This is a genomic window from Streptomyces scopuliridis RB72 (assembly GCF_000718095.1).
Lineage (GTDB): Bacteria > Actinomycetota > Actinomycetes > Streptomycetales > Streptomycetaceae > Streptomyces > Streptomyces scopuliridis.
In genome coordinates, this window is record NZ_JOEI01000008.1 from 113,282 (window position 1) to 339,256 (window position 225,975).

Consider the following 225,975-nt stretch of genomic DNA (forward strand, 5'->3'; position numbering starts at 1 on the left):
CGCCGCCGGCCGCCAAGCTGATCCTCAAGGCCGCGGGCGTGGACAAGGGCTCAGGCGAGCCGCACGTCAAGAAGGTCGCGAAGCTCACCCGCGACCAGGTGCGCGAGATCGCCACCACGAAGATGCCCGACCTGAACGCCAACGACCTGGACGCCGCCGAGAAGATCATCGCCGGCACCGCCCGTTCCATGGGCGTCACGGTCGAGGGCTGACCCAGCCGGGCAAGCCCCAGTGGCAGGGCCATGCGCGGCCCGGACCACGACCTCCACACCTGATGAACCACAGGAGATGAAGTGAAGCGCAGCAAGGCTCTCCGCGGCGCGGACGCCAAGATCGACCGGGAGCGTACGTACGCCCCGCTTGAGGCCGTCCGTATCGCCAAGGACACCACCAGCACCAAGTTCGACGGCACCGTCGAGGTGGCCATGCGACTGGGCGTCGACCCGCGCAAGGCCGACCAGATGGTCCGTGGCACCGTGAACCTTCCGCACGGCACCGGCAAGACCGCCCGGGTCCTGGTCTTCGCGACCGGTGACCGTGCCGAGGCCGCGCGTGCCGCGGGCGCCGACATCGTCGGCGCCGACGAGCTCATCGACGAGGTTTCGAAGGGCCGTCTGGACTTCGACGCCGTCGTCGCCACCCCGGACCTCATGGGCAAGGTCGGCCGCCTCGGCCGCGTCCTCGGCCCGCGTGGTCTGATGCCGAACCCGAAGACCGGCACCGTCACCCCCGATGTCACCAAGGCTGTGAACGACATCAAGGGCGGCAAGATCGAGTTCCGCGTCGACAAGCACTCGAACCTGCACTTCATCATCGGCAAGGTCTCCTTCGACGAGACGAAGCTGGTCGAGAACTACGCCGCGGCGCTGGAGGAGATCCTCCGTCTCAAGCCGTCCGCCGCCAAGGGCCGCTACATCAAGAAGGCGACCCTGGCCACGACGATGGGCCCCGGCATCCCGCTGGACGCCAACCGCACCCGCAACCTCCTCGTCGAGGAGGACCCGGCCGCCGTCTGACACCGACGGCAGCCGCGGGTCACGCGCACGAAAGCCGGTCCCCGTACCTCTCCGGAGGTGCGGGGGCCGGCTTTTTCCCCGCGGGCCTGTCACAGGCGTGCGTCAGGGTCGTCACCGCCGCTCACGAGGCAAGGCATCCGGGGACGAGGCGGTCCAGGAGCAGCGGCCGGCTGATTTGTCCTGCGGCCCCTCCTCACGTAGTCTTCTCCAGAAGCCAAAGACCGCTGGTCGTTGCCGTGTGCTCGTAAGAGGGTGCGGCGGCCGAAGGATCCGCTAGCTGCGGACGACCTGCGCAGGTGACTGTGGACAGCTCCCGGATTCCATTCGGTCGAGCTACGCCCCGTGCGCCTGCGCCGGGGCGTTTCGTTTTGCCCAGCCCCTTCTGAGCGGTCCTCATCACCCGGAAGGAGGCCGACGCTCATGGCAAGGCCCGACAAGGCTGCCGCGGTAGCCGAGCTGACGGACAAGTTCCGCAGCTCGAACGCCGCCGTGCTGACCGAGTACCGGGGTCTCACCGTGGCGCAGCTCAAGGAGCTGCGCCGTTCTCTCGGTGAGAACGCCCAGTACGCCGTGGTGAAGAACACGCTGACCAAGATCGCGGCCAACGAGGCCGGGATCAACACGCTGGACGACCTCTTCGCGGGTCCGACGGCGGTTGCCTTCGTCACCGGTGACCCGGTGGAGTCGGCGAAGGGTCTTCGTGACTTCGCCAAGGACAACCCGAATCTCGTCATCAAGGGCGGCGTCCTCGATGGCAAGGCGCTGAGCGCCGACGAGATCAAGAAGCTCGCGGACCTTGAGTCCCGCGAGGTTCTGCTCTCCAAGCTGGCAGGTGCCATGAAGGGCAAGCAGTCGCAGGCTGCCTCGCTCTTCCAGGCGCTTCCGTCGAAGTTCGTCCGCACCGCGGAAGCGCTTCGCGTCAAGAAGGAAGAGCAGGGCGGTGCCGGTACGCCGGCTCCCGTCGAGGCCGACTCCGAGTAATCACGCTCGCTCGGTCGCAGCGGGCCGGTACGCCCGCGGAACTGTACATACGGCACCAGCCGAATTAGTGGAAGGACCGCCATCATGGCGAAGCTCAGCCAGGAAGACCTGCTCGCGCAGTTCGAGGACATGACCCTCATCGAGCTCTCCGCGTTCGTGAAGGCGTTCGAGGAGAAGTTCGACGTCACCGCCGCCGCCGCGGTCGCCGCGCCGGTCGCCGGTGCCCCCGGTGCCCCGGCCGAGGCCGAAGAGGTCCAGGACGAGTTCGACGTCATCCTCACGGGTGCCGGCGAGAAGAAGATCCAGGTCATCAAGGTCGTGCGTGAGCTGACCTCCCTGGGCCTCAAGGAGGCCAAGGACCTCGTGGACGGCGCCCCGAAGCCCGTTCTGGAGAAGGTCGCCAAGGAGGCCGCTGACAAGGCCGCCGAGTCCCTCAAGGCCGCCGGCGCCTCCGTCGAGGTCAAGTGACCTCGTACGAGTCCGTCACCGGCCGCCTGTAGGCGTACGGAGGCAGTCTCGGCGCCGCGAGGCGCAGTGTTGACGCGAAGGGCGATCACCCAGTCGGGTGGTCGCCTTTCCGCGTTCCCGTGGGGGCTGCCTTGCTCTTCGGCGCGCGGCGAGTATCGTGATCATCGCCGTGCTTCCGTACGCCCCGTGACCTTCCGCGTGGGGCGGGGGGCCTTGACGAACCGCACGCAGCGCGCAATTCTCAGGACGCGTCGGCACAATCGATCCGCATCCGAGGCATGGATCGACGGCGAAGAGGGCAGTATCGATGTGCGCCTACGGCGCGAGGCTTTCCGCAGTTGAGTTGCCGCAGTTGAGACAAGGGTGTTGAGAAAAACGAGGGTGTCGGAAAACCCGGTCTGGACATCAGTGTGCCAAGTGGCTACACTGACCCTTTGCGCTGCCTGTTAGCTGCTCCCTGCCCGTCACCAGGGGCACCCCCTCGCAAGAGCATCGATGAGTGAACGGCCCTGATCTGGGCTTTCTCTCTTCGTGCCCGGCTTGGGACCGGTACGCGCGTAGTGAGTCCGAGCCCTCGGAAGGACCCCCTCTTGGCCGCCTCGCGCAACGCCTCGACCACGAATACGAACAACGGTGCCAGCACCGCCCCGCTGCGCATCTCCTTTGCAAAGATCAAGGAGCCCCTCGAGGTTCCGAACCTCCTGGCGCTGCAGACCGAGAGCTTTGACTGGCTGCTCGGTAACGCCGCTTGGAAGGCTCGTGTCGAGGCGGCTCTCGAAAGCGGACAGAACGTCCCCACCAAGTCCGGCCTTGAGGAGATCTTCGAGGAGATCTCCCCGATCGAGGACTTCTCCGGGTCGATGTCCCTGACGTTCCGCGATCACCGCTTCGAGCCTCCGAAGAACTCGATCGACGAGTGCAAGGAGCGCGACTTCACGTACGCCGCCCCGCTCTTCGTCACGGCCGAGTTCACCAACAACGAGACCGGCGAGATCAAGTCCCAGACGGTCTTCATGGGCGACTTCCCGCTCATGACGAACAAGGGCACCTTCGTCATCAACGGCACCGAGCGTGTCGTGGTGTCGCAGCTCGTCCGCTCGCCCGGTGTCTACTTCGACTCCTCCATCGACAAGACGTCCGACAAGGACATCTTCTCGGCCAAGATCATCCCGTCCCGGGGTGCCTGGCTGGAGATGGAGATCGACAAGCGCGACATGGTCGGTGTGCGTATCGACCGCAAGCGCAAGCAGTCCGTGACCGTGCTGCTCAAGGCTCTCGGCTGGACGACCGAGCAGATCCTGGAGGAGTTCGGCGAGTACGAGTCCATGCGCGCCACCCTGGAGAAGGACCACACCCAGGGCCAGGACGACGCGCTGCTCGACATCTACCGCAAGCTGCGTCCGGGCGAGCCCCCGACGCGTGAGGCCGCGCAGACGCTGCTGGAGAACCTCTACTTCAACCCGAAGCGCTACGACCTGGCGAAGGTCGGCCGCTACAAGGTGAACAAGAAGCTCGGCGCGGACGAGCCGCTGGACGCCGGCGTGCTCACCACCGACGACATCATCGCCACCATCAAGTACCTGGTGAAGCTGCACGCCGGTGAGACCGAGACGGTCGGTGAGTCCGGTCGCTCGATCATGGTCGAGACCGACGACATCGACCACTTCGGCAACCGCCGTATCCGCAATGTCGGCGAGCTGATCCAGAACCAGGTCCGTACGGGTCTCGCCCGTATGGAGCGCGTCGTGCGCGAGCGCATGACCACCCAGGACGTCGAGGCGATCACGCCGCAGACCCTGATCAACATCCGGCCGGTCGTCGCCTCCATCAAGGAGTTCTTCGGCACCAGCCAGCTGTCCCAGTTCATGGACCAGAACAACCCGCTGTCGGGCCTGACGCACAAGCGTCGTCTCAACGCCCTCGGCCCGGGTGGTCTCTCCCGTGAGCGGGCCGGCTTCGAGGTCCGTGACGTGCACCCGTCGCACTACGGCCGCATGTGCCCGATCGAGACGCCCGAAGGCCCGAACATCGGTCTGATCGGCTCGCTGGCCTCGTACGGCCGGATCAACGCGTTCGGCTTCATCGAGACGCCGTACCGCAAGGTCACCGACGGCCAGGTCACCGACGAGGTCGACTACCTGACCGCCGACGAGGAAGACCGCTTCGTCATCGCGCAGGCCAACGCGACGCTCTCCGAGGACATGCGGTTCGTCGAGCCGCGCGTCCTGGTCCGCCGTCGTGGCGGCGAGGTCGACTACGTGCCCGGCACCGAGGTCGACTACATGGATGTCTCGCCGCGCCAGATGGTGTCGGTCGCGACCGCCATGATCCCGTTCCTGGAGCACGACGACGCCAACCGTGCCCTCATGGGCGCGAACATGATGCGTCAGGCCGTGCCCCTGATCACGTCCGAGGCGCCGCTCGTCGGCACCGGCATGGAGTACCGCTGCGCGGTCGACGCCGGTGACGTCATCAAGGCGGAGAAGGACGGTGTGGTCCAGGAGGTCTCCGCGGACTACATCACCGTCGCCAACGACGACGGCACGTACACCACGTACCGCATCGCCAAGTTCTCCCGCTCCAACCAGGGCACCTCGGTCAACCAGAAGGTTGTCGTCAACGAGGGCGACCGGGTCGTCGAGAGCCAGGTCCTCGCCGATGGTCCCGCCACCCAGCAGGGTGAGATGGCGCTCGGCAAGAACCTCCTCGTGGCGTTCATGCCGTGGGAGGGCCACAACTACGAAGACGCGATCATCCTCAGCCAGCGGCTGGTCCAGGACGACGTCCTCTCCTCGATCCACATCGAGGAGCACGAGGTCGACGCCCGTGACACCAAGCTGGGCCCCGAGGAGATCACCCGGGACATCCCGAACGTCTCGGAGGAGGTCCTCGCGGACCTCGACGAGCGCGGCATCATCCGGATCGGTGCCGAGGTCGTCGCCGGAGACATCCTGGTCGGCAAGGTCACGCCCAAGGGTGAGACCGAGCTGACCCCGGAGGAGCGACTGCTCCGCGCGATCTTCGGTGAGAAGGCCCGTGAGGTCCGTGACACCTCGCTGAAGGTGCCGCACGGCGAGACCGGCAAGGTCATCGGCGTACGGGTCTTCGACCGCGAGGAGGGCGACGAGCTGCCGCCGGGCGTGAACCAGCTGGTTCGCGTGTACGTCGCGCAGAAGCGCAAGATCACCGACGGTGACAAGCTCGCCGGCCGTCACGGCAACAAGGGCGTCATCTCGAAGATCCTGCCGATCGAGGACATGCCGTTCCTGGAGGACGGCACCCCGGTCGACATCATCCTCAACCCGCTGGGTGTCCCGTCCCGAATGAACCCGGGACAGGTCCTGGAGATCCACCTCGGCTGGCTCGCCAGCCAGGGCTGGAAGGTCGAGGGCAGCGAGGAGTGGATGGAGCGGCTGAAGGTCATCGGCGCCGATGAGGTCGCCCCTGGCACCAATGTCGCCACCCCGGTCTTCGACGGTGCCCGTGAGGACGAGATCTCCGGTCTCTTCGAGGCGACGGTCCCGAACCGCGACGGCAACCGGATGGTCCAGCCGTCCGGCAAGGCGCACCTGTTCGACGGCCGCTCCGGTGAGCCGTTCCCGGACCCGATCTCGATCGGGTACATGTACATCCTCAAGCTCCACCACCTGGTCGACGACAAGCTGCACGCGCGTTCGACCGGCCCGTACTCGATGATCACCCAGCAGCCGCTGGGTGGTAAGGCCCAGTTCGGCGGTCAGCGCTTCGGTGAGATGGAGGTGTGGGCGCTGGAGGCTTATGGCGCCGCGTACGCCCTCCAGGAGCTGCTGACGATCAAGTCCGACGACGTGACCGGCCGCGTGAAGGTCTACGAGGCCATCGTCAAGGGCGAGAACATCCCCGAGCCCGGCATTCCCGAGTCCTTCAAGGTGCTCATCAAGGAAATGCAGTCGCTCTGTCTCAACGTGGAGGTGCTGTCCTCGGACGGTATGTCCATCGAGATGCGTGACACGGACGAGGACGTCTTCCGCGCGGCGGAGGAGCTCGGTATCGACCTGTCCCGGCGCGAGCCGAGCAGCGTCGAAGAGGTCTGACGGGTTCGCCGGCCGGATCCCGTATCCGGCCGGCTCTCCCCGGACCCGTTCAGACCATTGCTGAAGTGCCCCATCTACTCGCTGACGCGAGGGGCTCGAACCCCCGAAAGAGGGATTGACGACAAGTGCTCGACGTCAACTTCTTCGACGAGCTGCGGATCGGCCTTGCCACCGCGGACGACATCCGGACCTGGTCGCACGGCGAAGTGAAGAAGCCGGAGACCATCAACTACCGCACGCTCAAGCCCGAGAAGGACGGACTCTTCTGCGAGAAGATCTTCGGTCCGACCCGGGACTGGGAGTGCTACTGCGGCAAGTACAAGCGTGTCCGCTTCAAGGGCATCATCTGTGAGCGCTGTGGCGTGGAAGTCACGCGCGCCAAGGTGCGCCGTGAGCGGATGGGCCACATTGAGCTGGCCGCGCCCGTGACCCACATCTGGTACTTCAAGGGCGTCCCGTCACGCCTCGGGTACCTGCTCGACCTCGCGCCGAAGGACCTGGAGAAGGTCATCTACTTCGCCGCGTACATGATCACGTTCGTGGACGAGGAGCGCCGTACGCGTGACCTGCCCTCGCTGGAGGCGCATGTCTCCGTCGAGCGCCAGCAGGTCGAGAACCGCCGCGACGCCGACCTTGAGGCCCGCGCCAAGAAGCTTGAGACCGACCTGGCCGAGCTGGAGGCCGAGGGCGCCAAGGCCGATGTGCGCCGCAAGGTGCGCGAGGGCGCCGAGCGTGAGATGAAGCAGCTGCGCGACCGCGCGCAGCGCGAGATCGACCGTCTCGACGAGGTGTGGAACCGCTTCAAGAACCTCAAGGTCCAGGACCTGGAGGGCGACGAGCTGCTCTACCGCGAGCTGCGTGACCGCTTCGGCACGTACTTCGACGGTTCGATGGGTGCCGCGGCGCTGCAGAAGCGCCTGGAGTCCTTCGACCTGGACGAGGAGGCCGAGCGCCTCCGCGAGATCATCCGTACCGGCAAGGGCCAGAAGAAGACCCGTGCGCTCAAGCGCCTCAAGGTCGTCTCCGCGTTCCTGCAGACCAGCAACAGCCCCAAGGGCATGGTGCTGGACTGCGTGCCGGTCATCCCGCCGGACCTGCGTCCGATGGTGCAGCTGGACGGTGGCCGCTTCGCGACCTCCGACCTGAACGACCTGTACCGCCGTGTGATCAACCGCAACAACCGCCTCAAGCGTCTCCTTGACCTCGGTGCCCCCGAGATCATCGTGAACAACGAGAAGCGGATGCTGCAGGAGGCCGTCGACGCGCTGTTCGACAACGGCCGCCGCGGCCGTCCGGTCACCGGTCCGGGCAACCGCCCGCTGAAGTCCCTGAGCGACATGCTCAAGGGCAAGCAGGGCCGTTTCCGTCAGAACCTGCTCGGCAAGCGAGTCGACTACTCGGCCCGTTCCGTGATCGTCGTCGGTCCGCAGCTCAAGCTGCACCAGTGCGGTCTGCCGAAGGCCATGGCGCTGGAGCTCTTCAAGCCGTTCGTGATGAAGCGCCTGGTGGACCTGAACCACGCGCAGAACATCAAGTCGGCGAAGCGCATGGTCGAGCGCGGCCGTACGGTCGTGTACGACGTGCTCGAAGAGGTCATCGCCGAGCACCCGGTGCTGCTGAACCGTGCGCCGACCCTGCACCGTCTGGGCATCCAGGCCTTCGAGCCGCAGCTGGTCGAGGGCAAGGCCATCCAGATCCACCCGCTCGTCTGCACCGCGTTCAACGCGGACTTCGACGGTGACCAGATGGCCGTCCACCTGCCGCTCTCCGCGGAGGCGCAGGCCGAGGCCCGCATCCTGATGCTGTCCTCGAACAACATCCTGAAGCCGGCCGACGGCCGTCCCGTCACCATGCCGACCCAGGACATGGTGCTCGGTCTCTTCTTCCTCACGACGGACGAGGAAGAGCGCAAGGTCATCGGCGAGGGCCGGTCCTTCGGCTCCACCGCCGAGGCGACCATGGCGTTCGACAACCGGGAGCTCTCGCTCCAGGCGAAGGTCGACATCCGCTTCCCGGTGGGCACCATCCCGCCGCGTGGCTGGACCCCGCCGGCCGCCGAGGAGGCCGACACGGACGGCACCGCGGTGCCGTGGCAGCAGGGCGACCCGTTCCGGCTGCGTACGACCCTGGGCCGCGCGCTCTTCAACGAGCTGCTGCCCGAGGACTACCCGTTCGTCGACTACTCGGTGGGCAAGAAGCAGCTCTCCGAGATCGTCAACGACCTCGCCGAGCGCTACCCCAAGGTCATCGTGGCAGCGACGCTCGACAACCTGAAGGCGGCCGGCTTCTTCTGGGCGACCCGTTCCGGTGTCACCGTCGCCATCTCCGATGTCGTCGTGCCCGAGGCGAAGAAGGCGATCGTCCAGGGTTACGAGGCGCAGGACGAGAAGGTCCAGAAGCAGTACGAGCGCGGTCTGATCACCAAGGACGAGCGCACACAGGAGCTCATCGCGATCTGGACCAAGGCGACCAACGAGGTCGCCGAGGCGATGAACGCGAACTTCCCGAAGACCAACCCCATCTTCATGATGGTCAACTCGGGTGCTCGCGGAAACATGATGCAGATGCGTCAGATCGCCGGTATGCGTGGTCTGGTGTCCAACGCCAAGAACGAGACGATCCCGCGTCCCATCAAGGCGTCCTTCCGTGAGGGCCTGTCCGTGCTGGAGTACTTCATCTCCACGCACGGTGCCCGAAAGGGTCTGGCCGACACCGCCCTGCGTACCGCCGACTCGGGTTACCTGACCCGTCGTCTGGTGGACGTCTCGCAGGACGTGATCATCCGCGAGGAGGACTGTGGCACCGACCGCGGTCTGAAGCTGCGGATCGCGGAGCGCGGCGCCGACGGTGTGCTGCGCAAGGCGGAGGACGTCGAGACGTCCGTGTACGCGCGGATGCTCGCCGAGGACGTCGTCGTCGACGGCAAGGTCATCGCGCCGGCAAATGTCGACCTGGGCGATGTCCTGATCGACGCCGTCGTGGCCGCCGGGGTCGAGGAGGTCAAGACCCGCTCGGTCCTGACCTGCGAGTCCGCGGTCGGCACCTGTGCCTTCTGCTACGGCCGCTCGCTGGCCACCGGCAAGCTGGTCGACATCGGTGAGGCGGTCGGCATCATCGCCGCCCAGTCCATCGGTGAGCCCGGTACCCAGCTGACGATGCGTACCTTCCACACCGGTGGTGTGGCCGGTGACGACATCACCCAGGGTCTGCCCCGAGTCGTCGAGCTCTTCGAAGCCCGTACGCCCAAGGGTGTCGCCCCGATCTCGGAGGCGGCCGGCCGCGTCCGTATCGAGGAGACCGAGAAGACCAAGAAGCTCGTCGTCACCCCGGACGACGGCAGCGACGAGACGCCGTTCCCGATCTCGAAGCGTGCCCGTCTGCTCGTGGGCGAGGGCGACCATGTCGAGGTGGGCCAGAAGCTCACCGTGGGTGCCACCAACCCGCACGACGTGCTGCGGATCCTCGGTCAGCGCGCGGTCCAGGTCCACCTGGTCGGCGAGGTCCAGAAGGTCTACAACTCGCAGGGTGTGTCGATCCACGACAAGCACATCGAGATCATCATCCGGCAGATGCTGCGCCGTGTGACGATCATCGAGTCCGGCGACGCGGAGCTGCTGCCGGGCGAGCTGGTGGAGCGCTCGAAGTTCGAGACCGAGAACCGTCGTGTGGTCACGGAAGGCGGCCACCCGGCCTCCGGCCGTCCGCAGCTGATGGGTATCACCAAGGCGTCGCTGGCCACCGAGTCGTGGCTGTCGGCGGCGTCCTTCCAGGAGACGACCAGGGTCCTCACCGACGCGGCGATCAACGCCAAGTCGGACTCCCTGATCGGCCTCAAGGAGAACGTCATCATCGGTAAGCTCATCCCGGCCGGTACGGGTCTGTCCCGCTACCGCAACATCCGGGTCGAGCCGACCGAGGAGGCCAAGGCCGCGATGTACTCGGCCGTCGGCTACGACGACATCGACTACTCGCCGTTCGGCACGGGCTCCGGCCAGGCCGTTCCGCTGGAGGACTACGACTACGGTCCGTACAACCAGTAAGGCGTGAGCGAACGGAGGGCGGCCATCCTGTACGGGGTGGCCGTCCTTCGGCGTTCCGGGCCGGCGGTGGTCAGGGGCGTGGCTGGAGGTACGGCTGCAGCCGCAGCAGCCGGGTCGGGTAGTCCGGGTGGGTGGCCAGCAGCTGGGCCAGGGTGCCGGGACCGGTGACCGGCTTCCCGGCGGCGGCAGCGGCGTGGTGGCGGGCCTGGAGCTCCATGCCGCGCATGGTGTGCAGGACCTCCGCGAGCTTCGGCGCGAAGCCGTGTACCGCGGCGTACTCGTCGGCCCTCAGCTCGGCGCGACGGCTGACGGCGGCTATCAGATAGGGGATGGCGAGCAGCACGAGCGGCAGCCCGTACAGCATGGTGATCGTGGCCAGGGTGAAGGCACCGATCACCACGATCAGCACGGCGGTGGCCAGGCAGGAGACATAGCTGGCGACCGTGACCGTGAAGACCACGACCCGACGGATCACCCGCCACGCGACCCGGCCGGGCAGTGAATACCAGTATCCGAGCAGGGACGTCCAGGCGTGCCCGCCGGTGTGGTGGCCGAGTTCATGGGCGAGTACGGCGGCGAGCTGGGCGCTCGGCAGCCTCTCCAGGGCGAACCGGGTGACGCCGACGATGTGCCCGGCCGCGGCGTACGCGTTGAGGTCCTGGCTGTTTTCGATCCACAGCTCATAGCGGCGGCCGCGTGTCCGCCGTCCCGGCACGGGCGCCCGCGGCGGCGGCGAGGGCTGTCGCCACGGCGGTGAGGGCGCCCGCGCGGGCGCCCGCTTCGGCCTTGTCCGGAGCGCCGGCCTTCCCCTTCGGTACCGGCCCGTGCAGCCAGGCCTGCAGCGGCCCGTTCTTGCTGTCGACGGTGACAGGGTGGAAGTCCGCCGCCGGGATACCGGGGTGGTCATGGCGCACGATCCCGGCGTGCACCTGTTCCGAGACACAGAGCACGAAGTCGTCGGACCGCTCGCGCAGCGCGTCACGCAGCACATCCGCGTCGAGCAGTCGGCAGGCGTGGTTGAGGTCGGAGCCGACCCAGCCGTCATACGCGTCGATCGCCACGTACCCGGTCGCGAGGACCGACCGCAGCCGGATCTGCGCGGAACTCGACGCCATCCGGTTGGTCGCCCTCAGCCGCACCGGCACCTCGGTCAGCAGAGCCCGGAGCAGCCGGGGCACCGAGGCGTTGGCGTCGATCAGCTCCATCACGGCGTCCCCGCGGTCCGCGCGGCGCCGCCGCTTCTCGTCGATACCGGCGGCCTCAAGGGCCCGGTCGGCGATGTCGTAGAGCATGCGGCGCAGATACCTCTGCTCCACGTCGTCGCGGTCGCTGTACTTCTCGATGTCGAGCAGCAGAATCGTGCGGCTCACGGGGTCGCTGCACCATCTCCCGGGACGCCCCGACCGACCCGGCCAACTCCTGCTTGCTCAGCGGTACGGACAGCTCGATGCCGTCGTCCGTCCGCCTCCCGTGCGTACGTGCCAGATCGAGCAGCAGTACGGCGAACCGCTCCCGCACGCTCATCGAGGCGAATTCCAGCCGCCGGCGGTCCGCGGCGCGGGTACGGTCGGCGGTGAGTCCGAGCAGCCTCAGTGCCACCTGTGGCGAGGCCGCCAGTAACTCCCGGAAACGGTCGTGCTCCACCGCGACGGCCTCTACGGGCTCCAGAGCCGTGACGGTCGCCGATCGCACCCGGCCCGTGAGCGCGGCGGACTCCCCGACGATGTCGCCGGGGCCGCGCAGGGCGAGGAGCGCCTCGTACCCATTCGCGGCCGACGCCGTCACTTTCGTCCAGCCGTACCGGATCAGCAGCACATGGGTGGACGGTTCATGCTGGCGTATGAGTGCGTCGCGGGGGACGAAGCTGAGGGTGCTGCCCAGTGCCAGCAGCGCCGCACGGTCCTCGCGTTCCAGCCGGGCCAGAAACGGCACTCGGTCGTCCAGCCCCGTGCTTTCCGGCAAGTCAGCCGCCGACATGCACTCCCCCGATCGTCTCGCTCCGCGATCACCTCAGTGAACAGGCAAGCTACTGAAGGTGAGGCGTGAGTGCCGGAGGAATGGCCGGTTTCCGCGGGGAGCGGGGACACTCGGGTGGAACGGGCGCACGGAGACGTCCGGCGTGTCGGGGGGCTCGGCATTTGTTTTGACCGGAGTCCATGAGGTAGGTACGCTCAGACCTTGTGCCTGGGGTGTGCCTGGGCTCCTGTGCGTGTCCTCAACCGCACGCGAGCTTGAGCACCGGCCATCGTAATCTGCGCCCTCCTCGCCCTCGGCGAGGCCACGCAGTATTCGACACACCCGACCGCGTGGGTCGGAGGTGTTCCAGGTTAGTTTCACTAACGGCACACAGAAACCGGAGAAGTAGTGCCTACGATCCAGCAGCTGGTCCGGAAGGGCCGGCAGGACAAGGTCGAGAAGAACAAGACGCCCGCACTTGAGGGTTCCCCTCAGCGCCGCGGCGTCTGCACGCGTGTCTTCACGACCACCCCGAAGAAGCCGAACTCGGCCCTCCGGAAGGTCGCGCGTGTGCGTCTGACCTCCGGCATCGAGGTCACGGCCTACATTCCGGGTGAGGGACACAACCTGCAGGAGCACTCGATCGTGCTCGTGCGTGGTGGCCGTGTGAAGGACCTGCCGGGTGTTCGCTACAAGATCATCCGCGGCTCCCTTGACACCCAGGGCGTCAAGAACCGCAAGCAGGCCCGCAGCCGCTACGGCGCCAAGAAGGAGAAGTAAGAATGCCTCGTAAGGGCCCCGCCCCGAAGCGCCCGGTCATCATCGACCCGGTCTACGGTTCTCCTCTTGTCACGTCGCTGATCAACAAGCTTCTGCTCAACGGCAAGCGTTCCACTGCCGAGCGGATTGTGTACGGCGCCATGGAAGGCCTCCGCGAGAAGACCGGCAACGACCCGGTCATCACGCTGAAGCGCGCGCTTGAGAACGTCAAGCCCACGCTTGAGGTCAAGTCCCGCCGTGTCGGTGGCGCCACCTACCAGGTGCCGATCGAGGTCAAGCCCGGTCGCGCCGCCACCCTCGCTCTGCGCTGGGTCGTGGGTTACTCCCGCGCCCGTCGCGAGAAGACCATGACCGAACGCCTCATGAACGAGCTGCTCGACGCCTCCAACGGTCTCGGCGCCTCGGTCAAGAAGCGTGAGGACACGCACAAGATGGCCGAGTCCAACAAGGCCTTCGCGCACTACCGCTGGTAGTCGCTACCCACATCGAGACCGAGAGAAGATTGAGCCTTATGGCCACCACTTCGCTTGACCTGGCCAAGGTCCGCAATATCGGGATCATGGCCCACATCGACGCGGGCAAGACGACGACCACCGAGCGCATCCTGTTCTACACCGGTGTGAGCTACAAGATCGGTGAGGTCCACGACGGCGCTGCCACGATGGACTGGATGGAGCAGGAGCAGGAGCGCGGCATCACCATCACGTCCGCCGCGACGACCTGCCACTGGCCGCTCGACGACGTCGACCACACCATCAACATCATCGACACCCCGGGTCACGTGGACTTCACGGTCGAGGTGGAGCGTTCGCTCCGCGTCCTCGACGGTGCCGTCACCGTGTTCGACGGTGTCGCCGGTGTGGAGCCGCAGTCCGAGACGGTATGGCGGCAGGCCGACCGTTACGGCGTGCCCCGTATCTGCTTCGTCAACAAGCTCGACCGGACCGGCGCGGAGTTCCACCGCTGCGTCGACATGATCAAGGACCGCCTCGGTGCGGTTCCGATCGTCATGCAGCTTCCGATCGGTGCCGAGGCCGACTTCAAGGGCGTCGTCGACCTCGTGACGATGAAGGCCTTTGTCTGGTCCGCCGAGGCCGCCAAGGGCGAGATGTACGACGTCGTCGACATCCCGGCCACGCACATCGAGGCGGCCGAGGAGTGGCGCGGCACGCTGCTGGAGACCGTCTCGGAGAACGACGACGAGCTGATGGAGCTGTACCTGGAGGGCACCGAGCCCACCGTGGAGCAGCTGTACGCGGCGATCCGCCGTATCACCATCGCCTCCGGCAAGTCCTCCGGCACCACCGTCACCCCGGTGTTCTGCGGTACCGCGTTCAAGAACAAGGGCGTGCAGCCCCTGCTCGACGCGGTTGTGCGCTACCTGCCGACCCCGCTCGACGTCGAGGCCATCGAGGGCCACGACGTGAAGGACCCCGAGCTGGTCGTCAAGCGCAAGCCCTCCGTCGACGAGCCGCTGTCCGCGCTGGCCTTCAAGATCATGAGGGACCCGCACCTGGGCAAGCTCACGTTCGTCCGGGTGTACTCCGGCCGTCTGGAGTCCGGCACCGCGGTGCTGAACTCGGTGAAGGGCCGCAAGGAGCGCATCGGCAAGATCTACCGTATGCACGCGAACAAGCGTGAGGAGATCGAGTCGGTGGGCGCCGGTGACATCGTCGCCGTCATGGGCCTGAAGCAGACCACCACCGGTGAGACGCTCTGCGACGAGAAGAACCCGGTGATCCTGGAGTCCATGGACTTCCCGGCGCCGGTCATCGAGGTCGCGATCGAGCCCAAGTCCAAGGGCGACCAGGAGAAGCTGGGTGTAGCCATCCAGAGTCTCGCGGAGGAGGACCCCTCCTTCCAGGTGCACAGCAACGAGGAGACCGGCCAGACCGTCATCGGCGGTATGGGCGAGCTCCACCTTGAGGTGCTGGTCGACCGTATGCGGCGTGAGTTCAAGGTCGAGGCGAACGTCGGCAAGCCGCAGGTCGCCTACCGTGAGACGATCCGCAAGACCGTCGAGCGTGTGGACTTCACGCACAAGAAGCAGACCGGTGGCACCGGGCAGTTCGCCAAGGTGCAGATCATGATCGAGCCCATCGAGGGTGGCGACACCTCGTACGAGTTCGTGAACAAGGTCACCGGTGGCCGTATCCCGAAGGAGTACATCCCTTCGGTGGACGCCGGCGCGCAGGAGGCCATGCAGTTCGGCATCCTCGCGGGCTACGAGATGACCGGTGTCCGCATCACGCTGCTCGACGGTGGCTACCACGAGGTCGACTCCTCGGAGCTGGCCTTCAAGATCGCCGGTTCGCAGGCGTTCAAGGAAGGTGCCCGCAGGGCGTCTCCCGTGCTCCTTGAGCCGATGATGTCGGTCGAGGTGACGACGCCCGAGGACTACATGGGCGATGTCATCGGTGACATCAACTCCCGGCGTGGCCAGATCCAGGCCATGGAGGACCGGGCCAACGCCAAGGTCGTCAAGGGCCTGGTGCCGCTGTCGGAGATGTTCGGCTACGTCGGAGACCTCCGCAGCAAGACCTCGGGTCGCGCAAGCTACTCGATGCAGTTCGACTCCTACGCCGAGGTTCCCCGGAACGTCGCCGAGGAGATCATCGCGAAGGCCAAGGGCGAGTAACTCTTCCGAGTCCACGCTTTAGGCTTGTCACCGGCAAGTCCTGGGGCAGTTCCGCCGGATCCACCGGATCATGGCGGGGCCGCCCCGGGGGCCGGCATCCCAGCAAAGATCACCTGGCGCCGATGAGTAAGGCGTACAGAACCACTCCAGGAGGACCCCAGTGGCGAAGGCGAAGTTCGAGCGGACTAAGCCGCACGTCAACATCGGCACCATCGGTCACATCGACCACGGTAAGACGACCCTCACGGCCGCCATTACCAAGGTGCTGCATGACGCGTACCCGGACCTGAACGAGGCCTCGGCCTTCGACCAGATCGACAAGGCTCCTGAGGAGCGCCAGCGCGGTATCACCATCTCCATCGCGCACGTCGAGTACCAGACGGAGTCGCGTCACTACGCGCACGTCGACTGCCCGGGTCACGCGGACTACATCAAGAACATGATCACGGGTGCGGCGCAGATGGACGGCGCCATCCTCGTGGTCGCCGCCACCGACGGCCCGATGCCGCAGACCAAGGAGCACGTGCTCCTGGCCCGCCAGGTCGGCGTTCCGTACATCGTCGTCGCCCTGAACAAGGCCGACATGGTGGACGACGAGGAGATCCTTGAGCTCGTCGAGCTTGAGGTCCGCGAGCTGCTCTCCGAGTACGAGTTCCCGGGCGACGACCTGCCGGTCGTCAAGGTCTCGGCGCTCAAGGCCCTTGAGGGCGACGCCGAGTGGGGCCAGACCGTTCTCGACCTGATGAAGGCCGTTGACGAGTCCATCCCGCAGCCCGAGCGCGACGTCGACAAGCCGTTCCTGATGCCGATCGAGGACGTCTTCACGATCACCGGTCGTGGCACCGTCGTCACCGGTCGTATCGAGCGTGGTGTCCTGAAGGTCAACGAGACCGTCGACATCGTCGGTATCAAGACCGAGAAGACCACCACCACGGTCACCGGCATCGAGATGTTCCGCAAGCTGCTCGACGAGGGCCAGGCCGGTGAGAACGTCGGTCTGCTCCTCCGTGGCATCAAGCGCGAGGACGTCGAGCGCGGCCAGGTCATCATCAAGCCGGGTTCGGTCACGCCGCACACCAGCTTCGAGGCCCAGGCCTACATCCTGTCGAAGGACGAGGGTGGCCGTCACACCCCGTTCTTCAACAACTACCGCCCGCAGTTCTACTTCCGTACCACGGACGTGACCGGCGTGGTGACCCTCCCCGAGGGCACCGAGATGGTCATGCCGGGCGACAACACCGTCATGACGGTCGAGCTGATCCAGCCCGTCGCCATGGAGGAGGGCCTCAAGTTCGCCATCCGCGAGGGTGGCCGGACCGTCGGCGCCGGCCAGGTCACCAAGATCAACAAGTAATCGCTGATCTGACCTGGTAGCTCCTCGGAGCATCCAACAAGGGCCCCGTCCATTGTTCTCACGAACGGTGGACGGGGCCCTTGTGTTTCTCCCTCACCCGGGGACTGCGAAGACGCTTCGTTCCACCACATCGGCGAGGATCTGAGCGGCTGCCCGGAAGTCGTTGTCGTCATGGATGACCACCAGCCCGTGGTGCGCTGCCGTCGCGCAGACAAGCCAGTCGACCACGGAGAGGCTCTGGTGCTGTCCGCGCTGAGCGAGTCTGTACTCGCCCGTCCCGATCCAGTCCCATGCGCGCTTGGGTACCGGTACGTCGGGATGCAGGTCCTTGAACATTTCTGTCATCTGGTCGTACTCGTCGAGACTGCGTGCGGATTGCCGGAACTCCGCGCGTTGCGGGGCGCATGAGCCGATCGCTCCCTCGTCGAGCTCGTGTCCCCATAGATCGTTGAGCTTGCGGTCACGCTGGAGACGCCACACCGCTGTGGAGTCGGCGAGATAACGGATCACGTTCAGGCGGCTCCCTTGTGAGAGTGCTGCCCGGCCGGAGTGCCCTTCTCGGCAGCGTGACGCTGCTGGAACCCCTCTTCATCCCAGTGCTGCGCGTTCTCCAGGTGGCGCGCCCGCCTCTCGGTACGCCGGCGCCGCTCCGCGTACTCCCGCAGAGCGATGTTGACCATCTCTTTCTTGGTCTTGGCTCCGGACAGCCTCATCGCTTCCGAGAGCGCGTCATCGTCGATGTCGATCTGGGTGGCGGACATGGTGCACCTCCGTAGCATGGGTCACATACAAAGCTAGCCCATGTTTCATACGGAGCACCTCCGAGCCGGGGATCTGTCCGTTTCTGGTGTTGTCGTACGGCCTGACGTGTACGTGTGGTCCTTGATAGCCGGGTTCCCCAGGTTTCTGGTGCCCGAACCAATGGTCCTGGTAGACGATGATGTCCGCCCCGCCGCTTCGGAGTCGTGGCCCGGCCCAAGTCGTCCACATCAAAGGACGCTGCGTACAGGGGGCCGGCGCGCGTACGTACCGGCCCCCCGCGTACGTCGTGGACCGGTCAGACCCAGTCCCAGCTCACATTGATCCGTCCGGCGTTGAGGTCGCCGATCTGGCGGAACGCGGCGGGGCTGAGGTCCACGTCGTTCGTGGCGCAGCCGGAACATCTGTCCACGACCGTCACGGTCACGGAGCCGAGCGGGCCGTTGACCCGTAACTGCTTGCCGCACACGGGGGAGTTGTTGGGGTTGGGGTAGTTGCCGTACAGGGCGGGCGAGACGGCCACGACCAACTGGCTGTCGTCGTTGAACCAACCGCAGGCGCCGAGGCCGGTGTTGTACCAGGTGGCCTGGCCGCTGACCTGCGCGTCGCTCGGCGCGGCGGCGGCCGGGCCGGCGGTGGCGCCGAGGGCCCCGAGCGCGAGGACGGACGAGGCTCCGGCCAGCAGAGCGGCGGTGCGGGTGCGGGGGGTGGCGCGCGTGTGGGTGGGGGTGCTGTTCGTGGTCGTGCCTGTGGTGCGGGACATGCGATCAACCCTTCGAACAGTGGGTGGCTTGGTCCAGGCCAAGGCTGTTCGAATGGATTCCGCTTTCCCAGAGCCTTTCCGGCTCACCTACTGCGCCTTCCGGCCAACGCCCCCGATGGCTGTGCAGGATCCTCGGGTGGGCGCACTCGTCACTACGGGCCCGCTCGTCGTCACCGTACGTACGGGCTCGCGGCGCGGCCGTCGCTCCCCTTCTCGGAGTGCCGGGCCGGTCGCTGATTCATCTGTGCGGGCGTGGGGTACGCTTTCCGGCCGCGATTGGCCAGGGCCCAGGCCGTTATGGCACACTGTTCAGGTTGCTCGGTTGAGTGCCGATGCTGCGCGCCTCCCGCCGGGAGGACCGGAAGCGAGTCCCACAGTACTCGTCGTCCCAACTGCCCCTCCGGGCAGCGCTGGGGCGGACGTACGGGAATCTTCCGGGAAGCGTGAGCGGGGCTCCGGCCAGGCGCCCGGTGGCTAATCGCGATATCGCGGCCCGGCCCCGGCTCGCGGTCGTAGGACCGCACCCCTTGGCAGGGAAATTCCTTCGGGAGATTTTCATTGGCGAGGATGCGACACGCCCGACCGCGTGGGTCGGAGCGGGGCGCGGAGCTACCGGGTTCCAGAGCGTTACGAGAGACAGGACTACGAAGCAGCCATGGCGGGACAGAAGATCCGCATCCGGCTCAAGGCCTACGACCACGAGGTCATCGATTCCTCGGCGAAGAAGATCGTCGAGACGGTGACGCGTACTGGTGCGTCGGTCGCGGGCCCGGTGCCGCTGCCCACTGAGAAGAACGTGTACTGCGTCATCAAGTCGCCGCACAAGTACAAGGACTCGCGCGAGCACTTCGAGATGCGCACGCACAAGCGCCTGATCGACATTCTCGACCCGACGCCCAAGACCGTTGACTCGCTGATGCGCCTGGACCTTCCGGCCGGCGTTGACATCGAGATCAAGCTCTGAGAGGCGCGGAAGAGATGGCAAAGCAGATCAAGGGTGTCCTGGGCGAGAAGCTCGGCATGACCCAGGTCTGGGACGAGAACAACCGTGTCGTCCCGGTGACCGTCGTCAAGGCCGGGCCCTGCGTTGTTACCCAGGTCCGTACGAATGACTCCGACGGCTACGAGTCGGTCCAGATCGCCTTCGGCGAGATCGACCCGCGCAAGGTGAACAAGCCCCTCAAGGGCCACTTCGCCAAGGCCGACGTGACCCCCCGCCGCCACCTGGTGGAGCTCCGCACCTCCGACGCCGCCGAGTACACGCTCGGCCAGGAGATCACCGCCGCCACGTTCGAGTCCGGCGTCAAGGTCGACGTCACGGGCAAGAGCAAGGGCAAGGGCTTCGCCGGTGTCATGAAGCGTCACAACTTCAAGGGCCTCGGCGCCGGTCACGGCACCCAGCGCAAGCACCGCTCTCCCGGCTCCATCGGTGGCTGCGCCACCCCGGGCCGTGTGTTCAAGGGCCTCCGCATGGCGGGCCGTATGGGCAACGAGCGGGTCACCACCCAGAACCTGACCGTTCACGCCGTTGACGCGGAGAAGGGCCTGCTCCTGATCAAGGGCGCGGTTCCTGGTCCGAACGGCGGCCTCGTCCTGGTCCGTACCGCGGCCAAGGGGGCCTGAGGTAACTGATGAGCACCGTTGACATCCTTTCGCCGGCAGGCGACAAGGCCGGGACCGTCGAACTCCCCTCGGAGATCTTCGACGCGAAGGTCAGCATTCCGCTGATCCACCAGGTCGTTGTCGCCCAGCTGGCCGCTGCCCGACAGGGCACGCACAAGACCAAGACCCGCGGCGAAGTCCGTGGCGGTGGCAAGAAGCCGTACCGCCAGAAGGGCACCGGCCGCGCCCGTCAGGGTTCGACCCGCGCTCCGCAGTTCGCCGGTGGTGGCGTCGTCCACGGCCCCGTGCCGCGTGACTACTCGCAGCGGACCCCCAAGAAGATGAAGGCCGCCGCCCTGCGCGGTGCCCTCACCGACCGGGCCCGTCACTCTCGTATCCACGTCGTTTCCGGCCTGGTCGAGGACGCGGTGTCCACCAAGGCCGCCAGGACCCTGATCGGCAAGATCAGCGAGCGCAAGAACGTGCTGCTGGTCGTCGAGAGGTCCGACGAGGCCGCGTGGCTGTCCGCCCGCAACCTGCCCCAGGTGCACATCCTGGCGCCGGGCCAGCTGAACACGTACGACGTGCTCGTCTCCGACGACGTGGTCTTCACCCAGGCCGCCTTCGAGTCTTTCGTGTCTGGCCCCTCCAAGGCCGTAGAGACCGAAGGGAGCGAAGCCTGATGGCCGAGATCACCAGCAAGACCTTCGACGACCCGCGTGACGTTCTCGTCAAGCCCGTGGTGTCCGAGAAGAGCTACGCGCTGCTCGACGAGAACAAGTACACGTTCATCGTGATGCCCACCGCCAACAAGACCCAGATCAAGCAGGCCGTGGAAGCGGTCTTCTCGGTCAAGGTCACCGGGGTCAACACGATCAACCGCCAGGGCAAGCGCAAGCGCACCCGCACCGGTTTCGGTAAGCGCGCGAACACCAAGCGCGCCATCGTGACCCTCGCAGAGGGCGACCGTATCGACATCTTCGGCGGCCCGACCTCCTGACGGAGGTCGAGACGTCCAGGATCCGGAATTCTTCCGAGGACTGAGAGACAATGGGTATCCGCAAGTACAAGCCGACGACCCCGGGCCGTCGTGGCTCCAGCGTCGCCGACTTTGTCGAGATCACGCGGTCCACGCCGGAGAAGTCGCTGGTCCGCCCGCTGCACAGCAAGGGCGGCCGTAACAACGCCGGTCGTGTGACCGTTCGCCACCAGGGTGGTGGACACAAGCGCGCCTACCGAGTGATCGACTTCCGTCGTCACGACAAGGACGGCGTGCCGGCCAAGGTCGCGCACATCGAGTACGACCCGAACCGCACCGCGCGCATCGCGCTGCTGCACTACGCGGACGGCGAGAAGCGCTACATCATCGCGCCGCGTGGCCTGTCGCAGGGCGCGCGTGTCGAGAACGGTCCGGCCGCCGACATCAAGCCCGGTAACAACCTGGCGCTGCGCAACATCCCGGTCGGTACGACCATCCACGCCATCGAGCTGCGGCCCGGCGGCGGCGCGAAGTTCGCCCGCTCCGCGGGTGCCTCCGTGCAGCTGCTGGCGAAGGAGGGCTCCATGGCCCACCTTCGTATGCCGTCCGGTGAGATCCGGCTGGTCGACGTCCGCTGCCGCGCCACCATCGGCGAGGTCGGCAACGCCGAGCAGTCGAACATCAACTGGGGCAAGGCCGGCCGTATGCGCTGGAAGGGCGTACGCCCGACCGTCCGCGGTGTCGCGATGAACCCGGTTGACCACCCGCACGGTGGTGGTGAGGGCAAGACCTCCGGTGGTCGCCACCCGGTCAGCCCGTGGGGTCAGAAGGAGGGTCGTACTCGCTCGCCGAAGAAGGCAAGCAGCAAGTACATCGTCCGCCGCCGCAAGACGAACAAGAAGCGCTAGGAGCGGGTTTAGATGCCGCGCAGTCTCAAGAAGGGGCCCTTCGTCGACGACCACCTGATCAAGAAGGTGGACGTCCAGAACGAAGCAGGCACCAAGAACGTCATCAAGACCTGGTCCCGTCGCTCGATGATCGTCCCGGCCATGCTGGGCCACACGATCGCGGTGCACAACGGCAAGATCCATGTCCCGGTGTTCGTCACCGAGTCCATGGTCGGCCACAAGCTCGGCGAGTTCTCGCCGACTCGCACCTTCCGCGGCCACGTCAAGGACGACCGGAAGTCGAAGCGCCGCTAACGCGGGGTGACTGACTATGACTTACACCGAAGGGACAACCATGGAAGCCAGGGCCCAGGCGCGGTACATCCGCGTCACGCCCATGAAGGCCCGCCGCGTGGTGGACCTCATCCGTGGCATGGATGCCACGGAGGCTCAGGCGGTCCTGCGCTTCGCCCCGCAGGCCGCGAGCGTGCCGGTCGGCAAGGTGCTTGACAGCGCCATTGCCAACGCCGCGCACAACTACGACCACACCGACGCCTCTTCGCTGATCATCAGCGAGGCGTACGTGGACGAGGGCCCGACCCTGAAGCGGTTCCGTCCGCGTGCCCAGGGCCGTGCCTACCGGATCCGTAAGCGGACCAGCCACATCACCGTGGTCGTCAGCAGCAAGGAAGGAACCCGGTAATGGGCCAGAAGGTTAACCCGCATGGGTTCCGGCTCGGTATCACCACGGACTTCAAGTCCCGCTGGTATGCCGACAAGCTGTACAAGGACTACGTCAAGGAAGACGTCGCCATTCGTCGCATGATGACGAAGGGCATGGAGCGGGCCGGCATCTCCAAGGTGGAGATCGAGCGCACCCGCGACCGCGTCCGCGTTGACATCCACACCGCACGTCCGGGCATCGTCATCGGCCGCCGCGGCGCCGAGGCCGACCGTATCCGCGGCGAGCTGGAGAAGCTGACCGGCAAGCAGGTCCAGCTGAACATCCTTGAGGTCAAGAACCCCGAGGTGGACGCTCAGCTGGTGGCCCAGGCCGTCGCCGAGCAGCTGTCCTCGCGTGTCTCCTTCCGTCGCGCCATGCGTAAGAGCATGCAGTCGACGATGAAGGCCGGCGCCAAGGGCATCAAGATCCAGTGCGGTGGCCGTCTCGGCGGCGCCGAGATGTCCCGCTCGGAGTTCTACCGCGAGGGCCGCGTGCCCCTGCACACGCTCCGTGCGAACGTCGACTACGGCTTCTTCGAGGCCAAGACGACCTTCGGCCGTATCGGCGTGAAGGTCTGGATCTACAAGGGCGACGTCAAGAACATCGCCGAGGTGCGCGCCGAGAACGCCGCGGCCCGCGCCGGCAACCGTCCGGCCCGTGGTGGTGGCAACGACCGTCCCGCCGGCCGTGGTGGCCGCGGTGGCGAGCGTGGCGGCCGTGGCCGCAAGCCGCAGCAGAACCCGGCAGCCGAGGCCCCCAAGGCCGACGCCGCCGCTGCTCCGGCCGCTGAGGCGACGTCCTCTTCTACCGGCGGAACGGAGGCCTGACCGAAATGCTGATCCCCCGTAGGGTCAAGCACCGCAAGCAGCACCACCCGAAGCGCAGCGGAATGTCCAAGGGTGGGACGCAGGTTGCGTTCGGCGAGTACGGCATCCAGGCGCTGACCCCCGCGTACGTGACGAACCGTCAGATCGAGGCCGCTCGTATCGCGATGACCCGTCACATCAAGCGTGGCGGCAAGGTCTGGATCAACATCTACCCGGACCGTCCGCTCACCAAGAAGCCTGCCGAGACCCGCATGGGTTCCGGTAAGGGTTCCCCCGAGTGGTGGATCGCGAACGTCAAGCCCGGCCGGGTGATGTTCGAGCTGTCCTACCCGAACGAGAAGATTGCGCGTGAGGCGCTTACCCGCGCTGCTCACAAGCTTCCGATGAAGTGCCGGATCGTTCGGCGCGAGGCAGGTGAGTCGTGATGGCGGCCGTGACCAAGGCGTCCGAACTGCGCGAACTGGGCAACGAGGAGCTTGTCGCCAAGCTTCGCGAGGCCAAGGAAGAGCTGTTCAATCTCCGCTTCCAGGCGGCGACGGGTCAGCTCGAAAACCACGGGCGGCTGAAGCTCGTGCGCAAGGACATCGCGCGGATCTACACCCTGATGCGTGAGCGCGAGCTGGGCATCGAGACGGTGGAGAGCGCCTGATGACTGAGAGCAACGTGACCGAGACCAACACTGCCGACCGCGGATTCCGCAAGACCCGTGAGGGTCTGGTCGTCAGCGACAAGATGGACAAGACCGTCGTCGTCGCTGTCGAGGACCGCGTCAAGCACGCGCTGTACGGCAAGGTCATCCGCCGTACGAACAAGCTCAAGGCGCACGACGAGCAGAACGCCGCCGGCATCGGCGACCGCGTCCTCCTGATGGAGACCCGGCCGCTGTCCGCCACGAAGCGGTGGCGCATCGTCGAGATCCTCGAGAAGGCCAAGTAACCCCTCCGAGGGGGTTTCCCCTCGGAATAGTTCCGCCAGGCTCGGTGGGGCTCCGTAAGTCACTTACGGAGCCCCCGCCGGGAACCGGCAGACGATCAGGAGATAGACGTGATCCAGCAGGAGTCGCGACTGCGTGTCGCCGACAACACGGGTGCGAAGGAAATTCTCACCATCCGTGTTCTCGGTGGCTCGGGTCGCCGCTACGCGGGCATCGGTGACGTCATCGTCGCCACCGTCAAGGACGCGATCCCCGGTGGCAACGTGAAGAAGGGTGACGTCGTCAAGGCGGTCATCGTTCGCACCGTCAAGGAGCGCCGCCGTCCGGACGGCTCGTACATCCGCTTCGACGAGAACGCCGCCGTCATTCTGAAGAACGACGGCGACCCTCGCGGCACCCGTATCTTCGGCCCGGTGGGCCGTGAGCTGCGCGAGAAGAAGTTCATGAAGATCATCTCGCTCGCGCCGGAGGTGCTGTAAGCATGAAGATCAAGAAGGGCGACCTGGTTCAGGTCATCACCGGTAAGGACAAGGGCAAGCAGGGCAAGGTCATCGTGGCCTACCCCACGCAGGACCGTGTTCTCGTCGAGGGTGTCAACCGGGTCAAGAAGCACACCAAGGCCGGCCAGACGGCTCGCGGTTCGCAGACCGGCGGCATCGTGACCACCGAAGCCCCCATCCACATCAGCAATGTTCAGCTGGTCGTGGAGAAGGACGGCAAGAAGGTCGTCACCCGCGTCGGCTACCGCTTTGACGACGAGGGCAACAAGATCCGCGTTGCCAAGCGGACCGGTGAGGACATCTGATGACTGCGACCACTACCGCGCCGCGTCTGAAGCTGCGCTACCGCGAGGAGATCGCCGGAAAGCTGCGTGAGGAGTTCTCGTACGAGAACGTCATGCAGATCCCCGGTCTCGTCAAGATCGTGGTCAACATGGGTGTGGGCGACGCCGCCCGCGACTCCAAGCTGATCGAGGGTGCCATCAAGGACCTCACCACGATCACCGGCCAGAAGCCGTCCGTCACCAAGGCCCGGAAGTCCATCGCGCAGTTCAAGCTGCGCGAGGGTCAGCCGATCGGCTGCCACGTCACCCTCCGCGGTGACCGTATGTGGGAGTTCCTGGACCGTACGCTGTCGCTCGCGCTGCCGCGTATCCGTGACTTCCGCGGTCTGTCCCCGAAGCAGTTCGACGGCCGTGGCAACTACACCTTCGGTCTCACGGAGCAGGTCATGTTCCACGAGATCGACCAGGACAAGATCGACCGGGTCCGGGGCATGGACATCACCGTGGTCACCACGGCGACCAACGACGACGAGGGTCGTGCCCTCCTTCGTCACCTCGGCTTCCCGTTCAAGGAGAACTGACCGTGGCGAAGAAGGCTCTGATCGCTAAGGCCGCCCGCAAGCCGAAGTTCGGTGTGCGCGGTTACACCCGCTGCCAGCGCTGCGGCCGTCCCCACTCCGTCTACCGCAAGTTCGGCCTGTGCCGTGTGTGCCTTCGTGAGATGGCCCACCGCGGCGAGCTGCCGGGCGTGACCAAGAGCTCCTGGTAATTCCGCCCACCCGTCGCCCGACCACCGCCCCTCAAGGGCGGCCTTCGGCCGGCGGATTGGATTCGGAATCAACCAGAGGCTCTCGGTAAGCAATGTGGTTGGTGGGAGCCCTCCTTCACATGCCGTAGGCTTGTGGGGTTGGGCGCCCGCCGTCCATTTAAGACTTACTACGCCGTAGGTCCCCGCACCGCACCCGTCCCGACTCTGATCGGGGAGAGGGATGGCGCATACAGGAAACCCCGGCGAGAGAGGCCGAAGGCCAATTCATGACCATGACTGATCCCATCGCAGACATGCTCACGCGTCTGCGCAACGCGAACTCGGCGTACCACGACGATGTCGTGATGCCGCACAGCAAGATCAAGTCGCACATCGCGGAGATCCTCCAGCAGGAGGGCTTCATCACCGGCTGGAAGGTCGAGGACGCCGAGGTCGGCAAGAACCTCGTCCTGGAGCTGAAGTTCGGCCCGAACCGCGAGCGTTCGATCGCCGGCATCAAGCGCATCTCCAAGCCGGGTCTGCGTGTGTACGCGAAGTCCACCAATCTGCCGAAGGTTCTCGGCGGCCTGGGCGTGGCCATCATCTCCACGTCCCACGGTCTCCTGACCGGCCAGCAGGCCAGCAAGAAGGGCGTAGGTGGGGAAGTCCTCGCCTACGTCTGGTAGTCGGGAACGGAGGAATAGCTCATGTCGCGAATCGGCAAGCTCCCCATCCAGGTTCCCGCCGGTGTGGACGTCACCATCGATGGCCGTACGGTCGCGGTGAAGGGCCCCAAGGGTTCCCTCTCGCACACCGTTGCCGCGCCGATCGAGGTCACCAAGGGCGAGGACGGCATCCTTCAGGTGCTGCGCCCGAACGACGAGCGTCAGAACAAGGCCCTGCACGGCCTGTCCCGCACGCTGGTGGCGAACATGATCACCGGCGTGACCCAGGGATACGTCAAGGCGCTCGAAATCAGCGGGGTCGGCTACCGCGTCCAGGCGAAGGGCTCCAACCTGGAGTTCGCCCTGGGCTACAGCCACCCGATCCTCATCGAGGCCCCCGAGGGCATCACCTTCAAGGTCGAGACGCCCACGAAGTTCACTGTCGAGGGCATCGACAAGCAGAAGGTCGGCGAGGTCGCCGCTAACATCCGCAAGCTGCGGAAGCCCGACCCGTACAAGGCCAAGGGCGTCAAGTACGCGGGCGAGGTCATCCGCCGCAAGGTCGGAAAGGCGGGTAAGTAAGCCATGGCATACGGTGTCAAGATTGCTAAGGGCAAGGCCTACAAGGCCGCTGCCATCAAGCGTCGTCACATCCGCGTTCGCAAGCGCATCTCCGGCTCGCCGGAGCGTCCGCGCCTGGTCGTGACGCGTTCCAACCGCCACATGGTCGCTCAGGTCATCGACGACATCGCGGGCCACACGCTCGCGTCGGCGTCGACCCTGGACACCTCGATCCGTGGTGCCGAGGGCGACAAGAGCGCCCAGGCCAAGCAGGTCGGATCCCTGGTCGCCGAGCGCGCCAAGGCCGCCGGCGTCGAGGCCGTCGTGTTCGACCGCGGTGGTAACCAGTACGCAGGGCGCATTGCCGCTCTGGCTGACGCCGCCCGCGAAGCCGGGCTGAAGTTCTAAGCCCCGGTTCCGGAGCTAGCGGACGTAACAGAGAGAGGTAAATCCAATGGCTGGACCCCAGCGCCGCGGAAGCGGTGCCGGTGGCGGCGAGCGGCGGGACCGGAAGGGTCGCGACGGTGGCGCTGCCGCCGAGAAGACCGCTTACGTTGAGCGCGTTGTCGCGATCAACCGCGTTGCCAAGGTTGTGAAGGGTGGTCGTCGCTTCAGCTTCACCGCGCTGGTCGTGGTGGGCGACGGTGACGGCACCGTGGGTGTCGGTTACGGCAAGGCCAAGGAGGTGCCGGCCGCCATCGCCAAGGGTGTTGAGGAGGCCAAGAAGCACTTCTTCAAGGTCCCCCGTATCCAGGGCACCATCCCGCACCCGATCCAGGGCGAGAAGGCCGCGGGCGTCGTCCTGCTCAAGCCTGCTTCCCCCGGTACCGGCGTGATCGCCGGTGGCCCGGTGCGTGCCGTGCTGGAGTGCGCGGGCGTGCACGACATCCTGTCGAAGTCGCTCGGCTCGGACAACGCGATCAACATCGTGCACGCGACCGTGGCGGCCCTCCAGGGCCTGCAGCGTCCCGAGGAGATCGCGGCCCGCCGCGGTCTGCCCCTTGAGGACGTCGCCCCCGCGGCTCTGCTCCGTGCGCGTGCGGGAGCGGGTGCGTAATGGCCCGTCTCAAGATCACGCAGACGAAGTCGTACATCGGCAGCAAGCAGAACCACCGCGACACCCTGCGTTCGCTCGGGCTCAAGCGCCTGCACGACGTGGTTGTCAAGGAGGACCGCCCCGAGTTCCGCGGCATGGCTAACACCGTCCGCCACCTCGTGACGGTTGAGGAGGTCGACTGACATGGCGGAGAACAACCCGCTGAAGGTCCACAACCTCCGTCCTGCCCCGGGCGCCAAGACCGCCAAGACCCGTGTGGGTCGTGGTGAGGCGTCCAAGGGTAAGACCGCAGGTCGTGGTACCAAGGGCACCAAGGCCCGCTACCAGGTTCCGGAGCGCTTCGAGGGTGGGCAGATGCCCCTCCACATGCGTCTCCCGAAGCTCAAGGGCTTCAAGAACCCGTTCCGCACCGAGTACCAGGTCGTGAACCTGGACAAGCTCTCCGCTCTCTACCCCGAGGGCGGCGAGGTCACGGTGGCCGATCTGGTCACCAAGGGCGCGGTCCGCAAGAACAGCCTCGTCAAGGTCCTGGGCCAGGGCGAGATCTCCGTGGCGCTGCAGGTTTCGGTTGACGCCGTCTCCGGCTCCGCCAAGGAGAAGATTGCCGCCGCCGGCGGCACCGTCACCGAGCTCGTCTGAGACAACTCGATGGCCTGAACATCCGACCGGGGATGCCTCTCAAAAGGGGCATCCCCGGTTGGTCGTTCCAAGGGGGGCACTGTCGCCGGTAAGGTGGCGTGCATTGTTGCTGTACTGAAGCCGGGGGCTCGCCCCCGGACCCCCGCCGCGCGGTGTGTCCGCAGGGGTTCCCCGCGCGGTTCCGCTTGTTCCGTATCCGTCGATCCTCAATACCGTCACCTCTGACGCAGTAGCGCGGGGGTCGCAGGAGGCACCGTGCTCACCGCGTTCGCCCGGGCGTTCAAGACGCCCGACCTGCGCAAGAAGCTGCTCTTCACACTCGCCATCATCGTGCTGTACCGGCTCGGGGCACATGTCCCGGTACCGGGCGTCAGCTACGAGAATGTCCAGACGTGTGTCGACGCGGCCCAGAAGGGCAATAACAGCCTGTTCGGTCTGGTGAACATGTTCAGCGGCGGGGCGCTGCTGCAGATCACGATCTTCGCGCTCGGCATCATGCCGTACATCACCGCGAGCATCATTCTGCAGCTGCTGACCGTGGTCATCCCCAGGCTGGAGGCCCTCAAGAAGGAGGGTCAGTCCGGTCAGGCCAAGATCACGCAGTACACCCGCTATCTGACGGTCGCCCTCGCTGTGCTGCAGGGCACCGGCCTGGTCGCCACCGCCCGGAGCGGCGCGCTCTTCAGCGGCTGCCCGGTCGCCTCGGAGATCGTGCCCGACCAGTCGATCTTCGTCACCGTCACCATGGTGATCACCATGACCGCGGGCACCGCGGCGGTCATGTGGCTCGGTGAGCTCATCACCGACCGAGGCATCGGCAACGGCATGTCCATCCTGATGTTCATCTCGATCGCCGCCGGCTTCCCCGGCGCGCTGTGGGCCATCAAGGAGAGCGGCACGCTCGCCAAGGGCTGGATCGAGTTCGGCACGGTCATTCTGATCGGCTTCGTGATGGTGGGCCTGGTCGTCTTCGTCGAGCAGGCGCAGCGCCGGATCCCCGTGCAGTACGCGAAGCGCATGATCGGCCGCAGGTCCTACGGCGGTACGTCCACGTACATCCCGCTGAAGGTGAATCAGGCGGGTGTGATCCCCGTCATCTTCGCGTCGTCGCTGCTCTACATCCCGGCGCTGGTCGCGCAGTTCTCCAGCGGGAACTCCGCGTGGAAGACCTGGATCGAAGCGCACTTCGTCAAGGGTGACCACCCGTATTACATCGCGACGTACTTCCTGCTGATCGTGTTCTTCGCCTTCTTCTACGTGGCCATCTCCTTCAACCCCGAAGAAGTCGCCGACAACATGAAGAAGTATGGTGGCTTCATCCCGGGTATCCGGGCAGGTCGACCTACAGCCGAGTACCTGAGCTACGTGCTCAACAGGATCACTTGGCCGGGCTCGCTGTACCTGGGTCTGATTGCTCTCGTCCCGACGATGGCGTTGGCAGGCTTCGGCGGTGCGAACCAGAACTTCCCGTTCGGCGGGACGAGCATCCTGATCATCGTGGGTGTGGGTCTGGAAACCGTGAAGCAGATCGAGAGCCAGCTTCAGCAGCGTAATTACGAAGGGTTCCTCCGCTGATGCGAATCGTCCTCGTCGGGCCGCCCGGTGCCGGCAAGGGAACGCAGGCCGCGTACCTCGCCAAGAACCTGAAGGTCCCGCACATCTCCACGGGCGACCTCTTCCGGGCCAACATCAGCCAGGGCACGACCCTCGGCAAGCTGGCGAAGTCGTACATGGACGCCGGGAACCTGGTGCCCGACGAGGTGACCATCGCGATGGCTCAGGACCGGATGGCCCAGCCGGACGCCGCCAACGGCTTTCTGCTGGACGGCTTCCCGCGCAATGTCTCGCAGGCGAAGGCGCTGGACGAGGCCCTCGCGACGGACGGCGTGAAGCTGGACGCGGTGCTGGACCTGGAGGTCCCGGAGGACGAGGTCGTCACGCGGATCGCGGGGCGCCGGGTCTGCCGCAACGACAGCGCGCATGTCTTCCATGTCACGTACAGCCCGCCGAAGACGGAGGGCGTCTGTGATCTCTGCGGCGGCGAGCTGTACCAGCGGGACGACGACTCCGAGGAGACGGTGCGCACCCGTCTTGAGGTCTACCACACGCAGACCGAGCCGATCATCGACCACTACCGGGCCCAGGGCCTGGTGGTGACGATCTCCGCGCTCGGCAAGGTCACCGAGGTGACCGAGCGCGCGATGGCGGCGCTTGAGCGGGGCCGGGCCGCGTAGGCCCCAGCAGTGCAGCAGTACCAGTACGGCCGTGGCGTCCCTCGGACACCACGGCCGTACTGTTGAGCGGTCCGTGTGAAGCGGCCGTATCGAGCAGTGCGTATCGAATCAGTCACAGTCAGGTGGAAGGCACAGGCATGGTGCAGATCAAGACCCCCGAGCAGATCGCGAAGATGCGTGAGGCGGGACTGGTCGTCGCCGCCGTGCACGCGGCCACCGGCGCGGCGGCGGTACCCGGCGCCACCACCAGGGATCTGGACCAGGTCGCCCGCAAGGTACTGGCCGAGCACGGCGCCAAGCCGAACTTCCTCGGGTACGGCGGGTTCCCCGCGACGATCTGCACCTCGGTCAACGAGGTCGTCGTCCATGGCATCCCGGACGACAGGACCGTCCTCAAGGACGGCGACATCATCTCCATCGACGCCGGCGCGATCATCGACGGCTGGCACGGCGACGCGGCCTTCACCGCGTTCGTCGGCACCGGTCACGCTCCGGAGCTGGTCGAGCTCTCCCGGGTGACCGAGGAGTCGATGTGGGCCGGGATCGCGGCGATGCGGAACGGCAGCCGGCTGGTGGACGTGTCCCGGGCGATCGAGACGTACATCCGCCGCCAGCCCCGCCCCGGCGGCGGCAAGTACGGGATCATCGAGGACTACGGCGGCCACGGCATCGGCACCGAGATGCACATGGACCCGCATCTGCTGAACTATGTCTCCCGCAAGCGCGGCAAGGGCCCGAAGCTGGTCCCGGGCTTCTGCCTGGCGATCGAGCCGATGGTCTCGCTCGGTACGCCGCGTACGGAGGTGCTGGAGGACGAGTGGACGGTCATCACGACCGACGGCACCTGGTCCTCGCACTGGGAGCACTCCGTGGCGCTGACCGACGAGGGCCCGCTGGTCCTGACCGCCCCCGATGGCGGTAAGGCGAAGCTCGCCGAGCTGGGCATCACGGCGGCTCCGGACCCGTTGGCCTGAACGGGGGCGGTCCGCTGTATCCGACGGTCGGAGGCCGGCGCAGCCGCGCGAAGCTTGTGAGGCGCCCCGGCGCCGAGCCCGCGAGTGGGGCGTTGAGAGGAGCGTCGGCGGCAAGGCGAAGCTCGCCGAGCTGGGCATCACGGCGGCTCCGGACCCGTTGGCCTAGGGGCTCAGGACCCCGTTGGCTTAAAAATCTCCTCCGGTGGGCAAACTGAACGGATTCGTCTTTTCGAGTGCGCTCCCGTAGACTAACGCGTCGGCTCTGGTGTACCCGTGTGTCTTCATACGGCTGCCAGAATCGATCAAGGTAGCCGATTCGAAGGGCGAAGCGTGGCCAAGAAGCAAGGTGCCATCGAAATTGAGGGCACCGTGATCGAGTCCCTCCCGAACGCCATGTTCAAGGTGGAGCTGCAGAACGGTCACAAGGTCCTCGCGCACATCAGCGGCAAGATGCGGATGCACTACATCCGAATCCTCCCCGATGACCGGGTTGTGGTGGAGCTGTCTCCGTACGACCTGACGCGTGGCCGGATCGTCTACCGATACAAGTAGATCTTGCAGACATCCCTCGCGGGGTGCCCGCACTGACCCGGAGAACCTCAATCCCATGAAGGTCAAGCCGAGCGTCAAGAAGATCTGCGACAAGTGCAAGGTGATCCGCCGTCACGGCCGGGTCATGGTCATCTGCGACAACCTGCGCCACAAGCAGCGCCAGGGCTGACGCAAGACCACCTGCCTCTCGCAGTACTTCGCGCGACGCGAGCAAACTCGTAATGACGCAGTGTCCGGCTCCCACCCGGTGGGGACCGACACCTCCGGCGGAGGCCGGGGACCTGGTGTTTATGCCGTACATCCAGGACGACGCTGTGGAAGACCTCCGACATCATCAGGAGCCATGAATGGCACGCCTCGCAGGCGTTGACCTCCCGCGCGAAAAGCGCGTCGAGGTCGCCCTCACCTACGTCTTCGGTATCGGGCGCACCCGGTCCAAGGAGACCCTCGCCGCCGTTGGCGTCGACCCGAACGTCCGTGTCCGCGACCTCGCCGAGGAAGACCTCGTCAAGATCCGCGAGTACGTGGACGCCAACCTCAAGACCGAGGGTGACCTCCGTCGCGAGATCGCCGCCGACATCCGCCGCAAGGTCGAGATCGGCTGCTACCAGGGTCTGCGTCACCGCCGTGGCCTGCCGGTGCACGGTCAGCGCACCAGCACGAACGCTCGTACCCGCAAGGGCCCGCGTCGCGCCATCGCCGGTAAGAAGAAGCCGGGCAAGAAGTAGTCCTCAGCGGACGCTCATCAGCGGTCTTCGCTGTAGGACCGACCACCTCCCTGTAGGAGAAATAGATGCCCCCCAAGGGTCGTCAGGGCGCTGCCAAGAAGGTGCGCCGCAAGGAAAAGAAGAACGTCGCTCACGGGCACGCCCACATCAAGAGCACGTTCAACAACACGATCGTCTCGATCACCGACCCCTCGGGCAACGTGATCTCCTGGGCCTCCGCCGGCCACGTCGGCTTCAAGGGCTCGCGCAAGTCCACCCCCTTCGCCGCGCAGATGGCCGCCGAGTCGGCCGCCCGCCGCGCGCAGGAGCACGGCATGCGCAAGGTCGACGTCTTCGTCAAGGGTCCCGGCTCCGGCCGTGAGACCGCGATCCGCTCGCTCCAGGCCACCGGCCTGGAGGTGGGCTCGATCCAGGACGTCACCCCCACCCCGCACAACGGCTGCCGCCCCCCGAAGCGCCGCCGCGTCTGACCCGTTCCCCCGCACAGGGGGAACGGCTCGCGGGCGGTACGGCGCTTCGGTGCCGTGCCGCCCGTACCCTTGTTCTGTTGGCATCAAATAGCGGGTGCCAAGACTGGAGGATCGCAACATGCTTATCGCTCAGCGTCCCTCGCTGACCGAAGAGGTCGTCGACGAATACCGCTCGCGGTTCGTGATCGAGCCGCTGGAGCCGGGCTTCGGCTACACGCTCGGCAACTCCCTTCGGCGTACGCTCCTCTCCTCGATTCCCGGCGCGGCGGTCACGTCGATCCGGATCGACGGTGTCCTGCACGAGTTCACCACCGTGCCGGGCGTCAAGGAGGACGTCACCGACCTCATCCTGAACATCAAGCAGCTGGTCGTCTCCTCGGAGCACGACGAGCCGGTCGTGATGTACCTGCGCAAGCAGGGCCCCGGCCTGGTCACGGCCGCTGACATCGCCCCGCCGGCCGGTGTCGAGGTCCACAACCCGGACCTCGTGCTCGCGACGCTGAACGGCAAGGGCAAGCTGGAGATGGAGCTGACCGTCGAGCGCGGTCGCGGCTATGTCTCCGCCGTCCAGAACAAGCAGGTGGGCCAGGAGATCGGCCGGATCCCGGTCGACTCCATCTACTCGCCGGTGCTCAAGGTCACGTACAAGGTCGAGGCGACCCGTGTCGAGCAGCGCACCGACTTCGACAAGCTGATCGTCGACGTCGAGACCAAGCAGGCCATGCGGCCGCGCGACGCCATGGCGTCCGCCGGTAAGACGCTGGTCGAGCTGTTCGGTCTGGCGCGCGAGCTCAACATCGACGCCGAGGGCATCGACATGGGCCCGTCGCCGACGGACGCGGCGCTCGCCGCCGATCTCGCCCTGCCGATCGAGGAGCTCGAACTCACCGTTCGGTCGTACAACTGCCTCAAGCGCGAGGGCATCCACTCCGTGGGTGAGCTGGTGGCGCGCTCCGAGGCCGATCTGCTCGACATCCGTAACTTCGGCGCCAAGTCGATCGACGAGGTCAAGGCGAAGCTGGCCGGCATGGGCCTGGCCCTCAAGGACAGCCCGCCCGGATTCGACCCGACCGCCGCGGCGGACGCCTTCGGCGCCGACGACGACGCGGACGCGGGTTTCGTGGAGACCGAGCAGTACTAAGGGTTCCGGGTCCGGGGCTCGGACAGCCCGGACCGGCCTGATTTCGCTTCCGCGGGGCGGCCGCCCCGCGGGAACTGACACCGGTACCTGATACGGCCGGTGCAGACACAAGGAGATACACATGCCGAAGCCCGCCAAGGGTGCCCGTCTGGGCGGCAGCGCCGCGCACGAGAAGCTGCTCCTCGCGAACCTCGCGAAGTCGCTCTTCGAGCACGGCCGCATCACCACGACCGAGGCCAAGGCCCGCCGCCTGCGCCCGATCGCGGAGCGTTTCATCACCAAGGCGAAGAAGGGCGACATCCACAACCGTCGCCTGGTGCTGCAGTCGATCACGGACAAGAGCGTCGTCCACACGCTCTTCACCGAGATCGCCCCGCGGTACGAGAACCGCCCCGGTGGTTACACGCGTATCACCAAGATCGGCAACCGTCGTGGCGACAACGCCCCGATGGCGGTCATCGAGCTGGTCGAGGCCCTGACCGTGGCGCAGCAGGCCACCGGTGAGGCCGAGGCGGCGACGAAGCGCGCGGTCAAGGAAGACGCCCTCAAGAAGGACGAGGCTCCGGCCGAGGCCGTCGAGGACGCCAAGCCGGCCGCCGAGGCCGAGTCGGAGTCCAAGGACGCCTGAGCGTTCTGACGACTGACGGACGGGTCCGCTCCCTCATGGGGGGCGGACCCGTTCTGTATGGAGAGGACGGATTGGTGGGTCAGGTGAGCGACGACATCGAGGGCGCGGCGCCCGGACACGTACGGATACGGCTGGACCTGTCGTACGACGGCAAGGACTTCTCCGGCTGGGCGAGGCAGCGGACCCGGCGAACCGTCCAGGGCGAGATCGAGGACGCGCTGCGTACGGTGACGCGGTCCTCGCGTACGTACGAGCTGACCGTCGCCGGGCGTACCGACGCGGGGGTGCACGCGCGCGGGCAGGTCGCGCATGTCGATCTGCCGGAGGACGTATGGGCCGAGCACCGTGAGCGGCTGCTGCGGCGGCTCGCGGGGCGGCTGAGCCATGACGTACGGGTCTGGAAGGTCACCGAGGCACCCCCGGGCTTCAACGCGCGCTTCTCGGCCGTCTGGCGGCGCTACGCGTACCGCGTGACCGATCATCCCGGCGGTGTCGATCCGCTGCTGCGCGGCCATGTGCTGTGGCACGACTGGCCGTTGGACGTGGCGGCGATGAACGCGGCGTCCGCCGGGCTGCGCGGCGAGCACGACTTCGCGGCGTACTGCAAGCGGCGCGAGGGCGCGACGACCATCCGTACGCTCCAGCGGCTGGAGTGGGAGCGGGACGCGCACGGTGTGATCACCGCGACCGTGCGGGCCGATGCCTTCTGCCACAACATGGTGCGCTCGCTGGTGGGAGCGCTGCTGTTCGTGGGCGACGGGCACCGGCCCGTGGAGTGGCCGTCGAAGGTGCTGGCGGCGGGGGTGCGGGACTCGGCGGTGCATGTCGTACGGCCGCACGGGCTCACCCTGGAGGAGGTCGGCTATCCGGCCGACGAGCTGCTGGGCGAGCGGAACCGGGCGGCGCGCAACAAGCGGACGCTGGGCGCGAACCTGAACGGGGACGTGGACGGCGCGGACGGGGACGCGGGCTGCTGCTGAGGTCAGCCCCGCAGCCGGCGGGCCAGGCGGCGCAGCGGTCCCGGTGTACGGGACGATGTGGCCGGCGTGGGCGCGGGCTCCGGCTTGGGGACCGCCACGCGCAGGGACAGATCGCTCTGCGGATTGGTCCAGTACGGCGTGACACGGCGGTCCCGCGCGGTGGGGTGCGGCACGGGCGTGAGCCGCTCGGGCACCCCGGGGCCGCGCCGGGAGCCGAGCCGCGCCGACTTCGTGAAGCCGAGCGCGGTGAGGCGTACGGACAGATCCCAGACGCCGTCGCCGAGCGGGGCGCCGTCCAGCGCCGTGGCGAGGTCGAGCCGGGCGGTCCCGGCGACGCTCAGCACGCCTTCGGGGCGGAAGACGGTGGTCTTCGTGGGCAGCCGGTACTCGGCACCGCTGGCGCGCTCGCGCAGGACGAGGACGACGGACGCCTTGGCGGGGGCGGCACCGCCGGTGAGCGGTTCGCGGGCGAGACGGTCCCTCAGGGCCGGGGAGAGACCGGCCGGGGCCAGAGCCTCCTGACCCGTGTCCGTAGCCGTGCCCGTGGCGGTGTCGGTGACGGTGTCGGTGACGCCGAGGGGGCCGTCGGCGCCGTGCAGCTCGCCGGTGAAGGCGATCCGGAGACAGCCGCCGTCGTCCAGCCAGGACAGCGCGTCCAGCCGCGCGTGGCAGCCGACCGAGGACTCCCAGGCGGCCAGCGCCACCAGATCGTCGAGCCGGTCGTCGGTGATCAGCCCGACGGCCACCCGGCGCGCGGCGGGCAGACCGGCCACCGACGTCTCCGAGATCCCGTCCACGACGACCCCGCGGATCGCCCGGAACAGCTCGCGCCGCGCCTCCTCGTCCAGGTCCAGCAGTCGTTTGCCGCTCAGCCGGTCCAGGATCTCCACGCGCAGCCAGCGCCTGTGCAGCCGGTCGCGCGCCGCCCCGGGCCCGACGAGGCCGTCGACGGTCTTCAGCAGGGCGCGCAGCTCCGCGTAGAACTCCCCGGGCGGTACGGCGGGGCCCGCGCCGCCCGGACCGTAGTGGTAGCAGACATAGCTGCCGAGGACGGCGGTACGGCCCGCCCGGAGGGTGGCCTCGGCGGTGAACGCCTGCTCGGCCAGCTGCCGCCCGCCCGTGGCGAAGCGCAGCCCGTGCGCGTCGAGGAACGCGCGGTGGAACAGCTTGTTGGCGGTGAGGCTGTCGGCCAGCGGGTCCTTGGCGAGGGTGGCGCGCGGCCGGTCCCGTACGAACAGCTCGCGGGGGACTGGCCGGCCCTTGCCCGCGAGCTTGCCGGCGACGATGTCGGCGTCGTGCTCGATGCCGTACGCGTACATCCGTTCCAGGGCTTCCGCGCCGAGCCGGTCGCCGGGCTCCATGTACAGCACGTACTCACCGGTCGCGGTGTCGGTCCCGGCGTTACGGGGATCGGTGCCCGGCGCCGCGTCCGCCACGGTGATCACCTCGATGTCGTCCGCCGGCAGCGTCTGGGCGGCCAGTGAGGCGAGCGTGGGCTCCACGGCCTCCGGCGCCGCCCCCGCGGTCGGTACGACGACGCTGACCTTCGGCGGCCGGGGGCCGGGCACCGCGTCGGTCGCGCGTACGGTCAGGGCCAGGCCCTGTCCGGCTGTGAGGGCGCCGGTGATCGCGTGACCGCCGAGGATCTCCGGGGCGGGCAGGACCACCTCCCCGGGGGCCGTGTCCCCGCCGAGGCGGGTGTACCGGTCGAAGCCCGCGCCCGTCAGCCTGATCTGCACCTCCCACACGCCCTCGGCCAGGGGCCCGCCGCCCGCGACGCGCAGCGGGTCGATGGCGACGGTGCCGCGGACGACGGGCCGTACGAGAACGGTGCCCTCGGGCACGGCGCCGGCGAGACCGTCCGGGGCGGGCTCCTCCTCCAGGACGAGAGACGTCTCGCGCTCGGGGAGCCACACATGCGCGGTCTCCGCGTGGCGCAGCAGCACATCGGCCTTGAAGGACTTCAACTCGTCGGTGACATCGACGGGTTCGGACAGGACCCCGTCCGTCAGGGCGGGCGCGAGGAAGTACCGGTCCCCGCGCCGGGCCAGCAGCAGACCGGTCCCGTCGTGGGAGCCGTCGGCGCCCGGTTCACCCGCGAACCGGGCGGTGAACGACGCCTTGAACCGGTCGCGGCTCCAGCCCGCCCGCTCGACCGCGCACCGGGCGCTCAGATCCGTCTGTCTGCGGGTGAACTCGGTCAGTTCCGCGGGTCTGTTCGCCCGGAGCAGGGCCGATCTGGTCCGCTGTACGGCGGCCAGCCCCGTGTGCACGCCGTCCGTCATGAACTCCTCGGCCAGCTCGCGCACGACCTCGAACGGGTCGTCCCGGAACGGCGGGTCGACCAGCAGGCCCCGGGGCGGCTCGCCCAGCCGGTGCAGCATCTCCACCCGGTAGAAGCGGCGCAGCAGCCGGTCGCGCTCGGGCCCCGGCTCGGTGCCCGCGACGACGGTCGCCATGACCTCGCGGAGATTCCCGTAGTACCGGCGCGGGTCCATGGCGGACGTACCGGCGTTCTCGGCGTCCTCACGGGCCCAGTACGCGTAGCAGACGTAGTCACCCAGTACGGAGACCACCGACGCCTTGAGATAGGCGCGGACCATGAAGAGCTGGTCCTCAAGGATCCAGGGACCCTCGGGGTGCGCGATGCCGTGCTCGCGCAGGAACGCGGTGCGGAACATCTTGTGCGGGGTGAGGCTGTCGATGAGCGGCGCGTTCCGTACCGTGCAGCTCTCCCGGGTCCGGGTCATCAGCCCGTACGGGACGCCCCTGCTGCGGAAGTTGCTGGCGACCTTGCCGATGACGATGTCGGAGTCGTTGCGCGCGGCCATCGCATACAGCCGCTCCAGCGCTTCGGGCGCCAGCCGGTCGTCGTGGTCGGCGAACTGCACATAGTGACCGTTCGCGCGCTCCACACCGATGTTGCGCGGCTTTCCCGGCCAGCCCGAGTTGGGAATGCGCTCCATCCGGAAGTGGTCGTGCTCGGCTACCAGGGCGGCCAGCCGCTCCGGGGTCCCGTCGGTCGAGCCGTCGTCGACGAAGAGCACCTCGAACTCGTCGCTGGGCAGGGTCTGCCCCAGCAGCGAGCCGACCAGCGGCTCGATGTGGATTCCCGAGTTGTACGTCGGAACCACCACGGTGACTTTGACCGCCATCCACCCCACGCCCTCTGAACGTTCACCAGCGCCACACAACCTGCGCCGACTGTACCCAGCGGAGAGCGCGGGCGATGCCGGCGGAGGAGCGGCGACGCGGCGTACGACCCGGGGTTACTGCTCGACGGGAGCCGTGGCCGCGGCCGATGCCTGGGCCCTGCCCCGGGCGAGGATCTGGCGGAAGGTGAACTCCGCGATGTCGTCCCCGACGGTGAAGACGTCCTTGTCCGATTCGGTGACGTTCTTGCCGGAGGTGAAGCCGCCGACCGTGAAGTAGACGTACCTGCCGTACGAGTTGGTGGTCTTGCGGCAGATGGAGGGGGCCCGGCAGAAGGTCGGGACACCGGCGCCGGAGAGCGAGGCGACGCCGTCCTTCGCCTGGTCCTTGGCCTTCAGCGCCAGCGCCTCCGTCTCGAAGACCGCGACGCCGACGGTCACGGCGACCCCGTCCTTGCTGTACGTGGCGCGGATGACCTCGTCGCAGCTGTTCGACGCGAGGATGGAGCCGAGCCGGCCCTGCGCCGCCGCGGCGCAGTTGGTGGTGCGGGCCGTGGCGCCCTTCGGGTAGACGCGGTCGCTCATCGTGAGCTTGTCGCCGGGGAAGAGGGTGTCGGCGCTCAGCGGCGCCTTGTCCTTGTCGGCGCTGGAGACGTAGTCCTTCGGGTTCGGCGGCGGCAGCGGCGCGACCGAGGAGAAGGTGGGCTCGGTCTCGGGGCTCTTGTCCGGCAGATCGGTGGGCGTGGGCAGCTCGTTGGCGGTGTTCTCCGAGCCGCGGTCGTTCCCGCCGTTCATGGAGACGACGGCGGTCGCCACGATCGCGGCTATCGCGCCGGTCGCGAGCACGCCACCGCCGATCATCAGCCAGCGTTTGCGGCGGGTACGCGCGGCGGAGGCGTCCGCGAGAGCGGCCCAATCCGGTGTCTGTGTGCCGTACGGGTCATGGTCCGGTGAACCGGGGCCGCCCCAGGAGGGCCCCCCTTGCCCAAAGCTCATGGCGCGAGTTTAGACCGCCCGGCGACCGGGAAACCGCGCGGGAATCGGAAAAGGATTGGGCTCCGGCGCGACCTGCACCGACAATGCGGGACATGGGACATGTTGAGGCCGCGCACCTGGAGTACTACCTGCCCGACGGACGGGTGCTGCTCGCCGACGCCTCGTTCCGCGTCGCGGAAGGCTCCGTCGTCGCTCTCGTCGGGGCCAACGGCGCGGGCAAGACCACGCTGCTGAGGCTGATCGCGGGGGAGCTCCAGCCGCACGGCGGCTCGGTGACGGTCAGCGGCGGGCTCGGTGTGATGTCGCAGTTCGTGGGGTCGGTACGGGACGAGCGCACGGTCCGCGACCTGCTGGTCTCGGTCGCGCAGCCGCGCGTACGGGAAGCCGCGGCGGCCGTGGACGCGGCCGAGCACGGCATCATGACGGTCGACGACGAGGCCGCGCAGATGCGGTACGCGCAGGCGCTGAGCGACTGGGCGGAGGCGCGCGGCTACGAGGCCGAGACGGTCTGGGACATGTGCACGACGGCGGCGCTCGGTGTCCCGTACGAGAAGGCGCAGTGGCGCGAGCTGCGCACCCTGAGCGGCGGCGAGCAGAAGCGGCTGGTGCTTGAGGCGCTGCTGCGCGGGCCCGATCAGGTGCTGCTGCTGGACGAGCCGGACAACTATCTGGACGTGCCGGGCAAGCGGTGGCTGGAGGAGCGGCTGAAGGAGACCCGTAAGACGGTCCTCTTCATCTCCCACGACCGGGAGCTGCTGGCGCGGGCCGCCGAGAAGATCGTGAGCGTGGAGCCCAGCCCGGCCGGCTCCGACGTGTGGGTGCACGGCGGCGGGTTCGGCACATACCACGAGGCCCGCAAGGAGCGCTTCGCGCGCTTCGAGGAGCTGAAGCGGCGCTGGGACGAGGAGCACGCCCGGCTGAAGGCGCTGGTGCACCGGCTGCGGCAGCAGGCGGCGATCAGCCCCGACATGGCCTCGCGCTACCGGGCGATGCAGACGCGCTTCAAGAAGTTCGAGGACGCCGGGCCGCCGCCGGAGCCGCCGCGCGAGCAGGAGATCTCCATGCGGCTGCGCGGTGGCCGTACCGGCGTACGGGCCGTGACCTGCGAGAACCTGGAGCTGACCGGGCTGATGAAGCCGTTCTCGCTGGAGATCTACTACGGCGAGCGGGTCGCGGTGCTCGGTTCGAACGGCTCGGGCAAGTCCCACTTCCTGCGGCTGCTGGCCGGCGAGGACGTACGGCACACCGGCCGGTGGAAGCTGGGCGCGCGGGTCGTACCGGGTCACTTCGCGCAGACCCACGCCCACCCCGAGCTGCTCGGCCGCACGCTGGTCGACATCCTGTGGACGGAGCACGCGAAGGACCGGGGCGGCGCGATGAGCGTGCTGCGCCGGTACGAGCTGGAGCGCCAGGGCGACCAGCCCTTCGAGAAGCTCTCGGGCGGCCAGCAGGCGCGCTTCCAGATCCTGCTGCTCGAACTGTGCGGCACGACCGCGCTGCTGCTGGACGAGCCGACGGACAACCTGGACCTGGAGTCGGCGGAGGCTCTCCAGGACGGTCTTGAGGTGTACGACGGGACGGTGCTGGCGGTCACCCACGACCGCTGGTTCGCTCGCTCCTTCGACCGGTATCTGGTATTCGGCTCGGACGGGGTCGTACGGGAGACGCCGGAGCCGGTGTGGGACGAGCGACGGGTGGTACGGGCGCGGTAGGAGCCGGCCGGACGGCGGCCCGGCCCCCGGGGGGCCCGGCCCCCGTTTTGACCCGTACGGGGCAGCGACGGTATTCTTCTGGTTCGTTATGCGTATTGGCTTGGTCGTTCTCACGCGAGGGGCCCTTACGCCGGTCCACCGGGCCGATGGACAGCGGTAGGTGCACGGGTTGCGTCCCCGGAGCACCACCAGGGCTGTCGTGATCGTCCGGGTGGCCCCTGTACAGGACCCGTCCCCTCAGCCCTGGGGGGCTGGGGGAGACCCCATCACTGAAGAAGCGAAGGCATACGACCGTGCGTACGTACAGCCCCAAGCCCGGCGATGTGACGCGCCAGTGGCACATCATCGACGCGCAGGACATCGTCCTGGGCCGTCTGGCGACCACCGCCGCCAACCTTCTGCGCGGTAAGCACAAGCCGATCTACGCGCCCCACGTCGACACCGGTGACTTCGTCATCATCATCAACGCCGACAAGGTGCACCTGTCCGGCAACAAGCGGACCCAGAAGATGGCGTACCGCCACTCCGGTTACCCGGGTGGTCTGCGCTCCGTCCGCTACGACGAGCTGCTCGCCAAGAACCCCGAGAAGGCCGTCGAGAAGGCCATCAAGGGCATGATCCCCAAGAACACCCTGGGCCGTCAGATGATCTCGAAGCTGAAGATCTACTCGGGTGACCAGCACCCGCACGCTGCGCAGCAGCCGGTCCCGTTCGAGATCACCCAGGTCGCGCAGTAGTTCCGGCCACCCCCTAAGACGAAAAGAAATCTGAGGAGCATCGTGGCCGAGACCACTGCAGAGACCCCCGTCGAAGCGCCTGAGGCGGAAGAGACGTACGCCGAGGTGACGACCTTCGAGTCGGAGACCCCGGTCGAGGGCGAGTACACCTCCGAGTCGCTGGCGTCCCGCTTCGGCGACCCGCAGCCGGCGGCCGGCCTGGGCCGTCGCAAGAACGCCATCGCCCGCGTCCGGATCGTCCCGGGCACCGGCAAGTGGAAGATCAACGGTCGCACCCTTGAGGAGTACTTCCCCAACAAGGTGCACCAGCAGGCTGTCAACGAGCCCTTCAAGGTGCTTGAGCTCGACAACCGCTACGACGTCATCGCCCGTATCTCCGGTGGCGGCGTCTCCGGCCAGGCCGGCGCCCTGCGCCTCGGTGTGGCCCGCTCGCTGAACGAGGCGGACGTGGACAACAACCGCGCCCCGCTGAAGAAGGCCGGCTTCCTGAGCCGCGACGACCGCGCCGTCGAGCGCAAGAAGGCCGGTCTGAAGAAGGCCCGCAAGGCGCCGCAGTACAGCAAGCGCTAAATCGCTCGCTTGCCGGTACTGGCATTCGGCCTCTATGGCCGGCCTCTACGGCACCCGAACGCCCCGGCGGCACTCCGTGCTGCCGGGGCGTTCGTTTTATTGGTTACTCGGGCGTATAACAGCATCAGGCGCTCAAAACTTTGCATGGGTTTGCGTTTTCGAAATCTTTTCGCTCGGGGCGATATCGGTGACTGCCGGCTCCGGGTGTTCTCGGAGGGAGAGCTGTGGGACGACTCTTCGGCACGGACGGCGTGCGCGGTGTCGCCAACGCCGATCTGACGGCTGAGCTGGCGCTCGGTCTTTCGGTCGCGGCGGCGCATGTGCTCGCCGAGGTGGGGACGTTCGAGGGGCATCGGCCCACGGCGGTGGTCGGACGTGATCCCCGTGCCTCCGGTGAATTCCTGGAGGCCGCTGTCGTGGCGGGACTCGCGAGCGCGGGCGTGGACGTCCTGCGTGTCGGTGTGCTGCCCACCCCCGCGGTGGCGTATCTCACCGGGGTGCTGGGCGCCGACCTCGGCGTGATGCTCTCCGCGAGCCACAACGCCATGCCCGACAACGGCATCAAGTTCTTCGCGCGCGGCGGGCACAAACTCGCCGATGAGCTGGAGGACCGGATCGAGGCCGCCTACTACGAGAACACCGTGCACCGCACCGGCGCCCCCTGGGAGCGGCCGACCGGTGGCGGAGTCGGCCGGGTCCGCTCGTACGACGAAGGTTTCGATCAGTACGTGGCACATCTGATCGCTGTGCTGCCGAACCGGCTCGACGGGCTGAAGATCGTTCTGGACGAGGCGCACGGCGCGGCGGCCCGGGTGTCACCGGAGGCGTTCACCCGCGCCGGCGCCGAGGTCATCACGATCGGCGCTGAGCCGGACGGGCTGAATATCAACGACGGATACGGCTCCACACATCTGGACCAGCTCAAGGCCGCGGTCGTCGAGCACGGCGCGGACTTCGGCATCGCCCACGACGGCGACGCGGACCGCTGTCTGGCCGTGGACGGCGCGGGCGAAGAGGTCGACGGCGACCAGATCCTCGCCGTACTCGCCCTCGCGATGCGCGAGGCGGGCACGCTGCGCGGTGACGCGGTGGTCGGAACGGTCATGTCCAACCTCGGGTTCAAGATCGCGATGGAGCGCGAGGGCATCCATCTCGTCGAGACCGCGGTCGGCGACCGCTACGTACTGGAGTCGATGAAGGAGCACGGCTACGCCCTCGGCGGCGAGCAGTCGGGCCATGTCATCGTCCTCGACCACGCCACCACCGGCGACGGCACCCTCACCGGCCTGATGCTCGCGGCCCGGGTCGCCGCCACGGGCCGTACGCTGGCCGACCTCGCGGGCGTCATGCGACGGCTGCCGCAGGTGCTGATCAATGTGCCCGATGTCGACAAATCGCGGGTGAAGACCTCCGCGGAACTGGCGTCGGCGGTCGCCGAGGCCGAACGCGAACTGGGCTCCACGGGCCGCGTCCTGCTGCGCCCCTCGGGCACCGAGCCGCTGGTACGGGTCATGGTCGAGGCGGCGGACATCGACCAGGCGCGGTCGGTGGCGAGCCGGCTGGCGGACGCGGTGAAGTCGGCGCTCGGCTGAAGGCGTTGAGCCGAATCGGTGAAGTGCTCCGGCGGCCCGGACCCACGGTGGGTCCGGGCCGTCCCGGTTCACGGCTTTTCAGGACCGGGCGCCGGTACCGCTCGTACGCCGTATGCGTCCCCGCCGCGTCGCCCACAGGGCCTTCTGGGTGAGCAGCGTGAGCGTACCGGCGGCGATGATGCCCGCCAGGTTCAGCAGGAGCTGGCCGCTGGAGCCCCACACCTGCGTGAAGTCGCCGTAGCCGAGGGCGACCGCCGCGTTGGCCGCCGCCGGGACCGTCGTCACCGAGATGGCCACCCCCACCAGCGCGCCCGACTTCGCGGAGGTCAGCGAGAGCATCCCGGCCACGCCCGCGAGCGCCGCGACCACCAGCGAGAACAGGTCCGGGTTCCAGATGAACGAGGTGTTGGGCCGGTCGGCCGCCAGCATGGTCCGCGAGAAGAGCCCGAAGCCGTCCATCACCAGACTGAAGACGGTCGTCAGCCCCATCGCCACCGCGAACCCTGCGATCAGCGCGATCAGCGAACGCCACGCCAGCAGCGGGGCGCGCTGCACCAGCGCCGTGCAGATCCCGGCCAGCGGGCCGAACTCCGGACCCACCGCCATCGCGCCCACGATCAGGATCGCGTTGTCCAGCACCACACCGCAGGCCGCGATCATCGTCGCCAGCGCGAGGAACGCCAGATAGGTGAGGGAGAGCGAGGACTCCTCGTGGGTCACCTCCTCCAGGTGCTCCCACAGCACGGCGTCGGCGCCCTCGCCGGGCGCCTCCTCCTCCGCCTCGTCCGCCGTCTTCGACAGCGACAGATCGATGTTCTCCACCGAGATCGAACCGGTCTCGTCGATCCCGAGGGCGCGCAGTTCCGCGAGCAGTCCGTCGCACGCCTCACGCGCCACATCGCACATGACCAGATCGCCCCGCGGATCGCGGGAGGCTCCCGGCACGACGGCGAGATGCGCGGTGCCGACGGTCCGCTCCACGGCCTGTACGACCTCGTCGGTACGGCCGTCCGGCACGAGCAGACGCAGATGCAGCACGCTGACAGCCCCTCAGCTCTTCATCTTCAGAGTTTGCGCAGTGACAGCCGCTGGACCTTGTGGTCGGGGCCCTTGCGCAGGACCAGTGTGGCGCGGCTGCGCGTGGGCGCCACATTCTCCAGGAGATTGGGCTTGTTGATGGTCCGCCACATCGTCCTGGCGTAGTCGAGGGACTCCTCCTCGGAGACCTGGGTGTACTTCCTGAAGTACGAGGCGGGATCCTGGAAGGCCGTCTCGCGGAGCTTGCGGAAGCGGTTGAGGTACCAGGTCTCGATGTCCTCGGCGCGCGCGTCGACGTACACGCTGAAGTCGAAGTAGTCGGCGAGCCCGACCCTGGTCCTGCCGTCCTGGCCCGGCAGCGCGGGCTGGAGGACATTGAGGCCCTCGACGATGAGGATGTCGGGCCGCCGTACGGTGAGCAGTTCGCCGGGCACGATGTCGTAGATCAGATGCGAGTAGACCGGGGCCGTGACCTCGTCCTTGCCCGCCTTGATGTCGGCGACGAACCGGGTCAGCGCCCGGCGGTCGTACGACTCCGGGAAACCCTTGCGCGACATCAGCCCGCGGGACTGGAGCTCCTTCATCGGGAGCAGGAAGCCGTCGGTGGTGACGCGTTCGACCCGGGGGTGCTCCGGCCAGCGCGCGAGCAGCGCCTGCAACAGCCGGGCCACGGTGGACTTTCCGACGGCGACACTGCCCGCCACCCCTATGACGAACGGCGTGCCGCGCTGGGCGCCGTGCCCGTTGCCCGCGTCCCCGAGGAAGGTGTTCAGCGCGCCGCGCAGCCCGGCCGTGGCCTGGACATAGAGATTGAGCAGCCGGGAGAGCGGCAGATAGACGTCCCGTACCTCGTCGAGATCGATGACATCGCCGAGCCCGCGCAACCGCTCGACCTCCTGGGCGGAGAGGGGCAGCGGCGTCTTGTCGCGCAGCGCGCTCCACTCGGCCCGGCTGAGGTCGACATAGGGGGTCGGCCCGTGCTCGCCCCGGCGTGGGGCGCTTCGTGGCGGCGAAGTGATCACCCCGCCATTGTCGGGGGTGCGGGGCCCTTGTGGGTGGTGTGCTAAGTCACGTGGCCAGGGGGAGTACGAGGCGCAGGAGGCACCGCACCGGCTGGTCCACGAAGATCGACGGGACAGCACCTAGGCTGCGATCATGTGCGGAATCGTGGGTTACGTCGGCGGACAGTCGGCGCTTGATGTGGTCATCGCGGGCCTCAAGCGGCTTGAGTACCGGGGGTACGACTCCGCCGGAGTCGCGGTACTCGCCGACGGCGGGCTGGCTGCGGCGAAGAAGGCGGGCAAGCTCGTCAACCTGGAGAAGACGCTGGTGGAACGGCCGTTGCCGAGCGGCACCACCGGTATCGGGCATACCCGGTGGGCCACGCACGGCGGCCCCACCGACGTCAACGCCCATCCCCATCTGGACAACGCGGGACGCGTCGCCGTCGTACACAACGGCATCATCGAGAACTTCGCCGCGCTCCGCGCCGAACTGGCCGGGCGCGGCCATGACCTGGAGTCGGAGACCGACACCGAGGCCGTGGCGCATCTGCTCGCCGAGGCGTTCTCGTCGTGCGGCGATCTCGCGGAGTCGATGCGGCAGGTGTGCCGGCGGCTGGAGGGGGCCTTCACGCTCGTCGCCGTCCACGCGGACGAGCCGGACGTGGTGGTCGGCGCGCGCCGTAACTCCCCGCTGGTGGTGGGCGTCGGGGACGGCGAGTCCTTCCTCGCCTCGGACGTCGCCGCGTTCATCGCCCATACGCGCTCCGCGATCGAACTCGGCCAGGACCAGGTCGTCGAACTGCGCCGGGACGGGGTGGTGGTGACGGACTTCGACGGCGCGCCGGCCGAGGTCCGTTCGTACCACGTGGACTGGGACGCGTCCGCCGCGGAGAAGGGCGGCTACGACTACTTCATGCTCAAGGAGATCGCCGAGCAGCCCAAGGCGGTCGCGGACACCCTCCTCGGACGGATCGACGCCGAGGGCTCGCTGACGCTCGATGAGGTACGTATCCCGGCCTCCGTGCTGCGCGAGGCGGACAAGGTCGTCATCGTGGCGTGCGGGACGGCCTTCCACGCCGGGCTGATCGCGAAGTACGCCATCGAGCACTGGACGCGGATGCCCTGCGAGGTGGAGCTGGCCAGTGAGTTCCGCTACCGGGACCCGATCCTCGACCGGCGCACGCTGGTGATCGCGATCTCGCAGTCCGGCGAGACCATGGACACGCTGATGGCGCTGCGGCACGCCCGCGAGCAGGGCGCGAAGGTGCTGGCCATCTGCAATACGAACGGTTCGACCATCCCGAGGGAGTCGGACGCGGTCCTCTACACGCACGCGGGCCCCGAGGTCGCCGTCGCGTCGACCAAGGCGTTCCTGACCCAGCTGGTGGCCTGCTATCTGGTCGCGCTGTATCTGGGGCAGCGGCGCGGTACGAAGTGGGGCGACGAGATCAGGGCCGTCATCCGGGACCTGTCGCGGATCTCCTGCGAGGTGGAGCGGGTCCTGGAGACGATGGAGCCGGTACGGGCCCTGGCGCGCTCCCTCAAGGACAAGCGGACGGTGCTGTTCCTGGGCCGGCACGTGGGCTACCCGGTGGCCCTGGAGGGCGCGCTCAAGCTCAAGGAACTGGCGTACATGCACGCCGAGGGGTTCGCGGCCGGTGAGCTGAAGCACGGTCCCATCGCGCTGATCGAGGAGGATCTGCCGGTGGTCGTGGTCGTACCCTCGCCGCGCGGGCGCTCGGTGCTGCACGACAAGATCGTGTCGAACATCCAGGAGATCCGGGCCAGGGGCGCGCGCACGATCGTGATCGCGGAGGAGGGGGACGACGCGGTGGTGCCGTACGCGGATCATCTGATCCGTATCCCGGCGACGCCGACGCTGCTTCAGCCGCTGGTCTCGACGGTGCCGTTGCAGGTGTTCGCGTGCGAGCTGGCGACGGCACGCGGCAATGAGGTGGACCAGCCGAGGAATCTGGCGAAGTCCGTCACCGTGGAGTGAGCGGTGATCGTGGAGCAAGGACGGCGAGAAGCCGGACAAGGAGGGTGAGTTGATCATCGGGGTGGGGATCGACGTCGCGGAGATCGACCGGTTCGAGGAGTCCCTGCGACGGACGCCGCAACTGGCCGGCCGGCTCTTCTCGGAGTCGGAGTTGCTGCTGCCGAGCGGCGAGCGGCGTGGAGTGGCCTCCCTGGCGGCGCGGTTCGCCGCCAAGGAGGCCGTGGCCAAGGCCCTGGGCGCGCCCGTCGGGCTGCGCTGGGCGGACGCCGAGGTGTGCGTCGAGGACAGCGGGCAGCCACGGCTGCGGGTACGGGGGACGGTCGCGGCACGCGCCGCGGAGCTGGGCGTACGGACCTGGCATGTCTCGCTCAGCCACGATGCGGGGGTGGCGTCCGCCGTGGTGATCGCGGAGGGTTGAGGGCAGGCGGGCCACGGCGGGTGACAGCGGGCAACGGGCAACGGCGGGCAACGGGCAACGGTGGAAAGGCTGGTCGAATGCGTACTGCGTACAGCGTGGAGACGGTACGGAACGCCGAACGCGAGCTGATGGCACGGCTGCCGGAGGGCGCCCTCATGCAGCGCGCCGCCGCCGGTCTCGCCGCGGTCTGCGCGGGCCTGCTGCGGGATCTGCTGGGGCGGGTGTACGGGGCGCGCGTCGTCCTGCTCGTCGGCAGCGGCGACAACGGCGGTGACGCGCTCTACGCCGGGGCCCGGCTGGCCCGTCGGGGCGCCTCCGTCACCGTCGTACCGCTGGCCCCCGGCCGGACCCACGAGGGCGGGCTGACGGCGCTGCTCGGCGCGGGCGGACGCGTCGCCGGCGCCGACGACCCCTACGCCGTACTGGCCGCCGCCGATCTCGTGCTCGACGGCATCACCGGCATCGGCGGACACGGCGGGCTGCGCCCCGACGCCGTACCGGTCGCGCGGGCGGCCCGCGGCTCCGGCGCGGTGGTCGTCGCCGTCGATCTGCCGAGCGGGGTCGAGGCGGACAGCGGGGAGGTGACGGGGGAGGCGCTGCGCGCGGATGTGACGGTGACGTTCGGTACGTACAAGCCGGGCCTGCTGATCGACCCGGCCAGGGAACACGCGGGCGCGGTACGGCTCGTGGACATCGGCCTCGCGCCCCATCTGCCGTCCGTGCCCGGGCTGGAAGCGCTCCAGCACGAGGATGTGGCCCGGCTGCTGCCGGTGCCGACGGGCGAGAGCGACAAGTACCGGCGCGGTGTGGTCGGTGTCGTGGCCGGATCCCCGCGCTATCCGGGCGCGGCGGTGCTCGCGGTGGCGGGCGCGCTGCGGGGCGGCGCGGGCGCCGTCCGCTATGTCGGCCCCGGCGGCGACGCGGTGATCGCGCGCTTCCCGGAGACGCTGGTGCACGAGGGGCCGCCGTCGAAGGCCGGCCGGGTCCAGGCCTGGGCGGTCGGCCCCGGTCTCGGGGACGCTCTGGGCGACGGTTCGGGCCCCGAGGCCGCTGTCGCGGACGTGCTGGCCTCGGACGTCCCGGTGCTGGTGGACGCGGACGGACTGCGGCTGCTGGACGCGGAGACCGTACGGGGACGTACGGCCCCGACCCTCCTCACCCCGCACGCGGGCGAGGCGGCGGCGCTGCTCGGCGTGGCCAGGCCGGAGGTGGAGTCGGGCCGGCTGACGGCGGTACGGGAGCTGGCGGCGCGGTACGGCGCGACGGTGCTGCTGAAGGGCTCGACGACACTGGTCGCCGACCCGGACCCGGCCGTCCCGGTCCGGGTGAACCCGACGGGCACGCCCTGGCTGGCCACGGCGGGGAGCGGGGACGTCCTCTCGGGCCTGTCGGGTTCCCTGCTCGCCGCCGGCCTGCCGGCCCGTGACGCGGCGTCGGTGGCGGCCTATCTCCATGGCCTCTCGGCCCGGCTCGCGGCGAGGAACGCGCCGCTGGTGTCGGACGAGGTGGCGGAGAACCTGCCGGAGGCGTGGCGGAACGTCGTGGGCTGAGGGGGCGTGCGCTGAGCGGCGGTGGCCCCCGCACCCGGACCGGCCCCGCACCCGCACCGGCCCCGGACATCGCTCTGAGAGACTGGGCACGATGACCGAAAACAAGCACACTTCGGCCGGCGTCCGCGCGCGGGCCGAAGTCGATCTCGCCGCCCTGCGGGGCAATGTGCGCGCGCTGCGCTCCCGTGTGGGACCCGGCGTCGCGCTGATGGGTGTCGTGAAGTCCGACGGATACGGACACGGCATGCTGCCCACCGCGCGGGCCGCCCTCGACGCGGGCGCCACCTGGCTGGGCACGGCCACCCCCCATGAAGCGCTCGCCCTGCGCGCGGCGGGTATCGAGAGCCGGGTCATGTGCTGGCTCTGGACGCCCGGTGACCCCTGGCGGGAGGGCATCGAGGCCGATCTCGACATGTCCGTCAGCGCGATGTGGGCGCTGCGCGAGGTGACCGCCGCCGCACGCGAGGCGGGCCGCCCCGCCCGTATCCAGCTCAAGGCGGACACCGGCCTCGGCCGGAACGGCTGCCAGCCCGCCGACTGGCCGGAACTCGTGGCCGCCGCGCTCGACGCGCAGGCCGCCGGTCTGGTCCGGGTCACCGGTCTCTGGTCCCACTTCGCGTGCGCCGACGAGCCGGGCCATCCCTCCATCACCGCGCAGCTCGACGCGTTCCACGAGATGGTCGCGTACGCCGAGAAGGAGGGCGTCGAGCCCGAGGTCCGGCATATCGCCAACTCGGCGGCCATGCTCACGCTGCCCCAGGCGTCCTTCGATCTCGTACGGGCCGGCATCGCGATGTACGGGATCTCCCCGAGCCCGGAGCTCGGCACCTCACGGGACTTCGGCCTGCGGCCCGCGATGACGCTCTCCGCCTCCGTCGCCCTGGTCAAGCGGGTGCCGGAGGGCCATGGCGTCAGCTACGGCCACCACTACGTCACGTCCCGGGAGACGACCCTCGGACTCGTACCCCTGGGTTACGCCGACGGCATCCCGCGCCATGCCTCCGGCCGCGGGCCCGTCCTCGTCGGCGGGGTCAGGCGGCGGGTGGCAGGGCGGGTCGCCATGGACCAGTTCGTGGTCGACCTCGGCGGCGACACCCCCGAGCCGGGCGCGACCGCCATCCTGTTCGGCCCCGGCGACCGCGGCGAGCCGACCGCCGAGGACTGGGCCGAGGCGGCGGACACCATCGCCTACGAGATCGTCACACGCATCGGTTCACGCGTCCCTCGTGTCTATGTCAACGAGCGGCCCGAGTGACCACCCGAACGAGTGGCCTGAATGAACGCGTTGCTGGGATGAGTATGTTGAAGGGGCAACGGCCCGTGTGACCGCAGCCGGGTGAAGCTCAGTACGACGGGGAAGATTCCGGCGGGAACGACGAGGAGCGCACGGTGAGCGAGAACAGCGCGGCGGGTGACGCGGCGGCCAGGGCGGCGGCCGCGGTGGCATCGGTCACGGGCAACTGGCGCAAGGCGGGCGTCGCCGGAGCCGCGATAGGCGTGATCGCCGCGGGCGCGGCGGCCGGGGTCGCGATCGAGCGACTGACCGTCGGGCGCGGGATGCGCAGAAAGGCCCGGCTCGCGCTCGACGCGTCGGGACCGTACGGCGCGCTGCGCGGCACCCCGGGCAAGGCGCTCTCCGACGACGGTACGGAGCTGTACTACGAGATCGACGAGGTCGACCCGGAGGCCGCGACCGGCGCGGGCTCGGCGGCCGGCCCGCGCCGTCGCAGGCTCTTCGGCCGGAAGACCCCCGCGCCGGTCACGGTCGTTTTCAGCCATGGCTACTGCCTCAACCAGGACTCCTGGCACTTCCAGCGCGCCGCCCTGCGCGGACTCGTCCGTACCGTCCACTGGGACCAGCGCAGCCACGGCCGCTCCGCGCGCGGCGCCGCCCAGCAGGGCCCCGGCGCGGTCCCGGTCTCCATCGACCAGCTCGGCCGCGATCTGAAGACCGTCATCGACGCGGCGGCGCCGGAGGGCCCGCTGGTACTGGTCGGCCACTCCATGGGCGGGATGACGATCATGGCCCTCGCCGACCAGTTTCCGGAGCTGGTGCGGGAGAGGGTCGTCGGCGTCGCCTTCATCGGTACGTCGAGCGGAAAGCTCGGCGAGGTCAACTACGGTCTGCCGGTCGCGGGAGTGAACGCCGTACGCCGAGTCCTGCCCGGCGTGCTCAAGGCGCTCGGCTCCCAGGCCGAGCTGGTCGAGCGCGGCCGGCGGGCCACGGCGGATCTCTTCGCGGGGCTGATCAAGCGGTACTCCTTCAGCTCGAAGGACGTGGACCCGGCGGTCGTACGGTTCGCCGAGCGGCTCATCGAGTCGACGCCGATCGATGTGGTCGCGGAGTTCTATCCGGCCTTCACCGATCACGACAAGGTGCAGGCGCTCTCGGTCTTCCTGGAGATCCCGGCGCTGGTCCTGGCCGGGGAGAGCGATCTGGTGACCCCCAGCACGCACAGCGAGGCCATCGGCGATCTGCTGCCGGACGCGGAGCTGGTGCTCGTACCGGACGCCGGGCATCTGGTGATCCTGGAGCATCCCGAGGCCGTCACGGACCGGCTCGCCGACCTGCTGGCACGGGTGGGCGCGATGCCGGCAGCGGCTAACGTTGGCACTCATGGAAGCACCGCACAGCCCGGCGGCTGACGCCGCACGCGCGACCCGCCGTACCGACCGTCCCGCCGTCCGCCTCACCGTCGAGACGCCCGAGCGGATGCGGGAGCTGGGCCGCGGCCTCGCGGCCCTCCTGCGCCCCGGCGATCTGGTGATGCTGACCGGCGAACTCGGCGCGGGCAAGACCACCCTCACGCGCGGCCTCGGCGAGGGCCTCGGCGTCCGCGGCGCCGTCACCTCCCCGACGTTCGTGATCGCCCGGGTCCATCCGTCCCTGGTCGGCGGCCCGCCGCTGGTCCATGTCGACGCGTACCGGCTGGGCGGGGGACTCGACGAGATGGAGGACCTCGATCTGGATGTCTCGCTGCCGGACTCCGTGGTGGTCGTGGAGTGGGGCGACGGCAAGGTCGAGGAGCTGTCGGACGACCGGCTGCATGTGGTGATCCACCGGACCGTGGGCGCGGATACAAACGTGCATACGAACGCGGATCCGAACGCGGACAGGGGAGCCGACCCGGGCGCCGACGGCGCTGACGAACGGCGCACGGTCACGCTGACCGGCTTCGGCGGCCGCTGGTCGGACGCGGATCTGGCCGGACTGGCCGGACCGGCCCACTGATTCGGCCAGCCGTTCCGTACATTCCGACAAGACGTCGGCAAAATGTTGCGCGTGCCGTGCCGTACGTGGTGACATGGTACGGAGAAGTGGTTAGGTCTACCTAACTGCGCCTGCCCCCGAACACCAGGAGGCATCCATGCCGGCGCCAGCACGTGAACCGCGTCCGCGCTCCGCTTCGTATCTGACGCGCACGCTCTCGCCGTCGTCCGTTCCCATGAAGGATCTGCTGGCCTCCTGCGCGTCGGCGGCGGCCGTGTCCACGCCGCCGTGCGAGCCGTCGGCCGTGTCGGTCGCCGAAGCGGCGGCGGCCAAGGACGCCGAGGCCGGGAAGCTGGAGTCGCGGCGCGAGCGGGAACAGAGACGCGACGCCGCGCGGGAGCGCGACGCCGCGTAAACCTTGCGTACGGGGCCTGACCTACGGGACGACCACGACCTTGGAACCGACCGTCGCGAACGTCCACATCGAGTTTCCGTCCGCCACCTTCATCCTGACCCCGCCCGTCTTCAGCGTCGGGTCGGGGCTCGACAAAGTGCCGTCCACCGCCGCGCTGAAGCCGATCGCGACATCGCCGACGAGCGCGAAGCGCACGACATGCTCGATCCGTACCCCGTCCGAGCCCGTGACCGATCCCGACCGGGAGGTCACCTGATACGAGCCGGGCTCGGGGCTGACGGTGCTCGGCATGACCGGGAACGTCCGCGTCACCCGCCCGTTCTTCTCCACCAGCCACACCCGCCGGTCGGCCAGCGCGTAGACGACCCGTTCGCCCGAGCCCGACTCGGCGGGCAGGGCGCTGGGGTCCTTGGGCTTCTGCGCGGGGGATCCGGCGGAGCCGGAGGGAGCGGTGCGGGGTGCCTTGGGCTTGGCGAGGGTGTCGGGCACATGCGCCGACGCCTGGTAGGCGAGGAAACCGACCACGGCGATGGCAGCCGCGGTGAGCCCGGCCACGATTCCCGAGCTGCTCCTGGACACCTTGATCCACCTCTCGTACGTATGACTCCGTGGTGACGTTAGCAGCAGGCGGCTGACGGGACGGGGCGCCGTGCCTTGCGGCCGGGAGCCGTAGGCTGTTTGCGTGCTTCTGCTCGCCGTTGATACCGCCACGCCCGCCGTCACCGTCGCTCTCCACGACGGCAGCTCCGTCCTGGCCGAGGAGAGCCAGGTCGACGCGCGCCGCCATGGGGAACTGCTGCTGCCCGCCGTCGACCGGGTCCTCGCCGGGGCCGGGCTGAAACTCGACGCGGTCACGGATGTGATCGTCGGCGTCGGCCCCGGCCCGTACACGGGGCTGCGCGTCGGCCTGGTCACGGCGCTGACCCTCGGCTCGGCGCTCGGCGTGCCGGTGCGGGGGCTGTGCACGCTGGACGGGCTGGCGTACGCCTCCGGGGCCGAGGGCCCCTTCGTCGTCGCGACGGACGCGCGGCGCAAGGAGGTCTACTGGGCGCGGTACGCGGACGCCCGTACCCGGCTGACCGAACCGGCTGTCGACCGGCCCGCCGATATCGCGGAGGCCGTCGCGGGGCTGCCCGCCGTCGGCGCCGGGGCGCGGCTCTACCCCGGCACCTTCCCGGACGCCCACGGCCCCGAGCACCAGTCGGCCGCGGCGCTCGCCTCGCTGGCGGCGGAAAGACTGGCCGCCGGCGGGGAGTTCCTGCCGGCGCTGCCGCTCTATCTGCGCCGGCCCGACGCGCAAGTGCCCAAGAACTACAAGGTGGTCACGCCGAAGTGACGGACGCGACTGATGCGGCTGACGGGACCGCGGCTGATGTGAACGCGGCTGATGTGAACGCGGCTGACGGGACCGCGGCTGACGTGAACGCGGCTGACGTGAACGCTGCCCGGGCGGCCGGAGCGGCGGCTTCCGCCGTCGCCCTGCGCGAGATGCGCTGGTGGGACATCGAGCCGGTGCTCGCGCTCGAACGCGATCTCTTCCCCGAGGACGCCTGGTCCCCGGGCATGTTCTGGTCGGAACTGGCCCACGCGCGCGGCCCCCGGGCCACCCGCCGCTATGTGGTGGCCGAGACGACGGAGTCCGGCAGCGCCCGGATCGTCGGTTACGCGGGACTCGCCGCCGCCGGCGGACTCGGCGACGTACAGACCATCGCCGCCGCCCGCGACCAGTGGGGCACCGGCCTCGGCGCCCGGCTGCTCACCGATCTGCTTCAGCACGCCACCGCCTTCGAGTGCGAGGAGGTGCTGCTCGAAGTGCGGGTCGACAACCTCCGCGCGCAGCGGCTGTACGAGCGGTTCGGCTTCGAGCCGATCGGGTTCCGGCGCGGCTACTACCAGCCGGGCAATATCGACGCGCTCGTCATGCGCCACCACGTGAAGACCCATCAAGGAACTGAGACCCATGGCTGACGAACCCCTCGTCCTCGGTATCGAGACCTCCTGCGACGAGACCGGCGTCGGCATCGTCCGGGGGACGACCCTGCTCGCCGACGCCATCGCGTCGAGCGTCGACGAGCACGCGCGCTTCGGCGGTGTGGTGCCGGAGGTCGCCTCCCGCGCGCATCTGGAGGCGATGGTCCCGACGATCGAGCGCGCGCTGAAGGAGGCGGGGGTCTCCGCGCGCGATCTGGACGGCATCGCCGTGACCGCGGGCCCCGGCCTCGCTGGCGCCCTGCTGGTGGGGGTCTCGGCGGCGAAGTCGTACGCGTACGCGCTGGGCAAGCCGCTGTACGGCGTGAACCACCTGGCCTCTCACATCTGCGTCGACCAGCTGGAACACGGCCCGCTGCCCGAGCCGACCATGGCGCTGCTGGTCAGCGGCGGCCATTCGTCTCTGCTGCTCGCGCCGGACATCACGGCGGATGTGCGGCCGATGGGCGCGACGATCGACGACGCGGCGGGCGAGGCGTTCGACAAGATCGCGCGGGTGCTCCAGCTGGGGTTCCCCGGCGGCCCGGTGATCGACCGGCTGGCGAGGGAGGGCGACCCGTCCGCGATCACGTTCCCGCGCGGACTGACCGGGCCGCGCGACGCGCCGTACGACTTCTCCTTCTCGGGTCTGAAGACCTCGGTGGCCCGCTGGATCGAGGCGAAGCGGAACGCGGGCGAGGAGGTGCCCGTACGGGATGTGGCGGCCTCGTTCCAGGAGGCGGTGGTCGACGTACTGACGCGAAAGGCCGTGCGCGCCTGCAAGGACGAGGGCGTGGACCATCTGATGATCGGCGGCGGCGTCGCGGCCAACTCCCGGCTGCGCGCGCTCGCCCAGGAACGCTGCGAGCGGGCGGGCATCCGGCTGCGGGTGCCGCGGCCGGGGCTGTGCACGGACAACGGCGCGATGGTGGCGGCACTGGGCGCGGAGATGGTGGCGCGCAACCGTCCGGCGTCGGACTGGGAGCTGTCGGCGGACTCGTCGCTGCCGGTGACGGAGCCGCATGTGCCGGGCCAGTCACCTGCCCACCACCACGATCACGACCATGTGCATGAAGTGGCGAAGGACAACCTGTACTCATGACGGTCGCGCTGATGTGGGAGGCCAAGGCGGCACCCGGCCGGGGCGCGGAACTGGTGGAGTGGGCGCGGGCGTGTGAACTCCCGTACGCCCCCCTCCGCCGCGAACTCCTGCGCGCCCCCCAGGACCGCGTCCTGGTCATCACGTGGTGGGACGCCCTCTACGACGCGGATCTCCCCGAACTCCCACCCCCACCACCGGACCTCCTCGCCCGCCCACCCCACCGCTGGCGCTTCGAGTCGGTCGCGGCGGAATAGCCGGTCGGCGTGTGTCGATCCGGGGCACTTCCGTTCGACGCAAAGGTGAGAAGGCGGGGAACAGCCCGCCGTACACACCGAGGAGTCACCATGCCGCGCTATCTGTCGACCGTCAGCAGCAGTGAGAAGAACGCGCCCGCCGACGGGCCCAGTCCTGAGCTGATGCGGCGCATGGGCGAGCTGATCGAGGAGATGACCAGGGCCGGTGTGCTGCTCGACACCGCCGGGCTGACGCCGTCCGCGCAGGGTGTGCGCTTCCGGCAGAGCGGCGGGAGGCTCACTGTCACCGACGGGCCGTTCACCGAGGCCAAGGAGGTCATCGGTGGGTACGCGATCGTGCAGGCCAAGGACAAGGAGCAGGCCGTCGAGTGGACCCGGCGCTTTGTGGAGATCCATGGGGATGAGTTCGACATCACCGTCGAGCTCCGGGAGATCGCGGAGCCGTAAGCCGCGAGGCGGCGTTTGAGCGTCCCGTCCGTGAAGTGAACCCCGAAGCTACCCGGACCGCCGGACAGTCTCCGGAACCGAAGGCGCGCTCAGGGAGCCGAGCAGCCGCAGCGACTGGGCCGAGGCCGAATCCGGTTCGGGGGTGAGGAGGTTGAGCAGCTGGTCGGGGTCGTCGGGGAAGGCCAGCGTCTCGCAGTGGAGGACCACCTCGCCGATCGCGGGGTGCCGCACATGCTTGGTGCGGTGTGTCGCGTACCGGACGTCGTAATCGGCCCACCAGCGGCGGAAGTCCGCGTCCTGGACGGAACGGTCGCGCTGGTCACCGGCGCGAGCAGCGGTATCGGCGAGGCGACGGCCCTGCCGCCGGCGGCGGAGGGCGCGTCGGTCGCCGTCGGACGTACTGGGGTGATCCCGACAACGCCGCGAGCGTGCGTGCCACGCGTCGCGGGCCCGCGAAGATCGGCCGGACAGGCCCTAGGCGCCGACGGTGCCGTCGATCGCCTCGCGGAGGAAGTCGGCGTGGCCGTTGTGCCGGGCGTACTCGTGGATCAGATGCAGCATGACCATCCGCAGCGACACCTCCTCCTCCCATCTCACCGCGTACGCGGTGACATCGAGCGACTCCGCCTCCGCCTCGATCCGGCGGGCGTGCTCGATCTCGGCCCGCCAGGCGGTGAACGCCTCCGCGCGGGTGGCCGTACGCGCGTCGTACGCCGCCTGGAAGTCGCCCTCGTCCGACCACACGAGCGGGATGTCCTCCCCGTTGAACACCCGCCGGAACCACGCCCGCTCGACCTCGGCCATGTGCCGGACCAGACCGAGCAGGGTGAGGGTGGACGGCGGCATCGACCGGCGGCGGAGGTCCTCGTCGGAGAGACCGTCGGTCTTCATGGCCAGGGTGGCGCGGTGGAAGTCGAGGTAGGAACGCAGCATCTCGCGCTCGCCCGCCGTCGGGGGCGGGCCGATACGTTCGGTGGTCACTGCGGATTCCTCTCGTCGGACCGGCGGACGGCCGGCGGCTCCGGCCGTCCGGACCTGGTGCGGGCCGAGGCTACCGCCGTACCGCGCCCGGCACCGCTTCCGACCCCGCTCCGTCGACGCCCTTCCGCACCGCTAACCTCTGGCGAATGATCAGCCGCGCTCCGCTGCCGCCGCCCCCGCCGCCCCAGGAGCAGGGCCCGTGGCCCGACCACGTGGCGCGGCTCGCCGAGCGGGCCCAGGTCATGGTGGAGCTGAGCAGGCGCGGTCTCTCCTTCGGACGGCTGGTGGCGCTCTGGCTGACGGGGGCGCTCGCCGTGGTCGGCTGGGCGGCCGTGGGGACGGCGGTACAGAGCTTCGAGGGCGGCGGCCTCGGGGTGATGACCGGAGTGGTGGCGCTGGGCCTCGCGGCGGTCCTGCTGATCCCGGCGGCGACAGCGGTCGGCTTCTGGCTGAGCCGGGGCCGTGTCATACGGGAGCGGCTGGACGCCTGGGCGCGGTTCGCCCCGGAGCCTGTGACGGACATACGTCTGGGGGCGCACCGGCGGTCCGTGGTGTGGCTGCTGCCCTCGGTGCTGCTGTGCCTGGTGGGGGTGTGGGTGACCGGCCGGGCCATCGCCGAGGCCGGGAGCGGGGGCGTGACCGGCAGGGAATCGGTCACGCTGGGTGAGACGGCGTACGCGCTGGGGCTCGGCGTCACGCTCCTGGTCACCGGTCTGCTCGGGCTTGTCCCGTCGGTCCGGCATCAGTGCTGGTCAGGGCGGTTGATGAGTTCCGTGCCGGTCCGCAGGGGCGGGGGCGCGCATCGCTGAGGCCGGTCTTACCGTGTCCGTCCTATCCTGAAGAGGGAACGCATGCGCCATTCAGGGTTAAGGGGCGGCGGATGGAATGGATTTGGTGGATTTTCGTCTTCTTCATCGTGGGCGGCTTCGGCTGGATCGCCGACACCGGCCGCACAGCGCTCCGGACCCGGCACGAACGAAGAATTGAGCGCTTCAAGCTCCAGGAGCACGAACGGCTGGCCCTTGAGCAGGCCAACAAGCCCCCGGAGCCGGTCTGCGGCTGTTCGCACCATCTGGCGAAGCATGACCGGCAGGGCAAGTGCCACGAGGACGTGGAGGCGCCGATGGAGTGGGACGAGAACAAGAAGCCACTGCGGTTCGAGCGCCGGCAGTGCAACTGCCAGCAGTACATCGGCCCGCAGCCGCTGTCACAGATCTACGCGGACGAGCTCACGGACCTGGACTGACCCGGCCGCTCGGCATTCCCGCCGTCAACTTCCCCCGCTGGGGGCCTGTTCCGCGGGGTGGCCGATGAGCATCGTCGGGGCGCCGGCGACCCTGGTGAGGAAGACCGTGGACGCGTGGGGGCCCTTGAGTTTGAGCCGGCGGCGCAACTCCTCCGGCTCCACCGCCGAGCCGCGCTTCTTCACGGTCAGCACGCCGACCTCGCGCTCGCGCAGCAGGGCCTTCAGCTTCTTGAGCCCGAAGGGGAGTTGGTCGGTGATCTCGTAGGCCGTGGCGAACGGGGTCGGGCGCGGTTCGTCGGCCGTGATGTAGGCAATCGTCTCGTCGAGCAGTCCGCCGTCCAGGTCCTCGGCGACCTCGGCGACCAGATGCGCGCGGATGACGGCGCCGTCCGGCTCGTACAGGAAACGGCCGACCGGACGGACCGGCGGATCGGGCAGACCCCGGCCGGTGAGGGTGGCGCCGGAGGGCAGGAGGGTGGCGCGGCGCGTACCGGGGACGATGGCCTTGAGGTCACCGTCCCCGCGCTCGTCCCCGCGTCCGCCCTCGCGCCGGTGCCAGAGCACTGCTTCCTTCACGTCGCCGCCGTCCGAGATCCACTCGGCCTCGAAGTCGTCGGGGATCAGTTCGTGCGGAATGCCCGGCGCGATCTTGACCGCGCCCGCGCCGGCCCGCCGTACCGCGTCGACCGCCCAGGACAGCGGCGGTGAGTACGCCTCCGGATCGAAGATCCTGCCCCGGCCGCCGCGCCGCGCCGGGTCGATGAAGAGGGCGTCGGCGCCGGTCGCGTCGTACTCCAGGACATCCGCCCGGGTCACCGTCACGGGCGGGCCGTCCGGCGCCAGGGTGCGCACATTGGTGAGGGCGATCTCGCAGGTCAGCGGGTCGAGATCGACCGCCGTCACGGCGAGACCCGCGCGGGCCAGCTCGATCGCGTCGCCGCCGATGCCGCAGCAGAGGTCCGTGACCCGCGAGTCCGGTGCGAGGGCGCGGAACCGGGCGGCCCGGTGGGCGGCGACGCTGCCCCGCGTGGCCTGTTCGATGCCGTTCGGCGTGAAGTACATGCGGTACGCGTCCTCCGCGCCGAACTTCGCCACCCCGCGCTGCCGCAGCCGCGCCTGCGCCAGCGCCGCCGACACCAGCTCGGCCGGGTGCTCACGGCGCAGCCGGGTGGCGAGGGCGAGCTCCTGGGCCGGGTCGTGGTCGCGCAGCTCGGCGAGCAGCGCCTGCCCCTCGGCGGAGAGGAGGGGCGCGAGGAGCGGCGTGGCAGGAGCCGGTACGGGAGGGGGCGAGGCGGCGGGGGAGGGGGCGCGGTCGGTCACCCGCCCCATTGTGGGCCAGCCGGGGGACGGTACGCGCCGGGGCGGCGGTGTCGGGCGCCCGCGGGCTCCGCGCGCTGACAGGATGCGACGCCATGCAGCTAGTACGACAAAAAGAAGAGATGATCACACAAGCCGCATACCGTGCACCGGGAACCGGGCGATGGCGCGGCCGTACGGTTCTGATCGCGCTCCTGGTCGCAGCCCTCGGCTCGGGATGTGCCGCGGGGTCCGGCGAACCGGCGAAATCCGCGCCCGGCGCGTCCGCCGCCGGGAAGCCCGGACAGGCCGCCGCCGGGGCGCCGCACGAGCAGAAGGCGGCCGAACTGGACGCGCTCTACTCGCCCGAGAACGTACGCCGCACCCAGGCCGCGCGCGCCGTCGCCGCCAAGAAGTGGGGACTTGCGAGCACCCCCCTGCCCGCACCCCAGCCGCCCGCCGTCAAGCCGGCGATCAGCACCCGCGAGGGCTTCGAGGTCGAGGGCGGCGAGGACCTGCCGCCGCTGTTCACCACCGTCCCGGTCGACGGCAAGAAGGTCGTCTTCCTGACGATGGACGACGGCTCGGAGAAGGACCCCGAGCTGCTGCGGATGATGAGCGAGCTGAAGATTCCGTACACCGCCTTCCTCAGCGATTACGTCATCAATGACAACTACGGCTACTTCAAGCAGATGCGGGACCGTGGGGTCGCGATCCAGAACCACACCCTCAACCACCCGTACATGCCGGGTCTGTCGTACGAGGATCAGAAGCGGGAGATCTGCGGCCAGCAGGACCTGCTGGAGAAGAACTACGGGAAGCGGCCCACGCTCTTCCGGCCGCCGTACGGCAACTACAACGCCGACACGCTGCGCGCCGCGAAGGAGTGCGGGATCAAGGCCGCGCCGATCTGGGCGTCCGAGGCGTACCCCGACCACATGGAATGGCGCGAGTGGGACCGGGACATGCACCCCGGCGACATCATCCTGACCCACTTCCGCGGGCGGGACGAGTGGAAGGGCACCATGCCCGACATGATCCGCCATGTGATGAAGGTCGTCACGGACAAGGGGTACGCCGTCGGCAAGCTGGAGGACTACGTATGAGACCCGCGCACCGGCTGCTGGCCGGGGTGCTGGCAGCCGGTGCGCTCCTCGCGGCCGGCTGCGCGCAGTCGGCCGACGCGATGGATCCGATGGACCCGATCGAACGGCTCGGCCGCAAGGCGGCGCAGCGGGTGGGCCCGCATGCCTCGGTCTCGCCCCGGGTGCCCGCGCCGCTGCCGGGGCCCGGACCGGGGGCGGCGAGTCCGGGGTCGATGTCCCCGTCCGCGCCGGGTGCTCCCGTACGCCCCGTCTGCGGACTGCACGAGATGTCACCCGCGCCGTCGCCCGCGCTGCCGTCCCCGTCCCCGCCGTTTTCCGCGCCCTCGCCGTCGCCGCCGCTCCGGCACTGCCCCTCGGTCCTGCCCGGCTCGTACGGAACCCCGGCCCCCGGAGCTGCGTTTCCGTAGCGAGAACAGATCCGCCACGACCGCGCTCATTGGCACTCCGCTTGACCGAGTGCTAATCGCAGTCATAGTCTCGGGTCTGGCACTCCCCACTGGAGAGTGCCAAAGCGCGACTGACGGATCCGGCACCCGCGACGACGGATCCACTTGGTCGCCACCCTCAGACAGTTAACCCCGTGAGATCTCCGAAGGGGGAGGTCGGATCGTGACGACCGCCAGCACCAAGGTTGCCATCAAGCCGCTCGAGGACCGCATTGTGGTCCAGCCGCTCGACGCCGAGCAGACCACGGCCTCTGGCCTGGTTATCCCGGACACCGCCAAGGAGAAGCCCCAGGAGGGCGTCGTCCTGGCTGTGGGCCCGGGCCGATTCGAGAACGGCGAGCGGCTTCCGCTCGACGTCTCCGTCGGCGACGTCGTTCTGTACAGCAAGTACGGCGGCACCGAAGTGAAGTACAGCGGCGAGGAATACCTCGTCCTCTCGGCTCGCGACGTACTCGCGATCATCGAGAAGTAATTCACCTAATTGCTTTTGGACTGCGCCCCTGGCCCCCCTGCGATTGCCGGGCGGACAGGGGCGCAGTTCATTGAGAGGACAGAGAAGCTCCCATGGCGAAGATCCTGAAGTTCGACGAGGACGCCCGTCGCGCCCTTGAGCGCGGCGTCAACAAGCTTGCCGACACGGTGAAGGTGACGATCGGCCCCAAGGGCCGCAACGTCGTCATCGACAAGAAGTTCGGCGCCCCGACCATCACCAACGACGGTGTCACGATCGCCCGCGAGGTCGAGATCGAGGACCCGTACGAGAACCTCGGTGCCCAGCTGGTGAAGGAGGTGGCGACCAAGACCAACGACATCGCGGGTGACGGCACCACCACCGCCACCGTGCTGGCCCAGGCGCTGGTCCGCGAGGGCCTGCGCAATGTCGCCGCGGGCGCCTCCCCGGCCGCCCTGAAGAAGGGCATCGACGCCGCGGTCAAGGCCGTGTCCGAGGAGCTCCTCGCGACCGCCCGCCCGATCGACGACAAGTCCGACATCGCCGCCGTCGCCGCGCTCTCCGCCCAGGACGAGCAGGTCGGCGAGCTGATCGCCGAGGCGATGGACAAGGTCGGCAAGGACGGTGTCATCACCGTCGAGGAGTCCAACACCTTCGGTCTGGAGCTGGACTTCACCGAGGGCATGGCCTTCGACAAGGGCTACCTGTCCCCGTACATGGTGACCGACCAGGAGCGTATGGAGGCCGTCCTCGACGACCCGTACATCCTGATCAACCAGGGCAAGATCGCCGGCATCCAGGACCTGCTGCCGCTGCTGGAGAAGGTCATCCAGGCGGGTGGCTCCAAGCCGCTGCTGATCATCGCCGAGGATGTCGAGGGCGAGGCGCTCTCCACCCTCGTCGTCAACAAGATCCGCGGCACGTTCAACGCCGTCGCGGTGAAGGCCCCCGGCTTCGGTGACCGCCGCAAGGCCATGCTCGGTGACATCGCCACCCTCACCGGTGCGACCGTCATCGCCGAGGAGGTCGGCCTCAAGCTCGACCAGGCCGGTCTGGACGTGCTGGGCTCCGCCCGCCGCGTCACCATCTCGAAGGACGACACGACCATCGTCGACGGCGCCGGTGCCGCCGCCGAGATCACCGGCCGCGTCAACCAGATCAAGGCCGAGATCGAGTCCACGGACTCCGACTGGGACCGCGAGAAGCTCCAGGAGCGCCTCGCGAAGCTGGCCGGCGGCGTGTGCGTGATCAAGGTCGGCGCCGCCACCGAGGTGGAGCTGAAGGAGAAGAAGCACCGTCTTGAGGACGCCATCTCCGCGACCCGCGCCGCGGTCGAGGAGGGCATCGTCTCCGGTGGTGGCTCCGCTCTGGTGCACGCCGCCAAGGTGCTTGAGGGCAACCTCGGCAAGGAGGGCGACGAGGCCACCGGTGTCGCGGTCGTCCGCCGCGCCGTGGTCGAGCCGCTGCGCTGGATCGCCGAGAACGCCGGCCTTGAGGGCTACGTCATCACCTCCAAGGTGTCGGAGCTGGACAAGGGCCACGGCTTCAACGCCGCGACCGGCGAGTACGTCGACCTGGTGAAGGCCGGCGTCATCGACCCGGTCAAGGTCACGCGCTCCGCCCTGGAGAACGCCGCGTCCATCGCCTCGCTGCTGCTCACGACCGAGACCCTGGTCGTCGAGAAGCCGGCCGAGGAAGAGGCCGACGCGGGCCACGGCGGCCACGGCCACAGCCACTGAGGCGCAAGCCACTGAGGTGTAGGCGTCCGGCAGGACGAACGCACCGAGGCCCGGTACCCCTTCGCGGGGGTGCCGGGCCTCGGTGCATTGCGCGCGCTCTCGGCCGGGTCGGCCGCAAAGGGCTTACCGCGGGCCGTACTTGCGGCCCGTCTTCGAGGTGATCCCGCCAACCAGCCCGCGCGGAGCCAGTTTCACCGCTCCCATCAGCGCCTTGTAGCGCGGATCCGGTACGGACACGACCTTCCCGCGCGCCAGGTCCACCAGCGCGGCGGCCACCAGCTTGTCCGCGTCGAGCCACATCCAGCCCGGGATGTTGTCCGTGCCCATCCCGGCCCGCTCATGGAACTCGGTCCGCACGAATCCGGGGCACAGCGCCATCAGCCGCACGCCCGTCCCGGCCAGATCCCGCGCCACGCCCTGGGTGAACTGCACGATCCAGGCCTTCGAGGCGCCGTACGTCCCGCGCGGTACGAACGCCGCCACCGACGCCACATTGACGACCCCGCCCCGGCCGCGCGTCTTCATCCCGGGGACCGCCGCCGAGGTCAGCCGCAGCACCGCCTCGCAGTGCACCTTCAGCATCGTCAGCTCGTCGGCCATCGAGACATCGAGGAACCGTCCCTTGTTGCCGAACCCCGCGTTGTTGACCAGCAGATCGACCGGCTGCTTCCGGTCCGAGAGCCGTCTCTCCACCGAGGCGATCCCGTCGTCGGTGGAGAGGTCGGCGGTCAGCACCTCGGCCTCGATGCCGTGCCGGTCGTGCAGTTCGGTGGCCTGGATCCGCAAACGCTCGGTGTCGCGGGCCACCAGGACGAGATTGTGCCCGTCCGCGGCCAGCCGCCGAGCGAAGGCGGCGCCGATCCCCGCCGTCGCGCCGGTAATCAAAGCAGTCGTCATAGGCAGGCACGTTAGTGCCTGCGCGGGGGGACCCGGCGACGCCCGGGAAAGGGCTACTTCGCGGCGTTCTCGTTCTCCGTGGTGCTCCTCGCGACGTACTCCCGCGCCGCGCGCAGCTTCTCGGCATGCAGGGCGTCGCCGGCGGCGAGGATCCGCGGCAGCAACTCGCGCTCGGTGGTGACGGCGCGGAAGGCCAGGGCCACCGTCACGTCATGGTCCGGCCGGTGGACGATCTCGATCGGATCGCCCGCGCGGATCTCGCCGGGGGTGATGACCCGCAGATACGCCCCGGTCACGGCCTGCCCGGTGAACCGCCGCACCCAGCCCTTCTCGCCGAGCCAGCCCTGGAACGTACGGCACGGAATCCGCCCGCTCGTCGTCTCCAGCACCACATCGGGGCCTATCCGCCAGCGCTCGCCGATCCTGGCGCCGGTGATGTCCAGGCCGGACGTGGTGAGGTTCTCCCCGAAGGCGCCGTTGGCCAGCGGCCGTCCGAGCTCCCGCTCCCAGAAGTCCAGATCCTCCCGCGCGAACGCGTACACCGCCTGGTCGCTGCCGCCGTGATGGCGCAGATCGCAGACCGTGTCACCGGCGACCCCGCTCGCGCCCTCGCCCTTGGGCCCAGGATTCACCACCCGTACGGGACCGTCGGCCGGACGCTTGTCGATTCCCGTGACCCCGCCCGGGGCGTCCGTGTACTCCACGGCCGTCGGTCGCCCCACATTTACGGTCAGAAGCTTCATACGCGCCACGCTATCCGCCCTCCCCTCAAACGATCCACCTGTTATTCAGCAATACCCCAAAGACTCGCTTATAGTCGAGGGGTGATCGAAGCCCGTCATCTCCGTGTCCTGCGCACCGTGGCCGCCACGGGCTCCTTCTCCGCCGCGGCGCGCGAGCTGGGCTGTACGCAGCCGGCCGTCAGCCAGCAGATGAAGGCGCTCGAATCGTCCGCGGGCACCCCGCTGATCGTTCGTACGGGCCGCGAGATGCGGCTGACCCAGGCCGGAGAGGCGCTCGTACGCCACGCGACGGGCATCCTCGCCGGACTCACCGCGGCGGAGGAGGAGATCGCGGCCATCGCCGGACTACGGGCGGGCCGGGTCAGGCTGGTGTCCTTTCCCAGTGGCAGTTCCACGCTGGTGCCGACCGCCCTGGCCGCTCTGCGCGCGGCCCATCCGGGCACGCGGGTCTCGCTGGTCGAGGCCGAGCCGCCGAGTTCGGCTGTGATGCTGAGGGACGGTGAGTGCGATGTGGCGCTGGCGTTCCGGTACGGCGGCCACGGCGCCGAGTGGGACGACCTCGTCGTACGCCCGCTGCTCGTGGACCGGCTCGTCGGTCTGGTCCCCGAGAGCCACCGGCTCGCGGACGCCGGTACGGTCGCGATCGCCGAGCTGGCCGCCGAGTCCTGGATCGCGGGCTGTCCTCGCTGCCGTACACAGTTGGTCGACGCCTGCGAGGCGGCGGGATTCACGCCCCGGATCGACTTCGCGACGGATGACTACCCGGCCGTGATCGGCCTGGTCGCGGCGGGGCTGGGGGTGGCGGTGCTGCCGGAGCTGGCGATGGAGTCCGTACGCACCGAAGGCGTTCGTACGCTGACGGTCGAGCCGTCCGTCCACCGGGAGATCGTCGCGCTGACCCTGCCCGATCTGGCACAGGTCCCGGCCGTGGCGGCGACGCTGGATCAGCTGGTCCTGGCCCGCGCGCGCTGACGGGGCGCGTGGGCGGGACGCGGGATGTGCGGGGTGGTGCCGCTGTCTTGCAGGAACGTTTCTTCTCTTTGCGGTGGCGGAAGGTCAGCCGTGCTCGTGGCCCCCGTGGCTGTGACTGTGGCTGTGACTGTGGCTGGTGCCGTGCCCCGAGCTCGACGCCGTGATGAGCCGGGTCCGCGCCCGCCCCATCAGCTCCTCGCGTTCGTCCTCGGTCAGTCCGCCCCACACGCCGTACGGCTCCCGCACCGCCAGGGCGTGCGCCGCGCACTCCGCGCGGACCGGGCATCTCATGCACACCTCTTTCGCCGAGTTCTCACGCGCGCTTCGTGCCGCGCCTCTTTCCCCTTCCGGGTGGAAGAAGAGCGAACTGTCGACACCCCGACATGCCGCGAGGAGCTGCCAGTCCCACAGGTCTGCGTTCGGTCCGGGAAGGCGGGAGAAATCTGCCATTGCTCATGTCCCCTTGAAACCGTGCTGAGGCGGATACGGGCCGCTTGGACGCCGGGTACGAGCCCGGCGCGTACTCGCACCGGTGCTCACGACCGTACATCTACTATGTAAGTAGATGTAAATATGACTCATTGCGAATCTAGCCACAGACACCAGTAAAAGTGAAGAAAAGCCGCTAAATGGGGCATACCTCCGATTGGGTACCGGTCAACCCCTGGCGCTCTCCTCCGTGTGCGACCCCTCACAGGGAGTGTCGAAGAGGGTTGTCCGACCCGTAACTCTTTCGAGTGACCGTCGTTGAATGTGCGAGGCGGTTGAGAGAACGAGCGCTCGGGCACATGTCCGAGAGCGTCAATCGCACAGGTGACGATATGTACCCAGCCTGGAGGCTCAAGGTGACGCGCATCAGCTGCGGAGGACGGTCATGACATCCGTCCTCGTCTGCGACGACTCCCCGCTTGCCCGAGAGGCGCTCCGCCGCGCGGTCGCGACCGTGCCCGGCGTCGAGCGCGTGACGACCGCGGCCAACGGGGAGGAAGTCCTCCGCCGCTGGGGCGCCGACCGGTCCGACCTGATTCTGATGGATGTACGCATGCCGGGGCTGGGCGGTGTCGAGACGGTCCGCCGGCTGCTCTCGGCGGACCCCGGCGCCCGGATCATCATGCTCACGGTCGCCGAGGATCTGGACGGGGTCGCGCTCGCGGTCGCCGCCGGTGCCCGCGGCTATCTCCACAAGGACGCCTCGCGTGCCGAACTGCGCGCGACCGTCACGCAGGCGCTCGCCGATCCGACCTGGCGGCTCGCGCCGCGCCGGCTCCGCTCGGCCGAGATGGGCGCGGCGCCCACGCTCACCGCGCGCGAGATCCAGGTGCTCGAAGGCATGAGTCATGGCCGGTCGAACGCGGAGATCGGCCGTGAGCTGTTCCTCTCCGAGGACACGGTCAAGACGCACGCCCGGCGGCTCTTCAAGAAGCTCGGCGCCTCGGACCGCGCGCACGCGGTGGCGCTCGGCTTCCGCTGGGGCCTCGTCCGCTGACATGCCCGTAGTGCCCCGCCCGCCGCCTCGCGCTTCTGTTCCCGCGGAGCCGGCGGGCGGGGCAACGTACGCTCGTACACACCCGTTTCCCGCGCGATGCCGCATCCTTGAGATGTGGAGTTCCTCGGGGACGAGTCGGACGAGCGCGAGGGGAGAGCGCAGGAAATGAGTTCTGCCGCACCCGCTCATAACGCTTCGGTGCACAACTATGGACGCGGTGCCACCGATCAGCAGCCGCCAAGGCACCATGGACCGATGCGCGATGACGAGACCACGGTGATTGGTGCGCTCGTTCACCGTGCCGTCGACGGCGACGAACAGGCCACGCACGATCTGCTGGCCCGGGTCCATCCGCTCGCGCTGCGTTACTGCCGTACGCGACTGAACCGGCTGCCCGGTGACGCGCGGCACTTCGTGGAGGACCTCGCGCAGGAAGTCTGTGTCGCGGTCCTGATGGCGCTGCCGCGGTACCGCGACACCGGCCGGCCCTTCGAGGCGTTCGTCTTCGCCATCGCCGGGCACAAGGTCGCCGATCTCCAGCGGGCCGCCATGCGGCACCCGGGATCCACGGCTGTGCCGTCCGACGAGATGCCCGAGAGGCCGGACGACTCCCTGGGGCCCGAAGAGCGCGCGCTGCTCAGCAGCGACGCGGAGTGGGCCAAGAAACTGCTCGCCAATCTGCCGGAGAACCAGCGTGAGCTGCTGGTGCTGCGGGTCGCGGTCGGGCTGACCGCCGAGGAGACCGGGCAGATGCTGGGGATGTCGCCGGGCGCCGTACGGGTCGCCCAGCACCGCGCGCTCAGCAGGCTGCGGGCCCTGGCCGAGCAGTGAGACCGGGGCGGCCGCCCGTGAACCGGGGCGGTCGTCCGGGCCTCTGAACGGACGGTCGTACCGGCGCTTCCCCGCCCTGCGGCCGCCGCGAGCCGTGTCCGGAGGCGTGCGAACGTATGAACATACGAAGCCGATCGGTGATCTCGATCGTGGAATGAGCGGCCCGCGGAGCCCGTTAGCATGGACATCCGCACCGATCAAGGCCATTTGGGGAAGGTGTCATGACTGCAAACGTCGACGGAGTGCCCGAGAAATTCGCGACGCTCGGGCTGACATACGACGACGTGCTGCTGCTGCCGGGGGCCTCGGAAGTGCTGCCGAACCAGGTGGACACCGCCTCTCTGGTCTCGCGGAACGTCAAGGTGAACATCCCGCTGCTGTCCGCGGCGATGGACAAGGTCACCGAGGCCCGGATGGCGATCGCCATGGCGCGGCAGGGCGGCGTCGGTGTGCTGCACCGCAATCTCTCCATCGCCGACCAGGCCAACCAGGTCGATCTGGTGAAGCGCTCCGAGTCCGGCATGGTCACCGACCCGATCACGGTGCACCCCGACGCGACGCTCGCCGAGGCCGACCAGCTCTGCGCCAAGTTCCGGATCAGCGGCGTCCCGGTCACCGACCGCGCGGGCAAGCTGCTCGGCATCGTCACCAACCGTGACATGGCCTTCGAGGCGGACCGTACGCGCCAGGTGCGCGAGGTCATGACCCCGATGCCGCTGGTCACCGGCAAGGTCGGCATCTCCGGTGTGGACGCGATGGAGCTGCTGCGCCGGCACAAGATCGAGAAGCTGCCGCTGGTCGACGACGCGGGCATCCTCAAGGGCCTGATCACCGTCAAGGACTTCGTCAAGGCGGAGAAGTACCCGCACGCGGCCAAGGACGCGGAAGGCCGGCTGCTGGTCGGCGCCGCCGTGGGGGCCAGCCCGGAGGCGCTGGAGCGGGCCCAGGCGCTGGTCGCGGCGGGCGTGGACTTCCTGGTCGTGGACACCTCGCACGGCCACAACAGCAACGCGCTCAGCTGGATGTCCAAGATCAAGTCGAGTGTCGCGGTCGACGTCATCGGCGGCAATGTCGCCACCCGTGACGGCGCCCAGGCGCTGATCGACGCGGGTGTGGACGGCGTCAAGGTCGGTGTGGGACCCGGCTCGATCTGTACCACCCGCGTGGTCGCGGGCATCGGGGTCCCGCAGGTCACGGCGATCTACGAGGCGTCGGTGGCCTGTCAGGCGGCCGGTATCCCGGTGATCGGCGACGGCGGCCTCCAGTACTCCGGCGACATCGGCAAGGCGCTCGCCGCCGGAGCCAGCACGGTCATGCTGGGCAGCCTGCTCGCGGGGTGCGAGGAGTCGCCCGGCGAGCTCCAGTTCATCAACGGCAAGCAGTTCAAGTCGTACCGGGGCATGGGATCGCTCGGCGCGATGCAGTCGCGCGGCCAGGGGCGTTCGTTCTCCAAGGACCGCTACTTCCAGGCCGAGGTGTCCTCGGACGACAAGCTGGTGCCCGAGGGCATCGAGGGCCAGGTCCCCTTCCGCGGTCCGCTCGCCGCCGTACTGCATCAGCTGGTCGGCGGGCTGCGCCAGACCATGGGGTACGTGGGCGCCGCCTCCATCGACGAGATGGAGCGCAAGGGCCGCTTCGTACGGATCACGTCGGCGGGTCTCAAGGAGAGCCACCCGCACGACATCCAGATGACGGTCGAGGCACCGAACTACACCGCGAACTGAGCGAGTGATTCTGTGAGGGGCGGCCCGGATTCCGGGACCGCCCCTCACTGGCGCGTCGGGGATACTGGACGGGCAGACGTAGAGGGAAAGGCCACACATCGTGACTGAGATCGAGATCGGGCGCGGCAAGCGCGGCCGCAGGGCGTACGCCTTCGACGACATCGCCGTCGTCCCGAGCCGGCGCACCCGGGACCCGAAGGAGGTCTCGATCGCCTGGCAGATCGACGCCTACCGGTTCGAGCTGCCCTTCCTGGCCGCTCCCATGGACTCCGTCGTCTCCCCGCGGACCGCGATCCGGATCGGCGAGATGGGCGGTCTGGGGGTGCTCAACCTGGAGGGTCTGTGGACCCGGTACGAGGACCCGGAGCCGCTGCTCGACGAGATCGCCGGTCTTGAGGAGGCGACCGCCAACCGCAGGCTCCAGGAGATCTACGCCGAGCCGATCAAGGAAGAGCTCATCGGGCAGCGCATCAAGGAGGTGCGGGACTCGGGCGTGGTCACGGCGGCCGCGCTCTCACCGCAGCGCACCGCGCAGTTCTCCAAGGCCGTGGTGGACGCCGGGGTCGACATCTTCGTCATCCGCGGTACGACCGTCTCCGCCGAGCATGTCTCGGGGGCCGCGGAGCCGCTGAACCTGAAGCAGTTCATCTACGAGCTGGATGTGCCGGTCATCGTCGGCGGCTGCGCCACGTACACCGCGGCCCTGCATCTGATGCGTACGGGCGCGGCGGGCGTGCTCGTCGGTTTCGGCGGCGGCGCCGCGCACACCACCCGCAATGTGCTGGGCATCCAGGTCCCGATGGCGACCGCCGTCGCGGATGTGGCGGCGGCTCGCCGGGACTACATGGACGAGTCCGGCGGCCGGTATGTGCATGTCATCGCGGACGGCGGGGTCGGCTGGTCGGGCGATCTGCCCAAGGCGATCGCGTGCGGCGCGGACTCGGTGATGATCGGCTCGCCGCTGGCGCGGGCGACGGACGCGCCGGGCAAGGGGCGTCACTGGGGCATGGAGGCGGTCCACGAGGACGTGCCGCGCGGCAAGCTGGTGGACCTGGGCATCGTCGGGACGACGGAGGAGGTCCTCACCGGCCCCTCGCACATCCCGGACGGGTCGATGAACTTCTTCGGCGCGCTGCGGCGGGCCATGGCGACGACGGGCTACAGCGAGCTCAAGGAGTTCCAGCGCGTCGAGGTGACGGTGGCGGACTCGCAGCACCGCCGCTGAGGTGCGTTGTCCGTGTGAAGCGGAGATGCCCCGGGCCGCATTGCGCGGTCCGGGGCATCTCGCTGTCTCCCGCTGTCTGTTGAGGAGCTGCCTTACTCGGCGGCCTTCTTGGCGCCGGAGAAGGCCGCGAACGCGGCGAGCGCGAAGAACAGGAACGTCATGATGTCCTTGCCCTCGTTCCACGCCTCGGTCAGCAGACCGAAGTTGTCGAGGAAGACGTCCGTCGCGGACACGTTCAGTTCCTTGGCGACGCTGATCGCGATGCCGAGGAGCTGGCCCAGGTAGACCGCGCCCAGGGACAGGACGGCGCTCGCGATCGGCAGTACGGGGTTGGGCCCGCCGACCTTGCCCGCGGCGAACCCGACCAGGAAGCCGACGCCGATGGCGGCCCAGCCGATCTCGCGCTCGATGGCCCCGGCGATCCCGCCGTAGACCCCGCCGGCGACGAGTGCGGCGACCAGGGCCGTCACCAGACCGAGCGCGAGATTGTCGCGCACAGGCGCGGGCGGCGGAGGCGGGGTGTACGGGCCGGGCGGAACGGCGCCGTCGGCGAAGGGGTTGCCGGGTGGTGGAACAGACTGGCTCATGCTGAGAATCCCCCCAGGGAAAGTGTCGTGCGCATGACCTGCGCTCGATGGCCCTGGACAGTAGCAGTCGGCTCGGACAGTCCCGTAGCGGATTCAGAGGCGGTACGCGGCACCCGCCGGGCTCGCGCCCCTGGTGTCCAGCAGCAACTGCGCCTTGACCGCCAGCCCTTGCAGGTCGTACGTGCGGTGGTGCTGGAGAAGCACCGTCAGATCGGCGTTCGCGGCGGCCTCGTAGAGGGAGTCCGCGCGGGGTACGGGGAGTTCGCGTACGCGCCAGTCGGGGACGTACGGATCGTGGTAGCTGACGGTGGCGCCCAGATCCATCAGCCGGCAGGCGATCTCCGTCGCCGGTGAGCTCTGCTGGTCGGCGAGGTCGGGCTTGTAGGTGACGCCGAGGAGCAGTACGCGGGCGCCGCGCGCGGATTTGCCGTGCTCGTTGAGCAGGGTGGCGCTGCGCTGGATGACGTACTGCGGCATCCGGGAGTTGATCTCCTGGGCGAGGCCGACCATCCGCAGCGGATGGCCCGGGGTGCGGCCCGCGTGCGGCAGATAGCTGGGGTCCATCGGAACGCCGTGGCCGCCGACACCGGGGCCCGGCCGGAACGCCTGGAAGCCGAAGGGTTTGGTCTCGGCGCAGCGGATGACGTCCCAGAGGTCGACGCCGAGGTCGTGGCAGAGCACGGCCATCTCGTTGACAAGCGCGATGTTGACGTGCCGGAAGTTGGTTTCGAGGAGCTTGACGGTCTCGGCCTCGCGCGGGCCCCGGGCCCGGACGACCTTGTCGGTGAGGCGGCTGTAGAAGGCCGCCGCCGATTCGGTGCAGGCGGGGGTGAGACCGCCGATCACCTTGGGGGTGTTGGCGAAGCCGTGGGTGCGGTTGCCGGGGTCGAGCCGGCCGGGGGAGTACGCGAGATGGAAGTCGCGCCCGGCGCGCAGCCCGGAGCCCTCTTCCAGGACGGTGCGGAGGAAGCCCTCGGTGGTGCCGGGCGCGGCGGGTGATTCCAGCAGCACGGTGGTGTGGGGGCGCAGCCGGGCGGCCAGCGCGCGGGCCGCGTCGCCGATGGCGGTCAGATCGGGGGTGCGGTCGGCACCGAGCGGGGTGGGCGCGCAGATGACGGCGGTACGGACCCGGCCGAGATCGGCCGGGTTGGTGGTCGGCCGGAAGCCCCCCGAGAGCATCCGGCGTACGTCCGAGGCGGTGAGCGGGCCGTCGAGCGGGGAGTGGCCGGCGGCCAGTTCGGCGACCGGCCGCGGGTCGGTGTCGTAGCCGATGGTGTCGATACCGGCGGCCACGGCGGCCTGGGCGAGGGGCAGGCCGAGATGGCCGAGTCCGATGACGGCGAGATCTGCGGGCACGGCGATGACCGCCCTTCCCTTAGCCGGAGTGGACAGAGAGCGCAAGCCCTGTGGACAGAATGGGCACGCGCAATGTCAGACTAGGCGTAAATATGACCGTTATGCGGCATTGCGTGGCCGGGGAAGTCCGTTTCGCGAGGGGGATGGCCTCAAACGTCGACAGCTGTGTGACCGGTGTTATCCACAGGCGGTGGCTGAAGTCGTGGAGTGCGGACAGAATCGATGATGTGAGCCCGACCACACGGGGGACGACGGGAGGCAGCGGTGAGAACAGCGACACTGGGACCTGCGGAGCGCGGCCAGGCGCTCGCGGCGATGGCCGAGCGTGAACTGGACGTGCTGGTGGTGGGCGCGGGCGTGGTCGGAGCGGGGACCGCCCTCGATGCCGTGACCCGGGGGCTGGCGACCGGCCTCGTCGAGGCGCGCGACTGGGCGTCGGGCACCTCCAGCCGGTCGAGCAAGCTGATCCACGGCGGCCTGCGCTATCTGGAGATGCTCGACTTCGCGCTCGTACGCGAAGCCCTCAAGGAGCGCGGACTGCTGCTGGAGAAGCTGGCGCCCCATCTGGTGAAGCCGGTGCCGTTCCTCTACCCGTTGCAGCACAAGGGCTGGGAGCGGCTCTACGCCGGCTCGGGCGTCGCGCTGTACGACGCGATGTCCATCTCGTCCGGGCACGGACGCGGGCTGCCGGTCCACCGCCACCTCTCCCGGCGCCACGCGCTGCGGGTGGCGCCCTGCCTCAAGAAGGACGCGCTGGTCGGGGCGTTGCAGTACTACGACGCGCAGATGGACGACGCGCGCTATGTGGCGACGCTGGTGCGTACGGCCGCGACCTATGGCGCGCATGTCGCCAGCCGGGCGCGGGTCATCGGCTTCCTGCGGGAGGGCGAGCGGGTGGTCGGGGCACGCGTGCGGGACGTGGAGGCCGGCGGGGAGTACGAGATCCGGGCCAAGCAGGTCGTCAACGCCACCGGGGTCTGGACGGACGACACCCAGGCGCTGATCGCCGAGCGCGGGCAGTTCCATGTCCGGGCCTCCAAGGGCATCCATCTGGTCGTGCCCAAGGACCGGATCCACTCGACGACGGGGCTGATCCTGCGGACCGAGAAGTCGGTGCTGTTCGTCATCCCCTGGGGCCGGCACTGGATCGTGGGCACCACCGACACCGACTGGGATCTGGACAAGGCCCATCCGGCGGCCTCCAGCGCCGATATCGACTATCTGCTCGAACATGTGAACTCGGTGCTGCACACGCCGCTGACCAGGGACGACGTACAGGGCGTCTACGCGGGGCTGCGCCCGCTGCTCGCCGGGGAGTCCGACGCCACCAGTAAGCTGTCGCGCGAGCACACCGTCGCGCATCCGGTGCCCGGCCTGGTGGTCGTCGCGGGCGGCAAGTACACGACGTACCGGGTGATGGCCAAGGACGCGGTGGACGAGGCGGTGCACGGCCTCGACCAGCGGGTGGCGGAGTGCGTCACCGAGGACGTGCCGCTGCTCGGCGCCGAGGGGTATCACGCGCTGTGGAACGCGCGGGCGAGGATGGCCGCGCGGACCGGGATCCATGTCGTGCGCGTGGAGCATCTGCTGAACCGGTACGGGACGCTCGTCGAGGAGCTGCTCGAACTGATCGCGGCGGACCCGGGTCTCGGTGAGCCGCTGGCCGCCGCCGACGACTATCTGCGCGCCGAGGTCGTCTACGCGGCCTCGCATGAAGGGGCGCGCCATCTCGACGATGTACTGACCCGGCGGACCCGGATCTCGATCGAGACGTTCGACCGGGGCACGCGCAGCGCGCGGGAGTGCGCGGAGCTGATGGCGCCGGTCCTCGGCTGGGACAAGGACCGGATCGAGCGGGAGGTCGAGCACTACGAGAAGCGGGTGGAGGCGGAGCGGGAGTCGCAGCGGCAGCCGGACGACCAGACGGCGGACGCGGCGCGGCTCGGCGCGCCGGACATCGTGCCGATCTGACGTGCCGCGGCCGGTGCGTTGCCGGAGGGGCCCGCTCAGGACGGATTCGCGGGACGGGCCTTTCCGGAGCGACAGAACTCCGCTTCCAGCAGGGCCCGTTCGGTCGATTCGAGGGATCCGTCCGCGAGCGCGTCCGTGTTGACGCGGAAGGTGAGGGTGCGCCGGCCGTCGGCGGTGATGGCCGTACGGACGTAACTGCCGGAGATCCGGCCGTTGTGACCCCAGACGGTGAGGCCGCAGGAGAGCCGCTCCGGGTAGATGCCAAGACCGTAGGCGCCGCGCGTGGCGGCGGTGTCCAGCAGCTCGCGTAACTGGGGCGCGGCGAGCAGCCGGCCGCCGAGCAGGGCGGAGTAGAAGCGGTCGAGATCGTCGAGCGTGGAGATCAGCTCACCGGCCGCGCCCGCCGGACGCGGGTCGAGTTCGGTGACATCGCGCGGGGGTCCGCCGGAGTCCGGATCCCGGGTGTAGGCGCGGCCGTGCGGGGAGGGGAGCGTGGTGCGGTCGCCGGGGAAGGAGGTGCCGGTGAGACCGAGGGGAACGATGATGCGGTCCGTGGCCTCGATCGCGTACGAACGGCCCGTCACCTTCTTGACGACGAGGCCGAGCAGGACGTAATCCGTATTGGAGTACAGATACGAGCCGAGTGGCGCCGGTGCGTGCGCGAGCGCGATACGGAGCGCCGCCCGGGGGGTGGTGGGGGCGGGCGCCGAGGCGGCGGCGGTGTAGTCGTACAGCCCGCTGGTGTGGGTCAGCAGCACGCGCAGGGTGAGCCGTCGGCCGTCGTTGCCGTGGCCGCGGACCAGTCCCGGCAGATGGTGTTCGACGGTGTCGGACAGGTGCAGCCGCCCCTCGGCGGCGAGTTGGAGGACGACCGTCGCCACCAGCGTCTTGGTGGTGCTGCCGGCCCGGAAGCGGTCGGCGCGGCGGATTCCGGAGCCGGCGGATTCGAACCGAGAGGAGGCGGGGGTGCGGGAGACCAGGGCGGCGCCGGGGGCGCGGCCGTCGGAGACCAGCAGGGGGAGGACAGCGGATGTCGGCGAGGGCTGAGACGAGGCGGGCGGTTTCTCCGTAAGGGAGGGTGCGGGACGGGCTGCCTCCGTACGCGCCACACCCGCCCCGTTGGGCACATCCGTCACACCAGCACCTGGCACGCATGTGCCCATACCGAACAGGGTGATGACCAGCAGGGTGGTCAACCGGGCCCGGGGTAGTGGCATGGTGGGGGTCCCTTCCTCCGGCACCATCCTGGCGGACGCCGGACCCGGGAGCGGTGACGGTCCCGGAGTGAGGGACAATGAAGCCTCTGCCAGGGCGCGTTACGGCACCGCGCGGGTGGGTGGAGTCGCGGGCCAGGATCAGGGATCGCAGAGGGGACGCATGTCGCAGTCGGAGCAGTCGCGGGACACGGCGCAGGAGCCCCAGCAGGACGCGAGGAAGAGCGCCGACGGCACTCCGGAAGGGCGCCTGCTCGCGGGCAGGTACCGGCTCGGCGGAGTGCTGGGGCGCGGTGGCATGGGCACGGTCTGGCGGGCGCTCGACGAGACGCTCGGCCGTACGGTCGCGGTGAAGGAACTGCGCTTTCCCTCCAGCATCGACGAGGACGAGAAGCGCCGGCTGATCACGCGCACGCTGCGTGAGGCCAAGGCGATCGCGCGGATCCGCAACAGCGGCGCGGTGACGGTCTATGACGTCGTGGACGAGGACGACCGGCCCTGGATCGTGATGGAGCTGGTCGAGGGCAAGTCGCTCGCCGAAGCCGTCCGGGAGGACGGGCTGCTGACGCCCAGGCGGGCCGCCGAGGTCGGGCTCGCGATCCTCGACGTGCTGCGCTCCGCGCACCGCGAGGGCATCCTGCACCGCGATGTGAAGCCGTCCAATGTGCTGATCGCCGAGGACGGCCGCGTGGTCCTCACCGACTTCGGTATCGCCCAGGTCGAGGGCGACCCGTCGGTCACCTCGACAGGCATGCTCGTCGGCGCCCCCTCGTACATCTCGCCGGAGCGCGCCCGCGGTCACAAGCCGGGACCCGCGGCCGACCTCTGGTCGCTCGGCGGGCTGCTGTACGCGTCGGTGGAGGGCTGCCCCCCGTACGACAAGGGCTCCGCCATCGCCACGCTCACCGCCGTGATGACCGAGCCGCTCGACCCGCCCAAGAACGCGGGCCCGCTGGAAGAGGTCATCTACGGGCTGCTCGCCAAGGACCCCGAGCAGCGGCTCGACGACGCGGGCGCGCGGGCGCTCCTCCAGGCCATCGTCGACGCGCCCGAGCAGCCCCGGCGCGCTCCGGAGCCGGAGCCGGACGCGACCCGTGTCGTGCCGCTTCCGCCGATGCCCGGCGAGGCCCCGGCCGCGCAGCCGGCGCGGGGATCCGCCGGGGACGCGGGCGCGGACCGGGTGCGCGGCGCGCTGCGCTCCGTACGGAACGCGGCGGCCGGCAAGCCCGAGACCCGGCCGGCCCCGGAGCCCGCGGTTCCGCAGCGGCCCGCGACACCGCGCGCGTCGCTCACCGATGTGGTGCCCCGGCGCACGCTGGTGATCATCGCGGTCGTCGCCGCGCTCGCGCTCATCTCCACCGTCCTGATCGTCGCGCTGAACGGGAACGCCGACGACGCGTCAGGGAGCAACCAGGGCAAGGACCCCTCGACCGCCTCGGCCGGGACCACCGCCGGTGAGGACGGATCGGGCGACGGCAAGGGGCAGGACCCGGCGCCGGGCGCGAGCGCGGCGGGGGACGGCAAGGGGGACACCGCCGCCACGAGCGGGCAGGGGTCCGATTCCGGTTCCGGTTCCGATCCGTCGGGCGACTCCGGCGACTCCGGTGACGGGAAGGAGGGCGGCGGTAAGAAGGGCGACGCGCTGCCCGACGGCTACGCCAAGGTCACCGACGACCGGTTCCGCTTCTCGATGGCGATGCCCAAGGGGTTCCATAGAACCGGCATAGCCGGAGCCAACTCCGGTGGCATTTACAGCGCCGACGGCGGATTCCCCCGGGTCCAGATCGACTTCAACGACAGCCCGACCGATGACGCGGTGGCTGCCTGGCAGGGGCTCCAGTCGGCGGTCAGGGGCAGCAGTGACAACTACAAGCTGCGCGGTATCAAGAAGGTCGACTACAACGGCTACCAGACCGTCGCCGACTGGGAGTTCGAGCGCGACCAGAGCGGCGAGCGGATCAGGGTCCTCAACCGGGGCTTCAAGATCGACGCCAAGCGCGGCTACTCGATCATGGTCAGCTGCAAGGCGAGCGAGTGGAGCGACACGGAGTGCGAGACGCTGCGCAAGACGGCGTTCGCGACATTCAAGCCGAAGGCCTGAGCGACGGGCCTGAGCGACGGGCCTGAGCGACGGGCCTGAGCGACGGCTGAGCAGCCGCCTGAGTTCGCCGGCGAGCGAATGGCCGGAGCGATGAGTTCCGGCCGCTGTGGTGGGTAGTTCGGCGTACGAGAACTGAACGTTACGCAGCGGGTTGCCGCGACCCGGCGGCATGTTGGCCCGCGGCCACGTATCGTGAGAACTCGCGAACCGTACGCATCCACAATGAGCCGGTAAACGACCGGAATTGGCGGTTTCGCGGGTCTCCAGGACCGGGAGACAGCGTGTTGTGGGGAGGCGTTGTGGACGACTACGCGGGACGGGTGCTTGCCGACCGCTATCGCCTGCCGTTGCCACCCTCCGATGAGTACGAACTTGTCGAGACCCGCGCCTTCGATACGTACAGCGGGCAGGAAGTCCTCGTCAGACAGGTGCCGTTGCCGGAGGTCGTGGACGCGGAGGTGGTGGACGCGGACGGCGCCGCGGCGCCGCGCCGGGCCTCGGGGCGTTCGGCACGCAGACATACGGATCCGGCGGTGCGGCGGGCCATCGAGGCCGCGCAGAGCGCCGCCCAGATCCCCGATCACCCCCGGCTCGACCAGGTCTTCGACGTGTTCGCGGAGGCCGGTTCCCTGTGGATAGTGAGTGAACTGGTCGCGGCCAGACCGCTCGCCGCGCTGCTCGCCGAGCGCCCGCTGAACCCCTTCCGGGCCGCCGAGATCGCCTCCGATGTGCTCACCGCGGTGCGGGTGGTGCACGCGCACGGCTGGACCCACCGGAACATCACCGTCCGTACGGTCCTCGTCTGCGACGACGGGCGCGTGGTGCTCACCGGGCTCGCCGCGGGCGCGGCGGAAGAGGCGCTGTGCGGATACGCGCCGGTGCCCGAGCCGCCGGACCGGTTCGAGGAGCCGGACCACCAGGGACCGCGGGAGCAGCACGGACTCCATGACCCCCACGCGCCCCACGAGGAAGTGGGGGCGCAAGGACAGCAGGGGGCCTACGAACGGCTCGGGCCGCCCGGACAGTACGCGCCGACGGAAGGGCTGACCGGCTCGCGGACATCCGCCCTGCCGTACGACCCCGGGCCGACGGCGGGGGTGCCCGGTGCGCCGAATCGCGCCGCGCTGGGAACGGGCCGCGGCGCGGACAGTCCGTACGACGACGGCACCTCGTCCGGTACGTCCGGCGCCATGCCGCGTCCGCATCACGGCACCCCCGGCATCCCGGCGCCGTACGGCGGCCAGCCGGCGCTGCCCGGCGGGAGCGCCTCGGGCGATATCCGCGCCGCGCGCGCCGGAGCCATCGCCGCGTACCGCGCGGGGGCACGCGCCGCCGCGCGCGCCACTGAGGACCAGGGCTCCGGTACGAGCGGTACGAGCAGCACGGGCGTCCCGGCTGTCCCGGGAGCCTCGGGCGGCACGGCGGGGAGTGGTGGCCCGGCGGGCACGGGGGGCACGGCCACCGGTTCCGGTGCGCAGGAGCCGCCCCGGAGCGGCTCCGGTTCCGGCTCCGGCGATGGCCCGCAGGGCACGAGCCTCGACCCGGACTGGTGGGCCAAGCCGCGCACCTTCGCGGACACGGACGCCGACGCGGACATCGACGAGGACGACGAGCCGCCCACGCCCTACCGCGCCCAGCTGGCCGGTGTCTGGCGCGACGGCCCGGCGCCCTGGAACGACGCCTCGGGCTCCGTACCGGCGGGCGGCAGCCCGTACGGCCCGGACTCGGCGGGCCCCTTCGGGGGCGGCTCCGGCGCGAGTGGCGACGATGCGACCTCCGGTGGTACGTCCGGCATTCCCGCGCTGCCGCCCGGCGGCTCCCGGTCCGGCTCGGGCACAGGTTCCGGTGCCCTCGTCGCCCGTGGCGGCGACACCCCGTACTCCGGACCCGGCAGCGGCAGCGGCGGAGGAAGCGGCAACTGGCAGGCGGGCGGGGCGCGCGACGCGTTCCGCGCCGACTCGCAGCGCCAGTCCGCCCAGCTGCCCGCCGTCACCGGGCAGGGCGCGGGCGCCGGGCGCTGGGACGAGATAGTCGCGAGCGGCCCCGTGCCCGCGTACCGCGGCCCCGCCACCCCGCTCGCCGCCGAGCGCGCCCGGCAGGCCCGTATCGCGGTCGTCGGCGCCGTCACCGAGCGCTGGGCGCCCGAGCAGGCCGGTCCCGTCCACGAGAACTGGCAGCTGGCACCGCCCATCGGGCCCGCCACCGACCTGTGGGCCCTCGGCGCGCTGCTGTACCGCGCGGTGCAGGGCCATGCCCCGTACCCCGAAGAGAGCGCCATCGAGCTGGTGCAGCTCGTCTGCGCCGAGCCGCCCGCCTTCGCCGAGGAGTGCGGACCGCTGCGTCCGGTCGTGGAGTCGCTGCTGCGTCAGGACCCCACCGAGCGGCCGGACTTCGAGGAGCTGCGTGGCTGGCTGCGCTCGCTCGTACGGTCCGCGCCCGAGCCGGAGGCCGGTCTGGATGTCGTACCGCTCCCGGCGGACGAGACCCGGCTGCCGATCGTGCGCCGCCGGGGAGAGCTGGTGCGCAGGCGCCGCGGGCGTGGCCGTGACCTGGGCGGGCGCCACCGCCACAAGAAGGGCAAGGAGCGCAAGGAGAAGGGCGGCCGGTCCGGCCTCGACGAGCGACGGCGGTACGAGCACGAGAACGAGCACGCGCTCGGGGCCGACGCGCCCCACGAGCGTACGGAACGACTGGACCGGCTGCTGGACGGGCCGGAGCGGTCGGCCGGGCCGGAGCGGCGCGACAGGGCGGACAGGTTCGACGGGTCGGGCGGATTCGACGGCGCGGACCGGTTCGACAGTGCGGACCGGTTCGACAGTGCGGACCGGTTCGACAGTGCGGACCGGTTCGACAGGGCCGGGAAGAGCCCTGGCCGCGGCCCCCGTTCCCTCGGCCGCAATCTGCTGATCCTGATTCTGCTGTTGCTCGTGGCGGCCGTCGTCTACGCCGTGATGTTCCTGCCCAAGGCGAATACGCAGCAGCAGGGCCAGAGCGTCGGTGAGGCGAGCCCCGGCTCGTCCGCCGCGCCGCAATCGCCGGGTCCGGGCAGCTCCGGTTCGACCCCGTCCAATGGCTCGGCGCCCCAGACCTCGGGTCCCGGCGTCGATCTCGCCGACGGCTATGCCCTGCGCACGGACTCCGAGGGCTTCCGGATCGCGGTCGACAAGGGCTGGCAGCGGCGCCCCATCAACGACAGCGGGCAAGTCCGCTATGTCGGGGGCGACTTCACGCTGATCGTCGTTCCCGGCCGGGACAGCGTGGCGGAGAACGGCGGCGACCCGATCGCCTATCAGCGCGACAAGGAGCGGGAACTCCAGCCGTTCCGGGACTCGTCCTGGTCCAGCGCCTCCGGCGTACGCCGGATCGACGTGGGCCGGCAGGCCATGGCGGAGGGTCAGTACACCTGGCAGGACAGCAGCGGGCGCGACGTGTTCGTACGGAACCTCGCGATGATCGTCGACGGCCGGTACCACATCATCCAGGTCATCGGCCCGGACGGACAGCGGGACAAGGTCGACGAGATCTACCAGCAGGCGACCGGTGCCTACCGGGTTACCGGCTGAGCGTCAGGCATGAGGCATGAGACATGGCGCGAGGCATGACGGCATGAGGCACATGAATCCCAACTCGTGCCCCGTACAACGCTGGTCACGCATCACAGTGCGGTTTCCGTGAGCGACCCGAGGTTCCGCCCCGTATGCCCCCTCCGTAATCTGTGACCCCAAGGAACGGGGCTGGGACGTGGAGCAAACACAGAGCACGGGAACGGACTCGGGCGGGAACGCGGTGGGCGCGGGGCCGCTGCTCGCCGGGCGTTACCGGCTGGCGGAGTCCATCGGCAGCGGCGGCATGGGCAAGGTGTGGCGGGCACATGACGAGGTGCTCCACCGGGTCGTCGCCATCAAGGAGTTGACCGCAGGACGTTATGTTTCCGAGGCCGACCGGGCCGTACTGCACCAGCGGACCCAGAAGGAGGCGCGGGCCGCCGCCCGGATCAGCCACCCGGCTGTCGTCACCGTCCACGATGTGCTGGAGCACGACGGCCGGCCGTGGATCGTCATGCAGTACGTCGACGGTCCTTCCCTCGCCGACGCCGTGAAGGAGTCCGGCCGGATCGATCACCGCGAGGCGGCCAGGATCGGTCTCGCGGTCCTCGGCGCGCTGCGCGCCGCGCACGCGGCCGGGGTGCTGCACCGCGATGTGAAGCCCGGCAATGTCCTGCTCGCGCGCGACGGCCGGGTGCTGCTCACCGACTTCGGGATCGCGGCGATAGAGGGCGACTCGACCATCACCAGGACCGGTGAACTCATCGGGTCCATCGACTATCTGGCGCCCGAGCGGGTACGGGGCGGCGATCCCGGCCCCGCCTCCGACCTCTGGTCGCTCGGGGTGACGCTCTATACGGCGGTGCAGGGGGTCTCGCCGTTCCGCCGGAGTTCACCGCTGTCCACCATGCAGGCCGTGGTGACGGACGAGCCCGACCACCCCGATCACGCGGGCCCGCTCGCGCCCGTGATCGCCGGGCTGCTGCGCAAGGACCCGGACGGGCGGCCCGGGGCGGAGCGGAGCGAGCACATGCTGCGCGAGGTGGCGGAGGGGCGGACGGCCGCCGGGGCGGAGGAGCAGGAGCCGACGCGTCATCTGCCGTACGGGGAGCGGCAGTCGGCCGCCGCGCAACCGCAGCCCGCCGGACCGCCCTTCGCACCCGCAGGGACCGGCCCCGCGACCGTTCCCGCCACCGGCCCCGTGCCTGGCCCGACACCGAGCTCCCCGACCGTTCCCGCGCCACAGGCCCCGCCCTCGGGCCCCGGCCGCCGGAACCGTTGGCGTACGACGCTCGTGGCCGTGGTCGTCGCGGCCGTCCTCGGCGGCGGCGCCGGCTTCGCCGCCCTGAAGTACGCCGACGACGGTGCCCCCACCGACAACGCGGGTGGTCAGTCCGCGAACGACGCTCCGGCAGACGACACTACGGCGGGCGACGGTCCGGCGGGCGGTCCGACGGACGGTACGACGGAAGGCGCCACGGCCGACGGTACGGCGGGTGAGGGAGACGCCGGCAGCGGGACCACGCCCGAGGGCTGGACCCGTGTCGAGGCCGAGGAGGGCTTCAGCCTCAACGTCCCCCAGGGCTGGGAACGCCAGGTGAGCGGCGACCAGATCGACTACACCCCGGACAACGGCCGTCATCTCATACGGATCAGCGTCGGCACGCCCGACTTCGACACTCCGTACGCGCACATGCTGAGCATGGAGAAGTCCGTCCAGAACTTCCCGGAGTACGCCCGGCTCCAGCTGGCCCCGAACAACTACCGGGACAAGGCGAAGGCCGCCCTCTGGGAGTTCACCTGGACCGAGAAGACCGGGAACCCCGGCAAGCGGCACGCGATCGACCAGATCTACTACTCGGACGACAGCGGTACGGAGTACGCGATCTACATGGCCGGTCCCGAGGAGGACTGGGCGACGACGCGCAAGCAGTTCGACGCCGTACTGCGCAGCTGGCAGGCGCCGGCGACCGATACCGGCCAGTGATACGGCGTCGCGAGCGCGGCCGTACTTCGTGAGGATGCGTACATGAACAACGACGGGGGACGGGTGAACGAGCCCACCAGTTACGAACTCAGGCCGCCGGGCGCGCCGCAGGTGCCGCCACAGAACGCCGGGCCGGGGGGCACCGGATATCCGCCCACGCAGGCCGGGTACGCACCGCAGGCTCCCGCCCCCGCGCAGGCCCCCGCGCAGGCCCCCGCGGGGGCTTCCACCGCCGATCCGGCCGCCAGGCGCGTGCTCGGCGGCCGCTACCGGCTGGTCTCCCGGCTCGGACACGGCGGGATGGGCACGGTCTGGCTGGCGCACGACGAGGTCGTGGACCGCGAAGTGGCGATCAAGGAGCCGCGGGTCCCGGACAATGTGGGCGAGCGCGACCGGGACCGCGTGTATCTGCGGATGCAGCGAGAGGCCCGCGCCGCCGCCAAGATCGAGCACCCGGCCGTCGTCACCATGCACGATGTGGTGATCGAGGACGCCAAGCCATGGATCGTGATGGAGCTGGTGCGCGGTCAGTCGCTCGCCGACCGGCTCCAGGAGGGCACGCTCGACCCGCGCGAGGCGGCGCGTATCGGTCTCGCCGTACTGGACGCGCTCACGGCCGCCCATGAGAAGGGCGTACTGCACCGTGACGTCAAGCCGGACAATGTGCTCCTCGGGCGCGGCGACCGGGTCGTCCTCAGCGACTTCGGGATCGCCCAGGTCGAGGGCGAGCAGGGGCTGACGGAGACCGGCGCGTTCGTCGGCTCGCCCGAGTTCATCGCGCCCGAGCGGGTGCTCGGCCGGCAGCCGGGGCCGGAGTCGGACCTGTGGTCGCTGGGCGTGGTGCTGTACGCGGCGGTCGAGGGCGTGTCGCCGTACCGCCGCTCCCACGTCCCCGCCACGCTCCAGGCCGTGCTGTCCGCGGAGCCGCAGATGCCCGCGCGCGGCTCGGGGGCGTTCGGCACGCTCGTGATGCGGCTGCTGCGCAAGGACCCGGCGGCGCGGCCGGACGCGGCGGAGATCCGGGCGGTCCTGGAGTCGGTGGCGCGTCCGCCGGCCGCCACCCGGCCGTACTCCGGACCCGGACTCGGACCCGGCCCCGAGCACGCTTCCACGGGCCTCGGCGGATGGGTTCCCCCGGTCCTCCAGCGGAGCCGCCCGGCGCGGTACGGCCTGGGCGCGGGCGTGCTGGCCGTGGCCGTCGCCCTCGTACTGATCTTCGTCAACCCGTTCGGCGGCGGCGGGCTCCCCGAGGGCTGGGGGATCCGTCCGGAGAACGAGATCCTCCGCGCGAAGGTCGGGGTCCCCAACGACTACCGGCGCGAGCAGCGGACCGATGACACCGGCGTCACCTACAACGACCCCAGCGGGGTCTTCCTCATCTTCTTCGAGCGGAACCAGAAGCTGCCGGACAACGATCTCCTGGAGCCGAAGGCGGACGTCTGGAAGGCGCACTACGAGCGCGGTGGTGTGAACGGTACGGAGATCAAGGACGCCAAGGTCACCAGCAAGGATGTCGAGCACCAGGGCAAGCCGGGCTTCGAGATGGTCGTCGACTACACCGACTACAGCGATTCGGACGACTTCCCCGTCCGCCACCGCTGGCACGAACTCGTCATCCCCGGCAAGGACGACTCCTATCTGCGGCTGCGGGTGGCCATGCCCGCCGAGGGTGCGGCGGTGAAGGACGGTGAGGAGCTGTACGCGACGGTCGCCGACCAGCTGGACCTCGGGCAGTCATAGCGGCCCCGGGCAGTCGTAACGACGGGATACCGCGCTCGCCAAGCCGCCCCGGGCCGCCGTGAACCGCTGATCAGGGGTTATGTGCCAGTGATCGCTGGCGCGATATGAGCGCCCGGTGAAAAGCTGTTACCGACGGGTATCCAAAGCCGGGATCGCGGCATACGCTCGCCATCATGACGGACTCGCAGGCCCCCGCCGCCACCCCCACCACCGACCACGGCGCCCCCGGGACCCTCGGCACCAACCCGGTGGCCGCCGCCCCGGCCGGTGTGCGCACCGCGGCCGATGTGGTCACCCCCGAGGTGGTCGTCCGGCTCAGCCGCGGCGTCGTCGGCTCCGGCCGTACCGCCAACCACGCGCCCTTCACCGGGGAGCGGCTGGCGGAGCTGCCCGAGTCCACGCCCGAGGACGTGGCGGCGGCCTTCGAGCGCGCCCGCGCGGCCCAGCCCCTGTGGGCGGCGCTGCCCGTCCGGCAGCGGGCCGCGGTGCTGCTCCGCTTCCACGATCTCCTGCTGGAACGCCAGGCCGAGGTGCTCGACCTGATCCAGCTGGAGACCGGCAAGGCCAGGCTGCACGCGCACGAAGAGGTCCAGGGGCTGGCCGTCGAAGCCCGGCACTACGGGCGGGCGGCGGGGTCGTATCTGCGGCCGAAGCGGCACACCGGCGTCGTACCGACCCTGACGAAGGTCACCGAGCTGCGTCAGCCGCGCGGGGTCATCGGCCAGATCGCGCCCTGGAACTACCCGTTGGAGCTGTCCGCGGGCGACGCGCTGCCCGCGTTCGTGGCGGGCAACGCCGTCGTGATGAAGCCCGACACCGAGACCGCCCTCACCGCGCTGTGGGCCCGCGATCTGCTGATCGAGGCCGGACTGCCGCCCGAGGTCTTCCTCGTCGTCCTCGGCGAGGGCCCGGTCATCGGCCCGGAGGTCGTCAGGCACGCCGATTACGTCTCCTTCACCGGCTCGACCCGTACCGGCCGCGAGGTCGCCAGGGGAGCCGCGGACCGGCTCGTCGGCGTCTCGCTCGAACTCGGCGGCAAGAACGCCATGCTGGTCCTCGCGGACGCCGATGTGGAGAAGGCGGCGCCGGGCGCGGTGCGCGCCTGCTTCTCCTCCGCCGGACAGCTCTGTATCTCCATCGAGCGGCTGTACGTCCACGACTCGGTCGCGGACGCGTTCCTGGAGCGGTTCGCCGCCCGTACGAAGGCCATGCGGCTCGGCAACTCCCTCGCGTACGGCGCCGACATGGGCTCCCTGGTGGGCGAACGCCAGCTGGAGACGGTCACCCGCCATGTCGAGGAGGCCGTCGCCAAGGGCGCCACGGTCCTCGCGGGCGGGGTCGCGCGTCCCGACATCGGGCCGCTCTTCTACGAGCCGACCATCCTGGACGGGGTCGACGCGCCGATGGCGGTGTGCGCGGAGGAGACCTTCGGGCCGGTCGTCTCCGTCTACCGGTTCAGCGACGAGGACGAGGTGATCGGCCTCGCCAACGCCACGCCGTACGGCCTCAACGCGAGCGTGTGGACGAAGGACTCCCGGCGCGGCCACGCGATCGCGGCCCGGCTGCGTACCGGCACGGTCAACATCAACGAGGGTTACGCGCCGGCGTACGGCAGCGTGCGGTCGCCGATGGGCGGCATGAAGGACTCCGGTCTCGGCCGGCGGCACGGCGCCGAGGGGATCCTCAAGTTCACCGAGGCCCAGACGGTCGCGCAGCAGCGGATCCTGCCCATGGCGCCGTCCTTCGGGATGGACGACGAGAGGCACGCGGCCCTCATGAGCCACAGTCTGCGGATCATGAAGGCGCTGCGGCTGCGGTAGTTGGTGACGCGCCAGTTCAGCACACGGTAGTTCTCGACGAGGAGAGCCAGTGGCACAGGACAGCCATGCGGACGACTACGACGTGATCGTCGTCGGCTCCGGCTTCGGCGGCTCGGTCTCCGCGCTGCGGCTGACCGAGAAGGGGTACCGCGTCGGCGTCCTGGAGGCGGGCCGCCGCTTCACCCGCGCCACCCTCCCCAAGAACTCCTGGGACCTCAAGAACTATCTGTGGGCCCCCGCCCTCGGGCTGTACGGCATCCAGCGCGTCCATCTCCTCGGCAATGTGATGGTGCTGGCGGGCGCCGGGGTCGGCGGCGGCTCCCTCAACTACGCCAACACGCTGTACGTACCGCCCGCCGCGTTCTTCGACGACCCGCAGTGGGCGTCCATCACCGACTGGCAGCAGGAGCTGAAGCCCTACTACGACCAGGCGCGGCGCATGCTCGGCGTACGGCTCAATCCGACCATGACCCCCTCGGACGTCCATCTGAAGGCGGCTGCCGAGGCGATGGGCGTCGGCGAGAGCTTCCGTCTCGCGCCGGTCGGGGTCTTCTTCGGGGACGGCCAGGACGCGGACGGTACGGCGAAGACCCGGCCCGGGGCGGCCGTGGACGACCCGTACTTCGGCGGGGCGGGACCCTCCCGCAACGCCTGCCGGGAGTGTGGCGAGTGCATGACGGGCTGCCGGCACGGCGCCAAGAACACCCTCAACGAGAACTATCTGTATCTGGCCGAGCGCGCCGGGGCGGTCGTCCGTCCGATGACCTCGGTGGTCGCGGTGACGGAGGACAGGGAGGGCGGCTTCCGCGTCACGACGGTACCGACCCAGGTGCGCGGGAAGGGCCGCCAGAAGGGCCGGGCGCGCGTCCTGCGAGCCCGCCGGGTCGTGATCGCCGCCGGTACGTACGGCACGCAGACCCTGCTGCACACCATGCGGGACCGCGGACTGCTGCCGCGCCTCTCGGCGCGGCTCGGCGAGCTGACCCGTAGCAACTCCGAGGCCCTGGTGGGCGCGCAGACCGACGACCGGCGCTACCGCGCGCGGCACGGCGCGGCGAGGGCGGACTTCACCCGGGGCGTCGCCATCACGTCCTCGATCCATCCGAACGACACCACCCATATCGAGCCGGTGCGCTACGGCAAGGGCTCCAACGCGATTGGCGCGCTGTCGATCTTCCAGGTGCCGCGGAGCGAGCGGCGGGTGCGGAGCTGGCTCGGGAACGCGGCCAGACACCCCCTGCTGGTGCTCCGTTCGCTCTCCAACCGCCGCTGGTCGGAGCGGACCATCATCGGCCTCGTCATGCAGTCGCTGGACAACTCCCTGACGACCTACCGGAAACCGGGCGGCGTGGGAAAGGGACTGCTCACCGCGCGCCAGGGGCACGGCGCCCCCAACCCGAAGCAGATACCGGAGGCGATCCGGGCCGCGACGCTGATCGCGGAGGAGATCAACGGCTTCGCGGGCAGCAATGTGGGCGAGCTGATGGGTACGCCGCTGACCGCGCACTTCCTGGGCGGCTGCGTCATCGGGGCCTCGGCGGAGGAGGGTGTGATCGACCCGTACCACCGGCTGTACGGGCACCCCGGCATCTCGGTGGTCGACGGCTCGGCGGTCTCGGCGAACCTGGGGGTGAACCCGTCCCTGACGATCACGGCCCAGGCCGAACGCGCGATGTCGTTCTGGCCGAACAAGGGCGAGCCCGACCCCCGTCCCGAGCAGGGCGCCGCGTACGTCCGACAGGACCCGGTGGCGCCGGTGTCCCCGGCGGTGCCGGAGGAGGCGTTCGGGGCGCTGAGGCTGCCGTTCGTGGCGATGCCGAAGGTCCCGCCGAAGCGGGCGTGACGGCGGGCGCGGAGACAGCGAGGCGCTGCACCCCCCTCCGAGTGCAGCGCCTCCCTGAGCCTCTGTGCGTCGTGTCGCGCGTTACGCGGCGGCGTCGCTCCTGCGGCGCTTCATCGCGAACATCACACCGGCGCCCGCGACGATGGCGATGCCCCCGGCCATGCCGATGACGGGAACGACCGAGGAGGATCCGGTCTCGGCGAGGTGCCCCTGCGGCTTGATCTCCGTGTTGCCGGCCGGCTTGGCGGGGAGGGGCTTCTTGCCACCCTCCTGCGGCTTGGCCTCGTTCGGGTCGCCCGGGTCCGTACCGGCGGCGACGATGTCGAACTCGTAGAACGACTCGTCGTCCGAGTAGACGCAGTTGCCCTCGTCGTTGGCGTAGACACCGATGCTGACGGCGTAACCGAGCCCGGCCGGGGCGGACTTGGCCACGCTCAGCCGCAGGTCGACGGAGAACGACTCCTTCGCCTTGACGCCCGTGTAGCCGAGGTAGCCGGCGCCCGCGTCGTTGTCGTCCAGGGAGATGGGGGTCCAGACGCCGGACTCGGGGTCCTTGTACTGGAGGGTGAGATGGCCGGTGCTCGGGTCCCAGGCCTTCTCGTCGATCTGGAACGCGAAGACACCGAGGTCGACGCGCTCGTAGTCGTTCTTGCCCTTGTTCGTGACGTTGAGCTTGAAGGAGTGGAAGCCGCTGCCCGCGACGATGCGCTCCGGCAGCCCGGAAAGGCTGGTCTGGAGCTGGTCGTCGTAGATGCCCTCTTCGGTGTCGACGCATTCGACCGGGCCGTCGCTCGGCTCGGTCGTGGGCTTCGTCGTCGAGCCGGACGACGCGGGCGCGGGCTCGGAGGGCTTCGTACCCTCCGGCTCGGACAGTTCCGTTCCGGGCGCGGGGGCCTCCTCGGAGGACTGCGGAGCCTTCTCCTCGCCCGCCTTGCCCTCCTCGCCGGCCTTGCCCTCCTCGGGCGCCTCGCCCGTGGCGGGCGGGGTCACGCTCGCCTCGGTGGTCTCCGGCGCGGCGGGCTCGGTGGATTCGGGCGCCTCGCTCGCGGCGGGCGGCGGGCTGTTCTCACCGTCGGTCGCGAACGCGGCAGGGGCGGAAAAGAAGGCGGCAGGGGCTATGACAGCGGTCGCGGCGGCGACGGCCATGGCGCGGCGGAGCTTCATGAAGACCTCAGCGAAGTACGGCACACCGCCGGGGCGGTGTGAAGTCGTGGGGCCCTCCCAGGAGTGGGGTTCACGGGTGAGGCCGTTGATTTCGCAAGCAAGACCCGTGACATGCGGGAATGGTTGCCGCGTTCTTCACAGAATCTTTAGGTGGCCTGTGTCACACGGATATGACCGGTCCATGACCCGTCGGAAGGACGACGAAGGGCGGTCGGTTCCGGGCGTCCCCGGAACCGACCGCCCATGGGTGACCGGGCTGCTGTCCCCTGCCGACCGGTCACGAACGCCGGGGCGAGGTCCCACGACGCACCTGCGGTACGTCGCACGCCCCGGCGGAGCCACGCGTGGTTTTCCTCTGCTTTTCCTGCATGCTCGCCGCCCCTGGCTGGGCACGGACGCACGGTCCAACGAAGGCTCGCGGGACCCGGTCACGCGCCGTACGGGTGAGAGCGGCACCCGAACTCAGATACGGCGGTGCCCCGGACGCGGCCCGGCTCAGACCCGGCCCCGGCTCAGCTCCAGCAGGGTCATCGCCAGCGCCGTCCCCGGTTTGCCGAGGGCTTCGCGGTAGCGGCCGAGGATCTCCATCTCGCGGGAGAGATTGACCCGGCGGCCACCGGAGGTGATCCGGGCGTCCTGGATGACGGCCGAGACCGCCATCCGTTCCTGGACGAGACCGATGATCCGGTCGTCGAGTGTGTTGACGCGTTCGCGCGCGTCTCCGATGAGTGCGGCGGCCTCTTCGGTACGGGCGCCGGTGTTCTCCGTGACAGTCATGTCGGGCATGTCGGGGTTCCTTCTCGGGGGATGAACGGCCCCGGCGGCCACAGGGCCCCGAACGCGACAGACGCCCCGGGCCTTGTCGGCCCGGGGCGCCTGGGAAGTCGCTTGTCAGCTCAAGCAGCACGACCATGGCAGCCGGACGGGCCGGTGCCATAGGTAAAGACGAAGGTCAGCTGCGTGTGCATACGGACAGTATGGACCCGGCGCACCCGCGCGGGGCAAAGCGGGTTCGGATGGTGAGACGAATCGTCGTCCCCGAGCCGTCACCGTCCCCCGTTAGAATCGAAGACAACCAGACCTCATATACATCACGCCGGAAGGCCGCCCCCCGTGCCAGCAGCACCCCCCGCCGCCGCTCCCGACGTCGTACTCGTCGTCGACTTCGGCGCGCAGTACGCCCAGCTCATCGCCCGCCGCGTCCGCGAGGCACGGGTCTACAGCGAGATCGTCCCGTCCTCGATGCCGGTGGCCGAGATGCTGGCGAAGAACCCCCGGGCGATCATCCTCTCCGGCGGCCCGTCCTCCGTGTACGCGGACAACGCCCCGAGCGTCGACCGCGCGCTCTTCGAGGCCGGCGTCCCCGTCTTCGGCATGTGCTACGGCTTCCAGCTGATGGCGACCTCGCTCGGCGGGACCGTCGACAACACGGGTGCGCGGGAGTACGGCCGTACGGAGCTGCGGGTCTCCAAGACCGGCTCCACCCTCTTCGAGGGCACCCCGGCCGAGCAGTCCGTCTGGATGTCGCACGGCGACGCCTGCTCCGCCGCGCCCGCCGGGTTCACCGTCACGGCCTCCACCGATGTCGTACCCGTCGCCGCGTTCGAGAACGACGAGAAGAAGCTGTACGGGGTGCAGCACCACCCCGAGGTCATGCACTCCACCTACGGCCAGCAGGTCCTGGAGCACTTCCTCTACCGCGGCGCCGGTATCGAGCCGACCTGGACCACCGCCAATGTGGTGGACGAGCAGGTCGCCCTCATCCGTGAGCAGGTCGGCACCAAGCGCGCCATCTGCGGGCTGTCGGGCGGGGTGGACTCGGCCGTGGCCGCCGCCCTCGTCCAGAAGGCCATCGGCCCCCAGCTGACCTGTGTGTATGTCGACCACGGGCTGATGCGCAAGGGCGAGACCGAGCAGGTCGAGAAGGACTTCGTCGCCGCCACGGGCGTACAGCTCAGGGTCGTCGACGCCGAGGAGCGCTTCCTCACCGCGCTCGCCGGGGTCTCCGACCCCGAGCAGAAGCGGAAGATCATCGGCCGTGAGTTCATCCGGGTCTTCGAGCAGGCGCAGGCCGAGATCGTCGCCGAGGCGGGCGCGGAGGGCGAGGACGTCGCGTTCCTCGTGCAGGGCACGCTGTACCCGGACGTGGTCGAGTCCGGCGGCGGCACCGGCACCGCCAACATCAAGTCGCACCACAATGTCGGCGGGCTCCCCGACGACATCGAGTTCGAGCTCGTCGAGCCGCTGCGCAAGCTGTTCAAGGACGAGGTCAGGATGGTCGGCCAGGAGTTGGGGCTGCCGGACGAGATCGTCCAGCGCCAGCCCTTCCCCGGCCCCGGCCTCGGTATCCGGATCGTCGGCGAGGTCACGCGCGAGCGGCTCGACCTGCTGCGCGAGGCCGACGCGATCGCCCGCGAGGAGCTGACCGCGGCCGGGCTCGACCGGGACATCTGGCAGTGCCCGGTGGTCCTCCTCGCGGATGTGCGGTCCGTGGGGGTGCAGGGCGACGGGCGTACGTACGGTCATCCGATCGTGCTCAGGCCCGTCTCGTCCGAGGACGCGATGACCGCCGACTGGACGCGCATGCCGTACGACGTGCTGGCGCGGATCTCCACGCGGATCACCAACGAGGTCGCGGAGGTCAACCGCGTGGTCCTCGATGTGACGAGCAAGCCGCCAGGCACCATCGAGTGGGAGTGACGGGCTCCGAGCGGGAGTGACGGGCTTCGCGCCTCCAGCGTCAACACCGTAACGCTGTTGTCACCCGTCCGGACCGCCTCTACGGCGCGCGGGTTGCCCTCCGTGCGGCAGAATTCCCTTGCGTTGCAAGGAAGTTCGGTGGACGGGGCGGGGAAGGCGGCGTTCGGCGTGGCGGTGCAAGAGGCGAGGCAGGGCGCGCACGGCGGGGGCTGTACGTGCGGGGACTGCCCGCACGGAGCGCGGGAGGGGCACCGGCGGGCGGTGGCCGCGTTCCTGGTGAAGCGGGACGAACTGGCCGCCGGGCAGGGGCTGCCCGCCGCGGTGGCGCACTCGGCGGGGGCCTCCCGCCAGTGGGTCTCCGACGAACTCACCCAGTCCGCCAACGCGGTGGCCGACCGCAGCCGTGAGGCGGGCGACGCCTGGCTGCACGCCGTGTGGCGCCGCACGCTGCTGGTGGTGTGGGGCGGGGTCGCCCTGCTCGCGCTGGTGCAGTCCGCGACCGCGATAGGGGCCGGCTGGACGCTCGCGCGTACGGCCGGGCTGCTCGCCGCCCTCGTCGTCGCCGGGCTGCTGACCGCGGCCGCCCGGCTGCACCGGAGCCGGGGCGGCCTGCTCGCGCCGCTGATCGGCGAGGACAACCGGCTGTCGACTTCACGGACCGTCGCCTCCGCCTGGGTCCTGCTCGCCGTCTTCTCCGTGCTCGTCCTCGCGCTCCAGCTGGCGGGCGCCTCCGGGCCCGACCGGCGCGACGAGCTGATCGCCGGCCTCGAACTGGCGCGGGGCGCGGGCCTGGTGACCGTACTGGCCGTGGTGTGCGCCATCGCCGTGGTCGTACGCCGGGTGGTGTCCGTACGGGTGCTGGGCCAGCGGCTCCAGAAGGTACGGGCCGAGCGGCCGCGGCTGGCCGATCTGCTCTGCGACGACGCCGGGCGCGGCAGCTTCACGGATGTGCAGTACACGCTGGTGAGCGCCGTCGCCGTGGTCTTCTCGGCGGTCCGGCTGGCCCGGCGGCCCGAGCAACTGCCCGATCTGCCCTGGGCACTGGCGCTGCTGGTCGCGGTCTCCGCCGCCACCTACTTCGCGGCGAAGTACGCGGAGGGCGGCCGGCCCGTCGTCCTGTCGGTGGTACGGGCCAGGGAGGCGGGCGATCTGGACGCCCCGATCCGTACCGGCGACGACATCGAGATCCGCGGGGCCGGGTTCGTACCGCCGGGCGCGGGCACCCCGGACCGGCTGGCCCGGATGGTCGTCAGGATCGGCGCGGTCCATGTCCATGTCCCGCTGGTGCCGGTCCCCGGCGGCTTCGCCAATCCGTCGGACACCTCGCTCACCGTGCCCGTACCGGTGGATGTGGAGCCGGGGCCCGTCGAGGTGCAGGTCGTGACGGCGGCCGGAATCGAGACCAACCGCGTGATCGTCGAGGTCATGGATTAACGGATTGGTTGACGCGTAGGTCCGCGTCGGGTGAACGGTCCGGTCAGGTATTGAACGGATCCGGCCGCCTGTGGTTCAAGCCCTGTCGTGGACTGGCCGATTCCGACACGCTGTTGGCTGGTTCACTGAGTGCCGGACGTGTCCTGACGCGTATGCAAGGACACGGCACGCGGGGACAGCCGCCCCCGCGGCAGCGGCGTGGGACAGGGAGAGGCGGACCGGCGATGACACATGGCTACCGGACGGACACCTATGGACGGCTCGCCGACGAGCGGACAGGGTGGCGCGAGAACGCCTCGCGCTACGCGCTCCTGCCGCTGCGGATCTTCCTCGGCGTCACCTTCATCTACGCGGGGATCGACAAACTGACCCAGAGCGGATTCTTCTCGGCGACCGGCGCGGGGTCCGTCGGCGAGATGATGCGGGCCGTCCGCGACAGCTCGGCCGTCCCCGCGCTGGTGGACCTGGCGCTCAAGAGCCCCTCGGGGTTCGGCTATGCCATCGCCCTCGGCGAACTCGCCGTGGGCCTGGGCACCCTGTTCGGGGTGCTCGCCCGGCTCGCCGCGTTCGGCGGCGCCCTGATCTCGCTGAGCCTGTGGCTGACGGTCAGCTGGCAGAGCACCCCGTACTACTACGGCAACGACCTCGCCTATCTCATGGCCTGGCTGCCGCTCGTGCTGGCCGGTGCGCCGGTGTTCTCGCTGGATGCCGTCCTCGGCGGCCGGCGACGGCGTATGCGGTAGTGCGTCCAGGCCGCCAGGGCCGCCAGACAGAGACCGTCCCAGACCACGACGAAGGACATGTACCACGGTGTGTGCCAGGCGCCGGCCGCGTCTCCCGCGTAGGTGACGGCCGCGCCCAGCACCGCCAGGCCCGCGACCAGCCGGCCCGGCCTGAATTCATGACGCAGCACGGGTCACCTCCACCTGGCCGAGGCCGACTTCGAGCCGCAGCTCCAGCGTGCCCGCCGGAGCGGACCCGGCGCGCGGCGACAGCGTGCGCTCGCGCGACTGGTCCGGGGAGATGTCCACATCGTTCGGCGGCTCCCCGGGGAGCCTGATGTCCCCCAGACCGGCCGTGGCATGCACCTTCACGGTCACTCCTTCCGGTACGACGGCCTTGAGCTGCCCGGCGCCCACCTCGGCGGACGTACGGACCGTCTGGCCCTCGGGGACGGCGAGGCCGGTCAGATCGAGGGTGCCGATGCCGGAGCCCAGTTTGTACCGGGGCTCCACGGACGCGACCGAAGCCGGGGTCCAGAGCGGGCGGCCCCACTCCGTGGTGATGTCCTTCGGCACCGCCGCGCTCGCCCCGAGCAGCCCGGCCGTGACCACCGCCAGGAGGATCGTGCCCAGGCCGGTACGGCCCAGGAAGCTGCTGACGACCAGCCCGAGACCGAAGACCGCGAGCGCGGCGGCCAGACCGATCTCCAGGCTCGTGCCGAACGGATGGCTGTCCCACGTCAGGCCGGTACCGAGCCCGCCCGCCAGCAGGGCGAACAGGAATACGGTGCCGCCGATCCCGCGCGGGCCCCGGGGGCGTGGCGTCCGTATCAGCAGCGGGGTCGCGCCGCCGCGCCGCTCCTGACGCTCCTCGGCGGCTTCCCGCGGGCCCCACAGATAGGCCGCCTCGGACGGGCGGCCCGTGGTGCCGTCCTTGACGATCGGGTCACGCCACCACGACGGGGTGCCGCCGGGCGTCGGTGGCGCCTTGGTCTCGGGGGGCGCCTCCGCCGCGGCGTGCGCCGTCGTGGAGGCGGGAGAGGCGCCGTCGGGCGCGGTGACGCGGCGGCGCTGCGACCAGACGGCCGAGCCCACGACCGCGACCGACAGCATCACGGCGAAGGAGAGCGTGTTGTCGTCGCCCAGCATGGACAGGAGCAGCCCGCAGCCGACCAGCGCGAGCAGCACGGCGATCAGCGACGAGCCGTCCACCCGGCCCGACAGCAGCCTGCGGAGCTCGTTCTCGTCCTCGCCCTCCAGCGGGATCAGCAGCCAGGCGAAGCCGTAGAAGATCAGCCCGATGCCGCCGGTGACGGTGAGCACCCCGATCACGATCCGGAAGATCACCGGATCGATGTCGCAGTACCGTCCCAGGCCGCCGCACACCCCGGCGACCACTTTCTGCCGGGAGCTGCGCCGCAGGTCCGGGGAGAGGGGACGGGACGACGCGGGGCCGGGGGCCGATGCCGGGGGCGGCGCGGCGGGCGGCGCGGGGGGCGGCTGGGTCATACGTCCATGGTGACGGCGCGCGGGCGCGGGCTCCAGCGGCCCCGACCCCGGTCTGTCCCTGATATTGGCCCAGGACACGCCCCTAGGTACCGCACCGGGTATCCCCGGGGCATCGCGAGGCGTCCCCATGTATCCCCAGGCATCTCCAGGCATCCCCCGAGGTATCAGGGTCGCCTCAGGGGCCCGACCCTGATGTCCCCGCACACCGCGCCATGTGACCATCGATGACATGCCAGCCGCCCCGCCACGCGCCGCGACCTCACCCTCCCGCGCCCCTCTGCCCGAGGAACAGGCCCCGCGCAAGCTCTACCGCAGCGCGGACGGCCGGATGCTGGGCGGTGTCGCGCGCGGGCTGGCCGGGCATCTCGGGCTGCCGGTCGTCTGGGTGCGGCTGGTCTTCCTCGGCCTCTTCTTCGCCCAGGGCCTCGGCGCGCTGCTCTACGCCGTCTTCTGGATCGTCGTCCCGCTCGGTGTCGGCGGTACGACGGCCGAACCGCGCTCCCTCTTCGAGACCAGCCCGGACGGCCGGCGCCGCCTCCGCAAACCCGACCGGGGCCAGATCTTCGCGCTCATCGCGCTGCTGATCGGCGCGTCCGTCTTCGTCGGCAACGTCAATCTGGGCCGCAGCCAGGCCGACCGCTACATCTGGCCCACCCTGCTGATCGGCGCGGGTGTCGTCCTGGTCTGGCGACAGGCGGACAACGCCCGCCGCGCCCGCTGGACCGAGGTCGGCAGACGCCGCCGGATCTTCCAGCTCGCCCGCGGCCTCGCGGGCGTCGCGCTGGTCGGCCTCGGGCTGGCCGTCTTCATGGTGGTGCGCGGCGCGGCGGCCCAGCTCGGCAACGTACTGACCGGGGCGATCGCGGTCGTGGCCGGGGTCGCCCTGCTCGCCGGGCCCTGGCTCGTACGGATGACGCAGGACCTCTCCGAGGAGCGGCTGATGCGTATACGCGCGCAGGAACGGGCTGAGGTCGCCGCGCACGTCCATGACTCCGTGCTGCACACCCTCACGCTCATCCAGCGCAACGCCGACGACGGCGGCGAGGTCCGCCGGCTCGCCCGCGCCCAGGAGCGGGAGCTGCGCGCCTGGCTCTACAAACCCGAGGGCACGGGAAAGGACGAGGAGGACGAACCCACCACCCTCGCCGAGGCGGTGAAGCGCACGGCGGCGGAGGTGGAGGACTACCACGGGGTCCCGATCGAGGTCGTGGTCGTGGGCGACTGCCCGCTCGACGAGAAGCTGGCCGCGCAGATGCAGGCCGCGCGCGAGGCGATGGTCAACGCCGCCAAGTACGGTGGCGAGGGCGGCGCCGTCCAGGTCTTCGCGGAGGTGGAGGGCCGTACGGTCTTCCTCTCCGTACGGGACCGAGGCCCCGGCTTCGACCTGGACGCGGTGCCGGACGACCGGATGGGCGTACGGGAATCGATCATCGGCCGGATGCAGCGCAACGGCGGTACGGCGCGGCTGCGTTCGGTGCCGGGCAACGGCACGGAGGTCGAGCTGGAGATGGAACGGGCAGACTGAGGTCGGGACGGGTGACCGTGGCGGTGGCCGGGGCTGATCCGAGCGGTCCGGATCAGCGGTCCGCGGCAGCAGCGACGAACGACAAGGGCGAGGGGCAGAGACCATGAGCGAGGGCGCACAGGCCGGGGCCACCGGTGCGGAGAGCGGCGGCCCGGCGGGGGACGGCCGGCGCGTACGGGTCGTGCTCGTCGACGACCACCGGATGTTCCGTACCGGAGTGCAGGCCGAGATCGGCCGTACGGAGGAGACGGGCGTCGAGGTCGTCGGGGAGGCCGCCGATGTCGACCAGGCGGTCACCGTCATCACGGCGACCCGGCCCGAGGTCGTGCTCCTCGATGTCCACCTCCCGGGCGGCGGCGGTGTGGAGGTGCTGCGCCGCTGCGCGCCGCTGATGGGGGCGGGCGAGCATCCGGTGCGCTTCCTGGCGCTGTCGGTCTCGGACGCGGCCGAGGATGTGATCGGCGTGATCAGGGGCGGCGCCCGCGGCTATGTCACCAAGACGATCACCGGCTCGGACCTGGTCGACTCGATCTTCCGGGTGCAGGAGGGCGACGCGGTCTTCTCGCCCCGGCTGGCCGGCTTCGTCCTGGACGCCTTCGCCTCGACGGACGCGCCGCCGGTGGACGAGGATCTGGACCGGCTGACCCAGCGCGAGCGCGAGGTGCTGCGGCTCATCGCGCGCGGGTACGCGTACAAGGAGATCGCCAAGCAGCTCTTCATCTCGGTGAAGACCGTGGAATCCCATGTCTCGGCGGTGCTGAGGAAGCTCCAGCTCTCCAACCGGCACGAACTGACGCGCTGGGCGACGGCGCGCAGGCTGGTCTGAGGCGCTGGTCCGAGGCGCTGGTCCGAGGCGTTGGTTCGCGGCGCTGGTCCGAGACGCGTCGCCGTCCGGTCTACGAGCAGTGCCACTCGGTGACGTACGTCCGGTCCCGGTGCTCCATCACGCCGCGGATGCACTCGCCAGGCGCGGTGTCGAGCCTGCTGGTCAGCTCGGCGCGGCCGTGCCAGGTCTGCTGGGTGCCGAGCCAGCCGGGGAACGCGGTGATCCGGTCGTCCTTGCGCTGGTAGCCGAGGCGTACGGCGACATCGGGGTGGCCCTTGTACTGGGCGTAGCGCACGGTGAACGGTCCCGCGCCGCCCACCGGGCCCTCGATACAGAGCCGGCCGCCGGAGAGATCGCCGCACCCACGGGGCGTAAGGCCGACAGGCGCCAGAACGAGAAGGGCGCCGACGCTGAGAACCGTTCCTCTGACGGCGATGGCTCGTCTCACGGCTCCCCCTTCAGGGCAGACGGGATGCTGCGCTCATCGTCACCCGGGGAGGTGCAACCGGCACTCCGGTGTGGGCCGTTCGGCGATGCCGGAGTTGCGCGCCTGGCCTGCATGGGCCGGTCGGCGCTCGTACGTACGGCGGCCGGCGCTCCTACACCGGCCGGCTGGCGCCGGCGAACGGCATCTGGTCGATCGGCGCCAGCCGGACCGCCGAGCCCGGCCGGGGGGCGTGGATCATCTGCCCGCCGCCGACATAGATCCCGACATGGCTGATGCCGGAGAAGAAGAACACCAGGTCGCCGGGGGCGAGATCGCCGCGTGAGACCCGCTGTCCCGTGTTGATCTGCGTGTAGGTGGTACGGGGGAGGGCGACGCCCGCGGAGCGCCAGGCGGCCTGGGAGAGCCCGGAGCAGTCGAAGGCACCGGGCCCGGTCGCGCCCCACACGTACGGCTTGCCGAGCGCCCCGTAGGCGTACGCGACGGCCGCGGCGGCACGGGCGTTCGGCGCGCGCACCGCGCCCCGAGCCATCGACGCGGCGCCCTGGGCCCCGCCGTCCTGCTGCCGGTCGTACTGGGCGCGCTGTGGCGCGGTGAGCCGGTCCAGCAGCCGCTGGGCGGAGCCGATCTTCTCCTGGACGGCGGACTTGTGCCGGGCCAGTTCGGACTGGGAGGCCTTCAGCTCCGTGAGCCGGCCGTCGGCCCGGACGCGCAGTTCGGCGATGCGGGCGAGTTCCTTGCGGATGGCGGTGATCCTGGCGGCCTGGCGGGAACCGGCCCGTTCGGCGAGCGAGGCCCCTTCCAGGTACTCCTCGGGCGAGGAGCTGAGCGCGAGCTGTACGGCGGGGTCGAGGCCGCCGGCGCGGTACTGCGCGGAGGCGATCGAACCGAGCGCGTTGCGCGAGCTGTTGAGCCGTTCCGTCCTGCGCGTGGCCTCGTCCCGCAGCCGCGTGAGCGCGGTACGGGTCTTGTCCGCCTTCACCTTCGTCCCGTTGTACCGCTCGGTGGCGCTCTCGGCCTGCTCGTACAACGCGTCGACCTTCGCCTTGACCTGCGCCGGGGTGAGCTGCGGCTCGGCGTGCGCGGGGCCGTCGAAGGCGGTGGCGGTCGCGGCCCCGGCGAGCGCGAGGGTGGCGGCGGTACGGCCGGCCTGGCCGGTGAGTGTGCGCTGTCTGGGCTTTCGGTGCGCTGCCACGGGGGTGGATCCTCTTCCCTAGTCGGTCACGGTGGGTCATGGCCGGTCGCCAGGAGAAGGACGCTAAGGCGCAAGGTCACAGTCCGGCCTCGGCATGGCCGGTATTGGCGAGAGGTGGCAGAACCGGGCCGTGTTGTGACCGGCGTGATCGCGACCTCGGAGCGCCTTTCCGTCCGGACCCGACCGATATCGGAACAGAGCCCCACCTCGCCGCTTGGTGCTGATATGGCCCTCGATAGGCTCCGGGCATGGACGTACTCATCAATGTCTTCGTCGCGCTCCACATCATCGGCATAGCCTCGCTGCTCGGCGGCTTTCTCACCCAGATGAAGTCGATGAGCACGGGGACGGCCCGTTTCAACAAGGCGATGCTGCACGGCGCGCTGACGATGCTCGTCACGGGAGTGGCCCTGGTGGGCCTCAACCAGGCCGACGACCAGACGGTGAACAACATCAAGGTCGGCATCAAGCTCGCGGTGCTGGTCGTGATCCTGGCCGTGGTGTACGTGAAGCGCGACGACGAGACGGCCCCGAAGCCGCTGTTCGGCGCGGTGGGCGGGCTGACGGTAGCCAACATCTTCATCGCCACGCTCTGGACCTGACACGGCCCCGGGGCCCGGTCCCGGGCCCCGGCTCCTGCGCGCCGCCCGCCGTTCTGTCAGGCGGGGCGGATGCTTCCGTAGATCGGCATGTAGTAGATCGACTCCTCGCGGACGTTCGCGCCCGGCTTGGGGGCGTGGATCATCATGCCGTCGCCGATGTAGATCCCGACGTGGCTGATGTCGTCGTAGAAGAAGACCAGGTCACCGGGGAGCAGATCCCCGGTCGCGACGCGCGTGCCGGCCTTCACCTGTTCCCAGGTGGTGCGCGGCAGCTCCACGCCCGCTTCCTTCCAGGCGGCCTGGGTCAGGCCCGAGCAGTCGTACGAGCTGGGGCCCGTGGCGCCCCAGACGTACGGCTTGCCTATCTGGGCGCGGGCGAAGGCGAGGACCTTGGCGGCCTTGGTGGCGTAGCTGCCGTCCGAGGCTCCGGTGCCGCCGCTCGTACCGGACCCGCCGCCCGTGCCCGTCCCCGTACCCGTACCTGAGCCGGTTCCTGAGCCCGAGGCGGTCCCTGAGTCCGAGCCCGTGCCGGTCGACGGGGCCTGGGCCTGCTGCTCCTTGCGCTTGCGCTCGGCCTCGGCCTTCGCGCGGGCCTCCACCTTCGCCTGGGCCTCCGCCTTGCGGCGGGCCTCCTCTTCCTTCTTGCGCTCCAGCGCGGCCAGCCGCGCCTTCTCCTCCGTGGTCAGCTTCGCCAGCAGCGCACGCGCCGCGCCGAGCTTCTGCTGCACGTTCTGCTTGCTGGTGCGCAGCGCGGCCTGCGAGGCGTTGAGCGACTCCAGGTCCTTCGACGCCTGCGCCCGCTTCTTCGCGGCGGCGGCCTGCTGTGTCTGGTAGTCGGTGAGGACGCCGCGCTGACGCTCCGTCAGCCGGTCCGTCACCTGCTTCTGCTCGAAGAACGCCTGCGGGCTGTCCGCGAACAGCAGGGCGGCGGTCGGGGTGACCGCGCCTTCCCGGTACTGCGCGGCCGCGAACGAGCCGAGCGTACGCCGGGCCTCGTTCAGCTTGTCCGCGCGCTTGGCGACCTCGTCGAGCACCCGGTCGACCGCGCGCTTCTGCTTCTGCGTGGCTTCTTTCGCCTTGTTGTACTTCTGTGTCTCGCTGCCGGCCTGGCGGTACAGATCGTCGACCTTCTTCTGTACCTCCTCCATGGACGGCTTCGGCTCGACGGGCGCGGCGCTCGCGCTCTGCGCCGAGAGCAACGTGACCGAGGCGAGCGCGGCTGTCGTGATCCCGACGGCGGGAGAGGCGGTACGTACTCCGCTGAGGCTGCGCGGCTTGCGATGCGACGCCAAGGTCGACATCTCCTTCCGTGGACCGCCTACCGGGTTAGCTGTCGGGTTCGGGCGGAACGGAAGGCTGCCCTACGGGCCTTGAGCGAAAGGCCCGATTCACCCCGGTTGTGCACTGTGGGTCCCCGGTTTCGAACTTCCTTGAGAAAAGTCCGAATTCGGCGTGGGCCGCCCGCTTGGCGTGGGTCGCCGTTGGGGGTACGGGCTGCCTGATCGAGCACGCTAGCCAAAGTGTGGTGCTGGTGTGAAGGTCGATGGCCGATATGCCCGATACATTTTCGTGACCATTTGCGCGTGCGATGTGTGAAACGGGCTGGTGGCGCCTGTTCGCCACGATGAGTGACCGAGGGGCCGCCTGTGGTGATGGTGACGGTCGCCGGGGAATGCGGCCGGGGAATGCGGCGGGGGAATGTGGCCGATGGGGCCGGGGAATCCCGAAGGCGGGCGCGGGGTGTCAGTGCGGCGGCCTAGACTCGGAAAGCGATGAGCAGCCTCTTTGACGATAGTTTCCTGGCGGACCTCCAGCCCTCCGGCGACGAGCATCCGCCGCCGCCCGAGGACGACGCGGAGCACGCACCGGAGCAGGTGCCCGACGACCTCTTCCAGGGTGCCTACGACGTGCCCCCGGCGCGGGACCAGTACCACCGCGACGGCGCCCCGCGCACGGTCGTGGACCCCGCCGCGCTGCTCGAAGGGCTGAACGAGGAGCAGCGCGCGGCGGTCGTGCACACCGGCTCGCCCCTGCTCATCGTGGCCGGGGCCGGCTCGGGCAAGACACGGGTGCTGACGCACCGGATCGCGTATCTGCTGGGCAGCCGCAGCGTCCACCCCGGTCAGATACTGGCGATCACGTTCACCAACAAGGCCGCGGGCGAGATGAAGGAGCGCGTCGGCCAGCTCGTCGGCCCGCGCGCCAACGCCATGTGGGTCATGACGTTCCACAGTGCCTGTGTACGGATCCTGCGGCGTGAGTCGAAGAGGCTCGGCTTCACCTCATCGTTCTCGATCTACGACGCCGCCGACTCGAAGCGTCTGATGGCCCTGGTCTGCCGCGATCTGGACCTCGACCCCAAGCGCTACCCGCCCAAGTCCTTCAGCGCCAAGATCTCGAATCTGAAGAACGAGCTGATCGACGAGGAGACCTTCGCCGACCAGGCCGCCGACGGCTTCGAGAAGATGCTCGCCGAGGCGTACCGGATGTACCAGGCGCGGCTGCGCGAGGCCAACGCGCTGGACTTCGACGACATCATCATGACGACCGTCCATCTGCTCCAGGCGTTCCCCGATGTCGCCGAGCACTACCGGCGGCGCTTCCGGCATGTCCTGGTGGATGAGTACCAGGACACCAACCACGCTCAGTACACGCTCGTACGCGAGCTGGTGGGCCCCTCCGGTGAGGAGCACGACCCGGCCGAGCTGTGTGTCGTCGGTGACGCCGACCAGTCGATCTACGCCTTCCGGGGCGCCACGATCCGTAACATCCTCCAGTTCGAGGAGGACTACCCGGACGCGACGACTATTTTGCTGGAGCAGAACTACCGCTCCACGCAGACGATCCTCAGCGCCGCCAACGCGGTCATCGAGCGGAACGAGAGCCGCCGGCCGAAGAATCTGTGGACGAAGGCCGGCGCGGGCGCCCAGATCACCGGCTACGTGGCGGACACGGAGCACGACGAGGCGCAGTTCGTCGCCGACGAGATCGACCGGCTGACGGACGCGGGCGAGGCCAAGGCGGGCGATGTCGCGGTCTTCTACCGTACGAACGCGCAGTCCCGTGTCTTCGAGGAGATCTTCATCCGGGTCGGCCTGCCCTACAAGGTCGTCGGGGGAGTGCGCTTCTACGAGCGCAAGGAGGTCCGCGATGTGCTGGCCTATCTGCGCGTCCTGGCCAACCCGGAGGACAACGTTCCGCTGCGCCGGATCCTCAATGTGCCCAAGCGCGGCATCGGGGACCGCGCGGAGGCGATGATCGACGCGCTCGCGCTGCGCGAGAAGATCACCTTCCCGCAGGCGCTGCGGCGGGTGGACGAGGCGTACGGAATGGCCGCCCGTTCGGCCAACGCCGTCAAGCGGTTCAACACGCTGATGGAGGAGCTTCGTACGGTCGTCGAGTCCGGCGCCGGGCCCGCGACGGTCCTGGAGGCCGTGCTCGAACGGACCGGCTATCTGGCGGAGTTGCAGGCCTCGACCGACCCGCAGGACGAGACGCGTATCGAGAACCTTCAGGAACTGGCCGCGGTGGCGCTGGAGTTCGAGCAGGAGCGCGGCCAGGCGGCCGCTGAGGCGGCGGGCGGCGGCGAGGACGCGGCGGGTGCCACCGGCACGGCTCCCGCGGCTCCCACGGCCGCCACGACCGGTACGCTCGCCGAATTCCTGGAGAAGGTCGCGCTCGTCGCCGACTCCGACCAGATCCCCGACGAGGACGAGGACGGATCCGGTGTCATCACGCTGATGACGCTGCACACCGCCAAGGGCCTCGAATTCCCCGTCGTGTTCCTGTCGGGCATGGAGGACGGCGTCTTCCCGCACATGCGAGCCCTCGGGCAGACGAAGGAGCTGGAGGAGGAGCGGCGGCTGGCGTACGTCGGCATCACCCGCGCCCGCGAGCGCCTCTATCTGACCCGCTCGTCGATGCGGAGCGCGTGGGGCCAGCCCTCGTACAACCCGCCGTCGAGGTTCCTGGAGGAGATCCCGGGACACCACCTGGAGTGGAAGCGGACCGGCGCGCAGATCCCGGCGGGGCCCACGTCCGGGATCACGTCCTCGCTGTCCTCGTCCGCCGCGCGGTCGAGGCAGGGCGGCGGCCCCTCGGGCTTCGCCACGGGGCGCACGACCGACAAGCCGGTGATCGCGCTGGCGGTCGGGGACCGCGTCACACACGACCGGTTCGGCCTCGGCACGGTCATGGCGGTGACGGGTACGGGCGCGGAGACGCAGGCGACGATCGACTTCGGGGACGAGAAGCCCAAGCGGCTGGTGCTGCGGTACGCGCCGGTCGAGAAGCTGTAGGTACGACGGGACGCCGGAGGTACGACGCGACGGGACGGGGCCCCGGTGGGGCGCCCGTTACGTCGGGTCGACGCCGTGGCTGCGGAGCCAGGCCAGCGGGTCGATCGCGGCGCCGCCGCCGGGCCGTACCTCGAAGTGCAGGTGCGGTCCTGTGGAGTTGCCGGAGTTCCCCGAATACGCGATCACATCACCGGCCTTGACCGAACCGGAGCGGATCTTCGTGGTGCTGAGATGGCAGTACCACGTCTCGGTGCCGTCGGGCGCGGTCACGATCGCCATGTTGCCGTAGGCGCTGTTGTACTGCGTGCGTACGGTGCCGTCGGTCGCGGCCATCACCGGCGTGCCGTACGAGACGGGGAAGTCGATCCCGGTGTGCACGGACATCCAGTTGACGCCGGCCTGGCCGTAGCGCGCGCTGAGCCCGTGCTGCGACACCGGGAGCACGAACTTGGGGCGCTCGGCCTCCTTGCGGGCCGCCTCCGCCTCGCGCCTCTTCTTCTCCGCTTCCTGCCGCGCCTGGAGGTCGATGCGCTCCTGCGTACGGCTGGCCCGGTCACCGAAGTCGCGGGCGTCGGCGTTGAGCGCGGCGAGCTGCGTGTCCAGCTTGTTGTTCGCGGCCACGGGCTTCACGGAGCCGGGATCGGCGGCCGAGGCGGTCGTGGTCTTGTCGGCCTGGGGCTCCTGGCCCGCGCCGAGGCCGCCGACGGAGGCGGCGGCGACACCCGCGACGCCCATCACACAGGCGGAGGGTACGGCGACGGTGAGGAGCGCGGAGCGCTTGGCGGGGGTACGGCGGCGGCCCCGGCTGCCGCTCGGGCCGCCGCCGTACCGGCGTTCGCTTCGGGGCGGGACGGTGACGGTGGGAGTGGTCATCGTCGCCGCCATGTGCAACTGCTCTGCCTCGGGCGCGTCCGCGTCCGTATCCGTGTCGCCTTCGAGTCCGGCCTCGGCGGTCTCTCCGGCCTCCCCGGCCTTGGTGAGGGCGTCGGTCCCCGCGCCGGTCCCGGCTTCGTAGCCGGGTTCCGCGTCGAAGGCGTGTTCAGGCTCAGGACCCGGGGCGGCGTACTCGGCGCCCTGGGCGAGGTCGTACTGCTCGTACGGGCCGCCGTCCTGGCCGTACTGCTCGTGCGAGTTGTCATACGGGGCGTCGGCCGTCGTACCGGGCGAGTTCCAGGCGGTGGCGTCGTACGCGCCGGTGTCGAACGCGGGCGCCGCCCACTGCGCGGTCGCCTCGTACCCGAACTGCGCTGCCTCGAACTGCGTGCCGTCGAACTGCGTCGCGTCGAACTGCGCGGTCTCGAACTGTGCGCCTGCGAACTGCGCGGCGGGGTCGAAGGACGCCGCGACGGTGTGGTCCGAGGTGCCGTAACCGAACTGCGTGGCGTCGAACTGGCCTGTCCCGCCAGCCCCGTTCAGCTGGTCGGCCTGATGCGCCTGGGTGGCTTGGGTCGTCTGCGTCGCGTGGTTCGCCTGGTTCGCGTGGTTCCAGGCGTCGGCGTCCCACTGGCCCGTGACATCCGGCTCCGCCGACTGGCCCGGGATGACCTGGGTTTGCTGATAGCCGTTGTCGGGCGCGGCGGTGACGGTGGGCCACTGACCGCTGGCGTCGTACTGCGGCGTGGCGTACGCGTCGTACCCGGTCGTCTGATGAGCGCCGGTGCCCCACTGCGTGTTGTCGTACTGGCCGGTGGGGGCCTGGGCGTTCTCATAGCCGCCCGAGCCGTCCGGCAGGGTGCCGAAGAGTGGGTCGGTCTCGAAGCTGCCGGTCTGGTAGCCGTCATATGCGGCGTACCCGGCGTGGGCGTGCTGGTCGTTCACCAACTTCTCTCTCGCCTCGGCAGCAGAACCAGGGTTTCCTCCGGAAGCCTGCCTGACGGACAGGGCCCCTGAAGGGAAAGCAGTGGCCGCGACTGTACCCGGCGGTATAGGACGGCGACAATCTTCGGCAGGTTTTACGTTCCGTTGAAACGGGCATTCGGCCGTGTTTCGGCGGACGACGGACGCAGACTTGGCCCTACGTTCGAAAAGTGTTCGAGGTGCGAGACGAATTTCGAGGGCGATTTCGAGGAGCCCCGCGTGAGTCGGCAGGCGTCACGCGTCAGGCGACGGCGTCACGCGTCAGGCGACGGACGCCGGTCCGTCGAAGCGGGGGTCGTCCTCCGCGGATTCCCCGGGCGCGAGGCCGGAGTTGACGGAGCCCGGACCGGATTCGCCTACGTGCCCCGGAGATTCGAGCGCGTGCCGGATGCCGGCCGCGACTCCGGGATGCACTGTCATGGCGAGATGCCCCACCCCGCTCACCAGTACGTTCTCCGCCTGAAGGTCGGGGTGCGTGATGCGCGCGGTGAGGGCCGGCGCCATCAGCTGGTCGAGATCGCTCCAGAAGCTCACGAACCGCGTACGGCAGCCGGGCGCGGGCAGTCGCAGCTCCTCGATCACGTCCGAGCCCGGCCGCATCTGCCGTACGACGGGGTGGGCGTTCGCCAGCGGGACGACGGCCGTGCCCTCGTGCGGCGTGGCGATCGTGACCAGCGTACGTACCCGTGTGTCACCGCCCAGGCGCTGTACGTAATACCGCGCGATCAGGCCGCCGAGGCTGTGCCCGATCACATCGACCTGGCGATGGCCGGTGCGGGCGCAGATCTCCTCGACATGCCGGGCGAGCAGCTCGGCGGCCGTACGGATGTCGCAGGTCAGCGGCGAGTAGTTGAGCGAGACGAGACGGGTCCAGCCGTGCCGGGCCAGGGAGCGGCGCAGCAGGACGAAGACGGACCGGTTGTCGACGAGGCCGTGGAGCAGGACGACGGGGGGATGGGCGCGGCCCTCCGTGGGCAGCTGGGCGGTTTCCGGCGGCAGGGGCTCGGCGCGGCGCTCCTGGACGATCCCGGCCGGATAGAGGACGAGATGGCCGGTGAGTACCGCCAGGTCGAGCGCGTTGGCACGGAGTGCGTCGGCGGGGAGCGTGGCGTGCCACACGCGGCCGGCCTGGCGCAGAAGCGGCGGAACGAAGGGAAACAGCGGCAAGAACGGCGAAACCTTCATGGCCGACCTCCGAACGGCACCCGGGGGGCGGCTCTGGCCCCCGCGTACCCTCACGGGGCGCCGCCCGGCGGGTCGGATGGCTTCCGGCACGCCGTAAGTGCCCGGGGTCGGTACACGCGAGCCGTGCCACCGCGCCGCGCGGCTGGCGGCACGGTGGAACGGCGCTCGTGTGGCGACTCCTTTTGCGGCTCCCCTTGCGGTCGTCCCGACCCGGCCGGGTATGCCGAGTCATACCGGAACGACGCAAAGCGAACATGTCCCACGTGTGATTTCCCCCTCGCCGGGCTCCGCGAAACAGGCGCGTGCGGGATGCTGTGGATAACGTTCGTTCACCTCCCCGCGCCCCGGTCCCGACCGGACCGGGCGCGGGGGCCCGTGCCAATGACAGTGCGGTCGGTATGTGGAGGCAGTGATGGGTGTGGCTTGGCATCCGGAGAACCAGCGGCCGGAGAATCAGTCGCGGAGCCAGGACGGGACGAGCGGAGCGCACGCGGCCGGCGGCCCGATCCGGGTGGTGGTGGCGAAGCCGGGGCTCGACGGACACGACCGCGGCGCCAAGGTGATCGCGCGTGCGCTGCGGGACGCGGGGATGGAGGTCATCTACACGGGGCTCCATCAGACGCCCGAGCAGATCGTGGACACCGCGATCCAGGAGGACGCCGAGGCGATCGGACTGTCGATCCTCTCCGGGGCGCACAACACACTTTTCGCGAAGGTGATCGCGCTGCTCAAGGAGCGGGACGCGGCGGACATCAAGGTCTTCGGCGGCGGCATCATCCCGGAGGCGGACATCGCCCCGCTCAAGGAGCTGGGCGTGGCCGAGATCTTCACCCCCGGGGCGACGACGACCTCCATCGTCACGTGGGTCAACGCCAACGTCCGCCAGCCCGCGGGCGCGTGACGCGCTGCGTCGTTCGTGGCAGCGCTCATGGAGCCGCCGGTTCGGTGAGTTCGGCGAGCCGGCCGGGGTCGTCGGGCCCGTTGGGACTGTTGAGTCCATCGAGCCCATCGAGTTCGGCCAGCATCGACGCGCGCAGCCGCAGCGTGGAGACCAGCCGCCGGAAGGCTTCCGACCAGTAGCCGCCCGCACCCGGTGACGCGTCTTCCGGCTCGTCCTGGGCCGCGGTGAGCAGCTCCAGCCGGCTCGCCTCCGCGGGGTCGAGGCATCGCTCGGCGAGGCCCATGACCCCGCTGAAGCTCCAGGGGTAGCTTCCCGCGTCCCGGGCGATGTCCAGCGCGTCCACGACCGCCCGGCCGAGCGGCTCCGCCCACGGCACCGCGCAGACACCGAGCAGCTGGAACGCCTCCGAGAGACCGTGGGCGGCTATGAACGAGGCCACCCAGGAGGCCCGTTCGGCGGGCGGCAGCGTGGCCAGCAGCTTCGCCCGTTCCGCCAGTGAGGACGTGCCGGGACCGGCGGCCGGGGAAGCGGCGGGCGAGCCCAGCAGGACGAGGGACCAGCGCGCGTCCCGCTGCCGTACGGCCGCCCGGCACCACGCGGCGTGCAGTTCGTCGGCCCAGTCGTCCAGGACGGGCAGCGCGACGATCTCCTCGGGGGTACGGCCGCCGAGCCTGGCGGGCCAGGTGTCCAGCGGGGCCGCCTCGACCAACTGGCCCAGCCACCAGGACCGTTCGCCCCGGCCCGCGGGCGGGGCCGGGACCACGCCGTCGCGCTGCATGTCCGCGTCGCATTCGTGCGGCGCCTCGACCGTGATGACCTGCCCGCCGCCCGTACGGTCCATGCTCACGCAGGTCGCCGCGCGGGCCGCCATCCTTCCGGCGAGGGCGGAGCCCGGCAGCGCGGAGAGCAACTCGGCGGCGGTGTGCCGGACATTGCGGCTGCGGTCCGACAACGCCCGGTCCAGGAACGGCTCGTCGGCCCCGGACAGCCCCGTACGCAGCGAGTCGAGGAACATCAGCCGGTCCTCGGCGCGTTCGGTGGACCAGGTCGAGGCGAGCAGCGCCCGGGAAGCCTCGGCGTCCTGGGCCCGTACGGCGGCGAGCAGCGCGACCCGCTCGGCGAACAGGCCCTCCTCCCAGAGCAGCCGGACGGCCTCGCCGTCCCGTGGGTCGGGCAGCAGCGCGCCGCCGGACGCGCCCCGCAGGGCGAACTTCCACTCCGGGTTGAGCCGGGCGAGCCAGAGCCCGCGCGGCCCGGCGAACGTCAGCGCCTGCGGCCGCAGATCGGTACGCGCGCGGGCCGCGTCGAGCAGCGCGGGCAGTACGGCGGCGGGCACGCGGTAGCCGTGCTCATTCGCGGCGGCGAGCCACTGCGGGAGCAGTTCGGTGAGGTCGGGCGCCGCCCCGCGCCGCCCTCCTCCGCCGGAGGGCCCCGACCGGTCGGCCAGCAGCTGGCGGAGCCGTCTTCCGGCCGCCTCCGGCAGCCGCGCGCGGCCGTCATGGGCCGCGGGCTCCGGGCGGGCGGCGGCCCGCGCGGGAAGGAGCCCCGCCCTGCGCCGTACGGTGTGCAGCGCGGCGGCGTCCAGCAGGGCCGCCGGTGCCTCCTTGCCCGGGGCCAGGATCTCCGCGGGCGGGGTGCGGCGCTCCGTACCGAGCAGTGCCGAGGTGACGAGCCCCTCCCAGGGGGTCGCGACGCGGGTCGTGCCGGTGGAGCCGGCCGGATCGACCGGATCGATGGTGCGAGTCGTGTCCGTCATGGAGCCCTCCGTTGTCGGCGCGGTCGGCTGAGCGGAACCAGTGGGTGAGCGGGACCGTCGGTCCGCGGGACCGTCAGGTGAGCGGGACCGGCCCCGGTATCTCCTCGGCCCAGGCCGCGAGCGGATGGAACCCGCGGTGCCCGCACTCCCCGAAGACCGTGACCGGACCGCCGCCGGACAGCGCGGCCAGCTTCCACAGACCGGGCCGTGAGAGCGCCGAGTCCGTGAGGGGCAGCGCGGATTCCCCGTCCGCGTCGGCCAGTTGCCAGCCGCCCCCCGGCGCCGGCACGGGAATGACGTCGGTCAGCGTCACCGGCCACGCGTCCAGCCAGGGATCCGCGCGCAGCGCCGCCCCGTACGCCTCGATCGCCGCTGTCGTGGAGCCGCCGGGCGGCGGGCCCGGGACCGGGGCCGGGGCGCCGAACTGCCGCCCCCAGTCGGCCCGTAGCTGCCCCGCGCCGCCGTGCGGGGTGATCTCGGCCTCGATCATCAGGCCCACCGGCAGCCCCAGTTGCGGGGAGCGCCCCGCCGCGCCGAAGGCGAGCAGCAGCGCGGACCGCCCCGAGTCCCGTCCGTACAGCCGGATCCGGCGCGTGACGAGCTTGCCGTCCGAGGAGTCGTCCTGCGCCAGGACCAGCCAGTGGTCCCTGACCGGCGGACCGCCGGCCGGCGACGGCAGGCCGATCCTCGTACGGACCGTCGTCGCCAGCGGCTCCGGCAGCCGGTCCCGGCCGAGCCAGGCCGTGGTCAGCAGATGCAGCAGCGCGGACTCCTCCAGCAGCCGTACCGGCCAGCCGGCGCCCGAGCCGGGGATCGCTCCCAGCTCCCGCACCCGGCCCGCGAGCCCCGGCGCCTGCGCGTCGACCATGCGGGCCGCCGTCTCCTCCCACAGCCCGTATCCCGACTGCTCCGCCGAGGCCAGCCCACCGTGCAGCAGATCCGTCAGCCGCTGCTCAAGCTCCGTGGCGCCCGCGCTGATCCTGGCGGCCCTGCGCTCCGCCCTGCGCCGCGCGGCCTCGGGATCGGCCGGTTTCCCGGACCCGGCCGCGCCGGCTTCCCCCGCGGGCCGCTCCTCGCCCCGTTTCCGGCGGCCTTCGAGCCATTCCCCGGCCCAGCCGGGCTCCTCCGCCGTCTCCGGCACGCTCCGCTCGTCCGCCGACCAGAGCAGCAGCAGCCCCAGCGCGTGCTTGCACGGAAATTTCCGGCTCGGGCAACTGCACTTGTAAGCGGGGCCCGTTGTGTCCACAATGGTCTGATACGGCTTGCCGCCGCTGCCCTTGCACAGGCCCCACACAGCGCCCGCGGAGCCGCTGCCCGCCTCCGACCACGGCCCGGCCGTGCCCAGTTTGTTGCCCGCTTTGCGTGACGCCTCGTCAGGAGCCAGAGCGAGCACCTGTTCCGTCGTCCAGCGCACCCCCGTTTGATTCATGTCCACGACGTTAGAGCGCCCCACTGACAATCGCTCTGACCTGCGTATTCAACGAACAACCGGCAGCATGACTTTACTTTGCCTTTGCTATATCGTGCGAGCTTCCTACGCCACGATCCGGGGGGATCACTCATGAACCGCACCGTCCGCGCCGCGCTCACCACCCTCGCCGTCACCGGCCTCGCGCTGGGCCTCGGCGCCTGCTCCGAGGCCGCGGACCGGGTCGACAAGGCCGTGACCGACGAGGTCGACAAGGCCGTCAACGAGACCTACGAAGTGACCTACGAGGTCACGGGCAAGAACATCGACACGATCGACTACCACGGCGGGGGCGGCGAGGCCATGGAGCCCAAGATCGAGACGGTCGAGAAGCCCACGCTGCCCTGGACGAAGACGGTCACGCTGCGCGGGATCATGCCGCCCGGTGTCATGCCGACCGCCCTGGACCCGTCCGGCGCCGAGGTCACCTGCAAGATCATCTACAAGGGCGAGGTCATCAAGGAGGAGACGGACGCGGGCAAGGCCGCGGCGGGCGGCTGCATCGCGGTTTCCCCGATCGCCGGGTAACGGTCGCCGGGTAACTCCCCTCGTACGCGGGCGCGTCCGCGGTTCGTACGGGCACGGCCGCGTCCGTCCCGCCCGGCCCGCGGCGACGGCCGATTGTCAGTGGCGTGGTGCACCGTGGAACTCACATCCGGTCGAACGATCTGGAGGGGGATCCATGACCGTGCCCGAAATCACCGCGCCCGCAGGGACCGAGGAGGCGCTGCGCCCGCACGCCGAGGACGCGTTCGCCGACGAGCTGAAGGCGCTGGCCGCGGCCGACGACCGGCAGCGGCCCGCCAGATGGCGGCTGTCGCCGTGGGCCGTGGCCATGTATCTGCTCGGTGGCACGCTTCCGGACGGGACGGTGATCACACCGAAGTACGTGGGGCCGCGGCGGATCGTCGAAGTCGCGGTCACCACGCTCGCCACCGACCGGGCGCTGCTGCTCCTCGGCGTGCCGGGCACCGCCAAGACCTGGGTCTCCGAGCATCTCGCGGCGGCCGTCAGCGGCGACTCGACCCTGCTCGTGCAGGGCACGGCCGGCACGCCGGAGGAGGCGATCCGCTACGGCTGGAACTACGCGCAGCTGCTCGCCCACGGCCCCAGCCGCGACGCGCTGGTGCCCAGTCCGGTGATGCGGGCCATGTCGGAGGGCATGACCGCGCGCGTCGAGGAACTGACCCGTATTCCCGCCGATGTGCAGGACTCGCTCATCACGATCCTGTCCGAGAAGACCCTGCCGGTCCCCGAGCTGGGGCAAGAGGTGCAGGCCGTGCGGGGGTTCAATCTGATCGCCACGGCCAATGACCGCGACCGGGGGGTCAACGACCTGTCCAGCGCGCTGCGCCGCCGCTTCAACACCGTCGTCCTGCCGCTGCCGGCCACCCCGGAGGCCGAGGTCGACATCGTCTCCCGGCGCGTGGACCAGATGGGGCGTTCGCTCGATCTGCCGACCGGTCCCGAGGGCATCGACGAGATCCGCCGGGTCGTCACGGTCTTCCGTGAACTGCGCGACGGCGTCACGACCGACGGCCGTACGAAACTCAAGTCCCCCTCGGGGACGCTCTCCACGGCCGAGGCGATCTCCGTCGTCACCAACGGCCTCGCGCTCGCCGCCCACTTCGGGGACGGAGTGCTGCGGCCGGGCGATGTCGCGGCCGGCATCCTCGGCGCGGTCGTCCGCGACCCGGCGGCGGACCGGGTGATCTGGCAGGAGTACGTCGAGACGGTGGTCCGCGAGCGCGACGGCTGGAAGGACTTCTACCGCGCCTGCCGCGAGGTGAGCGCGTGACCACGACGCGCGCGCCGGGCGGGGGCGTGCCGGTTGCGGGCGCGGCGGTGGGGGGCGGATCCGGCGCGGGCGGACCGCTGCTGCTCGGGGTCCGGCATCACGGGCCAGGGTCCGCGCGTGCGGTACGGGCGGCGCTCGACGCGGCGGCGCCCCGGGTCGTCCTCGTCGAAGGACCGCCCGAGGGGGACGCGTTGCTGGCGCTCGCCGCCGACGAGGCGATGCGGCCGCCCGTCGCGCTCCTGGCGCACGCGGTGGACGATCCGGGGCACGCCGCGTTCTGGCCGCTGGCCGAGTTCTCCCCGGAGTGGGTCGCGATCCGCTGGGCGCTGGCGCATGACGTACCGGCCCGGTTCATCGACCTGCCCGCGGCGCACTCACTGGCACTCGCCGCGGTGGACGACGGGTCGCGCGACGAGGAGTCCGAGGACGACGAGAGCCTGCGGATCGATCCGCTCGCCGTCCTCGCCGAGGCCGCCGGGTACGACGACCCCGAGCGTTGGTGGGAGGACGTCGTCGAGCACCAGGGCCCTGACGGCGCGGACGACCCCTTCGCGCCGTTCGCGGCGGTCGCCGAGGCGATGGGCGCGCTGCGCGAGCGGCACGCCGACGGCGGTCCCCGGCGCGATCTCGTCCGCGAGGCCCAGATGCGGCTCCAACTCAGGACCGCGCGCAAGGAGTTCGGGGACGACGGCGTCGCCGTGGTCTGCGGCGCCTGGCATGTGCCCGCGCTCGGCCGGAAGACCACCGTCGCCGCGGACCGCGCGCTGCTGAAGGGGCTGCCCAAGGTCAAGACCGGGATGACCTGGGTGCCCTGGACCCACCGCAGGCTCGCCCGGCACAGCGGCTATGGCGCGGGCATCGACTCGCCCGGCTGGTACGGCCATCTCTTCGGCGTGCCCGACCGCCCCGTGGAGCGCTGGCTCACCAAGGTCGCCGGCCTGCTCAGGGAGGAGGACAGGACCGTCTCCTCCGCCCATGTCATCGAGGCGGTACGGCTCGCCGAGACGCTGGCCGCCATGCGCGGGCGTCCGCTCGCCGGTCTGACCGAGACCACCGACGCGGTCCGGGCGGTGATGTGCGAGGGATCGGATGTGCCGCTGGGCCTCATCCACGACCGGCTCATCGTCGGCGAGGTGCTCGGTGAGGTCCCCGACGCGGCCCCCGCCGTGCCGCTCCAGCGCGATCTGACCGCGCTCCAGCGCACGCTGCGGCTCAAGCCGGAGGCGCTGGAGCGCGAGCTGGACCTGGATCTCCGCAAGGAGATGGACGCCGAGCGCGGCAGGCTCCTGCACCGGCTGCGGCTGCTCGGTATCGACTGGGGCGAACCGGCCGCCGGGCGGGGGAGCACCGGCACGTTCCGGGAGAGCTGGCGGCTGCGCTGGGAGCCCGAGCTGTACGTACGGGTCGCGGAGGCCGGCGTATGGGGCACGACCGTGCTCTCCGCCGCCACCGCCAAGGCCGAGTCACGGGCCCTCGCGGCGACCGCGCTCGCGGAGGTCACGGCGCTGGCCGAGCGCTGTCTGCTGGCCGCGCTTCCCGACGCCCTGCCCGTGGTGATGAAGGCCCTCGCCGATCGCGCCGCGCTCGACGCCGACGTCGGCCGGCTCGCCCAGGCGCTGCCCGCGCTGGCCCGCTCGCTGCGGTACGGGGACGTACGCTCCACCGACACCGGTGCGCTCGGCGAGGTGGCGGCCGGGCTCGCCGAGCGGATCTGCGTCGGGCTGCCGCCCGCCTGCGCGGGGCTCGACGCGGACGGAGCGGCCGAGATGCGCGGGCATCTCGACAGCGTCCACACCGCGATCGGCCTCCTCCCGGACGATCAGGGGCCGGACGATCAGGACCCGGACGGCCGCGGCCGGGATCTGGCCGGGCGCTGGGGAGCCGTCCTGCGCAAGCTCGCCGGACGGGACACCGTCCCCGGGGTGATCAGGGGCCGGGCCGCCCGGCTGCTGCTGGACGACGGTCGGCTCGCCGAGGACGAGGCCGCGCGGTTCATGGGGCTCGCGCTGTCGCCCGGCACCCCGCCGACCGACGCCGCGGCCTGGATCGAGGGCTTCGTCGGCGGCGCCTCCGGGGCGGGGCGCCAGCAGGCGGCGAGCAGCGCGGGAGGCATGCTCCTGGTCCATGACGAACGCCTCCTCGGCCTCGTGGACGCCTGGCTGACCGGGGTGTCGGCGGACGCCTTCACGGATGTGCTCCCGCTGCTGCGCCGCACGTTCTCCGCGTACGAGCCCGGCGTACGGCGCACGCTGGGCGAGCTGGTCAGACGCGGGCCAGCGGCCGGCGGCCCGGTGACGCCCGAGCCCGCCGCGCCCGGCTTCGGCCCCGGGCTCGACGAGGCGCGCGCGGACGCCGTACTGCCGGTGCTCCGCCTGCTGCTGGGCGCCGACGGCATCGGAGGCACCGACAACAGCGACGATCCTCTGGAGGCGACGGGATGAGCGGCGGGATGATCGGTGGGACGAGCGGCGGGACGAGCGGCGGGACGGGCGACAGGATCCGCACCGACGGCATCGCCGCCGAAGGGACGGGCCGCGCCGCCGACGAGCGGCTGCGCCGCTGGCGGATGGTGCTCGGCGGGGAGAGCGCCGACGGGACGGGGTGCGCGCTCTCCGGCAGGGACGCGGCGATGGACGGCGCGCTGTCCGCCCTCTATGGCACGGGCAAGGAGAAGGGCAACGCCGGCGGCACCCACCGCTCCGCCGGGCTCGGCGCCTCCGCGCCCTCGGTCGCCCGCTGGCTCGGGGACATCCGTACGTACTTCCCCAGCTCCGTCGTCCAGGTCATGCAGCGCGACGCGATCGACCGGCTCGGGCTCGCCGCGCTGCTCCTGGAGCCGGAGATGCTGGAGGCCGTCGAGGCCGATGTCCATCTCGTCGGCACACTGCTCTCGCTCAACAAGGCGATGCCCGAGACGACCAAGGAGACGGCGCGGGCCGTCGTGCGCAAGGTGGTCGCGGACATCGCGAAGCGGCTCGCCACCCGCACCCGCGCGACCCTGACGGGCGCGCTCGACCGGTCGGCGCGCCTCACCCGGCCGCGCCACCGGGACATCGACTGGGACCGTACGATCCGCGCCAACCTCAAGAACTACCTCCCGGAGTACGGCACGGTCGTCCCGGAGCGGCTCATCGGCTACGGCCGTGCCGCACAGTCCGTGAAGAAGGAGGTCATCCTCTGCATCGACCAGTCCGGTTCGATGGCGGCCTCCGTCGTCTACGCCTCCGTCTTCGGCGCGGTCCTGGCCTCCATGCGCTCCCTCGCCACCCGGCTCGTCGTCTTCGACACCGCCGTCGTCGATCTCACCGACCAGCTCGACGACCCCGTCGACGTCCTGTTCGGCACCCAGCTCGGCGGGGGCACCGACATCAACCGCGCGCTCAGCTACTGCCAGTCGCGGATCACCCGGCCCGCCGACACCGTGGTCGTACTGATCAGCGACCTCTACGAGGGCGGGATACGTGACGGGATGCTCAAGCGGGTCGCGGCGATGAAGGCGTCGGGCGTGCAGTTCGTGACGCTGCTCGCGCTGTCCGACGAGGGAGCGCCCGCGTACGACCGCGAGCACGCGGCGGCCCTCGCCGCGCTCGGTGCGCCGGCCTTCGCCTGCACCCCCGATCTCTTCCCCGAGGTGATGGCGGCGGCGATCGAGAAGCGCCCCCTTCCCATACCGGACAAGGAGCTGCCGAACGGGGCGATCTCCCGGTGACACGGAGTGCTTCCGCGCGGCGTGTGATGGGTATCACCGCTCTGTGACAGGTATCACCGCTCATCTGTGATCTGCGATTTAGGGACCTACCGCCCACGGGGATAACCTGCGAGACGGACATGCCGCGTACCGGACAGCGAGTACGCCTCCCTCTGTGACAGCGCAGTCACGTTGCCCTTCGCGGCACGCCCACGCAGACAACGAACCCGCGATCACCAGGCTGCGGTTTAAAAGACAAAGGGACGGACACGCGTGGACCTGTTCGAGTATCAGGCGAGGGACCTCTTCGCCAAGCACGGTGTACCGGTGCTGGCCGGTGAAGTCATCACGACGCCTGACGCGGCTCGCGAGGTGGCCGAGCGGCTCGGCGGCAAGGCCGTCGTCAAGGCGCAGGTCAAGGTCGGCGGGCGCGGCAAGGCGGGTGGCGTGAAGCTGGCCGCCGACCCGGCGGACGCCGTCGAGAAGGCCGGTCAGATCCTGGGCATGGACATCAAGGGCCACACGGTCCACAAGGTGATGCTGGCCCAGACCGCGGACATCGCGGAGGAGTACTACGTCTCCTTCCTGCTGGACCGCACCAACCGCACCTTCCTCGCCATGGCCTCCGTCGAGGGCGGCGTCGAGATCGAGGTCGTCGCGGAGGAGAACCCCGACGCGCTCGCCAAGATCCCGGTCGACGCCAACGAGGGCTGCACGCCCGAGAAGGCCGCCGAGATCGTCGCCGCCGCGAAGTTCCCGGCCGAGATCGCCGACCAGGTCGCCGACGTCCTGCAGAAGCTGTGGACCGTCTTCATCAAGGAAGACGCCCTCCTCGTCGAGGTCAACCCGCTGATCAAGTCCGGTGACGGCAAGATCATCGCGCTCGACGGCAAGGTCTCGCTCGACGAGAACGCCGACTTCCGCCAGCCGGAGCACGAGGCGCTGGAGGACAAGGCCGCCGCGAACCCGCTGGAGGCCGCGGCCAAGGCCAAGAACCTCAACTACGTCAAGCTCGACGGCGAGGTCGGCATCATCGGCAACGGCGCGGGTCTGGTCATGTCGACCCTCGACGTCGTCGCGTACGCCGGTGAGGCCCACAACGGCGTGAAGCCCGCCAACTTCCTCGACATCGGCGGCGGCGCCTCGGCCGAGGTCATGGCGAACGGCCTGGAGATCATCCTCGGCGACCCGGACGTCAAGTCCGTGTTCGTCAATGTCTTCGGTGGCATCACCGCGTGCGACGAGGTCGCCAACGGCATCGTCCAGGCCCTTGAGCTGCTCAAGACCAAGGGTGAGGACGTCACGAAGCCGCTGGTCGTGCGTCTGGACGGCAACAACGCGGAGCTGGGTCGCAAGATCCTGTCCGACGCCAACCACCCGCTCGTGCAGCGCGTGGACACCATGGACGGCGCGGCCGACAAGGCCGCAGAGCTCGCGGCTGCGAAGTAAGGGACAGGGACTCCAACACCATGGCTATTTTCCTGACCAAGGAAAGCAAGGTCATCGTCCAGGGGATGACCGGCGCCACCGGCATGAAGCACACCAAGCTCATGCTCGCTGACGGCACCAACATCGTCGGCGGTGTGAACCCGCGCAAGGCCGGCACGTCCGTCGACTTCGACGTCGTGTCGGAGACGCGCGAATCAAGCACAGTTTCCGTACCGGTCTTCGGCTCCGTCGCCGAGGCCATCGAGAAGACCGGCGCCGACGTGTCCGTCGTCTTCGTGCCGCCGGCCTTCGCCAAGGCCGCCGTCATCGAGGCGATCGACGCCGAGATCGGCCTGGCCGTCGTGATCACCGAGGGCATCGCGGTGCACGACTCCGCCGCCTTCTGGGCGTACGCGGGCAGCAAGGGCAACAAGACCCGGATCATCGGCCCGAACTGCCCCGGCCTGATCACCCCCGGCCAGTCCAACGCGGGCATCATCCCGGGCGACATCACCAAGCCCGGCCGGATCGGTCTCGTGTCCAAGTCCGGCACGCTGACCTACCAGATGATGTACGAGCTCCGTGACATCGGCTTCTCCTCGGCCGTCGGCATCGGCGGCGACCCGGTCATCGGTACGACGCACATCGACGCGCTCGCCGCGTTCGAGGCCGACCCCGAGACCGACCTGATCGTGATGATCGGCGAGATCGGCGGCGACGCCGAGGAGCGCGCGGCGGACTTCATCGCCAAGAACGTCTCCAAGCCGGTCGTCGGCTACGTCGCGGGCTTCACCGCGCCCGAGGGCAAGACCATGGGCCACGCCGGCGCCATCGTCTCCGGCTCCTCCGGCACCGCCCAGGCGAAGAAGGAGGCCCTGGAGGCCGCGGGCGTGAAGGTCGGCAAGACCCCGACCGAGACGGCCGGGCTGGCTCGCTCCATCCTCGGGGGCTGAACTTCCGCCTCCCGCAGGCCCGTACGGCACCACGCGCGTGGGCCCGCACCCTCTTCCGGGTGCGGGCCCACGCGCGTTTCCGGCCGGCCGGTCACTGCGCTTGCGGTACGAGCCGGTCGGGGCCGGTCACCGGTGCGTGGCGGAGCTTGTCGCGCAGCGCCAGGTCCTGCTTGCTCAGCCGCTGCGGACCGTTGGTCACCGGAAGGTCGCCGACCCGCTCGCCCGGTGACAGGGGCGGCTCGTACTTCCTGGGAGCGGTGGCCAGGGTGAACCCTGTCGCCCCGACGATCAGCACGGTGAAGGCGATGGCCGCCCGCGTCCAGAACCGGGCCCGCCGCTCACAGCCGGACCTTATGGCCGGCGCCGGTGCGTTGGGGGGTGGTGTCACCGCCCGGACGAGCACGCCGAGCCGCTCCTGGAGCACCTGGGTGTCGGTCAGTTCGGGCAATTGCTCGGCGACCGCCTTGCGTGCGTTGAGCAGCCGGCTGGCGGTGGCCGGGGTGCTCGCCTCGGTCTCGGCCGCCGTCTCCGGCAGATCGAGGCCGAGCCCGTCGTAGAGCAGCAGCGTGCGGCGGTACGACGCGGGAAGACCCAGCAACGTCTCGCGCAGCGCCCGCTCTTCGGGCCTTTCCTGTTCGCCGCGGACCGGATCGGGGCGCTCCCGGGGGCTGCGCAGCCGGTGCCAGGGCGACATCGCGTACTCGTACGCGGCGGCCCGCAGCCAGCCCGCCGGGTCCCGGTCGACCGCGACCTCGGGCCAGCGCGCCCACGCGAGATGGAAGGCACGCTCGACGGACCGCTGGGAGAGGACCCGTCGCCCGGTGAGCAGATACGCCTGGCGTACGAGGGCGGGCGCGGTGAACGCGTACAGGGCGTCGAAGGCCTCGTCGGGCGTACGGGCCTCGATCCCGGCCGCGGGCGGGTTGGGCCAGTCGGTGTTGCGTACGTCGGTGCCGGACGCGGCCGACGCGGTCGCGCTCGCTCCCTGCGTACGAGTTCCGGTCGCGCTCGCCCCCTTCGTGCTCGCTCCGGTCGTGGCCCTTCCTCTTGCTGCCCGGCTCGTGGCGGGTGTGCTCGCTGTCGCCGCGTTCGCCGGCACGGTGTTCGCCCTGCGGCGGCGCCCGGCGGTGGTGGGCGCGGGTGGTGGTGCGGCGCCGGCAGTGGGGGCCCCGGCGGTCCTCGTCGTACGCACGGCTCGCGTGGACGCGGACGCGCTCCGGTTCCGCGCCGCGGAGCGCTGCGCGGCCGCCCTCGCCGCCTCCACCCTGGCCCGTTCCTCCTGCGCCGCCTTCTCGCGGAGCTCCGCCGCGATCCCGGCCAGCAGCTTCGCGTACAGCTCCCCCTTGCGCCCGCGCGGAGCCGTACGCCCGGTCTCCCAGGATCTGAGCGTCGACCGCGTGACGCCCACCGCGGCGGCGGCCTGTTTCTCGGTCATCGGCTTCGACTCGCGCAGTCTTCGCCGCTGCTCCGGGGCGGGCAGCGACGGGGCGCCGGCCTTGGCGCCTCGTGCGGTGCTCTGCGTGGCCTTCTGGGTCATGTGGGACTCCCCGCAGCACGGTTCTGGGCGAAAAAGCACATAACCGTATATTGGGCGACACGGCGACTATTCGCCTGTTGCGCGAATTAGATGGGTGTCATGGGCAGCATGACGTCGTGACCCAATTGACCGAACACAGTGCGCCGTTGTCCTCGGCCGCGGCCCTTGAGCGTGGTAGGGCCGCGGCGCTGACCTCCGCCGTTCTCCGAGGAGCCACCGCCGCGGGCCTGGGGCTCGGCGCGATCGCCGTGCTGGTGATGGCGATGTGGATCACGTCACCGTTCCCCGACAGCGGTGCGGGCGGTGCTCTGCATATCGCGGCCGGACTCTGGCTGCTGGGCCATGGCGTCGAGCTGGTGCGCCCGGACACCCTCTCCGGGACCCCCGCGCCCATCGGAGTCGTACCGCTGCTCCTAATGGGTCTGCCGGCCTGGCTGGCGTACCGCGCCGCCCGCGACGCCCTGGAACCCGACGAGGGACGGCCCCAGCTCACCGGGCTCGGCGCCGTATGCACCGTGTCCGGGGGATATCTGCTGGTCGGCGCGGCTGCCGTGCTCTATGCGGGGGGCGGTGCGCTCACCGCGCATCCGCTGCGCGCGGCGCTCACGCTGCCCGTGCTGACGGTGCTCTCGGCGGCGGCCGGGGCATGGACGGCGCATGGATGTCCGCGCGTCCCGCTGCCCCAGCGGCTGCCCGGGGCGGTACGGAGGCTCCTGGCCCGTACGGTCTGGGCGCCCGCCGGACGCCGGGGGGTCGTTGTCGCGGGGCGCTCGGGGGCGGCGGCCTTTCTGCTGCTGGTGGGCGGCGGCGCGCTCCTGGTCGGGGGCTCGCTCGTATGGCACGGAGATCCGGCGCACACCTCGTTCGTCCAGCTCGCGGGGGACTGGTCGGGGCGGGTCGCGGTGCTGCTGCTCGGGCTGGCGCTCGTGCCGAACGCGGCGGTCTGGGGCGCCGCGTACGGCCTGGGGCCCGGCTTCGCGCTCGGTACGACAGCGACGGCCACGCCGCTCGGGGTCGTCGGCACCCCGGCGCTGCCGTCCTTCCCCCTGCTCGCCGCCGTGCCGGACGGTCCCGGCACACCGCTGAACTGGGCCGCGGTCGGGGTGCCGGTGGTCGCGGTGCTGGCGGTCGCGTGGTTCACGGTACGGGTGGCCGCGCCGCCGTACGCCCGGTGCGAAGAGGCGTGGAGCGCGCGCGGGACGGCGCTGACGGCGGCGCTCGGGGGCGTCGTGTGCGCGGGGCTGACGGCGGTGCTGGCGGGGCTCGCGGGCGGACCGCTGGGGAACGGCAGACTGGCGGCCTTCGGTCCCGTGTGGTGGCTGACGGGCGCCGCGGCGCTGGCGTGGACGCTGGCGCTCGGCGTACCGGCGGCGCTGCTGCTGCGGCTCTGGCGGCTCCGGGAGCGGCGCCAGAAGGACGTACCGGCGGCCGAACCGCCGGCCGAATCGCTCCTCGCGACCGGGGCGGTGGCCAGGGGCGCGGAGTCCGGTGGTCCGGGGGCGGCGTGGTGGCGGGTGCCCTGGCGGCGACTGGCAGGACGGAGGGGCGCGGGCGAGGGCGCGGCGACGCCGGGACCACTCGCCGTGTCGGAAGGGGGAGAGGGGATCGGCGGCGTGGACATCCTGGACGCACTGGCTGTGGCGGAGGCGGGAGTTGGCGCGGTGCCGGACGCGGGCGGTACGGGAGGTAAGCGCGGCGCGGGAGGTACGCGAGGCGCGGGGGCCGGGGGGCCGGAAGCGGTCGATCCCGACCTCGATCCCGACTTCGAGCCGTACGACTTCCTGCCGGCCGAAGCCTGGCACGAGCGCGGGGCGCGGGAGGCGCGCTGGGCGGCGTTCAAGGAAGCGTCGGGGGGGCTGATGGCGGACTTCCCTGCCACGCCGGGGCCGCTCGCGCCGGAGCCGCCCTCCCTCAGGAAAGGCGGCTCCGACGCGGACGAGGATCCGGGGGCGGTTACTCCTTGACGCCGAAGACCGGCACCAGCGAGTCGGGCAGCAGATCGTTGCAGGAGAGCTGGCCCGTGGTCGTCAGCGCGTCGTTCACGCACGTGTAGTAGTCGCGGTAGACCAGCTGCACCGTGAAGGTCGTGGCCACGATCGCCAGCGCGATGACGGCTGTTACCAGCCCGCTCACCGCCGCGGTGGTCTGCGGCCTGCTCGACGCCGGGACCGGCGCTCCGGACTGGGCCGGCCCGCCGAACGGTCCCGCCTGTCCTGTCTGTCCCGTCTGTGCTGTGGCGGCGGACTGCACCGCCGCCGGGGACGAGCCGCCGGCCGCCGTGCCGTCGGCGTCCGGCGACGGCTTCCTGGACTTGTTGCGCTGCGAGCTGATGCCCCAGTACAGCGCCAGCGCCCCGAGCAGCAGCGCGATCTCCGGGAAGTCGAAGAGCGCGAAGAAGAACGCCCACATCCCGGAGAGCAGGGCGTAGCGGGCGCGGCGCTGGGCCGGGTCCGTCGGGTCCCAGCGCAGTCCGCCGCGGCCTCCGTCGGGTCCGTCCTTGCCGGAGCCCTGGCCGTTCTGACCGTTCTGGCTTCCCGGACGGCTGCCGAAGCCGCCCTGGGAGCGACCGGGCTGGCGGCTGCTCCACTGGCTGCCCCAGCCGCCCCGCCCCGGGCCGGATCCGTCGTTCGACGAGTCACCGCCGTGCTCGGGACGACGGGGCTGCCAGGGCTGGTCGGGCCTGCCCTCGGGCGGCGGCGCGAACGGATTGTCCTCGGCGGAGCCCGAGGATCCGGAGGTAGGGGACTCGGCGCCCGGTGTCCCGGCGGTGCCCGGTGTTCCGGAGGTCCCGGGGGCGCCCGTCCCGGAGTGCTCGGAGGTCTCCGAAGGTCCGGTGGAAGAGGACTGGCGTTCCCGCGGCAGCAGCACCGGCCCAGAAGGCGGCGGGAGGTGGAGCGCCGTGCGGCGGCGTCGGTCCGGCATCAGGTGAACGTCTTCCCCTCAGACCCAGTGCGCGGGGGTCTTGTCTCGTATGGCCCGTCCCGGAGACGAACCCTGTCCCCAGACGCTACCTCCCGGCCAAGCCCCCGTGCCGTGGGGGCCGCTCGGTGTGCCGGTATCGTTGCTGACGGTCGGCTTCTTCGTAGAGTTCCCCGTATCGGGGGACGTGATTCGTTTGTACGACCACACAAAACCGTACGACGATTCAAGCAGCCGCCCACACAGGCTGTGCTCGCTCCAGAAAGGCGCCCGCCGTGGCCTCCCCGCCCTCCTCCGCCCGCCCGGCCCGGCTCGTGGTCCTGGTCTCCGGATCCGGTACTAATCTGCAGGCCCTGCTCGACGCGATCGGCGACGACCCGGTGGCCTTCGGCGCGCGGATCGTGGCCGTCGGCGCGGACCGCGGCTCCATCGAGGGACTGGAACGCGCCGAGCGCGCCGGGCTTCCCACGTTCGTGTGCCGGGTGAAGGACTACCCGAGCCGTGACGACTGGGACGCGGCGCTCGCCGAGGCGACGGCGGCGTACGAGCCGGATCTGGTGATCTCGGCCGGCTTCATGAAGATCGTGGGGAAGGAGTTCCTCGCGCGCTTCGGCGGGCGGGTCGTCAACACCCATCCCGCGCTGCTCCCCAGTTTTCCCGGTGCCCATGGTGTGCGCGACGCGCTCGCCTACGGAGCGAAGGTCACCGGCTGCACAGTCCACTTCGTCGACGACGGTGTCGACACCGGCCCGATCATCGCGCAGGGCGTGGTCGAGGTGCGGGGCGAGGACGATGAAGACGCTCTCCATGAGCGCATCAAGGAAGTCGAGCGACGCCTGCTCGTCGAGGTCGTGGGGCGTCTGGCCCGGCACGGCTATCGCATTGAGGGACGAAAGGTAACGATCCAGTGACCGCCGAAGGTACGAAGCGCCCCATTCGCAGAGCGCTGGTCAGCGTCTACGACAAGACGGGCCTGGAAGAGCTGGCCCGCGGGCTGCACGAGGCGGGCGTCACCCTGGTCTCGACCGGCTCCACCGCCGGGAGGATCGCCGCCGCCGGGGTGCCGGTCACCAAGGTCGAGGAGCTGACCGGCTTCCCCGAGTGCCTGGACGGCCGGGTCAAGACGCTGCACCCGCGCGTCCACGCCGGCATCCTCGCCGACCTCCGGCTCGACTCGCACCGTGAGCAGCTCGCCGAGCTGGACATCGAGCCGTTCGACCTGGTCGTGGTGAACCTCTACCCGTTCCGCGAGACGGTCGCCTCCGGCGCCACCCCCGACGAGTGCGTGGAGCAGATCGACATCGGCGGGCCCTCGATGGTCCGCGCCGCCGCCAAGAACCACCCCTCGGTCGCGGTCGTCACCAGCCCCGGACGGTACGGGGATGTCCTCGGCGCCGTACGGGACGGCGGCTTCGACCTGACGACGCGCAAGCGGCTCGCGGCGGAGGCGTTCCAGCACACGGCCGCGTACGACGTGGCCGTGGCCTCCTGGTTCGCCGAGAACTACGCGGCCGCCGACACCTCGGGCCTGCCGGAGTTCCTGGGCGCCACGTACACCCGGAAGAACGTGCTCCGCTACGGCGAGAACCCGCACCAGCCCGCCGCGCTCTACACCAGCGCCGAGGGCGGCCTCGCCGAGGCCGAGCAGCTGCACGGCAAGGAGATGTCGTACAACAACTACACGGACACGGACGCCGCGCGCCGTGCCGCGTACGACCACGCCGAGCCCTGTGTCGCGATCATCAAGCACGCCAATCCGTGCGGCATCGCGATCGGTGACGATGTCGCCGAGGCGCACCGCAAGGCGCACGCCTGCGACCCGCTGTCCGCGTTCGGCGGGGTGATCGCCGTCAACCGTCCGGTCTCCGTCGCGCTGGCCGAGCAGGTCGCCGAGATCTTCACCGAGGTGATCGTGGCGCCCGGTTACGAGGACGGCGCGGTCGAGGTGCTGGCCCGCAAGAAGAACATCCGCGTACTGCGCTGCCCCGAGGCCCCGTCCGCGTCCGTGGAGGTCAAGCCGATCGACGGGGGCGCGCTGCTCCAGGTCACCGACCGGCTCCAGGCCGACGGCGACGACCCGGCGAACTGGACCCTCGCGACCGGCGAGGCGCTCTCCGAGGCCGAGCTGCGCGAACTGGCCTTCGCCTGGAAGGCGTCCCGCGCGGTCAAGTCCAACGCGATCCTGCTCGCGAAGGGCGGGGCGTCGGTGGGCGTCGGCATGGGCCAGGTCAACCGCGTCGACTCCGCGAAGCTCGCGGTGGCGCGGGCGGGCGAGGAGCGGGCGCGTGGCGCGTACGCCGCGTCCGACGCGTTCTTCCCGTTCCCCGACGGGCTGGAGATCCTGCTGAACGCGGGCGTCAAGGCGGTGGTGCAGCCGGGCGGTTCGGTCCGTGACGAGCTGGTCGTCGAGGCGGCGCGGAAGGCGGGCGCGACGATGTACTTCACGGGGACGCGGCACTTCTTCCACTGAGTCCTGTCAGCGGACAGCAGTACCCCGGAAGAACGCAGGCAGAACGCCGGAAGGCCGTAAAACCCGCTGGGGGACGGGTATTACGGCCTTCATGCCTGCTCGGTGCGGCGAGCTAAGAGACGCACTGCCGGGGCGTCAGTGGCGCGGGCTGTTGAACCACGCGGCGCCGTCGGACTTCCCGACGAAGACGGCGATCAGGATGGCCAGGACCGTGTAGATCAGGCCGAACCCGACGAACGGGTAGATGCCGAGGATCGCGACGACGATACCGAACACGAGGGCCGTGACGCGGACACCGCTGCCGCCCTTGGCGAACTTCACGGCGAGGTAGATCGAGATCGCGGTGGTCAGCACGGCGATGACGGTCATGCCCCAGAGCAGGCTGCCCGAGTAGTCGGCGAGCTGCTGGAACTGCACGTCGTCCTGGAGCTGGGCGTCGTTCTTCGCGGCGGAGACGGCCGCGGCGGCCAGCGCGAAGATGATGGTGCCGATCAGGCTGAGGCCGAAGATGACCCACAGCATCACGCGCGCGGCCTTCACCCCGCCCGGCATCTCGGTCGGGGCGCCCGGGAAGCCACCGCCGCCGTACGGCTGGACCGGCGGCGCCTGCGGGTAGCCGTAGCCGGGCTGCTGCGGCTGGCCCTGCGGGTAGCCGTAGCCCGGCTGGCCCTGGGGCTGACCGGATCCGGGCTGGCCCTGGGGCTGGCCGTACGGGTTGTTGGGGTCGCCGAAGCTCATGGCGGGGTTCCTCCGTTGGTAATGCGGGGACGGTGCGACCCACGTGGAGGAGGAACTTCTCAGAAGTGAGCGGTCTGCCCCCCGTCGACGGCCGCGTACTGCGCCCGTAATCGTGTTATCTACCTCTTATTTTGTCCAGTCGCTATTGGCGGGCGTTGTGCAAGTGCAACCTCGCGCGGCACGTGCGGCGGGGCGGGCGAACCCCCAGGTCGTCTCAGGACGGGCAGCGAATTGGAACCGGGGAGGGGTCATCCGCGAGGATGGGGGTATGAGCGCCCAGATTCTCGATGGCAAGGCCACCGCAGCCGCGATCAAGTCCGACCTGACCGCCCGCGTGGCGGCCCTCAAGGCGCGGGGCGTCACACCCGGCCTCGGCACGCTGCTGGTCGGGGACGACCCCGGCAGCCGCTGGTACGTGAACGGCAAGCACCGCGACTGCGCCCAGGTCGGTATCGCCTCGATCCAGCGCGAACTGCCCGACACCGCCTCCCAGGCGGAGATCGAGGCCGTGGTCGCGGAGCTGAACGCCAACCCCGAGTGCACCGGCTACATCGTCCAACTGCCGCTGCCCAAGGGCATCGACACCAACCGGGTGCTCGAACTGATGGATCCGGTCAAGGACGCCGACGGGCTGCACCCGATGAGCCTCGGCCGGCTGGTGCTCAACGAGACGGGGCCGCTGCCCTGCACCCCGTACGGCATCATCCAGCTGCTGCGCCACCACGGCGTCGAGATCAAGGGCGCGCATGTCGTGGTCGTGGGCCGCGGGATCACCGTCGGCCGCTCGATCCCGCTGCTGCTGACCCGTAAGTCCGAGAACGCGACGGTCACGCAGTGCCACACCGGCACCCGTGATCTGTCGGCGCAGCTCAGGCAGGCCGACATCATCGTGGCCGCCGCGGGGGTGCCGCACATCATCAAGCCCGAGGACGTGAAGCCGGGCGCGGCCGTCCTCGATGTCGGGGTCAGCCGGGACGGTGACGGCAAGATCGTCGGCGATGTCCACCCGGACGTCGCGGAGGTGGCGGGCTGGATCTCGCCGAACCCGGGCGGTGTCGGTCCGATGACCCGCGCCCAGCTGCTCGTCAATGTGGTCGAGGCGGCCGAACGCACCGTCGCGGACGCGGGCTGAACGCGAGCCGAACCGGAAAGGGGCGCCACTGATGGGTGCTGGTACGAGCGCGGGCGACGCGGCCCGGTCGCGGCGCGGGACACGGCAGGCGCCGGAGGCCGACGGGCAGGCGGTCATGGAGCCCGGGTCGGGGGCTGCGGAGAGTACGACGGGTACGGCCGCCGACCAGGGCTCCGTGACCGATACCCCGGACGTGACCGACGCCCCGGACACGAGCGACGCCCCGGGCACCGCGGACGGGACCGGGACCTCGGAGGAGCGCGGCCGGCGGTTCTCGCTCACCCGGGACACCGCACGGCCCGAGGGCGGCGGCCGGGCCGCGCCCTCGGACGCCCCGGCGCCGGCCCGGCAGTGGCCCCTGCTCAGCGTCCTCGGGACGACCGGTCTCGGACTGCTGATCGTCGGCACGCACCCCTTCGCGGAGGCGTTCCGGATCGGCACCATCCTGATCGGCGTGGCCCTCATCGGCGGCGCTGTCCTGCGGCGCGTACTGCCCTCCGTGGGCATGCTGGCCGTACGGTCACGCTTCACCGACATGCTCACGTACGGCCTGCTGGGCCTCACGATCGTGCTGCTCAGCCTGATGACGCAGCCCAAGCCGTGGCTGGAGATCCCGTTCCTGGAGGACGTCGTCCACTCGACGGTTCCGTAGCCTCGGCGGTTCCCTGGCGCGTGCCACGGCCTGTGACGGCGGCCCGTCCTCTCCCCCGGGGAGGACGGGCCGCCGTACGCGTGCGGTGCCTGTTACGTGATTACTTGCAGGTCGGGCTGTTGCGGATGTCGAGTGCGTACATCTTCCAGCCCTTCTTCACGGTCCAGCTCTGGTGCGGCTTCGCGCAGCTCGTCGCCTTCTTGCCGCTGGTGTGGACGAAGTAGAGCTTGGCTCCGTCGTCGTTGCGGCTGTTGTGGCCGGCCGTGGCCGACCTGGCCTTGGTGCCGAGCTTCTGGTAGCCCATGTCCTTGTACGACGCGACCGTCTTGCCGCCCTTGATGAAGCAGACGTTCGGGTACGTGCACGACGCCTTCTGGACTCCCTGGGCTGCCTGGGCTTCCGCGGCTGCCTGGGCTGCCGGGGCGCCCTGCGACGCGAGGGCGCCGGGGGCCGCGATCAGGCCCCCGCCGAGCGCCAGGGCGGCCGACGCGAGAGCGATGCGCTTGCGAGTGATCATGAGTTGTTTTCTCCCCGTTGGATGTCGAGGGCGGCGCGGGGTGGACCGCGCCGCCCGGTGTGCACCACAGACTGTTCCGCGTCACCTCGTACCGCCGCCAGGCAAGCCCGTCGAACCGGGCAGCTGTGGGACGCGCGCGGCCCTGACCTGTGGCGACGCCGCATCCCATGGGATGTCGTGGGACGCCGTGGGCCGGTTGTCGCGGCGTGGCGGCCTGTCCGGATGGCGGCGGCGCGGGGCCGCCCACGGAACCGGGTGTTGCGAGGCCGCCGTCCGGGGGGAGGAAGGGGACGTGGAACCCCGAAGGGGCCCGATCACGCATGAGGTGGACATGCCGCGTTGGACATCGCTCCCGTCAGGACTGCCCGAGAGGGACCGTCAACTCATCATTCAGTTGCGACGGTTGAAGGATCACTCCGGCCTCGGACTCGCCGCGCTGGCGGCGAAGACGGGGTACAGCCGCTCCTCCTGGGAGCGCTATCTCAACGGAAAACAGCCGGTGCCCCGGAAGGCCGTCGAGGAACTGGCCAAGGTCTGCGGGATGGATCCGACGAAGCTGCTCGTCCTGCACGAAGTGGCCGAGCGGCAACCGCCCGAGCCCGCCGCGGAAGAAGCCGCCGCCGGCACGGGTGCAGAGGGCGCGGATGCGGACGAGCATGTGGACGAGCCGCCAGGGACGCGAGAGTCCGGGGCCCCGGACTCCGGAGCGCGGCCGTCCGGTCGGCGGCGGGTGCCGTTGCGGTACGCGCTCGCCGGTGCGATCGCGGCCGCGGCCGTCGCCTTCGCGGCGGGGCTGCTGGTGGCCGGGGGCGGCGACGGGGGCGGAGGCGACGGGGATACGAAGCCGCTGACGTACGGTCCCGGCCGTACGTACGACTGCGACGACACGGGACGTAAGGACGGCGCGGCCTACGCCGGGCACAGCACGACCGCCGAGGCGCTGATCGCCCTGAACGGCAATGGACCCGATGTGGTCGAGGCGCAGTGCCTGTTGAAGCGCCACGGCTTCGACCCGGGCGAGATCGACGGGCTCTACGGCCCGAGCGCGAAGTCCGCCGTGCAGGAGTTCCAGAAGGCGCGGAAGCTGGTCAGCGACGGCATCGTGGGGCCCGACACCTGGGCGGAGTTACGCCGGTGAGCGGCGCGCTGGAGAACGCGGCGGAGAAGCGGGCGGCGGAGTGCGACCGGCTCGCGGGCGAGTTGAGCGCGCTCCGGGCCCGTACGGGGCTGAGCCTGGTCGCGCTCGCCGGGCGTACGCCGTACAGCAAGTCGTCCTGGCAGCGCTATCTCAATGGTACGAAGCCCCTGCCGCGACAGGCGGTGGTGGCCCTGTGCGCGCTGGCGGGCGAGCCCCCGGGGCGGCTGCTCGCGCTCTGGGAGCTGGCGGACGCCGCCTGGAGCGGCCGGGCGGCGGCGGACACCAGGGCCGCTGCCGTGACTGTACGAGGGCCCTCCCCGCCGTCGCCCGTACCTGTACCGGCGGGGCAGGCGACGCCACCGACGCCAGGAGGGGCGCCGCGCGGCAGACGCCGTACCGCGGTGCTCGCCGCGACGGCGGGGGTGGCCGTCGTCACCGTGGCGACGGTGCTCGGGGCATGGCTGTCGGGCGACGACGGAGCGCGGCGGGACGTCCCCCAGGACGCGGCGTGGAGCAACGCCGGCCCGCTGCGCCCCAGTTGCACCGGCCCGGCGTGCGAAGGCGAGGACCCGGCTCCCATGGGGTGCGGTGGCGATGGCGCGATGACCACTCTCGGCTCGCTCACCGCGACGGGCGGCCAACGACTCCAACTGCGGTACGGCGAAACGTGCCGCACCGTATGGGTGCGGGCGACCGGGCTGCGGGTGGGGGACCGGGTCGTGCTGACCGTACCCGGCCGGCGGGAGCAGCAGATCGCGGCGGTCGCCCGGCGGGACACCGGCCGCTATCTCGTGACGCCGATGGTGGCGGCCGCCGATCCGTCCGAGGCGCGGGCCTGTCTCCTGCCCGGAGGCGGCGGCGAACAGGAGTGTCTGGGCCGCGCGCCCCGGGCACCCGCGTCATGAACACCGGTGACGGCGCCCGTCCTCTCCCCCGAGGGAGGACGGACGCCGTCGGTCTGTAGTGATGAGATAAGCGTCATGGACCGGCCAAGATCATTCAAGCGCTGCCTGGTGCCTGTGGCACGGAAGTGACCATTCCGCCATGGTGTGATCAACGGGCAACGGATGCGAGACTGTGCGGGGTTCGGTACGGGGGCGCGCAACGGGGCGTGAAGACCGTTCCGAATGCTCCTGTGCGCTGCTGGGCTGCCGGGGAGGGCGGCCGGCGGCGGGGGAACACAGCGCGGGGCATATCCACCACGTGCGGGGGGACAAGGGGGAGGCACAGAATGCCTCGTTGGAAGGCGCTGCCGGAGGGGCTCGATCCGGAGGTCAGCGAGTTCACGAACCAACTGCGCGGGCTCGTCGACCGCAGTGGTCTGAGCATCGCCGCCGTGTCCGACAGGACCGGCTACAGCAAGACGTCGTGGGAGCGCTATCTGAACGGGCGGCTGCTCGCTCCCAAGGGCGCGATCGTCGCGCTGGCCGAGGTGACGGGCACGCATCAGGGGCATCTGACCACGATGTGGGAGCTGGCGGAGCGTGCCTGGAGCCGGTCCGAGATGCGCCATGACATGACGATGGAAGCGATACGGATCTCCCAGGCGCGGTCGGCGCTCGGGGAGTTCAGCCAGAACCCGGCCGGCGGGTCCGGCAAGCCGGTCCGGTCCGGCGGGCCGGGCGGCACAGGTGGGCCCGGCGGCCCGGGAGGCCGGCCGGCCGGTGCGACCACCGACTTCGGTGCCATGCGCGGGCCAGGGGCGCCCTCCGTACCGCAGCAGCGGGGTCCCGGCGGTCCGCCGCGGCCGGGGGGCCCGTCTCTCGCGGGGCCGCCGCCGGCGGGAGGACGGAAGCGCGGCCGGCGCAAGGTGACGATCTTCGTCGCGAGTGCCGTGGGCGCGGCGCTGGTGACAGCCGGCGCGGTGCTGCTGACCGGCATCGGCGGTGACAGCGGTGAGCAGACCGTCGCCGAGTCCCCGTCGCCCTCGCCGTCCAGCAGCGCCCCCGTACTGCCGGCCGGGGTGAAGTGCGGCGGCGACGCCTGCACCGGCAAGGACCCCGAAGAGATGGGCTGCGGCGGCGAGTTCGTCGAGACCGTCGCCAGCGCGACCGTCGGTACGGCCCTGATCGAGGTCCGCTACAGCAAGACCTGCTCGGCGGCCTGGGCCCGGATCACCAAGGCGGTCGTGGGTGACGAGGTACGGATCACCGCGGGCGGCGAGACGAGCGGCCAGACCGGCGAGGTCGAGACCGCCACGAACGCCTACACCCCGATGGTCGCCTCACCGGACTCCGCGGGCGCCAAGGCATGCGCGACGCTCGCCTCGGGCGAGACGGGCTGCACCCCGGTACGGTGACCCGGGCCCGGCCCGGACCTACTCGTCCGGACGAGTGCGGAGCCGTTGGACGAGTGCGGAGCCGCTGGACGAGTACGGAGCCGTCGTGGCGGCCGTCGCCGCCACGCCGTCCCGCCCCTGTCGTGAGCCGTGCCACAAGGGTGCGTGGGTCCGGGGTGTCCCGGGTCGGATAGCCTGACCGCTGGATATCTCTTCACGTCAAGATTCAGTTCAGCGATGGGGAGATGTCCCGCACCAGGGGCAGGGACCCCCACCGCCAGCTGTCTTACGGAGATCGCCATGACCCGCACTCCCGTGAATGTCACCGTCACCGGCGCGGCCGGCCAGATCGGCTACGCGCTGCTCTTCCGCATCGCCTCCGGCCATCTGCTCGGCTCGGATGTGCCGGTCAAGCTGCGTCTCCTTGAGATCCCGCAGGGCCTCAAGGCCGCCGAGGGCACCGCGATGGAGCTGGACGACTGCGCCTTCCCGCTGCTCCGCGGCATCGAGATCACGGACGACCCGAACGTCGCCTTCGACGGCGCCAACGTGGCGCTGCTGGTCGGCGCCCGCCCGCGTACCAAGGGCATGGAGCGCGGTGATCTGCTCGCCGCCAACGGCGGCATCTTCAAGCCGCAGGGCAAGGCCATCAACGACCACGCCGCGGACGACATCAAGGTCCTCGTCGTCGGCAACCCGGCCAACACCAACGCGCTGATCGCCCAGGCCGCCGCGCCCGACGTACCGGCCGAGCGCTTCACCGCGATGACCCGCCTCGACCACAACCGCGCCATCTCGCAGCTCGCCGCGAAGACCGGCGCCGCCGTCTCCGACATCAAGCGGCTGACGATCTGGGGCAACCACTCCGCGACGCAGTACCCGGACATCTTCCACGCGGAGATCGCCGGCAAGAACGCCGCGGAGACCGTCAACGACGAGGCGTGGCTGGCCGACACCTTCATCCCGACCGTCGCCAAGCGCGGCGCGGCGATCATCGAGGCCCGCGGCGCCTCCTCGGCCGCCTCCGCCGCCAACGCCGCCATCGACCACATTTACACCTGGGTCAACGGCACGGCCGAGGGCGACTGGACCTCCATGGGCATCCCGTCGGACGGCTCCTACGGTGTGGAGGAGGGGCTGATCTCCTCCTTCCCCGTCACCACCGAGAACGGTGTGTACGAGATCGTCCAGGGCCTGGAGATCAACGACTTCTCGCGGACCCGGATCGACGCCTCGGTGCGGGAACTGGCCGAGGAGCGCGACGCGGTGCGCGAGCTCGGTCTGATCTGATCCCGCTCACCACATTCCCGTACCTCTCCGTACATCCGAACGCCCCCGGTTCTCGCCGGGGGCGTTTTCGGTGTGCGGGGAGCCGCCGGGCTTTCGCAACTCCTCAGCGCACACAGGCGAGTTGTTGCGTACCTCCACTTGAATGTAGTACTTCTTATACATGAGCGAGCAGGTGCACAATAGGCTGGCGGTCGTCAGGGCCGAACGGAAGGTGTCCCGGCAGCAGTTGGCCGAGGCCGTCGGGGCCCACTACCAGACCGTCGGCTATATCGAGCGGGGCCAGTACAACCCCAGCCTCGACCTGGCGCTGAGGATCGCGGAGTACTTCGCCCTCCCCGTGGAGGCGCTGTTCTCCCTCGAACCCTTCAGCCCGCTCACGGACGAGGTCTACGGGAGGAAGCGGCGATGACCACAGGACTGACGAAGTACGACCGGCGGATGTACGCGGTGATGAACAGGCGCGACGGGCGGCCGCTCTACGCGACGGCCGCGCGCAGGCGCGCCGTCGTCTGCGCGCATATCGCGCTGACCGCGATCGGCGCCGCCGCGCCGGTCACCACGGCGCTCACCGAGTCGATGTGGCCGCTCTTCGTCCTCTTCGGGGCGCTGCTGCCCTGGTGCCTCGCGACCGGCGTGATCAATGGCGCCACGCGCGGGCTGCTGGAGCTGCGCGGCCGTGCGCTGGACGAGCGCCAGCTCAGGGAACGCGACCGCGTCCTCGCGCGCGCCCACCGGGTGACCACGCTCCTGCTGCTGGCCGCCGTGCTCGGCGCCTTCGCGGCCGGCGGATTCGCCGACGTACGGATGGGTGTGCTGCTCACACCGGTGCTGTTCGGGGTGCTCGTCGTGCACGCGCTGATGCCCCTGTGGGTGGCCGGACTGACCGTACGGGACGAGCCCGACGAGGAGTGACCGGCCGACCGGGAGACCGGTGGACACGCCCTTGCCGGGTGACCCGTGGCACTTTCGGTCACCCGGCACGCATGCTTTCCGCGCCGTGGGGCAGGCGCCCGGATCGCCAGTTCTTGCTGGTGGTGAACGCTCCGGGAAGGGAAGGCGATACGCGACGTGTCGGCACAACAGACGATTCATGTGGACGGAAAGTGGCGTGCAGCCGCCTCCGGCGCCACACGAGACATCCTCGACCCCGCCGACGCGACGGTCCTCGCCGTCGTGTCCGAGGGCGGCGCCGAGGATGCCGACGCCGCGATCGCCGCCGCGCGTATGGCCTTCGACGAGGGCCCGTGGCCCCGTACCCCGGTCGCCGAGCGGGCCGGGCTGCTGCGGACGACCGCCGATCTGCTGATCCGCAACCGCGAGAAGATAGCGCTGCTGGAGAGCAGGGACTCGGGCAAGACCCTGGAGGAGGGGCGCGTCGACGTCGACTGCGTCGCCGACGCCTTCCGCTACTTCGCGGATCTCGTGATGAACGAGAGCGGCGGCCGGGTCGTCGACGCCGGCTCGGACACCGTCCACAGCGTGGTCGTCCATGAGCCCGTCGGCGTCTGCGCGCTGATCACCCCGTGGAACTACCCGCTGTTGCAAGCGAGTTGGAAGATCGCCCCGGCGCTCGCCGCGGGTAACACCTTTGTCGTCAAGCCGAGCGAGCTCACCCCGCTCTCCACGATCGACCTCATCGATCTGCTCGCCGAGGCGGGCCTGCCGCCCGGCGTCGCCAATCTGGTGACCGGCGCGGGCGACCCGGTGGGCGCCCGGATGTCGGAGCACCCGGATGTGGACCTCGTCTCGTTCACCGGCGGGCTCAGCAGCGGTACGCAGGTCATGCGCGCCGCCGCGCCCGGCGTGAAGAAGGTCGCCCTCGAACTCGGCGGCAAGAACCCGAACGTCGTCTTCGCGGACGCCTGCGCCACCGACGAGGGGTTCGACACCGCCGTCGACCAGGCGCTGAACGCCGCGTTCATCCACAGCGGCCAGGTCTGCTCGGCCGGTGCGCGGCTGATCATCGAGGAGTCCGTACGGGAGCGCTTCGTCGGTGAGCTCGCCCGCCGCGCCGCGCGGATCCGCCTCGGCCGCGGTACGGAGCAGGACGTGGAGTGCGGACCGCTCGTCTCCGCGCGGCAGCTGGCGAAGACCGAGGAGTACGTCGCCTCCGCCCTGGCCGAGGGCGCCGTGCTGCGCTCCGGCGGCAAGCGGCCCGAGCCGTCGGACGTCCGGCCCGCCGAGGGCTACTTCTACGAGCCGACCGTGCTCGACCAGTGCCACCGCGGGATGCGGGTCGTACGGGAAGAGGTCTTCGGGCCCGTGCTGACGGTGGAGACCTTCCGTACGGAGGACGAGGCCGTGGCCCTCGCCAATGACACCGAGTACGGGCTGGCGGGCGGCGTCTGGAGCGCGGACCCGGGGCGCGCGCGGCGCGTGGCGGGACGGCTGCGGCACGGCACCGTCTGGATCAACGACTTCCACCCGTATCTGCCGCAGGCGGAGTGGGGCGGCTTCGGCAAGTCCGGCATCGGACGGGAGCTGGGGCCCGCGGGGCTCGCCGAATACCGCGAGGCCAAGCACATCTACCAGAACCTCGCACCGCGTCCGGTCCGCTGGTTCACGGGCTGACAGCCGTCCCGCACCGTCGCACCGCATTCGGCAGAGGAGCAGAGACCACCATGGACGAGCCCAAGCCCAAGCCCGAGCCGGAGTACGCGTACGCCGCCGAGTACGACTACGTCGTCGTCGGCGGCGGCACCGCCGGATCGGTGATCGCCTCCCGCCTCACCGAGGACCCGGACATCACCGTCGCCGTCATCGAGGGCGGCCCCTCCGACGTCGACCGCCCGGACGTACTGACGCTGCGGCGCTGGATGGGGCTCCTGGGCGGTGAGCTGGACTACGACTACCCGACGACCGAGCAGCCGCGCGGCAACTCGCACATCCGGCACAGCAGGGCCCGGGTGCTCGGCGGCTGCTCCTCGCACAACACGCTGATCGCCTTCAAGCCGCTGCCGTCCGACTGGGACGAGTGGGCGGCGGCCGGGGCCGAGGGCTGGGACGCCGCCGCGATGGACCCGTACTTCGGCCGGCTGCGGAACAACATCGTGCCGGTGGACGAGCGGGACCGTAACTCCATCGCCCGTGACTTCGTGGACGCGGCGCGCGACGCGCTGGGCGTCCCGCGCGTCGAGGGCTTCAACAAGAAGCCCTTCCACGAGGGCGCCGGCTTCTTCGACCTCGCGTACCACCCGGAGAACAACCAGCGGTCCTCCGCGTCCGTCGCGTATCTCCATCCCTTCCTCGACCGGCCGAACCTCCAACTGCTGCTGGAGACCTGGGCATTCCGGCTGGCGCTGGCGGGCACGCGCGCGACAGGCGTGCACGTACGGACGGCGGACGGCGAGGAGCGGCTGATCGAGGCCCGGCGCGAAGTCCTCGTCTGCGCGGGGGCCGTGGACACTCCGCGGCTGCTGCTGCACTCCGGCATCGGACCGCGCGCGGATCTGGAGAAGCTCGGCATACCCGTCGTCCACGATCTGCCGGGCGTCGGCGAGAACCTGCTCGACCACCCCGAGTCGGTGATCGTCTGGGAGACGGACGGGCCGATCCCGGAGAACTCGGCGATGGACTCCGACGCGGGGCTGTTCGTCCGGCGCGATCCGGCGGCCGAGGGCCCGGACCTGATGTTCCACTTCTACCAGATCCCGTTCACCGACAATCCGGAGCGGCTGGGGTACGAGCGCCCCGCGCACGGCGTGTCGATGACCCCGAACATCCCCAAGCCGCGCAGCCGCGGCCGGCTCTATCTCACGAGCGCGGACCCCGAGGTCAAACCGGCCCTGGACTTCCGCTACTTCACCGACGAGGACGACTACGACGGCCGGACCCTCGTCGACGGCATCAGGATCGCGCGGCGGGTCGCCGCCGCCGAGCCGCTGGCTGGCTGGCTGAAGCGGGAGGTCTGCCCGGGGCCCGAGGTCACCTCCGACGAGGAGCTGAGCGAGTACGCCCGTAAGTGCGCGCACACGGTGTACCACCCGGCGGGCACCTGCCGGATGGGCGCCGCGACCGATGAACAGGCCGTCGTGGCACCCGACTTGAGAATCCGGGGGCTTGAGGCAATCCGCATCGCCGACGCGTCCGTCTTCCCGACGATGCCCGCGGTGAATCCCATGATCGGGGTGCTGATGGTCGGCGAGAAGTGCGCCCAGCTGCTGACCGAGGCCCGCGACGAGGCTCATGACGAGATCCGCCACGACCAGAAGGGCCCGAAGCGATGAGCGACGCGGAGACAGCGGCGGGGACAGCGGCGGGGACAGCGGCGGGGACAGGGGCGGAGACGGCAGCGGGGACAGCGGCGGAGACGGCACGCGGGAACGACCCGGCGGGCAAGGACCTCACCCCGCCCGGCACGGAGAGCGAGGTGTCGGAACGGCCGCCGGTCTTCGCCGTACGCGACCTCTGGAAGGTCTTCGGCCCCAAGGCCGACCGCGTCCCCGGCACCCCGGACCTCGCCGCGCTCACCGCCGCCGAGCTGCGCGAACGTACCGGCTGCACCGCCGCCGTACGCGACGTCTCCTTCGACGTCCGCAAGGGCGAGGTCTTCGTCGTCATGGGGCTGTCGGGCTCCGGCAAGTCCACGCTCGTGCGCTGTCTGACGCGGCTCATCGAGCCGACGGCCGGCGCGATCGCCATCGACGGCGAGGACGTCCTGTCGATGGACCGGGCCCGGCTGCGCGAACTGCGCCGCCACCGCGCAGCGATGGTCTTCCAGCACTTCGGTCTGCTGCCGCACCGCTCGGTCCTCGACAATGTCGCCTACGGCCTGGAGATCCAGGGCATGGGCCGGGCCCAGCGCCGCGAGAAGGCCGCCGAGGTCATCGGCAAGGTCGGCCTCGAAGGGCTGGAGGACCGCCGTCCCGGCCAGCTCTCCGGCGGTCAGCAGCAGCGCGTCGGGCTGGCCCGCGCGCTCGCCGTCGACCCCCAAGTGCTGCTCTTCGACGAGCCGTTCAGCGCCCTGGACCCGCTGATCCGCCGCGATATGCAGGAGGAGGTCATCCGGCTGCACCACGAGGAGCACCGCACGATGGTCTTCATCACGCACGATCTGTCCGAGGCGCTGCGCCTCGGCGACCGGATCGCGCTGATGCGTGACGGCCGTGTCGTCCAGCTGGGTACGCCGGAGGAGATCGTGGGCCGGCCCGCCGACGCGTACGTACGGGACTTCGTCCGTGACGTACCGCGCGAGCAGGTCATCACCGTCGGGGCCGCCATGCGGCGCCCGCTGGCGGGCGACGCCGACTCCGGGCCCGCGCTGGCGCCGACCGCGACCGTCTCCGAGGCGATCGAGGCCCTCGCGCGCTCCGGGGACGCGGCGGCGCGCGTGGTCGACGGGGGCAGGCTGCTCGGGGTCGTGGACCGCGAGCGCCTGCTGAACGTGGTGGCGGGTACGGCGGAGGCGACCGGCATGACAGGCGCGACGGGTCCCGGTGAGCCGCCCGGAGCCCCCGGAGCGAGGGCGGAGGCCGGAAGGGCGGCGCTCCGATGACCGCCGCGACCACCGCGCCCCACCCGCCCGTCGAGCGCGGGGGCCCGCCCGCCGCGCTCTCCTCGGCCCGCGGCCGCGCGCTCGGCAAGCTGCTGCCGCTCGTCCTGTTCGCCGCGGTCCTCGTACCCCTGGCCCTGATCCGCTGGCCGGGCACCGCCTGGCCCGACGCGCTGACCGTCGATCTGTCCGCACCGCTCGGCAGCGCCAGCGACTGGATCATCGACAACCGCGACAGCCACCCCCTCTTCCTCTACTTCTTCGGGCACATCAGCAACGCCGTCGTGCTCTCCGTGCGCGGCGTGTATCTGCTGCTGCTCGCGGCCGGCTGGGCCGGGGTCACCGCGGCGGCCGGGCTGATCGGCTGGCGCGTCGCGGGCGTACGGCTCGCGCTCACCGCCGCCGTGTCGTTCGCCGTCTGCGGGGTGCTCGGTATGTGGGTGCCCACCATGCAGACGCTCGCTCTCATGGTGGTCGCCGTCACCGCGTCCGTGGTGCTGGGAGCCCTGCTCGGCCTCGCCGCCGGGCTCTCGGACCGGCTCTACCGGGCGCTGCGGCCGGTGCTCGACACCATGCAGGTCCTGCCCGCCTTCGCGTATCTGCTGCCCGTGGTGCTGGTCTTCGGCATCGGCGTCCCTGCGGCGGTCCTCGCGACCGTCGTCTACGCGGCTCCGCCGATGGCCAGGCTGACCGCGCTCGGGCTGCGCGAGGCCGACCGCGGTGTGATGGAGGCCGTCTCCTCGCTCGGCGCGACCGCCCGGCAGCGGCTGCTGACGGCACGGCTGCCGCTCGCCCGTAAGCAGCTGCTGCTCGGTCTCAACCAGACGATCATGATGGCGCTCTCGATGGCCGTGATCGCGTCCGTGATCGGCGCCGGGGGACTCGGCGACCGGGTGTACCAGGCGCTGGCCTCGGTGGATGTGGGCGCGGCGCTGGCGGCGGGGCTGCCGATCGTCCTGCTGGCGGTGGTTCTGGACCGTACGACGGCGGCGGCGGGATCCGGTACGGGATCCGGTCCGGGGAAGCGCGGCCGGCTCGGCTGGGCCGTCGCAGCCGTGGCGACCGTCCTCGTGGCGATCGCGGGACGTCTCACGGACCGGCTCGACTGGCCCGAGACCTGGACCGTCAACATCGCCGAGCCCGTCAACCGGGCCGTCGACTGGATGACCGCCCATCTCTACTCCGGAGTCCCCGTCATCGGCGGCACCGCCGACTGGGCCGGTCGCTTCACCACCTGGGTGCTCGACCCGCTGCGCGGCGGCCTCCAGGCCCTGCCCTGGTGGGCGGTCCTGCTGCTCGTCGCCGCCCTCGCGCTGCTGATCGGCACCTGGCAGACCGCGCTGACCGCCGTACTCGCCATGGCCGCGATCGGTGTCCTCGGGGTGTGGAAGCCTTCGCTGGACACGCTCTCGCAGGTGCTGGCGGCCGTCGCCGTCACGCTCGTCATCGGTTTCGCCGCAGGCATCGCGGCAGCCCGCAGCTCACGGATGGAAGCGCTGCTCAGGCCCGTACTGGACGTCTTCCAGACCCTGCCGCAGTTCGTCTATCTGATCCCGGTGGTCGCGCTCTTCGGCGTCGGGCGCGCCCCCGCGGTCGCCGCCGCTGTCGTGTACGCGCTGCCGGCGGTCGTCCGTATCACCACCCAGGGCCTGCGCCAGGTCGATCCGGCCGCCATAGAGGCGGCACGCTCGCTCGGCGCGACCGGCGGCCAGCAGCTGCGCCAGGTCCAACTGCCGCTCGCGGGGCCCGCGTTGCGTCTCGCGCTCAACCAGGGCGTCGTGCTGGTGCTCGCCGTCGTCATCATCGGCGGTCTGGTGGGCGGCGGGGCGCTCGGGTACGACGTCGTGTTCGGACTTGCCCAGGGCGACCTGGCGACCGGCCTCGTCGCGGGCGCGGCCATCGTCTGTCTCGGTCTGATGCTCGACCGGGTGACCCAGCCCACGCAACGCCGTACGGAACGCCGTACGGAACGCCGTACCGGCCGGACCAGGAAGGCGGCCTGACATGGCTCGTACGCACAGGATCCTGGCCGTCTTCGCCTCGGCCGGCGCCCTGCTCGCCGCCACCGGCTGCGGCGCGGCCGACATGACCAAGCAGGCGTCCCCGTACGCCAACGCGCAGGGCGCGAAGACCGTCACCCTCTCCGTACAGTCCTGGGTCGGCGCGCAGGCGAATGTGGCCGTGGCGTCGTATCTGCTCGCACACGAACTGGGCTACCGCGTGGACACCGTCCAGGTCGACGAGGTCCCCGCCTGGGACGCGCTCAGCCAGGGCCGGGTCGACGCCATCCTGGAGGACTGGGGCCACCCGGACCAGGAAGCGCGGTACGTCGACGAGAAGAAGACGATCGCGCCGGGCGGCGGCCTCGGGGTCACGGGCCACATCGGCTGGTTCGTACCGACGTACTTCGCCGAGCAGCACCCGGACGTCACCGACTGGCGCAACCTCAACACGTACGCCTCCCAGCTCCGCACGGCGGAGAGCGGCGGCAAGGGGCAGCTGCTCGACGGCTCGCCGTCGTATGTCACCAACGACAAGGCGCTGGTGAACAACCTGGATCTGGACTACCAGGTCGTCTTCTCGGGCTCGGAGGCGGCGCAGATCACCCAGATCAAGCAGTTCGCCAAGGAGAAGAAGCCCTTCCTCACGTACTGGTACAAGCCGCAGTGGCTGTTCCAGAAGGTGCCGATGACGGAGGTGAAGCTCCCCGCGTACAAGGAGGGCTGCGACGCCGACCCCGAAAAGGTCGCCTGCGCCTATCCGCACACCCCGCTCCAGAAGTTCCTCAACGCGGACTTCGCGAAGAAGGGCGGGAGCGCGGCCCGGTTCCTGGAGAACTTCAGCTGGACGACGGAGCAGCAGAACGAGGTCGCCCTGATGATCGCGGAGCAGAAGCTCTCGCCGGAGGAGGCCGCGGCGAAGTGGGTCAAGGCGAATGAGCCGACCTGGAAGAAGTGGCTCACGGAGACGTAGGGGTCGGCGGCCCGGCGTCGGCGAAGACGCGGGCGCCGGCCGCGTCCCACGGGCCCGGCAGGACCAGTGGGACGTCGACGGCGCGGCCGTGGTGCAGGGCGCGGAAAGCGATGGCCGCCATCAGTGCTTGAACTGGCCGGGTGTGTAGTGACCCGGGGCCATCCGGGAGGTCACCCCGAACCGGTTCCAGGCGTTGATCACCGTGATCGCGGCGATGAGACGGGCCAGCTCGGTCTCGTCGAAGTGGGCCGCGGCCTTCTCGTACACCTCGTCCGGCACGAAACCGTCGGTCAGTACGGTGACCGCCTCGGTCAGCTCGATCGCCGCGATCTCCTTCGGCGTATAGAAGTGCCGCGACTCCTCCCAGGCGCTGAGCTGGATGATCCGCTCCACCGACTCGCCGGCCGCCAGCGCGTCCTTCGTGTGCATGTCGAGGCAGAACGCGCAGTGATTGAGCTGGGAGGCGCGGATCTTGACCAGTTCCAGCAGGGTCGGATCGACGCCCTGCCGGGCCGCCGCGTCCAGCCGGACCATGGCCTTGTAGACCTCGGGGGCGAGTTTGGCCATGTCCAGGCGGGGGCTGTGCTCCGGTGCGTACCCCTTGGACGCGTTCGCCGAGTCTGTCGTCGTCGTGTCTGTCGTGGTCGTGCGTGTCGTCGTCATGAGTACGACGCTACGCGTCCAGTGGCACCCCGGTATGGTCCACTTCCATGACGGATTCCTGGGCCAATATCCCGATCGCCGGCGTCGATCTGCATCTGGAGCTGCGCGGTTCCGGGCTGCGCTCCGGGCTCATGGACGCCCTGCGCGACGCCGTCCGTACCGGCCGTCTCGCGCCCGGCACCCGGCTGCCGTCCTCCCGTTCGCTCGCCGGCGATCTGGGCATCGCCCGTAACACCGTCGCCGACGCGTACGCCGAGCTGGTCGCCGAGGGCTGGCTCACCGCGCGGCAGGGCTCGGGGACCCGGGTGGCCCGGCGCGCCGCGCCCCGCAGACCCGCGCCCGCCGCGCCGAGAACGCGGCCGGTCCGCCGCGGGCCCGCGTACAGCCTGATGCCGGGCACCCCCGACCTCGCCGCGTTCCCCCGGGCGCAGTGGCTCACGGCCGCCCGCCGCGCGCTGACGGCCGCGCCGCACGAGGCCTTCGGCTACGGGGACCCGCGCGGCCGGATCGAGCTGCGTACCGTCCTCGCCGACTACCTGGCGCGGGCGCGCGGCGTGTACGCCGACCCCGGGCGGATCGTCGTCTGCGCGGGCTTCGTCCACGGGCTGACGCTGCTCGGGAAGGTCCTGGCCGCGCGCCGGGTACGGGCGGTGGCCACCGAGTCGTACGGCCTCGACATGCACCGGGACCTGCTGACCGGCGCCGGGCTGCGGACCCCCGCGCTCGCACTGGACGCGCGCGGCACACGCACCGAGGACCTGGCCGGCCTGCCGGACCCGGCGGGCGCCCGTGGCGTCGGCGCGGTGCTGCTGACGCCCGCGCACCAGTTCCCGACAGGGGTGGCCCTCCATCCCGACCGGCGCGCGGCGGCCGTGGACTGGGCGCGCGGTACGGGCGGGCTGATCCTGGAGGACGACTACGACGGGGAGTTCCGGTACGACCGCCAGCCCGTCGGCGCCCTTCAAGGGCTCGATCCCGAACGGGTCGCGTACGTCGGCACGGCGAGCAAGTCCCTGGCCCCGGGGCTGCGCCTCGGCTGGCTGGTGCTGCCCGACGAACTGGTCGGAGAGGTGCTGGCGGCGAAGGGGGAGGCGGAGTGGGCGTCGAGCGCGCTGGATCAGCTCACGCTCGCGGAGTTCATCGCCTCGGGCGCGTACGACCGTCATGTCCGCTCCATGCGGCTGCGCTACCGGCGCCGCCGCGACCAGCTCGTGGAGGCGCTGGCGGAGCGGGCGCCCGGCATCAGCGTCACCGGGATCGCGGCCGGCCTGCACGCCGTCCTCGAACTGCCGCCCGGCACCGAGCGATCCGTCATCGAGGCCGCGGCCTGGCAGGGGCTCGCGGTGGAAGGCCTGTCCCGCTTCGCCCACCCCTCGGCCCCGCCGGAGCGCGACGCCCTGGTGGTCGGCTACGCCACCCCGCCGGACAGCGCGTGGACGGGCGCGCTGGACGCGCTGTGCCGCGTACTGCCGTGAGCCGTGCAGGGCCGTAACCGCCGTAACCGACCCTGTGTCTGTATGAGCACGCTGTGCCGCGTCATAGCCTGATGACACCTTGTCAGGCTCGGAGAGTTGGTCACCGTGGCTCAGTACCTCGTCGGCTCGCGCGCAAGCAACCTTGCCAAAGCTCAAGTGCGGGATTATCTGCGCCCACTGCGCGAGCGATTCCCGGAGACCACTTTCACGCATCGGGCGATCCTGGAAGGGGGCGACAAGGACAGAAAGTCGCTCCTGTCGAGCGTGTCCGCTGTCAGCGGCGGATCGGCTTTCAGTACCGAGCAGGAAGCGGCGTTGTGCCGCGGTGACGTGGACGTGATTGTCCATTCGATGAAAGACCTTCCGACAGCCAACCCTCGCGGGCTCATTCTGTTGCCCCCGCCGGGACGCGAGGACGTGGGAGATGCGCTGTGCGGCTCGACCCTCGCCGGGTTGCGAAAGGGCGCGAAGGTCGGAACGGGCGCCCCACGCCGGATCGCGCAACTCCTCGCGGTGCGGCCCGATCTGGAAATCGTCCCGATCCGGGGCAACGTCCCGCCCCGCCTGAAGAAGATCGAAACCATGGGGCTTGACGCGGTCGTCCTCGCAGTGGCGGGGCTTCGCCGGCTCGGCCTGGACGACGCGATCGGGGAGGTGCTGCCGCTCGACCTCTTTCCGCCGAGCCCTGGTCAAGGGGCACTCGGGATCCAGGTCCGTACAGACGAGAATTCGGCCCCGCTGCGCGAGATCCTGTCCACGGTCGGCGACGCAGGTGTCGACAGTCAGGTTAGGGCGGAGCGCGCTCTGCTCGCCGAACTGCACGGCGGGTGCAGCGTGCCCGTGGGCGCGTATGCCGAGACCCTGCCGGACGGGACTCTCAAGCTGTTCGGCCAGGTGACGTCGCTGGACGGTCAGCAGCGCGTTTCGGGTGCGCTCACCGGTCCGTCCGACGAGCCGGAAAAGCTCGGTGCGACCCTGGCCGCTGACCTCGTCGACCAGGGCGCGCATTCGATCCTCGACGCGGTACGGGCCACCCTCGCGGCTAGGTCCTGTCCGGTCGATCTTCGTGGGCCCGCGACGCCGCAGTGACATGAGCCGCTGCCGCGGCGGGCCGCACCTCGCCGCGTTGTCGGAGTCGCCCAAGTACGTCCAGTACGAGGGCGATCCTCCGCCTTGCGATGCACGGCACCAGACGCCGCGGGCTGATCCAACCGAGAACGGGAACAGCGGTGCTCGCGTCTGCGTCCGGAGCGTGGCGAGTACATCCGCCGTGAACTGCGCGGGCTCCAGAAGGATCATGTCGGCCCCGTCCGCCTCCATGCGTAAGGCGGTGTCGACGAACTGGTCGGCACGGCCTGGATTGATCTGGAATTCCCGGTTGGCCCCTGCTTTGGGAGTCGCCCCCATGGTGAGCCGGAATCCGTCGTACAGGCTCGACCAGAAGATGACGTGAGGCATGACGGACACCCCCTCGTGTCCCGTCTCGTCCAGTGCGCGCCGGGCGCCCCCGGTTGTGCCGAGCAGCATCGATGCGGGGCCCACGACGTCCGCGCCCGCTTCCGCGTGGACCACGGCTTGTGAGGCTGTTACTTGCACTGTCGCGGCCACGTCCGGCCGCCCGTGCTGGTCGGTGACGTAGCAGACTCCATCGGTGGTGTACGAGCAGAGGCACGTCTCCGTCATGACCGCGATCTGCGGTTCCGCTTCCTTGCACGCGTGGATGGCACGGGACATGAGCGCGTCGGGTTCGAGTGAGATTTCCCCCGTGGCGTCCCGCTCGGCGGACTCGGCGAAGAGCTTCACGGACCGGATGCCGAGGGCGGCGCACTCGCGCATCACGGCGGGAATCCCGGCGACCGTGACGGTGGGCATGGGACGGTCGGCGGGCCCCTCGGTGACGAGCAGCACCATGGACAGATCGGCGGGGGTGAGCGTCTGCGGCTCCAGCAGGCGCCGGACGGCCGGACGGCTCCGGAGAGGACTCGTTGCCCTGGTGGTCGTACGTGGGCTGGGCGTAGGGGTAACCGTCATGTCTCGTTCCTCATTTCGGCTGTGTTGTGCCTGTCCCGGTAGTCGGCGAGGGTTGCCATACCGCTCACGGTCAGGGCGGTATCCGCACCGGTCTGCCGGTACGGAGTCCGGGGGGTGCGGTGGTCATTCCGACTCGTCACGGATGAGCTGCGACCGGTGGTGCTTCGCCAGTGCCTTGAGCTGATTCCTCTCGTACTCGGTCGCCGGCCGGATCGATACGCGTCGTGATTCCCAGGTGAAGCCCGCGGGACGGATCAGCTTCACCACCGCCCCGTAGAAAGCGTCGATCACACCCGGCAGTTCAAGGTGGGAGTCATACACAGCCATACCGACCACGAGGTCATCAAGACTGGGGGACGCTGCCGGAAGCCGGCGGATCTGGTACCGCTGCGGGGCAGGCGGGGCATGCCTCATGTGTGGTCATCCGCTCGGCGGTACGGGTGGTTCCGCAGTTCGCGGTCGCACTCCCACACGGCCGGCGATCCGCGCCCGAACCGGGCCTCCGCCCGCTGCTTGACCAGCGCGGCACACACTGGGCAACCGTCGTATGGGGCAGGTTCGGGTTCGGCGCACGTCCAGGGCACATCGCCGGGCAGCAAGCGGTAGAAGCCACTCGACTCGACCCGCGCGACCAACTCCGTAACGCCGTTGCCCAATTGAAAAGCCTGGTCCGCCATCGGTTGCCCTTCCTTTCTACGCCCCTTGCTGTGCTCGCACTAGGTAACCGCTCCATCACTCGCAGCGGTACGGTGGGGAAGCGGCCAAGGATTAAGAGGGTTAAGCGGCGAGAACCCGGGAGTTGGGGCCAGTGACGACACGACGACCGAACGCAGGGTTGGAGCGGCTGTACCGTGAGAGCGGGTGGACACTGCGCCAACTCGCCCAAGCGGTCAACCGCATCGGGACCGAGCGGGGAACGCCGTTCACATACTCACCGCCGTCGGTCCACCAGTGGCTACAGGGGCACATGCCACGCGAGACTGTCCGTCCCCTCATCCTCGAAGCGCTGTCCCGGCGACTTCACCGCCCGGTCACGTCCAGTGAGGCTGGCTTTCCCGCGTCACTCGATCAGTTGAAACAACCCGCCAGTACCGTGGAGGGGCTGTTTGATCTGGGGAGGCAAGATATGGACCCGTCCCGCCGAAGAGTCCTCGGCGTGGGACTCTTCTCTGTAGCACTCACCATTCCGGGCTGGCCCGACGTGGTGGGCCGGATGGAGGCCATAAAGACTGATCCGCAGCGCCGCATCGGGCAATCCGAAGTTCAGGCGGTTTTGGCAATGACCGATCGCCTGTCGGACCTCGATGACGAATTTGGTGGACGCTACGCACGTCCGATGGCCGCTGCTTTCTTGGTCAACACAGTTGCTCCCTACTTGAAAGCAAGCGCGTCAAGCGAAACTCGCAAATCAATGATGTCTGCTGCCTCTTTTCTCTGCTACCTGACTGGATGGATGGCAGTGGATGAGGGGGCGCATGGTCGCGCGCAAGAGTATTACGTAAAGAGCTTGGAGCTGGCGGGTGCCAGTGGCGACCACATGACCTATTGCCACGTCCTACGGGGCATGTCAGTGCAAGCGGCAAATCTGGGCCACGGCACACCGGCGGTACGGCTCGCGAACGCTGCCGCAGAGGCATCACCTGAGTCCAGCCCCCGCATGCGCGCGTTTCTCGCCGGACAACAGGCGCACTCGTACGCGCTGGCAGGTGAGAAGACAAACGCGCTGAACAGTCTCCGCGAGGCAGAACGCGCGGTGAATCAGGCGGAGAGCCAACTCGGGACGTTCGGCGGATTCAGCTCGGCGACGTTGGCCTATTCCACATCGGAAGTCAGGCATGCTTTGGGTGACGTGAAGGGGAGCGTTGAATCCCTTCATGACCATTTTTGTCTGCGAGATTCCAGCGACAAGCAGAGGTCCAATTTGATTTTCAGTTCCCTGCTAGCCGAAAGGCAGCTTCAAATGGGCCACCTGGAGGCAGCTTGCTCAACGTGGGGCAAGGTGCTGGACGCTTATCCGGCGATCCATTCCGGGCGAATTGATGGACAGGTTGCCAAGATCCCGTCCTTGCTCGCGCCCTATCGGTCAAACTCAGTCGCTCGGCACCTTCTTGAGCGCTCGCGTGACGTATCCGTGAACTAGCGGCCCAGGGGCCCCTGCCACCCCGCCGGACAGCGCGTGGACGGGCGCGCTGGACGCGCTGTGCCGCGTACTGCCGTGAGCCGTGCAGGTGGGGAGTCGCGCCGTACCGCCGTACCCGGTCCGTAGGGAGTAACGGGGCGCGACAGCCCCCGGGGCCCGGCCTACGCTGATCACCACGGCATCGCGTGTCGGTCACCGTCCGGGTGCGGCATGGAGGTGTCCGTGAGTTTGCCCTTACGGAGGCATTTCACAGTGCCAGTCCAGCTGAATCACACCATCGTCCATTCCAAGAACAAACGGGAATCCGCCGAGTTCCTCGCGCGGATCCTCGACCTTGAGGTCGGGGACGAGTGGGGCCCGTTCATCCCCGTGGAACTGAGCAACGGCGTCACCCTCGACTTCGCGACCACTCCGGAAGAGCCGATCGCCATACAGCACTACGCCTTCCTGGTCACCGAGGCGGAGTTCGACGGGATCTTCCAGCGGATCCAGGACGCCGGGCTCACGTACTACGCCGATCCGCACCGCGAGCGCCCCGGCGAGATCAACCACAACGACGGCGGGCGCGGCGTGTACTTCATGGATCCCGCGGGTCACGCGCTGGAAGCGATCACCCGTCCCTACGGAGGGGGCGAGAGCTAGGGCCCCTCCCGGCACCGGTACTCCAGCCGTAGATCGTGATCTTCAACGAAGAGTCGGTGGCCGTAGGTCGAAGCATGGATCCCGGCCGTTGGCGGGAGGCGTTCGCGGTGGTCATGAGCCGGATCGCGGGCCGGTGCTGATCTGGCGTAAGCGCACCACCGGCGAACTCGCCTGCTGCCGGTGCCACTCCACCGTGCCGGTCCCGCTGGGTCACCCTCGTCATGCTCGCCCACGCCTTCCTCGCCGTCGTCCGCGCCGACCGTCCACGTTCGCGACCGACCTCACCGGGACCGCGCTCAGCGCCTCGATGACGGCTCAGACCGTGGCTCCCAACCCGGTTACGCTCGGCCTGGCCGCCGGCGCCGGTGCGGCCTACGCGGGCGCCCTCGGCCCGTACGACCGAAGGAGACCGATGCATACCGCCACCGCCCCGATCACGCTGGAATTCTGGAAGGAGGGCCGCGCGTACGAGCGGCGCGCCGGCTATCGGGGCGCGTCACCGGAGTTCGGCGAGATCGTGCTGACCTGCCCGCTGCCCAGGCAGAGCACCGTTCCTATCCAGTGCGCGTAAGTGGGTCTTGGACCCGCTGGTGCGTTCTGGGCGCATCCTGAACGGTTGTGGATGCACTCGGTTGCCGCTTTCGCGTCCCGTTCGGCGGCGGCTCTCCATGGGGCCGGTCCGTGGCGGGTGGGCGGTTCCCGTCACACCCTCGGGCATCCGGTGGGGCCTGGACGGTCCGATGCCCGTAACGATCGCTCTGGTCGTTACGGGGCGGTGCCGTCCGTCGCCTGATCGGGTGTCCGAGGGCGCGTCGTCCGATCGCGATGCTCGCGGCATCGTGTCGGCTGGTCTTACGTCGTGGGGTGGTGAGGGGTTTCTGCCAGTGCTGGGCGCCCCAGCGGGAGGTGTAGGCGGGGTCGACGGCGACGATGGTGAGGCCGTGTTCGGCAGCCATCGACACGAGGCGGGCCCGGAGCCTGCTGGTGGGGAAGCGGGAGATCAGACGCCGGAACCGCTTTCTGCCGCCGTGCTTCTCCCGGGTCTTGTCCCGGTCGAAGTTGAGGTCCTCGACCGCGATGGCCCGCACTCCGCACCCGCGCGCCCAGTGCAGGAGACGGGTCAGCGCGTGCCGGATCTGCGCGTCGCGATGTGGTGCGGTCCCGGACAGGTCGTAGCAGAAGCGGTGGGGTTCGCCCACTGGGTTGCCGTGGGGGTCGAGTTGCCAGGCGGCGAGGTGGTCGTCGTTCATGTCCACCCCGATACAGCCCGCAGTCAGTACCGCGTCCAGGGGCAGGGCGGGCGCGGGCTTGCGCTGCCAGGATGCCGTGACATACCAGCGGTCCCGGTCCGGATCGTGGTGGAGGGTGTAGGCGACGGCCCGGTTCCCGGCGATCCGATCGGCCCACTCCTCACCCCGGTACGGGAACACCACCGCCCCGGCCAGGGCGAACCGGCCGTACGGCGCGTTGGCCAAGTGGGCCAGTTGGGTGGGGAGTTTGACCGAGAGGTGTCCGTCGGGGGTGATGCGGATGGTCTCGTTGCCGTACCGCTTGCCCGTCTCGCCGTCGGCGGACAGGAACATCCGCGCCGCATCCCACCGCCCCCGCCACCCCCCTTCGCTGAGCCGGGCGTCGGTGAGGTGGTGGCGGGTGTTGGCAAGGCGCTTCCCGCCCCGTACGACCCGTACCCGCCCGGCCCGCCACTCCGCCACCGCCCTGTCCCGGCGCGCCACCAGCACCGTCAGGCGGCGGGACTTGGCATGCCACTCCCGCCGGGACCGGTACCCGCCCGCAGCCCGCTTCGTACCCCTCTCACCCACCGGCAGCGACAACCGATGCCGCACCACCGCGATCCCCGCCTCCAGCCCCCGGATATACGCCGCCAGACCCCGACGCGCCAAAGCCCACTGATCATGCGTGGCCTTCGTGATGCTCCCTGCCCACCGCGACGACGACACACCCGTCAACACACGCTTACGCACCGCCCAGCACTCCGCGTCGTGAGCCAGACCGTCACGGCAGCGCACCGCCAGATCACCCGACGCCAACGACCCCAGCAATCCACCGACTTCACGCAACACCCCCGCCTCGACAGCGGTAAGGCGCAGCCGGGTACGGACCGCGACACCAGCGGGACCGGGCACGACAAACGACGCGGCCACAGCCCGAAACCCCGCCACCATCCCCACCTCCGCCCAGCACTGTCATCGCAGACCCCATCGAACAGGACAACGAACCACCGCACAGAAAGTCACCCAACCAGCCCAACAAACCACACGCACATCCACCACCACAGAAACCACCGGACTCACCCCAACGCACCCACGCTCACTACAGTCCACTTATCCGGAAGCAGTTCCCAACCCCAGCCCGTCCAGGGCGAGTCCGGCCGTATAGCGCCACTGCCGCAGCGCCCGCAGCAGCAGCGCCGGATCGACGCCCGAGCCCGTACCGGGTTCGGCGGCGCGGGCGGCGACGGCCTGAAATACGGAGGCGGTACCGAAACAGACCGCGGAGCCGAGTGCGCAGATCATCCCAAGAAGCACATACGGACTCTAGTGGGGCAGTCCATCCCGCGACACCGAGAAACCGAGGAAAGACCGCGTACCCGCCTTTACGGCAGGCCGGTGGGGCCATTTATTGTGTTCACAACAACGGGGGAAGGGGCGGACTCATGGCCGCTACGCGTCAACGGAGGCTGAGGTCGAGCACGGTCGTGCTCGGGAGCATGGGGGTCCTCGCCGTCACGATCACGTCCTGCGGCTCGGACCCGGACAAGCGGTGCGCCGACCGGACGACCCGGCAGACCCTGCCCAGCTCCGAGTGCAAGAAGGGCGGCAGCGGCTCGTACTACTACGGCGGATCGAGCAGCAAGGGCAAGGTCGACGGCGGCAGCTTCGACAAGTCGGCCGTCGACCGCGGCGGTTTCGGCTGCTCCGCCGGCTCCGGCGGCGGCTGAGCGGTCCGGGCCGGCCGACCGGTGATCCGCTGATGAAACGTCACACCACGGACCCCCGCCCCGACTGGCAGCGCATCGTCGAGGAACAGGGCGTCATCTACCCGCTCACCCGCTACCCGGACGACTCGCTGCGGCCGTACTGGGACGAGAGCGCCTACTACTCCTTCACGCTGCCCGAGGTCGAGGCGCTGGAAGAGGTCGTCGAAGAGCTGCACGCGCTGTGTCTGGACGCCGCCGCGCATATCGTCGAACACGACCGGTTCGCCGACCTCGGCATCACCGACGCCCGGCTCGCCGCCCTGATAGCCGAGTCCTGGCGGCGCCGCGCCGAACTGCCGTCCATCTACGGGCGGTTCGATCTGCACTACGACGGCACGGGTCCGGCCAAGATGCTGGAGTACAACGCCGACACCCCCACCTCACTGGTCGAGGCCGCGAGCGCCCAGTGGTTCTGGATGGAGGACCGGTTCCCCGACGCCGACCAGTGGAACTCCCTGCACGAGCGCCTGGTCGCCGCCTGGAAACGGCAGTCCGGCCTCCTTCCGCCCGGCCCGGTGCACTTCGCGCACTCCGACGGCGACGAACTGGGCGAGGACCTGATGACGGTCGCGTATCTGCGCGAGACCGCCGAGCAGGCCGGCCTGGACACGGAGGCGCTCTCCGTCGAACAGATCGGCTGGGACCGGCTGTCGGGCCGCTTCGTGGACGACCGGCTGCGCTTCATCCGCAGCTGCTTCAAGCTCTACCCCTGGGAGTGGCTGGCCACCGACCCCTTCGGCCCGCATGTCCAGGACACCCTGGACAACGGCGGCGGTACGGGCACCACCTGCTGGATCGAACCCGCCTGGAAGATGCTCCTGTCCAACAAGGCGCTCCTGGCGATCCTCTGGGAACTCCACCCGGGCCACCCGAACCTGCTGCCCTCCCACCTCGACGGCCCCCGCGAACTGGCCACCTCCCGGGGCTATGTGGCCAAGCCCCTCCTGGGGCGGGAAGGCGCCGGCGTCACCATCCACGAGCCGGGGGCGCCGCCAGTGCTACGCGACGAGCCCTGCTGCTACCAGGAGTTGGCGCCGCTGCCCGACTTCGACGGCAACCGCGTGGTGCTCGGCGCGTGGGTCGTCGAGGACGAGGCGGCGGGCCTCGGCATCCGGGAGTCCGCGGGCCTGATCACCGACGGGTACGCCCGCTTTCTGCCGCATGTGATTTTCTAGATCCGCCGGCAGTTCCGCCGGCCCGGGCAGGCGCCCCCCCGGGCCGACAGCCCCCCCAAAAAACGCCCGTCTACTCGGCCAGCACGGCCCTGAGCTGGTCCAGACCCCAGTCCAGGTCCTCCTTGCTGATCACCAGCGGCGGAGCGATCCGGATCGTGGAGCCGTGCGTGTCCTTCACCAGCACACCCCGGTCCATCAGCCGCTCCGAGATCTCCCGGCCCGTCCCGCGGGACGGCACGATGTCCACCCCCGCCCACAGGCCCCGGCCGCGTACGGTCTCGACGGCGCCGCCGCCCGTCAGCAGACCCAGCTCGTGGTGGAGATGGTCACCCAGCTCCGCGGCGCGCTGCTGGAACTCGCCCGTCCGCAGCATCGCGATGACCTCCAGCGCCACCGCGCAGGCGAGCGGATTGCCGCCGAAGGTCGAGCCGTGCTCGCCGGGGTGGTACACACCCAGGACCTCGGCCGAGGACACCACCGCCGACACCGGCACCACCCCGCCGCCCAGCGCCTTGCCGAGGACATACATGTCGGGCACCACGCCCTCGTGCTCACAGGCGAAGGTCTTCCCCGTCCGGCCCAGGCCCGACTGGATCTCGTCCGCGATGAAGAGCACGTTCCGCTGCCGGGTCAGCTCCCGCACCCCGGCGAGATAGCCCGCGGGCGGCACCAGGACCCCGGCCTCGCCCTGGATCGGCTCCAGGAGCACGGCCACGGTGTTCTCGGTCATCGCCGCGTCCATCGCGGTGAGATCCCCGTACGGAACGATCTCGAAGCCGGGCGTGTACGGGCCGAAGTCCGCCCGCGCCTCCGCGTCCGTGGAGAAGCTGACGATCGTGGTCGTACGGCCGTGGAAGTTATTGGCCGCGACGACGATCTTCGCCATGCCGTCCGGCACGCCCTTGACCCGGTAGCCCCACTTCCTGGCGGTCTTCACGGCGGTCTCCACCGCCTCCGCGCCGGTGTTCATGGGCAGCACCATCTCCATGCCGCACAGCTCGGCCAGCTGTGTGCAGAAGTCGGCGAACCGGTCGTGGTAGAACGCCCGGGAGGTGAGCGTCACCCGCTCCAGCTGCGCCTTCGCGGCGTCGATGAGCCTCCTGTTGCCATGGCCGAAATTGAGCGCCGAGTACCCGGCGAGCATGTCGAGGAAGCGCCGCCCCTCGACATCGGTCATCCACGCGCCGTCCGCCGAGGCGACCACGATGGGCAGCGGGTGGTAGTTGTGCGCACTGTGGGCCTCCGCCGAGGCGATGGCACTCTCCGTTGTCGACACGGGTTTCTCCGATCGGTCAGGACAAGCTGTGCGGGACAAGCTGTGCGGTACCGGCGGGCCGAAGCCCCACTTTCTATCGTCGCTCGCAGTGTGGACGAGGAAACCTTGCCCTCGGCATGCCCTGCCTGAACAGAAACCGGACGCCGGGCGACCGCTGTCCCCGTCGCCCGCCGCGTCGCCCGCCCCGTCGCCCTCCCAGTCCCGGCTCCACTCGGCTCGGTCTCCGTTCCCGACCTGTCGGTCATACCTGAGAGAATGGTGAACATGGCCTCTGATCGTCCCCGCGCGCTCTCCGGAATCCAGCCCACCGCAGGCTCGTTCCACCTCGGGAACTACCTCGGTGCGGTGCGCCAGTACGTCGCGCTGCAAGAAACCCACGACGCCTTCTACATGGTCGTCGACCTGCACGCGATCACCGTTCCCCAGGACCCCGCCGAGCTGCGCGCCAATACCCGTCTCGCCGCGGCCCAGCTGCTCGCCGCCGGTCTCGACCCGCGGCGCTGCACGCTCTTCATCCAGAGTCATGTGCCCGAGCACGCCCAGCTCGCCTGGGTCATGAACTGCATCACCGGCTTCGGCGAGGCCTCCCGGATGACGCAGTTCAAGGACAAGTCCGCGAAACAGGGCGCGGACCGCGCCACGGTCGGGCTCTTCACGTACCCGATCCTCCAGGTCGCCGACATCCTGCTGTACCAGGCGAACGCCGTCCCGGTCGGTGAGGACCAGCGGCAGCATGTCGAGCTCACCCGCGATCTCGCCGAGCGCTTCAACAGCCGCTTCGGACAGACGTTCACGGTCCCGGCGCCGTACATCCTCAAGGAGGTCGGGAAGATCTACGACCTCCAGGACCCGGCGGCCAAGATGAGCAAGTCGGCGTCCACCCCCAAGGGCCTGATCAATCTGCTCGACGAGCCGAAGGCCACCGCGAAGAAGATCAAGAGCGCGGTCACCGACACCGGCACGGAGATCCGGTTCGACCCGGAGACCAAGCCCGGGGTGAGCAATCTGCTCACGATCTACTCCACGCTCACGGACACCACCGTCGCGCAGCTGGAGGACAAATACACTGGTAAGGGCTACGGTGCGCTGAAGACGGACCTGGCGGACGCGATGGTCGAGTTCGTCACCCCCTTCAGGTCCCGCACCCGTGAGTATCTGGACGATCCGGAGACGCTGGACTCGATCCTGGCCGAGGGCGCGGAGAAGGCCCGTGCGGTCGCGGCCGAGACCCTGGCGCAGACCTACGACAGAGTCGGCTTCCTCCCCGCCAAGCACTGACGGACAAGCACTGACGGAGTACGGGCCACGCACCGACGGAGTACTGGCGCGGTACGGAGGAGTACCGGCGGCGCACCGGCGGAGAAGCGGGGCCGTGCGCCGGCGCGGAGCGAAGACACCGGAGGTCAGTGGGGTGCACCGGCACGGAACACCACCGCGCCGGACGGCCCCGGCCGCCGCTGGCCGGCCGGGCGGTGCGACCGTCACACTGGCGAGCGGCGGCGAAGACACAGACCATCGACACATGGACCACGGGACTGAGGAGATCGATGTGGGGACCGTAACGCTCGGCGTTTCGATCGCGGTCCCGGAGCCGTACGGCACGCTGATCCAGGACCGGCGTGCGGGCTTCGGTGATCCCGCCGCGCACGGCATTCCCACGCATGTCACGCTGCTGCCGCCCACCGAGGTCGACGCGTCGGCGCTGCCCGCGATCGAGGCGCATCTCGCCGCCGTCGCGTCGGCCAGCAGGCCGTTCCCGATGCGGCTGTCCGGCACCGGTACGTTCCGCCCGCTCTCGCCGGTGGTCTTCATCCAGGTGGTCGAGGGCGCGTCGGCCTGCACCTGGCTGCAGAAGCGGGTCAGGGACTCGTCGGGGCCGCTCGTACGCGAGCTCCAGTTCCCGTACCACCCCCATGTGACGGTGGCGCACGGCATCGCCGAGGAGGCGATGGACCGGGCCTACGCGGAGCTGTCCGAGTACGGTGCGGCCTGGAGCTGCACCTCTTTCGCGCTGTACGAGCAGGGCGCGGACGCCGTCTGGCGCAAGCTGCACGAGTACGCGTTCGGCGGTGGCGGGGAGATCTCGGGGGTGCCCCCACAGAGCACCCCCGCCGACCGCCCGGCCTCCCTGCGCTGAGCCCCCGCCCCCTGGTATCGCGCGCTGACTCAGAGCGGCAGCCTGCGGAACAGCGGGCGCGGCAGATGGCGCACCGCCGCCATCACCACCCGTAGTGCCCCCGGCACCCACACGGTCTCCGAGCGCCGCCGCAGCCCCAGCTCGATGGCCGTCGCCACCGCCTCCGGTGTCGTGGCCAGCGGCGTTTCCGGCCGGCTCGCCGCCGTCCTCGGCCGCATGAAGCCGGGCCGTACGACCATGACCTGCACGCCCGTGCCGTACATGGCGTCCCCGAGCCCCTGCGCGAACGCGTCCAGGCCCGCCTTGCTCGACCCGTAGATGAAGTCCGCGCGGCGGGCCCGCTCACCGGCCGCCGACGACAGGACCACCAGCGAACCGTGCCCCTGCGTCTGCAGCGCGCCCGCGCACACCAGCCCCGCCGAGACCGCGCCGGTGTAATTGGTCTGTGCCACCCGTACCGCCGCGAGCGGTTCCGCCTCGTCACGCGCCTGGTCGCCGAGGACCCCGAAGGCGAGCAGCACCAGATCGATGTCGCCCTCCGCGAAGACCTTGCCGAGCACCTCCTCGTGCGAGCCCGGGTCCAGGGCGTCGAAGGCGACGGTACGGACGTCCGCGCCCAGCGTCCGCAGCCGGTCGGCGGCGGTGTCCAGAGCGGGGGAGGGGCGGCCCGCCAGCCAGACCGTACGGGCGCGGCGGGCGATCAGCCGGCGCGCGGTGGCGAGCCCGATCTCCGACGTACCGCCGAGGATGAGCAGGGACTGCGGGAGACCGAAGGCGTCCTTCATCGTGAATCGCTCCTCAGGGGGCAGCAGGCGAGCAGGTGAAGTGACCGTATCGCCCCATACGGCGTTCTTTGTGCCCTTTGTCGTGATGCTCGCGCCTGTTTTCCGATCAGGCGCTGGATCAGCTGGATCAGGGGGTACACGTCGTTCATGGACTGGCTGAAGAAACTGCCCCTTGTCGGCCCGTTCGTGGCCAGGCTGATGCGGACGCACGCCTGGCGTTCGTACGAGACGCTCGACCGCGTTCACTGGACGCGGCTGGCCGCCGCCATCACCTTCATCAGCTTTATCGCGCTCTTCCCGCTGATCACCGTGGGCGCCGCGATCGGTGCCGCGCTGCTCAGCCAGGGCCAGCTCGACCGGTTGCAGGACGGCATCGCGCGGCAGGTCCCCGGCATCTCCCAGCAGCTGGACATCAACGACCTGGTGGCCAACGCCGGCACGATCGGGGTGGTGGCCGGAGCGGTGCTGCTCTTCACCGGGATCGGCTGGGTCGGCTCCATGCGGGAGTGCCTGCGGGCCGTCTGGGAGCTGGACGATACGGAAGAAGGCAATCCGTTCCTGCTCAAGGGCAAGGACACGGTGGCGCTCGTCGGTCTGGGGGCGGTCGGGCTGGCCTCACTGGCGGCCTCCGGCTTCGGCTCGACCGCCGTCGGCTGGACCGCCCACCGGATCGGCATCCCCGAGAACGGCGCGGGCGGCGTACTGCTCCAGACCGCCGCCCTCGTCGTGGCGGTCCTCGCCGACTTCCTGCTGCTGCTGTACGTGCTGACGCTGCTGCCCCGCGTCCATCCGCCGCGCCGCCGGCTCATCGTCGCCGCACTCATCGGCGCCATCGGCTTCGAGCTGCTCAAGCTGCTGCTCGGCGGCTATATGAAGGGCGTGGCGGCGAAGAGCATGTACGGCGCGTTCGGGGTGCCGGTGGCGCTGCTGCTGTGGATCAACTTCACGGCGAAGCTGCTGCTGTTCTGCTCCGCCTGGACGGCGACCCCCAGTAAGAGAGACCTGGCGGCCGAGGCGGCCGTGGCTGATACCGGGCCGGAGACCGAGGAGCGGCGCGGCAATGGCAACCGCGCCGGAGGGGCTACTCGCGCGGACGGCGACGGACCAGGTCGGGCAGCGGCCAGCGCCGGTTGACCAGGAACACCGCGCCTGCCAGGACGACCAGCACCCCGCCCGCGACGGCGAGAGCCGTCCCTGCACCGCCCGTGCCCTCGCCGTTGGTGGCCGCGAGCTTGGCGGGCCCGGTGGCCGTACCGGCCCCGGCCGAGTCCGCTCCAGCGGCCGTGGGGCTCGGCGAGACGTTCGTACGGGCGGACTTGGGCGGCACCAGCTCACCGACCGGAGTCACCTTCCCGGCCGCCGAGAAGCCCCAGTCCAGCAGTCGTGCCGTCTCCTGGTAGACCGCCTGGCCCTCCGTGGAGGACGGGTTCATGACGGTGACCAGCAGCACCCGGCCGTCGCGCTCGGCGACCCCGGTGAAGGTCGCGCCCGCGTGGGTGGTGTTGCCGTTCTTCACCCCGGCGATGCCCTTGTACGTGGTGACGCCGGGGGCGCCGGTCAGCAGCCGGTTGGTGTTCTGGATCTCGAACGAGTCGCGCTTCGGGTCCCCGTTCTTGTCCTTCTCGACCTTCTCGCCCTCCTTCGGCTTCTGCACGTCGCCGGGGAATTTGGCCGAAACCGTCGAGCAGTACTCCCGGAAGTCCTTCTTCTGGAGTCCGGAGCGGGCGATCAGGGTGAGGTCGTACGCGCTGGAGACCTGGTTCTTCTCGTCGTATCCGTCGGGCGTCACGACATGCGTGTCCAGCGCCTGGAGCTCCTCGGCGTGCTTCTGCATGTCCTTGACGGTCTTGGGTACCCCGCCGTTCATCTCGGAGAGCACATGGACGGCGTCGTTGCCGGAGCGCAGGAAGACCCCCAGCCACAGATCGTGGACGGAGTAGGTGAGGTTCTCCTTGACGCCGACCAGGCTGCTGCCCGCGCCCACCCCCGCCAGATCGGTGGGCGCCACCTTGTACACCTCGTCCTTGGACAGCTTGGGCAGCACCGTGTCCGCGAAGAGCATCTTGAGGGTGGACGCCGGCGGGAGCCGCCAGTGGGCGTTGTGCGAGGCCAGCACCGCGCCCGACTCGGCGTCCGCGACGATCCAGGACCGGCCGCTCAGTTTCTTGGGCAGGACCGGCGCGCCGGCGCCGAGGTTCACCTGCGTACCCACCCGGCCGAGCTTGGTCCCGCCGACCGTGGACATCGAGACGGGCGGCTTCGGCTGGTTGTTGTCGGGCCCGTCGATCTTGCCGTCGGCCGACGCGGGCACGGCGGTCATCACGGGAAGCAATGCGGCGGCGGCGACCGTCAAGGCGGTCTTTTTCAGAGCGGACACGATCGAAAACGTACAGGGCGTGGACATCGACGCCGACCCGGGTGGGCTGATCGGCCCCATCTTCCGCGTGTACGGATCCGGCACCCGCACCGATGCCCGTACCGCTATCCATATGGCTGACCGTGGCGCGATCGCTGACCGTAGCGCGCGCCGGTCCGGCCGGTTGCCCGCAGGACCCGGCTGCCGTCGCCCGGAAGGCGCCGGTGATACTGAAACCATGAAGCTCAACCGCCCCGTGTCCTGGTTCCTGCTCGCGTTCGGGGTGTGGAGCTGGTTCATCTGGATCACTTTCGTCAAGAACCTGTGGCAGGACGGCAGCGGACTCGCGTTCGACGACGCCGGTGATCCGACGGGGTACTTCTGGGTGCACCTGACGCTCGCCATCGTGTCCTTTCTTCTGGGGACGGCCGTTGGCGTCATCGGGTTCCGTGGTGTGCGCGCGCTCCGGCGCGAACAGCGCGAACAACTGGGATAAGGGGCCTGTTCGTGGTCGTCGTGATCGTTCTGGCGGCGCTCGCCGCCGTATCGCTGGTGGCAGCGGCGCACTGGTACCTCTGGCGTCGTCTGGTGCGCGACACGACCAGCCCCGGCGGCCTCGCCCGCAGGCTGGGCACCGTCGCCGCGGTCGTGCTGCCGTTACTGTCGGTCGGCGCCGTGGTCTCGGGGCGCTCGGGGATGCCGTTCTGGGCGCAGCAGGTGCTGGCCTGGCCCGGGTTTCTGTGGCTGGCGGTGCTGCTGTACCTGCTGCTGGCGCTGCTGGTGGGCGAGGTCATACGGCCGCTGCTGCGGCGGCTGTTGGAGCGCCGGGACGCGTCGGCCGAGGCTGAGGTCCCGGCCGAGGCAGTCGTTCGTACCCCAGTGGGTACGGGTCCTGGCACGGGTCCTGGCACGGGCCCTGGCACGGGCATATCCGACGGAAGTCCGGACCTGCCGGAACCGTCCGGCCCAGCCCCCGCGCCCACTCCCGCGCCCTCCCGCCGTCTGTTCGTCTCCCGGGTCGTCGGCGGCGCGGCCGCCACCGCCGCGCTCGCGACGGTCGGATACGGCACGTACGGCGTCCTGCGCGGCCCCCGCGTCAAGCGCGTCACCGTCCCGCTCGCCAAGCTGCCGCGCGCCGCCCATGGCTTCCGTATCGCCGTTGTCAGCGATATCCACCTCGGACCGATCCTGGGCCGCGCCCACACCCAGCGCATCGTGGACACCATCAACTCCACGCAGCCCGATCTGATCGCCGTCGTCGGTGACCTGGTGGACGGCAGCGTCGAGAACCTGGGCCCGGCGGCGGAGCCCCTCGCCGGTCTCAAGGCCCGGCACGGCTCGTTCTTCGTGACCGGGAACCACGAGTACTTCTCGGGCGCCGACGCCTGGGTCGACCACGTCCGTGAACTGGGCCTCCGTCCGCTGGAGAACGAGCGCGTGGAGATCCCCGGCTTCGATCTCGCCGGGGTCAACGACGTCGCGGGCGAGAGCGAGGGCGCGGGCCCCGACTTCGCGAAGGCGCTCGACGACCGCGACCGGGCCAGGGCGTCCGTACTCCTCGCGCACCAGCCCGTCGTCATCGACGACGCCGTGCGCTACGGCGTCGACCTCCAGCTCTCCGGACACACCCACGGCGGCCAGCTGTGGCCGGGCAACCTCCTCGCGGGCCTGGCCAATCCGACCGTGGCCGGTCTGGAGCGGTACGGCGACACCCAGCTCTACGTATCGCGCGGCGCGGGCGCCTGGGGCCCGCCGGTCCGGGTCGGCGCGCCCTCCGACATCACCCTCGTGGAACTGGCCTCGCGCCAGGCATAGGCCCTGTGGCTGGATGCGGAACGTGTCCGACCGGACAGGACCTAGGCTTTGCGGGCGAGCAGTTGAATCTCCTGGAACTGCCGTCGGTCGGTGGGCTGAGGCTCGCGAACCATCCGGGCCACCTCGGCCAGCCCGGACCCGCGCAGCATCGCGGCGAGGTGATCGGGCGACCACCGATAGGCCGGCGCGACCGCGTGATCGAAGACCTGCGTCGGGTGAGACCGATCATCGCTGGCCGAAAAGCCGACCAGCAGGTGGCCGCCAGGTGCCAGCACCCGGTGGAACTCCGCCAGGATGACGGGGAGTTCCCGCGGCGGAGTGTGGATGACGGACCAACGTGAGAGTACGCCGCCCAGCACGCCGTCAGCGATGTTCAACGCGGCCATCGAGCCCACGTCGAACCGCAGGCCCGGATAGGCCTGTCGAGCCAACTCGATCATCGCGGGAGAGGCATCAACGCCAAACGCCGCCAGCCCCAACTCATCCAGATGAGCGGTGATATGGCCAGGTCCACACCCCAGGTCCGCCACCTGACCGTCCCCACTCGCACGGACGACCTCGGCGAAGGCACCCAAGATCGCGCGGTCCAGGGGACTGTCACGCAGCGAGTCGCGGAACAGCTGCGCATAGGTGAGGGCAGCGGCATCGTAGGCCTCGCGGGTAGTGCTGAGGGCATCGTGTTCGACCATGCTCGCGACAGTAGTTCCTGGCGCTCGGGCGAGCCGAAGAATCACGGTCTCCCCTCCCGCCTTCCGCGCTCCAGCCGAGCCAGCAGAACACCTTGGCGCGCCTAGTGGCACCACGCGGTGCCACGTGGCGCCACTAGGCGTGCCAAAGAGGACGAGACTCCACGTGGCACCGCATTGATGCAACTCGGTGCCACGCGCGTTTTCACAGGTCAGAGCTATCAGGTGGGCCCTGGTCCACACTCGCTCCCCATGGAGGCTTGCATGTAGCGCCATAGTGATGCCACTATGGCGCTATGGACCTCACGCCGTATGTCGACAACCTTCGCCGCGAACTCGCGGTGGCCGCCGAAGCCGGCGGCGAAGAAGCCCGCGAGCTGGCCGAGCGGCTCACCGCTCCCCTGGAGTCGGCGACCCGCCTGACGATGCTCAATGTGCTCTCCGCCGCGATGGACGAGATCACCCGCGAACTCGCCCCGGGCTCGGTCGACGTACGGCTGCGCGGGCTCGACCCCGACTTCGTGGTGACGCGGCCGGCGGTCGACGAGGCGTACGAGGACAAGAGCGGGCCCGCCGAGCCGCTCAAGGCGCCGGCCCCCGCACCCGCCGACGGCGACGACGGCGGCACCGCCCGCGTCAACCTGCGACTGCCCGCCCACCTCAAGGCGCGCGCCGAGGATGCCGCGAGCCGCGAGGGCCTGTCGGTCAACGCATGGCTGGTACGAGCCGTGTCGGCCGCGGTCGACGGCGGCGCCCCGTCACGTACGACGGAGAAGACCCGCAGCACCCGCACCGTCGGACAGAGCTTCACAGGCTGGGTGCGCTAGCCGCGCCCCGCCCACCTCACTTCACTTCACTTCACTCACACCACGTCCCACCAGCAGGGACGCCACGAAGACCCAAGAGGACGGGACAGCCATGCCTACTTTCGACACCCCCGCGACGATCTCGGCCACCGCCCACGTGGAAGCCGGATCCATCCGGTTCATCGCCTCCGACCGACTCGACACGCTCGTCGAGGTACAGCCCCGCGACCCGAAGAAGGATCAGGACGTACGGGCGGCCGAGCAGACCGAAGTGCGGTACGCGAGCGGCCTGTTGACCGTCAGGACGCCCAAGCAGCGCTATCTCGTCGGACGCACCGGCACCGTCGACGTGACGGTCGAACTGCCCACGGGCTCGCAGGTGGAGATGACCGGCGCCTGGGCCCAGGTGTACGGCGAGGGCCGGTTCGGCGAGGTCCGTGTGAAGACCTCGTCGGGCGACGTCCGCCTCGACACCACCGGACCGCTGCACCTGACCGCGTCCCACGGCAGCATCACCGTGGACCGCGTCGAGGGGCCCGCCGAGATCACCACCAGCTCCGGCAGCCTGCGCGTCGGCACCGTCAACGGCCCGGCCGTCCTGAAGAACTCGCACGGCACCACGACCATCTGCGACGCCCTGGGCGATCTCCGCGTGAGCGGCGCCAACGGCGACATCATCATCGAGCACGCCGAGGGCTCGGTCGCCGCCACCACCGCCCACGGCACCCTGCGCCTCGACGACGTCGCCCGTGGCACCGTCCAGTTGGAGACCTCCTACGGCGCCATCGAGGTCGGCATCCGCGAGGGCACGGCCGCCTGGCTCGACATCGGCTCGGGCTCCGGCCAGGTGCACAACGCGCTCACCGCGTCCGAGAGCCCGGCGGGGACCGAGGACACGGTCGAGGTCAGGGCCCGTACCCGCTACGGCAACATCGACATCCGCCGCGCCCGGGCCTGACCCGCCCGATCTCCTGACAGCCAAGACCACTTCACCGCTCACCACGCCTTCGAATGGGAGGGCCCCATGCCTTCTTCTGTCATGCCCATGCCCAGGCGGGACGACGGCCAGCAGCCGCCCGCCGCCGTCTCCGCCGCCGATCTGCGCAAGTCGTACGGCGACAAGACCGTCCTCGACGGCATCGATCTGCGGATCCCGTCCGGCACCGTGTTCGCGCTCCTCGGGCCGAACGGCGCCGGCAAGACCACCACCGTGCAGATCCTGTCCACGCTCATCTCCGCCGACGGCGGGCAGGCCCAGGTCGCGGGCCACGACGTCGCCACAGCGCCGGACGGGGTGCGCGCCGCGATCGGCGTCACCGGTCAGTTTGCCGCACTCGACGACCTGCTCACCGCCGAGGAGAACCTGCTCCTCATGGCCGACCTGCTGCGGCTCGGCAAGCGCGAAGGCCGCAAGCGGGCCAAGGAGTTGCTGGAGCGGTTCGACATCGCGGACGTCGCGCACAAGCGCGCCGCGCTCTTCTCCGGTGGGATGCGGCGCCGGCTCGACCTCGCCATGACACTGGTCGGCGACCCGCAGGTGATCTTCCTGGACGAGCCGACGACCGGGCTGGACCCGCGCAGCCGCCGCACCATGTGGGAGACCGTGCGTTCGCTGGTCGCCGGCGGCGTCACCGTCTTCCTCACCACGCAATACCTTGAGGAGGCCGACCAGTTGGCGGACCGGATCGCGGTGCTCGACGGCGGGCGGATCGTCGCCGAGGGCACCGCCGACGAGCTCAAGGCGCAGATCCCCGGCAGCCACGTACGCCTGCGGTTCACCGACCCCGACGAGTACGAGCGCGCGGCCGCCGCCTTCCCCGGCGCGGCCCGCGACGACGAGGAGCTCACCCTGCGCGTCGCCGGCGACGCCGGCCTCGACGCGCTGCGCGCCCTGTTCGACCGGCTCGACGCCGCCGGTATCCGCGCCGCCGACTTCTCCGTGCACACCCCCGACCTCGACGACGTGTTCCTCGCCCTGACCGGCGACGGCAGCACCAACACCGCGCTCCACGTGAAGGAGACCCTGCGATGAGCACCCTCACCCACGCCGTGCACGACTCGACGACGATGCTGCGGCGCAACCTGAAGCACGCGATCCGCTATCCGGCCGTGGGGCTCGGCAGCGCCATGATGCCGATCCTGATGCTGCTGCTGTTCGTGTACGCCTTCGGTGACTCGATCGGCGCCGGGATGGGCGGCGGCCGGGACGCGTATCTGAACTATCTGACGCCCGGCATCATCATCATGGGGGTGGCCGCCGGCTCGATGTCGACCTCGATCGCGGTCTGCTCCGACATGACCGAGGGCATCATCAACCGCTTCCGCACCATGCCCATCACGCGCTCGTCGTTCATGACGGGGCATGTCATCGGCAGCGTCATCCAGACGATGATGTGCATGGTCCTGGTCGTGGGCGTCGCGCTCGCCGTCGGCTTCCGGTCCGGGGCGACCCCGCTGGAGTGGCTGGCCGCGGCCGGCCTCCTCGCGGCCATCGCCTTCGCGGTGACCTGGCTGTCCGTGGCGCTCGGCCTGATCTCCAAGACCGTCGAGTCGGCGAGCAACAAGCCGTTGCTCATCCAGTTCCTGCCGTTCCTCGGCTCGGCGTTCGTGCCGGCCGAGTCGATGTCGCCGGGCCTGCGCTGGTTCGCCGAGTACCAGCCGTTCACGCCGATGACCGAGACACTGCGCGGCCTGCTCTCCGGCTCGGAGATCGGCAACAACGGCTGGATCTCGCTCGCCTGGTGCGCCGGGATCGCCCTGATCGGCTACGTCTGGTCGCGGTCGCTCTTCAACAGCGGCACCACGCGCTGAGCACCGGAAGCACCGGAACACACAAGGGCGGGGTGCTCACTCACCGGCAGGGGAGTGAGCACCCCGCCCTCGCATGTCCGCACTCAGGCCCTGTTCTGTCCGGTCTTCGTGGTCCTAGTGGTCCTGGTCGACCGGCGCGAGGCCCTGTCCGGCGCGCTTAACACGACCGTTGCCTGCGTGACCCAGGTTTTCTCTTCCGCCGGCGAACCCCGTGTGGTTGGGTGAGCGCCATCACGGTCAGGGGTGGGCGTGATAGAGGGGCACAGCACATGCGGCCGATCCGTCTGCGGATACTCATCACATCTCTTGTGCTGGTGGTTGCGGGGGTGGGCGGCTGGCAGCTGCTTCCGTCCCGCGACGCCAACCAGAAGCCGATCACCGTCGGAACGACCGACGTGGTCACCTCGCTCGATCCGGCCGGCGCGTACGACGCCGGATCCTGGGCGCTGTTCAGCAATATCTACCAGTCACTACTGACGTTCAAACCCAGTTCGGTCACGCCGGTACCGGACGCCGCCCGTACCTGCGGCTTCACCGGGAGTGAACTCCGTACCTATCGCTGCGAGCTGCGGGACGATCTCCGTTTCTCCAACGGCAACGAGATCACGGCGGAGGACGTCAAGTACTCCTTCGACCGAGTGCTCGCCATCAAGGCGGACGTCGGTCCGCAGGCGCTCTTCACCACGCTCAAGTCGGTCGAGGCGGACGGTCTGACCGTCACCTTCCATCTCGGCTCGCGTGACGCGACGTTCCCGCTGAAGGTCGCCACCGGAGCCGGTTCGATCGTCGACCGCACCCGCTACCCGGCGAACGGGCTGCGCACGGGCCCGGAGAGCGACGGATCGGGGCCGTACGTCCTCAAGTCGTACACCCCGGGCTCCGTGGCGCATCTGGAGCCCAATCCGCGGTATCGGGGCGCGATCGGCGCGGTCGGCGGGCCCGTGGACATCACGTACTTCAAGAAGCCCGCCGACCTGGCCGCCGCCTGGAAGGCCCGTACGGTCGTTGTCACCCACCGCCAGCTGCCGCCCTCGCTGATCGCCGGGCTGGACGCGAGCAAGGACGACATCCGGATGAACGAGGCCGACAGCGCCGAGATCCGCAACCTCGTCTTCAATGTGCGCAAGGGGTCGGCGATGGCCGACAAGGCGGTACGGAAGGCGGTCGCCGCGATCGTCGACCGGTCCAAGATCGCCTTCAATGTCTATGCCTCGACGGTCGATCCGCTCTACTCGCCGATTCCGCAGGGCATCACCTCGCACACCACGCCGTTCTTCGACACCTACCCGGAGCCGGACGTGGAGCGGGCCAGGAAACTGCTGGCGGACGCGGGTGTGGAGACCCCGGTGACGTTCACGCTCGCGCACGCGGACGGCGGCTCGGCCGCGCCGGAGGCGGCGGAGCTGCGCAAGCAGCTGGAGGCCACCGGGCTGTTCAAGGTGAAGATCGTCGAGCGGGAGTGGACGGCCTTCCAGAAGGGCTACAGCGGTGGCCAGTACGACGCGTACACCATCGGCTGGCTCCCGGACTTCCCGGACCCGGACAACTTCATCCAGCCCCTGGTCGGCCGGGACGCCACGCTGCACACGGGGTACGTGAGCGACCGCGTCGACCGGCTGATCGAGTCCACCCAGCAGTACAGCGAACGCGCCCGCGCCTCGGAGGACTTCAGGTCCATCCAGAAGGTGGTGGCCGAGGACGTGCCGTTGCTGCCGCTGTGGCAGAAGAAGGACTACGTACTGAGCAGCGGCGATGTCACGGGGGCGCAGTATCTGTCGGACGGGACCGGGATATGGCGGCTGTGGCAGCTGGGCTGGCTCTGACGGCGGGACGTCCGGGCTGACGGCGGGACATCCGGGTCGACGCGGGGACGTCCGGGCCGACGGCGGGCGCGGCTCGGACGGAAGTCAGCTCGCGGACGGAGGTCAGCTCGCGGGCAGAGGATCAGCTCTCGGTGCTCGGCCTCCGGGAGGCGCGGGTCGCGGCCACCTCGGCCATCCCCGGCAGGAAGTCCTCGAACAGCTCGTGCACTTCCCGTACGAGCGGCCGCAGCACCCGGAACCGCGAGAGCGCGATGCCGCTGCTGGTCAGCCGGGCGCCGCGCTCCGCGAGCCGGCGTGAGCGCTCGCTGCCCTCGGAGCGGTCGAAGACCCAGTACAGGACCAGCCCCATCTGGGCCAGCCACATCAACTCCGGGAGCAGTTCGGCCAGTTCGTTCGGGACCTTCGCCCTGGAGCCGGCCAGCACCTCGCGGTGGACGGCGACGGCCGCGTCGCGCGCGTGTTCCGATTCGGGGGAGAAGGGGCTCAGCGGGCTCTCGGGATCGGCGGCGTTCTTGAAGAACTGGGCGGCGAACTCGTGGTACGGGGCGGCGACATCGATCCAGACCGTCAGCACGCCGGCCATGCGCGCCTCCAGATCGGTCTCCCGGTCGAGCACGGCCCGCGCCGCCAGCCGGTGTTCGGCGCCGATCCGGTCGTAGAAGCCCTGGACCAGGTGTTCCTTGGACGAGAAGTAGTAGTACGCGTTCCCGACCGAGACCCCGGCCTCCGTGGCGATGGCCCGCATGGTCGTCTTGTCGAAACCGCGCTCCTGGAAGAGCCGGAGCGCGGTTTCGAGGATGAGCGTGCGGGTCTGCTCGCTCTTGGGGACCGGGGCCTTGACCGCCGTCTTCGCTGCCTTGGGCTTGTCCGTCACACCGACCGAGCCTAATGCGAAGCAGCGGGTACTTCGCACGCCCCTTCGCAGGGCGCGGCCGTCAGCTCGCGGTACTTCGACGCGGCGAGCACACTCACCCGGGCGAAGGGCGCGCCGGCCGGGGTGGACAGCCAATGGGCCTTGGGCCGGTGCTCGGCCAGCGCCCAGAGGCAGACGATCCAGGCGGCCGTCCCCCGGTAGATCTGGCCGCCGTCACCGATGACCGTGATCTCCTTCAGCGTGGTGCCGTGATCGAGGTCCGGGAACCGCCGCCGCGCCTCCTGCGAGGCGGCGGGCACCGGATCGATCGGTACGAGCTGGGGCTGTCGCGTCAGCCAGTGCCGCAGATGGACACAGAGCGGGCAGTGCGCGTCGTACAGCAGGGTCAGCCGCCGGACGGGCAGCCGGTACGTGGGCCGGGCCATGGCGGCTCACGCCCCGCTGGCCGGCGTGACCAGCGGACCGGGACCGGGGCCCTTGTCCACGGGGCCCGTCCAGCCCTGCGGCGGCACCGGCGGCGTCTGCTCGCGCTCCATGATCCCGCGCCGCCGGATCTTGTTGAGTACGTACACGTTCCCGAGGTGCATCACGCCCAGCACGAGCAGGACGACCCCCACCTTCACCGACAGCGCCTCGAAGAGCCCGCGGGCGTGCTCCACGGCGTCGGCGGACTTGAGATAGAGCGTGACGAAACCGAGGTTGACGAGGTAGAAGCCGACCACCAGCAGGTGGTTGACGGCGTCGGCGAGCTTCTCGTTGCCCCGGAGTACGTCGGCCAGAAAGACGCGCCCGTTCCGGCTCAGCGTCCGGGCCACCCACACGGTCAGCGCCAGGCTGATCACCAGGTAGACCACATACGTGACAACAGTGAGGTCCATCCTTCACCCTCCCTCTGTAGGCCTTTGAACGTGTTCAAAAGCTGGTGTGTTGGACTGTAGACCTGCTTTTGAACACGTTCAAGTCGGGGTGGGTGCGGTGTGGGACACATGGGGAGGGGGCGGCCGGTAGCGAGGGCCGACGACCGTAACCGGCCTTGCTGGCAGACGTGTTCCGGTCAACGCCCGTGTGGGGCCGGTGCGTGTGATGGGGTGCGGGAGACGCATTCCATTCCTCGGAAGGACGCTCGTCATGCGACATTCCTTCGCACGCCGGAGTTTGTTCGGAGCGGCCGCCGCCATCGGCGGCGCGGCGCTCCTGGCCCCGCTGGGCGGCACGGCAGCCGCCATGGAAACCACCGGGCGGCGCCGGCCCGCCGGCTTCCCCCTGCCCGACGGCTTCCGGCCGGAGGGGATCGCCATCGGGTCCGAGCCGTACGCCTACATCGGTTCGATCGCGCGCGGCGACGTGTACCGCGCGAGCCTCGCGACCGGCAGCGGCCGGGTCGTCGTTGAGGGGCTGGGTCCCGAGCATCCCGTCATCGGGCTCAAGACCGACGCCTGGGGCCGGCTGTTCCTGTGCGGCGGAGTGAGCGGCGAGATCCGGATCGCCGATCTCCGTACGGGCAGGATCACCCGTACCTTCACCGTGGGCACGGACGCCACGATGGTCAACGATGTGATCCTGACGCCCGACGCCGCCTGGTTCACCGACTCGTTCGAGCCGCAGCTCTACAAACTCCCGCTCGGCCGGCGCGGTGAGCCGGGGGACCGGATCATCACCGTGCCGCTGTCAGGCGACTGGGTCCAGGGGACGGCCATCACCGCCAACGGCATCACCACGACACCGGACGGCCGGGCGCTGCTCGTGGTCAACAGCTTCGCCAACGGCGGCGGCCTGATGCGGGTCGCCCCCCGCACGGGAGTGGCACGCGCCGTGGACCTCGGCCCAACCCGGCTACCGAACGGCGACGGCCTGCTCCTCCTCGGCCACACGCTCTACGCCGTGCAGCAGCGGCAGAACGCCATCGATGTGCTGCGGATCGACGACGCGGGCACGAAGGGCACGGCGATCACCCGGATCACGGACCCCGCGAACTTCCGGGTCCCGACGACCGCGGCGGTCTACGGGGACCGAATCTATCTGCCCAACGCCCGCTTCGACGTGGCGGAACCGACGCCCGAGACGGACTACGACGTGGTGTCGGTGGAGCGCGTGCGGGCTTGAGCGGTGCGCAATGGCTGCCGGGCGGGCTGAGGGGAGCCGGTCCGGCGGCCGTTGACCGCCTTGTCCGGTCCGGTCCCGGCTAGACGGTGGTGGCCTTGGCGAAGGCGACGAAGGCGGTCCAGGATGCGTTGGAGGTGATGAGGATGGGGCCGGTGGGGTTCTTGGAGTCCCGGACGGGGACGGTGTGGGCGATGCCGTCTGCCACCTCGATGCACTCGCCGCCGTTGCTGCCGCTATAGCTGGACTTACGCCACGCCTGTTCCGGTACGCGGATCGGCTCGGTCATGAATAGCATTCCTTCAAAATGGAGCCGATCTCAGAGGCCGACTCGTCTGGCGGCAGAGCTGTTGCCTTAAGCAGATCATAGGCATCGTAAGCCGCGGCCACATCGTCTGGATCGGCCAGAACGTAGCCCTTTGGGAAGCCGTCGACATGCACCACGTCTGAGCCTTCGCTGAAGGACAAGAGCCCGAACGGCGAACCCGATCCGGGATACGCCGCGATGGTCTTGGGGATGACCTGGATGACATGGCGCGGTGTCTCCGCCAGAGCCCGCAGCTGTTTGAGCTGTTCTCTCATGACGTGCTTCCCGCCGATAGGGCGCCGGAGAACGCCCTCGTCCAGAATGATCCACAGCCTGGTCGGCACCTCGCGTGCGAGGACGCGCTGTCGCTCCATCCGAGCAGTCACCAGGTCCTCAAGGTTGCTGGGACGTCCGGTTCGCAGCACAGCCCGTGCGTATTCCTCGGTTTGCACGAGCCCAGGCACCAATTGGGGGTGGAACATGGAGATCGCGGTAGCCGTCCACTCCAGTTCGACATACCTACGGAACCACGGCGGGAAGGCCCACCGCAGGGCAAGCGGCCAGAGCCGCGCGAAGCGCCCGTTGGAGTGCGGGAACATTTGGTCACACGCTTCGGCGAAGTCCAGCGGTGGCACGCGCCTCCCGGCCTCGATTTTCGCCACGAGCGAGTAACTACAGCACGCCGCCTTGCCCAACTCCGCGCGTGAGATGTCCAGTCGCTCACGCTCCAGCCGTACCTCGGCCCCGAAGTGAGCGAGCGGCGACACGGCGGGGTCGGTTGATTCCGCGGTCTCGTTTTCGACAGTCACTCAAACCCCCGAATGATCATTGGACACCTTCCAGAGTCCAAGTTGCCTACCTGTTGGGCGCGCTCGGCGGCGCCGAAGCTTGAACACACAAAGCAAGCGCGCGATAACGGAAGGTACATCTCTCATGACCGAACAAGCCACCGATACGAGGTCGGACGACCCGGACGAGTTGGCCGCGACGGTTGAGGCGGGGGGCTTCTGGCGGTTGGTGCCCGAGTGGGTGCCGCGGGACTTCGTCGAACCTACGCCCGCACTGTTGGAGCATGTGGAGCGCGGGCTCAGGCGGTTGGTCGCATGACGGGGAGTGAGGCGCGCCAACGCCTGTCTTTGTTGATCGCCACGCTCGGGACGGACGGCGCCCTCTTGGTACGGAAGGGCGTCCCCGGTGCGGAAGGCGCGGACCTGGCCCCGGCGTCGGCGCTCAAGTGGCCGCCGTGCGAGTGCGGCAATCCGAAGTGCCCGGACTACGAGCCGCCCCCGGCGGCGCCGCCCGTCGGCGGGGGTGGTGGGCTGTGAGACGAGGCCGGCGCCGTAGGGTCGGCGTCATCGCGCGGCTCGTGGAGCGACGGAGGCAACGCCTCGCGTATCGACGGCTCCATCGTGCGCTGCTCAGCGCGTTCCAGGAACCGGATGAGGCCGTCTTGTTCGAGAGGATCTTCGGCCACGCCCCGCCGGAGGAGAAGCGCACGAGGTGAGCGCGGGTGCGGGTTCGTGCCGAGGGGTAGTCGGGGTGACCCGGTGCGTCCGATGGCGGGTGGGGGCCGCCCCTCAGGTTTCAGTTTCGCGGCTCCGGGTCGGGTGTCAAGGGCGCTCCTTCGTCGCGTCGGCTGCGCCGATTCCGCTTCGCTCCACCCTTGACACCCAACCCTCCACCGCAAGTGCAGCTTTGTGACGGGCGAGGCGGCAAGTGGGTCGGTGAAAGGCCGTGATGTGTCCTGGGTCCCGGTTACCTGGCCGCACGACACATGACCGACCGGAGGAGCCCAGGAATAGGCCATCAAATCGGGACATACAGGGCGAGTTGCAGGTATGCCCGCCAGCGGGCCGCCACCAGCGGGGCATGAGTCTCAACCACCCACCCACACAAGCCCGCTGAGCCGGTGCCGGGCCGCCCCATTCCACTGATGCGCCCCCCACCACCGGCCAGAAGGCCGGGAACGGACCCCAGGAACAAGGGTGCTTCCCCGGGGACCCCTCCCCCCGGGGCCGCCCCTCCACAAAGCTGCACTTGCGGTGGAGGGGCGGGTGTCAAGGGTGAAGCGAAGCGGAATCGGCGGAGCCGACGCGACGAAGGAGCGCCCTTGACGCCCGACCCGGAGCCGCGAAACTGAAACCTGAGGGGCGGCCCCCACCCGCCATGACGGATTCCGGGTCACCCCGATTACCCCTCGCCCCCCGGGCCTCACATCGCGCTGAGCGAGCGCGCGTAGCTGATCTGGCCCATGACCATCTGGAACGTGCCCGCGTGGTTGGCCGGGATCATGGTCGAGTGGTGCTTGCCGCCGCTGGTGACCGTGACCTGGATGAAGCCCGTCGTCGTCTTCTCCTTCATCAGAAGGAAGAGCAGCCCGAGCAGACAGAAGATGAAGAAGACGATGGCCAGGATGATGGCGTGCGTCGGGATCTTCTCCTCCGTGCGCGACATGTCCGTCGCGTTCCAGACCGCGCCCCTCAGAGGCAGCGTGCCCGACGGGGTGATGATCGAGTCGCCCACGACCGTGATGTCACCGATCGAGACCAGCGGCGTTCCGGCGGCGCCCGCCGGTACCGGGTACGCGGCGCCGGACTGCGGATAGCCGTAGCCCGGGGCGGGGGCGGCGCCGGGGTAGCCGTAGCCGGCCGTGGCGCCCGGTGCTCCGTCGGCGAGCGTCGGGTTGGGGAAGTCGTACTCCGGGACCCCCGGCGAACCGGCCGCGCCCGGCGTACCGGCCGGCGGGGTGCCCGGCGTCGGCCCCCATTTGTACTCGCCGTCCGCGTACGGATTGGGCTCAGTCATCTCTTCATCTCCCCGTTCCCCTGGGCCTGTCGGGCCTGTCGACAGGATCGATCCTGACACAAGAAGGGCTCGTTTCTGTATGTCGTACCCACAGAAACGAGCCCCTCCGAGCGCAGCGCTCAGACTCCAGCGCTCAGTCAGCGCTCAGACCCCAGCGCTCAGACCCCAGCGCTCAGACCCCAGCGCTCAGAAGCGGCGCGTGATCAGCGCCCGCTTGACTTCCTGGATCGCCTTCGTGACCTCGATACCGCGCGGGCAGGCGTCCGTGCAGTTGAACGTCGTGCGGCAACGCCACACGCCGTCCTTGTCGTTGAGGATCTCAAGCCGCTGCTCCCCGGCCTCGTCACGCGAGTCGAAGATGAAGCGGTGCGCGTTCACGATCGCGGCGGGGCCGAAGTACTGCCCGTCGTTCCAGAAGACCGGGCACGACGACGTGCACGCCGCGCACAGGATGCACTTGGTGGTGTCGTCGAAGCGCTCGCGGTCCTCGGCGGACTGGAGCCGCTCGCGCGTCGGCTCGTTGCCGGTGGTGACGAGGAAGGGCATCACATCGCGGTACGCCTGGAAGAACGGGTCCATGTCCACGATCAGGTCCTTGAGGACCGTGAGTCCCTTTATGGCCTCGATCGTGACCGGCTTGCTGACGGCCCCGCTCTTGTCGAACGACACGATGTCCTTGATCAGCGTCTTGCACGCCAGCCGGTTACGGCCGTTGATCCGCATCGCGTCGGAGCCGCAGATGCCGTGCGCGCAGGAGCGCCGGAAGGTGAGCGTGCCGTCGACGTCCCACTTGATCTTGTGGAGGGCGTCGAGTACGCGCTCCTTCGGATCGATGTCGATCCGGAAGTCCTCCCACGAGGCGTCGGCGGAGACCTCGGGGTTGAAGCGGCGGATCCGGAACGTGACCGCGATGAGGTGCGAGGAGGCGGAGTCCGCCTCCAGTGCCTCCAGCTTGTCCATGGTCGGGGTAGCCATCAGTACTTACGCTCCATCGGCTGGTAGCGGGTCTGGACGACCGGCTTGTAGTCGAGCCTGATCGACTCGGTGCCGTCGTCGCCCACCTCGCGGTACGCCATGGTGTGGCGCATGAAGTTGACGTCGTCGCGGTTCGGGTAGTCCTCGCGGTAGTGGCCGCCGCGCGATTCCTTGCGCGCCAGGGCCGAGGTCGCCATCACCTCGGCGAGGTCGAGCAGGTTGCCCAGCTCGATGGCCTCCAGCAGGTCCGTGTTGAACCGCTTGCCCTTGTCCTGGACGGACACGTTCAGGTAGCGCTCGCGCAGCTCGGCGATCTTCGCGACCGCCGTCTTGATCGTCTGCTCGGTGCGGAACACCATCACATTGGCGTCCATGCACTCCTGGAGCTCCAGGCGCAGCGTGGCGACACGCTCCTTGCCCGTGGAGTTCCGCAGCCGCTCGACCTGGGCCTCGACCAGCGACGCCGGGTCCTCGGGAAGCTCGACGTAGTCGTGCTTCGCCGCGTACTCGGCGGCGGCGATGCCGGAACGGCGTCCGAAGACGTTGATGTCCAGCAGCGAGTTGGTGCCCAGCCGGTTGGCGCCGTGCACCGAGACGCACGCGACCTCGCCGGCCGCGTACAGACCGGGAACGACCGTCGTGTTGTCCGCGAGGACCTCACCCTGGACGTTGGTGGGGATGCCGCCCATGGCGTAGTGCGCGGTCGGCTGGATCGGGATCGGGTCCGTGTACGGCTCGATGCCCAGGTACGTACGGGCGAACTCGGTGATGTCGGGCAACTTGGCGTCCAGCTGCTCCGGCGGCAGGTGCGTCAGGTCCAGATAGACGTGGTCGCCCTCGGGACCGCAGCCGCGGCCCTCGCGGATCTCCGTGTAGATGGAGCGCGAGACGACATCGCGCGAGGCGAGGTCCTTCATGACGGGCGCGTACTTCTCCATGAAGCGCTCGCCGTCCTTGTTGCGCAGGATGCCGCCCTCACCGCGGGCGCCCTCCGTGAGCAGGATGCCCATGCGCCAGATGCCCGTCGGGTGGAACTGGAAGAACTCCATGTCCTCCAGCGGCAGTCCGCGCCGGTAGCAGGCGGCCTGGCCGTCACCGGTGAGGGTGTGCGCGTTGGAGGTCACCTTGAAGAACTTGCCGGTGCCGCCGGACGCGTAGATGACCGCCTTCGCCTGGAAGACATGGATCTCGCCGGTGGCCAGCTCGTACGCCACGACTCCGGCGGACACCTTGACGCCGTCGACCTCGGTCAGCAGCTGGTCCAGGACGTAGAACTCGTTGAAGAACTCCACGCCCTCCTTGACGCAGTTCTGGTACAGCGTCTGGAGGATCATGTGGCCCGTACGGTCCGCGGCGTAGCAGGACCGGCGGACCGGCGCCTCGCCGTGGTTACGGGAGTGACCGCCGAAGCGGCGCTGGTCGATGGCGCCGTCCGGCGTCCGGTTGAACGGCAGGCCCATCTTCTCCAGGTCGAGGACGGCGTCGATGGCCTCCTTCGCCAGGATCTCGGCGGCGTCCTGGTCGACCAGGTAGTCGCCGCCCTTGATCGTGTCGAAGGTGTGCCACTCCCAGTTGTCCTCCTCCACGTTGGCGAGCGCGGCGGCCATGCCGCCCTGCGCGGCGCCCGTGTGGGACCGGGTCGGGTACAGCTTCGTCAGCACGGCGGTACGGCTGCGCTTGGTCGACTCGATGGCCGCGCGCATACCGGCGCCACCGGCGCCGACGATGACGGTGTCGTACTTATGGATCTTCATTGTCTCGTCAGCCCCGGCTTTAGCGGATGTTCGGGTCGAAGGTGAAGATCACCAGCGAGCCCAGAAGGATGGTGAACACCGTGGCGGTGTACAGCAGGCCCTTGAGCCACAGGCGCGTGTTGGCGCGCTCCGCGTAGTCGTTGATGATCGTACGGAGGCCATTCGCCCCGTGAAGCATCGCCAGCCACAGCATCAGCAGGTCCCAGACCTGCCAGAACGGGGAGGCCCAGCGGCCGGCCACGAAGGCGAAGCCGATCTTGGACACGCCGCCGTCCAGCACCAGCTGGATCAGCAGGTGACCGATGACCAGCACGACCAGCACGACGCCGGACAGCCGCATGAAGAGCCACGCGGCCATCTCGAAGTTGCCGCGGGTCGCCTTCGGGGTCTTGTTGGTCCGCTGGCGCGGCGCCTCGATGACGGGCGCCGGGTGATCGACGTCGTACAGGCTCTCGCCCTCGACGACACCGATCGCGGAAGAGGTCTCAGTGACTGCGTTGTTGGAAGACATCGGCGGACTCTCAGCTCCCGAAGACTTCGCGCACGGCGTGGCCGAGCACGGGGTAGAGGGCGCCGACCATCAGGATGAACCAGATGCCCACGGCGGACCACAGCATCTGCTTCTGGTAGCGCGGGCCCTTGGACCAGAAGTCCACGGCGATGACGCGCAGGCCGTTGAGCGCGTGGAAGAGAATGGCGGCCACAAGGCCGTACTCGAGCAGCGCTACCACCGGCGTCTTATAGATCGCGACGGTGTCGTCGTATGCCTCGGGTGAGACACGGACGAGAGCGGTGTCCAGCACGTGAACGAACAGGAAGAAGAAGATGAGCACGCCGGTGACTCGATGAGCCACCCACGACCACATTCCTTCCCGGCCGCGGTACAGCGTTCCAGCCGGCACGGAAAAACCCTCCGGGAGCGGGGATCGGGGCCGGCCGCCATCTTCTACTCAATCAAGCACAGTGGTGTCGGTCGCGCCCGGCCGGGTACGGTCCACCGGCCCCGGCCATCGTAGCGACGACTTGTCGGTTCGTTCGCCCGGGGGCCCATAGGTGTGATCAAACAGGCAATCAAACAGCCACGGACGGGCTATCGGATCAGCCTGAATGCCCGCTTGCGCTTGCGGTTCCCGCCGCGGTCCCGGCGGCTCCGGCTATGCAGTCGGCCGCGACCGCGGTGGAGCGGGCCGCTCCCGCGGTAGGGCCGGCCGCTCCCGCGGCGAGGCCGGAAGCGAGCAGGCGGGCCAGCCGGCCCCGGGCGAGTCGGCGCAGCTCGTCGGCGGAGACGGACCGCTCGTGGTCCGGGTCGTGGGAGAGCCGGGCGCGGATACCGGCCAGCACGTGGTCGAGATACTCCTCCGGGCGGTGACCGTCGAGGCTGATCACGAAGGCGTGGCCGAAGCTGCTCTCGTACGCGGCGTGCGCGGCGCGCAGCGCGGTCCTGGCCGCGGCGGGCGCGCTGTGGGGCGGCCCCGAGGACGATTCGGCGGCGAGCGCCTCGGCGAGGTCGGCGTGGGAGAGGTCGTAGCTCGCCTCATCGGAGCCCGCGAGCAGCGAGTCGACATCGTGGTACGGGCGGTGCGCGGCCATCCGCTGCGCCCAGCGGCGGCTGCCGCAGCAGGCGAGCAGCGCGGCCTCGGCGACACCCGGCGGGAGGGCGTTGAAACGGCGGAGGCCGTCCGTGTGGACATCGGCGGGGCCGGTCGGGCGGCGGGTATGGGACGCGCGGGACAGCGTGGGCTCCTCGAACGCGGCGGGACAGCTGCGGTGTGACAGAAGTGGTGCGCCATGCGCAGTGCGTGAGGGACGCGATGGGCGGACGGGACGACGGGCGACGGCGGGCGTACGGGACGGCGGGCGTACGGGACGGCGACGGGCGTATGAGCAGACGTGATCAGGCGCGATGTGGTTGAGCACGGAGTGGCGATTGCGTCGTAAACGTTATCGACGCCCCGCGGAGGACGTCCGACGGATGCGCGATTTTCACCCGGATGGGAGAGTTTCGACGCGCGAGATGGACGCCGCCGTGCGACCTTCGCCGTAATCGTGTCGCACGTTCGCTGGACAGCCGCATACAGGAGGTTTACGAGTGATGTCGCCATCAAAGGGTGCCCGGGCCGCCGGAGCGGCCGTCGCGCTGGCCGCCGCCGTCTCGGTGTCGGCATGTGGTTCCTCGGGCATGGGTTCAGGTTCACCGGGTGACGCGCGGTCGCAGGACGCGTCCACCTCCGGCCAGGCGGATCGTTCCGCCGCGAGCCCCACCACCTCGCCGTCACCCACCCGGTCGTATCCGCTCTCGACCGCGCCGCGCGGCATACCCTCCGTACGGAAGCACGAGGCGGCGCGCGGTCCCGGCTGGCGACCCGCCTCGAACAGCGGGGTCGTCATAGCCAAGGGCAGTGAGGGCCTCGCCGACGAGGGCAAGCTGCTCGCCAAGGAGCTGAAGATCGGCTACCGGGGCGCGGTCGCGGCCGGGCCCGGCGATGTCGAGCTGGCGCTGAAGAGCGGCAGCGGCTCCGCGGAGTCGTACACGCTCACCACGAGCGGCGGCCGGGTGCGGATCACCGGACCCGACCAGGCCGGGGTCTTCTACGGCACCCGCACGCTCAAGCAGTCCATACGCGCCGACGGCGTGATGCCGGAGGGTGTCGTACAGGACAGCCCCGCCCGCCCGCAGCGCGGGCTGAACCTCGACATCGCCCGCAAGTACTACTCGCCGGGCTGGATCGAGGCCCGGATGCGCGAGATGGCCGACCTCAAGCTCAACATGCTGGGTCTGCACTTCTCCGACGACCAGGGCTTCCGCATCGAGTCCACCACCCATCCGGAGATCGTCTCCGCGCAGCATCTCTCCAAGGCCGACGTCAAGAAGATCCTTGAGCTCGGCGACCAGCTGCACATCACCGTCGTCCCGGAGATCGACTCACCGGGACACCTGGGAGCGGTGCTGCGCGCTCATCCCTCGCTCCAGCTGCGCAACGTGAACGGGGTGGCCACGAAGGGCGCGATCGACATCTCGCAGCCCGCGGCGGCGAAGCTCGTGGACGAGCTGGACCGTGAGTTCGCCCAGCTGTTCCACGGGCCGTACTGGAACCTCGGCGCCGACGAGTACCAGGCGCTGGTGGTGGCCAACCCCGAGGCGTCGTTCCCCAAGCTGGCGAAGCTCGCCGTCCAGAAGTACGGGCCGAACGCCAAGGTCCAGGATCTGACGACCGCCTGGACGAACGACCGGGCTGCCGCGCTCGCTCCGTACAAGAAGAAGTTCAAGGTCTGGAACGACGGCCTCTTCCGGGGCGGTGTCGTGAAGGCCGATCCGGCCCTGGAGGTCCAGTACTGGACGGGCAGGGAGATCGGGGCCCGGCCTCCCGTGGAGTATCTGAACGAGGGGCGCAAGGTCGTGAACTTCAACGACGAGTACCTGTACTACGTGCTCGGCCAGCCGAACAACTTCATCTACCCGACCGGGAAGCGGATCTACGAGGAGTGGACCCCGCTGGTCCTGCGCGGGACGACGCCGGTGCCCGAGCGCTACTCGAAGCAGATCCAGGGCGGTCTGTTCGCGGTCTGGGGCGACTTCCCGAACGCGCAGACCCAGGACCAGGTGGCGAACGGGATCAGGCTGCCGCTGGCGGCGACGGCCCAGAAGCTGTGGAACCCGGCCAAACCGACCCTGAGCTGGAGCGAGTTCCAGTCCCTGGCGGTGAAGGTGACCAGCGCCGGGTGACCGGCTGAGATGTGGGGCGGGTGCGGCAGGCGCGAGAGTACGGCGCCTGCCGCACCGCTCGTTGTGGATGAAAGGTGGCGGCCTTGTGGTGGATTCGTGTCGCCCGAGGCCGGGGGCTTACGGGCCGAGTGAGGCTGTAGCCCACATATGCGTGGGTACGGGGGGAGCGGGTTATGGGTTTCTGGGGCTATTTCGTCGTGGGCAGGAGCGAGCGTCCGCTCGCGGAGCAGCCGGCGCTGGCGGCCGTACGGCACGATCTGACGCTCCATCAGCAGCGGCCGGACGGCTGGCAGGTGTGGCGGCACCCGAGCGAGCCCGATATCGGTGACATGGGCGCGCTGGCCAGGGCCATGGGGTCGCCGGTGCTCTTCGGCTTCGTCATGGGCAGCGAATGCGTGGTGGTGGAGGCGGCGGCTCCCGAGAGCGGGTCCTGGTACGCCTGTCTGGCGCGGGAGCCGATGGCCCGCCATCTCGCCGCGAACGACATGGTGCTCGAAGAGCTCTTCCTGTCGGCGGAGGACGCGACGCGACGGGCCGTCGCCTGGGCCACCGAGGCGGGCAGCGCGGTGAGCGCCGCCGTGGAGCCCGGGACGCTCCTCGAAGTACTGCGTCTGCGACGGCCGGAATCGTTCGCCGAGGAGTTATTCTTCCGCCTTCTCGATGGGCTCGGAATCCCGGGCGAAGCGGAAAAGCCCGGCATATAGCCCCGTTGAGCGAGCCGGGGGCGAGCTCCGGACGATCTACGAGTGACGTATTCCAGCCGTTCGGCGCAGTAGGGGGCAAGGGGGCAGTACTGCGTCCGTGACGGGAGACGTGAATGAGCCTGGTGAAGCTGATCGAAGAAGCGGATGAGCGTGGCCTCGCCGCGAGCGGGCTCGCCTGCCTCGACCGGTGCCTGCCGCTGCTCGCCGAGGAGACCGAGATCCTGCGACCGCTGTGGGCGGGCGTCGTGGGCGGCGAAGAGGACTGGCCGGCGCGGCTGTCGGCGTCCCGGGAGGCCCTGGACGCCGTTGGCGGCCCCGCCCCCGACGTCACCACCGCGCTCGTACGGACCATGCTCGGCGCCGCGCCCTCGGAATGGGCGGCCGGCCCGCTGCGGACCTGGGCGGACACCTGCTCCGTCGTCGCGCTGGAGATCCACCAGCAGCTCGACGCGGTGGGCGAGGACGGACCCGCCGCCGCGGCGGAACGGCTCGCGCGCTGCCGCGAGGACACCGGCGCGGTGACGGACGCGGCGGACGGCGCGGAGAGTACGGACGGGATCGGCCCGCTGGCCGCCGGTGAACTGCGGCGCCAGATCGCGATCCTGGAGATCCTCGCCGAGACGCCGGGGGCCGCCGGGGTGCGCCGGGCCCTGGATCTGTCGACCGAGGGGCAGCGGGTGCTGCGCGCGGTGGTCTCGCGCCGCGCGCGGGCGGGGAGCTGAGCGGACGGGCGGGGTGACCGGATCTGTTCGCCCGCATGTGCGTGGATTTCGCACGAGGCAAGGGGAGGACGACCGGGGCCGCCACCCCCCACAGGAGAGGCCCCGGTCGCCGTCCGTCGGAGCCGCGTTACGGCCCCGTACTCATATCAGCGCCACCGATGCGTTTTCTGTCACACCGCAGAATGTCAGCTTGTTGTCGCAGGTAGTACAAGACATGGACGCGGGCCCGGGAAGGCCGTAGCGTGCAGAGTCGCGTGGGGCGGCGTGGCAGTGACCAGCCGCGATTTCAGGACAGGTTGTGGGAGTGCTGGGGGACGACGCGGAGCTGACCGCCGCGGTGCTCGCGGCACAGGACGGGGACGAGGACGCGTTCCGTACTGTGTACCGCGCGGTGCACCCGCGGCTGTTGGGCTATCTACGGACTCTCGTCGGTGAGCCGGACGCCGAGGACGTGGCCTCCGAGGCCTGGTTGCAGATCGCCCGCGATCTCGACCGCTTCACCGGAGACGCCGACCGCTTCCGCGGCTGGGCCGCCCGTATCGCCCGTAACCGCGCCCTCGACCACATACGGATGCGCGGCAGACGCCCCGCGATCGGCGCCGACGAGACCGAGCTGACCGGGAAAGCGGCCGATTCGGACACGGCGGACGAGGCGATGGAGGCGCTCTCCACCGGCCGGACGATGGCGCTGATCGCGCAGTTGCCGCAGGACCAGGCCGAGGCCGTCGTCCTGCGGGTGGTGGTCGGACTCGACGCGAAGAGCGCGGCCAAGACGCTGGGCAAACGGCCCGGCGCGGTACGGACGGCCGCGCACCGCGGACTCAAACGCCTCGCCGAACTGCTCGACGCCGACGACGACAGCCCCGAGCACGCCGGCAGCCCCGAGAACCCCGTCAGCCCCAAGAACCCCAAAGCCTCCCCCGAAGCGTCCACTGACACGTCTCCCGGCGCGTCTCGCGGCGCACCAGGTCGCGATGGCGGACTCGGCGGCGTACCCCCTCAGCGCACCGTGCGGCCCGGAGCCGCGGCCTCCGCGGGTGTGACGGATTCGCGCCTGCGGACGCAGAAGGACATGTGATGGCCGACGAGCGTGACCCGTGGCTCGACAGGGACGCGGCGGAGAGATTGCTGCGCGGTGAGCCCGTCGAGACGGCGGACGAACACGTCCGGGCCCGGTCGGAACAGCTCTCCGAGGCCCTGCGGGACATGAGCGCCGTCACATACGCGAACGAAACATACGCGACCGAAGAGGAACTTCCCGGCGAAGCCGCCGCCTTGGCCGCCTTCCGCAAGGCCGTGGCCGAGGGCGGTGGCGCGCGCGAGGTGGTCCGCGATCGCGGCGCCGTGGGCGCGGGCGCCGGGGATCTGCTCGGTACGGTACGAATCGCGCTGGCGCCCCGCGCCGCACGCGCGCCGCGGTTCGCCCGCCCCATGCGCAGGGGACTCGCCGCGGCGGTGGCCGGCTGCGCGCTCGGCGGTATCGCGGTCGCGGCGGGCGCCGGCGTACTGCCCCCGATCTTCGGCGACGCACACAACCCGGCCCCCGCCAACTCCGTCTCGGCGGTGGCCTCTCCGAGGCCGCTCGTCTCCGGATCGCCCGACGGGAGCCGGGACCCGGCCGACCCCTCGGACACCCCGAGCGGGACCGGTACGGGACAGCCCTCGCCGCCCCCGTCGCCCTCGCACACCCCGGGGGACGGCCATACGCACAAGGGCGACGGGCGAGGCGAGGAAGACGGCGAAGGCGGCGCGCACGGGACGGACAAGGACCACTGGCCCGGTACCGGCCCGGACGCACAGTCCGGTGAGTGGTTCAGCAAGACCCTCAACGCCTGCCGTGCCTACCGCGACGGCGTGCTCGACCCGAAGCGCAAGGAAGCCCTGGAGTCCGCGACCGACGGGCCGGAGGGGGCCAGGCGGTTCTGCGACCGGCTGCTCGACGGCGACATCAAGAACAGCAAGAACGACAAGGGCGGGCAGGACGGCGACGGAGGCAAGGGCGAGGGCGACGGAGGCGACGACGGCGAGGGCGACGGCGGGGAAGGGGGCGGCGGGGAAGGGGGCGGCGGCGGGTTCGTGGGATCACCGGGCGTGCCCACGCAGCAAGCGCCCCCGCCGCCCCCGAACTGGACGCCCGCGCCTTACGAGCCCCCGTCCCCATCCCCGGTCCCGACGCCGAGCGGGACGCCGGTCCCGACGCCGAGCGGGACGGCCGGTCCTTCGCCGTCCCCGTCCGCGAGCGCGACCGGCCCGGTCCAGGAGCCGGTCCAGGAGACGGACCAGGGGCAGGATCCGGCCATGATCGCGACCCGTTCGGGCTCGGACACGGGATCTGCTGAATAGCTCCCCACACCCTCCTGAACTGGAGCTTTACGGTTCCGGGAGATCGGGTGTGACGTTTTTGCGGGCCGCGACGCAGTACAGAGTGAGCCGACTGGTCATCGGCCGCGCATAGAGCCGGGGTTCCCCCCGTACCTTCGGCTCAGCGCACTCGGCGCGGGCGGGACACGTTCCCCCGGTCCCGCCCGCGCCACCTCTCTGACGGTTGAGGTCCTACCAGTAGATGACTACTTTGTCTCCTGTGCGGACCTGGGCGAAGAGCGAGGCGATCTTCTTCTCGTCCCGGACATTGACGCAGCCGTGCGAGGCGCCCTCGTAACCGCGGGCCGCGAAGTCGGCGGAGAAGTGGACCGCTTGGCCGCCGCTGAAGAACATCGCGTACGGCATCGGGGTGTCGTACAGCGTCGAGACATGGTCCCGTGACTTCCAGCCCACCAGGAACGTGCCCTCACGGGTCGGGGTGTACTGCGACCCGAAGCGCACGTCCATCGCCGACGTGACCTTGCCGTCGATCATCCAGGTGAGGGTGCGGCTGCTCTTGCTGATGCACATCACCCGCCCCTCCATGCACTGCGGATCGGGCTTGGCGACCGGCCGGGTGGTGGGCGGGCGCAGTTCGTCCCGGGTCGGCTTCCTCGTCACGCCGACCAGCCGCTGCCAGGTGACGGTGTCCGTCGCGCCGGTAGCGGGCAGCCCGCGGTCCGCCTGGAAGGAGGAGACGGCGGTGACCGTGATGGAGCCGTAGTAGCCGGTGGGGTTGAGGCTGAAGTGGCCGGTCTGCTGGAGCCTCGCCTGGAGTTCCCGTACCCGGTCGCTCTCCGAGCCGTTCGCCATCAGCGTCTTGGGCCGGGACGCGGTCCGGCTCGGCGTCGGCGCCGGGGCCGGCGTAGAGGTCCGCGGCGGTGTGGGAGTGGGCGTCGGGGCCGTCGTGGTGTCGGCGGCTGGCTTCGCCGGCGGTTTCGACGACGGCGACGGTGACGGCTCGGGTGCGGGGGTGGTGGCCGCCGTCAGGGGAACGCTGCCCGGCTTGGCGTCGGCCGCCCGTCCACCGGGGAGCGGTTGCACCGTACAGCCGACGCCCGCGGCCAGCACGGCGGCTGTGGCGAGCCCTCTGCGTAGGGCGGATGTCCTGAGCATCTTCGGCGTCCCCCGGTTTCTCCCGTGATCCATGGCATGCGTTCCTCAGTGTTCCCTCAGACAGTCCTCCGCCGGGCATGGTTGCCCAAGCGGGCGAGGAATCCTGCCCCGGAGTCACCTTCCCTTGCCGGGAGATGAATTCCAGTGGGCGATTCCCCGAAGTGAAAGTACTTCCGGCCATGCTGCCCGTTCGGACTGACATGATCCCGCGCATGGCTGCCCGGCGATGTCCGTGTCTCCCGTTGTCCGCGCTTCTTCTCCCCGCTATCTCCCGCGCTGGGGTGGACCGGAAACCGCGCGCCGGTCGTCATGAAAGATCAATTCCAAAGATCGGCCGAAGTGCGCCGGCGCACTTGCGTCAATTCCAGATTCTTCTTGATTCCTCGTGATCGCTCTCGATTCCTCCTGAAGGTTCTCTCATGACGACCGCATACGAAGACAAGCCGCGCCCCCGTGAACTCAACGATGTCCGGGGCTGGTTTCCCCCGCTTGACCAGGTGCTCTTCGAGAAGCTGCTCACCCGTCAGGAGGAGCGGGGCGAGCGCGGGGATCTGCTGGAACTCGGCGTCTTCATGGGCAAGAGCGCGATCTTCCTCGGCCACCATCTCCGGGACGGCGAGAAGTTCACCGTCTGCGACCTGTTCGAGTCCGAGGCCCCGGACCAGGCCAATGGCGCCGAGACTGCGAAGTCGTACGCGACGCTGACCCGGGAGGCGTTCGAGCGGAACTATCTCTCGTTCCACGACGAGCTGCCCCGTGTCCTCCAGGCCCCCAGCTCCGTGGTCGCCGATGAAGTGGAGGCGAAGTCGAGCCGGTTCGTCCATATCGACGCCTCGCATCTCTACGAGCATGTGTACGGGGACATCGGCGCGGCCCGCGACATCCTGCTGCCCGGCGGCATCGTCGTCCTCGACGACTTCCGCTCCGAGCACACCCCCGGCGTCTCCATCGCCGCCTGGGAGGCGGTGCTCAACCGCGGTCTGCGCCCGATCTGTCTGAGCACCCAGAAGCTGTACGCCACCTGGGACGACCCCGAGCCGATCCAGGACGAACTGATCGCCATGGCCCAGGAGCGCGAGGACTGCGACCTGAGCATCCAGCAGGCGGCGGGACACCGGATCGTGCGGCTGCGGTCGCGCGGGATGAAGGCGCCCGACTTCCCCTTCTCCAAGTACTACGAGGAGCCGAAGCCGGAGGAGCCGGAGGAGCCGGTCGCGCCGGTCGCCCCGCCCGTCGCGTCGGCGCCAACACCCGCCGCGCCCCGGCGCAGGTCGACCCGGTCCAAGGTGCGGCGCGTCGCCATCGATGTGCTGCCGCCCGTGATCACCCGCGCGGTGCAGCGCAGCCGGGCCCGGCGCAGGGCGCGGCTCCAGGGCTGAGGGCCAGTACGACGCCGGGGGCCGGGCTCCCGCGTGTGCCCCGTTCCCGCCGTACGCCCGCCGCTACAGTCCGTCATGACCGGCCGGTCATGACTGTCCGTCAGCGGAGGCAGGGAGCAGAGCAGATGGCACGCGAACGGCTGACCGAGAGCGGTCTGCCCATCGAACCGGTCTACGGCCCCGGCGCGCTGGAGGGATGGGACCCCGCGGAGAAGCTCGGCGAGCCCGGCTCGTACCCCTTCACCCGCGGGGTCTACCCGTCGATGTACACGGGCCGGCCATGGACGATGCGCCAGTACGCGGGTTTCGGCACCGCCGCCGAGTCCAACGCCCGCTACCGGCAGCTGATCGCCCACGGCACGACGGGCCTGTCCGTCGCCTTCGACCTGCCGACCCAGATGGGGTACGACAGCGACGCGCCGCTCGCGAGCGGCGAGGTCGGCAAGGTCGGGGTGGCGATCGACTCGGTCGATGACATGCGTGTGCTGTTCGACGGGATCCCGCTCGACCGGGTCTCCACGTCGATGACGATCAACGCGCCGGCGGCGCTGCTGCTCCTGCTCTACCAGCTGGTCGCGGAGGAACAGGGCGCGCCGGGCGCCGCGCTGACCGGCACCGTCCAGAACGACGTACTCAAGGAGTACATCGCCCGCGGCACGTACATCTTCCCGCCGAAGCCGTCACTGCGGCTGACGGCGGACATCTTCCAGTACTGCCGTGCGGAGATGCCCAAGTGGAACACCATCTCGATCTCCGGCTACCACATGGCGGAGGCCGGGGCCACGCCCGCGCAGGAGATCGCGTTCACGCTGGCCGACGGGATCGCGTACGTACGGACGGCCGTCGCCGCCGGCATGGACGTCGACGACTTCGCGCCCCGGCTCTCCTTCTTCTTCGTCTCCCGTACGACGCTGCTCGAAGAGGTCGCCAAGTTCCGTGCCGCGCGCCGTATCTGGGCCCGCGTCATGCGCGACGAGTTCGGCGCCCGTAACCCCAAGTCCCTGATGCTGCGCTTCCACACCCAGACCGCCGGAGTACAGCTGACCGCGCAGCAGCCCGAGGTCAATCTCGTACGGGTGACGGTCCAGGGGCTGGCGGCGGTGCTCGGCGGTACGCAGTCGCTGCACACCAACTCCTTCGACGAGGCCATCGCCCTGCCGACGGACAGATCGGCCCGGCTCGCGCTGCGCACGCAGCAGGTGCTGGCGTACGAGACGGACGTCACCGCCACCGTCGACCCCTTCGCCGGCTCGTACGCCGTCGAGCGCATGACGGACGACGTGGAGGACGCGGCGGTCGCGCTGATGACGCGGGTCGAGGAGATGGGCGGCGCGGTCGACGCCATCGAGCGCGGCTTCCAGAAGAGCGAGATCGAGCGCAGCGCGTACGCCGTCGCCCAGGAGACGGAGAGCGGGGAACGGGTGGTTGTCGGCGTCAACCGCTTCACCACGGACGAGGAGGAACCGTACGAGCCGCTGCGCGTCGACCCGGCGATCGAGGCCCGGCAGGCGGCCCGGCTGGCGCGGCTGCGGTCGGAGCGGGACGGGGCCGCGGTGGAGGACGGGCTGGCGGAACTGCGGGAGACGGCGGAGGGGACGGCGAATGTGCTCCCTCCGATGAAGACGGCGCTGGCGGCGCGGGCGACGGTGGGGGAGGTGTGCGACGCGCTGCGGGGGGTGTGGGGGACGTACGTACCGGCGGACGCGCGCTGACATTTCACTGTTCCTGAACACACATGCGGCTCTTGGTGTGTATGTGCGACACTCCGGCCATGCTGGGTGTGACTGATCTGCCGACCTATCTGGTGGGCCTCGTACTGATCGTTCTGCTGCCGGGGCCGAACTCGCTCTATGTGCTCTCGGTCGCGGCCCGGCGCGGGATACGCGCGGGCTATTCCGCGGCGGCGGGCGTCTGGTGCGGCGACACCGTACTGATGGTGCTCTCCGCCGCCGGTGTCGCGTCGCTGCTCCAGGCCAATGAGCTGGCGTTCGGCATCGTGAAATTCGCCGGCGCCGGATATCTGACGTGGCTCGCGATCGGGATGATGCGCGCGGCCTGGTCGCTGTGGCGCACCCGGCACGAGCGCGCGGAGGAGTCGTCCGCGTCGTCCCCCGTGCCGACGGCGGCCGAGCGGCCGTATCGCAGGGCTTTGGTGATCAGCCTGTTCAACCCGAAGGCGATCCTGTTCTTCATCTCCTTCTTCGTGCAGTTCGTCGACCCGGGCTACGCGCACCCCGCGCTGTCGTTCGTCCTGCTGGGACTGCTCGCCAACGTGGCCAGCGCCCTCTACCTGTCGGCCCTGATCTTCGGTGGCACCCGCCTCGCCGCCACCTTCCGCCGCCGCAAGCGCCTGTCGGCGGGGATGACGACGGCGGCGGGCGCGCTGTTCCTGGGCTTCGCGGTGAAGCTGTCACTGAGCAGCGCCTGAGGGCGGCGGTCAGTTCGGGGCCGGGGAAGCCGTTTCGTCGGCCTTGATGTCGAAGTTGATCTCGTCTCCCTCGACAGAGGACACCTTGACCGTTACGCCCAAGGTGCTGCCGTCGTCCGCTGTGAGCGTGCACCGGGTGGTGGTGCCGACCTTGCCGGCGAGGGCCTCGGGGCAGGTGATGTCCGGCTTCGGCTGCCCCGTTGTCGCGGCGAGCTTTTCGGCGACCGTGGTCGCCAGCTTGTCCGCGGACAGTTTCGGCGTGGACGTTCCGACGTCGACCGAGGCCGAGCAGCCGGCGAGCAGCACACCGGCGGCTATGGCCGAAAGGATCGACGGTGCGGCGGACAACCGGGTTGTGGTCATGGTGGACTCCGGTCCGGGGGATCTTGGCGGGAACAGGCAGGAAGCGGCAGGAAGCATACGTGGCAGGGGATGGCGTCCGCTCTCGCGGTGCTGTGTGTCCCCTGTCGCCCCATCAAACGTCCTCGTTTGTGCATGATTTGTGTATGAGCCTATTTAGGCCGCAGCTGGGGCGCCTGGGTTGGGGAGCGGCAGGTAGGGTGCACGACGAGCTTCCGTGACGCGCATGTTTGGCGTGAAACGGATGAGGCGTGAATGCAACGGGGGTTGCGCATGGGATCCGGAGACGGTGGCGAGCAGAAACTCGCCAGCTCGGCGAGCGACAAGCAGCGCGCGGCGAAGTACATGGAAGAAGACCTGATGCCGGACACCCAGGCCGCCGCCCGCATGGGGGAAGGCGGCGGATCGGTGCGGCCGCTCTTCCTGGCCCCGGCGGCCCCCGCGAGTCCCCTGATGAAGCAGGACACCGGGCTGAAAGGGCTCTCCGCCTGGGCCTTGGACCAGGGTGCCTCCGACGCGCTGATCGCCTGGCGAGGGCAGGCGAACCGGCTGATGGGGCGGTTGCAGCAGGAGTTGAACGGGCTGAACGGCGCGAAGAACACCTTCCAGAACCAGGACACGGCCATAGGCACGCAGGCGGACGCGGTACGGCTCCCCAGCAGCTTCGACGGTATGTGAGGGGAGCGGCCATGACGCTGAACTATCACGACGTGATGACGGCCGACCTGTCCCCGCTCACGGATGTGTCCGAGGCGTGGAAGAAGATGGGCGAGCGCTTCGGTGAGCTGAAGACCGACTACGAGACGAACGTGCAGAGCGTGCTCGGCAACGGGAACTGGCAGGGGCTCGCCTACGGCGCTCAGCAGCAGTACGCCTCGGCCACGGCCTTCGAGTACGGGGCGGCCAAGGCGGAGGCGCTGGCCATCGCCAGTCTTCTCACGGATGCGCACACCGAGCTGACCCGTCTGCAGAAGGCGGCCAAGGACCTGGTCCAGGAAGCCGAGAAGAAGGACTACAAGGTCGACGGCTCCGGCAAGGCGACCTTCGTCGGGTACGACAACCTCTCCGAACAGGAGAAGTACGCCCTCCATCACGACCCCGACTACCCCCGACTGCTGTCCGACGCCCGTGAGAAGGCGCAGCAGTGGACCGACGAGATAGCCAAGGCGGTCAAGGCCGTCGACGACGCCGACCAGAGCGTGAAGCGGGCGCTGTCCCGCGCGACGAGCGACGTTTCGACGGACGGTATCGGGATCGGCGGGTTCAACGCGAAGGCCGAGGGCGACCTGGCGAAGGCGGGAAAGCCGGATCCCAAGGTCGAGACGAAGGGCGGGTGGGTCTCCGAGGGCGAGTCCGAAGCCTCCGGTCCCGGCACCGGCACATCGGCCACCGGCCCCGACGCCTCGTCCGGCAAGCTGGCCGAGGCCGAGGCGCATGCCGACCTCGGCCGCGCGAGCGCGGAGGGCTCGCTCACCAACGGCCCGATGAAGCTCGCCGGTGAGGCCGAAGCCTATGTGGGCGCCAAGGCCTCCGCCGCCGGCGGCATCACCAACGAGGGCATCAGGGGCGAGGCCGGCGCCTTCGCCGGGGCGGAAGCCTCGGCCAAAGGCACCGCCGACGCCGGCCCCGTCGGGGTGTACGGTCGGACGGAGGCCAAGGCGGGCGCCGAGGCCGGCGTCAGCGCCGGGGCCGGCCTCGAAGGCTTGCAGGCGGGCGCGGAAGCGTTCGCCGGCGCGAAGGCCGGCGCCGCGGGCGGCGCGGACATCGGCGGCATCGGGGCAGGCGGGACGGTCGAGGGCTGGGCCGGCGTCGGAGCCGAGGCCGAGGCGACTCTCGGCAAGGGCGAGGACGGCAAGTGGCACATCGGCGCGAAGGCGGGCGTCGCCCTCGGGCTCGGTGGCGAGGTGGGCTTCGAAGTCACCGTCGATCCGGGGAAGATCGTCGACACGGCGAGCGATGCGGCCAGCGCCGTGGGTGATGGGGCCCGGGCGTTCGGCAATGCGATCGGCAGCCTGTTCTGATGCATACTCCCCGCAGATCCACTGCCGTAGTAAGGAGGGCCCGAGATGCCCACGACCCTGCCCGTACCGATCGAGTTCGAACTGCCGGAAGGCTGGCGCGCGGCACCGCCGGATGAAGTCGGCGCACCGGGCGCGGCGTTCGTCGCGCTGCATCCGCGACCGGATGCCGGATTCACCGCGAACATCACGATCGACGGTGAGTACCGCCCGGACGCGGCGACGCTGCCCGAGATCGCCCAGGAATCCGTGGAGCGCTTGAGCCAGGCCACCACGTCGGTCGTGGTCGCCGGACGCCGCGAGGTCGGCTCCGCGGACGCACCCGGTTTCACGCAGACGCTGGCCGTCTCGGCCGTCGTCGGCGGCGTACCCCAGGACCTCGTCCAGTCCCAGGTCTATCTGTCCATGCTGGACGTCGCCGATCCGCGCAAGCGGGCGGTGATCCGTCTGGTCCTGACGGCCACCGCGTCCCAACACCCCTCTGTCGTGGAAGACTTCCAGGACTTCGTGCGCACGGTCCGCCCGGACACCGGCGCGGCCTCATAGCGCGTCGCGCGGAAGCGGCAGACCTCGCACCGGCAGACCTTGCTCCGGCAAACCGACTCCTCATAGGTTGATCTCATGGGACTCTTCGACAAGCTGACCGGAACCAAGCGCCCCGCCGACGGTGTCGCCCCGCGATCCGCCGCCGAGGTCCACGGGGCTCTGCTCGGCCTCAACCGCGCTGACGTCCCGTACGTCATCCGGGACGGCCGCGAGGAAGGCGCCGACCTGGTGGCCGAGTGGCGCATCCTGGACCCTGCCTGGCAGACCTTCTTCGTCCGTACGCAGGTGAGCCGGGTGTTCCAGGTTCGTATGCGCCTGGTCCCGGAGAAGAACGAAGTCCGGTCCCTCGACCAGCAGTACGAGGTCACGTGGAACGGCGACACCCCCAGGCTGGCCATCGCGGCCGAGGCCCAACGTGGCCAGGTGCAGACGGTCTCGAAGCGTTGGACCCTCGGCGGGGGCGAAGACGGCGGCGCCGGAGCGACCGAGACGTTCAGCTTCGACAGCTCTGACCTGAAGAACCCCTTGCAGGACACCGTCCTGGGCGCAGGGTGGACCTGGCGCGGAGTCATCACCGGCAAGCTCTGAGGTTGGCGGGGGATGACATCGTTCTGGACGGGCGAGCGGGTACGCCTGCGCGGGATCGAGCCCGACGACTGGACCGCGTTCATGCGCTTCGCCGCGGACGAGGAGCGGTTGGGGGATCTGCTGCGCCCGCCCCGTTCCGCCGAGAACTACCGGACCTGGACGAAGGAGCAGGCCGCGGCCAAGTCCGACGGCGACCGCTTCCAGTTGGTGATCGAAGCCGTCGACACCGGGGAGATAGTCGGCGCTGTCGGCTCGTACCACGCCGACGCACGCGCGGGCTGGTTCGAGTACGGCGTCACGATCGGCGCTGATCACCGGCGCAAAGGCTATGCGGCGGAGGCCGCGGTACTGCTGCTGCGCTATATGTTCGCCGAGCGGCGCTTTCACAAGTGCGGAGCGCGGGTCTTCGCGCACAACGAGGCGTCGCTGGCACTTCAGCGCCGGCTCGGTTTCGTCGAGGAGGGCCGCCTTCGCGATCAGGTGTTCATCGCCGGCCGGCACCACGATGTCGTCATGATGGGCATGCTCGCCGACGAGTTCGCCCGGCTCCACTCGATGAGCGAACGGTGAGCTTCTCCTCCAGGTCACGGTGATTTCCTGCCGACGGTGCTCCGGTCGCGGGCGGCGGCCAGGCCGGTACGACAGGCGGTGACGGTGGCGGAGTCCGCCCGCGAGGGAGTGGACGTGGGCCGCGTCGCCCGCGAGGAAGATCCGGCCGTCCTGGAAGCGGTCGGCGAGGGCCGCGCGCGGGCGGAAGTCGGAGGACCACAGCTCCGGCATCGGCATCGGGTTCCTTAACGCTGTTAGATTGTCAAGGTGGCTACGACACGACTGGACCGCACGCTGGTCGCCCGCACCGCACTGCGGCTGCTGAACGAGGTGGGCCTCGAAGGGCTGACCCTCCGCGCCATCGCCGCGGAACTCGGCGTCAAGGCGCCCGCCCTCTACTGGCACTTCAAGGACAAGCGGGCGCTGCTCGACGAGATGGCGACCGAGATGTTCCGGCGGATGGCGGCCGACCTGCCCGCGGTCTCCGCCCCCGACTGGCGGGACGGGCTCACCGCGGCGATGCGCGGGCTGCGCGGCCATCTGCTGGGGTACCGCGACGGCGCCAAGGTCTACAGCGGTACGCACTTCACGGACATCGGCTACGCGGCCACCATGGACGCCCATCTGCGCGGACTCACGGAGTCCGGATTCACCCCGCGGACGGCGGCGCGCGCCTGGTTCACCGCGTACAGCTACACGATTGGTTACGTCATCGAGGAACAGTCGGGGACGGAGGGGATCGACCTCGCCGCCCGCGCCGAACGGCTGGCGGCGTACCCGCTGGCCGCCGGCGCGGGCGAGGAGATCATCGGCAACCACGAGGCCGGCTTCGAGAGCGGCCTCGCGGCGGTCGTGGCCGGGATCGCCCTGACGGTGCACACGTCTCCGACCTGAGGATTCGCTCCTGTCCGGGACACGTTCCGGACAGGGTGTTCACCGTGTTCACACGGTCGTCAGGCGAGCGAGTCGATCCAGCCCTGGAGCCGGGCGCCCTGGGTGGTCATGAGGTCCGGGTCCCGCAGGGTGTTGGTGAGCAGGGACATGCCCTGGTACGCGGAGATCATCGTGACGGCGAGATCGCGGGCGTCGTCGTGGCCCATGGCGCGGAACTGCCGCTCCGCCCAGTCGATGAGGAGCCGCATGACCGTGGCGGCGGCCTGGTCGAGGCCGTCGTCGCGTTTGTCGAGCTCGGAGGCGAGGGTGCCGAAGGGGCAGCCGAAGCGGGCGGCGAGATCGCGTTGGCCGACCCAGCCGCCGACCAGCGCTTTGAGCCGGTCCTGGGGGGTGGGGAGCTGGTCGAGCAGGGCGGTGAGGTCCTGGAGCTGCTGGGCGTGGGCGCCTATGGCCGCCTCGACAAGCTGGTCCTTGGTCTTGAAGTAGTAGTAGACGTTGCCGACCGGGACGTCGGCGGCGCGGGCGATGTCGCCCAGCGTCGTCTTCTCGACGCCCTGCTCGTGGAAGACCTGGGCGGCGGCGGTTATCAGCCGCTCGCGCTTGCCGGGGGCCTTGGCCCGGGGGGCGGGCCTGTCCGCTTGCACCTGTGAGTCAGTCACCTCACTGAGGATAGTCCCTTGCTCCCTTGCGTATCCGGCGGTCTGCTGTATCGTCTTAGTCAGTCAACTAACTCAGTGACTGTGCGACATCGAAATCAGGGGAGAGTTTCATGATCGTTGTGACGGGTGCGACCGGGAATGTCGGCCAGGCGCTGGTGGAGCTGCTGGCGGGGGCGGGCGAGCGGGTGACCGCGGTGTCGCGGCGGGCCCCCGAGAGCGGTGTCCTGCCCGCCGGCGTCGTCCATCGCGCCGTGGATCTGGCGGACGCCGACGGCCTGGCCCCAGCGCTGGAAGGGGCGGACGCGCTGTTCCTGCTGGTGGCGGGCGAGGATCCGGAGGCGATCCTGAGCGCGGCGAAGGCGGGCGGGGTCCGGCGGGTGGTGCTGCTGTCCTCGCAGGGGGCCGGGACGCGGCCGGACGCCTACCGCCACCCGGTGGCCTTCGAGACCGCCGTGAAGGGGTCGGGTCTGGAGTGGACGGTGCTGCGTCCGGGCGGTTTCGCCACCAACACCTTCCAGTGGGCCCAGAGCGTGCGTGAACAGCGCACGGTGGTGGCGCCGTTCGCGGATGTCGCCCTGCCGGTGATCGATCCGGCCGACATCGCGGCGGTCGCGGCCGTCGCGCTGCGCGAGGACGGCCATGACGGCCGTACCTACGTACTGACGGGCCCCGCCGCCCTGTCGCCGCGCCGGCGCGCGCAGGTGATCGCCGAGGCGCTCGGGGAGCCTGTCCGCTTCGTCGAGCAGACCCCCGAGGATGCCCGCGCCCAGCTGCTGGGGTTCATGCCCGAGCCGGTCGTGGCGGCCACCCTCGCCATCCTGGGGGCGCCGACGGCCGCTGAGCAGGCGGTCAGCCCCGACGTCGAGAAGGTCCTCGGCCGGGCGCCGCGCTCGTTCGCCGAGTGGACCGTACGCAACCTTCCCGCCTTCCGCTGACCAGCCTGGCCGGCCCTTCGCCGGCCGGCCTTCCATGGGAAGGCCGCCTACCAGCTCCCGGTGTCCGAAGCGTTTCGTTCCCCTTACCGATGGTGTGAGTTCACCTCCGGGGCGGAGAGGTTTCCTACCCTGTCACCCACTCACCATCTGTCCGTGGGGCAGTAGACGCCGGGAGCAGCATGACGAAGGCCCGCAGACTGTGGCCGAGATGGCGCGGCGGCAAGAACGCCGAGAACGGAAGGAGGGGTAACGCCGGCAGCACCGCCACCGCGCCACCAGCCGCTTCGAAAGAACTGGAGGAGTGTCTGCGCGCCTGCGCGCCGCACAGCGACCGGCTCGCGGCCGCCAGTGCCGAGAACGACCGCAAGCGCACTGATCTCGCCGCGAAGCTGCGCCACCTCCAGGCCGTCCATGCCAAGGCCGATCCCTCCGAGGCGGCCTCGGACGAACTGTTCGACGCGCTCCTCGCCGCCGGAACCGCCGCCCTGGAGTGCGGCAATGGCGGCAACGGCGGCAATGGCGGCGACGAGCAGGCGCTCGCCCTCCTCATCAGCGCCACCGTCCTGGCCGAGCGCGGAAGCTCCCGCGCCGGCTGGCGGCTGCGGGCCAGGGTCCTGGAGGCCGCCGGTGACGAGATCGCGGCCGTCGAGGCGTACGAGCGCTATCTCGCGCTCACGGACGACGACTGGTACGGCGTCGCCCCCCGCCTCGCCGGGCTGCGGATCGCCGCGCGACAGCAGGAGGACATGCTGCGGCTGCTGGCCCGCGAGTGCCCCCGCGCCGAGGAGTTCGCCACCGCCCCCGTCTCCGCCGCCGAGGTGCGGGACGTGTGGGACGAGGGCGTACGGCTGCACGACAAGGGCGACCATGCGCAGGCCGAACCGCGCCTCGTCGGCGCCCTGCTGGCCATGGGCCGCGACCGCCACCCGGTCGGGGAGCTCCAGAACGCCGTCGGCCAGTACCTCGACCTGCGCATCGCCGCCGCCGACGGCGACGCCTCGGGGCTGCGCGAACTCATCGGCCACTACGCGGAACAGCGCAGGAACCGGATGCGGCCGCCGCTCACCGATCCCACCCTCGGCGGGGCCGACTGGATCGGCGTCGGCGAGCTGCGCAATCTGATCGCGGGCAAGTCCGTCTGTCTGGTGGCCAACTCCGAGAGCCTCGGGCGCGGTTCGCTGGGCCCGGAGATCGACGCGTACGACCTCGTCGTACGGTTCAGCTCGTACCGTATCGACGCGCCGGCCACCGGTACGCGCACCGACCTCCACGCCACCGCCCACGAGCACGGCTTCAACTGGGACCGGCCGGTGACGACGCGGATGGTGTTCGGCGGGTCCGCGGAGAAGTGGGGCTACTCGCTGCGCGAGCGGCTGGTGCCCGGCGCCCAGCGGTATGTGACCGACGAGACGGTGCGCTGGCCGCTGCGCCATCTCGGCGGAGTCGACTGGGACGCCTGGCCGTCCGTCCCGACCAGCGGGTTCAACACCCTGTGGCTCCTTGATTTCCTGGATGTCAGCCCGGCGCTCGATCTGTTCGGCTTCGACTTCTACGAGAGCGGCGTCCACCGTCTGCCCGGAGCGATGCGCGTACCCGTCACCTCCGAGCGCGAGCGGACCAGCGAGAAGGCATGGGTCATGGAACGCGCCCAGAGCGTCAACGACATGAGGATTTCCCTGAGATGACCCCGAGCCCCATGACCGCGCACTCTCTTACCGGCAAGCGCCGTATCGCCTTCGCCGCGCTCGTCGGGGACGACGACGTGCCCGGCCTCCTGACGCTGCTGCGCAGCCTCGCCCTGTCCAACCCGGGCGTGTGCGAGGACTTCATCGTCCTGCACGGCGGTGCCGGGCTGCCGCCCGCCTCCGTCGACCGTATCCACGCGCTCCACCCGCGCGTCGAGCTGCGCCCGGCCGGGACCGGCTCGCGCCGCGACGCGTTCCGTATCCGCGACTACGACACCGTGCTCCGCGACTACGACACCGTGATCGTTCTCGACCCGCGTACGGTCGTGCAGGGCGATCTCGGCGCACTCCTGCGGCTGCGCGAGGGAGTGGTCGCCTTCACCCCCGGCGACACGCTCGTCATCCAACGCGACCACGCGGAAAGGGATCCGGAACCCGGCGGCGAGGCGCCGGTCAGCGACTCCGAGGACGACCGGAGCACATACGAACTCTCCGACGCCGAGCTCCACGCCGCGTACCTCGCGCTCAACGGCACCCCCCACCACGATCTGATCGTGCACTACGGGACCCCGCACGTCGCCCGCACCGGAGACGTCGAGAGCGCCCGCCGCGTCGCGCTCGCGCATATCGGCGCGGGCGAGTTCCAGGAGGCCGCCGACCTGCTGGGATCGGTCCGTATCCCGGTGAACGAGGCATGGCCGCACGAGGTGTACGGGCACGCCCTGATGAGCCTGTCCCGCTACGAGGAGGCCGAGGCCCAGCTGCTGCTGGCCACCGCCGCCCCCAAGCGCGCCGCCACCGCCTTCGCCCGGCTGGCCCAGATCGCCTGGATCCACGGCGACGACGCCACGGCCCAGCGCCACGCCATGAACGGGCTCTCCGCCGACCCCACGCACCGGGGGGCGCGGCAGATGCGGGGCCGTACGACCGGCGCGCCCGGCGGGGTGCCGGGCCCGCGCGAGGGCGCGGCGGAGGACCAGCTCGCGCATGTCGCGTACTACATGCCCCAGCAGGGCAACGCCGGGGACAAGCTGCTGCCCGAGTCCGTGCGGCTCACCTTCGGACCCGACACCGGGCCCCGGCGCTGGCACTCGATCCACGCCCACCGGCTCTTCGACGAAGCCGCGCTGGAGCGGGTCAACGCCCGGCGCGGGCTGGTGATCGGGGGCGGCGGGCTGTTCATCCCGGACACCGCGCCCAACGGCAACAGCGCCTGGCAGTGGAACGTCCCGGACGCGCTGCTGGACCGGATCGACGTGCCCGTCATGGTGTACGCGGTCGGCTTCAACGCCTTCGACGGACAGTCCTACCGGCGCGAGCGCTTCAACGCGAGCCTGCGCCGGCTCGTCGAACGGTCGGCCTTCTTCGGGCTCCGCAACCACGGCTCGATCGAGAAGGTCCGCGCGCTGCTCCCCGCCGGACTGCACGAGAAGGTGCGCTTCCAGCCCTGCCCGACCACCGTCACCCGGCAGCTGGTCGAGGGCTGGACGGACCCCGCGCAGCGGGAGAACACCATCCTGATCAACGCCGCGTACGACCGGGCCGGGCTGCGCTTCGGCCATGACTACGGGCACTTCCTCGCCGAACTGGCCAAGGCTATACGGGTGTTGGGCGGCCGCGCCGAGGTGAAGTGCGTGGCGCACTCGCTGGACGACGAGCGGATCGCCTTCGATCTACGGCGCGAGCACGGCATCTCGCTGCCGGTGATCCCGATGTACGACTCCGGGAACGACGGGATCCGGGACGTCTACGCCCGTACGAAGCTGGTCATCGGGATGCGCGGGCACGCGGGGATGATCCCGTTCGGCTGCGGGACGCCGATCATCAGCCTGATCTCGCACCCGAAGATGGCGTACTTCCTGGCCGACGTCGAGCGCCCGGAGTGGGGCGTCTCCGTCCATGACAAGAACCTCGGGGCGGTCCTGACGGAACGGGCGCTCGGGCTGCTGGACGATCACGCCGCGTCCGTCGCCGACGTACACGGCAGGCAGCGGGAGCTGTGGAAGGTCACGCAGGCGAACGCGGCGGAGCTGCGGGCGATCCTGGGGACCACCACGGAGACCCCCGCCGGCAGTCCGGCCGGCTGAGCGGGTCTCACGGTTCGGCCCTCGCCGGACGGGCGGCACGTATTCTGCCCGTCCGGCGACCAGGGTCCGCGCGGTCCTACCGCAGCACCGCCCGCCGCAGCTTGCGCGCCCGGCGCACCATCCGCCGGGCCGTCGCGTTGCGCGGGATACGGGCCAGCTGCGCCGGGACCGCGCCGGGCAGCGCCAGCGCCGTGAGCCGGCGCCGCTTGAAGTAGCGCCAGGTGTGCGCGTCGAGATGCTCCGAGAGGAACTTCTCCGCCGTGGGCCGCAGCCCCGGGTAGATCTGGTGCTGCATCGCGTAGCCGACGGTCGCGACCAGCTCCGCGATCCGCGGCTCCGGCCGGTGCGCGTCGGCGTCGCCCTCGTCGCTGTCGTCCAGCGACGGCAGCAGCGCGTCCACGATCGTCACCGGCACGCGGTTGCTGTTCTGGTACGGGGCGAGCCGCTCCAGCAGCAGTTCCGTGCCCGTGTGCGCCACCGGAATGCCGTAGAACGCGGACGCCGTGAACAGCGCCGTCGAGAAGCAGCCGACCACCAGCGCCGGCTTCAGCCGCCGGTAGAGCACCTCGGCGAGCACCGGGCTGTCCAGGATGGTCAGGTCGGCGCCGAGCTTCTTCGCCTCCTGCTCCAGCCGTCGCGACCAGGCGGCCGGGGCCGTGGGATGCGGCTTGAACACCACCTGGGTGTGGCCCTTGGCGACCGCGCCCCGCACCATCCGGATGTGCAGCTCCTCCTCCTCGCGCTCGGTGAGGATCCCGAGCGCGGAGAGGTACTGGCCGAGGAGCAGCACCGGGGGCTCCGACGGCGTGTCGAAGTTCCGCTCGGCGTCGGTGAGTTCGTCCAGTACGCGCAGGAAGGCGTCCGTCGGCACCAGCTCGGGGGCGACGCCGAACTCGGTGAGGAGCAGCGGCTTGAGCCCCGGCACGAGATCGAGATGCAGCAGTCTGCGCACCCGCTCGCCGACCAGCGGCTCTATCTTCGAGCGCGTGGGTCCGTAGCTCATCAGCCCGTCCGCGTACACCTCGATGGGCGCGCCGGTGAAGATCTGCGCGATCGCGAGCGCCGGGTTGACCTGGATCGACTCGACGATCAGCCGCACGTCGTCGTCCCCGAGCCGCCAGGCCAGCCGCAGATGACGCTCCCAGAGGGGGACGTCGTCGGAGCGCGGGGACCAGCTGCCCGGGTGGAACGGCGCGATGGTCTCGTTCCACGACACGAGGTCGTCGAACCGGTCGCGCAGCTGCTCGAAGCCCGGCATCTCGTCGACCGAGGGCGTCAGTTCGGGCGAGCCCGCGTTGTTGCAGACGACCAGCAGACGGCGGCCGGCCGCGGGGAAGAGCCCGGCGTCGATCGCGGCGGCCAGGGTGGCGGCTCCGTAGAGCGTGGAGGCGCAGAAGACCTGCGTCGTGCGCCCGGCCCCGGGCGCACTCGTAACGGAGGACGGCGCCATCACGCTGCCGCCTTCCCGGCGGACACGGGCCGCCTTCGCAGGCGGCGCAGCCGGGCCGAGCGGTCCAGGTCCATCGAATCCAGCGCTTCCTTCAAGACGTCCTGAGGCAGTCGTTTCAGAGCGGCGGCGCTCATCGTGCGCAATTGCCGCGCCACGGCCGGTTCGAATCGCTCTTTCGACGCCAGATGGTGGGAAATGATCGCGCAGTAGGTGCGTACGGCCTTCAGCAGAAAACGGTCGGCTTCCGCGTCTTTCGCGGTCTCCTCGATGACCTGGTCGAAGGCGCGGATGAAATCGAGCTGCCGTACGTCGCCGATCTGGGTGAGCGACGAGGCGACCCCGCGCCGGTAGAAGATCCCGAGCAGTCCGATCACGGCGAAGGACTCCGCCTCGCGGTGCAGCCGCCAGATCCAGGGCCGGTCCTCGGCGGTCCGCAGTCCGTCCGTGAAGTGCACCAGACCGCGGTCGACGAGCCGCCGGTGGTACATGCCCGCCCAGGCGTACGGATAGTCGACCGAGGTGGAGCGGTCGGCGGGCAGGATCGCGTCCCGGGGCGACAGCACCTCGTCGCGCCGGCCGACCGGGACGCGGTGGATCGTCCGGGCCCTGGCCGTGAACTGCACGTGGTCGGTACGGACGAAGTCGCAGCCCAGCCCCTCTATGGAGGCGAGCAGCCGCTCGTAGTAGCCCGGCGCCACCCAGTCGTCGCCGTCGAGGAAGGTGACGTACTCCCCGTCCGCGGCGTCCAGACCCGTGTTGCGCGCGGTGGCCAGCCCTCCGTTCTGTTCATGTCTGAGGAGGACCGCCCCCGGAAGGTCGCGCGCCGCCTGTTCGAGGATCTCCGGGGTCCCGTCGGTCGAACAGTCGTCGACAAGAAGGAACTGGAAGTCCTCGCGGCTGTTCGCGCGCAGGCTTCTAAGGGTTTCGAGGGCGTATGTCTGCACGTTGTAGAACGGCACGACAACAGAGAGCTTGACCACCTGCGTGACGCTAGGCGGCGGCGCGTCATGCAGCCTGACATCCGGGCACATGGAAGGTGAACGAAGAATGGCGGAATGGTGAAGCCGTTCGCTTCCGGGCCATTTTTCTGCCGTTCCGGGCCCGCGTCGCCATTCGTAGATGTGCTGTTAACCCTTTATTGCCATTGAGTTGGGGCGACAAACGGAATGGCTTTCTAACGTCCTCGTCGTGCCATCACGTACCAGCGGTCAAGCGGTCCGGGTCGCCGTGCTCGCGGACTCCGACACCCGGTGGAAGTGGGGCGCGCTCACCGCGCGCCGCATCACGCCGGACGACCGCTCCATAGAGCTCAGCGGCTTCCTCCTGCGCGGACGGGCCACGCCCACCGCGAGACAGCTCGCCGAGGTCGGCGCGGAGGCGGACGCCCTGCGCGAGCTGACCGGCACCGACTTCCTGCGGACGCTGCGCGAGGAGTCGTACGACGTCGTCGTCCTCGCCCTCGTCGGCGGAGCCGTACAGGCGATGCTGCACGGGATATCCGCCCTGAAGCTGGCCGACCGGCCCGTGATCGTCACCGGCTATGTCGGGGTCGTCTACGAGAAGCTCTCGGACGGGCTGCTGCTGCGGCACGGCGCGGATGTCGTCCTCGCCAACTCGCGCTACGACGCGCAGCGGTTCCGCACCGTGTACGAGGGCGTGGGCGCCGACGCCTCCTCGGTCACCGAGGCCGCGCTGCCCTTCCTCGGCGGTGAGCGGTACGTCCCCGAGGAGGGCCGCGACACCGTCGTCTTCGCCGCCCAGCCCTCCGTACCGGCGAGCCGCGCCGACCGTACGTATCTGCTGCGGCGCCTCGTCGAGCACGCCAGGCTCCACCCGCGCCGCGAGGTGCTGCTGAAGCTGCGCAGCAAGCCCGGCGAGCACACCACGCATGTGGAGGAGTTCCCCTACCAGCGGCTCGCCGAGAAGGTGCCCGGCGGTCTGCCGCCCAACTTCCGGCTCGTGTACGGGAACATGGGCGAGGTCCTCGACCGTACGGACCTGCTGGTCACCGTCTCCTCGACGGCCGCGCTGGAGTCCCTGCACCGGCGCATCCCGACCGCGATCCTCACCGACTTCGGCGTGCGCGAGCCGCTCGGCAACCACCACTTCATCGGCTCGGGCTGTCTGGCCTCCTGGGACCAGCTGGACGGCGGCGGGCGCCCGCGCCCCGACGCGGTCTGGGCGGACCGGCAGGGCGTCGCCGCCGACGGTTCGTACGCGTCGGCCTTCGACACGGCCCGCGCGCGGGTGGCGGAGCTGCTCGACGGGCCCGAGCTGCCCGAGATCAGCCCGTACTACACGGCCACCACCGCGCCCGGATATCTGCCGCCGCTGCTGGCCCGCTACCACCTGGCCGTGGACGGGACCCCACTGCCGTCGCGGGCCTCCGAGAGCGATGTCCGCGGGGTCCGGCGCGTGGTGCGCGAGGCCGTACGGGGCGCGGCGCGCGGCGCCTACCGCCACGGCGTGCAGCGCGTGGCGCCCGTCATCCGCCGCATGGGCGAGCTGTGACCGGGCCGTCGTCGGCACAGGACCCGGCCACCCCACACATCGCGGACGAACGGGCCGCGCATGACCGAGCCGCAGCTGACCAACCCGCGGAGGACCGAGCCGCGGACCAAGGAGTACAGATGACCGTCCTCGCGGTGATTCCCGCACGCGGCGGATCCAAGGGCGTCCCCGCCAAGAACCTCGCCCCCGTCGGCGGCGTACCGCTCGTCGTGCGCGCCGTCCGCGCCTGTCTGGCGGCCCGGCGCGTGACCGATGTCGTCGTCTCGACCGACGACGCGGCCATCGCCGACGCGGCACGCTCCGCCGGCGCCGAGGTCGTCCTGCGCCCCGCCGCGATCGCGGGCGACACCGCGACCAGCGAGGCCGCCGTCCTGCACGCGATGGACGCCTACGGCGCGATGCGCGGCAAGACCGCCGAGGTCGTCCTGCTCGTGCAGTGCACCAGCCCGTTCATCACCGCCGACGACCTGGACGGCGTCGCGGGCGCGGTCACCGAGGACGGCGCGGACAGCGCGCTGACCGTCGCGCCGACCCACGGCTTCATCTGGCGCCAGGACAGCGAGGGCAGCGCCGACGCCGGAACCTCGGGCGGCTACGGCGTCAACCACGACAAGTCGAACCGGCCGCGCCGCCAGGACCGCCCCCAGGAGTACCTGGAGACCGGCGCCGCCTACGCGATGCGCGCCGAGGGCTTCCGCGAGGCCAGGCACCGCTTCTTCGGCCACACCGCGCTCGTCGCCACCGACCCCGCCCGGGTCCTGGAGATCGACGACCCGCACGACCTGGCCCGCGCCCGCGCGCTCGCCCCGCTCCTGGACCCGGCCGTCCTGCCGACGTACGACGACATCGACGCGGTCGTACTCGACTTCGACGGCACCCAGACCGACGACAAGGTCTTCGTCGACTCCGACGGCCGCGAGATGGTCGCCGTGCACCGCGGCGACGGGCTCGGGATCGCCGCGCTGCGCCGTAGCGAACTGAAGCTGCTCATCCTCTCCACCGAGCAGAACCCGGTCGTCGCCGCCCGCGCCCGCAAGCTCCAGGTGCCGGTGCTCCACGGCATCGACCGCAAGGACCTCGCACTCAAGCAGTGGTGCGACGAGCACGGGATCGCGCCCGAGCGGGTGCTGTACGTCGGCAACGACGTCAACGACCTCCCGTGCTTCGGACTCGTCGGCTGGCCGGTGGCCGTCGCGAGCGCCCATGACGCCGTACGCGCCGCGGCGCGTGCCGTCACCACGACCCCCGGAGGCGAGGGAGCGATCCGCGAGATCGCCGCCTGGATCCTCGGGCCGGGTCTCCAGACCCCCCACACCCCCACCCTCAACAAGTAAGGACGCTCCATGAGCACCAACTCCGCCTCGCGCCTGCGCACCCTCGGCACGCGGACCGCCGGACCCGGCCGCCCGGTCTACGTCACGGGTGAGATCGGCATCAACCACAACGGCGAGCTGGACAACGCCCTGGCCCTGATCGACGCCGCCGCCGACGCCGGCTGCGACGCCGTCAAGTTCCAGAAGCGCACCCCGGAGATCTGCACCCCCCGCGACCAGTGGGACATCGAGCGGGACACCCCCTGGGGCCGGATGACGTACATCGACTACCGCCACCGCGTCGAGTTCGGCGAGGACGAGTACCGCGTCATCGACGAGCACTGCAAGAAGCGCGGCATCGACTGGTTCGCCTCCCCGTGGGACACCGAGGCCGTCGCCTTCCTGGAGAAGTTCGACGTCCCCGCCCACAAGGTGGCCTCCGCCTCCCTCACCGACGACGAGTTGCTGCGCGCCCTGCGCGCCACCGGCCGTACGGTCATCCTCTCCACCGGCATGTCGACGCCGAAGCAGATCCGCCACGCGGTCGAGGTCCTGGGCAGCGACAACATCCTGCTCTGCCACGCCACGTCCACGTACCCGGCCAAGGCCGAGGAGCTGAACCTGCGCGTGATCAACACGCTCCAGGCCGAGTTCCCGAACGTCCCGATCGGCTACAGCGGCCACGAGACCGGTCTCCAGACCACCCTCGCCGCCGTCGCCCTCGGCGCCGCCTTCGTCGAGCGTCACATCACCCTCGACCGCGCCATGTGGGGCTCGGACCAGGCCGCCTCTGTCGAGCCGCAGGGCCTGCAGCGCCTCGTCCGCGACATCCGCACCATCGAGGCGTCCCTCGGTGACGGTGTCAAGAAGGTCTACGAGTCGGAGCTGGGCCCGATGAAGAAGCTCCGCCGGGTCGCGGGCGTCGTCGCCGAGGCCGCCGAGCCGGTGGCGGTCTGACGCCATGACCGGTGCCGGCGGGGGCCGCTCCCCGCACCCTCGTGCGACCGCGGGCGGAAACGCCGGCGGGAACGCCGACGCGATCGCTTTCGTGGAGAGCCCGGTCCAGCTGCTCAATGTGCTGGAGTGGGCGCGAGCCAGCGCGACCGGTGACGCGCTCACCGTCATCGTGCTGTCGCCCACCGATCCCATGTCGCGCGGCCAACTCCGCCGGATGGCCGAGCTGGCCCGCGACGAGGGTTTCACCGTGCGCTGGCAAGAGGCGCGCGGTGGCGCGGGGGCGCCCCTGCGGACGCTGCGGGAACTGACCCCGCTGCTCCGCAAGGCCGGCCGGATAGTCATCGGGGACCCGTTCTCCCGTTACGTACAGCTGCTGCTGACCCTGGTCAGCGGCAAGGAGCTGACGGTGGTGGACGACGGCACGGCCACGCTGGAGTTCATCGGGCAGATCGCCCGCGGCGAGCGGCTGGTGCGCTGGCACCGGCGCGGCAGCCGCGGGCCGCGGGAACTGGTCCTCGCGCCCGTCACCGCGGCCGCGCGGCGCCGGCTCTCCCCGTCGGACGGCCGTACGGTCGAGGTCTTCACCTCGATGCCCGTCGAGGAGGTCCCGGCCGGCATCACCGTCACCGCCAACCGCTTCGAGTGGACCCGGGCCACGTTCGGGCCGCCCCGGATAGCCGCGGGGGCCGACATGGTCGGTACGTCGCTGGTCGAGACGGGCGTGGTCGACGCGGACCAGTACCTTGAGGCGGTCACGGCCCTCGCCCGCACCCACGGCGCCACCCGCTACTTCGCGCACCGCCGCGAGGACGTGGACAAGCTGCACCGCCTCCACACGGTCACGGGCCTGGAGATCGTCCGCCCGGACCTCCCCCTGGAAGTGATCGCGCGCCGCGGCCCGATCGGCCGGACGGTCCTGAGCTTCCCCTCCACGGTGGTCCACACCCTGCCCCTGGCCCTGGCGGGCACGGGCGTACGCGTCGCGGTCTGCGACATCGCCCCGGAGTGGCTGAAGGAAACGGCCAGCCCGCGCGCGCAGGGCTTCCTGTCGGGCGTCACGGGCACGGCCCGCGACATCCACCGCCTCCCGAGACTGCCCTCCCCGGCCTGAGGCACTGAGCCGGGAACGGGAGTCGCGATCAAATAACAATCAATTTGTTAGAATGGTGTATGGCCACTCCTCCTGTTCCTGGCGAAGGCCCTACGCGGCCGGTGTCCGTCTCTCTCCACGAAGGCACGATCGCGGCTCTCAAGGAGCGCACCGGCAGGCGCGGCATGTCCGCGTACGTCGAAGCCCTCATCCAGCGGCAGCTGGAACGGGACCGGCTGCGGGAGCTGATCGAGGACGCGGAGGCCACGTACGGCCCGGTCGACCCGGCAGCGGTCGAGGCAAAGCGGGCCATCCTGCGCGGTGACACCGGCGACTCGGCGAACGCCGCGTGAGCGGGACGCTCGTCCTGGACTGCGAAGGGCTGTCCAAGCTCGTACGAGGCACCCCCGAGCTCACAGAGTGGCTGGCCGCGGCCGAATCCGAAGACGTGCGCGTGGTCGTCAGCTCCGTCACGCTCGTCGAAGCCCGCGACCCCAAGGTCAACCAGGCCCGGTTCGACTACGCCGTCTCCCGCTTGAACACCATCCCGCCCACGGAAGCCATCGCCCGCCACGCGAGCAGGCTCCTCGCGGCGGCCGGCCTGCATGGCCACAAGTACGCGCTCGACTCCATCGTGGCGGCCACCGCACTGGCCTCGCCTGCCCCGGTCACCGTCCTGACCTCGGACCCCGAGGATCTCCTGATGCTCTGCGGCTCCGGTGTCCGCGTGATCAAAGTCTGAGACATGGCCCTGAAGCGCATCAAGGTCTACGCCGACGACAGCGATCTCGTACTGATCAAGGAGGCCGCGATCCGCCTGGGCGTATCGGAGGCCGAGATAATCCGTGAGGGCATCCATCGCATCGCGCTGGCTCGCCGAGCGCGGGACGAGCCGTTCGTCACCGACGAGGAGACCTTCGACCTGGTCGGGCACGCGACGTGATCGTCATGGCCGGTCAGCTCTGGCCCCGGCGATCGCCGGCCGCCAGACGCCGCGCGGATCGCGAGGATGGCACGGTATACCCGCTGTGTCCGTACCTCATGCACGCCAGAACCCGGTTTCTTGGCCTGTGTGGCTGAAATTTTCTTGATCGAGGGCTGGTTGATCACTGAAGGGGCCTAGTCTTCAACAGGTGAGCCAGTTGATGTCCTGCGAGTCCGAGAACGAACTGCCCGCGGAAGCGGAAGCCGCACTCCCCGGCACGTTGCCCGAAACGCTGCGTGCCGAGCTGATCGCCTTCCGCCGGGACATGCATATGCATCCCGAGCTGGGCAACCAGGAATTCCGTACCACCGCCGCGCTCAAACACCGGCTGGAGCAGGCCGGGCTCGTGCCGCGGGTGCTCAACTCCGGCACCGGCCTCATGTGCGACATCGGGACGCCCGACCCCGCCCGCCCCATGCTGGCCCTGCGCGCCGATATCGACGCGCTGCCCATCCCGGACACCAAGACCGACGTCCCGTACCGCTCCACCGTGCCCGACCGGGCGCACGCCTGTGGGCATGACGTCCATACCACCGCCGTACTCGGTGCAGGGCTGGTTCTCGCCGAACTCGACCGGCAGGGGCAGCTGCCCAACGCCGTACGGCTGATCTTCCAGCCCGCCGAGGAAGTGCTGCCCGGCGGCGCCGCCGACGCCATCGAGTCCGGGGTGCTCGACGGCGTCGGCGGCATCATCGCCGTGCACTGCGACCCCAAGGTCGACGCCGGGCTGATCGGGCTGCGTCCCGGCCCCATCACCTCCGCCTGCGACCGGCTGGAGATCAGCCTCGACGGCCCCGGCGGCCACACCGCGCGACCCCACCTCACCACCGACATGGTCACCGCCGTCGCCAAGGTGGCCACCGACGTCCCCGCGCTGCTCGCCCGCCGGGTCGACGCCCGCGCCGGGCTCTCCGTCACCTGGGGACGTATCGCGTCCGGCCACACCTGCAATGTCATCCCGCAGCACGCCGAACTCTCCGGCACGGTCCGCTGCCTGGACCTGCCCGCCTGGCGCGACGCCCCGGATCTGGTGCACGCCGCGATCGACGAGATCGCCACGCTCCATCACGCCAAGTCGCAGATCGAGTACGTCCGCGGCGTACCGCCGGTCGTCAACGACCCGGTCGTCACCGAACTGCTGCGGGCCGCGCAGACCGCGCGCCGCGGTTCGTATGCAATCGAGGACACCGAGCAGAGCCTCGGCGGAGAGGACTTCTCCTGGTATCTGGAACAGGTGCCCGGCGCGATGGCACGGCTCGGCGTACGAGCGCCCGGCAGCCAGGCCCGGTACGACCTGCATCGTGGCGATTTCGACGTCGACGAACACGCGATTCAGGTCGGCGTGGAGCTTTTCACGGCCGCCGCGTTGATCGACGGCAACCGTTTGTAACCGGCCATGACACCTTCGGCTCGCTCTCCGTTCGCGACGATCCGATAACAGCTTCCGTACGGGTCTTTATCTGACATCTACGCGCGTTACGATCGCCGCGAAACCAGCGCCAACCGAGGCGCTTCGGTCAGGTTGAAGGAGCCTCCCTTGCGCCGGATCACCAGGATCGCCACCGTGGGCGTCGCGTCAGCGGCACTCGCGCTCACCGCCACCGCGTGTGGCAACAAGTCGTCGTCGGACGCCGGTTCCGACTCCAAGGAAGCCGGCGCCGCCATCGCCTATGACATCGGTGGCCGCGGTGACCAGTCGTTCAACGACGCCGCCTACGCCGGTCTGGCCAAGGCCGAGACCGACCTGAAGATAAAGGGCAGCGCCGCCGAGCCCTCCGAGGGTGAGTCGGACGCCGACAAGGTCCAGCGCCTGACCGAGCTGGCCCGCTCCGGCAACAACCCCGTGATCGGCGTCGGTTTCGCGTACGCGCCGGCCATCAAGAAGGTCGCGCCGAAGTTCCCGAAGACCACCTTCGGCATCATCGACGACTCCTCGGTGACCGGCAAGAACATCGCCAACATGGTCTTCAACGAGGAGCAGGGCTCGTACCTCGCCGGCGTCGCCGCCGCCAAGGTCACCAAGTCCAAGACGGTCGGCTTCATCGGCGGTGTCGAGACCCCGCTGATCAAGAAGTTCGAGGCCGGCTTCGCGCAGGGCGTCAAGGAGACCGACCCGTCGGTCAAGGTCCTGTCGCAGTACCTGACCCAGCCCCCGAACTTCGACGGCTTCTCCAAGCCCGACCTGGGCAAGGCCGCCGCGCAGGGACAGCTCGACAAGAAGGCCGACGTGGTCTACGCCGCCGCCGGTCTGGCCGGCTCCGGCTCGATCGAGGCCACCGCGCAGGCCGGCAAGTGGGCCATCGGCGTCGACTCCGACCAGTACAGCCAGAAGGGCCTGGCCGCCTACAAGGACCAGATCCTGACCTCGGTCACCAAGGATGTCGCGGACTCGGTCTACAACCTGATCAAGTCGGTCAAGGACGGCACGCCGCAGACCGGTGAGGTCCGCTACGGCCTGGACAAGGACGGCGTCGGCCTGGCCGACTCCAACCCGGCCTACACCAAGATGGCCGATGTGGTCGCCGCGGTGGAGAAGGCGAAGAAGGACATCGTGGACGGCAAGATCACCGTCAAGACCACGCCGTAACGGCCCTGTCCGGTCGCGCGGTGGTACCTCCCGCGGCCCGGGAGCGACGGTGTACGCCGTCGCCCCGGGCCCCGGGGCACCAGCCCGGTGTGCGCCTAGGCGTACAACCCGACATACGGTTCCGAACGTACGACCCGGCGCACCGGCCGGCGTACGAACACCCGGTCACCGCCCGGTCACCGCCCGGTCACCCCCCGACCGCACCAGGCCCCCCGCCTTACGATTCGGCTGCGCTACGCGTGTAGACGACCCTCCGGCGCGATAATTTCACCCCCGCCTGCCACTCACCCCCGCCTTTACTCCTTTCCCGCCAAGGAGAGTGCGTCATCAACGCGTCCAGCAGCCCGCCCAGCGGTCCGTCCAGCAGTCCTCCCGCAGTCGAACTGCGCGGCATCACCAAGAGATTCCCCGGCGTTGTCGCCAACCACGACATCGACATCACCATCCGCAAGGGCACGGTCCACGCCCTGGTCGGTGAGAACGGCGCGGGCAAGTCGACCCTGATGAAGATCCTCTACGGCATGCAGAAGCCGGACGAGGGCACCATCACCGTCGACGGCGCGGAGGCCGCGTTCACCAGCCCCGCCGACGCCATCGCGCGCGGCATCGGCATGGTGCACCAGCACTTCATGCTCGCCGACAACTTCACCGTCCTGGAGAACGTCGTCCTCGGCGGCGAGAGCCTGTACGGCATCGGCGCGAAGGCCCGTAAGAAGATCAAGGAGATCTCGGACGCGTACGGCCTCGGCGTACGCCCCGACGCGCTCGTCGAGGACCTCGGGGTCGCCGACCGCCAGCGCGTGGAGATCCTCAAGGTCCTCTACCGCGGCGCCCGCATCCTGATCCTGGACGAGCCCACCGCCGTGCTGGTGCCCCAGGAGGTCGAGGCGCTCTTCGACAATCTGCGCGAGCTCAAGGCCGAGGGCCTGACCGTCATCTTCATCTCGCACAAGCTGGGCGAGGTGCTGTCGGTCGCCGACGACATCACCGTCATACGCCGCGGTACGACCGTGGGCACCGCCGACCCCGCGCACACCACCACCAAGCAGCTCGCCGAGCTGATGGTCGGCAGTGAGCTGCCCTCGCCGGAGACCCGCGAGTCGACGGTGACGGACATACCGATGCTCACGGTGGACGGGCTGCGGCTGACCGCGACCGACCCCGACGGCGCGGTACGCGAGGTGCTCGACGGGATCACCTTCACCATCCACCAGGGCGAGGTCCTGGGCATCGCGGGCGTCGAGGGCAACGGCCAGACCGAGCTGATCGAGGCGCTGATGGGGCTGCGCGACCCCGACGGCGGGGTGATCACGCTCGACACCGCCGACATCTCGCACGCGCCCACCCGCAAGCGCCGCGAGGACGGCATCGGCTACATCCCGGAGGACCGGCACCGCCACGGCCTGCTGCTGGAGGCCCCGCTCTGGGAGAACCGCATCCTCGGCCATGTCACCGAGAAGCCCAACAGCCGCGGCGGACTGCTCGACCTGAAGGCCGCCCGCGCCGACACCACCCGGATCGTGCGCGAGTACGACGTCCGTACACCCGGTATCGAGGTCACCGCGGCCTCGCTCTCCGGCGGCAACCAGCAGAAGCTGATCGTCGGCCGCGAGATGAGCCACAGCCCCAAGCTGCTGATCGCCGCCCACCCGACCCGCGGTGTGGACGTCGGCGCGCAGGCGCAGATCTGGGACCAGATCCGGGAGGCCCGCCGTGACGGACTGGCCGTCCTGCTGGTCTCCGCGGACCTGGACGAACTGATCGGGCTCTCCGACACCCTGCGGGTGATGTACCGCGGCCGGCTCGTCGCCGACGCGGACCCCGCCACCATCACTCCGGAGGAACTGGGCTCGGCCATGACCGGCGCCGCCACCGGTCACCTGGAGGCAGAGCCCGAGCCCACGGCAGAGGCACCACTGGCCGCAGCGGCACCCCCGGAGGACGACGCCCGATGAAGAAGTTCGACAAGGACCGGCTGATCCTGGGCTTCGCGGGCCCGGTGCTCGCGCTGGTCGTCGCCGTAGTCCTCACCACCGTGGTGCTGCTCGTCTCGGGCAGCGACCCCTTCGAGCCGTACCGCATCATGTTCGAGTCCGCCTCGTACGTCGATGTCCAGGTACTGATCGTCAACCAGGCCGGCACGTACTATCTGGCCGCGCTCGCGGTCGCCGTCGGCTTCCGGATGAACCTCTTCAACATCGGTGTCGACGGGCAGTACCGGCTCGCCGCGATGATGGCGGCGCTCGTCGGTGCCAGCGTCGATCTGCCGGGCCCGCTCCAGATCGCGCTGATCGTGATCGTCGCGATGCTGGTCGGCGCCTTCTGGTCCGGTATCGCGGGCATCCTCAAGACCACCCGCGGGGTGAGCGAGGTCGTCTCCACGATCATGCTCAACTCGATCGCCACCAGCCTCGTCGCCTGGCTGATCCTGCCCAAGAACTTCGGCGTCCAGCCGGCCGGCTCCAACAACCTGACCACCGGCGAGATCCCGGAGTCCGGCTGGTTCCCCGGCCTCTCCATGGGCGCCGAGGCCGGCGAGATCTACGGCTTCACCTTCGTCGCCGCCGCCTGCGGCCTCATCTACTGGTTCGTCCTCGGCCGTACCCGCTTCGGCTTCGACCTGCGCGCCACCGGCGCCAGCGAGACCGCCGCCCAGGCCTCCGGCGTCGACGCCAAGAAGATGATCCTCACCTCGATGCTGATCTCGGGCGCGGTCGCCGGCCTCGCCGGGATGCCGACGCTCCTCGGCGACACCCACACGTACAGCCTCGACTTCCCGACCGGCATCGGCTTCACCGGCATCACCATCGCCCTGCTCGGCCGGAACAACCCGCTCGGCATCGCCTTCAGCGCCCTGCTCATCGCCTTCCTCGACAAGGCGTCGGCCTCCCTCGACCAGTACGGGTACGAGAAGGAGATCGCCACGATCATGCAGGGCCTGATCGTGATCTCGGTCGTCGTCAGCTACGAGCTCGTCCGCCGCTACGGAATCCGCCGCCAGCAGCAGAAGGTCGGCGCGGAACTCGCCGCCGGAGGAGCCCTCACGACCGAGGCCCGCCCCCAGAACGACCAGACCGAGAAGGAGGGGGCCGCGCTGTGAGTACGAGCACGAGCACCGTCTCAGCCACCAGCGCCGCCCCCAAGAAGGGCGGCGGCCGCCGCACACTCTCCCTGCCCGTCATCCTGCTGATCGTCGCGGGGGCGCTGGCCCTCGTCTCGCTCGTACGGCTGATCAGCGGCGCCGACGACATCACCTCCGTCGGCCAGGTCGCCGGCGCCCTCGAACTCGCCATCCCCATCGGCCTGGCCGGACTCGGCGGACTGTGGGCCGAGCGCGCGGGCGTCGTCAACATCGGCCTCGAAGGCATGATGATCCTCGGCACCTGGTTCGGCGCCTGGGCCGGCTTCCAGTGGGGTCCCTGGGCCGGTGTCCTCTTCGGCATACTCGGCGGCTGCCTCGGCGGTCTGCTGCACGCCGTCGTCACCGTCACCTTCGGCGTGAACCACATCGTCTCCGGTGTGGCCATCAACATCCTCGCCGTCGGCGCCACCCGCTATCTCTCCAACTTCGCCTTCGACGGGGTCGACGGCGGCTCCTCCAAGCAGTCCCCGCGCATCGACTCCATCACCGAGATCACCATCCCGGGGCTCTCCGACTGGATGCAGGATCTCCAGGCCAGACACTGGTTCCTGGTCTCCGACATCGCGGGTGTCGTCGGCGGTCTGGTGACCAATCTGTCGCTGCTCACCGTCGTCGCGCTGCTGCTGATCCCCGGCACCTGGTGGGTGCTGTGGCGTACGGCGTTCGGCCTGCGGCTGCGCTCCTGCGGCGAGAACCCGGTCGCCGCGGAGTCGCTGGGCGTCAACGTCTACAAGTACAAGTACATCGCCGTCACCGTCTCCGGCGGTCTCGCCGGCCTGGCCGGTGCCTTCCTCGCGATCGTCGCCACCGGTATCTACCAGGAGGGCCAGACCGGTGGCCGCGGCTATATCGGTCTCGCCGCGATGATCTTCGGCAACTGGATGCCGGGCGGCATGGCCCTCGGCGCCGGGCTCTTCGGCTTCACCGACAGCCTCAAGCTGCGCGGCGGCGCGGAGAACGTCCACGCCATGCTGCTGCTTCTCGCGATCCTGCTCGTGCTGGTCGTAGCGTGGCAGCTGTACAAGAAGAAGTACGTCTCCGCGGTGATCTCGGCGGCCGTCTCGGCGCTGCTCTTCGCCTGGTACGGGCTGACCGACCAGGTGCCGAGCCAGTTCGTGGACGCCGCCCCGTACGTCACGACGCTGCTGGTCCTCGCGCTCTCGGCGCAACGGCTCAGGATGCCCAAGGCGGACGGTATGCCGTACCGGAAGGGGCAAGGAAAATGACCGCACCGGCCGGACCGGCGGTGGACTGGGAAGCGCTGCGGGCCTCCGCGCGTGCCGCCATGACCCACGCGTACGCCCCGTACTCGAAGTATCCGGTCGGGGTCGCGGCCCTGGTGGACGACGGCCGTACGATCACCGGCTGCAATGTCGAGAACGCCTCGTACGGCATCGGGCTGTGCGCCGAATGCGGCCTGGTCTCGGCGCTCCAGCTGAGCGGCGGCGGCCGGCTCACCCACTTCACCTGCGTCGACGGCTCGGGCGAGGTGCTGGTGCCGTGCGGGCGCTGCCGTCAGCTGCTGTACGAGTTCGGCGGCCCGGAGCTGGTCCTGGAGACCCCGGACGGCTTCCGCACGATGGCCGAGATGCTGCCGCAGGCGTTCGGCCCCGGCCACCTGAACTGACCACGGCCCGCTGCCCGCTGAACGGGCTGAACGGGCTTCCTGAACCCGGCCCCTCCACCGCCGCGACCGACCCGGCGGCGGAGGGGCCGTACAACCTCCTCGGAACCACGAGGCGTATCTATGCGCGTAGAGACTCCGGGATACTCTCGCCTACGTACGGCAGTCATCGAAAGGATCACCATGGACGTCATCTCCGTCATCCGCACCAAGCGGGACCGGGGCGAGCTGAGCCCCGAGCAGATCGACTGGGTGATCGACGCCTATACGCGGGGCGAGGTCGCCGATGAGCAGATGTCGGCGCTGGCGATGGCGATCCTGCTCAACGGCATGAACCGTACGGAGATCGCGCGCTGGACCGCGGCCATGATCGCCTCCGGCGAGCGCATGGACTTCTCCGCGCTGTCGCGCCCCACGGCCGACAAGCACTCCACGGGCGGCGTGGGCGACAAGATCACGCTGCCGCTGGCCCCGCTGGTCGCCGCGTGCGGCGCCGCCGTACCGCAGCTCAGCGGCCGGGGCCTCGGCCACACTGGCGGCACGCTCGACAAGCTGGAGTCCATCCCCGGCTGGCGGGCGCTGCTCTCCAACGCCGAGATGCTGCACGTCCTGGAGACCACCGGCGCCGTCATCTGCGCGGCGGGCGACGGACTGGCCCCCGCCGACAAGAAGCTGTACGCGCTGCGCGACGTGACCGGCACCGTCGAGGCCATCCCGCTGATCGCCTCCTCGATCATGTCCAAGAAGATCGCCGAGGGCACCGGCTCGCTGGTACTGGACGTCAAGGTCGGCTCCGGCGCCTTCATGAAGACGATCGAGGACGCCCGCGAACTGGCCTCCACCATGGTGGGCCTGGGCACCGACCACGGCGTACGGACCGTCGCGCTGCTCACCGACATGGACACCCCGCTCGGCCTCACGGCGGGCAACGCCCTGGAGGTGCGCGAGTCCGTCGAGGTCCTGGCGGGCGGCGGCCCGGCCGATGTCGTCGAACTGACCCTCGCGTTGGCGCGCGAGATGCTCGACGCGGCGGGCCTGAAGGACGCGGACCCGGCGAAGGCGCTGGCCGACGGCTCGGCGATGGACGTCTGGCGCCGCATGATCGCCGCGCAGGGCGGCGACCCGGACGCGGCGCTCCCGGTCGCCCGCGAGACCCAGGTGGTCGTGGCCCCCGCCACCGGCGTACTGACCCGCCTGGACGCGTACGGAGTCGGCGTCGCCGCCTGGCGCCTGGGCGCGGGCCGCGCCCGCAAGGAGGACCCGGTCCAGGCGGGCGCGGGCGTCGAACTCCACGCCAAGCCGGGCGACCCGGTCACGGCTGGCCAGCCCCTGCTGACGCTGCACACGGACACCCCGGAGAAGTTCGACTACGCGCTGGGCGCGCTGGCGGGCGCGTACGACATCGAGGCGTCCGACACGGCGTTCAAGGCGACGCCGGTGGTGCGGGAACGTATCGCCTGACCTGGTCTTTCCTCGTTTGGGTGAACGGGATCGGTGGACGGCCACCGGTCCCGTTCGGCATGCTGGGATCGGTGACGAATCGAATGGAGACCGCCATGGGCGCACTCACTGTCGACCACGAGCCCGAGCAGGGCTGGGACGACCTCGTCCGTCTCTGGAAGGAGAAGGACGCGCCCGAGGGCTACAAGGTGGAGATCATTGAGGGGATCGTCACCGTGTCACCGTCGCCGTCCTGGGACCACAATTCCACCGCTTCGATCATTCAGCGTCGCCTGTTCGCTGTGATCCCGGAGGAGTGGCACATCTTCCAGACGCAAGAGGCGGCTGTACCAGGCCGAATGGGGCTGTACATCCCAGACCTGATGGTGGCGGCGGAGGAGGACAGGCCCGCGCCCGGGGAACTGTTCCCCGCGAGCCGGGCGAAGCTCGTTGTCGAGATCACCTCGCGCGGCAACGCCAACCACGACCGCATTGCGAAGACTCATGGTTACGCCCAGGCCGGCGTTCCGCTCTATCTGCTGCTCGATGCCTGGCATTCGGGTCGGCCCACGGCGACGCTCTACGGCGAGCCCGAGGGCGGGACGTTCCGGGTCCTCCAGTCGGTCGAATACGGCGGCAAGCTGACACTGCCGCCCCCCTTCGACCTCACCATCGACACCGCGGAGTTCCCCGTCAGCTGACCGGGAATCAACTCACCGACCGCCCCGCCAGCAGCCCCGGCAGATCCCGCATGTCGTCGAAGACGACCGTGCCGGGGCCGGTGAGCCGGTGCGGGGCCGTCAGGCCGCCCGCGAAGCCGAAGGCGCGCATCCCGGCGGCCCGGGCCGCCTCGACGCCGTACGGGCTGTGCCCGGAGCGCTGCGATGAGTTCCGGGCGCCGGAGCGGTCTCCCCAGTGTGGATGCCACGAAACCGATCGTTCTCGTCATCGCCGGTCACCTCACGCCGGCCGAGGTGCCCCGGTTCTACGAGGAGCTGTACGAGCGGCTGTACGGGGAACTGGCCGCGCTGCCGGACGACTTCGGCGCGGCCGAGGTGATCTGTGAGGTCGGCGGTCTCGTCCGGCCGAATCTGGCGGCGGTCGAGGTGCTCGCCAGGCTCCGGCTCGACGCCCGCAGACGGGGCTGCCGGGTCCGGTTGCGGGGCGCCGCGCGGGAGTTGCGGCTGCTGCTGGATCTCGTCGGTCTGGGCGACATGGCCCTCTAGTGCCGCGACCGGCAATGTTTGCCCTGTCGGAGGGGCACTAGGTACGCGGCGCACCGGGCGATCAGGTGGTTCGCGGTGTGGTCCGTGGCGAGACGCCCGGCGGCGGGAATGTGACCAGTCCGGGGTGCGGGTCGCGTGCCCCAAGAAGGAAAGGTGCTCGACATGCGAGCCTTCACGCGTGCCGCGCTGGTCGTCGTCTGCGCGGCCGGTACCGCCCTCACCGTCGTCCCCGCGGCCCAGGCCGCGCCCCACGCGGCGGCGCAGAAGTGTCGTTACTACTACACCACCTGGGGCCAGGGTCCGAACGGCGAGACCACCGGCTTCGGGGACTACGCCGAGGGAGCCACCGACCCCGAGGGCCGGACCTGTCAGAACGGCTGGTGGGTGGACGCGCGCGAGGACGAAGAGGGCGCCCGGCGCTGACGGATCGAAGCGCGCACTCCCGTCCGGCCCGCCGACGCAGCACCCCGCACCTGCGGGCCGCACTCCCGTCCGGCCCGCCGACGCAGCACCCCCGCACCTGCGGGCCGGCCTCTTACGCCTTCCCCAGCCGAGGCGGCAGGCCGAACAGCGGGAACCACCGCTCCGTGTCCAGGAAGCAGTGCATCGTGCCGATCTTGCCGTCCTCGATCTCGATGACCTGGAGCGCCCACGGGGTGAAGCCGTCGCCCGACTCCGCCGGCTTGTAGTGCGCGAAGGCCGGGGTGCCGTTGGCCATCGTCGGCAGAAGCCGCGAGCCACGGCAGCCCGCGCCGATGGTGAGCATGAAGCCGGTGATGTCGTCGTGGCCCTGGAGCCACAGGTCGTACGGCGGCATGGTGAACTTCGCGTCGTCATGGAGCAGCGCGGTCAGCGCCTTCATGTCGTAGCCCTCGAAGGCCGTCACGTACCGCTCCAGCAGCTCCTTCTGCTCCTCGTCGAGCGGATCCGCCGTATCCGTCGCGGCCGGTTCCGACTCGGCGATCGTCGCCCGCGCCCGCTGGAGCGCGCTGTTGACGGAGGCGACCGTCGTATCCAGCAGCTCGGCGACCTCGCTCGCCTTCCACGCCAGCACCTCGCGCAGGATCAGCACGGCCCGCTGCTTCGGCGGCAGATGCTGGAGCGCCGCGACGAACGCGAGCCGGATCGTCTCCCGCGACACCGCCGTCTCGGCCGGGTCGGCCACCGAAGGCAGCACCCGGCCGTCCGGCACCGGCTCCAGCCAGACGTTCTCCGGAAGCGAGGCGAGCCGGGCCTGGGCCAGCGGCGTCGGGCCCGACAGATCCATCGGCCGGGCCCGGCGGTTGCCCGCGTTGAGCATGTCCAGGCATACGTTCGTCGCGATGCGGTAGAGCCACGACCGCAGCGAGGAGCGGCCCTCGAACTTCTCGAAGCTCTTCCACGCGCGCACCATCGTGTCCTGTACGGCGTCCTCGGCCTCGAAGGCCGACCCCAGCATCCGGTAGCAGTAGCCCGTCAGCTCCGTGCGGTGCTTCTCCAGCCGGGAATCCAGGTCCTCTGTTGCTGCAAGATCACTCATCGCGTCACCCCAGTCGCCCCCTTGAGACCAGTCTGTGAGACCGGTCTCATGGAAGCTACCGGAGGGCACTGACAATCCGCTCAGGTTCCGGGCTTACGGCCGTAAACGTAGACATCGTCGCCGTTCTTCAGCAGCGACCAGTACTTCGCGGCGACCGTCTTGGTCATGTTCACGCAGCCGTGCGAGCCGGGCGGGTTCCACATGCTCAGGTTCGCCTGGTGGAAGGCCTGCCCGCCGTCGAAGAACTGGCTGTACGGCATGGGCACGTCGTAGATCGTGGAGACGTGGTTCTTGTTCCGCCAGTAGATCTTCTTGAGCCCGGTCCTGGTCTCGTAGCCGTCACGCCCGGTGCGCACCGGCACCGGCCCGTACACCAGCTTCTTGCCGTCCTGGATCCAGCTCAGCTGGCGGGAGAGGTCGACACAGGCGATACGGCCCTTGTTGGTGGGGCACTTGCCCGCCTTGTTGGGCGTCTTGCCCGCGGCCTTCTGCTTGTTCATCAGATCCATCACGCCCCAGGTGATGGGTCCGGCGTAGCCGATGGTCGGGGTGATGCCGTGCTTCGACTGGAAGGCGCGGGTGGCCTTGCAGTCCGTGGCCGACTGCTTGCCGTCCACCGGCCGGCCGAGGAACTTCTCGACCTGCTTCTGGTACGGCCCTGTGCTGGTGGTGCAGGACGCCGCCTGTGCGGGCGAGGCTCCGCCCAGCACCACGGTCAGCGGGACCACCAGCGCGGCAACTCCCGCCGCCACGGCCCCGTTACGGGTTATGTGTGCGCGTCTCATCCCGTTCCGTTCCCCCCATCTGTCCCTCGGCCGCGCCACTCGGATGGCGCGTTCTGTGGGCTAGACGGGTGAAACGTGGGCTTAGTTGCGCGGAGGGGACAGAATGGCGCGACTCAGTCGGTGACGAGCCCCCGGGCACGCGCCCGCGCCCCGGCGAGCGACCGCCGTCGCTCCGTGCGCGCCGCGTGCGATCCGTACAGCGTGATGGAGACGACACCGAGCACTGCCAGCAGACCCAGCGTCACCGTCGCCGCCCAGCCGCCCGCGTGGAACGCGATCGCGCCCAGCGTGCCGCCCGCGCTGCTGCCGAGGTAGTACGCCGACTGGTAGAGCGCGGAGGCCTGCGCGCGGCCGGTTTTCGCCGTACGGCTCACCGACGACGAGGCGACCGCGTGGCCCGCGAAGAAGCCCGCCGTGATCAGCACCAGTCCGACGAGTATCGCCGCGAGGGAGTCGGCCAGCGACAGCAGCAGACCCGCCGCCGTCGTGCCCACGGCCAGATAGAGCGCGCCGCGCCGGCCCAGCCGTTCGACGAGCCGGCCGGCCGCCGCCGAGGAGACCGTACCGACCAGATAGACCAGGAAGATCGAGCCGATGACGCCCTGCGGGAGGTGGAACGGTGCCTCCACCAGCCGGTAGCCGATCACGGTGTAGACCGCGCCGAACACCGTCATGAACAGCGCGCCTATCGCGTACAGCCGGCGCAGCAGCGGATCGGCCAGATGCCCGCCCACGGTCTTCGCCAGCGCGCGCGGACTCAGCGACCGCGACGTGAAGTTCCGTGCCTTCGGGAGCAAGGCGCGGAAGACCAGCGCGCACACCACCGCGAGCAGCCCGACCGCGCCGAGCGCCGCCCGCCAGCCCCACAGCTGGGCGACCCAGCCGGTGACGATACGGCCGCTCATCCCGCCGACGCTGTTGCCCGCGACGAACAGCCCGATCGCCGCGACCAGCGCCTTCGGCCGTACCTCCTCCGCCAGGAACGCCATCGCCGAGGCGGGCAGACCGGCCAGCGCCGCGCCCTGTACGGCGCGCAGCGCCACCAGCCACTCCACGTTCGGCGCGAACGGCACCAGCAGTCCCACCGCCACCGCGACCGCCAGCGAGACGGTCATCAGCGTGCGCCGGCCGAACCGCTCGGACAGCGCGCTCAG

220 protein-coding genes, 5 pseudogenes and 1 riboswitch (2 of these 226 only partly in view) are annotated in these 225,975 nt (G+C 70.1%); of the genes and pseudogenes, 159 read left to right on the forward strand and 66 right to left on the reverse strand.

Annotation, left to right across the window (positions count from 1 at the left end):
* From rplK to IF11_RS0111505, 6 genes are all read left to right on the forward strand, one after another.
* On the forward strand, positions 1–212 hold the end of the coding sequence (rplK, locus tag IF11_RS0111480) for a 50S ribosomal protein L11 (RefSeq protein ID WP_030351419.1). Its footprint begins 223 nt before the window's first position; the window shows 212 of its 435 coding nt (coding positions 224–435); its start codon lies off the left edge, out of view; the stop codon is at positions 210–212.
* Positions 213–293: 81 nt separating this feature from the next.
* Positions 294–1,016, forward strand: a complete 723-nt coding sequence (rplA, locus tag IF11_RS0111485; RefSeq protein WP_030351420.1) for a 50S ribosomal protein L1 — start codon at positions 294–296, stop codon at positions 1,014–1,016.
* A gap of 420 nt (positions 1,017–1,436) precedes the next feature.
* Entirely contained in the window at positions 1,437–1,997 is a 561-nt protein-coding gene (gene rplJ, locus IF11_RS0111490) for a 50S ribosomal protein L10 (protein ID WP_030351421.1), read from the forward strand.
* An 84-nt stretch (positions 1,998–2,081) separates the two neighbouring features.
* A complete protein-coding gene (gene rplL / locus IF11_RS0111495; protein ID WP_030351422.1) occupies positions 2,082–2,465 on the forward strand; it encodes a 50S ribosomal protein L7/L12 in 384 nt (127 codons plus the stop codon).
* 590 nt (positions 2,466–3,055) lie between these two features.
* A complete protein-coding gene (gene rpoB / locus IF11_RS0111500) occupies positions 3,056–6,538 on the forward strand; it encodes a DNA-directed RNA polymerase subunit beta (protein ID WP_030351423.1) in 3,483 nt (1,160 codons plus the stop codon).
* A 125-nt stretch (positions 6,539–6,663) separates the two neighbouring features.
* A complete protein-coding gene (locus IF11_RS0111505; protein ID WP_030351424.1) occupies positions 6,664–10,578 on the forward strand; it encodes a DNA-directed RNA polymerase subunit beta' in 3,915 nt (1,304 codons plus the stop codon).
* A 70-nt stretch (positions 10,579–10,648) separates the two neighbouring features.
* Here IF11_RS0111505 and IF11_RS0111510 read toward each other — a convergent pair whose 3' ends face one another.
* The 3 genes from IF11_RS0111510 to IF11_RS38760 are packed head-to-tail and all read right to left on the reverse strand — an operon-like array spanning position 10,649 to position 12,555.
* The gene (locus IF11_RS0111510) at positions 10,649–11,293 is read right to left on the reverse strand and encodes a M48 family metalloprotease (RefSeq protein ID WP_051745804.1); all 645 of its coding nucleotides are present in this window, start codon (positions 11,291–11,293) and stop codon (positions 10,649–10,651) included.
* Entirely contained in the window at positions 11,259–11,948 is a 690-nt protein-coding gene (locus IF11_RS0111515; protein ID WP_240627750.1) for a hypothetical protein, read from the reverse strand. Before IF11_RS0111515 ends, IF11_RS0111510 begins: the two co-directional genes overlap by 35 nt.
* Entirely contained in the window at positions 11,839–12,555 is a 717-nt protein-coding gene (locus IF11_RS38760; protein ID WP_078490628.1) for a Crp/Fnr family transcriptional regulator, read from the reverse strand. The genes IF11_RS0111515 and IF11_RS38760 overlap by 110 nt, the downstream gene beginning before the upstream one ends.
* A 387-nt stretch (positions 12,556–12,942) precedes the next feature.
* Between IF11_RS38760 and rpsL the strand changes: the two genes are divergently transcribed.
* The 4 genes from rpsL (at position 12,943) to tuf (ending at position 17,306) form a co-directional block, all read left to right on the forward strand.
* Positions 12,943–13,314, forward strand: coding sequence for a 30S ribosomal protein S12 (gene rpsL, locus IF11_RS0111520; protein ID WP_003948652.1), 372 nt, complete (start codon positions 12,943–12,945; stop codon positions 13,312–13,314).
* A 2-nt stretch (positions 13,315–13,316) separates the two neighbouring features.
* On the forward strand, positions 13,317–13,787 hold the full coding sequence (rpsG, locus tag IF11_RS0111525) for a 30S ribosomal protein S7 (protein ID WP_030351427.1): 471 nt from the start codon (positions 13,317–13,319) through the stop codon (positions 13,785–13,787).
* Between the two features lie 38 nt (positions 13,788–13,825).
* Positions 13,826–15,952, forward strand: coding sequence for an elongation factor G (gene fusA, locus IF11_RS0111530; RefSeq protein WP_030351428.1), 2,127 nt, complete (start codon positions 13,826–13,828; stop codon positions 15,950–15,952).
* Positions 15,953–16,112: 160 nt separating this feature from the next.
* A complete protein-coding gene (gene tuf / locus IF11_RS0111535) occupies positions 16,113–17,306 on the forward strand; it encodes an elongation factor Tu (RefSeq protein WP_030351429.1) in 1,194 nt (397 codons plus the stop codon).
* 93 nt (positions 17,307–17,399) lie between these two features.
* On the opposite strand, the gene IF11_RS0111540 is transcribed toward tuf, so the two are convergent.
* The 4 genes from IF11_RS0111540 to IF11_RS0111550 form a co-directional block, all read right to left on the reverse strand.
* Positions 17,400–17,816, reverse strand: a complete 417-nt coding sequence (locus IF11_RS0111540) for a PIN domain-containing protein (RefSeq protein ID WP_030351430.1) — start codon at positions 17,814–17,816, stop codon at positions 17,400–17,402.
* A gap of 2 nt (positions 17,817–17,818) precedes the next feature.
* The gene (locus IF11_RS0111545) at positions 17,819–18,067 is read right to left on the reverse strand and encodes a type II toxin-antitoxin system VapB family antitoxin (RefSeq protein ID WP_030351431.1); all 249 of its coding nucleotides are present in this window, start codon (positions 18,065–18,067) and stop codon (positions 17,819–17,821) included.
* Positions 18,036–18,296: an HNH/endonuclease VII fold putative polymorphic toxin gene (locus IF11_RS43170; protein WP_078490629.1), complete on the reverse strand. Its 261-nt coding sequence runs from the start codon at positions 18,294–18,296 to the stop codon at positions 18,036–18,038. The genes IF11_RS0111545 and IF11_RS43170 overlap by 32 nt, the downstream gene beginning before the upstream one ends.
* A 67-nt stretch (positions 18,297–18,363) precedes the next feature.
* Positions 18,364–18,828, reverse strand: coding sequence for an RlpA-like double-psi beta-barrel domain-containing protein (locus IF11_RS0111550; protein ID WP_078490630.1), 465 nt, complete (start codon positions 18,826–18,828; stop codon positions 18,364–18,366).
* 655 nt (positions 18,829–19,483) lie between these two features.
* On the opposite strand from IF11_RS0111550, the gene rpsJ reads away from it, so the two are divergent.
* The 31 genes from rpsJ (at position 19,484) to truA (ending at position 36,942) form a co-directional block, all read left to right on the forward strand.
* Entirely contained in the window at positions 19,484–19,792 is a 309-nt protein-coding gene (rpsJ, locus tag IF11_RS0111555) for a 30S ribosomal protein S10 (RefSeq protein WP_003948644.1), read from the forward strand.
* 14 nt (positions 19,793–19,806) lie between these two features.
* Complete coding sequence (rplC, locus tag IF11_RS0111560; RefSeq protein WP_030351433.1) at positions 19,807–20,451, forward strand: 50S ribosomal protein L3; 645 nt, start codon at positions 19,807–19,809, stop codon at positions 20,449–20,451.
* A gap of 8 nt (positions 20,452–20,459) precedes the next feature.
* Entirely contained in the window at positions 20,460–21,113 is a 654-nt protein-coding gene (rplD, locus tag IF11_RS0111565) for a 50S ribosomal protein L4 (protein ID WP_030351434.1), read from the forward strand.
* Positions 21,113–21,430: a 50S ribosomal protein L23 gene (gene rplW / locus IF11_RS0111570; RefSeq protein WP_030351435.1), complete on the forward strand. Its 318-nt coding sequence runs from the start codon at positions 21,113–21,115 to the stop codon at positions 21,428–21,430. The genes rplD and rplW overlap by 1 nt, the downstream gene beginning before the upstream one ends.
* A gap of 50 nt (positions 21,431–21,480) precedes the next feature.
* Positions 21,481–22,317 carry a 50S ribosomal protein L2 gene (rplB, locus tag IF11_RS0111575; RefSeq protein WP_030351436.1) on the forward strand — a complete coding sequence of 279 codons (837 nt, stop codon included), beginning with the start codon at positions 21,481–21,483 and terminating at the stop codon, positions 22,315–22,317.
* Positions 22,318–22,329: 12 nt separating this feature from the next.
* The gene (gene rpsS / locus IF11_RS0111580; RefSeq protein ID WP_030351437.1) at positions 22,330–22,611 is read left to right on the forward strand and encodes a 30S ribosomal protein S19; all 282 of its coding nucleotides are present in this window, start codon (positions 22,330–22,332) and stop codon (positions 22,609–22,611) included.
* A 40-nt stretch (positions 22,612–22,651) separates the two neighbouring features.
* Positions 22,652–22,999: a 50S ribosomal protein L22 gene (gene rplV / locus IF11_RS0111585; RefSeq protein WP_030351438.1), complete on the forward strand. Its 348-nt coding sequence runs from the start codon at positions 22,652–22,654 to the stop codon at positions 22,997–22,999.
* Positions 22,999–23,847 carry a 30S ribosomal protein S3 gene (gene rpsC, locus IF11_RS0111590; RefSeq protein WP_030351439.1) on the forward strand — a complete coding sequence of 283 codons (849 nt, stop codon included), beginning with the start codon at positions 22,999–23,001 and terminating at the stop codon, positions 23,845–23,847. The genes rplV and rpsC overlap by 1 nt, the downstream gene beginning before the upstream one ends.
* Positions 23,848–23,852: 5 nt before the next feature.
* Positions 23,853–24,272, forward strand: a complete 420-nt coding sequence (gene rplP, locus IF11_RS0111595; protein WP_014047785.1) for a 50S ribosomal protein L16 — start codon at positions 23,853–23,855, stop codon at positions 24,270–24,272.
* Positions 24,272–24,496 (forward strand): 50S ribosomal protein L29, encoded by a 225-nt coding sequence (gene rpmC, locus IF11_RS0111600; RefSeq protein ID WP_030351440.1) that lies wholly within the window; start codon positions 24,272–24,274, stop codon positions 24,494–24,496. Before rplP ends, rpmC begins: the two co-directional genes overlap by 1 nt.
* A complete protein-coding gene (gene rpsQ, locus IF11_RS0111605; protein WP_030351441.1) occupies positions 24,496–24,783 on the forward strand; it encodes a 30S ribosomal protein S17 in 288 nt (95 codons plus the stop codon). The genes rpmC and rpsQ overlap by 1 nt, the downstream gene beginning before the upstream one ends.
* A gap of 108 nt (positions 24,784–24,891) precedes the next feature.
* Positions 24,892–25,260, forward strand: coding sequence for a 50S ribosomal protein L14 (gene rplN, locus IF11_RS0111610; RefSeq protein WP_003974257.1), 369 nt, complete (start codon positions 24,892–24,894; stop codon positions 25,258–25,260).
* A 2-nt stretch (positions 25,261–25,262) separates the two neighbouring features.
* The gene (gene rplX, locus IF11_RS0111615) at positions 25,263–25,586 is read left to right on the forward strand and encodes a 50S ribosomal protein L24 (protein WP_030351442.1); all 324 of its coding nucleotides are present in this window, start codon (positions 25,263–25,265) and stop codon (positions 25,584–25,586) included.
* A complete protein-coding gene (gene rplE, locus IF11_RS0111620) occupies positions 25,586–26,146 on the forward strand; it encodes a 50S ribosomal protein L5 (RefSeq protein WP_030351443.1) in 561 nt (186 codons plus the stop codon). The genes rplX and rplE overlap by 1 nt, the downstream gene beginning before the upstream one ends.
* A gap of 2 nt (positions 26,147–26,148) precedes the next feature.
* Positions 26,149–26,334: a type Z 30S ribosomal protein S14 gene (locus IF11_RS0111625; protein WP_003948630.1), complete on the forward strand. Its 186-nt coding sequence runs from the start codon at positions 26,149–26,151 to the stop codon at positions 26,332–26,334.
* A gap of 266 nt (positions 26,335–26,600) precedes the next feature.
* Positions 26,601–26,999 carry a 30S ribosomal protein S8 gene (gene rpsH / locus IF11_RS0111630; RefSeq protein WP_030351444.1) on the forward strand — a complete coding sequence of 133 codons (399 nt, stop codon included), beginning with the start codon at positions 26,601–26,603 and terminating at the stop codon, positions 26,997–26,999.
* A gap of 21 nt (positions 27,000–27,020) precedes the next feature.
* A complete protein-coding gene (gene rplF / locus IF11_RS0111635) occupies positions 27,021–27,560 on the forward strand; it encodes a 50S ribosomal protein L6 (protein WP_030351445.1) in 540 nt (179 codons plus the stop codon).
* Positions 27,561–27,563: 3 nt separating this feature from the next.
* Positions 27,564–27,947: a 50S ribosomal protein L18 gene (gene rplR, locus IF11_RS0111640; RefSeq protein ID WP_030351446.1), complete on the forward strand. Its 384-nt coding sequence runs from the start codon at positions 27,564–27,566 to the stop codon at positions 27,945–27,947.
* A gap of 46 nt (positions 27,948–27,993) precedes the next feature.
* On the forward strand, positions 27,994–28,596 hold the full coding sequence (rpsE, locus tag IF11_RS0111645) for a 30S ribosomal protein S5 (RefSeq protein WP_030351447.1): 603 nt from the start codon (positions 27,994–27,996) through the stop codon (positions 28,594–28,596).
* Entirely contained in the window at positions 28,596–28,778 is a 183-nt protein-coding gene (gene rpmD / locus IF11_RS0111650) for a 50S ribosomal protein L30 (RefSeq protein WP_024491595.1), read from the forward strand. Before rpsE ends, rpmD begins: the two co-directional genes overlap by 1 nt.
* Before the next feature lies 1 nt (position 28,779).
* Positions 28,780–29,235 carry a 50S ribosomal protein L15 gene (gene rplO / locus IF11_RS0111655; protein ID WP_030351448.1) on the forward strand — a complete coding sequence of 152 codons (456 nt, stop codon included), beginning with the start codon at positions 28,780–28,782 and terminating at the stop codon, positions 29,233–29,235.
* A 255-nt stretch (positions 29,236–29,490) separates the two neighbouring features.
* Positions 29,491–30,810: a preprotein translocase subunit SecY gene (gene secY / locus IF11_RS0111660; RefSeq protein ID WP_030351449.1), complete on the forward strand. Its 1,320-nt coding sequence runs from the start codon at positions 29,491–29,493 to the stop codon at positions 30,808–30,810.
* Positions 30,810–31,469: an adenylate kinase gene (locus IF11_RS0111665; RefSeq protein WP_030351450.1), complete on the forward strand. Its 660-nt coding sequence runs from the start codon at positions 30,810–30,812 to the stop codon at positions 31,467–31,469. The genes secY and IF11_RS0111665 overlap by 1 nt, the downstream gene beginning before the upstream one ends.
* Before the next feature lie 137 nt (positions 31,470–31,606).
* Positions 31,607–32,443 (forward strand): type I methionyl aminopeptidase, encoded by an 837-nt coding sequence (map, locus tag IF11_RS0111670; protein ID WP_030351451.1) that lies wholly within the window; start codon positions 31,607–31,609, stop codon positions 32,441–32,443.
* A gap of 330 nt (positions 32,444–32,773) precedes the next feature.
* Positions 32,774–32,995 (forward strand): translation initiation factor IF-1, encoded by a 222-nt coding sequence (infA, locus tag IF11_RS0111675; RefSeq protein ID WP_003956442.1) that lies wholly within the window; start codon positions 32,774–32,776, stop codon positions 32,993–32,995.
* Between the two features lie 55 nt (positions 32,996–33,050).
* On the forward strand, positions 33,051–33,164 hold the full coding sequence (gene rpmJ, locus IF11_RS0111680) for a 50S ribosomal protein L36 (protein WP_003956441.1): 114 nt from the start codon (positions 33,051–33,053) through the stop codon (positions 33,162–33,164).
* Positions 33,165–33,342: 178 nt separating this feature from the next.
* Positions 33,343–33,723: a 30S ribosomal protein S13 gene (gene rpsM, locus IF11_RS0111685; RefSeq protein ID WP_030351452.1), complete on the forward strand. Its 381-nt coding sequence runs from the start codon at positions 33,343–33,345 to the stop codon at positions 33,721–33,723.
* A 65-nt stretch (positions 33,724–33,788) separates the two neighbouring features.
* Entirely contained in the window at positions 33,789–34,193 is a 405-nt protein-coding gene (rpsK, locus tag IF11_RS0111690) for a 30S ribosomal protein S11 (RefSeq protein WP_003956432.1), read from the forward strand.
* Positions 34,194–34,311: 118 nt separating this feature from the next.
* The gene (locus tag IF11_RS0111695; RefSeq protein WP_003956430.1) at positions 34,312–35,334 is read left to right on the forward strand and encodes a DNA-directed RNA polymerase subunit alpha; all 1,023 of its coding nucleotides are present in this window, start codon (positions 34,312–34,314) and stop codon (positions 35,332–35,334) included.
* Positions 35,335–35,455: 121 nt separating this feature from the next.
* On the forward strand, positions 35,456–35,962 hold the full coding sequence (gene rplQ, locus IF11_RS0111700) for a 50S ribosomal protein L17 (protein WP_030351453.1): 507 nt from the start codon (positions 35,456–35,458) through the stop codon (positions 35,960–35,962).
* An 83-nt stretch (positions 35,963–36,045) separates the two neighbouring features.
* On the forward strand, positions 36,046–36,942 hold the full coding sequence (gene truA / locus IF11_RS0111705; protein ID WP_030351454.1) for a tRNA pseudouridine(38-40) synthase TruA: 897 nt from the start codon (positions 36,046–36,048) through the stop codon (positions 36,940–36,942).
* A 2-nt stretch (positions 36,943–36,944) separates the two neighbouring features.
* Here the strand turns inward: truA and IF11_RS37725 are convergent, their stop codons facing one another.
* Together IF11_RS37725 and IF11_RS0111715 are read right to left on the reverse strand one after the other, a co-directional pair.
* Complete coding sequence (locus tag IF11_RS37725; protein WP_051745807.1) at positions 36,945–40,097, reverse strand: glycosyltransferase; 3,153 nt, start codon at positions 40,095–40,097, stop codon at positions 36,945–36,947.
* A gap of 114 nt (positions 40,098–40,211) precedes the next feature.
* Positions 40,212–41,090 carry a hypothetical protein gene (locus IF11_RS0111715; protein WP_037727558.1) on the reverse strand — a complete coding sequence of 293 codons (879 nt, stop codon included), beginning with the start codon at positions 41,088–41,090 and terminating at the stop codon, positions 40,212–40,214.
* 92 nt (positions 41,091–41,182) lie between these two features.
* Here IF11_RS0111715 and IF11_RS0111720 point away from each other — a divergent pair, with 92 nt between their 5' ends.
* The 4 genes from IF11_RS0111720 (at position 41,183) to glmM (ending at position 45,701) form a co-directional block, all read left to right on the forward strand.
* On the forward strand, positions 41,183–42,802 hold the full coding sequence (locus tag IF11_RS0111720) for an ABC-F family ATP-binding cassette domain-containing protein (RefSeq protein ID WP_030351457.1): 1,620 nt from the start codon (positions 41,183–41,185) through the stop codon (positions 42,800–42,802).
* A 293-nt stretch (positions 42,803–43,095) separates the two neighbouring features.
* The gene (gene rplM, locus IF11_RS0111725; protein ID WP_030351458.1) at positions 43,096–43,539 is read left to right on the forward strand and encodes a 50S ribosomal protein L13; all 444 of its coding nucleotides are present in this window, start codon (positions 43,096–43,098) and stop codon (positions 43,537–43,539) included.
* Positions 43,540–43,581: 42 nt separating this feature from the next.
* Positions 43,582–44,109, forward strand: coding sequence for a 30S ribosomal protein S9 (gene rpsI, locus IF11_RS0111730; RefSeq protein WP_030351459.1), 528 nt, complete (start codon positions 43,582–43,584; stop codon positions 44,107–44,109).
* Between the two features lie 224 nt (positions 44,110–44,333).
* Positions 44,334–45,701, forward strand: a complete 1,368-nt coding sequence (gene glmM / locus IF11_RS0111735) for a phosphoglucosamine mutase (RefSeq protein WP_030351460.1) — start codon at positions 44,334–44,336, stop codon at positions 45,699–45,701.
* A 78-nt stretch (positions 45,702–45,779) separates the two neighbouring features.
* Here the strand turns inward: glmM and IF11_RS0111740 are convergent, their stop codons facing one another.
* On the reverse strand, positions 45,780–46,739 hold the full coding sequence (locus IF11_RS0111740) for a DUF389 domain-containing protein (protein ID WP_030351461.1): 960 nt from the start codon (positions 46,737–46,739) through the stop codon (positions 45,780–45,782).
* 26 nt (positions 46,740–46,765) lie between these two features.
* A complete protein-coding gene (gene coaA / locus IF11_RS0111745) occupies positions 46,766–47,761 on the reverse strand; it encodes a type I pantothenate kinase (RefSeq protein WP_030351462.1) in 996 nt (331 codons plus the stop codon).
* A gap of 133 nt (positions 47,762–47,894) precedes the next feature.
* Between coaA and glmS the strand changes: the two genes are divergently transcribed.
* The 7 genes from glmS to IF11_RS36555 all read left to right on the forward strand — a co-directional run bounded on the left by glmS (position 47,895) and on the right by IF11_RS36555 (position 55,336).
* The gene (gene glmS, locus IF11_RS0111750; protein ID WP_030351463.1) at positions 47,895–49,742 is read left to right on the forward strand and encodes a glutamine--fructose-6-phosphate transaminase (isomerizing); all 1,848 of its coding nucleotides are present in this window, start codon (positions 47,895–47,897) and stop codon (positions 49,740–49,742) included.
* 49 nt (positions 49,743–49,791) lie between these two features.
* Complete coding sequence (locus IF11_RS0111755) at positions 49,792–50,160, forward strand: holo-ACP synthase (protein WP_030351464.1); 369 nt, start codon at positions 49,792–49,794, stop codon at positions 50,158–50,160.
* A 77-nt stretch (positions 50,161–50,237) separates the two neighbouring features.
* Complete coding sequence (locus IF11_RS0111760) at positions 50,238–51,710, forward strand: NAD(P)H-hydrate dehydratase (protein ID WP_030351465.1); 1,473 nt, start codon at positions 50,238–50,240, stop codon at positions 51,708–51,710.
* 91 nt (positions 51,711–51,801) lie between these two features.
* Positions 51,802–52,965, forward strand: coding sequence for an alanine racemase (alr, locus tag IF11_RS0111765; protein WP_030351466.1), 1,164 nt, complete (start codon positions 51,802–51,804; stop codon positions 52,963–52,965).
* 134 nt (positions 52,966–53,099) lie between these two features.
* On the forward strand, positions 53,100–54,356 hold the full coding sequence (locus tag IF11_RS0111770) for an alpha/beta fold hydrolase (protein WP_030351467.1): 1,257 nt from the start codon (positions 53,100–53,102) through the stop codon (positions 54,354–54,356).
* Complete coding sequence (gene tsaE, locus IF11_RS0111775; protein WP_030351468.1) at positions 54,328–54,942, forward strand: tRNA (adenosine(37)-N6)-threonylcarbamoyltransferase complex ATPase subunit type 1 TsaE; 615 nt, start codon at positions 54,328–54,330, stop codon at positions 54,940–54,942. The genes IF11_RS0111770 and tsaE overlap by 29 nt, the downstream gene beginning before the upstream one ends.
* Positions 54,943–55,078: 136 nt before the next feature.
* Positions 55,079–55,336 (forward strand): hypothetical protein, encoded by a 258-nt coding sequence (locus tag IF11_RS36555; protein ID WP_037727561.1) that lies wholly within the window; start codon positions 55,079–55,081, stop codon positions 55,334–55,336.
* Positions 55,337–55,357: 21 nt separating this feature from the next.
* Here the strand turns inward: IF11_RS36555 and IF11_RS0111785 are convergent, their stop codons facing one another.
* On the reverse strand, positions 55,358–55,915 hold the full coding sequence (locus tag IF11_RS0111785; RefSeq protein WP_240627748.1) for a L,D-transpeptidase: 558 nt from the start codon (positions 55,913–55,915) through the stop codon (positions 55,358–55,360).
* Between the two features lie 103 nt (positions 55,916–56,018).
* On the opposite strand from IF11_RS0111785, the gene tsaB reads away from it, so the two are divergent.
* The 5 genes from tsaB (at position 56,019) to IF11_RS0111810 (ending at position 59,107) form a co-directional block, all read left to right on the forward strand.
* Positions 56,019–56,672, forward strand: a complete 654-nt coding sequence (gene tsaB, locus IF11_RS0111790) for a tRNA (adenosine(37)-N6)-threonylcarbamoyltransferase complex dimerization subunit type 1 TsaB (RefSeq protein WP_030351470.1) — start codon at positions 56,019–56,021, stop codon at positions 56,670–56,672.
* A gap of 152 nt (positions 56,673–56,824) precedes the next feature.
* Positions 56,825–57,304 (forward strand): ribosomal protein S18-alanine N-acetyltransferase, encoded by a 480-nt coding sequence (gene rimI, locus IF11_RS0111795; protein ID WP_030351471.1) that lies wholly within the window; start codon positions 56,825–56,827, stop codon positions 57,302–57,304.
* Entirely contained in the window at positions 57,297–58,406 is a 1,110-nt protein-coding gene (gene tsaD, locus IF11_RS0111800; RefSeq protein WP_030351472.1) for a tRNA (adenosine(37)-N6)-threonylcarbamoyltransferase complex transferase subunit TsaD, read from the forward strand. Before rimI ends, tsaD begins: the two co-directional genes overlap by 8 nt.
* Positions 58,403–58,660, forward strand: coding sequence for a hypothetical protein (locus tag IF11_RS0111805; protein ID WP_030351473.1), 258 nt, complete (start codon positions 58,403–58,405; stop codon positions 58,658–58,660). The genes tsaD and IF11_RS0111805 overlap by 4 nt, the downstream gene beginning before the upstream one ends.
* A gap of 90 nt (positions 58,661–58,750) precedes the next feature.
* Entirely contained in the window at positions 58,751–59,107 is a 357-nt protein-coding gene (locus IF11_RS0111810; protein WP_030351474.1) for a YciI family protein, read from the forward strand.
* Positions 59,108–59,155: 48 nt separating this feature from the next.
* Here IF11_RS0111810 and IF11_RS40825 read toward each other — a convergent pair whose 3' ends face one another.
* Together IF11_RS40825 and IF11_RS0111820 are read right to left on the reverse strand one after the other, a co-directional pair.
* A complete protein-coding gene (locus IF11_RS40825) occupies positions 59,156–59,578 on the reverse strand; it encodes an MmyB family transcriptional regulator (RefSeq protein WP_157848432.1) in 423 nt (140 codons plus the stop codon).
* A gap of 3 nt (positions 59,579–59,581) precedes the next feature.
* Positions 59,582–60,088 (reverse strand): DinB family protein, encoded by a 507-nt coding sequence (locus IF11_RS0111820; protein ID WP_030351476.1) that lies wholly within the window; start codon positions 60,086–60,088, stop codon positions 59,582–59,584.
* A gap of 146 nt (positions 60,089–60,234) precedes the next feature.
* Here IF11_RS0111820 and IF11_RS0111825 point away from each other — a divergent pair, with 146 nt between their 5' ends.
* Both IF11_RS0111825 and IF11_RS0111830 read left to right on the forward strand, forming a co-directional pair.
* A complete protein-coding gene (locus IF11_RS0111825; RefSeq protein ID WP_063759155.1) occupies positions 60,235–60,897 on the forward strand; it encodes a hypothetical protein in 663 nt (220 codons plus the stop codon).
* 71 nt (positions 60,898–60,968) lie between these two features.
* Positions 60,969–61,334 (forward strand): hypothetical protein, encoded by a 366-nt coding sequence (locus IF11_RS0111830; RefSeq protein WP_030351478.1) that lies wholly within the window; start codon positions 60,969–60,971, stop codon positions 61,332–61,334.
* Positions 61,335–61,358: 24 nt separating this feature from the next.
* On the opposite strand, the gene IF11_RS0111835 is transcribed toward IF11_RS0111830, so the two are convergent.
* Complete coding sequence (locus IF11_RS0111835) at positions 61,359–62,663, reverse strand: class I SAM-dependent methyltransferase (protein ID WP_106979154.1); 1,305 nt, start codon at positions 62,661–62,663, stop codon at positions 61,359–61,361.
* An 83-nt stretch (positions 62,664–62,746) separates the two neighbouring features.
* On the opposite strand from IF11_RS0111835, the gene IF11_RS0111840 reads away from it, so the two are divergent.
* The 4 genes from IF11_RS0111840 (at position 62,747) to groL (ending at position 66,372) form a co-directional block, all read left to right on the forward strand.
* Positions 62,747–63,736, forward strand: a complete 990-nt coding sequence (locus IF11_RS0111840) for a polysaccharide deacetylase family protein (protein ID WP_037727608.1) — start codon at positions 62,747–62,749, stop codon at positions 63,734–63,736.
* Complete coding sequence (locus IF11_RS40830) at positions 63,733–64,143, forward strand: hypothetical protein (protein WP_030351481.1); 411 nt, start codon at positions 63,733–63,735, stop codon at positions 64,141–64,143. The genes IF11_RS0111840 and IF11_RS40830 overlap by 4 nt, the downstream gene beginning before the upstream one ends.
* Positions 64,144–64,345: 202 nt before the next feature.
* Positions 64,346–64,654, forward strand: a complete 309-nt coding sequence (gene groES / locus IF11_RS0111850) for a co-chaperone GroES (RefSeq protein WP_023539274.1) — start codon at positions 64,346–64,348, stop codon at positions 64,652–64,654.
* Positions 64,655–64,746: 92 nt separating this feature from the next.
* Positions 64,747–66,372, forward strand: a complete 1,626-nt coding sequence (groL, locus tag IF11_RS0111855; RefSeq protein WP_030351482.1) for a chaperonin GroEL — start codon at positions 64,747–64,749, stop codon at positions 66,370–66,372.
* 123 nt (positions 66,373–66,495) lie between these two features.
* On the opposite strand, the gene IF11_RS0111860 is transcribed toward groL, so the two are convergent.
* Both IF11_RS0111860 and IF11_RS0111865 read right to left on the reverse strand, forming a co-directional pair.
* Positions 66,496–67,269: an SDR family NAD(P)-dependent oxidoreductase gene (locus IF11_RS0111860; RefSeq protein ID WP_030351483.1), complete on the reverse strand. Its 774-nt coding sequence runs from the start codon at positions 67,267–67,269 to the stop codon at positions 66,496–66,498.
* Positions 67,270–67,322: 53 nt separating this feature from the next.
* On the reverse strand, positions 67,323–68,012 hold the full coding sequence (locus IF11_RS0111865; RefSeq protein WP_030351484.1) for an MOSC domain-containing protein: 690 nt from the start codon (positions 68,010–68,012) through the stop codon (positions 67,323–67,325).
* An 81-nt stretch (positions 68,013–68,093) separates the two neighbouring features.
* On the opposite strand from IF11_RS0111865, the gene IF11_RS0111870 reads away from it, so the two are divergent.
* Complete coding sequence (locus tag IF11_RS0111870) at positions 68,094–68,984, forward strand: LysR family transcriptional regulator (RefSeq protein WP_030351485.1); 891 nt, start codon at positions 68,094–68,096, stop codon at positions 68,982–68,984.
* A gap of 84 nt (positions 68,985–69,068) precedes the next feature.
* Here IF11_RS0111870 and IF11_RS0111875 read toward each other — a convergent pair whose 3' ends face one another.
* Positions 69,069–69,434, reverse strand: a complete 366-nt coding sequence (locus IF11_RS0111875; protein WP_051745810.1) for a WhiB family transcriptional regulator — start codon at positions 69,432–69,434, stop codon at positions 69,069–69,071.
* A 424-nt stretch (positions 69,435–69,858) separates the two neighbouring features.
* Between IF11_RS0111875 and IF11_RS0111880 the strand changes: the two genes are divergently transcribed.
* From IF11_RS0111880 to IF11_RS0111895, 4 genes are all read left to right on the forward strand, one after another.
* On the forward strand, positions 69,859–70,470 hold the full coding sequence (locus IF11_RS0111880; RefSeq protein WP_003948568.1) for a response regulator transcription factor: 612 nt from the start codon (positions 69,859–69,861) through the stop codon (positions 70,468–70,470).
* Between the two features lie 255 nt (positions 70,471–70,725).
* Complete coding sequence (locus tag IF11_RS0111885; RefSeq protein ID WP_030351487.1) at positions 70,726–71,301, forward strand: sigma-70 family RNA polymerase sigma factor; 576 nt, start codon at positions 70,726–70,728, stop codon at positions 71,299–71,301.
* Between the two features lie 221 nt (positions 71,302–71,522).
* Entirely contained in the window at positions 71,523–73,025 is a 1,503-nt protein-coding gene (gene guaB, locus IF11_RS0111890) for an IMP dehydrogenase (RefSeq protein WP_030351488.1), read from the forward strand.
* Between the two features lie 100 nt (positions 73,026–73,125).
* Positions 73,126–74,250: a GuaB3 family IMP dehydrogenase-related protein gene (locus IF11_RS0111895; RefSeq protein WP_030351489.1), complete on the forward strand. Its 1,125-nt coding sequence runs from the start codon at positions 73,126–73,128 to the stop codon at positions 74,248–74,250.
* 92 nt (positions 74,251–74,342) lie between these two features.
* Here the strand turns inward: IF11_RS0111895 and IF11_RS0111900 are convergent, their stop codons facing one another.
* Positions 74,343–74,837, reverse strand: coding sequence for a hypothetical protein (locus IF11_RS0111900; RefSeq protein WP_030351490.1), 495 nt, complete (start codon positions 74,835–74,837; stop codon positions 74,343–74,345).
* A 93-nt stretch (positions 74,838–74,930) separates the two neighbouring features.
* On the reverse strand, positions 74,931–76,193 hold the full coding sequence (locus IF11_RS0111905) for a nucleotide sugar dehydrogenase (protein ID WP_030351491.1): 1,263 nt from the start codon (positions 76,191–76,193) through the stop codon (positions 74,931–74,933).
* A 264-nt stretch (positions 76,194–76,457) separates the two neighbouring features.
* Here IF11_RS0111905 and IF11_RS0111910 point away from each other — a divergent pair, with 264 nt between their 5' ends.
* Positions 76,458–78,164 carry a glycerol-3-phosphate dehydrogenase/oxidase gene (locus tag IF11_RS0111910; protein ID WP_030351492.1) on the forward strand — a complete coding sequence of 569 codons (1,707 nt, stop codon included), beginning with the start codon at positions 76,458–76,460 and terminating at the stop codon, positions 78,162–78,164.
* A 35-nt stretch (positions 78,165–78,199) separates the two neighbouring features.
* Here IF11_RS0111910 and IF11_RS0111915 read toward each other — a convergent pair whose 3' ends face one another.
* Entirely contained in the window at positions 78,200–79,381 is a 1,182-nt protein-coding gene (locus tag IF11_RS0111915) for a serine hydrolase domain-containing protein (protein ID WP_030351493.1), read from the reverse strand.
* A 160-nt stretch (positions 79,382–79,541) separates the two neighbouring features.
* On the opposite strand from IF11_RS0111915, the gene IF11_RS0111920 reads away from it, so the two are divergent.
* The 6 genes from IF11_RS0111920 to IF11_RS0111945 all read left to right on the forward strand — a co-directional run bounded on the left by IF11_RS0111920 (position 79,542) and on the right by IF11_RS0111945 (position 92,414).
* On the forward strand, positions 79,542–81,479 hold the full coding sequence (locus IF11_RS0111920) for a serine/threonine-protein kinase (RefSeq protein WP_030351494.1): 1,938 nt from the start codon (positions 79,542–79,544) through the stop codon (positions 81,477–81,479).
* Between the two features lie 299 nt (positions 81,480–81,778).
* The gene (locus tag IF11_RS0111925) at positions 81,779–85,042 is read left to right on the forward strand and encodes a protein kinase (protein WP_030351495.1); all 3,264 of its coding nucleotides are present in this window, start codon (positions 81,779–81,781) and stop codon (positions 85,040–85,042) included.
* 178 nt (positions 85,043–85,220) lie between these two features.
* Positions 85,221–87,011, forward strand: coding sequence for a serine/threonine-protein kinase (locus tag IF11_RS0111930; protein ID WP_030351496.1), 1,791 nt, complete (start codon positions 85,221–85,223; stop codon positions 87,009–87,011).
* A gap of 42 nt (positions 87,012–87,053) precedes the next feature.
* The gene (locus IF11_RS0111935) at positions 87,054–88,751 is read left to right on the forward strand and encodes a serine/threonine-protein kinase (protein WP_030351497.1); all 1,698 of its coding nucleotides are present in this window, start codon (positions 87,054–87,056) and stop codon (positions 88,749–88,751) included.
* Between the two features lie 173 nt (positions 88,752–88,924).
* Positions 88,925–90,571, forward strand: coding sequence for a succinic semialdehyde dehydrogenase (locus IF11_RS0111940; RefSeq protein WP_030351498.1), 1,647 nt, complete (start codon positions 88,925–88,927; stop codon positions 90,569–90,571).
* Between the two features lie 49 nt (positions 90,572–90,620).
* Complete coding sequence (locus IF11_RS0111945) at positions 90,621–92,414, forward strand: GMC family oxidoreductase (RefSeq protein WP_051745813.1); 1,794 nt, start codon at positions 90,621–90,623, stop codon at positions 92,412–92,414.
* A gap of 81 nt (positions 92,415–92,495) precedes the next feature.
* Here the strand turns inward: IF11_RS0111945 and IF11_RS41995 are convergent, their stop codons facing one another.
* Together IF11_RS41995 and IF11_RS0111955 are read right to left on the reverse strand one after the other, a co-directional pair.
* Positions 92,496–93,578 (reverse strand): hypothetical protein, encoded by a 1,083-nt coding sequence (locus IF11_RS41995; RefSeq protein ID WP_030351500.1) that lies wholly within the window; start codon positions 93,576–93,578, stop codon positions 92,496–92,498.
* 495 nt (positions 93,579–94,073) lie between these two features.
* Complete coding sequence (locus IF11_RS0111955) at positions 94,074–94,364, reverse strand: chorismate mutase (protein ID WP_030351501.1); 291 nt, start codon at positions 94,362–94,364, stop codon at positions 94,074–94,076.
* Between the two features lie 327 nt (positions 94,365–94,691).
* On the opposite strand from IF11_RS0111955, the gene guaA reads away from it, so the two are divergent.
* The 3 genes from guaA (at position 94,692) to IF11_RS0111970 (ending at position 98,455) form a co-directional block, all read left to right on the forward strand.
* Positions 94,692–96,278 carry a glutamine-hydrolyzing GMP synthase gene (gene guaA, locus IF11_RS0111960; RefSeq protein WP_030351502.1) on the forward strand — a complete coding sequence of 529 codons (1,587 nt, stop codon included), beginning with the start codon at positions 94,692–94,694 and terminating at the stop codon, positions 96,276–96,278.
* A gap of 168 nt (positions 96,279–96,446) precedes the next feature.
* Entirely contained in the window at positions 96,447–97,712 is a 1,266-nt protein-coding gene (locus IF11_RS0111965) for a hypothetical protein (RefSeq protein WP_030351503.1), read from the forward strand.
* 224 nt (positions 97,713–97,936) lie between these two features.
* On the forward strand, positions 97,937–98,455 hold the full coding sequence (locus tag IF11_RS0111970) for a DoxX family protein (RefSeq protein ID WP_030351504.1): 519 nt from the start codon (positions 97,937–97,939) through the stop codon (positions 98,453–98,455).
* A 156-nt stretch (positions 98,456–98,611) separates the two neighbouring features.
* Here IF11_RS0111970 and IF11_RS0111975 read toward each other — a convergent pair whose 3' ends face one another.
* The gene (locus tag IF11_RS0111975) at positions 98,612–99,943 is read right to left on the reverse strand and encodes a PspC domain-containing protein (protein ID WP_030351505.1); all 1,332 of its coding nucleotides are present in this window, start codon (positions 99,941–99,943) and stop codon (positions 98,612–98,614) included.
* Positions 99,944–100,172: 229 nt separating this feature from the next.
* Here IF11_RS0111975 and IF11_RS0111980 point away from each other — a divergent pair, with 229 nt between their 5' ends.
* Both IF11_RS0111980 and IF11_RS0111985 read left to right on the forward strand, forming a co-directional pair.
* Entirely contained in the window at positions 100,173–101,468 is a 1,296-nt protein-coding gene (locus tag IF11_RS0111980) for an ATP-binding protein (RefSeq protein ID WP_030351506.1), read from the forward strand.
* A gap of 103 nt (positions 101,469–101,571) precedes the next feature.
* A complete protein-coding gene (locus IF11_RS0111985) occupies positions 101,572–102,294 on the forward strand; it encodes a LuxR C-terminal-related transcriptional regulator (RefSeq protein ID WP_030351507.1) in 723 nt (240 codons plus the stop codon).
* Between the two features lie 70 nt (positions 102,295–102,364).
* On the opposite strand, the gene IF11_RS0111990 is transcribed toward IF11_RS0111985, so the two are convergent.
* Complete coding sequence (locus tag IF11_RS0111990) at positions 102,365–102,742, reverse strand: hypothetical protein (RefSeq protein ID WP_133243257.1); 378 nt, start codon at positions 102,740–102,742, stop codon at positions 102,365–102,367.
* Between the two features lie 151 nt (positions 102,743–102,893).
* On the reverse strand, positions 102,894–103,934 hold the full coding sequence (locus IF11_RS0111995) for a C40 family peptidase (protein ID WP_030351509.1): 1,041 nt from the start codon (positions 103,932–103,934) through the stop codon (positions 102,894–102,896).
* 248 nt (positions 103,935–104,182) lie between these two features.
* On the opposite strand from IF11_RS0111995, the gene IF11_RS0112000 reads away from it, so the two are divergent.
* The gene (locus IF11_RS0112000; RefSeq protein ID WP_030351510.1) at positions 104,183–104,536 is read left to right on the forward strand and encodes a hypothetical protein; all 354 of its coding nucleotides are present in this window, start codon (positions 104,183–104,185) and stop codon (positions 104,534–104,536) included.
* Between the two features lie 56 nt (positions 104,537–104,592).
* Here the strand turns inward: IF11_RS0112000 and IF11_RS0112005 are convergent, their stop codons facing one another.
* Complete coding sequence (locus tag IF11_RS0112005; protein WP_037727618.1) at positions 104,593–105,828, reverse strand: C40 family peptidase; 1,236 nt, start codon at positions 105,826–105,828, stop codon at positions 104,593–104,595.
* A gap of 7 nt (positions 105,829–105,835) precedes the next feature.
* Positions 105,836–105,999, reverse strand: a riboswitch (cyclic di-AMP (ydaO/yuaA leader).
* 309 nt (positions 106,000–106,308) lie between these two features.
* On the opposite strand from IF11_RS0112005, the gene pcrA reads away from it, so the two are divergent.
* A complete protein-coding gene (pcrA, locus tag IF11_RS0112010) occupies positions 106,309–108,834 on the forward strand; it encodes a DNA helicase PcrA (protein ID WP_030351512.1) in 2,526 nt (841 codons plus the stop codon).
* A 57-nt stretch (positions 108,835–108,891) separates the two neighbouring features.
* On the opposite strand, the gene IF11_RS0112015 is transcribed toward pcrA, so the two are convergent.
* Together IF11_RS0112015 and IF11_RS0112020 are read right to left on the reverse strand one after the other, a co-directional pair.
* On the reverse strand, positions 108,892–110,652 hold the full coding sequence (locus IF11_RS0112015; protein ID WP_030351513.1) for a M23 family metallopeptidase: 1,761 nt from the start codon (positions 110,650–110,652) through the stop codon (positions 108,892–108,894).
* A 300-nt stretch (positions 110,653–110,952) separates the two neighbouring features.
* Complete coding sequence (locus tag IF11_RS0112020) at positions 110,953–111,876, reverse strand: esterase/lipase family protein (RefSeq protein ID WP_051745815.1); 924 nt, start codon at positions 111,874–111,876, stop codon at positions 110,953–110,955.
* A gap of 412 nt (positions 111,877–112,288) precedes the next feature.
* Here IF11_RS0112020 and IF11_RS0112025 point away from each other — a divergent pair, with 412 nt between their 5' ends.
* The gene (locus tag IF11_RS0112025; RefSeq protein ID WP_240627685.1) at positions 112,289–112,777 is read left to right on the forward strand and encodes a cobalamin B12-binding domain-containing protein; all 489 of its coding nucleotides are present in this window, start codon (positions 112,289–112,291) and stop codon (positions 112,775–112,777) included.
* A gap of 25 nt (positions 112,778–112,802) precedes the next feature.
* Here IF11_RS0112025 and IF11_RS0112030 read toward each other — a convergent pair whose 3' ends face one another.
* Both IF11_RS0112030 and IF11_RS0112035 read right to left on the reverse strand, forming a co-directional pair.
* Complete coding sequence (locus IF11_RS0112030; RefSeq protein ID WP_244888232.1) at positions 112,803–114,533, reverse strand: DUF5691 domain-containing protein; 1,731 nt, start codon at positions 114,531–114,533, stop codon at positions 112,803–112,805.
* Positions 114,534–114,606: 73 nt separating this feature from the next.
* Positions 114,607–115,962 (reverse strand): SWIM zinc finger family protein, encoded by a 1,356-nt coding sequence (locus tag IF11_RS0112035; RefSeq protein WP_030351517.1) that lies wholly within the window; start codon positions 115,960–115,962, stop codon positions 114,607–114,609.
* A 132-nt stretch (positions 115,963–116,094) separates the two neighbouring features.
* Here IF11_RS0112035 and IF11_RS0112040 point away from each other — a divergent pair, with 132 nt between their 5' ends.
* The 6 genes from IF11_RS0112040 to sucD all read left to right on the forward strand — a co-directional run bounded on the left by IF11_RS0112040 (position 116,095) and on the right by sucD (position 123,868).
* Positions 116,095–116,529, forward strand: a complete 435-nt coding sequence (locus IF11_RS0112040; RefSeq protein WP_030351518.1) for an MmpS family transport accessory protein — start codon at positions 116,095–116,097, stop codon at positions 116,527–116,529.
* Between the two features lie 154 nt (positions 116,530–116,683).
* A complete protein-coding gene (locus tag IF11_RS0112045; RefSeq protein ID WP_030351519.1) occupies positions 116,684–117,799 on the forward strand; it encodes an ATP-binding protein in 1,116 nt (371 codons plus the stop codon).
* Between the two features lie 26 nt (positions 117,800–117,825).
* Positions 117,826–120,240 carry a DUF5682 family protein gene (locus IF11_RS0112050; RefSeq protein WP_078490648.1) on the forward strand — a complete coding sequence of 805 codons (2,415 nt, stop codon included), beginning with the start codon at positions 117,826–117,828 and terminating at the stop codon, positions 120,238–120,240.
* A gap of 125 nt (positions 120,241–120,365) precedes the next feature.
* Positions 120,366–121,508: a VWA domain-containing protein gene (locus tag IF11_RS0112055; protein ID WP_106979164.1), complete on the forward strand. Its 1,143-nt coding sequence runs from the start codon at positions 120,366–120,368 to the stop codon at positions 121,506–121,508.
* Between the two features lie 252 nt (positions 121,509–121,760).
* On the forward strand, positions 121,761–122,936 hold the full coding sequence (sucC, locus tag IF11_RS0112060) for an ADP-forming succinate--CoA ligase subunit beta (protein WP_030351522.1): 1,176 nt from the start codon (positions 121,761–121,763) through the stop codon (positions 122,934–122,936).
* A gap of 20 nt (positions 122,937–122,956) precedes the next feature.
* A complete protein-coding gene (sucD, locus tag IF11_RS0112065; RefSeq protein WP_030351523.1) occupies positions 122,957–123,868 on the forward strand; it encodes a succinate--CoA ligase subunit alpha in 912 nt (303 codons plus the stop codon).
* A gap of 91 nt (positions 123,869–123,959) precedes the next feature.
* Here the strand turns inward: sucD and IF11_RS0112070 are convergent, their stop codons facing one another.
* Positions 123,960–125,405 carry a helix-turn-helix domain-containing protein gene (locus tag IF11_RS0112070; protein WP_030351524.1) on the reverse strand — a complete coding sequence of 482 codons (1,446 nt, stop codon included), beginning with the start codon at positions 125,403–125,405 and terminating at the stop codon, positions 123,960–123,962.
* A 116-nt stretch (positions 125,406–125,521) separates the two neighbouring features.
* Between IF11_RS0112070 and IF11_RS0112075 the strand changes: the two genes are divergently transcribed.
* Positions 125,522–127,369 (forward strand): cell division protein PerM, encoded by a 1,848-nt coding sequence (locus tag IF11_RS0112075; protein WP_133243310.1) that lies wholly within the window; start codon positions 125,522–125,524, stop codon positions 127,367–127,369.
* Here the strand turns inward: IF11_RS0112075 and IF11_RS0112080 are convergent.
* Positions 127,359–128,327 (reverse strand): hypothetical protein, encoded by a 969-nt coding sequence (locus IF11_RS0112080; RefSeq protein ID WP_030351526.1) that lies wholly within the window; start codon positions 128,325–128,327, stop codon positions 127,359–127,361. The two genes, IF11_RS0112075 and IF11_RS0112080, sit on opposite strands and share 11 nt — an antisense overlap.
* A 272-nt stretch (positions 128,328–128,599) precedes the next feature.
* On the opposite strand from IF11_RS0112080, the gene purN reads away from it, so the two are divergent.
* Positions 128,600–129,235: a phosphoribosylglycinamide formyltransferase gene (purN, locus tag IF11_RS0112085; protein ID WP_030351527.1), complete on the forward strand. Its 636-nt coding sequence runs from the start codon at positions 128,600–128,602 to the stop codon at positions 129,233–129,235.
* Positions 129,232–130,794 carry a bifunctional phosphoribosylaminoimidazolecarboxamide formyltransferase/IMP cyclohydrolase gene (gene purH, locus IF11_RS0112090; protein ID WP_030351528.1) on the forward strand — a complete coding sequence of 521 codons (1,563 nt, stop codon included), beginning with the start codon at positions 129,232–129,234 and terminating at the stop codon, positions 130,792–130,794. The genes purN and purH overlap by 4 nt, the downstream gene beginning before the upstream one ends.
* 135 nt (positions 130,795–130,929) lie before the next feature.
* Here purH and IF11_RS0112095 read toward each other — a convergent pair whose 3' ends face one another.
* Positions 130,930–131,532, reverse strand: a complete 603-nt coding sequence (locus IF11_RS0112095) for a DUF2076 domain-containing protein (RefSeq protein WP_030351529.1) — start codon at positions 131,530–131,532, stop codon at positions 130,930–130,932.
* Between the two features lie 268 nt (positions 131,533–131,800).
* Between IF11_RS0112095 and IF11_RS0112100 the strand changes: the two genes are divergently transcribed.
* A complete protein-coding gene (locus tag IF11_RS0112100) occupies positions 131,801–132,664 on the forward strand; it encodes a bifunctional methylenetetrahydrofolate dehydrogenase/methenyltetrahydrofolate cyclohydrolase (protein ID WP_030351530.1) in 864 nt (287 codons plus the stop codon).
* 31 nt (positions 132,665–132,695) lie between these two features.
* Positions 132,696–133,316 carry a DUF3017 domain-containing protein gene (locus IF11_RS0112105; RefSeq protein ID WP_030351531.1) on the forward strand — a complete coding sequence of 207 codons (621 nt, stop codon included), beginning with the start codon at positions 132,696–132,698 and terminating at the stop codon, positions 133,314–133,316.
* Positions 133,317–133,416: 100 nt separating this feature from the next.
* Here IF11_RS0112105 and IF11_RS0112110 read toward each other — a convergent pair whose 3' ends face one another.
* Positions 133,417–133,833, reverse strand: coding sequence for a hypothetical protein (locus IF11_RS0112110; RefSeq protein ID WP_051745818.1), 417 nt, complete (start codon positions 133,831–133,833; stop codon positions 133,417–133,419).
* A gap of 331 nt (positions 133,834–134,164) precedes the next feature.
* Between IF11_RS0112110 and IF11_RS0112115 the strand changes: the two genes are divergently transcribed.
* From IF11_RS0112115 to IF11_RS0112165, 11 genes are all read left to right on the forward strand, one after another.
* Complete coding sequence (locus IF11_RS0112115) at positions 134,165–134,971, forward strand: peptidoglycan-binding protein (protein WP_030351533.1); 807 nt, start codon at positions 134,165–134,167, stop codon at positions 134,969–134,971.
* On the forward strand, positions 134,968–135,876 hold the full coding sequence (locus IF11_RS0112120; RefSeq protein ID WP_051745823.1) for a helix-turn-helix domain-containing protein: 909 nt from the start codon (positions 134,968–134,970) through the stop codon (positions 135,874–135,876). Before IF11_RS0112115 ends, IF11_RS0112120 begins: the two co-directional genes overlap by 4 nt.
* A 326-nt stretch (positions 135,877–136,202) precedes the next feature.
* Positions 136,203–137,270 (forward strand): helix-turn-helix domain-containing protein, encoded by a 1,068-nt coding sequence (locus IF11_RS0112125; RefSeq protein WP_030351535.1) that lies wholly within the window; start codon positions 136,203–136,205, stop codon positions 137,268–137,270.
* A 279-nt stretch (positions 137,271–137,549) separates the two neighbouring features.
* The gene (locus IF11_RS0112130) at positions 137,550–138,539 is read left to right on the forward strand and encodes a malate dehydrogenase (protein ID WP_030351536.1); all 990 of its coding nucleotides are present in this window, start codon (positions 137,550–137,552) and stop codon (positions 138,537–138,539) included.
* 160 nt (positions 138,540–138,699) lie between these two features.
* Positions 138,700–138,948: a helix-turn-helix transcriptional regulator gene (locus IF11_RS0112135; RefSeq protein ID WP_030351537.1), complete on the forward strand. Its 249-nt coding sequence runs from the start codon at positions 138,700–138,702 to the stop codon at positions 138,946–138,948.
* Positions 138,945–139,451, forward strand: coding sequence for a hypothetical protein (locus IF11_RS0112140; RefSeq protein WP_030351538.1), 507 nt, complete (start codon positions 138,945–138,947; stop codon positions 139,449–139,451). Before IF11_RS0112135 ends, IF11_RS0112140 begins: the two co-directional genes overlap by 4 nt.
* Positions 139,452–139,607: 156 nt before the next feature.
* Positions 139,608–141,110 carry an aldehyde dehydrogenase family protein gene (locus IF11_RS0112145; protein ID WP_030351539.1) on the forward strand — a complete coding sequence of 501 codons (1,503 nt, stop codon included), beginning with the start codon at positions 139,608–139,610 and terminating at the stop codon, positions 141,108–141,110.
* 50 nt (positions 141,111–141,160) lie between these two features.
* The gene (locus IF11_RS0112150) at positions 141,161–142,765 is read left to right on the forward strand and encodes a GMC family oxidoreductase (RefSeq protein ID WP_051745825.1); all 1,605 of its coding nucleotides are present in this window, start codon (positions 141,161–141,163) and stop codon (positions 142,763–142,765) included.
* Positions 142,762–144,033: a quaternary amine ABC transporter ATP-binding protein gene (locus tag IF11_RS0112155; protein ID WP_078490632.1), complete on the forward strand. Its 1,272-nt coding sequence runs from the start codon at positions 142,762–142,764 to the stop codon at positions 144,031–144,033. The genes IF11_RS0112150 and IF11_RS0112155 overlap by 4 nt, the downstream gene beginning before the upstream one ends.
* Positions 144,030–146,033, forward strand: coding sequence for an ABC transporter permease (locus IF11_RS0112160; protein WP_051745827.1), 2,004 nt, complete (start codon positions 144,030–144,032; stop codon positions 146,031–146,033). Before IF11_RS0112155 ends, IF11_RS0112160 begins: the two co-directional genes overlap by 4 nt.
* Position 146,034: 1 nt before the next feature.
* Positions 146,035–147,003, forward strand: a complete 969-nt coding sequence (locus IF11_RS0112165; RefSeq protein ID WP_030351543.1) for an ABC transporter substrate-binding protein — start codon at positions 146,035–146,037, stop codon at positions 147,001–147,003.
* On the opposite strand, the pseudogene IF11_RS38780 reads toward IF11_RS0112165, so the two are convergent.
* Both IF11_RS38780 and IF11_RS0112170 read right to left on the reverse strand, forming a co-directional pair.
* Positions 146,993–147,124, reverse strand: a pseudogene (locus tag IF11_RS38780) (isocitrate lyase/phosphoenolpyruvate mutase family protein); the annotation flags it as partial. The gene IF11_RS0112165 and the pseudogene IF11_RS38780 overlap by 11 nt on opposite strands.
* Positions 147,124–147,666 (reverse strand): carboxymuconolactone decarboxylase family protein, encoded by a 543-nt coding sequence (locus IF11_RS0112170; protein ID WP_030351544.1) that lies wholly within the window; start codon positions 147,664–147,666, stop codon positions 147,124–147,126. The pseudogene IF11_RS38780 and the gene IF11_RS0112170, both read right to left, overlap by 1 nt.
* Positions 147,667–147,713: 47 nt before the next feature.
* Between IF11_RS0112170 and pdxR the strand changes: the two genes are divergently transcribed.
* Both pdxR and hemC read left to right on the forward strand, forming a co-directional pair.
* Positions 147,714–149,141 carry a MocR-like pyridoxine biosynthesis transcription factor PdxR gene (gene pdxR / locus IF11_RS0112175; protein ID WP_030351545.1) on the forward strand — a complete coding sequence of 476 codons (1,428 nt, stop codon included), beginning with the start codon at positions 147,714–147,716 and terminating at the stop codon, positions 149,139–149,141.
* A 105-nt stretch (positions 149,142–149,246) separates the two neighbouring features.
* Complete coding sequence (gene hemC, locus IF11_RS0112180) at positions 149,247–150,230, forward strand: hydroxymethylbilane synthase (RefSeq protein ID WP_030351546.1); 984 nt, start codon at positions 149,247–149,249, stop codon at positions 150,228–150,230.
* A gap of 177 nt (positions 150,231–150,407) precedes the next feature.
* Here hemC and IF11_RS43175 read toward each other — a convergent pair.
* Both IF11_RS43175 and IF11_RS0112185 read right to left on the reverse strand, forming a co-directional pair.
* Positions 150,408–151,172, reverse strand: a pseudogene (locus IF11_RS43175) (hypothetical protein); the annotation flags it as partial.
* Positions 151,173–151,295: 123 nt separating this feature from the next.
* Entirely contained in the window at positions 151,296–151,499 is a 204-nt protein-coding gene (locus IF11_RS0112185; protein ID WP_078490649.1) for a hypothetical protein, read from the reverse strand.
* A gap of 481 nt (positions 151,500–151,980) precedes the next feature.
* Between IF11_RS0112185 and IF11_RS38790 the strand changes: the two genes are divergently transcribed.
* The 3 genes from IF11_RS38790 to IF11_RS41270 all read left to right on the forward strand — a co-directional run bounded on the left by IF11_RS38790 (position 151,981) and on the right by IF11_RS41270 (position 154,525).
* Positions 151,981–153,312, forward strand: a complete 1,332-nt coding sequence (locus tag IF11_RS38790) for an NsdA family TPR-like regulatory protein (protein WP_078490633.1) — start codon at positions 151,981–151,983, stop codon at positions 153,310–153,312.
* A 252-nt stretch (positions 153,313–153,564) separates the two neighbouring features.
* The gene (locus IF11_RS0112195; protein ID WP_030351549.1) at positions 153,565–153,954 is read left to right on the forward strand and encodes a VOC family protein; all 390 of its coding nucleotides are present in this window, start codon (positions 153,565–153,567) and stop codon (positions 153,952–153,954) included.
* Positions 153,955–154,261: 307 nt separating this feature from the next.
* The gene (locus IF11_RS41270; protein WP_165840707.1) at positions 154,262–154,525 is read left to right on the forward strand and encodes a hypothetical protein; all 264 of its coding nucleotides are present in this window, start codon (positions 154,262–154,264) and stop codon (positions 154,523–154,525) included.
* On the opposite strand, the gene IF11_RS0112205 is transcribed toward IF11_RS41270, so the two are convergent.
* Together IF11_RS0112205 and IF11_RS0112210 are read right to left on the reverse strand one after the other, a co-directional pair.
* Positions 154,509–156,134, reverse strand: a complete 1,626-nt coding sequence (locus tag IF11_RS0112205) for an IS200/IS605 family accessory protein TnpB-related protein (RefSeq protein WP_030351550.1) — start codon at positions 156,132–156,134, stop codon at positions 154,509–154,511. The two genes, IF11_RS41270 and IF11_RS0112205, sit on opposite strands and share 17 nt — an antisense overlap.
* 162 nt (positions 156,135–156,296) lie before the next feature.
* A complete protein-coding gene (locus IF11_RS0112210; RefSeq protein WP_133243347.1) occupies positions 156,297–156,500 on the reverse strand; it encodes a hypothetical protein in 204 nt (67 codons plus the stop codon).
* A 128-nt stretch (positions 156,501–156,628) separates the two neighbouring features.
* On the opposite strand from IF11_RS0112210, the gene IF11_RS0112215 reads away from it, so the two are divergent.
* Together IF11_RS0112215 and IF11_RS0112220 are read left to right on the forward strand one after the other, a co-directional pair.
* Entirely contained in the window at positions 156,629–156,913 is a 285-nt protein-coding gene (locus IF11_RS0112215; RefSeq protein WP_051745829.1) for a hypothetical protein, read from the forward strand.
* 32 nt (positions 156,914–156,945) lie between these two features.
* On the forward strand, positions 156,946–158,127 hold the full coding sequence (locus IF11_RS0112220; protein ID WP_030351553.1) for a glutathionylspermidine synthase family protein: 1,182 nt from the start codon (positions 156,946–156,948) through the stop codon (positions 158,125–158,127).
* Between the two features lie 70 nt (positions 158,128–158,197).
* Here IF11_RS0112220 and rocD read toward each other — a convergent pair whose 3' ends face one another.
* Positions 158,198–159,403, reverse strand: a complete 1,206-nt coding sequence (gene rocD / locus IF11_RS0112225) for an ornithine--oxo-acid transaminase (RefSeq protein ID WP_030351554.1) — start codon at positions 159,401–159,403, stop codon at positions 158,198–158,200.
* 264 nt (positions 159,404–159,667) lie between these two features.
* On the opposite strand from rocD, the gene trpS reads away from it, so the two are divergent.
* Positions 159,668–160,681 carry a tryptophan--tRNA ligase gene (gene trpS, locus IF11_RS0112230; protein WP_030351555.1) on the forward strand — a complete coding sequence of 338 codons (1,014 nt, stop codon included), beginning with the start codon at positions 159,668–159,670 and terminating at the stop codon, positions 160,679–160,681.
* A gap of 271 nt (positions 160,682–160,952) precedes the next feature.
* Positions 160,953–161,540 carry a 2'-5' RNA ligase family protein gene (locus IF11_RS0112235; RefSeq protein WP_030351556.1) on the forward strand — a complete coding sequence of 196 codons (588 nt, stop codon included), beginning with the start codon at positions 160,953–160,955 and terminating at the stop codon, positions 161,538–161,540.
* Between the two features lie 29 nt (positions 161,541–161,569).
* Here the strand turns inward: IF11_RS0112235 and dprE2 are convergent, their stop codons facing one another.
* The gene (dprE2, locus tag IF11_RS0112240) at positions 161,570–162,325 is read right to left on the reverse strand and encodes a decaprenylphospho-beta-D-erythro-pentofuranosid-2-ulose 2-reductase (protein WP_030351557.1); all 756 of its coding nucleotides are present in this window, start codon (positions 162,323–162,325) and stop codon (positions 161,570–161,572) included.
* A gap of 147 nt (positions 162,326–162,472) precedes the next feature.
* Between dprE2 and IF11_RS0112245 the strand changes: the two genes are divergently transcribed.
* Entirely contained in the window at positions 162,473–163,459 is a 987-nt protein-coding gene (locus tag IF11_RS0112245) for a YihY/virulence factor BrkB family protein (RefSeq protein WP_030351558.1), read from the forward strand.
* On the opposite strand, the gene IF11_RS0112250 is transcribed toward IF11_RS0112245, so the two are convergent.
* Positions 163,407–164,729: a D-alanyl-D-alanine carboxypeptidase family protein gene (locus IF11_RS0112250; protein WP_420894634.1), complete on the reverse strand. Its 1,323-nt coding sequence runs from the start codon at positions 164,727–164,729 to the stop codon at positions 163,407–163,409. The two genes, IF11_RS0112245 and IF11_RS0112250, sit on opposite strands and share 53 nt — an antisense overlap.
* Before the next feature lie 190 nt (positions 164,730–164,919).
* On the opposite strand from IF11_RS0112250, the gene IF11_RS42005 reads away from it, so the two are divergent.
* Both IF11_RS42005 and IF11_RS0112260 read left to right on the forward strand, forming a co-directional pair.
* On the forward strand, positions 164,920–165,177 hold the full coding sequence (locus tag IF11_RS42005; protein WP_030351560.1) for an SCO4848 family membrane protein: 258 nt from the start codon (positions 164,920–164,922) through the stop codon (positions 165,175–165,177).
* Between the two features lie 11 nt (positions 165,178–165,188).
* A complete protein-coding gene (locus tag IF11_RS0112260; protein WP_030351561.1) occupies positions 165,189–166,496 on the forward strand; it encodes a metallophosphoesterase in 1,308 nt (435 codons plus the stop codon).
* A 41-nt stretch (positions 166,497–166,537) separates the two neighbouring features.
* Here the strand turns inward: IF11_RS0112260 and IF11_RS0112265 are convergent, their stop codons facing one another.
* Entirely contained in the window at positions 166,538–167,185 is a 648-nt protein-coding gene (locus IF11_RS0112265) for a class I SAM-dependent methyltransferase (protein ID WP_030351562.1), read from the reverse strand.
* A gap of 293 nt (positions 167,186–167,478) precedes the next feature.
* Between IF11_RS0112265 and IF11_RS0112270 the strand changes: the two genes are divergently transcribed.
* The 5 genes from IF11_RS0112270 to IF11_RS0112290 all read left to right on the forward strand — a co-directional run bounded on the left by IF11_RS0112270 (position 167,479) and on the right by IF11_RS0112290 (position 172,622).
* Entirely contained in the window at positions 167,479–168,009 is a 531-nt protein-coding gene (locus tag IF11_RS0112270; RefSeq protein WP_030351563.1) for a hypothetical protein, read from the forward strand.
* Positions 168,010–168,100: 91 nt separating this feature from the next.
* A complete protein-coding gene (locus IF11_RS0112275) occupies positions 168,101–168,946 on the forward strand; it encodes a DUF4097 family beta strand repeat-containing protein (RefSeq protein WP_030351564.1) in 846 nt (281 codons plus the stop codon).
* Between the two features lie 81 nt (positions 168,947–169,027).
* A complete protein-coding gene (locus IF11_RS0112280) occupies positions 169,028–170,020 on the forward strand; it encodes a daunorubicin resistance protein DrrA family ABC transporter ATP-binding protein (protein WP_030351565.1) in 993 nt (330 codons plus the stop codon).
* Entirely contained in the window at positions 170,017–170,799 is a 783-nt protein-coding gene (locus tag IF11_RS0112285) for an ABC transporter permease (RefSeq protein WP_030351566.1), read from the forward strand. The genes IF11_RS0112280 and IF11_RS0112285 overlap by 4 nt, the downstream gene beginning before the upstream one ends.
* A gap of 269 nt (positions 170,800–171,068) precedes the next feature.
* On the forward strand, positions 171,069–172,622 hold the full coding sequence (locus IF11_RS0112290) for an ABC transporter substrate-binding protein (protein ID WP_030351567.1): 1,554 nt from the start codon (positions 171,069–171,071) through the stop codon (positions 172,620–172,622).
* A 121-nt stretch (positions 172,623–172,743) separates the two neighbouring features.
* Here IF11_RS0112290 and IF11_RS0112295 read toward each other — a convergent pair whose 3' ends face one another.
* The 3 genes from IF11_RS0112295 to IF11_RS0112305 are packed head-to-tail and all read right to left on the reverse strand — an operon-like array spanning position 172,744 to position 174,374.
* Entirely contained in the window at positions 172,744–173,496 is a 753-nt protein-coding gene (locus IF11_RS0112295; RefSeq protein WP_030351568.1) for a TetR/AcrR family transcriptional regulator, read from the reverse strand.
* A gap of 11 nt (positions 173,497–173,507) precedes the next feature.
* Positions 173,508–173,921 carry a thiol-disulfide oxidoreductase DCC family protein gene (locus IF11_RS0112300; protein WP_030351569.1) on the reverse strand — a complete coding sequence of 138 codons (414 nt, stop codon included), beginning with the start codon at positions 173,919–173,921 and terminating at the stop codon, positions 173,508–173,510.
* A gap of 6 nt (positions 173,922–173,927) precedes the next feature.
* Complete coding sequence (locus tag IF11_RS0112305) at positions 173,928–174,374, reverse strand: hypothetical protein (protein ID WP_030351570.1); 447 nt, start codon at positions 174,372–174,374, stop codon at positions 173,928–173,930.
* Positions 174,375–174,624: 250 nt separating this feature from the next.
* Here IF11_RS0112305 and IF11_RS0112310 point away from each other — a divergent pair, with 250 nt between their 5' ends.
* On the forward strand, positions 174,625–175,599 hold the full coding sequence (locus IF11_RS0112310; RefSeq protein WP_030351571.1) for an SMP-30/gluconolactonase/LRE family protein: 975 nt from the start codon (positions 174,625–174,627) through the stop codon (positions 175,597–175,599).
* A gap of 79 nt (positions 175,600–175,678) precedes the next feature.
* Here IF11_RS0112310 and IF11_RS0112315 read toward each other — a convergent pair whose 3' ends face one another.
* Together IF11_RS0112315 and IF11_RS0112320 are read right to left on the reverse strand one after the other, a co-directional pair.
* A complete protein-coding gene (locus IF11_RS0112315; protein WP_030351572.1) occupies positions 175,679–175,885 on the reverse strand; it encodes a DUF397 domain-containing protein in 207 nt (68 codons plus the stop codon).
* The gene (locus IF11_RS0112320; RefSeq protein ID WP_030351573.1) at positions 175,882–176,712 is read right to left on the reverse strand and encodes a helix-turn-helix domain-containing protein; all 831 of its coding nucleotides are present in this window, start codon (positions 176,710–176,712) and stop codon (positions 175,882–175,884) included. The genes IF11_RS0112315 and IF11_RS0112320 overlap by 4 nt, the downstream gene beginning before the upstream one ends.
* 124 nt (positions 176,713–176,836) lie before the next feature.
* On the opposite strand from IF11_RS0112320, the gene IF11_RS40835 reads away from it, so the two are divergent.
* Both IF11_RS40835 and IF11_RS0112330 read left to right on the forward strand, forming a co-directional pair.
* A complete protein-coding gene (locus IF11_RS40835; RefSeq protein ID WP_157848431.1) occupies positions 176,837–177,010 on the forward strand; it encodes a hypothetical protein in 174 nt (57 codons plus the stop codon).
* Entirely contained in the window at positions 177,007–177,228 is a 222-nt protein-coding gene (locus IF11_RS0112330) for a hypothetical protein (protein WP_133243346.1), read from the forward strand. The genes IF11_RS40835 and IF11_RS0112330 overlap by 4 nt, the downstream gene beginning before the upstream one ends.
* Positions 177,229–178,114: 886 nt before the next feature.
* On the opposite strand, the gene IF11_RS0112335 is transcribed toward IF11_RS0112330, so the two are convergent.
* The 6 genes from IF11_RS0112335 to IF11_RS43180 all read right to left on the reverse strand — a co-directional run bounded on the left by IF11_RS0112335 (position 178,115) and on the right by IF11_RS43180 (position 183,354).
* Entirely contained in the window at positions 178,115–178,708 is a 594-nt protein-coding gene (locus IF11_RS0112335; RefSeq protein ID WP_030351575.1) for a hypothetical protein, read from the reverse strand.
* Between the two features lie 186 nt (positions 178,709–178,894).
* Positions 178,895–179,683: a succinate dehydrogenase iron-sulfur subunit gene (locus IF11_RS0112340; protein WP_030351576.1), complete on the reverse strand. Its 789-nt coding sequence runs from the start codon at positions 179,681–179,683 to the stop codon at positions 178,895–178,897.
* On the reverse strand, positions 179,683–181,437 hold the full coding sequence (gene sdhA / locus IF11_RS0112345; protein ID WP_030351577.1) for a succinate dehydrogenase flavoprotein subunit: 1,755 nt from the start codon (positions 181,435–181,437) through the stop codon (positions 179,683–179,685). The genes IF11_RS0112340 and sdhA overlap by 1 nt, the downstream gene beginning before the upstream one ends.
* Positions 181,438–181,456: 19 nt before the next feature.
* Positions 181,457–181,948, reverse strand: coding sequence for a succinate dehydrogenase hydrophobic membrane anchor subunit (locus IF11_RS0112350; protein ID WP_030351578.1), 492 nt, complete (start codon positions 181,946–181,948; stop codon positions 181,457–181,459).
* A gap of 10 nt (positions 181,949–181,958) precedes the next feature.
* Positions 181,959–182,339: a succinate dehydrogenase, cytochrome b556 subunit gene (gene sdhC / locus IF11_RS0112355; protein WP_078490635.1), complete on the reverse strand. Its 381-nt coding sequence runs from the start codon at positions 182,337–182,339 to the stop codon at positions 181,959–181,961.
* A 196-nt stretch (positions 182,340–182,535) separates the two neighbouring features.
* On the reverse strand, positions 182,536–183,354 hold the full coding sequence (locus IF11_RS43180; protein WP_420894639.1) for a 2-oxo-4-hydroxy-4-carboxy-5-ureidoimidazoline decarboxylase: 819 nt from the start codon (positions 183,352–183,354) through the stop codon (positions 182,536–182,538).
* Positions 183,355–183,529: 175 nt separating this feature from the next.
* On the opposite strand from IF11_RS43180, the gene IF11_RS0112365 reads away from it, so the two are divergent.
* From IF11_RS0112365 to IF11_RS41275, 5 genes are all read left to right on the forward strand, one after another.
* On the forward strand, positions 183,530–185,161 hold the full coding sequence (locus tag IF11_RS0112365) for a beta-N-acetylhexosaminidase (protein WP_030351581.1): 1,632 nt from the start codon (positions 183,530–183,532) through the stop codon (positions 185,159–185,161).
* Positions 185,162–185,334: 173 nt separating this feature from the next.
* On the forward strand, positions 185,335–185,865 hold the full coding sequence (locus tag IF11_RS0112370; protein ID WP_030351582.1) for a hypothetical protein: 531 nt from the start codon (positions 185,335–185,337) through the stop codon (positions 185,863–185,865).
* 113 nt (positions 185,866–185,978) lie between these two features.
* Positions 185,979–186,587 (forward strand): hypothetical protein, encoded by a 609-nt coding sequence (locus tag IF11_RS0112375; protein WP_030351583.1) that lies wholly within the window; start codon positions 185,979–185,981, stop codon positions 186,585–186,587.
* Positions 186,588–186,891: 304 nt separating this feature from the next.
* Positions 186,892–187,665, forward strand: a complete 774-nt coding sequence (locus IF11_RS0112380) for an RNA polymerase sigma factor (RefSeq protein WP_030351584.1) — start codon at positions 186,892–186,894, stop codon at positions 187,663–187,665.
* Positions 187,665–188,930: a hypothetical protein gene (locus IF11_RS41275; RefSeq protein WP_051745830.1), complete on the forward strand. Its 1,266-nt coding sequence runs from the start codon at positions 187,665–187,667 to the stop codon at positions 188,928–188,930. The genes IF11_RS0112380 and IF11_RS41275 overlap by 1 nt, the downstream gene beginning before the upstream one ends.
* Positions 188,931–189,140: 210 nt before the next feature.
* Here IF11_RS41275 and IF11_RS36565 read toward each other — a convergent pair whose 3' ends face one another.
* Positions 189,141–190,097 carry a L,D-transpeptidase family protein gene (locus IF11_RS36565; RefSeq protein WP_078490638.1) on the reverse strand — a complete coding sequence of 319 codons (957 nt, stop codon included), beginning with the start codon at positions 190,095–190,097 and terminating at the stop codon, positions 189,141–189,143.
* A 386-nt stretch (positions 190,098–190,483) separates the two neighbouring features.
* Between IF11_RS36565 and IF11_RS0112400 the strand changes: the two genes are divergently transcribed.
* The 3 genes from IF11_RS0112400 to leuE all read left to right on the forward strand — a co-directional run bounded on the left by IF11_RS0112400 (position 190,484) and on the right by leuE (position 193,871).
* Entirely contained in the window at positions 190,484–191,443 is a 960-nt protein-coding gene (locus tag IF11_RS0112400) for a class I SAM-dependent methyltransferase (protein ID WP_030351588.1), read from the forward strand.
* 125 nt (positions 191,444–191,568) lie between these two features.
* Positions 191,569–193,155: an acyl-CoA mutase large subunit family protein gene (locus tag IF11_RS0112405; protein WP_030351589.1), complete on the forward strand. Its 1,587-nt coding sequence runs from the start codon at positions 191,569–191,571 to the stop codon at positions 193,153–193,155.
* A gap of 59 nt (positions 193,156–193,214) precedes the next feature.
* The gene (leuE, locus tag IF11_RS0112410; protein WP_030351590.1) at positions 193,215–193,871 is read left to right on the forward strand and encodes a leucine efflux protein LeuE; all 657 of its coding nucleotides are present in this window, start codon (positions 193,215–193,217) and stop codon (positions 193,869–193,871) included.
* 9 nt (positions 193,872–193,880) lie between these two features.
* On the opposite strand, the gene IF11_RS0112415 is transcribed toward leuE, so the two are convergent.
* On the reverse strand, positions 193,881–194,234 hold the full coding sequence (locus tag IF11_RS0112415; protein ID WP_030351591.1) for a DUF4333 domain-containing protein: 354 nt from the start codon (positions 194,232–194,234) through the stop codon (positions 193,881–193,883).
* Between the two features lie 270 nt (positions 194,235–194,504).
* Here IF11_RS0112415 and IF11_RS0112420 point away from each other — a divergent pair, with 270 nt between their 5' ends.
* The 5 genes from IF11_RS0112420 to IF11_RS0112440 all read left to right on the forward strand — a co-directional run bounded on the left by IF11_RS0112420 (position 194,505) and on the right by IF11_RS0112440 (position 197,953).
* The gene (locus tag IF11_RS0112420) at positions 194,505–194,909 is read left to right on the forward strand and encodes a hypothetical protein (RefSeq protein WP_030351592.1); all 405 of its coding nucleotides are present in this window, start codon (positions 194,505–194,507) and stop codon (positions 194,907–194,909) included.
* 11 nt (positions 194,910–194,920) lie between these two features.
* Positions 194,921–196,252 (forward strand): TFIIF alpha subunit family protein, encoded by a 1,332-nt coding sequence (locus IF11_RS0112425; protein WP_030351593.1) that lies wholly within the window; start codon positions 194,921–194,923, stop codon positions 196,250–196,252.
* A 45-nt stretch (positions 196,253–196,297) separates the two neighbouring features.
* A complete protein-coding gene (locus tag IF11_RS0112430) occupies positions 196,298–196,795 on the forward strand; it encodes a hypothetical protein (RefSeq protein ID WP_030351594.1) in 498 nt (165 codons plus the stop codon).
* Between the two features lie 75 nt (positions 196,796–196,870).
* Entirely contained in the window at positions 196,871–197,383 is a 513-nt protein-coding gene (locus IF11_RS0112435; RefSeq protein WP_030351595.1) for a hypothetical protein, read from the forward strand.
* A gap of 12 nt (positions 197,384–197,395) precedes the next feature.
* Positions 197,396–197,953 (forward strand): GNAT family N-acetyltransferase, encoded by a 558-nt coding sequence (locus tag IF11_RS0112440; protein ID WP_030351596.1) that lies wholly within the window; start codon positions 197,396–197,398, stop codon positions 197,951–197,953.
* Between the two features lie 93 nt (positions 197,954–198,046).
* Here IF11_RS0112440 and IF11_RS42010 read toward each other — a convergent pair.
* Positions 198,047–198,226 (reverse strand): annotated as a pseudogene (locus IF11_RS42010) (FAD-dependent monooxygenase); the annotation flags it as partial.
* Here IF11_RS42010 and IF11_RS42015 point away from each other — a divergent pair.
* Positions 198,191–198,826 (forward strand): TetR/AcrR family transcriptional regulator C-terminal domain-containing protein, encoded by a 636-nt coding sequence (locus IF11_RS42015; protein WP_240627997.1) that lies wholly within the window; start codon positions 198,191–198,193, stop codon positions 198,824–198,826. The pseudogene IF11_RS42010 and the gene IF11_RS42015 sit on opposite strands and share 36 nt — an antisense overlap.
* A 59-nt stretch (positions 198,827–198,885) precedes the next feature.
* On the opposite strand, the gene IF11_RS0112450 is transcribed toward IF11_RS42015, so the two are convergent.
* Complete coding sequence (locus IF11_RS0112450; protein WP_106979158.1) at positions 198,886–199,485, reverse strand: TetR/AcrR family transcriptional regulator; 600 nt, start codon at positions 199,483–199,485, stop codon at positions 198,886–198,888.
* 110 nt (positions 199,486–199,595) lie between these two features.
* On the opposite strand from IF11_RS0112450, the gene IF11_RS0112455 reads away from it, so the two are divergent.
* From IF11_RS0112455 to IF11_RS0112465, 3 genes are all read left to right on the forward strand, one after another.
* Positions 199,596–200,420 carry an NAD(P)H-binding protein gene (locus tag IF11_RS0112455; protein WP_030351599.1) on the forward strand — a complete coding sequence of 275 codons (825 nt, stop codon included), beginning with the start codon at positions 199,596–199,598 and terminating at the stop codon, positions 200,418–200,420.
* A 179-nt stretch (positions 200,421–200,599) separates the two neighbouring features.
* Complete coding sequence (locus IF11_RS0112460; protein ID WP_030351600.1) at positions 200,600–202,105, forward strand: glycosyltransferase family 29 protein; 1,506 nt, start codon at positions 200,600–200,602, stop codon at positions 202,103–202,105.
* Positions 202,102–204,192, forward strand: a complete 2,091-nt coding sequence (locus IF11_RS0112465) for a polysaccharide pyruvyl transferase family protein (protein WP_030351601.1) — start codon at positions 202,102–202,104, stop codon at positions 204,190–204,192. The genes IF11_RS0112460 and IF11_RS0112465 overlap by 4 nt, the downstream gene beginning before the upstream one ends.
* Positions 204,193–204,268: 76 nt before the next feature.
* Here IF11_RS0112465 and IF11_RS0112470 read toward each other — a convergent pair whose 3' ends face one another.
* Together IF11_RS0112470 and IF11_RS0112475 are read right to left on the reverse strand one after the other, a co-directional pair.
* Positions 204,269–205,642 (reverse strand): alpha-2,8-polysialyltransferase family protein, encoded by a 1,374-nt coding sequence (locus IF11_RS0112470; RefSeq protein WP_030351602.1) that lies wholly within the window; start codon positions 205,640–205,642, stop codon positions 204,269–204,271.
* Positions 205,642–206,622, reverse strand: coding sequence for a glycosyltransferase family 2 protein (locus IF11_RS0112475; RefSeq protein ID WP_030351603.1), 981 nt, complete (start codon positions 206,620–206,622; stop codon positions 205,642–205,644). The genes IF11_RS0112470 and IF11_RS0112475 overlap by 1 nt, the downstream gene beginning before the upstream one ends.
* A 208-nt stretch (positions 206,623–206,830) precedes the next feature.
* On the opposite strand from IF11_RS0112475, the gene IF11_RS0112480 reads away from it, so the two are divergent.
* From IF11_RS0112480 to IF11_RS0112550, 15 genes and pseudogenes are all read left to right on the forward strand, one after another.
* Positions 206,831–208,153, forward strand: coding sequence for a DUF6716 putative glycosyltransferase (locus IF11_RS0112480; protein WP_030351604.1), 1,323 nt, complete (start codon positions 206,831–206,833; stop codon positions 208,151–208,153).
* A 119-nt stretch (positions 208,154–208,272) separates the two neighbouring features.
* Complete coding sequence (locus IF11_RS0112485) at positions 208,273–209,487, forward strand: acylneuraminate cytidylyltransferase (protein ID WP_030351605.1); 1,215 nt, start codon at positions 208,273–208,275, stop codon at positions 209,485–209,487.
* Between the two features lie 9 nt (positions 209,488–209,496).
* A complete protein-coding gene (locus IF11_RS0112490; RefSeq protein WP_030351606.1) occupies positions 209,497–210,423 on the forward strand; it encodes an N-acetylneuraminate synthase family protein in 927 nt (308 codons plus the stop codon).
* A 4-nt stretch (positions 210,424–210,427) separates the two neighbouring features.
* A complete protein-coding gene (locus tag IF11_RS0112495; RefSeq protein WP_030351607.1) occupies positions 210,428–211,534 on the forward strand; it encodes a P-loop NTPase family protein in 1,107 nt (368 codons plus the stop codon).
* Positions 211,535–211,593: 59 nt separating this feature from the next.
* Positions 211,594–211,866 carry a hypothetical protein gene (locus IF11_RS0112500; RefSeq protein WP_030351608.1) on the forward strand — a complete coding sequence of 91 codons (273 nt, stop codon included), beginning with the start codon at positions 211,594–211,596 and terminating at the stop codon, positions 211,864–211,866.
* Entirely contained in the window at positions 211,863–212,255 is a 393-nt protein-coding gene (locus IF11_RS0112505) for a type II toxin-antitoxin system VapC family toxin (RefSeq protein WP_030351609.1), read from the forward strand. The genes IF11_RS0112500 and IF11_RS0112505 overlap by 4 nt, the downstream gene beginning before the upstream one ends.
* A 3-nt stretch (positions 212,256–212,258) precedes the next feature.
* A pseudogene (locus IF11_RS0112510) lies at positions 212,259–212,453 on the forward strand (ribbon-helix-helix domain-containing protein); the annotation flags it as partial.
* A gap of 205 nt (positions 212,454–212,658) precedes the next feature.
* Complete coding sequence (locus IF11_RS0112515) at positions 212,659–213,888, forward strand: amidohydrolase (RefSeq protein ID WP_030351611.1); 1,230 nt, start codon at positions 212,659–212,661, stop codon at positions 213,886–213,888.
* Positions 213,889–214,035: 147 nt separating this feature from the next.
* On the forward strand, positions 214,036–215,085 hold the full coding sequence (locus tag IF11_RS0112520) for a BMP family lipoprotein (RefSeq protein WP_030351612.1): 1,050 nt from the start codon (positions 214,036–214,038) through the stop codon (positions 215,083–215,085).
* Positions 215,086–215,411: 326 nt separating this feature from the next.
* Positions 215,412–217,040, forward strand: coding sequence for an ABC transporter ATP-binding protein (locus tag IF11_RS0112525; protein ID WP_078490639.1), 1,629 nt, complete (start codon positions 215,412–215,414; stop codon positions 217,038–217,040).
* On the forward strand, positions 217,037–218,185 hold the full coding sequence (locus tag IF11_RS0112530; protein ID WP_030351614.1) for an ABC transporter permease: 1,149 nt from the start codon (positions 217,037–217,039) through the stop codon (positions 218,183–218,185). The genes IF11_RS0112525 and IF11_RS0112530 overlap by 4 nt, the downstream gene beginning before the upstream one ends.
* Positions 218,182–219,453, forward strand: a complete 1,272-nt coding sequence (locus IF11_RS0112535; protein WP_030351615.1) for an ABC transporter permease — start codon at positions 218,182–218,184, stop codon at positions 219,451–219,453. The genes IF11_RS0112530 and IF11_RS0112535 overlap by 4 nt, the downstream gene beginning before the upstream one ends.
* The gene (locus tag IF11_RS0112540; RefSeq protein ID WP_030351616.1) at positions 219,450–219,854 is read left to right on the forward strand and encodes a cytidine deaminase; all 405 of its coding nucleotides are present in this window, start codon (positions 219,450–219,452) and stop codon (positions 219,852–219,854) included. The genes IF11_RS0112535 and IF11_RS0112540 overlap by 4 nt, the downstream gene beginning before the upstream one ends.
* 180 nt (positions 219,855–220,034) lie before the next feature.
* Positions 220,035–221,312 carry a thymidine phosphorylase gene (locus IF11_RS0112545; protein WP_030351617.1) on the forward strand — a complete coding sequence of 426 codons (1,278 nt, stop codon included), beginning with the start codon at positions 220,035–220,037 and terminating at the stop codon, positions 221,310–221,312.
* Between the two features lie 95 nt (positions 221,313–221,407).
* Positions 221,408–221,992: a Uma2 family endonuclease gene (locus tag IF11_RS0112550; RefSeq protein WP_030351618.1), complete on the forward strand. Its 585-nt coding sequence runs from the start codon at positions 221,408–221,410 to the stop codon at positions 221,990–221,992.
* A gap of 7 nt (positions 221,993–221,999) precedes the next feature.
* On the opposite strand, the pseudogene IF11_RS38815 reads toward IF11_RS0112550, so the two are convergent.
* A pseudogene (locus IF11_RS38815) lies at positions 222,000–222,158 on the reverse strand (HAD family hydrolase); the annotation flags it as partial.
* Positions 222,159–222,208: 50 nt separating this feature from the next.
* On the opposite strand from IF11_RS38815, the gene IF11_RS0112560 reads away from it, so the two are divergent.
* Together IF11_RS0112560 and IF11_RS0112565 are read left to right on the forward strand one after the other, a co-directional pair.
* Positions 222,209–222,517 carry an STAS domain-containing protein gene (locus tag IF11_RS0112560; protein ID WP_030351619.1) on the forward strand — a complete coding sequence of 103 codons (309 nt, stop codon included), beginning with the start codon at positions 222,209–222,211 and terminating at the stop codon, positions 222,515–222,517.
* A gap of 162 nt (positions 222,518–222,679) precedes the next feature.
* Positions 222,680–222,940, forward strand: a complete 261-nt coding sequence (locus tag IF11_RS0112565; protein ID WP_030351620.1) for a hypothetical protein — start codon at positions 222,680–222,682, stop codon at positions 222,938–222,940.
* A gap of 112 nt (positions 222,941–223,052) precedes the next feature.
* On the opposite strand, the gene IF11_RS0112570 is transcribed toward IF11_RS0112565, so the two are convergent.
* The 3 genes from IF11_RS0112570 to IF11_RS0112580 all read right to left on the reverse strand — a co-directional run.
* Positions 223,053–224,036, reverse strand: a complete 984-nt coding sequence (locus IF11_RS0112570; protein WP_030351621.1) for a sigma-70 family RNA polymerase sigma factor — start codon at positions 224,034–224,036, stop codon at positions 223,053–223,055.
* 80 nt (positions 224,037–224,116) lie between these two features.
* Complete coding sequence (locus IF11_RS0112575) at positions 224,117–224,821, reverse strand: L,D-transpeptidase (RefSeq protein WP_030351622.1); 705 nt, start codon at positions 224,819–224,821, stop codon at positions 224,117–224,119.
* Positions 224,822–224,934: 113 nt separating this feature from the next.
* Positions 224,935–225,975, reverse strand: partial view of an MFS transporter gene (locus IF11_RS0112580; RefSeq protein ID WP_030351623.1) — the 3' portion only. It continues 270 nt past the right edge of the window; 1,041 of the gene's 1,311 nt are visible here — the last part of the coding sequence; its start codon lies off the right edge, out of view — the gene reads right to left on this strand; the stop codon is at positions 224,935–224,937.

Bases quoted from the DNA above. Each gene is read 5' to 3' on its own strand.
- rpsQ (WP_030351441.1), top strand. From the start codon at position 24,496: ATGACTGAGAGCAACGTGACCGAGACCAACACTGCCGACCGCGGATTC.
- IF11_RS0112280 (WP_030351565.1), top strand. From the start codon at position 169,028: ATGCCCATGCCCAGGCGGGACGACGGCCAGCAGCCGCCCGCCGCCGTC.
- IF11_RS0112485 (WP_030351605.1), top strand. From the start codon at position 208,273: ATGACCGTCCTCGCGGTGATTCCCGCACGCGGCGGATCCAAGGGCGTC.
- rpsM (WP_030351452.1), top strand. From the start codon at position 33,343: ATGGCACGCCTCGCAGGCGTTGACCTCCCGCGCGAAAAGCGCGTCGAG.
- rplQ (WP_030351453.1), top strand. From the start codon at position 35,456: ATGCCGAAGCCCGCCAAGGGTGCCCGTCTGGGCGGCAGCGCCGCGCAC.
- IF11_RS0111760 (WP_030351465.1), top strand. From the start codon at position 50,238: ATGCGTACTGCGTACAGCGTGGAGACGGTACGGAACGCCGAACGCGAG.
- IF11_RS0112000 (WP_030351510.1), top strand. From the start codon at position 104,183: ATGGACGTACTCATCAATGTCTTCGTCGCGCTCCACATCATCGGCATA.
- IF11_RS0112140 (WP_030351538.1), top strand. From the start codon at position 138,945: ATGACCACAGGACTGACGAAGTACGACCGGCGGATGTACGCGGTGATG.
- IF11_RS0112405 (WP_030351589.1), top strand. From the start codon at position 191,569: ATGGCACGCGAACGGCTGACCGAGAGCGGTCTGCCCATCGAACCGGTC.
- IF11_RS0112045 (WP_030351519.1), top strand. From the start codon at position 116,684: ATGACCGTGCCCGAAATCACCGCGCCCGCAGGGACCGAGGAGGCGCTG.
- IF11_RS0112160 (WP_051745827.1), top strand. From the start codon at position 144,030: ATGACCGCCGCGACCACCGCGCCCCACCCGCCCGTCGAGCGCGGGGGC.
- IF11_RS40835 (WP_157848431.1), top strand. From the start codon at position 176,837: ATGACCGAACAAGCCACCGATACGAGGTCGGACGACCCGGACGAGTTG.
- IF11_RS0111975 (WP_030351505.1), bottom strand. From the start codon at position 99,943: ATGACCCAGCCGCCCCCCGCGCCGCCCGCCGCGCCGCCCCCGGCATCG.
- IF11_RS0111720 (WP_030351457.1), top strand. From the start codon at position 41,183: ATGGGACATGTTGAGGCCGCGCACCTGGAGTACTACCTGCCCGACGGA.
- IF11_RS0112340 (WP_030351576.1), bottom strand. From the start codon at position 179,683: ATGGCTACCCCGACCATGGACAAGCTGGAGGCACTGGAGGCGGACTCC.
- leuE (WP_030351590.1), top strand. From the start codon at position 193,215: ATGCTGGGTGTGACTGATCTGCCGACCTATCTGGTGGGCCTCGTACTG.
- rpmJ (WP_003956441.1), top strand. From the start codon at position 33,051: ATGAAGGTCAAGCCGAGCGTCAAGAAGATCTGCGACAAGTGCAAGGTG.
- rpsG (WP_030351427.1), top strand. From the start codon at position 13,317: ATGCCTCGTAAGGGCCCCGCCCCGAAGCGCCCGGTCATCATCGACCCG.
- IF11_RS0112375 (WP_030351583.1), top strand. From the start codon at position 185,979: ATGAGCCTGGTGAAGCTGATCGAAGAAGCGGATGAGCGTGGCCTCGCC.
- IF11_RS0111840 (WP_037727608.1), top strand. From the start codon at position 62,747: ATGCAGCTAGTACGACAAAAAGAAGAGATGATCACACAAGCCGCATAC.
- IF11_RS0112055 (WP_106979164.1), top strand. From the start codon at position 120,366: ATGGTGCTCGGCGGGGAGAGCGCCGACGGGACGGGGTGCGCGCTCTCC.
- IF11_RS0111955 (WP_030351501.1), bottom strand. From the start codon at position 94,364: ATGCCCGACATGACTGTCACGGAGAACACCGGCGCCCGTACCGAAGAG.
- IF11_RS38760 (WP_078490628.1), bottom strand. From the start codon at position 12,555: ATGTCGGCGGCTGACTTGCCGGAAAGCACGGGGCTGGACGACCGAGTG.
- IF11_RS43170 (WP_078490629.1), bottom strand. From the start codon at position 18,296: ATGTGGACGACTTGGGCCGGGCCACGACTCCGAAGCGGCGGGGCGGAC.
- IF11_RS0112530 (WP_030351614.1), top strand. From the start codon at position 217,037: ATGAAGAAGTTCGACAAGGACCGGCTGATCCTGGGCTTCGCGGGCCCG.
- IF11_RS0112115 (WP_030351533.1), top strand. From the start codon at position 134,165: ATGCCGCGTTGGACATCGCTCCCGTCAGGACTGCCCGAGAGGGACCGT.
- sucD (WP_030351523.1), top strand. From the start codon at position 122,957: ATGGCTATTTTCCTGACCAAGGAAAGCAAGGTCATCGTCCAGGGGATG.
- IF11_RS0112020 (WP_051745815.1), bottom strand. From the start codon at position 111,876: ATGAAGGTTTCGCCGTTCTTGCCGCTGTTTCCCTTCGTTCCGCCGCTT.
- fusA (WP_030351428.1), top strand. From the start codon at position 13,826: ATGGCCACCACTTCGCTTGACCTGGCCAAGGTCCGCAATATCGGGATC.
- IF11_RS0112565 (WP_030351620.1), top strand. From the start codon at position 222,680: ATGCGAGCCTTCACGCGTGCCGCGCTGGTCGTCGTCTGCGCGGCCGGT.
- tsaE (WP_030351468.1), top strand. From the start codon at position 54,328: ATGGAAGCACCGCACAGCCCGGCGGCTGACGCCGCACGCGCGACCCGC.
- IF11_RS0112270 (WP_030351563.1), top strand. From the start codon at position 167,479: ATGGACCTCACGCCGTATGTCGACAACCTTCGCCGCGAACTCGCGGTG.
- IF11_RS0112265 (WP_030351562.1), bottom strand. From the start codon at position 167,185: ATGGTCGAACACGATGCCCTCAGCACTACCCGCGAGGCCTACGATGCC.
- IF11_RS0112415 (WP_030351591.1), bottom strand. From the start codon at position 194,234: ATGACCACAACCCGGTTGTCCGCCGCACCGTCGATCCTTTCGGCCATA.
- IF11_RS0112100 (WP_030351530.1), top strand. From the start codon at position 131,801: ATGAGCGCCCAGATTCTCGATGGCAAGGCCACCGCAGCCGCGATCAAG.
- rplC (WP_030351433.1), top strand. From the start codon at position 19,807: ATGGCAAAGCAGATCAAGGGTGTCCTGGGCGAGAAGCTCGGCATGACC.
- IF11_RS0112080 (WP_030351526.1), bottom strand. From the start codon at position 128,327: ATGCCGGACCGACGCCGCCGCACGGCGCTCCACCTCCCGCCGCCTTCT.
- pcrA (WP_030351512.1), top strand. From the start codon at position 106,309: ATGAGCAGCCTCTTTGACGATAGTTTCCTGGCGGACCTCCAGCCCTCC.
- IF11_RS0111865 (WP_030351484.1), bottom strand. From the start codon at position 68,012: ATGAAGCTTCTGACCGTAAATGTGGGGCGACCGACGGCCGTGGAGTAC.
- IF11_RS0112110 (WP_051745818.1), bottom strand. From the start codon at position 133,833: ATGATCACTCGCAAGCGCATCGCTCTCGCGTCGGCCGCCCTGGCGCTC.
- IF11_RS0111825 (WP_063759155.1), top strand. From the start codon at position 60,235: ATGATCAGCCGCGCTCCGCTGCCGCCGCCCCCGCCGCCCCAGGAGCAG.
- IF11_RS0112215 (WP_051745829.1), top strand. From the start codon at position 156,629: ATGGCCGCTACGCGTCAACGGAGGCTGAGGTCGAGCACGGTCGTGCTC.
- IF11_RS0112335 (WP_030351575.1), bottom strand. From the start codon at position 178,708: ATGACTGAGCCCAATCCGTACGCGGACGGCGAGTACAAATGGGGGCCG.
- IF11_RS0112135 (WP_030351537.1), top strand. From the start codon at position 138,700: ATGAGCGAGCAGGTGCACAATAGGCTGGCGGTCGTCAGGGCCGAACGG.
- rpmC (WP_030351440.1), top strand. From the start codon at position 24,272: ATGGCGGCCGTGACCAAGGCGTCCGAACTGCGCGAACTGGGCAACGAG.
- IF11_RS0112330 (WP_133243346.1), top strand. From the start codon at position 177,007: ATGACGGGGAGTGAGGCGCGCCAACGCCTGTCTTTGTTGATCGCCACG.
- IF11_RS0111885 (WP_030351487.1), top strand. From the start codon at position 70,726: ATGCGCGATGACGAGACCACGGTGATTGGTGCGCTCGTTCACCGTGCC.
- pdxR (WP_030351545.1), top strand. From the start codon at position 147,714: ATGACGGATTCCTGGGCCAATATCCCGATCGCCGGCGTCGATCTGCAT.
- IF11_RS0111935 (WP_030351497.1), top strand. From the start codon at position 87,054: ATGAACAACGACGGGGGACGGGTGAACGAGCCCACCAGTTACGAACTC.
- IF11_RS0112400 (WP_030351588.1), top strand. From the start codon at position 190,484: ATGACGACCGCATACGAAGACAAGCCGCGCCCCCGTGAACTCAACGAT.
- IF11_RS0112500 (WP_030351608.1), top strand. From the start codon at position 211,594: ATGGCCACTCCTCCTGTTCCTGGCGAAGGCCCTACGCGGCCGGTGTCC.
- IF11_RS0111875 (WP_051745810.1), bottom strand. From the start codon at position 69,434: ATGGCAGATTTCTCCCGCCTTCCCGGACCGAACGCAGACCTGTGGGAC.
- IF11_RS0112105 (WP_030351531.1), top strand. From the start codon at position 132,696: ATGGGTGCTGGTACGAGCGCGGGCGACGCGGCCCGGTCGCGGCGCGGG.
- IF11_RS0112550 (WP_030351618.1), top strand. From the start codon at position 221,408: ATGGGCGCACTCACTGTCGACCACGAGCCCGAGCAGGGCTGGGACGAC.
- IF11_RS0112025 (WP_240627685.1), top strand. From the start codon at position 112,289: ATGGGTGTGGCTTGGCATCCGGAGAACCAGCGGCCGGAGAATCAGTCG.
- guaB (WP_030351488.1), top strand. From the start codon at position 71,523: ATGACTGCAAACGTCGACGGAGTGCCCGAGAAATTCGCGACGCTCGGG.
- IF11_RS0112455 (WP_030351599.1), top strand. From the start codon at position 199,596: ATGATCGTTGTGACGGGTGCGACCGGGAATGTCGGCCAGGCGCTGGTG.
- IF11_RS0111900 (WP_030351490.1), bottom strand. From the start codon at position 74,837: ATGAGCCAGTCTGTTCCACCACCCGGCAACCCCTTCGCCGACGGCGCC.
- IF11_RS0112515 (WP_030351611.1), top strand. From the start codon at position 212,659: ATGTCCTGCGAGTCCGAGAACGAACTGCCCGCGGAAGCGGAAGCCGCA.
- IF11_RS0111810 (WP_030351474.1), top strand. From the start codon at position 58,751: ATGCCGCGCTATCTGTCGACCGTCAGCAGCAGTGAGAAGAACGCGCCC.
- rplR (WP_030351446.1), top strand. From the start codon at position 27,564: ATGGCATACGGTGTCAAGATTGCTAAGGGCAAGGCCTACAAGGCCGCT.
- glmS (WP_030351463.1), top strand. From the start codon at position 47,895: ATGTGCGGAATCGTGGGTTACGTCGGCGGACAGTCGGCGCTTGATGTG.
- IF11_RS40830 (WP_030351481.1), top strand. From the start codon at position 63,733: ATGAGACCCGCGCACCGGCTGCTGGCCGGGGTGCTGGCAGCCGGTGCG.
- IF11_RS0112575 (WP_030351622.1), bottom strand. From the start codon at position 224,821: ATGAGACGCGCACACATAACCCGTAACGGGGCCGTGGCGGCGGGAGTT.
- IF11_RS41270 (WP_165840707.1), top strand. From the start codon at position 154,262: ATGACGGCTCAGACCGTGGCTCCCAACCCGGTTACGCTCGGCCTGGCC.
- rpmD (WP_024491595.1), top strand. From the start codon at position 28,596: ATGGCCCGTCTCAAGATCACGCAGACGAAGTCGTACATCGGCAGCAAG.
- rimI (WP_030351471.1), top strand. From the start codon at position 56,825: ATGCGCTGGTGGGACATCGAGCCGGTGCTCGCGCTCGAACGCGATCTC.
- rplP (WP_014047785.1), top strand. From the start codon at position 23,853: ATGCTGATCCCCCGTAGGGTCAAGCACCGCAAGCAGCACCACCCGAAG.
- IF11_RS0112545 (WP_030351617.1), top strand. From the start codon at position 220,035: ATGGACGTCATCTCCGTCATCCGCACCAAGCGGGACCGGGGCGAGCTG.
- IF11_RS0112275 (WP_030351564.1), top strand. From the start codon at position 168,101: ATGCCTACTTTCGACACCCCCGCGACGATCTCGGCCACCGCCCACGTG.
- rplV (WP_030351438.1), top strand. From the start codon at position 22,652: ATGGAAGCCAGGGCCCAGGCGCGGTACATCCGCGTCACGCCCATGAAG.
- IF11_RS0111545 (WP_030351431.1), bottom strand. From the start codon at position 18,067: ATGTCCGCCACCCAGATCGACATCGACGATGACGCGCTCTCGGAAGCG.
- IF11_RS0111550 (WP_078490630.1), bottom strand. From the start codon at position 18,828: ATGTCCCGCACCACAGGCACGACCACGAACAGCACCCCCACCCACACG.
- IF11_RS0112315 (WP_030351572.1), bottom strand. From the start codon at position 175,885: ATGACCGAGCCGATCCGCGTACCGGAACAGGCGTGGCGTAAGTCCAGC.
- IF11_RS0112465 (WP_030351601.1), top strand. From the start codon at position 202,102: ATGACCCCGAGCCCCATGACCGCGCACTCTCTTACCGGCAAGCGCCGT.
- IF11_RS0112035 (WP_030351517.1), bottom strand. From the start codon at position 115,962: ATGAATCAAACGGGGGTGCGCTGGACGACGGAACAGGTGCTCGCTCTG.
- IF11_RS0112370 (WP_030351582.1), top strand. From the start codon at position 185,335: ATGGGTTTCTGGGGCTATTTCGTCGTGGGCAGGAGCGAGCGTCCGCTC.
- IF11_RS0111980 (WP_030351506.1), top strand. From the start codon at position 100,173: ATGCCAGCCGCCCCGCCACGCGCCGCGACCTCACCCTCCCGCGCCCCT.
- rplF (WP_030351445.1), top strand. From the start codon at position 27,021: ATGTCGCGAATCGGCAAGCTCCCCATCCAGGTTCCCGCCGGTGTGGAC.
- rpsE (WP_030351447.1), top strand. From the start codon at position 27,994: ATGGCTGGACCCCAGCGCCGCGGAAGCGGTGCCGGTGGCGGCGAGCGG.
- rplL (WP_030351422.1), top strand. From the start codon at position 2,082: ATGGCGAAGCTCAGCCAGGAAGACCTGCTCGCGCAGTTCGAGGACATG.
- IF11_RS0111665 (WP_030351450.1), top strand. From the start codon at position 30,810: ATGCGAATCGTCCTCGTCGGGCCGCCCGGTGCCGGCAAGGGAACGCAG.
- IF11_RS0112220 (WP_030351553.1), top strand. From the start codon at position 156,946: ATGAAACGTCACACCACGGACCCCCGCCCCGACTGGCAGCGCATCGTC.
- IF11_RS0112305 (WP_030351570.1), bottom strand. From the start codon at position 174,374: ATGGACCTCACTGTTGTCACGTATGTGGTCTACCTGGTGATCAGCCTG.
- rplD (WP_030351434.1), top strand. From the start codon at position 20,460: ATGAGCACCGTTGACATCCTTTCGCCGGCAGGCGACAAGGCCGGGACC.
- IF11_RS0112495 (WP_030351607.1), top strand. From the start codon at position 210,428: ATGACCGGTGCCGGCGGGGGCCGCTCCCCGCACCCTCGTGCGACCGCG.
- rplW (WP_030351435.1), top strand. From the start codon at position 21,113: ATGGCCGAGATCACCAGCAAGACCTTCGACGACCCGCGTGACGTTCTC.
- IF11_RS0111805 (WP_030351473.1), top strand. From the start codon at position 58,403: ATGACGGTCGCGCTGATGTGGGAGGCCAAGGCGGCACCCGGCCGGGGC.
- IF11_RS0112185 (WP_078490649.1), bottom strand. From the start codon at position 151,499: ATGGCTGTGTATGACTCCCACCTTGAACTGCCGGGTGTGATCGACGCT.
- IF11_RS0112070 (WP_030351524.1), bottom strand. From the start codon at position 125,405: ATGACCCAGAAGGCCACGCAGAGCACCGCACGAGGCGCCAAGGCCGGC.
- IF11_RS0111830 (WP_030351478.1), top strand. From the start codon at position 60,969: ATGGAATGGATTTGGTGGATTTTCGTCTTCTTCATCGTGGGCGGCTTC.
- IF11_RS0112425 (WP_030351593.1), top strand. From the start codon at position 194,921: ATGACGCTGAACTATCACGACGTGATGACGGCCGACCTGTCCCCGCTC.
- IF11_RS0112095 (WP_030351529.1), bottom strand. From the start codon at position 131,532: ATGAGCTTCGGCGACCCCAACAACCCGTACGGCCAGCCCCAGGGCCAG.
- IF11_RS37725 (WP_051745807.1), bottom strand. From the start codon at position 40,097: ATGGCGGTCAAAGTCACCGTGGTGGTTCCGACGTACAACTCGGGAATC.
- IF11_RS0112420 (WP_030351592.1), top strand. From the start codon at position 194,505: ATGGGATCCGGAGACGGTGGCGAGCAGAAACTCGCCAGCTCGGCGAGC.
- IF11_RS0112130 (WP_030351536.1), top strand. From the start codon at position 137,550: ATGACCCGCACTCCCGTGAATGTCACCGTCACCGGCGCGGCCGGCCAG.
- rplX (WP_030351442.1), top strand. From the start codon at position 25,263: ATGAAGATCAAGAAGGGCGACCTGGTTCAGGTCATCACCGGTAAGGAC.
- rplB (WP_030351436.1), top strand. From the start codon at position 21,481: ATGGGTATCCGCAAGTACAAGCCGACGACCCCGGGCCGTCGTGGCTCC.
- IF11_RS0112310 (WP_030351571.1), top strand. From the start codon at position 174,625: ATGCGACATTCCTTCGCACGCCGGAGTTTGTTCGGAGCGGCCGCCGCC.
- IF11_RS0112040 (WP_030351518.1), top strand. From the start codon at position 116,095: ATGAACCGCACCGTCCGCGCCGCGCTCACCACCCTCGCCGTCACCGGC.
- IF11_RS0111860 (WP_030351483.1), bottom strand. From the start codon at position 67,269: ATGACGACTGCTTTGATTACCGGCGCGACGGCGGGGATCGGCGCCGCC.
- IF11_RS0111940 (WP_030351498.1), top strand. From the start codon at position 88,925: ATGACGGACTCGCAGGCCCCCGCCGCCACCCCCACCACCGACCACGGC.
- IF11_RS42005 (WP_030351560.1), top strand. From the start codon at position 164,920: ATGAAGCTCAACCGCCCCGTGTCCTGGTTCCTGCTCGCGTTCGGGGTG.
- IF11_RS0111915 (WP_030351493.1), bottom strand. From the start codon at position 79,381: ATGCCACTACCCCGGGCCCGGTTGACCACCCTGCTGGTCATCACCCTG.
- rpsK (WP_003956432.1), top strand. From the start codon at position 33,789: ATGCCCCCCAAGGGTCGTCAGGGCGCTGCCAAGAAGGTGCGCCGCAAG.
- IF11_RS0112540 (WP_030351616.1), top strand. From the start codon at position 219,450: ATGACCGCACCGGCCGGACCGGCGGTGGACTGGGAAGCGCTGCGGGCC.
- IF11_RS0111970 (WP_030351504.1), top strand. From the start codon at position 97,937: ATGACACATGGCTACCGGACGGACACCTATGGACGGCTCGCCGACGAG.
- IF11_RS0111835 (WP_106979154.1), bottom strand. From the start codon at position 62,663: ATGGGGCGGGTGACCGACCGCGCCCCCTCCCCCGCCGCCTCGCCCCCT.
- IF11_RS0112150 (WP_051745825.1), top strand. From the start codon at position 141,161: ATGGACGAGCCCAAGCCCAAGCCCGAGCCGGAGTACGCGTACGCCGCC.
- groL (WP_030351482.1), top strand. From the start codon at position 64,747: ATGGCGAAGATCCTGAAGTTCGACGAGGACGCCCGTCGCGCCCTTGAG.
- IF11_RS41275 (WP_051745830.1), top strand. From the start codon at position 187,665: ATGGCCGACGAGCGTGACCCGTGGCTCGACAGGGACGCGGCGGAGAGA.
- IF11_RS0111920 (WP_030351494.1), top strand. From the start codon at position 79,542: ATGTCGCAGTCGGAGCAGTCGCGGGACACGGCGCAGGAGCCCCAGCAG.
- rplO (WP_030351448.1), top strand. From the start codon at position 28,780: ATGGCGGAGAACAACCCGCTGAAGGTCCACAACCTCCGTCCTGCCCCG.
- IF11_RS0112570 (WP_030351621.1), bottom strand. From the start codon at position 224,036: ATGAGTGATCTTGCAGCAACAGAGGACCTGGATTCCCGGCTGGAGAAG.
- IF11_RS0112125 (WP_030351535.1), top strand. From the start codon at position 136,203: ATGCCTCGTTGGAAGGCGCTGCCGGAGGGGCTCGATCCGGAGGTCAGC.
- rpsH (WP_030351444.1), top strand. From the start codon at position 26,601: ATGACCATGACTGATCCCATCGCAGACATGCTCACGCGTCTGCGCAAC.
- IF11_RS0112030 (WP_244888232.1), bottom strand. From the start codon at position 114,533: ATGACGGACACGACTCGCACCATCGATCCGGTCGATCCGGCCGGCTCC.
- IF11_RS0112435 (WP_030351595.1), top strand. From the start codon at position 196,871: ATGGGACTCTTCGACAAGCTGACCGGAACCAAGCGCCCCGCCGACGGT.
- IF11_RS0112170 (WP_030351544.1), bottom strand. From the start codon at position 147,666: ATGACGACGACACGCACGACCACGACAGACACGACGACGACAGACTCG.
- rpsC (WP_030351439.1), top strand. From the start codon at position 22,999: ATGGGCCAGAAGGTTAACCCGCATGGGTTCCGGCTCGGTATCACCACG.
- IF11_RS0112470 (WP_030351602.1), bottom strand. From the start codon at position 205,642: ATGGCGCCGTCCTCCGTTACGAGTGCGCCCGGGGCCGGGCGCACGACG.
- IF11_RS36555 (WP_037727561.1), top strand. From the start codon at position 55,079: ATGCCGGCGCCAGCACGTGAACCGCGTCCGCGCTCCGCTTCGTATCTG.
- IF11_RS0112350 (WP_030351578.1), bottom strand. From the start codon at position 181,948: ATGTCTTCCAACAACGCAGTCACTGAGACCTCTTCCGCGATCGGTGTC.
- IF11_RS0111695 (WP_003956430.1), top strand. From the start codon at position 34,312: ATGCTTATCGCTCAGCGTCCCTCGCTGACCGAAGAGGTCGTCGACGAA.
- IF11_RS0112440 (WP_030351596.1), top strand. From the start codon at position 197,396: ATGACATCGTTCTGGACGGGCGAGCGGGTACGCCTGCGCGGGATCGAG.
- IF11_RS0112430 (WP_030351594.1), top strand. From the start codon at position 196,298: ATGCCCACGACCCTGCCCGTACCGATCGAGTTCGAACTGCCGGAAGGC.
- tsaD (WP_030351472.1), top strand. From the start codon at position 57,297: ATGGCTGACGAACCCCTCGTCCTCGGTATCGAGACCTCCTGCGACGAG.
- rpsJ (WP_003948644.1), top strand. From the start codon at position 19,484: ATGGCGGGACAGAAGATCCGCATCCGGCTCAAGGCCTACGACCACGAG.
- IF11_RS0112250 (WP_420894634.1), bottom strand. From the start codon at position 164,729: ATGTCCACGCCCTGTACGTTTTCGATCGTGTCCGCTCTGAAAAAGACC.
- IF11_RS0112285 (WP_030351566.1), top strand. From the start codon at position 170,017: ATGAGCACCCTCACCCACGCCGTGCACGACTCGACGACGATGCTGCGG.
- sdhA (WP_030351577.1), bottom strand. From the start codon at position 181,437: ATGAAGATCCATAAGTACGACACCGTCATCGTCGGCGCCGGTGGCGCC.
- IF11_RS0112165 (WP_030351543.1), top strand. From the start codon at position 146,035: ATGGCTCGTACGCACAGGATCCTGGCCGTCTTCGCCTCGGCCGGCGCC.
- IF11_RS0112245 (WP_030351558.1), top strand. From the start codon at position 162,473: ATGGACTGGCTGAAGAAACTGCCCCTTGTCGGCCCGTTCGTGGCCAGG.
- IF11_RS0111880 (WP_003948568.1), top strand. From the start codon at position 69,859: ATGACATCCGTCCTCGTCTGCGACGACTCCCCGCTTGCCCGAGAGGCG.
- map (WP_030351451.1), top strand. From the start codon at position 31,607: ATGGTGCAGATCAAGACCCCCGAGCAGATCGCGAAGATGCGTGAGGCG.
- dprE2 (WP_030351557.1), bottom strand. From the start codon at position 162,325: ATGAAGGACGCCTTCGGTCTCCCGCAGTCCCTGCTCATCCTCGGCGGT.
- IF11_RS0111985 (WP_030351507.1), top strand. From the start codon at position 101,572: ATGAGCGAGGGCGCACAGGCCGGGGCCACCGGTGCGGAGAGCGGCGGC.
- IF11_RS0112300 (WP_030351569.1), bottom strand. From the start codon at position 173,921: ATGGCCCGGCCCACGTACCGGCTGCCCGTCCGGCGGCTGACCCTGCTG.
- IF11_RS0112155 (WP_078490632.1), top strand. From the start codon at position 142,762: ATGAGCGACGCGGAGACAGCGGCGGGGACAGCGGCGGGGACAGCGGCG.
- IF11_RS0112460 (WP_030351600.1), top strand. From the start codon at position 200,600: ATGACGAAGGCCCGCAGACTGTGGCCGAGATGGCGCGGCGGCAAGAAC.
- IF11_RS0111715 (WP_037727558.1), bottom strand. From the start codon at position 41,090: ATGAGCTTTGGGCAAGGGGGGCCCTCCTGGGGCGGCCCCGGTTCACCG.
- IF11_RS0112490 (WP_030351606.1), top strand. From the start codon at position 209,497: ATGAGCACCAACTCCGCCTCGCGCCTGCGCACCCTCGGCACGCGGACC.
- IF11_RS36565 (WP_078490638.1), bottom strand. From the start codon at position 190,097: ATGGATCACGGGAGAAACCGGGGGACGCCGAAGATGCTCAGGACATCC.
- IF11_RS0112290 (WP_030351567.1), top strand. From the start codon at position 171,069: ATGCGGCCGATCCGTCTGCGGATACTCATCACATCTCTTGTGCTGGTG.
- rplJ (WP_030351421.1), top strand. From the start codon at position 1,437: ATGGCAAGGCCCGACAAGGCTGCCGCGGTAGCCGAGCTGACGGACAAG.
- rplE (WP_030351443.1), top strand. From the start codon at position 25,586: ATGACTGCGACCACTACCGCGCCGCGTCTGAAGCTGCGCTACCGCGAG.
- rpsS (WP_030351437.1), top strand. From the start codon at position 22,330: ATGCCGCGCAGTCTCAAGAAGGGGCCCTTCGTCGACGACCACCTGATC.
- IF11_RS0112365 (WP_030351581.1), top strand. From the start codon at position 183,530: ATGTCGCCATCAAAGGGTGCCCGGGCCGCCGGAGCGGCCGTCGCGCTG.
- trpS (WP_030351555.1), top strand. From the start codon at position 159,668: ATGGCCTCTGATCGTCCCCGCGCGCTCTCCGGAATCCAGCCCACCGCA.
- IF11_RS41995 (WP_030351500.1), bottom strand. From the start codon at position 93,578: ATGAAGCTCCGCCGCGCCATGGCCGTCGCCGCCGCGACCGCTGTCATA.
- alr (WP_030351466.1), top strand. From the start codon at position 51,802: ATGACCGAAAACAAGCACACTTCGGCCGGCGTCCGCGCGCGGGCCGAA.